Genomic DNA, 228306 nt, shown 5'->3' on the forward strand with positions numbered 1-228306 from the left:
GGAGGCACGCAGAGGGGAGCATGCGTTGACGCGAGTCGGAGTATGGCTGATCGGGGCGCGGGGGTCGGTGGCGACCACCGCCGTCCTGGGAGCCCTGGCGGTGCGGTCCGGGGCGTCGGGGCGGACGGGGTGCGTGACCGAGCGCCCCGAGTTCGCCCCGGCGCGCCTGCCCGGGATCGGCGACCTGGTCTTCGGCGGCCACGACGTCTCCGAGATACGCCTGTGCAAGAACGCCGAGCGGCTTGCCCGGGCGGGGGTGCTGCCCGCGCACCTGCCGCCGGCCTTCGCCGACGAACTGGACCGGACCGAGCACCGTCTGCGCCGGGGCCTGCACGCCGCCGCCACCACCGGGGTGGGGCGCCGCGACGTGGACCGCCTGGAGGCGGACCTGCGCGAGTTCGCCGAACGGGAGGCGCTCGAACGCGTCGTGGTGGTGGACCTGTCCAGCACCGAGCCCCGGCCCGAACCGCACGCCGAGCACACCGACGCCGACGCCCTGGAGGCGGCCCTGGACGCCGGGACCGCGCGGATCCCGGCCAGCTCCGCGTACGCCTACGCGGCCCTGCGGGCGGGCTGCGCGTTCGTGGAGTTCACGCCCAATACCGGGCCCCGGCTGCCCGCCCTGGCGCGGCTCGTCGAGCGCTCGGTCGTGCCGTGGGCCGGGTGCGACGGCAAGACCGGGGAGACCCTGGTCAAGAGCGCGCTCGCGCCGATGTTCGCCGCCCGGGCGCTGCACGTGCGCTCGTGGTCCTCGCTCAACCTGCTCGGCGGCGGCGACGGCGCCACCCTGGCCGACCCGGCCAACGCCGAGAGCAAACTCGCGTCCAAGGCGCGGGGTCTGGAGCACATGCTGGGCCACGGCCCGGACGGGCCCCTGCACATCGACTACGTCCCGGACCTGGGCGACGCCAAGGTCGCCTGGGACCACGTCTCGTTCGAGGGGTTCCTGGGGGCGCGGATGACCCTGCAGTTCACCTGGTCGGGCTACGACTCCGCGCTGGCCGCGCCCCTGGTGCTGGACCTGGCGCGGCTGACCGCCCACGCCCACCGGCGGGGCCGGGTGGGCCCCGTGCCGGAGCTGGCGTTCTTCTTCAAGGACCCCGTGGGCACCCGCGAACACGGCCTCGCCGAACAGTGGCGGGCTCTGACGTCCTGGTGCGCGGCACCGGAGGAGGAGGCCGAGTGAGAGCGCGCGACCTGGCGAGGCTGGTGCGCCTGCCCGCGGCGCTGAGCGTTCCCGGCGACACGCTGGCCGGTGCCGCGGCGGCGGGGGGCCTGCGCGGCCCCGGGGCATGGGCGCTGCCCGCCGCCTCGGTGTGCCTGTACTGGGCGGGCATGGCCCTCAACGACTACGCCGACCGGGAGGTGGACGCGGTCGAGCGCCCCGAACGCCCCATCCCCTCGGGAGCGGTGCGCCCCGGCGAGGCCCTGGCGGTCGCCGCGGGGCTGACCGCGACGGGCGTGGGCCTGGCCGCGGCGGCGGGCGGACGCCGGGCGGCGGGGGTGGGCACGGCCCTGGCCGCCACCGTGTGGGGCTACGACCTCCTCCTCAAGAGGACCCCTCTGGCCCCGCTGGGCATGGCGGCGGCCCGGGGGCTGGACGTGCTGCTGGGCGCCGGCGCGCGCCCCGCCGACGCGGCCAGGCCCGCGCTGGCGCTGGCCGTCCACACGCTCGGGGTGACCGCCCTGAGCCGGGGCGAGGTGCACGGGACGCGGCCCTCCGTGGCGGCGGGTGCGCTGGTGTGCACCCTGGCCAGCGCCGCGCTCGCCGCCGCGCCCGCACGGCCCACGCGCGAAGGCGCGGCGGGCGGCGCCGCGGCCAGGGCCCTGGCGGGGGCGCTCGCGGGGGTCTTCGCGCTGGGGGTGGGATCCGCGCAGGCCAGGGCGCTGGTCGAGCCCGAGGCGCACCACGCGCGCGCGGCGACGGGCGCGGGCATCCGGGGGATGATCCCGCTCCAGGCGGCCCTGCTGGCCGGGTACGGCGCGCCGGACGCCGCGTGCGCGCTCGCCGTCGGCGTGCCCGTGGCGGCGAGGGCGTCCAAGGCGGTGTCGTTCACATGAGGTTCGGATACGGCACCAACGGCTTCTGGGACCACCGGCTGGACGACGCGCTGGCCCTGATCGCCGACCTCGGCTACGAGGGGGTGGGGCTGACGCTGGACCACCCGCACCTGGACCCCTTCACGCCGGACGCCTTCGCGCGCACCGCGCGCATCGGTCGGCGGCTGTCCGAACTGGGGCTGGCGGTGGTCGTGGAGACCGGTGCCCGCTACCTGATGGACCCGCGCCGCAAGCACGAGCCCACCCTGGTCTCCGACGAGGGCGCCGAGCTGCGGGTGGACCTGCTGCGCCGCGCGGTGCGCGTCGCCGACGACCTGGGGGCCGAGGCCGTCTCCTTCTGGTCGGGCATCCTCCCGGCGGGGGTGAGCCGGGAGCGGGGCTGGTCGCGGCTGACCTCGGGCGTGGAGCGGGTCCTGGCCACCGCCGACGACCTCGGCGTGGACTGCGCGTTCGAGCCCGAGCCCGGCATGTTCGTAGAACGGGTGGCCGACGCGCTGGAGCTGCGCGAGCGGCTGGGCGACCCGCCGCGCCTGCGGGTGACGGTGGACGTCGGGCACGGCGTGTGCAACGAGCCGGACGGCCCCGAGGGCGCGGTCCGGCGGGCCGGGGCCCTGATCGCCAACGTCCAGCTGGACGACATGCGGCCGGACGTGCACGAGCACCTGGAGTTCGGCGACGGCGAGATCGACCTGCCCGGGGTCCTGGGCGCTCTGGAGGATGTCGGCTACCGGGGTCTGGCGTCGGTGGAGCTGCCCCGCCACGGGCACGCCGCTCCCCTGGTGGCCGAGCGGTCGATCCGCGCGCTCACGCGGGCGCTGGCCGACTCCCGCGCGCGGAGGGCGGGGGTGTGAGCGGGGAGTACGCCTTCCTGGACACGGACGCGGCGCGCGGGGCCCTGGCCGCCCAGGTCGGGCAGGTGCGCGAGCGGCCCGCGCGGATCGCCGTGCTCTTCCCCGCGGCGGCCAGGAGCGTGGCGCGCGGGGCCGGCCCGTCGGGCGACCCCGACGGGGTGGCCGGGCCGACCCTGGAGGACATGGCGCGCGTGGAGCTGCTGGCCGCGCTGTCCGGGGCCCTGGCCCCGCCGGAGCTGGCCCGGGAGGTCCGCGACCTGTACCACCACGGTGACGCGGGTGAGCGGCGCGCCGTCCTGCGGGGCCTGGACGCGCTCGACGTGCGCGGCCGGGGCCGGGAGGAGGTGGCCGGTGCGGCGCGCGAGCTGCTGGCCGACGCGATGCGCGCCAACGACACCCGGCTGGTCGCGGCGGCGGCCGCCAGCGCGGCGACGGCCCTGCTCGACGCCGACTCCTGGCGCCAGGGAATCCTCAAGTGCCTGTTCACCGGGGTGCCGCTGGGATCGGCGGCCGGGCTGCCCGACCGCGCCGATGAGGAGCTGGCGCGCATGTGCGCCGACCACGCCGAGGAGCGGCTCCTGGCGGGGCGGCCGGTCCCCGCCGACGTCCACCTCGTGCTGCGGCACTTCCCCGGGCAGGCCGCCCGCCTGGACTCCCACAGAACGGAGGCGTGATGCGTATCTTCGACCCGCACATCCACATGACCTCGCGCACCACCGACGACTACGAGGCGATGTACGCCGCTGGGGTGCGCGCGGTGGTCGAGCCGTCGTTCTGGCTGGGCCAGCCCCGGACCGGCGTGAGCTCGTTCCGCGACTACTTCGACGGCCTCGTGGGCTGGGAGCGGTTCCGGGCCGAGCGGTTCGGGATCCGCCACCACTGCACGATCGCGCTCAACCCGAAGGAGGCCAACGACCCCCGCCTGTCGGGGGTGCTGGACCTGCTCCCCCGCTACCTGGCCAAGGACGGCGTGGTGGCGGTCGGCGAGGTGGGCTTCGACTCCGGCACCGCCGAGGAGGAGAGGGCCTTCCGCCACCAGCTGGAGCTGGCCGGGGAGTTCGGGCTGCCCGTCCTGGTGCACACCCCGCACCGGGACAAGGCGGCCGGGACCCGCCGCACCCTCCAGCTGGTCGCCGAGTCGGGGCTGGCGCCCGAGCGGGTGCTCGTGGACCACCTCAACGAGGCCACTGTGGCCATGGTGCACGAGTCGGGGTGCACGCTGGGCTTCTCCATCTACCCCGACACCAAGATGAGCCCGGAGCGCATGGTCCGCGTCCTGTCGGAGTGGGGCCCGGAGCGGATGGTGGTCAACTCCGCCGCCGACTGGGGCCGCAGCGACCCGCTCGCCACCCTGCGCACCGGCGAGGCCATGCTCGCCGCGGGCTTCACCGGACGCGACGTCGAACGCGTGCTGTGGGACAACCCGGTGGAGTTCTACGGCCGCAGCGGGCGCCTGCTGCTGGACGACGTGCACGGGGCCGACCACACCGCGACCTACTCGGGGAACTCGGTGCTGCGCGGCGAGCGCGCGGGCGGGGGTGCCGCGTGAGGCTGCGCCACCCCGACGGAACGGTCGTCCACCTCGCCTACTGCACCAACGTGCACCCCGCCGAGGACCTGGACGGCGTCCTGCGCCAGATCCGCGTCCACGGCGGCGGCGTGCGCGAGGCCCTGGGCGCGGACCGGCTCGGCCTGGGCCTGTGGCTGCCCGCCCCGCTGGCCCGGGAGCTGGCGGCCGATCCGCGCCTGACCGACCGGCTGCGCGCGGAGCTGGAGGCCAACGGGCTGGAGACGGTGACCCTCAACGCCTTCCCCTACACCGGGTTCCACGCGCCCGTGGTCAAGCGGGCCGTGTACCACCCCGACTGGACCGACCGGGCCCGGCTGGACTACACGGTGGACTGCGCCCGGGTGCTGGCCGGGCTGCTGCCCGACGACGCCGCGCGCGGCAGCGTCTCCACCCTCCCCCTGGCCTGGCGCGAACCGTGGGACCCCGGCCGCCTGGCCGCCGCCCGCGCGCACCTGGCCGAACTCTCCGGCGCCCTGGAGGACCTGGCACGGCAGGGGCGGCCGGTGCGGGTGGGACTGGAGCCCGAACCGGGGTGCGTCGTCGAGACCACCCGGGACGCGGCCCGCCTGCTCGGGGATCCGCCGCCGCACCTGGGAGTGTGCCTGGACACCTGCCACCTGGCGACGGCCTTCGAGGAGCCGGGGGCGGCCCTGGACCGGCTCTCCGGCGCGGGCCTGCCCGTGGTCAAGACCCAGGCGTCGGCGGCCGTGGAGGTCCCCGACCCCGCCGACCCGGCCGCGCGCGAGGCCCTCGCCGCCTTCACCGAGGACCGCTTCCTGCACCAGACGCGCGCACACGGCGGGGACGGGGCGCGGGAGGGCCGCGACGACCTGCACGAGGCCCTGGGCGGCGCCGACCCCCTGCCCGACGACGCGCCCTGGCGCACCCACTTCCATGTGCCCCTGCACGCGCCCGCCGCCGCCCCGCTGCGCGGGACCAACGAGCACCTCGCCCGCACCCTCGAATGCCTCCTGGGGCCCGGCGGCGCGCGCACCGACCACGTGGAGGTGGAGACCTACACCTGGTCGGTGCTGCCGAGGGAGCGGCGCCCCGCCGACGGCAGGGGGCTCACCGAGGGCATCGCCGCCGAGGTGGCCTGGGCCCGCGACCGGTTGACCGACCTCGGCCTGACCCTGCTCTGACACCCCGCGAACCGAAGGGACACCCCCATGCCGACGGAGGAACCGCGCCTGCTCGTGGTCGACGCGGTCGGGCTCACGCCCCGGCTGCTGCGGCACGCGCCCCGGCTGCGCGCCGTGGCCGACCAGGGCTGGCAGGCCCCGCTGGAGACCGTCCTGCCCGCCGTGACCTGCACCGTCCAGTCCACGTTCCTGACCGGCCGGACCCCCGCCGGGCACGGCGCCGTCGGCAACGGCTGGTACTTCCGGGACCTGGGCGAGGTGTACCTGTGGCGCCAGCACAACCGCCTGGTCCAGGGCGAGAAGGTGTGGGAGACCGCCCGGCGCCACCGACCGGGTTTTCGCACCGCGAACGTGTGCTGGTGGTACGCCATGGGCGCCACCACCGACTGGACCGTCACGCCCAGGCCGGTCTACCACGCCGACGGGCGCAAGTCCCCCGACTGCTACACCCGGCCGCCCGCCCTCCACGACGAGCTGACCGCGGAGCTGGGGCCCTTCCCGCTCTTCCAGTACTGGGGGCCGACCGCGTCGCTGCGCTCCACCGAGTGGATCGTGGCCGCGACCCGCAGACTGATGCCCCGCGCCGACCTGACCCTGTGCTACGTCCCCCACCTGGACTACGACCTGCAGCGGTACGGCCCCGACTCGGAGCAGGCCCGCCGGGCGGTGGTGGACATGGACGCGGCCCTGGCTCCCCTGCTGGACGACGCCGAGCGCTCGGGCACCGCCGTGATGGTCCTGAGCGAGTACGGCATCACCCCCGCCGACAGGCCCGTGCACGTCAACCGGGTACTGCGCGAGGCAGGGCTGCTGGAGGTGTACACCCAGCACGGGATGGAGTACCTGGACCCGTGGGAGTCGCGCGCCTTCGCGGTGGCCGACCACCAGTGCGCGCACGTCTACGTCCGCGACCCCGGCGACGTGCCCGGGGTCGCCCGCCTCCTGGCCGGGGTGGAGGGGGTGGACCTGGTCCTGGACCGCGACGGGCAGGCGGAGCACGGGCTGGACCACGAGCGCTCCGGCGAACTGGTCCTCGTGGCCGGCCCGGGCGCCTGGTTCACCTACTACTACTGGCTGCGCGACGCGGCGGCTCCGGACTTCGCGCGGGGCGTGGACATCCACCGCAAGCCGGGCTACGACCCCGCCGAACTCTTCCTGGACCCCGCCGACCGGCTGGTCAGAGCCCGCGCGGCGGCCAACCTCGCCCGCAAGAAGGTGGGTCTGCGCTACGCCATGAACGTGGTCCCGCTCGACCCGGGCTGCGTGCGCGGCACCCACGGGCGCGCGCACGCCGACCACGACGACGGCCCCCTGGTGCTGTGCTCCGACCCCGGCTCCGCCCGGGAACGCGTCGCGGCCACCGAGGTCCGCGACCTCATACTCGGTCTCGCCGGTGTGCCGGCACCGGCGGGGCCGTCCCCTTCCCCCTGACGCGGTCACCGCGGGGGACCACCGGACCACCCCCTCCACCGGGGTCTTGCGCCTGTGGCGGGGTTCGGCGCCCCGGACTCGCTGCAGGCACGAGGTCACCGCAGGCCAAGGCCCCTCGCGTCGCACCGGCAACGGTTTCGGTCGGTGCCGTATGCGGTGCTCCTGGGACTTCCCCGGCGCGCCCCGCACCGTCGTCGCGGGCGGGGCGGGCCGGGGAAGTCACCCCCGGCGCGGAGTCACAGATCCCAGTCGGTGCCGTAGCGCCCGGTCAGCTCGCGCACGTCCTCGGGCGAGAGCACGGAGAACTCGCTCCCCCGCAGCGACACGACGATGCGCGAGGCCTCCTCCAGCTCGACGGCGCCGTCCAGGGCCGCCGCCGGTCCGGATGCGGCCACGATCGAACCGTGGTTGGCCAGCAGGGCCGCGCGGAACCGTCCGGGCAGGCGGGAGAGGTTGTCGGCGAGCCGGTCGCTGCCCGGCGCCGCGTAGGGCACCAGGGGCGCCTGGCCGACCCGCATGACCAGGTAGGGCGTGACGGGCGGCAGCGCGGACGCCTCCGACCAGGCGGGCAGGCACGAGGCCGCGCAGGCGTGCGGCGAGTGCAGGTGGACGACGGCGCCCGCGTCCGGAACCCGCCGGTACATCGCCTGGTGGAGCGGGAACTCCTTGGAGGGGGGCGGACCGGCGACGTGCTCCCCCGCCCCGTCCAGGACGGACAGGCCCTCGGGGTCGAGGTCGCGCAGGGAGACCCCCGTGGGGCTCATCAGGGTCAGTCCCCCGGCCCGCGCGGACACGTTGCCCGAGGCGCCCGGGCTGAGCCCCAGTTCGACGGCGCGGCGTCCCACCGCGCACAGCTCCCGGGCCGCCTCGCGCGCTTCGCGGTTCACTTGTCCCCCTCCCAGGCGCGGACGAACAGGTCCTCGCGGCCGAAGTTGCCGGACTTGAGCATGAGCTGGACGTCCTCACCGTCGCTGTGTCCGAGCGTCCACGCGACGCCCGGGTCGATCTCGGGTCCCAGCGCCAGCGACGCCACGCCCAGGCGCCGCACGACGGCTCCGCTCGTCTCGCCGCCCGCGACCAGGAGCGCGCGCGCCCCCGCGGCGACCAGGCGTGCGGCGATCTCGGCCAGAGCCTCCTCGATGAGCGGCGCGTCGGCGGTGTCCACGACGTGTTCGGGTGCAGCGGTCGCGTACACCACGAACGGGGACGCGCCGCCCTCCAGGGCGCGCTCCACGGCCAGCGACACCGTCGCCCCGAAGTCCCGGCGCAGGTCGGAGGGGAGCAGGTGGTGTCCCCCGCCGTGGGCGAGGGCGTGGCGCACCTGGCCCTGGGTCGCCCGCGAGGCGCTGCCCGAGAGGACGACGCGCGGCCCCCGGGGCGGGGTGAGCGGCAGGCGGCCGGTCCCGTGGGGGCCGGTGAGCCCCTGGGCGAGGGCGCTGCCGCCGGTCAGCAGGCGCAGGTCCCGCGTCGCGTCGGCGAGCGTGCGCAGGTCGGCGTCGGTCAGGGCGTCCACGACCACGAACCGGGCCCCCTGCGCACCGGCCCGCGCGATGGCGTCGCGCACCGCCTCGGCCCCCCGGGCGACCACCGGCCAGGGCACCAGCGCGATGGCGTCCCCGCCGCCGCTGACCTGGGGGGCGAGCAGGCGCGGGAGGCTGGAGTCGGTCATGGGCGTGAGCGGGTGGTGGCGCATCGGGGACTCGTCGAGGGGGTCGTCCCCCACGAAGAGGTGGCCGCGGTAGACGGTGCGCCCGTTGGCGGGGAAGGCCGGTGCGACGACCGTGACGTCCTCGCCGAGGGCGTCGAGCACCGCCTCCGCGACCGGGCCGATGTTGCCGTCCGGGGTGGAGTCGAAGGTGGAGCAGTACTTGAGGTAGAACCGCTCGCACCCCGCGCTCCGCAGCCGGTCGAGGGCGTCCAGCGAGGCCGCGACCGCCGCGTCGGCGGGCGTGGTGCGCGACTTCAGGGCCACGACGACGGCGTCGGCCCCCTCCGCCGCGGCGGCGACGGGGTCGGCGCCGCCGGGGTCCCGCGAGTCCAGGACCACCGTGGTCCGGTGGCCGGACGCGGTGAGGGCGATCGCGACGTCGGTCGCTCCGGTGAGGTCGTCGGCGATCACGCCGAGGGTCGCCATGTGAGGTACTCCCTGTGGTCGGGGCGGGTCGGTCGGGCGGAGGGGTCCCGGCGCACCGTGCGGCCAGGTGGCCGGGTGCGCCGGAACTCCCCCGCGGGAAACGCGGACGGGGCTGGGCGACTGCTCCTCAGACCGTCCTCAGCCCGCGAGGGCCGGTCCGGGCAGAAACGAAGCGGGGGCCCGAAGGAACACCGCTCAGACGAGGCCGGTCGCGATCATGACGTTGAGCACGAGGAACCCGGTGACGCCCGAGATGAACGAGGCGACGCCGATCGACCGGATGCCCTGGCCCACCGTCATGTTGGACAGCGTGGTGGTGACCCAGAAGCCGGACGAGTTGGCGTGCTTCATGATCTGGGCGCCGGTCGCGCAGGCCAGGTACACCACGATCGGAGCCAGGCCGAGGTCGTCCATCAGGGGCTGCATGATGGCCGCCGAGGTCATCACGCCCAGGATGTTGGAGCCGGTGATCGTGCAGACCGCCGCGCCGACGAGGAAGGGGATGACGACCGGTGACATGCCGGTGCCCTCGATGCTCGCGGCGACGTTCTCGGCCACGCCGGTCTCCCGGATGATGGTGGCCAGCGCTCCGCCGACGCCGGTCAGGGCCAGGGGCATCGCGGCGATGCGCAGGCCCGCCTCGAACAGGTCGTTGAGGGTGGCCTTGTCCTTCCAGCGCCCGCGGAACAGCGGCAGGGCCAGCAGGCAGGCGAGGAAGAGCGCCACCGTCGGCTCGCCGACGAACAGGACGACCTCGGTGTACCAGGCCCCCTCCGGGAGCACCGGACCGGCCAGGGAGGCGACGATGATGAGGACGATGGGGGCCAGGATCGGCACGAGGGAGCCGAACAGGCCCACGCTGGCGGGGGCCGCGGCTCCGTCGGAGGAGGGCTTGGGGCCGGTGCCGTCGGAGACCCCCGGGGCTCCGGCGGAGGGGGTGCCCGGGCCGCCCGCGCCCGCCAGGTGTTCGACGAACTCCGGCTTGGGCGGCACATAGGTCTTGATGAAGGACAGGTAGACCGTCGCGGCGATGACGCCGGGGACGCCCACCATCAGGCCGTAGAGGATGGCCTCGCCCATGCTGACGCCGAGCAGCGAGGCCGACGCGAGCGGGCCGGGGCCGGGCGGGACGACCGAGGTCATGATGTAGGCGCCGAGGTAGAGGATCGGGCCGAGCTTCATCATCGACATGCCCGTGCGGTAGGCCAGGGCGGAGACGATCGGGATGAGCATGACGACCGCGGTGTCGGCGATGAGGGGGATGCCCAGCACGGTCGAGGCCAGGGCGATCGCCCAGGGCACCCTCTTCTCCGCGAACATGTTCAGGGCGGTCTCGGTGATCTTGGTGGCCGCGCCGCTCAGTTCGAGCATCCTGCCGAGCACGCAGCCGAAGATGACCAGAAGGCCGACGCTGGCGAGGGTGCCGCCGAAGCCCTCGGTGACGAGTTCGATGGTCTCGGTGCCGCCCATGCCCAGGACCAGGCCGAGCGCCACGACCACCATGAACAGCGTGGCCACGGGGTGGACCTTGAAGCGCGCGATGAGCAGTACGAGTACCGCGATGGCGGTGAGGAACGCCAACAGGGTGTAGATGTCCGACATGTCAGTGGGTCCGATCGTTCACAGGTGCGTGCGGGCGTGGCGCCAGGCGTCCAGGAGGGGGGCGCTGGCGTCGGCCAGGTCGTCCAGGCGCACCAGTGCGCCCGCCGCGACGTCGCGGCCCAGGGCGGCGTGGGCCGCCAGGTAGAGCGGTGCGACGTCGTCGGGGGCGTCGGCGGCGTCCAGCAGGACGGGGGCCACCCCCTGGACGTCGTGGTGGTGTCCGCCCATGTCCAGCCTGGTCCCGGCGGGGAGGTCGCGCCGGGCGCGCCCGGCCAGGACCGCGTGCGGGGCCGGGTGCCGGGGGGTCACCGCGCGGCGGCGGTCCACGGCGTCCAGCAGGCTCAGCGGGGTCTCCACGCCCATGAGGTGGTAGGGCAGGTAGAGGCAGGCGTAGCGTCCCGAGCGCGAGACCACGTGGCCCTTCTGCGCGAGCAGTGCCCAGGAGACGGGGTCGCCGGTGCGGACGACGGCGAAGACCCCTCCGGCGAAGGAGGCCTCCTCGGGCAGGCGGAGCACGCTGAAGACGTCCACGGCGCCGGACCGGGAGAGGATCCCCCCGTCCTCGGCAAGGGAGTAGACGTCGGCGAGTTCGGCGACGCGCGCGACGGGGTAGTGCAGCTCCTCGGTGTCGGGCACCAGGCCCGTGTGGTTGGCGACGACCCCCATCTCGCAGTAGTCGGCGGCGGCCGAGCGCGACAGGCCCGCCACGGCGCGGGCGCGGGCGGCGAGCGTGGCGGGCACGTCCTCGCCCAGGGTCAGCAGGTCGGCCAGGTCGGGGGCGTCGATCTCCTGGTCGAGCTGGCGCACGCGGCCCGTGGCCGGGTCGAAGACCAGGTCGTACTCGCCCGACTTGCCGATCGCGACGACGTCCAGGCCCAGCAGACGGGTCCGCTCGTACCACTCGATGAGGTTGGCGGGCTGGTCCCCGATCCCGGGGGTGTAGACCACGCCCCGTTCCCGGGCGAGGTCGGCCAGCGCGATCCCGGAGACGGAGTCGACCTCCTTGGAGACCATGACCACGTGGCGTCCGGCCGCGATGGCGGTCCGCGCGGCCCGGGTGCCCGCCTCGGGGCTGCCGGTGGCCTCGACGAGCACGTCGTAGTCGGCGTGTTCGAGGAGGCGGGCGTCGGCGATCACCGCGATCCGCCCGTCGGCCAGCGCGGCCACCTCGTCCGCGCTGGAGCACACCGTCAGCGCGTCGGCCGGGTAGCCGAGCTCGGCGCACAGCGCGATCGTCCCCTCGGTGTCCAGGTCGCACAGGACCGAGGGCCGCAGCCGCTCCATCCGCGGGGTCTGGGCGAGCAGGGTGCGCGCGAAACCGCCGCGGGCTCCGGTGAGCGCGTAGCGCACGGGCGGTGGCGGCGCCGTGGTGGCGTCGGTGGCTTGCATGGGTTCTCCTTCTTCCGGCCTCGCGGGGGGCACGTGTGTGTGCCAGGCCGCTACGGCAACGCGCCATGTTTAACACCAGCGGAACATTAGAGTCAACAATTATCACGACTGGTACCATCTGAGAACACTCGTTACCATGGTGCCCATGAGCGGAACCGAGGGAGAGCGATGATTCCGGCGCAACGGCGTGAGCTGCTCGTGCGGGAGTTGCGCGGTACGGGCGTGCTGAGCGTGAAGGAGCTGTGCGAGATCCTCGACGTATCGCACATGACGGTGCGCCGCGACATCATGACGCTGGAGGAGGAGGGGCGGGTCCGCTCGGTGCCCGGCGGCGTCGAACTGGTCTCGCAGGTGCGCTCGGAGCCCTCCTACCGCGACAAGTCGCGGGTGGACGTGGCCGAGAAGCGGGCGATGGCCCGCGCGGCGGCGGCCCTGGTCGGCGAGGGGCAGACCGTCTACCTGGACGCGGGCACGACGCTGGGGCACCTGGTGCCCTCCCTGTGGAGCGTCACCGGCCTCACCGTCATCACCAACGACATCACCACCGCCGCCTCCCTCACCGACCACCCCGACGTGACCCTGTTCCTCATCGGCGGGCAGATCGACCGCGAGAACCGCTCCTCGGTCGGCGACATCGCGGCCGCCACCATCGAGGAGTTCAACATCGACGTCGCCTTCGTCTCGACGAGTTCGTGGGACCTGAGCCGGGGCACCACCACGCCCTCGCGCGCGAAGGTCGCGGTCAAGCGCGCGGCCATGGCCGCGGCCTCGACGTCGGTGCTGGTCGCCGGGGCCGACAAGTACGGGGCCTTCGGCACCTTCAAGGTCGCCGCGCTCACCAGCTTCGCCTCGGTGATCACCGACGACCGCCTCTCCGAGTCCTCCGTGCGCGCGATCCGGGAGCTGGGCGTGGGCCTGGAGGTCGTCACACCCCAGCGGGAGGCCGACGAGGAGGCGGAGGCCCCCACCGCCTGACCCCCGCTCCGCCGGGGATCCCCCGCGGTCCAGGCGCGCGCGTGCGCACGGCCGGGACGGCACCCGCTCCGCCGGGGCGCCGCCCGGCCCCTCGGCGTGCCCTCCGGCCCTCCTCCTCACGGGGTCGCGCCCGCCCGCGCCCCGCTCCGTTCGTGCGCCCGGATCGTGCGCCCGGAAAAACCCTGGACAAAAATCTTCCAATGTAAGAATCTGGGTGCGCGGCCCCGCCCCGCACCCTCGGGGGCGTGCCGCGATGTGAGCGACAGGGCGATGCCCGAGCGAACGAAGGAGCCCCCCCGTGCCGACAACATCCGTGCAGCTGTACTCGGTCCGTGACGAACTCGCCGACGGCCTGGAGAGCGCCGTGGCACGCCTGGCCGAGATCGGCTTCGCCCACGTGGAGCCGTACGCGTTCCACCTGGACACCGAGGAGTACCGGCGCGTGTTCGCCGCGACGGGCGTCACCGCGCCCTCCGGCCACGCCCCCGTGATCGACGCGCAGGCCCCCGAGGAGATCTTCGACGCGGCCGCCGAACTGGGCGTCGCCACGGTCATCGACCCGCTGGTCCCGGCCGAGCGGTGGCAGACCGCCGACCAGGTGGCCGGACTGGCCGAGCGCGTGAACCGGCTGGCGGAACTGGCCGCCGAGCGGGGTCTGGAGTTCGGCTACCACAACCACGCCTGGGAGCTGAGCACCCGCATCGGCGACAGGCACGCGCTGGAGGTGTTCGTGGAGCACCTGGAGCCGCGGGTCGTGCTGGAGGTGGACACCTACTGGGCGGGGGTCGGCGGCGCCGACGCCGCCGCGCTGCTGCGGGCCTTCGGCGACCGGGTTCGGCTGATCCACGTCAAGGACGGCACCCTGGACGGCGACGTGACACGGCAGCGGCCCGCGGGCGAGGGCGAGGTCGACGTCCGCGCGGTCCTGGAGGCCGCGCCGGGGGCGATCCGCGTGGTCGAGTTCGACGCCTACGCGGGCGACGTGTTCGACGGCATCGCGCGGTCGCTGGCCTGGCTCGGGGAGAACGACCGATGACGCGCACCGGGGCCGCCGGGGTCGGCGTCATCGGCGCGGGCAACATCTCGACCCAGTACCTGGAGAACCTGACCCGGTTCCCCGACGTCGAGGTCCGCTTCGTCGCGGACCTGGACCTGGCGCGCGCCGCCGCGCAGGCCGACGCGTACGGCGTCCCGGCGTCCGGGACCGTGGCGGAGCTGCTGGCGCGCGAGGACGTCGAGGTAGTGGTCAACCTGACCGTCCCGGCCGTGCACACCGAGGTCGGGCACCGGATCCTCGACGCGGGCAAGCACGTGTGGAGCGAGAAGCCCATCGCCCTGGACCACGACGCGGCCGCCGCGCTGCTGGCCAGGGCCGGGGAGGCGGGGCTGCGGGTCGCCTGCGCGCCGGACACGGTGCTGGGGGCGGGGGCGCAGACCGCGCTGCGCGCGATCGCCCGCGGCGACATCGGGGAGCCGCTGACCGCGACCACGATGTTCCACGTGCCCGGGCCCGAGTCCTGGCACCCGGACCCGGACTTCCTCTTCGCCCACGGGGCGGGGCCCCTGTTCGACATGGGCCCGTACTACGTCACCGCGCTCGTGCACGTCTTCGGAGCCGCGACCCGGGTGCAGGCGGTGGCCTCCACCGGCCGCGCGACCCGCACGATCGCGAGCGGTCCCCGCGCGGGCCAGGTGTTCGAGGTGCAGGTGCCGACGCACCACGCCGCGCTGGTGGAGTTCGGCCCGGGCCGCTCCGCCCAGTCCACGTTCTCGTTCCAGCACGCGCTGCCCCGGGCGGGAATGGTGGAGGTCAACGGCACCGAGGGCACGATCGTCCTGCCCGATCCCAACACGTTCGGCGGGGACACCACCCTGTGGCGGTACGACCGGGAGGAGCCGGTCACCATCGCCCCCGAGGGGCCCGTGTACGGGCGCGGGGCCGGGGTCGTCGACCTGGTCCGCGCGCTACGCGCGGGCGGGACCGAACGCGCGTCGGGGGCCGTGGCCTCGCACGTGCTCGACGTGCTGCTGGGCATCCGCGACGCCGCGGCCGGCGGAACGCCCGTGGAGATCACCTCCGCCGTGGCGCCGGTGGCTCCGCTCCCGCAGGGGTGGGACCCGGCCAGCCCGACCCTCTAGCCGGCACGGGCCCGAAGCCCCGGGGGCCGCCACCGCTGGCGTGCGGTGACGGCCCCCGGGCGGGTTCACGTGGCCTGGACCGACGCCCCGCCACCGGTCCCGCCGCCCTCTCCCCCGCCGGGCAGCAGCCGTTCCAGGACCTGGAGCGAGCGGTAGACGTCCACCTCCCGCGGGTCGAGCAGCCACTGCAACTGCAACCCGTCGGACGCGGCGATCACCAGGGCCGCCGCGTCGTCCGGGTCGATGTCGGCCGCGATCTCACCGGAGCGCTGACCGGCGCGTACGCGCTCGGCGAGGTCGGCGCGCAGTGCCCGGAACCGGGCCCGGACGAACTCCCGCGTCGCGGGGTGCCGCTGCTCCTGCAACGCGTCCGTCGTCAGCGTCGCGTACAGCTCGACCAGGCCGGGTATGGAGCGGTTGCGCTCCGCGCTGCGCTCCATCACCGCGACCGCGGAGACGGTGCCCGGATCCGAGGGCTCGCACCCCGTCGCCTCGTGTTCGCGGTAGACCTCCACCAGGAGCTCGTCGCGGGAGGCGAAGTAGTAGCGCAGCGCCGCGTGGGACACCCCGATGGCCTCACCGATCGCCCGCAGCGAAGCGCCCACTCCGTGCTCGGCGAACACCTCGATCGCGCGCGACAGGATCTGTGACCGCCGCTTCTCGGCCTTCCGGTACGTCCGGCCGGAAGCACCCGCACCACCGTTCACCACGCCCTCCTTCGACCCGGACCGCACGGTCGGCCGCCGCTGACGCGCGGCGGGACCGGTGCGGCTCTCTCCCTCGTGGACGCCTACCAGTGTGTCGGCATCGGCGCCGCGGCTCGTCCGTGCCCGGGGCCGGCCGGGGTCTTCCCGTTCACCGGAGGGCGGAAGCCAGGCCCAGGATCAGCAACAGGGGCGCGATCAGCGCCACGACGCGGACGACGGCTCCCGCGGCGGAGGAGAAGGTGACCGCCAGGCAGGCCCGGTGGACGAGGTAGCCGAACAGGGCGGCGGCCAGGGAGATGGCGATGATCTCGGGGTCGGGGCCCTCGGTGACGATCAGGGACGCGGGGAGGCAGGCGTAGAGCAGGGCCGCGACCGCGGAGGGGGCGGCCTTCGTGGCACGGAGCGTCGGGGCCCTGCGGTCGGACGCGCGCCTGCGCTCCAGGAGGAAGGCGATCAGGCCGGGGAGCGTGGTGACCGTGAGAAGGACGGCGTAGGCCATCGTGAGCACGGTGAGGACGGACCCGGGGGTGACGCCGTCCGCGAGCGAGAAGGGCATCAGGAGGATCAGGAAGGCGTGGATCCCGCCGCCGGAGGCGATCCTGGAGACCGCTTCGGCAGCGGTCTCCACGCGTGGGAGTCCCGGATCCGGGGACCTCGGCGCGCTACGGATGGTGTACGACAGCGGACGCGCGTTCTCGGGGGGTTTCGACCGCGGAGCCATACCGACATCCCACCACGCCGGAATCCGCCCTCGCCTCCACCCCCTGCGGTGGGACTCGGGACCGCTGGGAGGGTTCCCCCGGCCGCTCGGAGCCGCGCACGGGAGGAGACCCGACACCCCTGACCCCGCCGACGCCCCGCGCAGGAGGAGGCGGATACGACCCCGGTCAGAGGCCCTCGACGCGGGCGAGGAAGCGCAGCAGCCCCGCGTTGAAGGCGCCCGGCCGCTCCATGTTCACGGCGTGCCCGGCCTCGCGCACCACGGCCGCACCGACGCGCGGGTTGGGCTTGGCGGCGGCCGCGGCGTGCTCGGCGGGCCACAGCTCGCTCTCGGCCCCGGCCACGAAAAGGGCGGACACATCCAGCCCGGCGACCGCGTCGCGCCAGTCGCGCCGGGCGTGGTCGCCCAGCAGCTCCAGTTCCGCCGGGGTGAGCCCACGGTCTGTGCCGCGCATCGCGCGCAGCGTCCTGACCAGGCGCACGCCGCGCCGCCACAGGGGCGTGCCGTGCCCGGTGGCGGGGATGCCGTCGGCGAAGTAGGTGTCGGCGTTGCTCTCGTCGTAGCCGTAGAAGCCGTACGGCCAGTCCGCGGTGTTGAGCATCCTCGGCGTCTGGTCCACCGACACCGCGCCCGCCAGGCGGCCGGTGCCGTGCCCGGAGGTGTACGCCCAGACGGTGTTGGCGCCCATGGAGCCGCCGACGAGCACGACGCCCTCCAGGTCCAGCCGCTCCAGGAGGGCGTGGACGCAGTCGCCGCGCCGGTCCATGGTCATGCCCGGGGGCAGGGGCCCCGCGGCGCCGTGGCCGGGCAGGTCCACGGCGAACACCCGGTACCCGGCGTCCGTGAGCGCGGGGACCTGGTGGCGCCAGGAGGTCGCGGGGGCCTTGAACCCGGCCAGGAGCACGACCGGGCGCCCCCGGGAGTCACCGCGTTCGGTGTACTCGACGCCAAGCCCGTCGTCCGTGGTGATCAGTGTCATCGCCCCTCCCGAAATCCGGGGCCATCCTCGCACACGCCCTCGGGTCAGGGGCTCCGAGGCCCGGGAGGTCGCGCGCTCCCCCTCCCGAGCGTGTAGGATTTTAGAAACGATAATCGTTTTCAGTCGCCACGGGCGACGGCGGGGAGGAGGACGCGTGCCCGCGACCCCGTCCCCGCTCCGCCCGGCGGAGGGGACGCGCACGGCCCGTGCGCCCCGGGGCGGCGCCGAGCCGCGGCCGACCCCTCGGGACACAGCACGGGAATGCGAACACCGGCCCCTTCGCGGAGTTCTCAGAAAGGTGGACATGCCCTCTTCAGCACACCGTCCGGGCAAGCGCAAGCCCACGCGGAGTTTCGCCAATCCGCTGGGAGATATGGACTACATCGACTACAAGGACACCGCTCTCCTGCGCAAGTTCATCTCCGAGAAGGGGAAGATCCGCAGCCGCAGGGTCACGCGGGTGACCGCGCGCCAGCAGCGGCTGATCGCGGCGGCGGTCAAGAACGCGCGCGAGATGGCCCTGCTGCCCTACCCGTCCAACACTCCGACGCACAGGCCCTGAGGGCCCGCCGGACCCGTCCGCGGGGTCCCCGGCCCTGGACCGGGACCCCGCGGACGGGCCGTCGCGGTCAGGAGTGGTCGGGAGCGTGCTCGTCCCAGTGGCCCTCGTGCTCGCGGTGCAGGTGACCGTCGTGGACGTAGTCCACGTGGCCCTCGTGCGGCACGGCCACGTGCCCGCACCCGTGACCGTGCTCGTGCGCGTGCCCCTCGTGAACGGCGTGACCCCGCACGGAGCACTCGTCCCAGTGACCGTCGTGACCATGGTGCAGGTGACCGTCGTGGACGTAGTCCACGTGGCCCTGGTGCGGCACCGCGACGTGCCCGCACCCGTGACCGTGCTCGTGCGCGTGCCCCTCGTGAACGGAATGCCGTGCGGCCATCTCTCCCCCTCGAAAAACCAGCAGAAAAAACGGGAACACATCCAGGACTATTCGATCGGCGATCGCGCATCAAGCGCCGCCGGGTCAGCGCACGGAGAATTTATCCGCCTCCCATCGGAATTTCGCGCCAAACCCCCGAAGAAATGATTGTGCTTTTCATTTCCACGGCGACAGGGGCCGCTCCCCGCGCGCACCGAGGACCGACGGGTGCGGGCATCCCCCTTCCACCCGACCCCGGAGACGGGAACTGCTAGGGTTCGGAAATGATTATCATTTCCTCCCTGGCGTCGCGAACGCCCCACCACGGCGAGGAGGCGCGCCATGCCTGAGTACGACGATCCCTACGCCCGCTCCGGGCAGTACCTGGACCCGATGATCGCCGGATGGTGGGAGCACCACCGGGCGGTCCTGTCCGAGGCGCTGGCCTCCCTGCCCGACGGCTCCGGCCCCGTCGTGGACGCCGGGGCGGGCGGCGGCCACGGAACCCGCCTCATCGCCGCGGTCCTGCCCACGGCCCGCGTCCTGGCCGTCGAGCCCTCCCTCCTGCTGCGGACGGTGCTGCTCTCCCGGATCGCCGACGACCCCGCCCTGCGCGGGAGGGTGACCGTGGACGGCGACGACCTGCTCTCGGCACACCTGCCCGACCGGATCGGCGGCATGGTGATGGCCAACCTCATCGGCCACTTCAGCCCCCACGAACGCGACCGCCTGTGGGAGGACCTGGCCCCGCGACTGGCCCCGGGAGCCTTCGTCCTGCTCAACCTCGCCGCCCCGCGGCAGCCCGAACGGGTGGAGCGGGCGCGGATGAGCGAGGTCCGCGTCGGCGCCCGCTCCTACGTCGGCTGGGCCGCCGCCGAGCCCAGCGGCCCCGAGCGGGTCGAGTGGCACATGACCTACGAGACCCACGAGCGGGACCGGGTCCTGGCCCGCGACGAGGTCCGCTACACCTGGTGGACCCTCACCGAGGACGCGCTGCGCGCCGAGACCGCGCCCCACCGCCTGCGGGTCCTGCCCCACGGCCCCGCCGAGGCCGGACTGTACAGAGTCCTCCCGGAGGACTGACCGCGGCCCCGCCCCGCCGCCCGCCTCAGGAGGCGGGCGGCGGGGCACTGCTGCGTCTGACCACCAGGTCGGTGGCCAGGTCCAGGCGCAGGTTGGCGGGGGTGCCGCCGCGCGCCAGGGTGAGCGCCATCCGGGTCGCCTCCTCGGCCATCTCGGTGAGCGGCTGGCGCACGGTGGTCAGCGGCGGCCCCATCCAGCGGGCCACCGGCAGGTCGTCGTAGCCGACCACGCTCAGGTCCTCGGGGATGCGCACGCCCAGCTCGCGGGCGGCCTCGTACAGGCCCATGGCCTGGAGGTCGTTGCCCGCGAAGACGGCCGTGGGCGGGTCGTCCAGCCGGAGCAGCTCCCGGCCCCGGTCGCGCCCGCTCTCGACGTGGAAGTCGCCGTAGCGCACGAGCGCGGGGTCGGCCGTCAGCCCGGCCGAGTCCAGCGCGGAGGCGTAGCCGTCGATGCGGGCCTTGCTGCACAGCACGTGCCGGGGCCCGCCGATGACGCCGATGCGCCGGTGGCCGAGCTCGATGAGGTGGCGGGTGGCGACCAGGCCGCCGTTCCAGTTGGCCGAGCCCACCGAGGGCATGTCCGGGCCCGGGTCCCCCGCCGGGTCCACCACGACGAAGGGGATGCCGCGCGCGGTCAGGCGCGTGCGCTGTTCGGGCGCCAGGTCGGAGAAGACCAGGATCACGGCGGTGGACTGGCGGGCGAGCACGGCGTCGACCCAGTCGTCGCGGGGGGTCTGGGCGCCCCCGGACTCGGTCAGCACGACACTGAGGCCCTCCGAGCGCGCCACGCTCTCCACGCCCCGGATGACCTCGACCGCCCAGGCGCTGTCGAGTTCGTGGAAGACCAGGTCGACCATGGAGGAACGGCCTCCGCCCGGGCCCCGGCGTCGCCGGTAGCCGTGGCGGCGGATCAGCTCCTCCACGCGTGCACGGGTCTCGCTGGCCACGTCGGCGCGTCCGTTCAGCACCTTCGAGACCGTCGGCACCGATACGCCTGCGGCTTCCGCAATTTTCGAGATGGTGACCGGCTCCGAAAGGGTGGTCCGGGCGGAGTCGGGGGTCGGGTCTGCACTCACGACGCCTGATCCTACGCGGTCATGGCAACCCCGCGCGGCTCCGGGTGATCCAGCTCTCATCCTCCTATTGACGCTCGCGGTGACGCCGCGTACATTCGGGCGCAAATATTTCGAAATACTGACCGATAGTTTCGAAAGAGGAGTGGCCATGAGAACCCCCCGCCTGGGCTCCGCCGCCGGAGCGTCGGCGCTCTGCCTGCTCGCCGTCACCGCCTGTTCCGGTGGCGGCGGAGACGACCGCATGCACGTGTGGATGTACCAGGACACCCTGGTCGTGGTGCAGGAGGGCGCCGTCGAGAGGTTCAACGGGGCCTCCGAGACCGAGGCGGTCATCGACGAGGTCCCCGGGGACAGCTACGAGGAGCGCCTGCGCACGGCGATGGGCTCCAGCGAGAAGCCCGACGTGTTCTTCAACTGGGGCGGCGGCAGCATCGAGCCCTACGTCGAGCAGGACATGCTCGTCCCCCTGGACGACATGCTCGCCGAGAACCCCGAGTTCGCCGACTCCTTCATCCCCTCCATCCTGGAGGCGGGCAAGGTCGACGGCGTGCAGTACGGCATCCCCCTGCGCGGCACCCAGCCGGTCATCCTCTTCTACAACGAGACGGTGTTCGAGGAGGCCGGAGCGGAGCCCCCCGAGACCTGGCAGGACATCCTGGACCTGGTCGACACCTTCACCGAGGAGGGCGTCACCCCCTTCGCCCTGGCCGGGGCCGACCCCTGGACCGAACAGATGTGGCTCCAGTACCTCGTGGACCGCATCGGCGGACCGGAGGTGTTCGCGCGCATCGTGGAGGGCGACTCCGAGGGCTGGCGCGACCCCGCCGTGCTGGAGGCCGCCCGGATGGTCCAGGAGCTGGTGGACCAGGGCGCGTTCGGCAACTCCTACGCCTCGGTCAGCTACACCGAGGGCGCGGCCTCGGCGCTGCTGTCCGAGGGCCGGGCCGCCATGCACCTGATGGGCTCGTGGGAGTACTCCACCATCCTGGACCAGAACGAGGAGTTCGCGACGAACGACCTCGGGTACGTGGCGTTCCCGCCGATCGAGGGCGGCGAGGGCGACCCCGCCAACGTGGTCGGCAACCCGACCAACTACTTCTCGGTCTCCGCCGAGACCGAGTACACGGACCAGGCCATGGAGTTCCTGACGTACATGTCCCAGGAGGAGTACGTCGCCGACATGGTGGCGAACGGCGAGGTGCCCACCACCACCAACGCCGAGGAGGTCGTCGCCGACAGCCCCAGTCCGGACTTCGCCACCTTCCAGTACGAGATGGTGCGCGACGCGCCGCACTTCCAGCTCTCGTGGGACCAGGCGCTGCCGCCGGAGGTGGCCACGCCGATGGTCACCGAGATCGAGTCGCTGTTCAACGGTGAGAGCACGCCCGAGCAGTTCGTCGACGCGCTGGCGGCCCTGTGACCGGCCGCACCGACAGCCAGGCGACCGGTGGCACCATGACCGGCGACCCGGCGGCCGGCGGTGCCGGGGCGGGCGGTCCCGCCTCCCCCGGCCCCCGGCCCGGCCTCCCGCGCGGCGGCTCCGCCGCGCGGGGCGCCGCCCCCCGCACGGGGCGGCCCGGTCCGCTGTGGGCGGTGCCCGGCCTGCTGTACTTCGGGCTCTTCGCCGCCCTGCCGATGGTGCTGGTGGCCTACCTGTCCCTGACTTCCTGGGGCGGGCTGGGCTCGCCCCGCTTCATCGGCCTGGAGAACTGGTCGCGCCTGGCGGGCGACCCGCTGATGCGCAACGCCGTGTGGCTGAGCGTGCTGCTGACCGCGCTCTCCTGGATCGTGCAGACCCCCATCAGCCTGCTGCTGGGGGTCTGGGCCGCCGGTCAGCAGCGCAACCGCGCGGTGCTCTCCGCCGTCTTCTTCCTGCCGCTGCTGCTGTCCTCGGCGGCGATCGCCCTCGTCTGGCGGGCCCTGCTGGACCCCAACTTCGGTCCGCTGGCCTGGCTGGGGCCCCGCCTGGGCCTGTCGTCGGTGGACGTGCTGGGCGGTTCCGACAGCGCGTTCCTGGTGATCGTGTTCGTCAGCGCCTGGCAGTTCATCCCGCTGCACATGCTGCTCTACCAGGGCGGCGCCCGGCAGATCCCGGCGACGCTGTACCAGGCGGCCGAGATCGACGGGGCGGGAAGGCTGCGGGCGTTCTGGTACATCACGCTGCCCCAGCTCAGGCACACCATCACCACGTCGTCGGTGCTGATGGTGGTGGGCGCGCTGACCTACTTCGACACCGTGCTCATCATGACCGGGGGCGGGCCCGGCACCAACACCACCATCGTCCCGTACCTGATGTACCAGGCCGGTTTCCAGAGCTGGGAGCTGGGCTACGCCAGCGCCGTCGCGTTCACCCTGGTGGTGACGGCGACGCTGATCGCCCTGCTCCTGGTCCGCTTCACCGGTTTCGGCGACATGCGCAGCACCCGGGAGGGAATGTGACCGCCAGTACGGCCGAGAGGCCCGCCGTCCGGCAGCGCCCCACCGGCCGACGCCCCGCCCTCCCCCGGCGGCGGCCGGGCCGCCGGCGCCCCAACGTCCTGGCCGGGCTGGGCGCCCTGGTGTGGCTGGCCGTCGTGGGGGTGCCGCTGTACGCGCTGCTCGTGGCCACGGTGCAGCGCTCCGAGAACTACACCTCCGCGGGGCCGCTCACCCCGCCCGCGGACCCGACCCTGGGCAACTACGTCAAGGCGATCGAGAACGGGGTGCTGGGCTTCGTGCTCAACACCGCGATCGTCACCGTCGCGGTGGTGGCGATCGTGCTGGTGCTCGCCTCCATGACCGGGTTCGCCGTGGTGCGCTCGCGCACCCGGTGGACCACGGGGGTGTTCCGGATGTTCCTGCTGGGGCTGGCGATCCCGTCCCAGGCGGTGATCATCCCGGTGTACCTGATCATCATCGAACTGGGGCTCTACGACACCCTGACCGCCATCGTGCTGCCCACGGCGGCGTTCGCGCTGCCGGTGTGCGTGCTGATCCTGGTGGGGTCGATGCGCGACATCTCCGAGGAGCTGTACGAGGCCATGGCCCTGGACGGCGCGGGCCCGGTGCGCACCTTCCTCCAGCTGGTGGTGCCGATGTCGCGGTCGGGGCTGAGCACCATCGGCGTGTACGCCGCGCTCCAGGCCTGGAACGGGTTCCTGTTCCCGCTGATCCTCACCCAGTCGGCGGACAACCGGCTGATCACCATGGGCCTGTTCGAGTTCCAGGGCGAGTACCGCGTGGACGTGCCCGGCATGCTGGCCGCGGTCGTGCTGGCGACCCTGCCGCTCTTCCTCGTGTACCTCTTCGCGCGCCGCTCCCTGGTGCGCGGCATGATGGGGGTCGGTGGAAAGTAGCCCCGGGCCACTCCACTCCCGCCCGGCGGCCGAGGCCGCGCGAGGCCCCTCCCCCCGGTGCCCGTCCTCTGTCAGGGCCTTCGCCCTGAGGCGGGCACCGGGGGCACCTTCGCCTACTCCCCGTTTCTGGGCAGCAGGGACCCCAGCGGGCCCAGGTCCAGGTTGAGGTCGGCGGCGGAGAGCCCGTAGCGCTCGCGCAGCTCGGTCATGCGCTCCTCCAGCAGCATCAGCGTCATGCCGATGCGCTCCTCCTGGTCCTCGGTGAGGTCGCCCTGGTCCACGCGCCGCAGGGCCTGGCGCTCCATGAGCTGGCGCACCAGCTCCACCACGGTGAGCACCAGCTTGATCAGGTCGCGCTCGACCGTGTCGGGCTCGGTCTCGATCCGGTGGCGCAGCCGCTGCCGTTCGGGGCCCGCAGGCCCCCCGCCGGCCCGGTCCGGGTCCGCCGTCTCGTCCAGGGCGTCCTGGAGCCGTCCCAGGATGCCGTTCCCGCCTCCCGGAACCGTGTCGGCGTCGGCCACGCGCACGGGCGTCGGCCCCTCGGGGCTCTGCGCCGCGCGGAGCGGGTTCCCGTTCACCTCTGGCATACCGCCTCCTTCCCCCTCCCCCGGGGCCGGTCCTCACTCCTGGCGGATCCATCCGCTCAGGGGGTGACCGTGCTCCCAGGGCGAGGGCACGTTCTCGTTGATCGACGACACCAGGGCGTGCAGGGAGACCCGGACCAGGTCCACGTCGGCGATGGAGACGGTCAGGTCCCCCGAGACGACCACCCCCTTGGCCAGGACCCGGTCGAGCAGGTCCACCAGGGAGATCTCCCGGTTGGCCAGGGGGTGGTCCTCGTCCAGCATCGTGGTCAGGGAGTGGGCCTGGCCGGGGAAGCCGCCGGTGCCGGGCGGGCCGTTCCCGGCGGGGCCGGATCCGTTCACCGTGCTCACGCGCCCGCCTCCGCCGCTCGGGGGGAGGAGAAGGAGTAGGGGGCCCACGGCCCGGAGGCCTCGATCCTGGTGCCCTCCGGCGCGCGGGAGTTCAGCTCGTCCACCGCCGCGAGGAACTCCGCCACCCGCTCCCCGTCCACGAGGTAGGCGTTGTTCATGACGTTCTCGCCGGAGGCCTCCGACAGCGCGGCGTTCTGCGTCTGGTGCTGGGCGCGCGCCCGGGCCATCGCGCCCAGGACCCCGTCGGCCCGCTCGCACAGCGCGGAGGCCCGCTGCCAGGTGTCGTCGCGGCGGTCGCGCTGCTCCCTGCGCCTGCGCAGGTAGGCCTTGCCCGGGCTCTCGTCGGCGGGGGTCCGCGGCTCGGGCTGCGCGGCGGTGCGCGCGCCCGCCTCGGCGTAGACCTTCACGCCGACCTCGACCCGGTCCACGAGTTCGTCCAGGGTCGCCGCGAAGGCTTGCGCGTTCTCGCGCAGGACCTGGCGGACCCGTTCGTCCCCGCGGTAGACGGTGGCCAGCCGCAGCGGCAGGGCCACGGACCGCAGGGCCACCGCGTCCACGACGCCGTGGTGGGCGCGGGCCACCTCCTCCAGCCAGCGCAGGTCCTCCAGCTTGGCGTGGAGCGCCCGCTCGTCGAACTCGTCCAGGGGGACGGTGCTGACCGCGGCGGCCAGGTCGCCCTCGACGACGAGGTGGACGGGGTGGCCGCCCACGCCCGTCATGCCGTCGGTGGTCGCCGGGCCGAAGGGGCGGCACACCGCGTAGACGTAGCTCGCCTGCTCAGGCCGTTCCATGGTCGCCCTCCTCCCGGGCGCCGGAGCCCTCCGCGGCCGGGGTCCCGGAGCCCTCCTCGGCGAGGGGGTCCGCCTCGGCCGCGGTGACCTGCGCGGTGCGGTGCTCCTCCAGGGCCTCGATGCGCTCGCGCAGGCGCCTGTTCTCCTCGGCCAGCTCGTCGTCCTCGCGCCGCGAGGCGCGGGAGGACAGGGCCGGGTCGTGCTCCCACCAGTCGATGCCCATCTCCTTGGCCTTGTCCACCGAGGCGACGAGCAGCCGGAGCTTGACGGTGAGGAGTTCGATGTCCAGCAGGTTGATCTTGATGTCGCCCGCGATCACGACGCCCTTGTCGAGAACGCGTTCGAGTACGTCGGCGAGGTTGGCGGAGGAGGATCCGCCCGAGGAGCGGATCTGCCTCGGCTCGCCCCGCCAGGGCGTGGGTTCACTCATGCGTACCAGTTCCCTCCCGGTCCCGCGGAGCCGTCGCGGCCACGGGTCACGCGCGCACCGCCGTCGCGGCACCGGTCCGCGGGGCGGAGGCGGCCCCCGGCTCAGGAGCGCCCGTCGGCGGGCCGCTCCTCCTCGTCGGGGTACTCGCCCTCCTCTGCTTCCAGGTCCTGCTCGTCCGCCTCATCAGCGTCCTGGCCCTCAGCCTCGTCATCGAGGAACTCCTCCTCTTCCTCTTCTTCCTCTTCGCCCTCGGGCTCTTCCTCAAGCTCTTCGTCGTCCGCGGCCTCGGGCTCCTCCTCGAACCCGTCCTCGGGCTCGTCGTCGAAGATCCGGTCCTCGGGCTCGGCGTCCGCGGCCTCCGCGCTCCCGTCGTCGAGGTCGGCGAGCTCCGCCCGCTCCTCGGGGTCCAGGTCGGCGAGTTCGGCCCGCTCGTCGGGGTCCAGCTCCTCCAGCTCGGCCCACTGCTCCTCGGTGAGGTCCGCCTCCTCCAGGGCGACGGCGTCGTCGTGGGAGAGGACGACCTCGCCCTCGCGGACCTCGCCGCGCCAGCCGCGGAGTTCGGCCGCCTCGTCCCGGGGCAGCATCATGACCTGGCGCCGGTAGTGCTTGAGGTCCAGGCGCAGGCGTCTGCCCTGGGCCCGCCAGATGTTGCCCGTGCGCTCGAAGAGGCCCTTGGGGTAGTACTCCACCACCAGCAGGACGCGGGTGAGGTTCTCCCCCAGGGGGTGGAAGGTCACGACGCCCTTCATGGTGCCCTTGGCGGCCTCGGTCGACCAGGCGATCCGCTGGTCCTGGACCTGCTCGGTGACCTCGGCGCTCCAGCTGCGGCTGGACCAGAAGACCTTGCCCCTCCAGTGGGAGGAGGTGTCCCCGGTGCGCTCCGCGCTCTGCACGCCCTTGGCGAAGGAGCCGAAGTCGGGGAAGCGGGTCCACTGGTTGTAGGCCACGCGGACCGGAACGCCCACGTCGACGTCCTCGACGATGTTGACCATCTTGCCGGGCTTGCCGCCCCCTCCGGAGGAACCCGTGCCCAGGCCCTGGCCGACCTTGTCCTTGAGGCCCTTCCTGGCCTTGTCCTTGAGGCCCTTGGCCCCGCCGGTGACCACGGCGTTGACCGGGTTCTTGCCCTGGGCGAGCTTGCCGCCGACCCCGGCCGCGACGGGGGCGGCTGAGGCGCCCTCACTGGTGAGGCGCTCCACCGTGGCCCCGAGCCTGCAGGCCGCGCCGTGCACCACGCTGGTGGCCTTGGCGCTGAGGTAGTCCTGGAGGGCGTCGGCGAGCTTGGAGGTGCCCTCGTTCCTGTCGGCGGCCGACCGCAGCCGGGCCAGCGGCCCCCGGGAGTCAGTCGTCGCGGCCATCGTCGCCCCCCTTTCCGCCGGTGCCCGAGGCGCGCTTGCGCCGGGCGGGTTTGGCGGAGGCCGAGGCGCGCTTGGCGGTGCCCTTGGTCCGGGCGGCGGTGCCCGAGGCGGCGCCCCGGGACGCCTTCGCGGCCTTGGGCCTGGTCCGGCGCTCGGGGGCGGAGTCCCCGCCCGGCTCGCCACGGGCCTCGGCGTCGCCGTCGTCCCGGGTCTCGTCCGCGTCCTCGACGGCCTCGTCCCGCGCGGCGCCGTCCTCGTCGGAGCCGGAGGCGGCCCCGGCCGCGCCCTCGCGCAGGCGTTCGGTGCGGCTGTTGAGGGAGTCGGCCAGGCCGCCCGCCCACTTGCCGGCGATGTTGCCCGCCGCGGTCCTGCCGACGTTGAGCAGCTGCTCGCGGGACTGGCCCTTGAGCTCACCCACCACCGGGAGCGCGGAGACCTCCTTGAGCAGCCCCTGGGCGAGCTGTCCGGGTTTGATGTCGAGCTTCTTGGCCCCCAGGTAGAGGCCCAGCCCCAGGGCCAGCTTGAACTTCTTCCTCCGGCCCAGGACGTAGCCGCCCACTGCGGCGGCCACGATCTTCGCCGTGTCCCCCACGGGATCTCACCTCGATATCGCTATAGAAGACCTTGTTGGTACCGCTCGGCTTCCTCCAGCTGGTCCAGCAGTTCGTCCTCCGCCTGGTCGAACTCGCTCTCGGACAGCTCTCCGGCGTCGAGGCGCTCGGACAGTTCCGCCAGCTGCTGTCGGATGCGTGAGGGGTCGTACAGCTCCCGCTCCGCCGCGTCCAGGACCTGGCGCGCCGTCCAGTCGACGAACCGGACAGGCGCGGCGGGAGCGGTGAGGATCATGCTGAGGAGGCCCATGCCCCTGACTCCTGTTCGGTGTCCCCGCCCGGCGGGGTCACTGTTGGGGGGACGCCACGAAGCTGTAGGGCGGCAGGGGTCCGTTGACGCGGACCTCCATGTAGGAGGCCAGTTCCTGTTGGACCCGGGCCGCCTCGCGCAGGAAGTCCCCGGTGCGGTCCCGGTGCACGAGGAAGGAGGCGTTGGCCAGGCCGCCGTCCACGGCGGGCCAGGCGGACACGCGCTCGGCCAGTCCTTCCAGGGGCTTCAGGACGGCCTCGGCGTCACGGCGCCTCAGCTCCTCCACCGCCTGGGAGACCTGCTCCCCGAAGGCCATCCGTTCGGCGGGGGTGCCTCCCCCGGCCGCCTTGAGCTCCTCGTTGCGGGCCCGCAGCCCCTCGTCGGCGCGCAGCACGGCGCGCAGGGCGGCCTCCTCGTTGTGGCTGGCCTTGACGTTGAACTCCACCCGGCCCTGGAGCTGGTCCAGGAGCACGGAGTAGTGGTCGGCGAAGCGGGCCAGCTCGGCGGCGACCGCGTCGTCGTCCTCGCTCACCGCGCCGAAGCGCAGGGGCAGGACGCCGCGGGCCTGGGCCAGGTCCTGGAGCACGTTCTGGTGCGCCTCCAGGTCGCGCCGCTTGGCGCGCAGGCCCTCGGGGGCGTCGCTGACCGCGGCGGCCACGCCGTAGGCGCGGACGAAGCGCACCGGCGCCGCGTCCTGGCCAACCCCGGACAGTTTGACGCCGTCGAGGGACTCGTCGTCGCGGACGATCCCGTAGACGTAGGTGCTCACTCCTCGCCCTCCTTCTTGGCGGAGGAGCGCCGGCGGGCGCGCGCGGGCTGCTTCTCCTGTTCGTCGGACTGTCCCTTGGAGAAGGACTCGGAGATGGCCTCGGCCGCACCGGAGAGCGCGCCCTTGGACTTGCTGCGCGCGCCCTTCTCCATGCCGCTGTCGAGCAGGTCGGGGAGTCCGGCCCCGCCGCTGCTGGTCAGGTCGAGGCGGTTGCACGCCTCGGCGAAGCGCAGGTAGGTGTCGACGCTGGCGACCACGATGCGCACGTCGACGGTGAGGAGTTCGATGCCCACGAGGGAGACCCTGGCGAACACGTCGATCACCAGTCCCTTGTCGAGGATGAGATCGAGGATCTCGTAGAGGTTGCCGGAGCTGCGGCCGCCTCCGGATGACTGCTGCATCACCGTCATCGGAATCATGCTCCTTTCGTCGGTGAGGTTGTGGGGGGCAGGCTCCCCGTCCGCCCGGGGTCGGCCGGGCTCAGCCGTCGGAGCGACCGCGGGTGTAGCGCTTGCCGCGCTTGTACCCCTCGATCTCCCCGTCGGCGTCGAGTTCCACGGAATACGTGGCCAGCAGGCTCACCGTGTCCGGAACCCGGCGCAGTTCGAGTACTTCGAGGGTCAGGTCCCAGCCGTCTCCGGATCGTTGGAACCCGGAGACGCCCTCGACCTCCAGCCCGGTCACTTCCTCGAACTGCTCCTGGGCCTCGCGCAGACGCTGCATCATCGTCTTGCGTCGTCCCTCGCGCGGAGGGGAACCGTCGTCCTTGCTGTCCTGACTCATGGATCTCCTGGCCGTCGGCCATTATCCGAATTTCTCTTGCCATGCCCTTGGCTTGACCCACTACCGAGAAAGACCGGGACAAAACCTCCCCGAGGTCAAGGCGGGGGAAAACGGGCCGGCCGGGAACGCCCGGGCCGGGGAACCAGGGGAACGCGGGAACGCCCGGGGAACTCGGGGACGCGGGGGCTCCGCGTGTTCCACGGGTCGCGGGAAAGCGGGGATACGGGAGGGTCTCCAGGCGCCCCGGCCCCGGAAAACGCGGCACGGGAAAACTCCCGCGGGAATGTTCAGGACCGCAACCTCTTAACAGGAAAGGAAAACCGCGCTGCGACGCCGAAGGCTCCTCACCCCGCGCGCAGGAGGCGGAGCAGGGCGTGCGCCTCGTCCGCCAGCGCGTCACGGCACGGAGCCAGGTACGCCCGCGGATCGGTCAGGTCGGGCCGTTCGTCGAGCCGCGCGCGCAGCGCCCCGGAGAAGGCGTCGTTGAGCCGCGTGGCGATGTTGACCTTGGTCATGCCGCTGTCCACCGCCTTGGCCAGGTCGGCGTCGGCGACCCCCGACGACCCGTGCAGCACCAGCGGCACGGGGACCGCCCGGTTCAGGCGGCCGATGAGCTCGTGGTCCACCCGGGCGTCGCGGGTGCGCATCGCGTGCGAGGTGCCGACCGCGACGGCCAGCGAGTCCACCCCGGTCGCGCGGACGAACTCCGCCGCCTCCTCGGGCCGGGTGCGCGCGCCCGGGGCGTGGACGCCGTCCTTGCCGCCGACCTCGCCGAGTTCGGCCTCCACCGCGACGCCGCGGGCGTGGCAGTAGCCGACCACCGCGCGGGTGGCCGCGACGTTGTCCTCGTAGTCCAGCGCGGAGGCGTCGAACATGACGCTGGTGACGCCCAGCTCGATCGCCTCGCGTACGAGCGGGACGTCGGTGGCGTGGTCGAGGTGGACGGCGGTCGGCACGGCCGCCTCGCGGGCGGCGGCGAGCGTGGCCAGCGCGAGGGGGGCCAGCGCCCCGTGGTAGCGCACGCAGTTCTGGCTGATCTGGAGGACGACGGGGGCCGCGGCGCGCTCGGCTCCGGCGATCAGCGCCTCGACGTGCTCCAACAGGACGACGTTGAAGGCGCCGACGCCCCCGCGTCGGGCGACGGCCCGCTCCAGCAGCGTGGTGATCCCAACGAGTGTCATGCGTACTCCTCGACGTGCACGGTGGGCAGGAACGCGCGGTAGGCCCGCGGGTCGGCCTCTCCCGCGGTGGGGGCGAGCACGGCGGCGGCGCCGAGCGCGGCGGCGCGGGCCAGGGTCCGGGGCCAGGGGTCGGCGGCGGCCGTGCCCAGGGCTATCGCGGCGGCCGCCGCGTCCCCGGCTCCGGTCGGGTTGCCGGTCACGCCCGGGACCGCGCCCGCCCGCCACCCCCGGTCGCCGTGGAAGGCCAGCAGGCCCCGGCTCCCGAGGGAGACGACCACGCTGCGGGCCCCGGCCCGCAGCAGTTGGCGGGCGGCGTCGGCGCCGCATCCGCCGGTGGTGGCGCGCAGCTCGTCCGCGTTCGGTTTGACCACCGCGGCCCCGGCCGCCGCCGCGGCCAGCAGCGCCGGGCCGGTGGCGTCGACGACGGCGGGAACGCGCGCCCGCGCGGCGACGCGCACCAGTTCCGCGTACAGGTCGTCCGGTGCGCCCGGGGGCAGGCTGCCGGAGAGCACGAGCGCGCGGGCGCCGGTCAGCGCGTCGCGCACCGCCTCCGTCAGCGCGGCCCGTTCCCGGGCGCTCAGCGGCGGGCCCGGTTCGTTGAGGACCGTGGTGTCGGTGCCCACGACGGTCAGGGTGCGCCGGGTCGTGCCCTCGATGGGCACCACCCGCAGACGGTGCCCGTCCCCGGTCAGGGCGCGGGCGATCCACCGGCCGGTCGGTCCGCCGAGGGGGGCGACCGCGAGCGTGGGCTCGCCGAGCCCGCGCAGGACCCGGGACACGTTGAGGCCCTTGCCGCCCGGGCGCTCCCACACGCGCGAGACCCGCAGGGAGCGGCCCGGTACGAGGGCGTCGACCTCGTAGGTCGTATCGACGGCGGGGTTGGCGGTGACGGTGACGATCACGTGCTCCTCCCGGAGGCCGCAGGTGTGCGGCGGTCGCGGCCGCGGACGGCCCGGGGTGTGCGGTCGCGGCCGGGGAAGACCCGGGGCTCGGTCCGGGCGCGGTCACGGTCGCCGGTCGTGTTCACGGGCGCTCCAGCAGTTCCCGGGCCAGCAGCGCCGCGCCCAGGCACCCGGCCTCGTCGCCCAGCGCGGCGGGGACCACGTCCGGACGCCGGTGGAAGGTCAGGCGGGCTTCGAGCCGTTCGCGCAGCGGGGCGAGCAGCAGTTCGCCGGACCGGGCCAGACCGCCGCCGACCACGATGACCCGCGGGGCGAGCACGGCGCTGATCCAGGAGAGGCCGAGCGCCAGGGCGTCCACGGCCTCGTCCCACACCCGCCTGGCGTCGGGGTCGCCCCGTACGAGGAGGTCGGCCACCTCACGGGCCTCCCGGGTGGGCCGCCCCGTGCGCTCGGCGTAGCGGCGGGCGATGGCCGCGGCCGAGGCGATCGCCTCCAGGCACCCGGTGGCGCCGCAGGCGCACGGCCCGCCGTGGCCCACGTCCACGTGTCCCATCTCGCCCGCGAAGCCGCCCGCGGTGTGCGCCCGCCCGCCCAGGAGCAGGGCCGCCGACAGGCCGGTGCCGATGGGGACGAAGACGGCGTCCTCGTGGCCGCGCGCGGCGCCGAGCCGCTGTTCGGCCAGGCCTCCGGCGGCCACGTCGTGCCCGAGGGCGACGGGCAGCCCGCAGCGCTCGGCGAGCCGGTCGCGTACCGGCACGTCGCGCCAGAGGAGGTTCTCCGACCACACCGCCACCCCGCGCCCGACGTCGACGATGCCGGGGACGACCGCCCCGACCGCCGCGACCGGGGCGTCCCGGGACGCGGAGCGCAGCTCCCCGACGAGGGCGGCGGCGGTGTCGATCACGGCCTCGGCGACGCGGGGTCCCGTGGGCGTGGGCGTCCTGCGGGCGAGGAGCACCCTGTGGTCGGCGTCCACGAGGGCCGCCTTGGTCAGGGTTCCGCCGACGTCGACGGCGACGACGGCGCTCACGTCGGCTCGTCCGCGAGGACGACCGAACGGGTGAGGTTGCGGGGCCGGTCCGCGTCGAGCCGCCGCCGTTCGGCGAGGGCGACGGCCAGGCGCTGGGCCACGACGAGGTCGGCCAGAGGATCCAGGTCGCTGGCGCGGAAGGCGGCGCCGGTGGCCTCGACCTCGGCGGCCAGGCCCGCGGGCGGCTCGCCGAAGGACCACACGAGCCGTCCCGGCTCGGCGATGGTGAGGGGGCCGTGGCGGTACTCCATCGCCGGGTAGGCCTCCGTCCACATCCGCGCCGCCTCACGCGACTTCAACGCCGCCTCGTGTGCCAGGCCCACCGTCCACCCCCGGCCGAGGAAGGTGATCTGTTCGGCGCGGACCAGGGGGTCCAGCGGGGCCTCCAGGGCCCGCTCGCCGTCGCGGGCGAAGCGCTCGACGTCGTGGCCCAGGTGGGCGCGCAGCAGGGCGAGCGCCGTCGTGGCGTAGCGGGTCTGCACCACCGACCTCTCGTCGGCGAAGTCCAGCACCACGCTCAGGTCGGCGAGTTCGGTGACCGGCGAGCCGGGCACGGCGGTGATCACGGTGGTGGGCACGTCCCGGGCCGCCCTGAGCAGGTCCGTGACCTCGGTCGTCGTGCCGGAGCGGCTGATGGCCACGACGCGGTCGTAGGAGCGGCCGGGCGGCACCTCCGAACCCGGGAACGCGTCGGTCCCGCCCTGCCCGGCCCGCTCGCGCAGGGCGGCGTAGGACATCGCGACGAACCAGGACGTGCCGCAGCCGACGACGGCCGTGCGCTCCCCCGGACGCGGCAGCGCGGGTTCGGCAGACGCCAGCGCGTCCGCGACGCGCCGCCAGCACTGCGGCTGGCTGGCGATCTCCGCGGTGACATGGGTGTTCATCTAGGATCTCCCTTGCTGGCTGCGGGGCCCTCGCGCCCGCCGCGGGGAGCGGCCCGGCGCCCTCGTCCGGACGCCGGATCCCCGTCCCCGCCCGCGGCCCCGTTCGCGGTGTGTCCCGCCGTGCGCCCCGCTGCCGGGTCGGGTAGGAGTGCTGTGACGGCCCGTCCTCCGCGTGCGGTGCGCGACGACGCGCACGAAGCATCGTTAGCCTGATTGTTTTTGATCGATATAGTCGGTTAACAGTCAGATTGGATCAACAGTTTGTCCTTGGGGGACGTCATGGACCGCCACCAGCGTTTGACGGCTGTGCTCGAACTGCTCTCCGAGCGCGGGTCCCTCTCCGTCGACGAGGCGGTGGAGGAGCTGGGGGTCTCCCCGGCCACCGTCCGGCGCGACCTCGACCACCTGGAGCAGCAGCAGCTCCTGACCCGCACGCGGGGCGGCGCCCTGGCCTCCTCCGTCTCCTACGACCTGCCGCTGAGCTACAAGGCCGCCCGGCACGCCGAGGAGAAGGAGCGCATCGCCCAGGCGATCGCGGACCTGGTCCCCCCGGGTTCGGTCGTCGGCCTCAACGGCGGCACCACGACCACCCAGGTGGCGCGCGCCCTGGCCCTGCACGAGAGCTTCCGCGGCGAGGACCCCGGGCGCGGCCTGACCGTGGTGACCAGCGCGCTCAACATCGCCACCGAACTCCTGGTGCGCCCCCACATCAAGGTGGTCGTCGTGGGCGGGGTCGTGCGCCCCCGCTCCTACGAGCTGGTGGGGCCGCTCGCCGAGCGGGTCCTGGAGACGCTCTCCCTGAACGTGGCCGTGATCGGGGCCGACGCCGTGGGCGCCGACATCGGCGCCATGGCCTTCGACGAGGACGAGGCCGCCGCCAACACGCTGCTCGCCCGGCGCGCCGAGCGGGTCATCGTGGCCGCGGACAGCCACAAGATCGGCCAGCGGGCCTTCGCCCGGATCCTGCCGGTCGCCGGTATCGACGTCCTGGTGACTGACAAGGACGCGGACCCCGACGTCGTGGACGGCTTCACCAGGGCCGGGGTCGAGGTCGTCCAGGCCTGAACCGCGGCCCGGGCCTGAGGGACTCACGGGTCGTTCCTTCCGTCCAGCGGCCGGTAGCCGACCCCGAGGGCGTCCAGGCGCTCCAGGTGCGCGCGCAGCCGGGCGAGGAAGTCGGCGCGGTCGTGGCCGCGCTCGCCAGGCTGGCGCCAGACGGCCTCGGCGAAGGCGCACAGGCGGGGGAAGAGCATGTACTCGGTGTGCTCCTCGGTGGCCACGTACTCGGTCCACATCTGGGCCTCGGCGCCGACGACGCGCCGGGCGGCCTCCCCGTCCAGCGCGGCGGGCACCGGTTCGAAGCCGAAGACGGTGGACAGCGGCACGAAGCCGCCGCCGAAGGCGAGGGGCTCGGCCGCGGTGTCCTCGTCCTGGTAGTAGTCGAGGTACACGTGGCTGGTGGGCGCCATGACCGTCTCGTGGCCGAGCCGGGCCGCGGCCTCGCCCCTCTCCTGCTCGCGCCAGGCCATCACCGCCACGTCGGCGGGGAGCGCTCCCCCGTCCAGGACCTCGTCCCAGCCCACCAGCGTGCGGCCGTGCTCGGCCAGGAACGCGGCGATGTACCCGGTGAACCAGCCCTGGAGCTCCTCCTCGTCCGCGAGCCCCAGCCGGCGGATGTGCTCCTGCACGCGGGGGCTGTCGCGCCACTCGTCCTTGGGGACCTCGTCCCCGCCGCAGTGGACGTACCGGCCGGGGAAGACGTCCATCACGTGCGTCAGGACGTCGCGGCAGAACCGCAGCGCGGTCTCGTCCACGTTGAGCAGGCGGGTGCCCACCCCCCAGCGCTCGCGCACGATCGTCGGGGCGCCGGTGTTGCCGAGTTCGGGGTAGGCGGCGATGGCCGCCTGCATGTGGCCGGGCATGTCGATCTCCGGGACCACCTCGACGCACCGGTCGCGGGCGTGCGCCACGATCTCGCGCAGGTCGGCCTCGGTGTAGTAGCCGCCGTGCGGGGTCTGGTCGTAGACCGGATCGGGGCTCGTGCCGAGGTCGTCGCCGACCACGGTGCGCGCCCGCCACGCGCCGACCTCCGTCAGCCGGGGGTAGCCGGGCACCTCGATCCGCCAGCCCTGGTCGTCGGTCAGGTGCAGGTGCAGGACGTTGAGCTTGTGCAGGGCGAGCAGGTCGATCAGGCGCAGGACGAAGTCCTTGGGCAGGAAGTGCCGGGCCACGTCCAGCATGAGGCCGCGCCAGCGCAGCCGGGGGTGGTCCTCCACGCGCGTGCAGGGGATGCCCGCGCCCCGCGCGGACGCGCCCGTCCGCCACAGCCGCGCGGGCAGGAGCTGGCGCAGGGTCTGCGCGCCGTGGAAGGCCCCGACCGGGTCCGCGCCGACGATCTCGACGCCGTCGGTGTCCACGGTCAGCGTGTAGCCGTGTTCGCGGGCCCGTCGGGGGTCCACGCGCACGGTGACGGGGGCAGGACCGCCGCCCGGACCGCCCCCGGCCCCAGGTCCGGTCAGCGGGGCCAGGACCTCGCGTAACAGCGCGCCCGCCAGCGCGGCCTCCGGTTCGACGCGCAGGGAGAGTCCGCGGTCCAGCCGGAGGGCGCCCGGACGCGGTTCCGTCAGCGTCGGCACCGGGATGACCGCGGGTCGGCTCGCGTCGTCGGGCATGCTCGTTCCCCCTTCTGGCCGCCTCGGCGGCGGCCGAGGCCGTCGCGGCGACCGTTCGCCCGCTCCGGCGGACGGGCGCGGCGCCCGGTCGGGCCCGGGCTCGGGCCGGTCACACCCAACGATCATTACATGAGCACATGATGATTACTAGTGAACAGAAGGAGGATCTAAAGCTTGACACCAATCAACCAGAACGTGACGATGGTCACTCATCGACTACCGGAGGGAGCGCTCACCATGGTCCTCGCGTACACCCGAAACGGACATGGCTGACACCGCGCGGCCCACGGGCGGGGTCGGAGCGGAGCGCGAACGCGCCCCGCTCCCCCCGCCGGACCGCCGGGGCGGTCGGGACCGCCCCGGCGGCCGCTCCGGGGACACCCCGCCCCGGCCCGCCCGTGACCTGTGGCGGCGCACGTCGGCGACGCGCTGGCTGCTGCCCGCCACCGCCCTCATCGGCCTGGTCATCGTCTTCCCCGCGCTCTACATGGTCTGGCTGTCCTTCCTGGCCGTGGACCGGATCGGGCAGATCCAGGGGTTCACGGGGCTGGACAACTACCGGCGGCTGCTGGGGGAGCCCGCGCTGCCCGGGGTGGTGGCCAACACGCTGGCGTGGCTGGTGGTCGTCCTCGGGGTGACGCTCCTGGTGTCCCTGGCCCTGGCCCAGTTCCTCACCAAGGAGTTCCGCGGGCGCCGACTCGTACGGCTCTCCGTCGTCGTGCCCTGGGCGGCCTCCCTGGTGATGACCGCGACGGTCTGGCGGTTCCTGCTGGAGGGCGGCAACGGCCTGGTCAACCGCCTGCTGATGGACCTGTCGGTCCTCGACGCACCGCACGAGTGGTACAAGGACCCCGCCACGGCCTTCGCCTCGATCATGGTCGTCGGCGTCGTGACGTCGGTCCCCTTCACGACCTACGTCCTGCTGACCGGTCTCCAGACGATCCCGACCGAGGTGCACGAGGCGGCCAGGATCGACGGCGCCGGGGCCTGGAGGCGGTGGCTGCACGTCACCCTGCCGCTGCTGCGCCCCTCACTGCTGGTGGCGTTCGTGCTGAACATGCTGCACGTGTTCAACGCGTTCACGCTCATCTGGGTGATCACCGGCTCGATCGCCGGGAACCACGCCGACACCACGGTCACGTGGATGTACAAGATCGCCTTCAAGGAGCAGCTGGACCCGGGCGAGGCCGCCGCGCTCGCGGTGCTCAACGTGGCCTTCCTGGTCGGGCTGATCGCGTTCCTGGCCTGGCTGCTGCGGCCGGGCCGCCGCGACCGGGCGGGCCGCGTCCTGGCCTCGGCGGTGCCCGGCGGCGTCCGCTCGCTCACCGGCCGGGCCGCGCGCTCGTGGTCGTCCCTGCGCGGGCGCGCGGCGAGCGCGTGCGCTCCGCTCCTGCGCCCGGCGGCGGACGCGGGCGGCCGGGTGTGGCGCCGCGTCAGGAGCGCCGTCCTCCCCCTGGTCGGGGCGCTGGTCGCCCTGTTCTTCCTCGCCCCCTACGCCGCGATGTTCCTCGGCTCGCTCAAGACCGACGCGGAGCTGTTCGCCGTCCCCGCGACCTACCTGCCCCGGGACTGGGCGTGGTCGAACTACGTCGAGGTGTGGAGCCGGATCCCGCTGGCGGAGTACTTCCGGGTCAGCCTCACCGTCGCCGGGGTCTCGACCCTGGTCGTGCTCGCCGTGGCCGCGCCCGCCGCCTACGCCGTCGCCCGCTCCGGCTTCCGGGGTAAGGGTGCCTTCCTCGGCCTGATCCTCATCACCCAGATGTTCCCGGCGGTGGCGCTCATCATCGGGCTGTACCGGGAGGCGCTCTTCCTCGGCGCGGTGAACTCCTACTGGTTCATCATCGCCGTCAACTCCGCCTTCAACATCGCCTTCGCGGTGTGGATCCTCAACACCCACTTCCGGGCGGTCCCGCGGGAGACCGAGGAGGCGGCCATGATGGACGGCCTCGGCCGCTTCCGGACCATGCTCGGGATCGTCGTCCCGCTGTCGGCGCCGGGGATCATCACGGTGGTCGTCTTCACCTTCATCCAGGTGTGGAACGAGTTCATCGTCGCGCTGACCCTGTTCAACGACCCCTCGCAGGGCAGGGTGCCGCTGACCGTGGGGGTCCAGCAGTTCATCGGCCTGTACGAGACGAACTACCAGTACCTCTTCGCCGCCGGGCTGATGGCCGTCGTCCCCACAGTGGTCCTCTTCGCCCTGATTGAGAAGTACCTGGTCAGCGGCCTGAGCACGGGCAGTGTTCGTTGACGCGTCCCCGCCGGGAAGCGGAAGGGAAGGGTAGTCGATGAGGAGACAGAGACCGCGGGCCACCGCCGTGGCCGCCGCGCTGTCGGCGGCCGCGCTGCTCGCCGCGGGGTGCGGTGGGGACGGGGGCGGGGACCCGAACACCATCGAGCTGGTCGTGGCGCAGTACACCGAGGGGACCCAGCCCTACTGGACCGACCTGATCCAGGACTTCGAGGCCGACCACCCCGGCACGAGCGTCCGGCTGCGGGTGATCGGCTGGGACGACCTCCAGAACCAGGTCAACACGATGGTGCAGACCCGGCAGTTCCCCGACATCCTCAACACGAACCTCTTCGCCGACTACGCCGAGGCGGGCCTGCTGCACCCGGCGCGGGACGTGCTGCCCGAGGACAAGTTCACCGACTTCGTCCCGGTCCTGGCCGAGAACGCCTCGCTGGAGGGTGAGCAGTACGCCCTGCCGTTCGTCGCGACGGTGAACGCGATGTACTACAACCGGACCATCTTCGCCGAGGCCGGGATCAGCGAGCCCCCGCGGACCTGGGACGAGTTCCTGGAGGCGGCGGAGCGCGTCAAGGCGCTCCCCGGCGACCACGTCCCCTACGCGCTGGCGCTGGGCTTCGACGGCGGCGACTACGAGTTCGGCACGTGGGCGCGCTCCAACGGCGGCGGCTGGAAGCAGGACGGCGAGTGGACGGTCAACAGCGACCGCAACGTCGCCACGCTGGAGTTCCTCCGGGACCTGGTGGTGGAGCACGAAGCCACCCAGCCCAACCCCGGGCAGACCAACCGCCCAGACGGCACGTGGCCGCTCTTCGCCCAGGGCAGGGCCGCCATGGTGTACGCGCCGCTGGGCGGCAGCGCGTTCCTGGACCCGGTGCACGAGGCGGGCGTGGACTACGGCACGACGACCCACCCGACCAACGGCGGCGCCGAGCCCTCCACCCACGGCATCCAGGACTACCTGGTGGCCTTCGACAACCCCGGCAACCAGGAGCTGGTCACCGAGTTCCTGGACTACTTCTACGAACCGGAGAACTACACCGCCTACCTGGAGGTCGAGGGGCTGCTGCCGACCACCGAGTCCGGCGTCGAGGAGTTCCGCGACGACCCCGACGTGGGGCAGTACGTCGAGCAGATCCCCGAGGCACGGCTGGACCCCACCTACGAACCGGTCTGGGCCCGGCTGCGCGGCACGATGGCCGGGGAGCTGGGCACGGCCGTGGCCCCGGACGGGGACCCGCGCGCCGTCCTGGACAGGGGCCAGGAGATCGCCGCCTCCGGCCCGTGACGGGCGGGGGAGGCGTGGCGGCGGGTGCTCAGCCCAGCGCCCGGGCTCCGATGACCGACAGCAGGTGCAGCCTGTCGTGGCTCTCGCTGCCGGGGACGGCGGTGTAGACGAGCAGCGAGTGGGCCTGGCCGGGGTCGACCAGTCTCTGGCAGTTCAGCTCCAGGGGACCGACCTCGGGGTGCACGAAGTGCTTGACGTGGTGGGGGCGCACACCGATCTCGTGGTCCTCCCACACCCGCCGGAACTCCTCGCTCCGGTCCAGGAGCAGGTCGGCGAGGCGGGCGGCCCGCGAGTCGGGGCCGCGCAGGGTGACGATCTCGCGCAGACCCGAGGCGTACATGCGGGTGAGGAACGGGTGCTCCTCGGGCGCGTAGATCCTTCGGGAGTCGGGATCGGTGAACCACCGGTACCCCGAGCTGCGTTCGGGCCCCGTGAACCGCGTCGTGTCCCCGGTCAGCGCGACGCCCATCGGGGACTGGCGCAGGGTCTCGCCGAGTTCGGTGACGATCTCCGCGGGCGTGTCGTCCAAACGGTCGAGGACCCGTTGCAGGCCGGGGCTGACGTGGTCGCTGACCGTGCCGCGCGGGGGCGGGTTGTGTCCGGCCAGGCGGAACAGGTGGTCGCGCTCGTCCAGTGACAGGTGCAGCCCCTGGGCGATGGAGGAGAGCATCTGGCCCGACGGCCGCGGTCCGCGCTCCCGCTCCAGCCGCGAGTAGTAGTCGGTCGACATGTGGCACAGCGCGGCGACCTCCTCGCGCCGCAGTCCGCTGGTCCTGCGGCGCTGCCCGCGCGGCAGCCCGACGTCCTCGGGTTGCAGCGCTTCCCGGCGGGTGCGGAGGAACTCGGCCAGCCCGGTGCGATCGATCACGGCACTCCTTCTTCCCAGTGGTGCTGCTCCGTGTCTACCTTGCGCGCGCGGCGGTAACCACGGACCGCCGATCCCCCCTTACCGTCGAGGAGGTGGAAGAGGCGCGAGGGGTGACCCGCCGATCCTGGGATCGGGAGGCCGTGGTTACCGACCCCGCCTTGGGCGGAGGATCGTTCCTGCGCACCGTGCACCAGGTACGGAGGGAGCGGGAACCGCCCGAACGCGCGTCCGTGAGGACACGAGGGAGCAGAGCCATGCCGCGTCGAACCATCGACATCACCGTGCCGGACCTGACCGGGAGGCGCGCGCTCGTCACCGGCGCCAGCGACGGGATGGGCCTGGGGATGGCCATGAGGCTGGCCGCCGCGGGCGCCGAGGTGATCATGCCCGTCCGCAATCCGCGCAAGGGCGAGGACGCGATCGCCAGGATCCGCCGGAGTCACCCCGACGCCCGGGTCTCGCTGCGCGACCTCGACCTGTCCTCTCTCGCCTCGGTCGCGGCCCTCGGCGACACGCTCCGCGAGGAGGGCCTGCCGATCCACATCCTCATCAACAACGCGGGTGTGATGACCCCGCCGGACCGGCAGACCACGGCGGACGGCTTCGAGGTCCAGTTCGGCACCAACCACCTCGGCCACTTCGCCCTGGTGGGCCGCCTCCTCCCGCTGCTGCGCGCGGGGCGCGCCCGCGTCACGTCGCAGGTCAGCATCGCCGCGAGGCGGGGGGCCGTCAACTGGGACGACCTGAACTGGGAGCGTTCCTACGACGGCATGCGCGCCTACAGCCAGTCCAAGATCGCGTTCGGGCTCTTCGGCCTCGAACTGGAGCGGCGCAGCAGGGCTGGCGGATGGGGCATCACCAGCAACCTCTCCCACCCCGGGGTGGCCCCGACCAGCCTCCTGGCCGCCCGCCCCGAGATCGGCCGCGACCGGGACACCCTGGGCGTGCGGCTGATCCGCGCGCTCTCGGCCCGCGGCATCCTGGCGGGCACCGTCGAGACTGCGAAGCTGCCCGCCCTCGTGGCCGCGACCGACCCGGCCGCCAAGCCGGGCGCGCTCTACAGCCCCGGCGGCCCCGGCAACCTCGGCGGCCCGCCCGCCGAGCAGCGGCTCTACACCCCGCTGCGCGGTGCCGACGAGGCCGAGCGGGTCTGGCGGGTCTCCGAGCAGCTCACCGGGACCGCCATCCCCGCCGCCTGACCGCGCGCCCGTCGTCGGCGCGGCCCGGCACAAGGGGCAGATCGCGCGGGACCACGCCATCGGCCCGGGCACGGCGATCCTGTCGGGCCCTCTGTCCGGGTCCTCTGTACCACCGGTCGCTGTCGCCGGAGAGCCCCCTGACCCACGCGCCTACGCCGACCAGGTCCTCCAAGCCCTCTTCACCGGGACGGCGCCGAGGGCCTGACGGAGGCGCGGTCCGCCCGGCGCGCGGTGAGGGCGAGCCCGGCGATGAGCGCCACCTCGCCCATGTTCCCCACCGCCAGCGGCACCGTGGGCACGGCCGAGGCCGCGAACATGACGGCGGCGCCCAGCAGCATCCACCCGCTGCGCGCCCGCACCAGCAGCGCCACCCCGACCACGAGCAGCACGACGACGGTCGTCACGGCCGGGACCGGCAGGGCCGACTCGGCGGCCGAGTAGCGCAGCGCGTCGCCCTCGCGGCCGGGCACCAGGGTGAGCCCCACGAGTTCGGTCACGACGCCGTAGACGATGAGGGCGGCCGCCAGCAGCCAGAACCCGGCGCGCACCGCGCGCGGGCGGGCCCAGGCGAGCCCGGCGTCGCGGGCCGCCCCGGCGGCGAAGACGATGAGCAGAGGCGTGACCAGGGCGTGCACCACGAAGCGCGGCAGGTTCAGCGCGAGCAGGAGGTCTCCGGCGCCGATGGTGGAGCCCAGCGCCACGATCCCGTTGTCGTAGACGAGTCCGGCGGCCACGACCGCCACCAGCCAGGTGTGCGGGGAGCGCCGGGAGAGCGCCAGCCGGACCAGCCAGGCGGTCAGGCACAGGTGGGCCAGCGCGAAGGCGGCGAAGAGGAGGGAGGTCATGCGCGTCCTTGTAGCTCGTTTTTCGAGAAGACAGTTTTTCGAGGGTTACCTCGGCAGTCTGCCCCATCGGAGGAGCGCCATGCGCGCGGACCGCGCCTGTCTTCGACCCCCTCCCCCGCCGTCGAGGATCCGTCCGCGAGGCCGACACCCCGCGGGAACCGGACCGAGGGACACGGCACGCGGGCGCGGCGGGGCGCTGATCAGGAGCGACGCGGGCCGCGGACCGGGATCGGGCGCACCGCGGAGTGAGGAGGCGGGCCGGATCGCGGACGGGGACGCGGGAGGACCCGGACCGAACCGTGAACGGGATCACGGGGGCGCGGGTCGGGCGCCCCGACGGAGGACGCGGGACCGGCGCGGACCCCGGGGAGCGGCGTGGAGCGGGCACGGGCCGAGGACGGACGCCCGGCGAACGGCGCGGGCATTCCCTGAGGCGGATGTCGGCTTTCCCACGTTCGACCAGCCCCCGGATCGTGACCCCGGTGATATTCTACAGTGGGTGCAAAAATGCCTCTTCTGCACATTTTTGGCCACCCACGGCAACCGAGCAGTCCCGCGGCCTCCCGCGCCGCCCCGTCTTCCTTCTCAGAGGTCCATCCGTGCGCACTTCCCGTCCCTTACCCGACACCGGGCAGCCCTCGATCCTGCGTTCCCTGAGCGGCCTGCTCATAGTGCTGGGCGTGACGATGCTCAGCAGCACGATCGTGTCGGTCGCCCTCCCCCAGATCGTCGGGGCGCTGGACGGCAGCCAGTCGCAGTACACGTGGGTGGTGACCGCGACCCTGCTGGCCTCCACCGCCTCCACTCCGGTCTGGGGCAAGCTGGCCGACCTCTTCGACAAGAAGAAGCTGCTCCAGCTCTCGATCGGGCTGTTCATCGTCTCGTCGCTGCTGTGCGGGTTCGCGCAGACCACCGGCCAGCTCATCGCGTTCCGGGCCGTGCAGGGCCTGGGCATGGGCGCCTCGCAGGTCCTGGTCCAGGTGATCATCGCCGCGATGGTCAGCCCCAAGCAGCGCGGCACCCTCAACGGCTACATCGGCGCGGTGATGGCCGTGGCCACCGTCGGCGGACCGCTGATCGGCGGGCTGCTGGCCGACCTGCCCGGCCTGGGCTGGCGCTGGTGCTTCCTCATCGGCGTGCCGTTCATGCTGGTGGCCCTGGTCGCGCTGAGCCGCACGCTCAAGCTGGTGGACGTGCGCCGCCCCGACACGAAGGTGGACTACGCGGGCGCCGCGCTGATCGCCGCGGGCGTCAGCCTCCTGCTGCTGTGGGTGACCTTCGTGGGCAACGACTTCGCCTGGATCTCCTGGCAGTCCGGGGCCATGGTCGCCGGAAGCCTGCTGCTGCTCGGCCTGGCCGTGTGGGTGGAGGCGCGCGTGTCGGAGCCGGTCGTGCCCCTGCACCTGGTCATGCGGCGCGAGACGGCCATCGCCATCCTGGCCAGCTCCGCGGTCGGCATGGCGATGTTCGGCGGGGCGGTCTTCCTGGGCCAGTACTTCCAGCTGGCGCGCGGCTACTCCCCCACCGAGGCCGGTCTGCTGACCGCCCCGCTCATGCTGGGGACGATGATCTCCTCGACCGTGTCCGGGCGCATGGTCTCGCGTTCGGGACGGGTCAAGTCCTACGTGGTCACCGGCATGGTCACGCTGACCCTGGGCTTCCTGGTGCTGGCCACCATCGACGCGACCACGCCGCTGCTCATCGTGTGCGGGGGCATGGTGCTGATGGGGCTGGGGGTCGGCATGTCCATGCAGAACCTGGTCCTGGTGGTGCAGAACTCCGTCCCGCTGCGCGAGATCGGCGCGGCCAGCGGCACGGTCGCCTTCTTCCGCACCCTGGGCGGCACCATGGGCGTGTCCGTACTGGGCGCCTTCCTGGCCAACCGCGTCTCCACGAACATCTCCGACGGCCTGTCCGAGTCCGGGGTGAGCGCCACCGCCGGAGGCGGGGACGCCGGCACCCTGAACCTGGACGCCATGCCGCCGTTCCTGCGCGAGATCGTCGAGGGCGCCTACGGCACGTCCACCGGCGACCTGTTCCTGCTCGCCACGGGCATCGCCCTCGTCGGCCTGGTGCTGGCGCTCTTCCTGCCCCGGGTCCAGCTGCGGGACAGCCTGGACCTGCCCGATCCGGCCGCGGAGGCCGCTAAGACCGAGGAGGCCGCGCGGGCCCCCGAGGCCGGTGCCCCGACGGAGCCGACGAGCACGGTCGGCGCCACGGGCACCGCGCGGACCGGCCGGGAGCCGTCCGCCGACTGACCAACCCCGCACAGGAGAGGCCCTTCCCGGAATCGCCCCCGGGGAGGGCCTCTCGCGTTCGCGCCCGGAACCGGCCGCTCAGCCCCCGGCCGCGGCGCCGACGCCCGCTCCGGGCCGCCGCCAGATCCCCAGCACCCGCGCGAGCACGTACACCGCCGCCGCGGCGAGGAGCGCTCCGACGCCCAGCGCCCAGGGCCCGTAGTTCACCGCGATCAGCGGCAGCAGCGCCGTCAGCATCCCGCCTCCGGCGATCGGGCTGAAGAAGGGCGCGCGCAGCGCGTAGGCCCGCGCGGCGTCGGTCCTGAGCTCCGGGTCGGCCGTGCGCAGCAGCATGAGGCCGACCGAGGCCACCGCCGTCAGCGTTCCGAAGTTGACGATGGCGTGCTCGAACCAGGAGTCGCGGAACATCCGCGGACCCGCCCAGTAGAAGAAGCCCACCGTGACCAGCGCGGCGACCGCGACCAGAACCAGCAGCGGCACGATGTTGCCGAGCACGACGGGCACCGCGATGGACGCGACCGCAGAGACCACCAGCAGGTCGAGCGCGACCCCCTGGATGGCGCGCAGGCTGCCGGGGTCCACCGCCTCGCCCAGCCGGGTCCGCGAGATGACCGCCTGTACGACGCCGCCGCCGATCATCGCCAGCGGGAACAGCGGCATGCCGGGGATCACGAGTCCGAGGAAGTACTGGAGCACCCAGCCGATCAGCACCGCCGCGGCGATCAGCGCCCCGTGGAAGGCCAGTCCGTCGACGAGGTCCTTGTTGAGGGTCACGCGCCCCATCGGGGTCCGCGCCTCCTCGGGCAGGACCTCGGGCGCCTCCTCGCCGCGGTCCGCGCTGAGGTGGCGCAGGTGGCCGCGGCGGGCACCGATGTTGATGAGCACCATGCCCACCACGATCCCGAACACCAGCCCGGCGGTGGCCGCCGCCAGCGCGAGCGCGCCGCCGTCGGTCCAGCCCAGTTCGGCGTAGACCGGCCCCATTCCCGCTGCGGTGCCGTGCCCGCCCGGCCAGCCGACCTCGATGACGGTGCCGAACATCGCGTTCACGTCCCAGAAGGGCATGAGCAGCGCGGCGCACACCAGCACGGGGACGCCGATCATCAGGAGGTCGCCCATGTAGCCGAACAGGAGCTGCGGCGCGATGAGGTGGTAGCTCCTGCGCGGGTTGGGGATGCGCACGCCGATGAGCATCGGGGCGAAGACCACGGTGATCAGCACCCCGGGCAACGCGGCCCAGGTGCCGGTCATGCTCTCGGGGAACAGCCCCGCGCCGTAGGGCCCCAGCGCGGCCCCCAGGACGCCGCCGATGAGCGCGGCCGGGACGAACAGGCGGCGCAGCGGGGCGATCAGCAGCCGCAGCACGACCCCGGCGAGCACGAGCAGGCCGAGGACGGTGACGGCGAACAGCAGGGTGGTGACGGCGTCGCCGCCGACTTCGTCTGTGGGGAACACGCTGCTCCTTCGTACGCGCGGATCGGGGGTGGGGTCGGCGGCCGCGTGGGCGGGCCGGACCGGGGTCGCGCGCGGCCCCCGGTCCCGCGCCTGGGTTAGAACCTCGCGAACGAGAAGGGGGCGAGGTTGTCGGGGCGCGCGCCGGTGCGCGCCCAGAACGCGAGCGACTCGGCCACCGCCGGTGCGATGGCGAAGCCGTGCCCGGTCCAGCCGGTGCCGACCAGAGCGTTGGCGGTCCCGGGGATCCGGTCGATGACGGGGATCTCGTCGGCGCTGCACGACTCCGGCCGGGAGGCGTCGGCCAGGTCGAGTTCGGCGTCGTCGAGGTCGGCGTAGACCTCCGCGGCGGCCCGCATGTTGCCGCGCACGTTCTCCTCCACGGTCCGGCCCCGGCCGCTGTCGGCGTCCCAGCGGCCGCGCCACCCGCCGCTCACCATGACGGCGCCGTCGGGCAGCGGCTTCAGCGACAGCGAGCGGTGGTCGTGGCCGACGAGGTGGGTCAGGGGCGGGGTGGAACGGGGGGTCAGCCGCAGCGCCTGCGGCAGGATCCGCCACACCGGCAGCTCCACGTCGAACTGCGTGCGCAGCAGGTCGGCGGCCCCGGCGTTGTTGAGCACCAGCAGCGCCTCCCCCACCTCGTGGCGCTCCCCGCGCGCGGTGCGCACGGCGGTGACGCGGTCCCCGGAGCGCTCGACGGCGGTGACCGGGCTGTGCTCGGCGATCACGGCGCCGCGCCCGCGCGCCGCGTCGGCGAACGCCCTGGTCGTGGCGGTGTGGTCGGCGGTGCCGTCGAGGGGGCAGTACAGCGCCGCCCGCACGGACTCCGAGACACCGGGTTCCCGTGCCAGGACGCCGTCGCGGTCGAGCACCTCGGTGGGCACGCCCAGGCGCCGCTGCACCGCCGCGTGGGTGTGCGCGGCGACCAGCCCGCCCCTGGTACCGGTGGTCTCCTGCTCGATGAGGAACATCCCACCCGTGCGCTGGTAGCCCGTGGCCGCGCCCAGGCGCCGGTCGAGCGTGGGCCAGATACGGTAGGCGGCCCGCATCAGCGGCAGTTCGCGCAGGTCGCGCCGGTTGGCGCGCACGCCCCGGCGGCCGAAGCCGCCCGAGGCCCCCGAGGCCACCTCGCGGGCCTCCAGGAGCAGGACGTCCGCCCCGGCCTCGGCGAGCTGCCACGCGGTGGCGCAGCCGTGCACTCCGCCCCCGATAATCACAAACTGGTAAGTCATCGGCCACTCCCTCACTGTGTGGTCGGTCTCACGGGAGCGTAGTTTTAACTACATGGTTAGGTCAATGACGAAATGAAAACTTCACCAGAGGAGGGCGGCGGGTTCCGCGAGCGGGTGGGCGCCCGGCTCGACTCGCTCTCCCCCCGCGAGCGCGCGGTCACCGACTTCCTGCTCGACCGCCCCTCGGAGGCCGTGACCGCGTCGGCCGCCGAACTGGCCTCCCGCACGGGCACCAGCGACGCCACCGTCGTGCGCACGGCCCGGTCGCTGGGCTACGGCGGCCTGCGCGAACTCAAGCGCGCGGTCATGGACATGCTCACCACCCGGCGCGACCCCGCCCTGGTCCTGGACCAGCGATTGGAGCGCCTCAGCGGCACGCGCGTGTTCGACCAGGTCCTCGCCGACAGCGTCGACCTGCTGCGGGGGCTGCCCGAGGTCCTCGACGCCGGGGCCTTCGACACCGCGGTCCGCCTGGTCGAGGCGGCCGGGCGCACCGTCGCCTACGGCATCGGACCGGCCTCGGCGACCGCCCGCTACTTCGCGGTCGAACTGGGCCGGATGGGCCGCCGGTGCACCGTCCTGGAGGCGACCGGGTTCCGGCTCGCCGACGACCTGCTGGGCATCGGCGGCGACGACGCCGTGGTGGTCTTCGCGCCGCTGCGGCTCTTCCGGGAGATCGACGCCCTCCTGGACCACGCGGCCGAGGTCGGGGCGCCCGTCGTCGTGGTCACCGAGGCCGTGGGCGAGGCCGTCCGCGAACGGGTCGAGGCGGTCCTGACCACCCCGCCCTCCACCTCGGGCGCCGCGAGCGAGAACCTCGCGAGCTGGCTGGTGGCCCACGCCCTCACCATGGAGCTGGCCGCCCGCGACCGCACCGGATCGGTCGCGGCCCACCAGCGCCTCAACCGCCTGCGCCGCGCCGTGGCCGGTGCCGAGATCGACACCGACGTCACCGGCAGCGGCGGCACCGCGGAGGGGTCGGATGGAGCGCGACGCCCTTCATGACGGGATTTTTCGGGTTGCGGGCGGGTCATGGGACGCATGAGACTGCGCGTACCGCTTGTCGCGGCCCGCCCCACCCGAGAGGCCACCATGACGGACATCCCCATCGACACCGGCGTCGCGCACACCGCGCGGGTGCGGGACTACTGGCTCGGCGGCAGGGACAACTACCCGGTGGACCGCGAGATGGGCGACGCCGTCGCGGGGCTGGCGCCCCAGGTCGTCGAGGCCGTCCGGGGGGACCGGCTCTTCCTGCGCCGCGCGGTGGGCCACCTGGCCCGGGAGGAGGGCGTCCGCCAGTTCCTCGACCTCGGCGCCGGACTGCCCGCCGCCGGCAACACCCACGAGGTGGCGCGGGCGCACGCCCCGGACGCGCGCGTGGTCTACGTGGACGACGACCCCATGGTCCTGGCGCACGCGCGCGCCCTGCTGGTGGGCACCGACCAGAAGCGGGCCCGGTACGTGGGGGCGGACCTGCGCGACACCGACCGGGTGCTGGAGAGCGCCAGCGCGACCCTCGACCTGGACCGCCCGGTCGCGCTGTCCCTGCTGGGGACGATGGGCCACTTCGGCGACCTGGAGGAGGCCCTGGGCATCGTGCGCGCCTACACGGACGCGCTGGCGCCGGGCAGTTTCCTGGCCGTGTGCGACGGCGTCCTCGCCCACGTGGAGGCCGTCACCGACGAGCGCGCGCTGGCGGCGCTCCGGCGCTGGCGGGAGAGCGTCGCGCGGCCCTACCACACGCGCACGGTGGAGGACTTCACCCGCTTCTTCGACGGGTTGGCGCTGGTCGAACCCGGGGTCGTCTGCGTCACCCGGTGGCGGCCCGAGCCGGTCGAGGTCGGAAGGGCGCGCGACATCCCCGAGTACTGCGGCCTGGCCCGCAAGGGCTGAGGCGCGGCACCGGCGCCCGCCAGCGGCGTCTACGGGGTCTCGGCGCCGCTCCGTTCGGCGCGTACGCCTCCACCGCGTCCATGCGCCTCTTTCCGCCGCTGACTGTCCCCGCATGGGAGTCATGTCCCCGACCGCGGGCCCGGTTCGCCCTGGATCGAGCACGTTCGCGGGCGGCGGTGCCACCGCTTTCTTGCGACACCCCTTCGCGCACCGCACTGTCCGTAACCGGTAACGAACTTGACACGTATGGTGATGGCACGGGATGTTCGCGCAACCGGATGCAACCAGCCCGAGAGGAAAGCATCCATGGCACTGCGCTATTTCGGCAAGGACCCGGAATCAGACACGAAGGGCTCACCGACGGTCTTCGTCGATGAGGTCACAGCCGACCTGGTCATCCAGGGATGGAAGGCCAGCGAAGAAACCCTGACCGAGTGCCGGGAAGTCGGCACCGTCCCCGACCACGAAGCGGTCGTGCGTGTTCCCGCCCGTATGGTCACGATCCTGAGGGAGGCCTGCGATGACGCGGAACGCGCCCACCTTCGATGACCTGCTCGACTCCTGCCAGGAGTCCGCGATCCACCTGGAACTGCGCGACGTCTACGGTGTGGCCGACGAGGTCGCGGGCTTCGAGGAGTGGAAGCGCGTCGGGCACCGCGGCGACTGGAACGACCGCGAGTCCTGGTGGGCCCCCTTCTACCAGGCGGTCGCCGACGCCACGGCACGAGGCGTCACCGTGCGTCGGGCGCGGGTGGTCTCGATGCCGGTGACGGACTACATCCGTTTCGAGCACGCGGGCACCCAGGGAAACATCATCGCGGGAGAACACGTACGCTGGCTCCCACGCCGCCAGGCGACCGACATAGCGTTCCCCGGCAACGACTTCTGGCTCTTCGACGGACGCATCGTCCATGTCAACCACTTCACGGGAGACGGGCGGTGGCTTGAGCAGGAAGTCACCGAAGACCCGGAGTTGGCCAAGCTGTGCTCCTCGGCCTTCGAGGCCGTCTGGGAACGCGCCGTCCCCCACGCCGACTTCCGCGTCTGACCCCTAGAACACCGGATACCAGTTCGTGCGCTCCTCTTCCAAGTCCAGTGCCCGAGCGGCCCGCGAGGCCGTCGCCTCACGGTTGAGAGAAATCCGCCTGGACGCCGGGCTGACGGGGGCCGAACTGGCTTCCCGGACTGGTTGGCACAAGTCGAAGTCCTCGCGCATCGAGAACGCGAAGACACCGCCCTCCGACGCCGACGTCAGGGCCTGGTGCAGGGCCTGTGGAGCGGACGAGCAGGCGGAGGACCTGGTCTCCGCGTCACGGAACGCCGAGTCGCTGTACGTGGAGTGGAGGCGCAAGCAGCGCGCCGGGCTCCGGCACCTCCAGGAGTCCTATGTTCCGCTGTACGAGCAGACCGGGCTCTTTCGGATCTACACCCCCAACGTGATCCCCGGATTCCTCCAGACCCCCGGTTACACCACCGCGCTCTTCACCGCCATCACCGATCTCGACGGTGACGACGAGGACATCGACGCGGCAGTGGACGCCCGGATGGACCGCTCACGCATCCTCAGGCGGGGTGGTCACCGGTTCTCGATGCTGCTCGAGGAGTCCGTTCTGCGGTATCGCATGGGAACTCCCGAAGTGATGGCCGGACAGCTCGGACATGTGCTGTCCGTCATGTCCCTGCCCAATGTCTCCGTGGGAGTCATCCCCTTCTCCACACGGCGTCTCGTGCTGCCGCTCGAAGCGTTCACCGTCTACGACGACAGCCTCGTCCGGGTCGAACTCACCACCGCGGAACTCACCATCGAGGCCCCGGCCGAGGTGGCGACGTACACGAGGGCGTTCGGCCGCCTCCAGAGGCTCGCCGTCTACGGACACAAGGCCCGAGCGCTGATCACCTCGGCGATCGGTGCGCTCGACTAGTTTCCGTGCAACTTCGTGCAACCTGCTGGGTTCCCGTAGGGCACTCTCTGTAGCGTTCGATCAGTCCCCGACGCAGATCGGACACTCCCGTGCAGAGTCCTCCCCCACCCGGCGAACCCCCGGTCGATCACGCCGAAGCCGCGCTCCTCGCCCTGCGCAGGTACTACGGCGACCGCTACGCCATCCACCACAACGGCGACCTGTGGGTGGCCACCGACAGGTCGCCCTCCGGCCTGACGGCTCCCACCGTCATCGAGCCGACGCTGGAGGCGTTCGTGGCCGCGCTGGAAGCTCCGGGACAGCGCTTCGGAAGACCGTTCCCGCCCGGCCCCCCGTGCTCCTCGCCCTTCCCCGAAAGAGGCTGAGAATGGCGGACCGCTCCCCTTGCAACGGAACGGGCAGGGTCATCGCCGGAGGCGACGGCAGCGGCCCCTGGTCCGACGAGGAGGTCATCGACTGCCCGCCGTGCAACGGGACCGGTGGCGCCGCCGGATACGCGGAGGATGCGCCCTACGACGCGGTCATCGCCACCTGGGCCGTGGTCGAGGTCCCCCGCGCGTGGACCGGGCAGCCCCGGTCCGGAGGCGTGGTCGTCACGCCCCGGGCGCCGACGGCCGGCCTTCCCGGGGGCGCCATGGCCCGGCTCGTGGTGTCGGAGGAGGGTTGCGCGCAGGGGCGCTTCGCGGGCGACGCCGGCTTCATGACGTCGCGCGACCAGCGCGCCCGGTACGGCGCTCCGCACGACCCGCACGGCACGGCCGAGCGCGCGTGGAACCGCGGCGGGGACGCGCGCGAGGTGGTCACGGGCGGGGCCGGTCCGCAGTTGGCGCTCATGGTGCCCGGGATCCGGATCGGCATGCGCGCGGTGCGGTGCGAAGCCGAACCGTGCGTGTGGCTCTCGGCGCTGGACTCCCCGTCGTGGGCGCGGCCGTACGCGGACGGCCGGGTGGGAACAGGGCGGCCCGCGGCCGGCGGGTGAGGAGGTCATCGCGGCGCACGACCACTGGACGGCGCGGGGCTGCCCGGATCTGACGGAGTACGGACTCACCGTGACGGCTTCGGGTGAGCACACGGCCCGGCTCGGCGATCCCTCCGGGCCGCGCTGGCCGCACCGCTCCGCCACGGAGCCCGCTTCGGCATGACCCGGAACGCGTGGGACCGGTGCTCGCGGAGAGCACCAGTCCCGCCTGTCCTCTGGAGCCGCTGAAGCCGCACGAGTTCGGCGCGGTTCCGCGCGTACGCCTCCACCGCGTCCATGTGCCTCTTTCCGCCGCTGCCTGCCCCGCCTGGGTGATGTCTTCCCGGCCACAGGACCGTTTCGTCCTGGATCGAGCACGTTCACGGGCGGCGGCGCCACCCCTTTGTCCCGGCACCTGTTCGCACACCGTACTGTCCGTAACCGGTCGCGGACCTGACACGTGCCGGGGAAGGCGGTACCGGTTCCCGTGCGGGTCCCGGATCGCGGAGGAGGCGCAGGAACGGGCCCCGTCGGCTTCGGAGCCGGTGAGCGCGGTCCGGACGGCGGCCCGGAAAGCGTCGTAGGCCGCACCTAGAGTCGTCCTCGACCGCACGGCACACGATGCACTGTCTTCCCTGGGGTTTCAGCGGTGATCACACGGGCACCTTGCAGAGACATCGGGTCGTCGGTGCGGAGGGCGCAGCGGCCGGAGTGAGCGATCAACGGCCACGGCCGTCCGGGGAAAAGGGGAGCGGGGGAACATGACGCTGGCGATTTTCGTAGCGGTTGCGGTCACGGTAGCGGTGGTCGTGGACACCCTGGTCCCGATGGGGTCCAGAAGCGGACTGGGGGTCCGCAGGGGTGCGGCGCGCAGGGCACTCACGGCCCTGCGGCGGAGCCCCCAGCCCTCCCCCGCGCCCGTGCGGGCCGTGAACGTGACGGAGACCCCCGCCAGCCGGGCACCGGAGCCGAGGCGGGAGACCGAACCGGCCGGGCGGGGCCTCACGGTCACGCCGACTCGCGGGCGCCGCGCCTGGAACGGCAGCCCCGCGCGAACGGGCCGACCGCGCCGCGCCGCCGCGAAGGCCTCCCTCACCTGACAGCTGACCGGACGGGGTCGGTGCTCGCACGCGAGCACCGACCCCGTCGTCCTGTGCGGGCTTCCCCGGCTCTGGCCGCACAGCCCGGCGCCCGGTCGCCCACACGGCGGCCCCTCCGACCTTGGCGGCGGGCCCGGTCTCAGCCGTGGAGCAGACGCTCGGCGGCCTCCCACGGGGTCCGCGGCCCGCTCGGGCGGTACCGTCCGACCTCGGTGGAGTCGGCCACGATCCGGCGCAGGTCGGCCAGGCCGCCCTCCACCGCCCCGACCGCGCGGGCCTGCACCAGCAGGTTGCCGACCGCCGCCCCCTCGGCGGGTCCGGCGACCACCTCCAGCCCGACCGCGTCCGCGGTGAGCTGGCACAGCAGCGCGTTGCGCGAGCCCCCGCCGACCACGTGGACCACCTCCACGTCCGTCCCGCTCAACTCGGCGGCCTGGCGCACCGCCCGGCGGTAGGCCAGCGCCAGGGAGTCCACCACGCACCGCGCCACCTCGGCGTCGCCCTCCGGCGGGCGCTGCCCGGTCTCGGCGGCGAACGCGGCGATCCGCGCGGGCATGTCCCCCGGCGGCAGGAACCGGGGGTCGTCCACGTCCACCACGCACGACAGCGCGGGCACGCGGGCGGTCCGCGCCAGCAGGTCGGCCAGGTCCACCTCCCGCCCCCGCTCCCGCCAGGTGCGCAGCGACTCCTGGAGCAGCCATAGTCCGGCGACGTTGCGCAGGTAGCGCACCGTGCCGTCCACGCCCAGCTCGTTGGTGAAGTTGGCCGCCCGGCTGGCCTCGGTGCGCACCGGGGCGTCCAGCTCCACGCCCACCAGCGACCACGTCCCCGAGGAGACGTAGGCGAAGCGGCGCGTGGCCGCGGGCACGGCCACCACCGCGGAGGCGGTGTCGTGCGAGCCCACCGCCACCAGCGGCGCGCCCGCCGCCGCGCCGAGGCCCGCACCGGGTTCCGGGCCGCGCCGGAGGGCGCCGACGACGGTTCCGGGTTCGACCAGACCGGGCAGCAGGTCCCGCGCCGCGACCCCGAAGCCCGTCTCCAGCAGGTCCAGGCAGGCGTCGGCCCAGCGGCGTTCGCGCACGTCGACCAGGCCGGTGGTGGAGGCGTTGGTCAGCTCCGCGACCCGCTCGCCCGTCAGCCAGTACCCGAGTAGGTCGGGCACGAGCAGCAGATCGCGGGCCGCGGCCAGCTGGGCGCCGCCGGAGGCGGCTGCGAGCTGGAACACCGTGTTGAACGGCTGCACCTGCAACCCGTTGACCGCGTACATCCGCTCGGCGGGCAGGTGCGCGAACACCCGCTCGGGCACCCCGTCGGTGCGCCCGTCGCGGTAGTGCACGGGGTTGCCGAGCAGGGCGCCGTCGGCGTCGAGCAGCCCGTAGTCCACCGCCCAGGAGTCCACGCCGACCGAGGCCAGGCCGTGGGGTCCGGCGGCCCGGCGAAGCCCCTCGACCACGCCCGCGTACAGGGACAGCACGTCCCAGTGCAGGCCGGCGCGGCTTCCCGCGGGCACGGTGACCGGCCCGTTGGGGAAGCGGGCGACCTCCTCGGTGCGCAGCCGCCCGTCCTCGACCCGCCCGGCGATGACCCGGCCGCTGGAGGCGCCCAGGTCGACGGCGGCGTGGACGGCGCCCCCTCCGGCGGCGCTCATCGCAGGAAGGCCGCGGCGACGCCGCTGTCCACGGGGATGTGCAGGCCGGTGGTGTGCGACAGCTCGCCCGCGGTCAGCGCGAACACCGCGTTGGCCACGTGCTCGGGCAGCACCTCGCGGCCCAGGATGGTGCGCTGGGCGTAGAACGCGCCCAGGTCCTCCTCCCTGACCCCGTACACCTTGGCCCGCTGGGCGCCCCAGCCCCCGGCGAAGATGCCCGAGCCGCGCACCACCCCGTCGGGGTTGACGCCGTTGACCCGGATTCCCTCGCCGCCCAGTTCGGCGGCCAGCAGCCGCACCTGGTGGGCCTGGTCGGCCTTGACCGCGGAGTAGGCGACGTTGTTGGGACCGGCGAACACGGCGTTCTTGGAGGCGATGTAGACGATGTCGCCGCCCATGCCCTGGGCGGTCATCGTCCTGGCCGCCTCGCGCGAGACCAGGAAGGACCCCTTGGCCATGACGTCGTGCTGAAGGTCCCAGTCGCGCTCGGTGGTCTCCAGCAGCGGTTTGGAGATGGACAGCCCGGCGTTGTTGACCACCAGGTCCACGCCGCCGAAGGCCAGGGCCGCCGCGGCGAAGGCGCGGGCCACCGCGTCCGCGTCGCTGACGTCGCAGGCCACGCCCACGGCCGTGTCGGAGCCGCCCAGTTCGGCCGCGGCGGCGGCCGCCCTGTCGGCGTCCAGGTCGGCCACGACCACGCAGGCGCCCTCGCGCGCCAGGCGGGCGGCGATGGCCTTGCCGATACCGCTGGCCGCGCCCGTGACCAGGGCGACCCGGGCGGCGAGCGGCTTGGGCTCGGGCAGGCGGGCGAGCTTGGCCTCCTCCAGCGCCCAGTACTCGATGCGGAACTTCTCCGACTCCTCGATGGGCCGGTAGGTGGAGACGGACTCGGCGCCGCGCATCACGTTGATCGCGTTGACGTAGAATTCGCCCGCCACGCGCGCGGTCTTGGCGTCCTTGCCGAAGGAGAACATGCCCACCCCGGGGACCAGCACGATCGCCGGGTCGGCGCCGCGCATGGCGGGGCTGTCGGCGTCGGCGTGGCGCTCGTAGTAGGCGCGGTACTCGGCCCGGTACTCCCCGTGCAGTTCGCGCAGGCGCTCCACGGCCCGCTCCAGCGGGGCGTCGGCGGGCAGGTCGAGCACCAGGGGCCGGACCTTGGTGCGCAGGAAGTGGTCGGGGCAGGAGGTCCCCAGCGCGGCCAGGCGGGGGTGCTCGGCCCCGGCCAGGAAGTCCAGGACCACGTCGCTGTCGGTGAAGCGGCCCACCTGGGGGTGGTCGGTGGAGGCCAGCCCGCGGATGACCGGGGCCAGGGCGGCGGCGCGCTGGCGGCGCTCGGCCTCGGGCAGGGCGCCGTAGCCCTCCAGGACGGGGCCGAAGGGCTCGGGGCGGCCGTTCTCCTCCAAGAACCCCTCGGCGGTGCGGATGATCTCCAGGGAGTTGGCCTGGCACTGCTCGCTGGTCTCGGCCCAGGCGGTGATGCCGTGGCCGCCCAGGATCGCGCCGATGGCGTCGGGGTTCTCCTCGGCGATACGGGCGATGTCCAGGCCGAGCTGGAACCCGGGACGGCGCCAGGGCACCCACACCACGCGGTCGCCGAAGCACTCGCGGGTCAGGCGTTCGCCGTCCGCGGCGGTGGCCAGGGCGATGCCGGAGTCGGGGTGCAGGTGGTCCACGTGCGCGGCGCGCAGCAGGCCGTGCATGGCGGTGTCGATGGAGGGCGCGGCGCCGCCCCTGCCGAACAGGCAGTGGTCGAAGGCGGCGACCATCTCGTCCTCGCGGTCCTCGCCGGGGTAGACGTCCACGAGGGCGCGCAGGCGGTCCAGGCGCAGCACGGCCAGGCCGTCCTCGGTGAGGGTGCCCAGGTCGCCGCCGGAGCCCTTGACCCAGAGCAGGTCGACGTCCTGTCCGGTGACGGGGTCGGTGCGGGTGCCCGCGGCGGAGGTGTTGCCCCCGGCGAAGTTGGTGTTGCGCGGGTCGGCGCCGAGGGTGTTGCTACGGGCGAGGAGCTGTTCGACGACGTCGGACACGGGGTCTCCCTGTTCGGTGCTGCTGTGCTCTGGCGTGGACGGCGGCCGGTTCACGCGCCCCACCCGGCCTGGGCGCCGCCCCTGCGCTCCTCGGCGACGCGCTCGGCGTAGCCGGAGCGGGCGTGCGCGGCCATGGGGTCGGGGTCCAGGCCCTGGTCCCGGCGCAGGTCGGCGAGCAGGGGCCGCACGTCGGTGTTGTAGGCGTCCATCAGGGCGGCGTTGGCGGCCAGGACGTCGCCCTCGCGCTGGGCGGCGGCGAGCGCGTCGGCGTCCACGAGCAGGGCCTTGGCGGTGGCCTCCTGCACGTTCATGACCGAGCGGATCTGACCGGCGATCTTGGGTTCGATGTTGTGGCACTGGTCGAGCATGAACGCGACCCCGGTGTCGGCGGCCAGGCCGCCGCCGCGTACGACCTCGTACATGATGCGGAAGAGCTGGAAGGGGTCGGCGGCGCCGACCATGAGGTCGTCGTCGGCGTAGAAGCGCGAGTTGAAGTCGAAGGCGCCGAGCTTCCCGGCGCGCAGCAGGAACGCGACGATGAACTCGATGTTGGTGTGCGCGGCGTGGTGGCCGGTGTCCACGCAGACCACGGCCTTCTCCCCCAGCTCCAGGCAGTGGGCGTAGGCGGTGCCCCAGTCGGGGACGTCGGTGGCGTAGAAGGCGGGCTCGAAGAGCTTGTACTCCAGCAGCAGGCGCTGGTCGGGGCCGAGCCGGTCGTAGACCTCGGACAGGGCCTCAGCGAGGCGGTCCTGGCGGGCGCGCAGGTCGTCCTGGCCGGGGTAGTTGGTGCCGTCGGCGAACCACAGCTTGAGGTCGCGCGAGCCGGTGGCGTCCATGACGTCCACGCACTCCAGCAGGTGGTCGATCGCCTTGCGGCGCACGCCCGGGTCGGGGTTGGTGACGCTGCCGAGCCGGTAGTCGTCGTCCTGGAAGACGTTGGCGTTGATGGTGCCGACGCCGATGCCCAGGTCGCGCGCGTGGGCGGCGAGCGCGGCGTAGTCGTCGACCCGGTCCCAGGGGATGTGCAGGGCGACCGTGGGGGCGACCCCGGTGAGGCGGTGGACCTCGGCGGAGTCGGCGACCTTCTCCCAGGGGTCACGGGGGACGCCGGGCTGCGCGAACACCTTGAACCGGGTACCGGAGTTCCCGAAGGCCCAGGAGGGGAGTTCGATGTGCTGGCGTCGCAGGACGGCCAGGGCGTCCGCGCCGCGTTCGGGGAGTGCTGCCACGGTGGGGCTCCGTTCGGGGAGGGCGCGCCCGCCGGTACGACCGGCGAGAAGGCCCATTGAATCGTTTCACTCAGGCTGGGCTGAAACTACCGCCAGCTCTTCTCATGTGTCAAGGTTCACCCTATCTCTCGACTGGCCAGACGACCCTTCCTTACTTGAAACGTTTTATGGCCGGGGCGTACACGATCCCAGAGGGAGGCCCTCACCACGCCGCCCCGAACGACGCCTGCGGGGCTTCCCGGAGGGGCCCTGCGGGGACGGGCGGGGCGCCACCCGGCCCCGGACCGGCTGTCCGCCGAGGACGTCGGTCCGCGCGCGTGGTCTACGTGGACGACGACCCCATGGTCCCAGCGCACGCGCGGGCCACCGGGCTCCGCCGGGGTACGGCCGGCCCGGCGAAGGGGCGGCGACTCAGGCGCCGAGTGCCATGCGCACGCCCAGGGTGAGCATGACGGCGGCGATGAGCGCGTCCAGGACCCGCCAGGCGCCCGGGCGGGCGAAGACCGGGCGCAGCAGACGGGCGCCGAAGCCCAGCCCGAAGAACCACACGAGGCTGCCCGTGACCGCGCCCGCCGTCCACCACCAACGTGCGTCGCCGTCCTGCTGGTTGGCCAGGGAGCCCAGGAACACCACCGTGTCCAGGTACACGTGCGGGTTGAGCCAGGTGAGCACCAGCGCCGTGGTCACCGCGGCCCCGCGCCCGACGGAGGAACCGCCGCCGACCACGAGGGAGCCGGGGCGCAGGACGCGGCGCGCGGCGGACAGGCCGTAGACGACCAGGAAGCCCGCGCCCAGCAGGCGGACCGCGGCGACGGCGAGGGGCGCGGCCTCGACGACGACACCGACGCCGAGGACCCCGGCCGTGATCAGCACCGCGTCGGACAGGGCGCAGACCAGCACCACCGGCAGGACGGTGCCGGTGCGGCCCTCGATGCCGATCCGCAGGACGTGGGCGTTCTGGGCGCCGATGGCCACGATGAGCGCCAGCCCGGTACCGAGGCCGAGCATGGCGGGGAGAAGTGTCTCGTTCACCCCGGAACGCTAGGTCAGGCACCCGTGTGCAGTAAAGCTAAACTTTCTTAGGATCCATGAGGGAGGCTTAAGATGCCGTTCCAGTTCGACCATCTGCGCACCCTGACGACCCTGGTGGACGAGGGCACCTTCGATGCCGCCGCGCGGCGGCTGCACGTGACCGCCTCGGCGGTGTCCCAGCGGGTCCGGGCGATGGAGCAGACCGCGGGCCGTGTGCTGGTCCAGCGCACGAACCCCGTGCGGACCACCGCCGCCGGGGACGTGGTGCTGCGCTACGCCCGCCAGGTGCTGCTGCTGGACGAGGACGCCTCCGCGGAGCTGCGGCTGGGCGAGCGCGAGCGGGGCCGGGTGTCGGTGCCGCTGGCCGTCAACGCCGACAGCCTGGCCACCTGGTTCCTGGAGGCGCTGGCGGACCCGCCCGCCGACCTGGGCGCGGTGTTCGAGATCCACCGCGAGGACGAGGAGCACACCACCTCCCTGCTGCGTTCGGGGGCGGTGATGGCCGCCGTGACCTCCACCCCCGAGGCGGTCCAGGGGTGCACCGTGGCGGGGCTGGGCGCGATGCGCTACCACGCGGTGTGCAGCCCGGGCTTCGACCGGGAGCACCTCGGCGGCCGGGCGGACCCGGAGCTGCTCGCCCGGGCGCCGGTGGTCAACTTCGACCGCCGAGACGACCTCCAGGACCGGTTCCTGCGCGAGTCCCCCGGCGGTGAGCCCTGCGGCCCCCGGCACTACGTCCCGGCCTCGGAGGACTTCGCCCGGGCCGTCCTGCTCGGGTTCGGGTGGGGCGTGGTGCCCGAACCGCAGTGCTCGGAGCACATCGCCTCGGGGCGGCTCGTGGCCCTGGCCCCGGACCGCCCCGTGGACGTGCGCCTGTACTGGCAGCGGTGGAACCTGCGCTCCCCGGTCCTGGACCGGGTCTCGGAGGCCGTGCGCGCGGGCGCGGCCGAACGCCTGCACCCGCTGTGACCGGAATCCCCGCGCCGCGCGGGCGCCGTGGTCCGTCCCGGCGGCCGGGTCCTCGGCCCCGCACCGGGCGGGCGTCACGGAGCACGTCCCGGGGAGACGCGCCCGGTGCTCCGCGGAGAACGGGGCACGACGGCCCGGACGGCTCTCCTCCCCCCGCCCTGAGGCGCTCGTTCGGGGCGGGAGGTGGGTAGGTCCCCCCGTGTCCGTCCGGCGGGCCGCAGGGGGCGGCACGCCGACACCACCGTCAAGAAAGGCCCGACATGAGCCTGAACGCCACCGCCGTCGACCTGGGGACCTACGGAGTGTGGGTGACGAGGACCGACCTGACCGCCGACGCGGCCGCCGAGATCGAACGGCTGGGCTACGGAGCCGTCTGGGTCGGCGGCTCCCCCGGCGCAGATCTGGAGGAGGTGTCCACGGCGCTGGCCGCGACGTCGCGGATCGCGGTCGCGACGGGCATCGTCAACATCTGGACCGCGGACGCGGAGGCGCTGGCCGACTCCTTCCGCCGGATCGAGTCCGAGCACCCCGGCCGGTTCCTGCTCGGCATCGGCGCGGGCCACCGCGAGGCCAACGGCCCCGAGGCGGTCAGGCCCTTCGGCGCGGTGGTGGACTACCTGGACGCCCTCGACCGCGGCGGCGTGCCCGCGGACCGGCGCGTGGTCGCCGCCCTGGGGCCGCGGATGCTCGGCCTGTCCGCCGAGCGCTCCGCCGGAGCCCACCCCTACCTGGTCAACCCCGAGTTCACCCGCGGCGCGCGCGAGGCTCTGGGCCAGGGCCCGCTGCTGGCTCCCGAGCACAAGGTGGCCCTGGGAGAGGACCGCGAGCGGACCCGGCGCACCGCCAGGAGGGGGCTCAGCGTCTACGTCGACAACCGGCTGACCAACTACCTCGCCAACTTCCGGCGCCTGGGCTTCTCCGACGAGGACTTCGCCGACGGCGGCAGCGACGCGCTGGTGGACGCCATGGTCGCGCAGGGCGCGCCGGAGTCGGCGGCGGCGGAGCTGCGCGCGCACCTGGAGGCGGGCGCGGACCACGTCGCGGTGCAGCCGCTGGCCGAGGACGGCGACATCCTGCCGGTGCTGGCCCGGCTCGCCCCGGCCCTCGGGCTCGCCGCCCGGGGCTGAGGCCCGCCCCCATGGTCGGGCCGCACGCGTCGCCGGTGTGACCTGAGGGCCCTGGCCTGCGCCTTACAGCGGGGTTCGGGCACCGGCTTCGGCTACGGGTAGAGGATCACGGTGAAGGGGTGCGCCCTCGTCGGTCAGCGGACGCCCGCCCGCAGGTGGTCGCGCAGCTCCCGCGCCACGCGCGCCATGAGCGCCTCCGCCCCCGGCTGGTGGTAGGCGGGCACGCGCGACTCGGTGAGCACCGCGACGGCGAAGGCCTGGCCGTCGGCGTGCTCGACCACACCGATCTCGTGGCGCAGGTTGAGCAGGGTTCCGGTCTTGGACGACCACCGGGAGAGGTCGGAGGTGAAGTCGGGGGCCAGCCGGTGGCGCAGCAGGTTGTCGCCCATCAGCTCCCGCACCCGGGCGGCCACGTCCGGGTCGATCGCCCGGGGCCGCCACAGCGCCTCCAGCAGGTCGGCGAAGGCCCGGGCCGCCCCGGAGCTGGCCCGGGTGACGTCGAGCTGCTCGATGCGGTGCCCCCGTCCGGCGGTGCCCTCGCCGATGGCCAGCGAGTGCGCCAGGTGCGCGCCCTCGGGGCCGAGCCGGTCGGCGGGGGTGTCGCTGAGGCCGCGCATCGTGTGCCGGACGGTGATGCCGCGCAGCCCGGCCGCGCGCAGCGACGCGGCGACCCGCTCGGGAGGGGTGATCTCGAACAGGGCGTCGGTGGCGGCGTTGTCGCTCAGGCACATGCTGAGGTAGAGCAGGTCCTCGACGCTGACGCGGGCCGGGTGGCGGAACCGGCTCACCCCGGTGGGCCCCGGGGTGGTGATCCGGCCCGGCTGCACGAGGACCTGCTCAGCGCCGTCGATCTCCCCCGCGCGGATCCGTTCGAGCGTGGCGACGGCGAGCGGGACCTTGACCAGCGAGGCCGTCGAGAACTCCAGGTCGGGTTCGATGCCCAGTTCCTCGCCCGTACGCAGGTCACGTACGAGGAAGGAGCCCCGCAGTCCCCCCTCGTCGAGTTCGCGGCGCAGGTCGCGGACCAGGGCGGTGGCGCTCACGCGGGCTCCTGTCCGGGGTCGGGGCGTCCGAGCGGTTCGCGCCCGGACGGCTCGCCTCGGCTCTCCCCCGCCGGGGCGCCGAGGCACCGGGCGATCGCCCGTCCCAGGAGGGCGCGCAGCCGCTCCGCCTCGTCCCCGGTCTCGGCGGCCACCTCGTAGCCGCGGGCGAGGCGGACCTCGCCCGTGGGGCGCCAGTACAGCCCCAGGTCCTCTGCCTGGCGGGGCGAGCAGAGCAGGAGGTCCTCCGAAACCAGGACCTCGGCGGCGGCGGAGGCCAGGGAGGCGGCGAGGACCACCTGGCCGGGCCGCAGGCCCACGGCGTCGCGCAGGCGGTTGAGGGGGTCGCGCACGTGGGGGACGTCGTCCTCGGGCTGGAGCCAGACGCGGCGGCCGCGCGAGGACGAGCGGTCGCGGGGCAGGCGCAGGGTCTCCAGGTAGACGGCCCCGGCGCGCGGCTCCCCGGCGCCCGCCAGCCCCAGCGGGACCGTCCACGCGGCCTCGCCGGGCGGCACCCCCGCCAGGGCGGCGCGCACCTCGCGGGCGCCCAGCAGCTCGGTCCGCGCCGCGGGCGCGGCGGAGCGGAAGTCCAGGTGGATGCCCTCCTCGCGGGCCTCGGCGCCCAGGAGGGCGAGGTCGCGCGTGGCGCAGGTGTCGGGCACGGCCAGGCGCAGCGGACGCAGCGCCGCCCTCTCGGCGTCGTGCTCCATCTCCTCGGCCAGCCGGACCAGGCGCCTGGCCGAGGGCAGCATGTCGCGGCCGAACTGGGTGAGGGTGGCCCGGCGGGTGGAGCGGTCGAACAGGCGGGCGCCCAGGTGTCTCTCCAAGGCGGCGATGCGCCTGCTGGCGACCGGCTGGGGAATGCGCGCGGCGGCGGCTCCGAGGGTGAAGCTGCCCCTCTCGCTCACGTTCACGAACGCCTTGCAGGCGCCGACGAGGTCCATGGCCCTCATGGTATGCCGTTCTGGCATGGAAATGGTCGTTTCTGTCTTGGACAGCATCATTGCCAGCGGTCAGACTGCTGGTCGAGGCCGCCCGACAGGGCGGCGCGTGCGGGTTCCCGCACGGCTGACCGGGGGTCTTCCGTGTCCGGGCCGCCTTCGGCCCCGGACGAAGACCCGCGCACACCCAGGACAGGAAGAGCAGGCACACATGGTGTTCTCATCCCACCGGCGCACCGGACTCGCGGCCCTGGCCGCGGTCGTCCTCGTCCCCGCCACCGGCTGCGCGGCGGCCAACGGCGCCGCGACCCCCGAGGCGGAGCAGTCGGCCTCTCCGGCGGCCTCCGGCGGTCCCGCCCGGGAGTTCGAGCGGTTGGAGGAGGAGTTCGACGCGCGGCTGGGCGTCTACGCGGTGGACACCGGCAGCGGCGAGGAGGTCGAGCACCGGCCCGACGAGCGGTTCGCCTACGCCTCGACGCACAAGGCCCTGACCGCGGCGCTGGTGCTCCAGCAGAACACGCCCGAGGAGATGGAGGAGGTCGTCACCTTCACCGAGGAGGACCTGGTCGACTACTCGCCGGTCACCGAGCAGCACGTGGACACGGGCATGACGCTGATGGAGGTGGCCGACGCCGCCGTCCGCTACAGCGACAACACCGCCGCCAACCTGCTCTTCGAGGAGCTGGGCGGACCGGACGCGTTCGAGGACGAACTGGAGGCGATCGGCGACGACGTCACCGACCCGGAGCGGATCGAGACCGAACTGAACGACTGGACCCCCGGGGACACCAGCGACACGAGCACGCCCCGCGCCATGGCGGGGAACCTGCGCGAGTTCACCCTCGGCGACGCCCTGCCCGAGGACCGGCGCGAGGTGCTCAACGACCTGCTCGTCAACAACACCACCGGCGACGCGCTGATCCGCGCCGGGGTGCCCGAGGACTGGAGGGTCGGCGACAAGACGGGCGCCGGAAGCCACGGCACGCGCAACGACATCGCCGTCATCTGGCCCCCGGAGGGCGACCCCATCGTCCTCGCCGTCATGTCCAGCCGCGAGGCGGAGGACGCCGAGTACGACGACGCGCTGATCGCCCGGGCCGCCGAGATCGTCGCGGAGGAGCTGGGCTGACGGCGCTCCGTGCCGACCGGGCACGGAGACCGGACGTCCCCAGGACAGAAGGAGCAGGGAAGATGTTGCTTTCACCCCTACGGCGCACCGGACTCGCGGCCCTGGCCGCGGTCACCCTCGTTCCCGCCGCCGCCTGCGGGGCGGACGGTTCCGGACCGGCTCCGGGGACGGAGCCCTCGGCCGGGCCCTCCGCCGAGGGCTCGGCCGGGCGGTCGGCCCCGGCCGACCTCTCCGCCGGGTTCGCCGACGAGTTCGCGGACCTGGAGGAGGAGTTCGACGCGCGGCTGGGCGTCTACGCGGTGGACACGGGCAGCGGCGAGGAGGTCGCGCACCGCCCCGACGAGCGGTTCGCCTACTGCTCCACCCACAAGGCCTTCAGCGCGGCGCTGGTGCTCCAGCGGAACACGCCCGAGGAGATGGAGGAGGTCGTCACCTACGACGCCGACGACGTGTTCGGCCACTCACCGGTCACCGAACAGCACGTCGACACCGGGTTGCCCCTCATGGAGGTGGCCGACGCCGCCGTCCGCTACAGCGACAACACCGCCGCCAACCTGCTCTTCGACGAACTCGGCGGACCCGACGGGTTCGAGGGGGCGATGGAGGAGATGGGCGACGACGTGATCGAGGCCGACCGCGTCGAACCCGGCCTGAGCCGGTGGGCGCCCGGTGACACCCGGGACACGAGCACGCCGCGCGCCATGGCCGGGAGCCTGCGCGAGTTCGTCCTCGGCGACGCCCTGCCCGAGGACCGGCGCGAGGTGCTCACGCGGATGCTCGTCGACAACCTGACCGGGGACGAGCTGATCCGCGCCGGGGTGCCCGAGGGCTGGGAGGTCGGCGACAAGACGGGGAGCGGGAACTACGGCACGCGCAACGACATCGCCGTCATCTGGCCCCCGGAGGGCGACCCCATCGTCCTCGCCGTCATGTCCAGCCGCGACGAGGAGGACGCCGAGTACGACAACGCGCTGATCGCCGGGGCCGCCGAGGTCGTGGTGGAGGCCCTGGGCTGACGGCGCCGGGCTCGGTGCGACCCGGCTGAGGGGACTCGGCCGGGAGAGCCCGGTCGAAGGAGCCCCGCCGAAGGGGCCGGGGTCGGGCCCCCGCGGTCGGTCGCACGACCGCGGGGGCCCGCTGAGGACCCGGGGGCGCGCCCCCGGGTCCTCCGTCGCCTCCGGCCTGTGCCCACCGCCACGGGCCGGGCCGGAGAGGCCCGTCACCGGTGCGCGCGGAACTCCCGAACGTGTGCTCTCGCACCGCCCGCCCCGGATCCGGCCACTCGAAAACGTGTCCTAGCCTGGGAGCGGTCCGGGCCCGGCGGGTGCCGGGAACCTCCCCCTCCTGTCCAGAACCGAGCGAGTCCGAGGAACAGCGTGAGCATCAGTCCCCGTGTCACAGCGATCGTCTTCCGCGTGGTGGCGATCATCGAGGCCCTGACCTGGATCGGCCTCCTGGGCGGCATGTACGTGAAGTACCTGGGCAGCGGCAGCGAGGCGGGCGTGCACCTCTTCGGCCCCCTGCACGGGGGCGCCTTCGTGCTCTACGTGGTGGTCACCCTGGCCGCCGCCCTGCACCTGCGCTGGAACCTGTGGGCGACCCTGGTGGCCCTGGCCGCCTCCGTGCCTCCCCTGGGCACCCTGGCCGCGGACTGGTGGCTGCACCGCACCGGGCGTCTGGCCCCCCGCGCCGAGGAGCGGGACCGCGCGCCCGAGCCCGTGGCCTGAACGCCCGGACTTCGCGGGGCCCGACGGGACTTCATCCTCCGTTGGGCCCCGCGCCACCTTCCGGAGCATGACCCTTTGCGCACGAGCGGTGACCTGTGGTTGATTGACCACCAGTCAGTGACCCCCAGCGCCGAAGGACCCCCATGCCCTCCGCCCGCACCGCCGCGCTGACCTGCGCCGCGCTCGCCCTCGCCCTGACCAGCGCCCCCTCCCCCGCCTCCGCTGCCGAGCAGGCCCTCTCCCGGACCACCTCCGTGGGCGTGCACAACGCCTACGAGACGGCGACCTTCCCCCACTTCGCCGACGCCCTCGACTCCGGTGCCGGGCTCCTGGAACTGGACGTGTGGACCGACGAGTGGTTCGGCACCTGGCGGGTCAACCACGAACTGGTCGGCCAGCACAACAACTGCGCCGGGGCCACCAGCCCCGACGAACTGCGCCGGGGCGGCGACGGCGACCTCGCCGACTGCCTGCGCGACGTGCGCACCTGGCACGAGGCCAACCCCGGCCACCCGCCGCTGCTGCTCAAGGTCGAGATGAAGAAGGGCTACCACGCCGAGGCGGGTCTGGGCCCCGCCGAGTTCGACGCGCTCGCCGACCAGGTCCTGGGCGATGCCCTGTTCCGGCCGGACGACCTGCTGGCGGGCGCCCACGCCACCCTGGACGAGGCGGTGCGCGCCGACGGCTGGCCCTCGCGCGGCGCTCTGGCCGGGAGGGTCGTCGTCTACCTGACCCCGGGCACCTTCGAGCAGGGCAACCCCTTCGACGACCTGTGGACCGACGAGGAGCAGGCGTCGCGCCTGCGCGACCTGGCCGCCGGGGGCCGCCTGGACGAGGCGGCCACCTTCCCGGCGGTGCTCGGAGCCCGCGGCGGCGACCCGCGCGAGCGCTACGCCGAGGAGCTGCGGCCGTGGTTCGTCGTCTTCGACGGCAGCGCCCCGACCTACACCGGGGGCATCGACACCTCCTGGTACGGCGAGAACGACTACCTCCTGGTGATGACCGACGCCCACGCGGTGTCCCCCGCGATCGACGCGCGCACCCCCTCCCCGGAGGAGGCCGCCGCCCGCGTGCGCGAACTCGCGCGGGCCGGGGCCACCACGGTGACCAGTGACTGGGCGGGCCTGCCCGGGGTGCTGTCCATGGTCGTCCCGCACGGCCCGGGCCACGGCTGACGCCGGGGGCGTCCGCCGCAGCGCCTACTCGGCTCGCGCCCCGCGCGAGAAGTAGGCGTTGGACGCGGGCAGGAACAGCAGCACGAGGGCGGAAAGCCCCAGCAGTCCCGGAACGGCGTAGCCGAGGACGTCGTAGGCCGACATCCCGGCCGGCGGCCACACGATGGCGTCCATGTTCGCGGTGGCCAGGTCCATGAGCACGACGAGGGCAGCGGCGGCGGCGATCAGGAGGCGCGCCCAGTTGCGGCCCCGGCGCACCAGGACGGCGAGGAGGACGCCCACCGCCGCGAACAGCAGCGTGGCGGCGCCGGACACGGCGGCCTGGCGCAGGCCCCCCTCCTCGCCCGCGGCCGCGCGCATACTGTCCAGCCCGGTGGGGGCGACGACGAACACGTTCAGCACCCACAGCACCAGGTCGACGGCGATCAGGGCGAGCAGGAGCAGGAAGGCCGCCTCCACCGTCCCGGGGCGCCCGGTCCTCTCGGCGGTCGTACTCGTCATGGGTCCTCTTCTTCCGTTGGTTCTCGGGGTGGGGGGAGAAGGAGCCCGGGGGCACGGGTCGCCTGAGTAGTCAGGAACTGTACAGCAAACGCCCGGGACCGGACAGCGGCGCAGCCAAGGGCGTCGGCGGTCCTTGGGAGGACACCGCACGGCGGGAACCGGCGCCGGGCCCGGGCGCCGCGGTCCGGAAAAGACCTGTCGAGGACAACGGAAAGGACGCGCAAAGAGGCGGGGATGGAACAGGGGAAAACGCGCATTCCCGCTCTATCGTTTCTCCGCCGTCTTGTACACCGACGACCTACTTCTACCCATGGGGTCAAAGAGTGGCGTTCTGGCCGGTCACGGCCATGAAAATTCACCGCGTCACACTTTGTGCACCGTGGGTGGTCCGTGTTCTCTTATGGACTGGCAAGTCATGACACGAGCCGGAGGATCACCCATGACCAGAACCCACCGGTCAGGTCCGGACAGACGCACCGTCCTGCGCGGGGCCGCGTTGGCCTCCGGCGCCGCCGTTCTCGGCGGGGCGTTCACCGCGGGCGGCGCGAGCGCCTCCGCGGGGGTGGCCGAACCGCCCCTGCACACCCGGGCCGACTGGGGAGCGCGCTCGCCCGCGGGCCGGGTCCAGATCCTGACCACCGCGCCCAGCTACATCGTGGTCCACCACACCGCGACGGCCAACAGCACCGACTACTCGCTCAGCCACGCCTACGCCCTGTCCAGGGCGATCCAGAACTACCACATGGACTCCAACGGCTGGCTGGACACCGGCCAGCAGCTCACCATCAGCCGCGGCGGCCACGTCATGGAGGGCCGCGACCGCAGCTTCGCCGCCATCCGCGAGGGCAGCCACGTCGTGGGCGCGCACGTGGCCAACAACAACAGCACCTGTATCGGCATCGAGAACGAGGGCCTCTACACGAGCGTGAGCCCGACCGGGGCCCTGACCGACGCGCTGGTGGCCACCCTGGCGTGGCTGTGCGGGGCCTACCGGCTCGATCCGCACAGCGCGATCCTGGGCCACCGCGACTTCAACGCCACCGCCTGCCCCGGCGACGTGCTGTACGCGCTGCTCCCGGAGCTGCGCGACGCGGTCGCCGACGCCATGCTGGCACCGGTCCTGGGAACGGTCGCCCGCCGCGCGCCCGCCGGGAACGGCCCGACCTACCCGACCGTGCCCGAGGACGAGCCGGACCGCCTGTTCTACCACGGTCCCGCCCGGGGCCCCGACGACTTCACCCGCTGACCCGCCCGCCGGGGCGGTGCCGCGCGGGGCGGATCCGCCCCGCGCGGTGGGGGAGACTGGGGGTGTGAGCACCGAGAACAGCCGCCCCGGACCGCCCGTGACCAGTCCCTCGATCATCCTGCTGACCCTGGCGCGCGGTATCGAGACCGAACTGAACGCCGCGCTCGCGCCCCTGGACCTGACGGTCGCCCGGCTCGGGCTGCTCGGCCACATCTCCGGGGTTCCGGGCGCCTCGTTCAGCGATCTGGCGCGGATGTCGGGGATCACGGTCCAGAGCGTGCACGGCTCGGTGAAGTCGCTGGTCGCCGCGGGCCTGGTGCGCGACCACACGTCGCGGGCCGGGGCCGCCTCGGCGATCGAGATCACCGACGAGGGCGCCCGCCTGCTCGACGCGGCCAGGCAGGCGGTGGCCTCGGTGGACACCGCGATGTTCGGGCCGGACGCCGACCCCGTGCGGCGGCGGGTGGGCGAGGCCGCGCGGGAGGCCTTCGGCGCCCCGGGCGGCTCCTGAGACCGGCGATCCACCGCCTCTCCCGTTTCCCGGATCACCTCCGGGGTCGTGCACCGACCCCTCCTTCAGGCTGCCTGAAGCCAGGGGTATGCTTCAGGCAGCCTGAAGGAAGAAGGACATCTCATGGAACACCTGCTGCTCTCGGTCCACGTGCTCGCCGCCATCGTGTTCGTCGGCGGATCGACCGTCGCGGCCAGCCTCTTCCCGCGGTTCGCCCCCGTCGCCGTGCCCGCCACCGTCGGCGCCGCCGACGCGGGGGCCGCGGGCACGCCCCCGGGCGCCCGCTCCCCCGACGGGCGCGACCCGGGTGAACGCGACGCCGCCGTGGCCGCCCTGCTGCACCGCACCACCCGCGGTTACGCCGTCGCCGGGATCGTCGTCCCCGCCGTCGGGATCGCCCTGGCCCTGCTCCAGGGCCGGATGGGCGAGATCTGGGTCATCGTCTCGATGCTGCTCACGGCCCTGGCGGGCCTGATGCTGGCCGCGCTGATCTACCCCCGCCAGCGCGAGGCGCTCCGCGAGCCCGGCGACCCCCGCGCGCTGCGCACGCTGTCGATGATCACCGGGATCTACAACCTGGTGTGGGCGTCCGTCGTCGTGCTCATGATCGTCCGCCCGGGCTCGGGGGCGTGACCGGCGCTCCCCGGCCGCACCCCGGGGAACCGGTGGGAGGGCGTCCGGGGCAGGAGGAGGCCCCGCGACCGGGATAGGTGTGACGCGGGTGGGGAATGGTGCCGGAAGCGGCGCGTACCCGCGCCGCCTCCGGCCACGTGTGGGGGTAAGCGAAGATGTCTCAGCGGGTACAAGGGGTGGTCTGCCGGTCCAAGGGGGCGCCGGTGGAGATCACCACGGTCGTCGTGCCCGATCCGGGCCCCGGCGAGGCCGTGGTCAGGGTGCAGGCGTGCGGGGTGTGCCACACCGACCTGCACTACCGCGAGGGCGGCGTCAACGACGAGTTCCCCTTCCTGCTCGGGCACGAGGCCGCGGGCATGGTGGAGTCCGTGGGCGAGGGCGTGACCACCGTCGCGCCGGGTGACCACGTGATCCTGAACTGGCGCGCGGTGTGCGGGGACTGCCGTGCCTGCCGCCGGGGACGGCACCAGTACTGCTTCGACACGCACAACGCCGAGCAGCGGATGACGCTGGAGGACGGCACCGAACTCTCCCCCGCCCTGGGCATCGGCGCGTTCGCGGAGAAGACCCTGGTCGCCGCGGGGCAGTGCACCAAGGTGGACCCGCAGGCCTCGCCCGCCGCGGCCGGTCTGCTGGGCTGCGGGGTCATGGCCGGGATCGGCGCCGCCATCAACACCGGCGGCGTGGGCATCGGGGACTCGGTGGCCGTCATCGGCTGCGGCGGCGTGGGCAGCGCGGCCGTCGCGGGCGCGCGGTTGGCCGGGGCCGGACGGATCATCGCCGTGGACCTGGAGGACCGCAAGCTCGAATGGGCGCGCGGGTTCGGCGCCACCCACACCGTCAACGCCTCCTTCACCGACCCGGTCGAGACCATCCGCGACCTGACCGGCGGTTTCGGCGCCGACGTGGTGATCGACGCCGTGGGCACCCCCAGGACCTACGAGCAGGCCTTCTACGCGCGCGACCTGGCGGGCACGGTCGTGCTGGTGGGCGTGCCCACCCCGGAGATGCGCCTGGACCTGCCGCTGCTGGACGTGTTCGGCCGCGGCGGGGCGCTGAAGTCCTCCTGGTACGGCGACTGCCTGCCCTCGCGCGACTTCCCGGTGCTCATCGACCTCTACCTCCAGGGACGCCTGGACCTGGACGGCTTCGTCACCGAGGAGATCGGACTCGGCGAGGTCGAGGAGGCCTTCGCCCGGATGGAACGCGGCGACGTCCTGCGCTCGGTGGTGGTCCTGTGAGCGGCGCGCGCGTGGAACACCTGACCACCTCGGGGGTCTTCGCCCTGGACGGCGGGGAGTGGGAGGTCGAGAACAACGTCTGGATCGTGGGCGACCGCGACCAGGCCCTGGTCATCGACGCCGCGCACGACGCGGGCGCGATCCTGGGCGCGGTGGGCGACCGCGAACTCGTGGCGGTGGTGTGCACGCACGCGCACAACGACCACGTCAACGCGGCCCCGGCGCTGGCCGAGGCCACGGGCGCGCCCATCCTGTTGCACCCGGCCGACCGGGTGCTGTGGGACATGACCCACCCGGACCGCGCGCCCGACGCGGAGCTGTCCCAGGGGCAGGACATCACCATCGCCGGGACCAGGCTGACCGTCCTGCACACCCCGGGCCACGCCCCGGGCGCGGTGTGCCTGTACGCACCCGACCTGGGCGTGCTGTTCAGCGGCGACACCCTGTTCCAGGGCGGCCCGGGGGCGACGGGACGGTCCTACTCGGACTTCCCGACGATCGTGGAGTCCATCCGCGACCGGCTGTTCAGCCTGCCGGAGGACACGGTGGTCAACACCGGGCACGGCCCGTCCACGACGATCGGCGCCGAGGCGCCCCACCTCCAGGAGTGGATCGACCGGGGACATTGAGGGCCGCGGTGGGCGCGGCCCGCCATCCGGGCCGCGCCCTCGGTGTCCGGGGCGGCGGCCGGAGGCGCACCGCCGCCGCCCGCCCCGCTCAGACGGGGCGGGCGGCGGTGAGGCGGGCCCCGTACTCCATGGCGGCGAGCACCGCCGGCACAAGCCGCCCGGAGAGCCGCGCCAGCCGGTCCGGGGCCAGGACGACGCGCAGCGCGCCCGGCGCGAAGGTGGCCAGCGCGCGCCCGACCAGGGGGTCGTCCCGGCGGGCGCGCAGGCCCGCCACCGTGCCCGGCCAGTGCAGCTCCTGGACCGCGCCGAAGGCGGCGGCGGTGGCCCAGAGCGCGAACAGCGGCCCGGAATCGGCGCCCAGGTGCTCGGCGCAGTCCCGGCTCAGCTCACCCGGCGCCGCGCCCCACTCCTCCAGCACCCGCGCTGTGGGCCGGTGGGCCTCGGGCACGTCGTTGCCGGTGTCGATGACCACGGCCTCCCCGGTGTTCCAGCGCAGGAACGGCAGCAGCGGGGGCAGGTCCAGGACCGGCCCCGCGAAGCGGGCGCCCTCCGCCGCGAAGCAGGCCGAGTGCCGGAGCCCGTGTTCGTCGTTGCCCTTGATGCTGGGCAGGTCCTCGTGCTCGACCAGGTTGGGCGCCGCGACCAGGGCGGGGGTGCCGCGCTCCCGCAGGAACCGCAGGGCGGCGCGGTCGTCGGAGCGGCCCCCGGCGCCGCGCAGGTAGCGGCCCATGTCCAGGGCCGGTTCGCGCGGCAGGAGCAGGGCGGGAGTCGGCATGTACGGGTTGACCACCGGGACCGCTCCGGCTCCGGTGAACACCGCCCACCGGGCCAGGTAGGCGGTGCGCGAACCCCATTCCACGAAAAGGGAGAGCGCGGCCTCGGAATGCCTTTTCACCGCGTCGCGCACGGAGTCGGCGAAATCCGCGCACACGCGGACGTCGTCCTGGAGGACGAGGTGGTGGGTGGAGTCGAAGCGTTCCGCGCTGGAGAAGGCGACCTGGGAGGCGCGCAGGGAGCTGGGCGGCCCGTCGGGCTCGGGGTCCACGGCCAGGCAGGCGTCCTCGATCCCGAGGGAGTCCAGGACGCGGCGCGCGGCGGCGATCCGGCGGGGGTGGGTCATCACGGACGCGGACAGCACGACGGGAGAAAGGGGGTTCGGCATATGCCGAGAATAACCGGAAAAATGCCGGAATCAAGGCCGAAGAAAGTTATTTTCCTTTTCCCGTAAACCCTTACCCGGTCAGGCTAGCACACCTTTCCGGGGAATTCCCCTGCCGGTGCTCGCGGCGTGCGGCCTCCAGAGGCCGGCCCCACGGCCCCACAGGCCTGTGAGCTCCTGGGGCGTGCCTCCCAGGTCCGCTCTTTTCTTCACAGAACACGCTGCCGAAAGGCGTGTTTCGCCCAGCGGAACTACCACGGGGTAACCATGGGGAATCGGGTACCACGCGGCCGGGGGAATGAGCGGAACCCGAGGACCCGACGGCCCCATCCCCGCATGGGCGTCGTCACAGCGGACCGAATCCCTTTACCAGCAGGGCATTCCAACACCGTAATTCGGATCACTCGACGTGTTGGGTAAAGCGGGGATTGCCTGCTCCTAGCCTTGTGTTGGAGGCGGAAGTGATCCCGGGACCCTCTGGTCCTCTCACGGGACTTCTGTCGGCGCCCCGCCCGAAGGCGGTTCACGGCGCCCCCCGCGTACCGCGCACCGCTTGTCGATACCTTTCCCCGCGTTGGAGCCTCGGTGACCCTTGCTTCCGCACGTCCGAATCGTCGTGCCCAGATCACCACGGACGTCCAGGTCGTCCCGGACGCCCAGAACGTCCCGTCCGCCCACAACCCCCCGCACCACCACGACGTGCCGCAGCAGGCCGGTCCGGCCCGCCAGGAGGCCACGGCCGCCACGGCCCGGACGCGCCGCCGCACGCTGCTGCTCGTCCTGGTCCTCGGCGTGCTGTCCGCGATCGGCCCGCTCGCCACCGACCTGTACCTGCCCGCGCTGCCCCAGATCGCCGCCGACCTGGGCACCAGCGAGGCCAGCGTCAAGCTCACCCTGACCTCGGTGATGGCCGGTCTGGCCCTGGGCCAGCTCGTCATCGGCCCGCTCAGCGACCGCTGGGGGCGCCGCGCGCCGCTGCTGGTCGGCATCGGCGTGTTCACCGCCACCACCCTCGCCATCGCGACGGTGAGCAGCGTGGAGATGTTCAGCCTGCTGCGCTTCGGCCAGGGACTGTCGGCCGCGGCCGGACTGGTGATCTCGCGCGCGATCGTGCGGGACGTGTTCGACGGCGACGCCGCCGCCACCTTCTTCTCCCGGCTGGTGCTGCTCTCCGGCCTGGCCCCCATGCTCGGCCCGATCCTGGGCGGCCAGCTGCTCTTCTTCGGACCCTGGCAGCTGCTCTTCGCCGTGCTCGGCGCGACCGGGCTGGCGACCTTCGCACTGGTGCTGTTCGGCCTGCCCGAGAGCCTGCCGCCCGAGCAGCGCGAGCGGGTCAGTCCGCGTGCGCAGCTGCGGGTGTTCGGCCGCCTGCTGCGCGACATCCGCTTCACCGCTCCCACGCTCACGCTCGCGCTGAGCTTCGGGATGAGCTTCACCTACATCTCGACGTTCTCGTTCGTGGCCCACTCGCGCTTCGGGGCCAGCGCCCAGGAGTTCAGCCTGGTGTTCGCGGTGACCACGCTCGGCATGATCATCGGCAACCAGCTGAACGCCTACCTCATCCGCCGGGTGGAGATCCACCGCCGCCTGTTCCTGGGCCTGGCCGGGTCGATCGCCTCGGTGGCCGCACTGGCGCTGCTGGGGTCCTCGGGCGGCGCGAGCCTGGTGACGGTGACCGCCGCGCTGTTCGTGATGATGGTGTTCACCGGTCTGGTGTCGCCGAACGCCACGGCGCTGGCCCTGGACGGACAGCCGCCGAAGATCGCCGGAAGCGGCTCGGCCCTGCTGGGCACGCTCCAGTTCGGCATCGGCTCCGGCCTGGCCTCGACCGCCGGGCTGACCGGCCCGGTGACCCTGTCCAGCATGACCGCGGTCATGCTCGCCACGGCCGTGGCCGCCGCGGTGGTGTTCACCGCTTTCGCGGTGCGTACGCGGCGCACCGCGCTGGCGACCGCCTGAGCGTCGGTGCGCACGGCCGGTGTGATCCGCCCGTTCAGGCCCGGACCGGCCCTCACCACCGGCGGCATGGACGTGGTTGGTGGAGGGGCGCCGCCGAACGGACTCGAAGCCGGACCCGCTGAGCCGGGTGGCCCCGGACCGGGGGACGGCGCGCGTTCCGTACGGGGAGCGGATCCGCGCGGAAGCGGGAGGCGGGACCGGGTGAAACGTCGCGTCTCGCGGGTATAGGTCTGCGGCGAAGACAACCGATCTACCCCCCATCCCCTGGAGGCAGAGCGTGCGAGTACGCATCGTTCTTTCGACCCTCGTCGTCCTGTGGCTGCTCGTCGGGCTGATCGCCGCGTTCCAGCGCGGTCTGTTCAGCAGCGACGAGACCTCGTGCTCGACGCTGGGCCACACCGTCGGAACCATCTTCGTCGGGCCGTTGAACTACATGGGGGTCAATCCGACCATCGAGTGCCCGCCCCTGCCCGAACCCTCCGAGTAGCGGATCCGGCGCCGCGCCCCCGCGGGGGCGCGGCGCCGCTCAGCGCCCGCGGTAGTGGGCGCGCTGTCCGGGGTCGAGCTTCTCGATCGCGGCGCGCAGCAGGGGGCGCGGGGCCCGCGCGGCGTGGGTGTCGAGGAAGGCCAGCAGCCGGTCGCGGTCCTTGTCACCGGCGGCTCGGAGCATCCACCCCACCGCCTTCTGCACCAGTTCGTGGTCGTCGCCCAGGAGGATCTCGGACAGGGCGAAGGCGTCGTCGAGGTCGTCGTGGGCGATGAAGTGCGCCGTCGCCACGATGGCGGTGCGCCGCCGCCACGGGTCGTCCGAACGCGCCAGGGTGTACAGGACCCCGCGGGGGCGGTCCCGCAGGTGGCGGCCCAGGACGTGGTGCGCGGCCAGGTCCACCAGGTCCCAGTTGTTGACGCGGTCGTGGCGGCGCAGGTACAGCTCGGCGAGCGCGGCGACCTGTCCGGGCGTGCTGCGCCGGTGGCGGGCCTTCTTCTCCATGATGCTCATCGCCCCGGCCCGGGCCTCGTGCACGGGGCTGTCCATCAGCTCCTCGACCTGGTCGAGGGGCATGTCCACGAACTCCTTGGCCAGGGCGAACACCGTGCCCATGCGCACCCCGACGAAGTAGTCGTCCTCGGGCTGGTGTCCGGCCTCGAAGCGGAAGTAGCGCTGGTACTTGCGGAGTTCCTCGTCGCTGCGGTGCTCGTCGAGGCGCGCCAGGAAGGCGCGGGCGGTCAGCGGTGCGGTGGCCATGGCGGCATGGTAGGCGTCCCCGGTGACAGCGGGTGTGAACGGTGCCGCCGGGAGGACGTCCCCCGTCGGCGTCCTCCCGGCGGCGCGGTCCGCCTCATCCCCGAGCGCGCCCGTCCTGTCCCATCTCCTCGCGCAGCTGCCCCAGGACTCCGTTGAGGAGCCGGGAGACGTGCATCTGCGAGTAGCCGAGACAGTCGGCGATCTCGGACTGGGTGTGGTCGCCGAAGAAGCGCAGCATGAGGATCTCGCGCTCGCGCTCGGGCAGGCGGGCCAGGGCGGGCTTGAGCGACTCGCGCTGGACCACCAGTTCCAGGCCCTCGTCCTCGCTGCCCAGGTGGTCCTCCAGCCGGGTGCCCTCCTGGCCGTCGGAGTCGGAGGTGTCCGGGGCGTCCAGTGACAGGGAGCGGTAGGACTCCGAGACCTGGATGAGCTCGCCGACCTCGGCCTCGGGCAGCCCCATCTCCTCGGAGAGTTCGTGGACCGTGGGCGTGCGCGCGTGGGCCTGCTGGAAGTCGTTGAGCGCCTGGCGCAGCTTGATCCGGTTCTCCTGGTGGCGCCGGGACACGCGCACGGCCCAGGTGTGGTCGCGGAAGTGCCGCTTGATCTCACCGGTGACCGTGGGCAGCAGGTAGGAGATGAACGGCTTGCCGCGGGCGGGGTTGAAGCCGTGGATGGCCTTGACCAGCCCGAGCATGGCGGTCTGTTGCAGGTCGTCCAGCGGTTCGCCGCGGCCGTTGTAGCGGCGGGCGAGCTTGTTGACCAGCGGCTGGTAGAGGACCACGACCCGTTCGCACAGGTCGTCGGCCCGCGGATCGTCCCTGTCCAGGCCGTGGAGTTCGGCGAGCATGTCCTCGGCGGTGGGGTCCTCGTCCCAGACCGGTCTGCGCGGTCCGGGGACGGCTGGTGTGTGGTCGAAGGTCTCGTGCGTCGCGTGGGGAACGTTGATGGACAAGAGGAAGCCCCCGGTGTCGTGTCCTGTTCGGTGCCTGATGTCTGCCTGGAGGACAGTGAGCGGGCGGCACGCCCGCGCTGTCTGTCGAGGTAGGAGGCCGGGATCCGGCGGGGGATGATCGCGATGTGAGGAGTACGTTCCCTAAGAAAAGGGACCAAAAGCCGCCGGGAGGAAATTTTTCGCCATATGCCAGAAGCCGCTCGCCCGCCCGTCCACGGCGACCGAAAAGGCAGGGGAAAGGCGTCCGCGCCCCGCAGGGTCCCCCACGCCCCCACGGGACAGGGCGCCCCGTTTTCCCTGCTGGCCGGGCCGCACGCGTCGGCGCCGACTCCGCCCCCCACGCGCCGACCGCCCATTCCCGGGCAATGTTCATTTTACTCGAACACGAGTTCGCTTTCTTTTTCCGGCGAAGATGAACGCCACAAGAAAAGGCGGTGCGCAGGGCGGCCGCCCCTCCCCCGGTTCCCGGGCCCGGCCCGCGCGGCCGCCGGGCGCATCAGTCGGCGGACCGCGGGCGCAGGAGGTCGGGTTCGATGTAGATGATCGTGGCGATGGGCACCGCCTCGCGGATCCGCCGCTCCGCCTCGTCGATGGCGGCGGTGACGCGGCGGGCGTCGTCCTCGGCGTCCACGGCCACCTTGGCGGCGACCAGCAGCTCCTCGGGGCCCAGGTGCATCGTGCGCATGTGGATGACCGCGTCGATGTCCGCACAGCCCAGGACGGCCTCGCGGATGAGGCGGATGTGCTCCTCGCTGGCCGACTCACCGATGAGCAGGCTCTTCATCTCCACCGCCAGGACCACCGCGAACACCATCAGCAGCAGTCCGATGGCCCCCGAGCCGAGCCCGTCCCAGACGCCGTTGCCGGTGATCAGGGTGAGGCTGACCCCGACCAGGGCGAAGGCCAGGCCGATGAGGGCGCCGGTGTCCTCCAGCAGGACCACCGGCAGCTCCGGGGCCTTGGTGCGGCGGATGAAGCCGAACCACCCCACCCGTGCGCGCGCCGTCCTGGTCTGGCGCATAGCGGTGCGCAGCGCCGTCGACTCCAGGGCGGCGGCCACCAGCAGCACCACGACGGGGACCCACTGCCAGGAGGTGATCGGGTGCGGGTCGCGGATCTTCTCCCAGGCCTCGTACAGGGCGAACAGCCCGCCGAGGGTGAACAGCACGATCGCCACCAGGAAGGCGTAGACGTAGCGCTCGTGGCCGAAGCCGAAGGGGTGCTCCCGTGTGGCCGTGCGCCTGGCCCGCCGCCCGCCGATCAGCAGCAGGAGCTGGTTGCCGGAGTCGGCCACCGAGTGCACCGACTCGGCGAGCATGGCCGACGAGGCGGTCAGGAGGTAGGCGACGAACTTGGTCGCGGCGATCCCGAGATTGGCCGCCAACGCCATGACCACGGCCTTCGTGCTGTCCTCGCCACTCACCGCGTCGCCTCCTCGTCAGCTGCGGACCGCACGGCCCGGGGACACGGTGCCGACGGTCGGCGCGGCCGCACCGGCCGGGACCGCCCGAGGTGGTCGGGGCCGCGCCCCGGACTGTCCCAGGTTCCGGGGAGCCCGGTGCCCGCGCAAGCACCCCCGCCGCCGTGTCGGTCCGCGGAGACCGTCCGGAGCGTCAGGAGCGCTCGGCGGCGCGGGAGCGCACGCGCAGCTCTATCCCGTCCAGGAGCCAGTCCAGCCCCCGCGAGAAGGCCTCCTCCGGGGTCGGCCCCGCGGTGGTCACGCGTTCGACGGCCGGGTAGCGCCCCGTCGCACCCGCGCGGGAGGCCAGGAAGGCCTCCTGGACCGTGTCCCACGTGCGACCGTCGGGGGTGGTCCAGGCCCCGGCCCGGTCGGCCTGGACCACCAGGGCGACGTGGCCGCGGACGTAGCCGTTCACGGCCTCCACGACGGTGAACACCTCGTGGTCGCTCAGCCCGGTGCCGTCGAAGACCCGCACGGCGGAGTCGACCCAGGCGAAGGTGTGCGGGCCGACCGGCTGCCCGGTGGCCGTGAGTTCGACGAGCCAGGGGTGCTCGCGGTAGGAGCGCAGGTCCTCGTGGGCCCACGCCCGGACCTTCTCCCGCCAGGTGCCGGCGCGGGTGTGCGGCAGGACCGCCTGGCCGACCATCGTGTCCACCATCAGGGCGATCAGGGCCGACTTGTCGGGGACGTAGGTGTAGAGCGTGGCCGTGCCCACGCCGAGCCGGGAGGCGACTCCGCGCATGGACAGCGCGTCCACGCCCCCCTCCTCCACGACCAGCATGGCGGCCTCGACGACGCGCTCCACCGTGAGGTTGTGCCGGGGGCCGCGCCGGGGCCGCCGGGGGCCGTCCCACAGCAGTTCGAGCGTGGCCGTGGGGTCGTGGACGTAGGCCACTCTTGCCTCCTCGCGAAAACTCCGTACACTGTTCGACAAAGACCGAACGCCGTACGGAGTTTACCCCCGGGAAGGCGGCCATGCCGGACGAGCCCCGCTCCGCGCCCCCATCCGACACCGCGCCCCGCGCCCCGAGGGCCGCACGCCCCCGGGCGGGCCCCGTGGCCCCGACCGTCCTGGTCTGCGCCGCCGCAACCCTGGTCGGTGTGCTCGCCGCGGCCGCCTCGACGTCGGTTCCGGGCGCGGCGGGGGACCCCGACTCCCTCCCCGCCCTGGCCGTGCGGGCCGCGCTGTGCACGGCGCTGGTGCCGCCGCTGCTGTGGGCCGCCCGCCGCTTCCTGGACCGCGCGCCGACCCCCGCGTTCGGCCTCGCGCCCCGGGGATGGTCCGTCCCGCTGGCCGCAGCCCTCACCGTCCTGCTCGCCTCGGCCGCGCTCCTGGGCGCGGCGCGGGCCCTGGGCGCGGCCACCCCGGACACCGGCGCGGTCGGGGGCGCCGCCTCGGCCCTGGCCGTGACCCTGCCCCTGCTCCTGGCGGCCCAGATACTGCCCGAGGAACTGGTCTTCCGCGGCTACGCGCAGCACCACCTGGGGCTGCGGTACCCCCCGTGGGCGGCTCTCCTCGGCCAGGCCGCCCTGTACACGCTCTTCGCCGCCGCGGTCACCGGCTCGGCGGCGCTCTCCGGCGAGGTGTTCCTCCTGGGCCTGTTCCTCGGGGCCCTGAGAACGACCACCGGGGAGGTGTGGACGCCGCTGGCCGCGCGAACGGCCCTGACCGCCGTCGGCGTGCTCTCCGATGAACTCGGCCTGCGCCTGTCCTCCGCTCCGGAACCCTGGCAGGCGGTGCTCTCCCTCGGCCCGGGCCTGGCCGCCTTCTGGGTCGTGTACGCGTTGCGCGGCCGCGGCCGGGCGGGCGCCCCCTTCCCCGACGCGGGCGGGCCGCGCCGCCCCCTGGCGCAGAGGGGGATCCTGTACGACGTCGGCTCCAGCTACCTGCCCGGTCAGAACTCCCGGCCGCGGTGGCGCCCGGATGTGGTGGACCGGGAGATGCGGGTGATCCGCGAGGACCTGCACTGCACGGCGGTCACCGTCTTCGGCGAGGACCTCGGGCGGCTGGAGGAGGCGGCCCGCCTGGCGCTGGGCCGGGGGCTGTACGTGTGGGTCCAGCCCCGCCTGGTCGACGCCGCGCCGGGCGAGCTGACGGCCAACCTGGGCCGGGCCGCCGAGGCCGCCGAACGGCTGCGCCGCGACCACCCCGCACGGGTGGGCCTCAACGTGGGCTGCGAGATCAGCCTGTTCGCCGCCGGGGTGCTGCCCGGCCGCGACCTGGACCGGCGCACGCGCGCGCTGGGGCTGCTCTTCCCCCTGCTGCCGTGGTTCGACCGCAGGCTCAACCGGCTACTGCGCGAGCTGGCGGACACCGCGCGCGCGAGGTTCCACGGGCCGCTCACCTACGGTTCCGGTGCATGGGAGACCGTGGACTGGACGCCGTTCGACGTGGTCGGCGTGGACTACTACCTGGACGAGCTCACCCGCCGCTCCTACCGGCAGGGGCTGCGTCGGCTGCGCGCCCACGGCAAACCGCTGGTCGTCACCGAGTTCGGCTGCTGTTCCTACGAGGGCGCCCGGGACAGGGGCGGCTCTGGCTCGGACATCCTGGACTGGAGCGACCTGGGGGACCGCAGGGTCAGGGACGGGTACGTGCGCGACGAGCGGGTGCAGGCAGACCTCATCAGTGACCTGCTGGACGTGTTCGAGACCGAGGAGGTGCACGGGGCGTTCGTGTGCATGTTCATCGAGGGCGACTGCCGCTACTCCCCCGATCCCACCCGCGACCAGGACATGGCCAGTTTCGGGATCGTGCGCCCGCCACCGCTGGAGTCGGGGCTGTCCCCCGACGACGGCCACTGGGAGCCCAAACTGGCCTTCCACACCCTGGCCGCCCGCTACGCCGAGGAGGCACCCGACCGCATGGGCTGAGCCGCAGCCGCCCACCCGGCGCTCCGGCCGCGCGCACGGCGGCGCGCGGCCCCGGAGACGACCCCGGCGCGGTGCCGGTCAGGCGATGCGGTCGCGCAGCTCGCGCTTGAGGATCTTGCCGGAGGCGTTGCGCGGCAGCTCGTCCACCACCCGTACCTCCTTGGGGGCCTTGAACGCCGCCAGACGGGCGCGCACGTGCTCCACCAGGTCGTCGGGCAGGGTCTCGGGGTCGGCCTCCCCGGTGGGCACCACGAACGCGGTCACCGCCTCGATCCACCTCTCGTCGGGCGCGCCGACCACCGCGGCCTCGGCCACCCCGGGGTGGGTGTACAGGGCGTCCTCCACCTCGCGGGAGGCCACCAGCACGCCGCCGGTGTTGATGACGTCCTTGATCCGGTCCACCACCTCGATGTAGCCCTCGGCGTCGGCGCGCACCAGGTCGCCGGAGTGGAACCAGCCGTCCCGGAAGGCCTCCTCGGTCTCCTCGGGCTTGTCCCAGTAACCCTGGCACAGCTGCGGCGACCGGTACACCACCTCGCCCAGCTCCCCGGGGGCGACGTCGCGGCCGCTGTCGTCCACCACCCTGAGTTCCACGAACAGGGCGGATCGGCCCGCGGAGGCGGGGCGCGCGTCGTGCTCCTCGGGGCGCAGCACGGTGGCCAGCGGGCCGATCTCGCTCTGGCCAAAACAGTTGTAGAAGCCCAGTCCGGGCAGGGTCGAACGCAGCCTCTCCAGCACCGGGCCGGGCATGACGGAGGCCCCGTAGTAGGCCTTGCGCAGGCTCGTCAGGTCGCGCCGGGCGAAGTCGGGGTGGCCCGCCATCGCCACCCACAGCGTGGGCGCGGCGAAGAAGGCCCGGTGTCCGGCCGTCTCGATCCGCTCCAGCAGGTCGGCGGGGTCGGGCGCCTCCACCAGGGTGTTGCGCGCCCCGACCGCCAGCCACGGCATGAGGAAGACGTGCATCTGCGCGCTGTGGTAGAGCGGCATGGCGTGCAGGGGCTCGTCGTCGGCGGACAGGTCCAGGCCCACCACGCAGGACAGGTACTCGTGGACGAGGGCCCGGTGGGTCATCATCGCGCCCTTGGGGCGGGAGGTGGTACCGGAGGTGTACAGCAGCTGCACCAGGTCGGTGTCGCGGACCCCGGCGTCCAGTTCGGGCACCGGCCCCTCCAGGCTGTCGGCGAGCAGCGAACCGGGGCCCTCGCGCAGCTCCAGCACCTGTTCCACGCCGGTCCCGTCGCGCAGCGCGTCCACGGCCGGGCGCAGGGCGGGGTCGGTCAGGACGATGGTGCTGCCGGACTGCTCCAGCAGGTAGGCCAGCTCCTCCCCCCTGAGGGCGAAGTTGACCGGCACGTGGACCAGCCCCGCCCGGGCGCAGGCCAGGAACCCGATGAGGTAGGCGTCGGAGTTCCTGCCGTAGGCCGCGACCCGGTCGCCCCGGACGGCGCCGAGGCCGAGCAGGCGTGCGGCGGCCCGGGTGACCGCGGCGTCCAGGTCGGCGTAGGTCCAGGAGCGCCCGCCGAAGACCAGCGCGGTACGCCCGGGGGTGCGCGCCGCGCTGCGCCGGAGGATGTCGCCCACGGTGCTGGATGTCGTCGAACCGGTCATGTCCTGCCTTCCGCCCGTCGGTACGGCCCCTGGGGCCGTCGGCAGGACCCATCCTGTGGCGCACGGGCCGCACTGGCAACACCCGGCGGAGGAAACGGGCCCTCGGAGGGCGCCCGCGCCCCCTCGCGGTCCGGCAGCGCGTTCCCCCTCCCGCCCTGTCCGGAGACCGCGTTCTCCCGCTCCGCACGGCCGCGTCCGACGTCCGCTCCGGCGGGCGGGCCCCGCCGCGCCCGCGCGGTCCCGCCCACCCGGGCGGGTCAGCTCTTGAGGAACTCCAGCAGGTCCTGGTTGAACCTCTCCTTGTCGCCCGGCACGAGGGCGATGCCGTGGGAGCCGCCCTCGTAGACCTTCAGGGTGGCGTCCGGGATGATCCGCGCCGACTTGCGGCCGGTGGCGTCGATCGGCACGACCTGGTCGTCGTCGCCGTGCACCACCAGGGTCGAAACGTCGAAGCGGCGCAGGTCATCGGTGAAGTCGGTGTAGCCGAAGGCGTCCACGCAGCGCACACCGGCCTCGATGGACTGGTGCATGGCCATGAACCAGAAGGCGTCCTTGTTGCCCTGCGTGACCTTGTTGCCGGGGCGGTTGGCGCCGAAGAAGCCCTCCGCGGTCTCCCTCCAGAACTGCGAGCGCTCCCTGATGATGCCGTCCTTGATCCCGGTGAGCACCTCCTCGGGCACCCCTTCGGGATTGGTATCGGACCTGACCATGATCGGCGGGACCGCGGACAGCAGGACGGCCTGGCGCACGCGCCGGGTGCCGTGGCGCCCGATGTAGCGGGCGAGCTCGCCGCCGCCCATGGAGTGGGCCACCAGCGTGACGTCCTGGAGGTCCAGGTGGTTCATGAGGTCGTTGAGGTCGTCGGCGAAGGTGTCGAAGTCGTAGCCGCTCCAGGGCTGGCCGGAACGGCCGTGGCCGCGGCGGTCGTGGGCGAGGCCGCGGAAGCCGTTGTCGGCCACCCACTTCATCTGGTCCTCCCACGCGTCGGCGTTGAGCGGCCAGCCGTGGATGAACACGACCGGTCGGCCGCTCCCCCAGTCCTTGTAGAAGATCTCGACGCCGTCGCGGGTGGTCACGTAAGCCATGGGAACCGTTTCCTCCTCGTGCGGACGGGGCTTCACCCCGGGTCGCGCCGTGCTCACACCCCGAGCGGGGCGCACGGGCCACGACCAGGCTGCCCTCCGCTCCGACCTGCGAAAACCTGGGTTCCACAAGCATGGAGCAGGCTTTGCGAGAGTGCGGCGCCGCCGGGGCCCGACCCTCCCGCCGCGGGGAGGCGGGGCGGTGCGCGCACGCGGCCGCGCCCTTGCCAGGCGAGATCCCATGGCCCTACGTTGTCCGTTGTCGTGCAACCACCGGGCGGGAGCAGCATGAGGATTCTTGTCGTGGGAGCCGGAGCGGTCGGCGGCTACTTCGGAGCGCACCTGGTCCGGGCGGGCCGGGACGTGGACTTCCTCGTCCGCCCCGCCCGCGCCGCGCTCCTGGGCGAACACGGTCTGCGCGTGCGCGACGTGCGAGGACGTGTGGAGGCGGTCCCTGTCCGAGCGGTCACCGCCGACCGGGTGGGCCCCGACTACGATCTGGTGATCGTGGCCGTCAAGTCGTACGGGTTCGACGACGCCCTCAAGGACCTGTCCCCCGCCGTGGGTCCGCGGACCGCGGTGCTGCCCTTCCTCAACGGCATGCGCCACATCGACGCCCTGGTCGAGCGCTTCGGCGCCGACCGGGTCTACGGCGGCGTGGCCATGGTGATGACGCGCCTGGGCGAACAGGGGGAGATCGTCCAGGTCGGCACCATGGGCCAGCTGATCTACGGACCGCTGGGCGAGCACCCCGTCGTCGCGCCGCAGGACGTGCACGCCGCGCTGGACACCGGGGACCACACCGCCACCTCCGCCGCCGACATCCGCCAGGAACTGTGGGACAAGTGGGTGTTCCTGGCGACCCTGGGCGCGTGCACCTGTCTGATGCGCGGCCCCATCGGCCGGGTCAACGGCGCGCCCGGCGGCCAGGAGTTCACCGCGGCGGTGTTCGCCGAGGCCATCGCCGTGGCCACCGCCTCCGGCCATCCGCCGGGCGAGGCGGCCCGGAAGAGGGCCGACGCGATCATCGCCGACACCACGTCCTCGACCACGACCTCCATGTACTGGGACCTGACCCAGGGCAACCCGGTGGAGGCCGACCACATCGTCGGCGACCTGGTCTCCCGGGGCAGGGAGCTCGGCGTGCCCACACCGCTCTTCTCACTGGCGTACACGCACCTGAGCGTCTACGGGGCGGGTCGCGGGTAGGCTGCTCCCGTCCGCCGACCGCCCCGGTGGTGCCGGCCCGCCCCGCGGCACGCCGTGGCCCGGTCCCCCATCACGATCGCAAGTCCATGGCCCCCCGCCGTCTCGTTCTGCTCCCCTGCGTCCTCGGCGAACGGTGAGGCCTCGCGCCTCATGGCCATGTACGGTCCCTTCGACCGGGAGGGCGCTCCGGCGCGCAGCGCACAACGGACGGTGAACGCGGAGGACGCCCCCTCGCCGTCGCAGACGCGGTCGGGCGGGTGGCCGGTCTCTTCGCCTGCGCGGACTACGACGCGGGCGGCGCCGGCGAACTCGCCCTGGCCCACGACCTGGAAGGCACCCGGGACACGCCCGTGCGCTGGTGGATCACCGGTGACGGGGGCGAGGACGAGGCCTCCTTCGACAGCGCCGCGTTCCAGGGAGTGTTCCGGGCCCGGAAGCGGCGCACGAAGCCGGGACGAAGCGGAACCGAAGCCGGATCGAAGCGGCCCGTGCCACAGTCCTTCCCGGCGTCCGCACGGAGCGGACGCCGGTACCCAGGACGGAAAGCTCCCCCATGTTCAAGAAGTTCCGTACAGCCGCCCTGCTCACGGCGGCGCTGGCCACCGGCTCGCTGGCACTGGCCTCACCCGCGTCGGCGGCGGCTCCCGTGGCGGACTACAACGGTGTCTGCGGCAGCGGCTACGGCGTGGTCAACTACGCCAACATCGGTTCCAAGGGCACGGTCTTCCTCACCTACAACAACTCCAACGGCTACAACTGCGCGGTGACCGTCCGGGCCAACCCGGGCTCGGCGGTGGAGATGACGGTCGGCCTCAAGCGCACCAGCGACCCCGCCAGCGCGGCCGAGGTGGACAGCGGCCAGTACACGACCTACGCCGGTCCCGTCTACCGCAGCGCAGCCGGTTCGTGCGTGGACTGGTTCGGCAACATCAGCGGCACCAACGAGAACCGCAACGAGACCAACTGCGGCTGACCCCCGCGCGCCGCGACGGGCGGCGCGCCGACGCACGACTGGGAGCACCATGCGCAACCCCCTGAAGAAGGCCGCCACCCTCGCCGCGGCCTGCGGGATCGCCGCGGCGGGTCTGATGGCCACCGCCGCCCCCGCCTCCGCCGCCTCCTACAACGGTGCGTGCGGGTCCGACTACGGGGTCGTCAACCAGATCGAGTTCCCCGACAACCGCGGAACCACCTTCCTGACCTACAACAACTCCAACGGCTACAACTGCGTGGTCACCGTGCGCACGAACCCGGGCGCGGCCGCGCCGATGGAGGCGTTCATCCGGGTCAACGGCACCTCGTCCTGGAAGCGGGACAGCGGCGACTACACGACCTACGCCGGTCCCGTCTACCTGTCGGCGGCGCGCCAGTGCGTCGACTGGGGCGGCACGATCGGCACGATCACGAAGACCGCCACCCGCACCAACTGCGGGTGACCTCCGCCCCGCTTCCCCGCCTCCGCACACCCCCGAACCATGAACGGACATGACATGAGGAAACTCGCGCGGAGGGCCGCGGCCGTCGTCGCGGCCGCCGGTATCGGTCTGGGCGGCCTGCTCGTCAGCGCCTCACCCGCCGCCGCTGCCACCTACGGCGGCGAGTGCGGCTCCGGATACGGCGTCGTCAACCAGGACAACATCGGCTCCAAGGGCACGGTCTTCCTGACCTACAACAGCTCCAACGGCTACAACTGCGTCGTGGCCAAGCGCAACAGTCCCGGCTCGGCCGTGCTCATCGAGGCGGGACTGTCGATCAGTCCGGCCGGAAGCCACTGGTACGTCTTCGACGGCGGCTACTACACCACCTACGCCGGTCCGATCTACCTGAACGCGGCAGGCAGGTGCGTGGACTGGATGGGTCGCATCACCGGCACCGAGGGCGGCAAGCGCGACACCAACTGCGGCTGACCGGACCGTTCACGGGCGGCCCCGGCCGGTTTCCGCGGGCCGCCCGACCACACCCTTCCTCATATCGTTTGTGTCCCTTAGCGGCACGAGTCCCGCATCGACCGAAACCCAAAGCCCCAGGCCACCTCAGAGCCGCCCCGGACACTCTCCGCGCTCCCCCTCACGCGGGTGGACGGTGCGCCGACGAGTGCCGTATGCTCCGCGACGTTGCGCAGCGGAGTGTTCATCGTGCGTCAGGGAGTTCATGAGTGGAGACCGATCTGTCAGGGATTCGGTATCGCATGCTCGGTTCTGTCGAGGTTCGCTCCGAAGGGCGTCCGGTCAGCACGGGAGGGCCCAAAAGGCGTACGGTCCTGGCCGCACTCCTCCTGCAACCCGGCACCGTGGTCTCCGACAACCGGCTCATCGACCTGGTCTGGGGCGAACACCCTCCGCGCAGCGCACGGTCCCAGCTCCAGGCGCACGTGCACGAACTCCGCAAGGTCCTGGGCGCGGACACCATCGTCCGGAGCACCTGCGGCTACCGGATGACCGTGGCGGCCGAGGCCACGGACAGCGGCGTGTTCGAGCGGCTGCTGGTGCGCGCGCACTCCGAGCGCGCCGCCCGCCGCCCCTCCGATGCGGTCCGGACCCTGCGCACCGCGCTGTCGCTGTGGACGGGCCCGGCGCTGGGCGGCGTGACACCGGCGCTCGCCGCCCACGCACGCCCGGCCCTGGAGGAGAGGCGGCTGCACGCCCTGGTGGAGCTGCACGGCGCCGGGATCGACCTCGGCCGCGGAGCCGCCGCCGTCCCCGAACTGCTCTCGCTGTGCGCGGAGCACCCGACCCACGAACGCTTCGCGGGCCTGCTGATGTCGGCCCTGCACGCCTGCGGACGCACCGGGGAGGCGCTGGAGGTCTACGCGAAGCTGCGCGAGAGGCTGGCCGACGAACTGGGCACCGGCCCCGGCGCCCGGCTCCGGCAGCTGCACCTGGACCTGCTCACGGCCGGGCCGGAGGGCGGGAGCACGCGCGGCGGCGCGCCCGTCGCCCACCGGGTCCGCCCCGCCGAACTGCCCTACGGCGTCGGTGAGTTCGTCGGCCGCTCGGCGGAGCTGTCCGTGCTCGACCAGGCGCTGGACGACGACCGGGGGGCCGACCGCTGGCCCGCGGTGTTCCTCCTCACCGGGGTCTCCGGCGTCGGCAAGACCGCGCTGGCCCTGCACTGGAGCCATGCCGTCCGGGAGCGCTTCCAGGACGGCCAGCTCTACGTGGACCTGCGCGGTTCCTCCTCCGGGGGGGAGCCCGTCCGGGCCGAGGACGCGCTGCGCCAGCTGCTGCGCGGACTGGGCGCGGACCCCGGAGGCCTGCCGACCGGCGCCGACGAGCTCGCCAAGCTCTTCCGGTCGGTGACGGCCGACCAGCGTCTGCTGTTCCTATTCGACGACGCCGCCTCGGTCGAGCAGCTCGCTCCCCTGCTTCCCACCGGCCGGGGCAGCGTCGTGCTCATCACCAGTCGGTACCCGTTGACGGGGCTGGTCGCGCTCTTCGGCGCCCGCCCCCTGCCGCTCGACGTGCTGTCGGAGGAGTCCTCGGTCGAGTTGTTCCTGTCCGTGGCCGGGATGTGGGCCCGGGCCGCGGAACTGGCGCTGGTCACCCGGATCGCCGACCGCTGCGGGCGGCTGCCGCTGACGCTGAGGCTGGCCGCGGCCGCCCTCGCCGCCGGGACCTCCGCGGTCGACCTGCCCTGGCCCGACGTCGTGGCCGGCCCCGTTCGGGGGCCGTCCGCCGGGCCTCCGCTGACCCTGGCCCCCTCGGACGCGGACTCCGGCTGAGAGTCGGCGGCTCCGGAGGCCCGCTGGACCCGCCCTCCCCCGAAGGGGGAGGACGGGGCGCGGGTCAGAGCAGAGCGCGCAGGGTCTCGCCGACCGGGGTGGTCGGTCGGCCGATGAGCCGGGACAGCTCTCCGGTGGTGGCGGACAGTTCGCCGTCGCGCGTGTTGGTGTCCAGCGCGGCCACGAAGCGCGCGGTGCCCTCGTCCAGTCCGGCCCCGGTCAGAGCCGCCACGTGCTCCTCGGTGGTCAGGTCGCGGTAGACGACCTCGCGGCCGAGCAGTTCGCCCAGGGTCGCGGCGAGGTCGTCGTAGGTCCACGCGGTGTCGCCGGAGAGCTCGTACACGGCGCCCGCGTGCGCCGCCGGGTCGCGCAGCACGGCGGAGGCGGCCTCGGCCAGGTCCCGGCGCGAGGCGCTGGCGGTACGGCCCCGACCCGCGCTGCCGACGAAGGCGCCGGTGGCGCGGGCCTGGTCCAGCTGCTGCGCGAAGTTCTCGTTGTACCAGCCGTTGCGCAGGATCGTGTACGCCAGCCCGGAGGCGGTGACGAGTTCCTCGGTGGCCTTGTGCTCGGGGGCCAGGACCAGCGTGGTGTCGGTGGCCCTGGGCGCGCTGGTGTAGACGATGTGCCCGACCCCGGCCGCCGCGGCGGCGTCGATCACGGCGCCGTGCTGACGCACCCGCTCACCGATCGCGGTGCCCGAGACCAGCAGGAGGGTGTCGGCTCCCTTGAGGGCCTCCTCCCACGACGCGGGCTCGTCGAAGTCCGCGTGGACGGTGCGCACGCCCCGTCCGGCGAGGTCGGCCAGCCGGGCGGTGTCGCGCGCGGTGGCGGTGATCCGCTCCGCCGGGACGCCCCGGTCGAGGAGGTCCTCGACGACGAGGCGGCCGAGGTGGCCGGTGGCACCGGTGATGACGACGGACATGGGTGCTTCCCTTCGTTGCGGCCGGGCGTTCCGGCCGTCCAGGCGTCCCAACCCTCCCGCTCACCGGCACATTCCAAAAGTCGGGTACCCACCTTTTGGTAAGTTGGGTTCCATGAGCGTGCCGTCCGGTTCCCCGCCCCCTCCGCGCGGGCAGGTCCTGTCCGCCGACTGCCCCTCCCGGCGGCTGTTGGCCGGTATCACCAGCAAGTGGGGCGTCCTCGTGCTGGTCTCCCTGTCGCACGGGCCGCTGCGCTGGAGCGAGCTGCTGCGCGCGATCGGCGGGATCAGCGAGAAGATGCTCGCCCAGACCCTGCGCGCCTTCGAGGCCGACGGACTGGTGTTGCGCGAGGCCAGGCCGGTGGTGCCGCCTCACGTGGAGTACCGCCTCACCGGGGACGGCCGCGAGGTCACCGACCTGCTGCTGCCGATGGTGGAATGGGTGCAGGACCACGTCGGTGACGTGCGGGCCCCGTCCGCCGGACGGGACGGGGGCGACGGACGCGGCCCCGCCCGGGCCGAGGACTCCGCGAGGCCGCGTCCGCGGTAGTGCCCGTCCCCGGCGGGGCCCCGCTGGAGCGCCTGTCCGCCCCGGGCCCCGGCTCAGCGCTGGGCGGCGGGTCGGACGATGATCTCGTTGACGTCCACGTCCGCGGGCTGGTCGAGGGCGAACGCGATCGCCCGGGCGATCGCGTCGGCGGGCAGCGCGTTGCGGCGGTAGGTGCGCATCGCCTCCCGCGCCCCCGGGTCGGTGATGTGGTCAGCCAGCTCGCTCTCGACCACGCCCGGGGAGACCGTGGTCACCCTGATGCCCGGGTCGAGTTCGAGCCGCAGCCCCTCGGTGATGGCCCACGCGGCGAACTTGGTCCCCGAGTACACCGCCGACGTGGGCACGACCTCGTGCGCGCCGATCGAGGCGACGGTCACGAAGTGCCCCGAGCCCTGGCGCTGGAAGTGCGGGAGCGCCGCGGCCACACCGTGCAGCAGCCCCTTGACGTTGACGTCGACCATCCGGTGCCACTCCTCCACCAGCAGCGCGTCCATCCGGGACAGCGGCATGACCCCGGCGTTGTTGACGAGGGCGTCCACGCGCCCCCGCTCGCGCACGGTGGCGTCGAGCGCCTCCCGCACGCTGTCGGGGTCGGTGACGTCGAGGCCGCGGTGTTCGGCGCTGCCGCCGGAGTCGCGGATCTGCTGGACGAGTGCGCGCAGGCGCTCCTCACGCCTGGCCCCGAGCACCACGTGGTGCCCCTCGGCGGCCAGGCGCAGCGCCGCGGCCTCGCCGATCCCGCTGCTGGCCCCCGTCACCACGATCACCTTGCGGGCCGTCTCCAGCCCCTGGTCGCTCATGGCCTTGGCCTGGTCGTTCATGGCCGTCCTCTCCCTGGGTTGACCGGACGCGTCCCAGTCTGGGCGGGTCGCCGCGGGCCAGGAAGACCGCGCCGTTCCTGGGTGGAGCGCACCCAGGAACACCGGGCCGCGGAGCCCTACCCTGGTCGCATGGACTCCCCTTCGCTCGGCGACTTCCTCCGGAGCGCACGCGCGAGGCTCACGCCGCGCGCGGTGGGCCTGCCCGTCCACGGACACCGCCGCGTCGCCGGACTGCGGCGCGAGGAGGTGGCGCTGCTGGCCGGAATGAGCGCCGACTACTACACACGGCTGGAACAGGGTCGCGAGACCCACCCCTCACCGCAGATCCTGGACGCGCTCGGTCAGGCCCTGCACCTGGACGGCGACGGCCGCCTGCACCTGTACCGGCTCGCCGGGCTGGTTCCGAGACCGGAGGCGCCCGCCCCCGCCGAGCGCGCCGACCCCTCTCTGCTCGGCCTCATGGACGCCTGGCACGACACCCCGGCGCTGGTCCTGGGCCGCGCCTACGACGTGCTGGCCTGCAACCCCCTGGCCGAACAGCTCTTCCGGGGCTTCCCCTTCTCACGGAACCTGGTGAGGACGGTGTTCCTGGACCCCGCCTCCCGCGCGTTCTACCCCGACTGGCAGGCCGTCGCCGCGAACACGGTGGACGGCCTGCGCCTGGCCGAGGGCGCCTGGCCCGACCACCCCCGCGTCCGCGAGGTCGTCGAGGAGATGCAGGCGGAGAGCCCCGACTTCGCCCGGCTGTGGCGGCGCAACGGCGTGCGGGGCAAGAGGCTGGAGACCAAGCGCTTCGCCCACCCGGAGGTGGGCCCGCTGGAGCTGAGCCTGCACGCCTTCGACGTGCGGTCGGCGCCGGGCCAGGAGCTGGTGGTCTACCACGCCGAGCCGGGTTCGGTCAGCGCGCAGTCGCTGTCCCTGCTGGGCACGCTGGCGGCCGAGGCGGTGCGGCCCCGGAGGCCGTAGCCGGGAGGGGCGGCCGTCCGTCCGGGCGGAAGACACGGAGCCGGCAGGGGACGCCGGGGAGCCGGTCCGCGGGGACCGGCCCCCGGCGCCCCGCTCCCGGCAGAGCTACCCGGACCGGGCACGAGTCCGGGTAGCCGTCGAGGAAGCGGGTGGGACCTCGTACGGCGGCGCGGTGCGGCGACCGTGCGCCCGGGGGGCTGTCCCGGCACCGCTCCGGCCGCACGGCGGGGCGTACGCGGCGGTCAGTTCCCGGACAAGGCGATCCTGACCAACTCGTCGCGCGGCGGACCGTAGTCGCGGAAGATCCCGTCGAAGGCCGAGCAGGTCATGAGGGCCGGGGTCCGGATGCCCCGCATGGACATGCACAGGTGCTCGCCGCGGCCGATGACGGCGACGTCGTTCGTGTGGGCCACCTTGGAGACCTCCTCGGCGATGTCGCGCACCAGGCGCTCCTGGACCTGGAGCCGGTGCGCGTGGCGGTGGGCGATCCGGGCGAACTTGGACAGCCCCAGCACGCGTTCGTCCGGCCTGTAGGCGATGGTGAGCACGCAGGAGAAGGGCAGGAGGTGGTGTTCGCACAGCGACCACACGGTGACGTCGGAGACCATGACGATCTGTCCGTCGGTGTGCAGCGGGAAACTGGTCTCGACCCGGCCGGCCTGGTAGTCGCTGAACTCCCTCCACCATCGGGCGAAGCGCTGCGGGGTGTCCCGCAGCCCACTGCGTTCCGGGTCCTCACCGATCTCGATGAGGAGCCGCCGTGCCACGTCCTCCAGCGGATCGCGCACGGTGGAGTCACGAGGTAGGTCTGCCAGCGTCATACGCCTCTCCGATCGCCCCACAGCATGATGTGCAGTCTGGTGGTCAGATTCCAACCGCGGGCCATGACGGGATCCCGCAACCGGACGAGGGAGTCGTCCAGTGCCGCCCGGGTCCGCCCTTCCGGCATCACCCAGACCGGACCGATGCCGTACCGTTCGACGAGCGTCCCGACCTCGTCGAGGTCGGCCTCGGTACGGCAGACGAACTTGAATGCGGTTCCCGGCACCGCGGCGAGGGCCGCCAGGGCCGGTCCGACGATGCGCCTGTCCTCCGGGTCCCCCGAGTGGGCCAGTTTCGGTGACACGTTGAACCTGACCGACTCCGCCAGACGGGGTTCGGGGATGACCGTCCCATTGGTCTCGACCTCGATGTCGTGGCCCGAGTCCCGCAGGTCCCGCACCAGCGGAAGGAGCCTGGCCTGTTGGTTCAGCGGTTCACCGCCGGACACGACGATCAGGGGGACCCCGTAGGCGACCAGGCGGTCACGGACCTGCGGGTAGGGGACCGCTCTCAGCTCCTTCTTGGGGTCGTAGGCGACCTTGCCGTCCCCCAGACCGGTCCAGTCCCAGGTGTAGGGGGTGTCGCACCAACGGCAGGAGAGGTTGCACCCGCCCAGCCGTACGAAGGCGCAACGGCGCCCGAGTGAGGGCCCTTCTCCCTGGATGGTTCAAGTAGGACCGAATATCTCGTTCACTACAAGACTCGGCGTTCCCACGGCCTCACCTCCTTTCGCGTCGCATCCCGTAGCCCCGCTCGTGACCGACGCGCCGCCCCGCCGAGAGCCCGCCTGCGGCGGGAGAGCGCCGGTTCCGCGACGCACCCGTGGTCGTGCGAGCGGTGGGGCCGGCGGGCGGGGTCGGGCCAGTCGATGCGGTGACTCGTCGAGGGAGCGGACTGTTTCGAGATGTCCGGGGCCAATCGGTTGACCCCCGTGTTCCCAGGTTCACCCAGGCGCGCACGGAGCGCATCACGGTGGTCACCGAGAGATCCGGGATCAGGGTGCCGAGAAGCGTGTGACGCCGTCGAGGTACTCGGTGGGGTCGGGGAGGCCGGCCTCCTGGAAGGCCTCGCGGCGCTCGTAGCAGGTCCCGCACGTACCGCAGTGGATGTCGCCCCCCTTGTAGCAGGACCAGCTGTGTTCCAGGGGCGCTCCGAGGCGCACGCCGTGCCGCGCGATGTCGGCCTTGGACCATGCCATGAAGGGGGCCTCGACGCGCGGCGCGGCGAACCCCTCGTTGGCCACCCCCACCAGGTGGCGCAGCGCGTCGACGAAGGCCGGACGGCAGTCCGGATACACGAAGTGATCGCCGGAGTGCATGCCCAGGGCCACGGTGCCCGCCCGTCTGGCCACCGCCACCGAAGCCGCGAGATTGGCCAGCACGGCGTTCCGGTTCGGGACGACGGTGTCGCGCATGGACTCCTCCGCGTAGTGCCCGTCGGGCACCTCCACCCGGGCGTCGGTGAGGGCCGAGCCCCTGAGCAGGGGCCCGAACCCCGCGATGCCCAGGATGTGGTGTTCCGCTCCGTAGTGGCGGGCGATGGCCCGGGCGGCGTCGACCTCCTTCCCGTGCCGCTGCCCGTACTCCACCGTCACCGCGACCAGTCGGAACCGCAACGCGGCGAAGTGGGCGAGCAGTGTCGTGGAGTCCATCCCTCCGGAGAACACCACGACCACGGTGAAGGGGTCCCCCCCGATCTCGTCTCGCGGTGTGTCCTGTCCTCGCATCGGCGTCTCCGTCCACACATGGGGGCGATCCGGCAGCCAGGTGGTCCCCCGCCCGGGGCGCCCGTCCGGTGGTTCCACTCTCGGGCGCGCACGCCGGTGTGGCATCACGGACCGCGACCGAAGTGTTCGCGCGTTCCACCGCAGTCCCAGGCCCCGGCTCACTCCCCGCCGACGAGGATCTCCCACCTTCCGGGGCTGCCGAGGATCTTGCCGAACTCTCCCCTCCCGGAGATGCCCAGCTTGCGGTAGGCGCTCGACAGGTGCAGTTCCACCGTGCGACGGGTGATGTGCCGACGTCCGGCGATCGTCTTGTTGGCCTGGCCCAGCAGCGCGTCGATGAGGATCTGCCGTTCGCGCGGGGTCAGTGCGAGGATGCCCCGCACGGAGACGTCGTGTGAGGCACGACAGGCGTCCAAGGCCACCAGCTGGAGCCGTACCCGGTCGGCGAGGTCACGCGCGCCCCGGCTGGCGGCCAGGCCGGCCGAACGGCTCAGGGCCGCCACGGCCTCCCCGTGGCGGCCCATCCGCGCCAGCACCGTGCCCAGCTCCGCCGTGGTCCGTGCGGTTTCGAGGTCGTGCCCGGTGCCCCGGAGCAGGTCGACCGCCGCGCTCAGCGCCTCCGCCGAAGCGGGCTCCTCGGCGAGCGCGCCCCACACCCGCAGCGCGCGGGCCCGCTCCTGCGGCGAACCGGTCGCCTCCGCGAACTCCATCTGTCGGCGGGCGTCGCGCACCGCCTCGTCACGGGCGCCCGCCCTGGCCAGGAGGAGGGCGCCCTCGCTCCGCCAGCAGAGCGTGCCCGGCCCCCGGACCCCCGCCGCGTCGCGGCGTCGGATGACCTCCAACAGGTCCTCGACGCCGTGGGACAGGGCGCCCGCCCTGATCCTCAGCCGCGCTCGGGCGAGGGGCACGTCGGCGTCATACCACGCGGTCTGCGGGTGGCCGTCGTGGTGGTGTCGGCGCAACAGCGCCTCCGCCGCGTCCGGGTCGCCCAGGTCCAGGTGGACGTTGGCCAGGAGGCCGACCAGGCGGGTCCGGAGACCGCTGTAGCCGTGACCACCGCGGGAGGGCAGTTCCGAGAGCTGCTCCGTGAGCGTGTGCCGGGCCGCGGACAGGTCGCCCGAGGCGTAGGATCCCGTCGCCTCGGTGAGCCGGACCGCCGTGCCCACCCAGCGGGGCAGCCGGTCCGGATCGGCGACGAGGGAGCGCCGACGCGTGGACGCCTCCGCCTGGTGACCACAACCGACCAGCACCGACAGGGCGGCGGGCAGGGCGGGCGGTTGGAGCAGGAGGTCGTCGAGGTCGTGGTCCAGGGCCTGCCTCACGTCCGCGAGCGCGACCGACGGCGGTCCGCCCAGGAGGTAGGAGGAGAAGGCGTCGATGGCCGTGACGGCGGGAGGGCGCGGCACGTCGTCGGGGACGGGAGCCCCTTCGACCGGACGGGCGGCCGCCGGCTCGGGCGTCAGGGACCGCCCGTGGGTGAGGAAGGTCCGCGGCCAGTCCTCCCGCTCCGTTCCGGCGACGGCCTCCCGCACCGTCCGCAGGACGGCGGACGCGTCGTCGCCGCGTTCGCCCTCGCAGAGCGTCGCGCCGATCAGGCCGAGCAGGCGGCGACGGACCGCGACGTCGCTGGTGCGACCGAGTGCCTCCACCGCGGCGCGCAGGCCGCCCTGTCGGTCGAGTGCGATCCGGGCGGCCGCCAGTTCGGGGGCGACACCGGGCCACGCGCCCGTTCCCCCGGCCTGGACGGCCTGCTCCAGGTAGCGCACGCGGTCCCGCGCGGCCGTGTCGGGGAGCCGTGCGGCCGTGATCAGGGCGGTGGACGACCACGGGGCGTCCAGGGGCACCGTCGACTCCGCGAGGTGACGGGCCACCCGCCGCTCCGCGCCGGGTCTGCGGTGCAGGAAGGCGGCGGCGGCCAGGTGCGCCGCGTTGCGGCTCATCACGGTCATGGAGGCGAGCAGCGCGGTGTGGAGCAACGGGTGGCGCAGCGTCACCGCGTGGTCGTCGGTGACCAGGCGCATCCGAGCCAGGAGGTCGAGCGCGGCCAGCGTTTCCGCGAGCCGGGTTCCGCTGAGGTGCGCGACCAGAGCGGGGTCGGCCTCCCCGGAGGCCGAGGCGACGACGACCGCCTCGGCGACCGCCCGGGCCCGCGGGTCGAAGCGGTTCGCCCGGCCGATCATGGCGTCGGCCACGGAGGGGAGCACGGCGCTTCGCAGCTCGGCCGGTGAGCGCACCGGGGATTCGCGGGCCCGGATCCAGTCGCACAGGGCCCGCGTCAGGAACGGGTTGCCGGCGGTGGTCTCGTGGGACGCCGTGACGAGGTCCGCGTCGAGCCGGTGGCCCAGCCGCTCGTGCATCAGCGCGCCGGTCTCCTCCTCCGACAGCCCGCGCAGGGTGATGGTGCGGGCGCCGGACAGCAGGTCGGCGAGTTCGGTCGGAGCCGCGGCCGGTTCTCCGCTCCGGATCGAGGCGACGAGCGTCACGGGAAGGTGGGCGACGTCCCGCAGGACGCCCCGCAACCGGACCAGGGACTCGGGCCCCGCCTGGTCGACGTCGTCCAGCGCGATCACCAGGGGGGCGTCCCGGGTCAGCACCTCCACCAGCTCCCGGGGGCCGGCCGGTCCGCCTCCCGCTCCCCGGGCGTGCGCGGTCCCGGCGCGGGCGCGCGGGGACACGGTGGAACCCCCCTCCCCCTCCTCGGCGGGGTGTTCGTCGGCGGTCGGGGCCAGGGCGTCCGTGAGCGCGGTGACCAGGCGGTTCACGTGCCGGGAGCACGCGATGTGCACCGCGGGACCGGCGCGGGACGGTGTGGGGCGGCACACCAGGGAGAGCAGGGTGGTCCGCCCCACCCTGGGCTCTCCCGTCACCACGTGACAGGTGAGCCCCGTACGGCGGCTGTGTTGACGGGCCGACAGCAGCCTCGTGAGCGGTTCGGTCCTGCCCACGATCCCGCCGCGCCGCGTCCGGGGCTCGGGCATCCTCATCCTCGCGTTCCGGGGGAACTGGGCTCGGAGACGGTCCGGCCGCCCCGGGCGGCCGTCGGCCGGCGGACGCGCCGCGACGATCCGGTCACCGGGGTCGGGATCCCGGTCGGGCGACCAGGACCGCTGCCTGGTCGCCGATCGCGTGGGGCCTGAGGGCGAAGTGGCGGGCCAGGGCGGACTCCAGCGAACTCCTGATCTCCTCGGCCCTCGGGTGCCGCTCATACCAGAACCCGGTCAGGACGGCCGCAGCGATCGCGGCCCGCTCGGCCGGTTCCTCCCCGTCGAACCGGATCGAGGACTCGGCACGGTGCAGGGAGAAGTCGTCGAAGCCCCGGGCGGCGAGCGCACGTGCGGCCTGTGACAACAGGTAACCGTGATGGTCGTAGGGCTCCTCGGCGATCGGCACGCAGACCTCGTTGACCAGCCTCATGAGCTCGTTGCCCGATCCTGCGGCGAACAGCACGATCTTGGACTCCGGGTCGCTCCGGTCGCAGACCCGGACCATCTCCGCGACGGCCCGCTCGACGTCGTCGACGTACTGAAGGACCCAGGCGCTGTAGACGGCGTCGAACGAGCCGTCGGGGAAGGGGATCTCCTCGGCGGTTCCGGGGTGGACGTCCACCACGCCGCGGGTGGTCTCGTCGCGGATCGCCTCCACCAGCTGGGGGTGGGGCTCGATGGCCGTGCAGGAGCCGGTTCTCGCCGCGACGGTGCGCGCCATCTCCCCGATCCCGCCGCCGACGTCGAGCACGCGGCGGTTGGCCGCGGTGAGGCTCCGTATGAGGGCGAGTTCCTCGCCGCGCTCCAGCCGGGTCGCGAATCCCGTCCATCCGTCGCCGGTCACGCTTCGCGGCCCCCGGTACCGCGTGGGCAGGCGGTCCGCGGGCCCCAGGGCGTCATGCTCCAGGAGCTGGTCCAGGGTCAGCCGTGAAGGGTCCCCGGACCCCTCGGGCGCGTTGTCGGGTAGCGGTGCTCGGGTTCGTGCCTCTGCCATGTCTGACTCACCTCTCGTGGTCGTGATGAGGGGACGAGCGGGGTGGTCCGCCGACGCCGGGGAGCCCTGGCGCGCGCCGTGTGGGGTCGGTATCTCGGGGAGGGCTCCCGCCCGGAGGCGGGCGCGGCGGTGCTCGTCCTGGTCTGGCGTGTCGGCCGCCGCGGTCGGTGTGTGGGCGGTGCCGCCCCGTGCAGGGATTGGGGGCGCTCGGGTCTCGGTACGCGTCGACGTTTCTCCCGTCCGCCGGAGCCCGTGTCCTCCGGGCGCCTATGCGGACCGTGTCGGCTCCCGCCGGGCGGACGAAGCCACTCTCATGGACAACGGAACCTCTGGCCTTCCCGGAATTCACCCGCGAAAGGATCGCCCCAGGAACATTGCAGCGAAATCGCGAAGACGCCACCAGAGTACGTTCCCATGGAAATAATATCCACCCCTCCAGAGAAAACGAAAGGCACCCAGCACCAGCCCGGCACAGAATCCTCGAAACGCCATACAAACAGGGCATAAAACGGTGTTTTGCGTATCATGTAACGCCATCCGGCATGACCCTGCGAAACGCGCACCGGCACACCCGGTTTCCCGCCGGCGCGCACAGCCGCTTCCCGAGGACGGCCGACGCCGGGGGCACGGCCCCGCCCGAGGCCGCTTCGACGTTTCTACGCGACCGCAACGGGGGGTTGCGCCCCTTGCGAAAACCGACGAAACAGCATCCCCGTCCCCTTCTCCGCGAAGGGAACACGCCCTGCGGCGCCACCGTACCGCCGGTGGAGCGCGACCCGGGCGCCTCCGGGGGCCGGCGCCGACGCGCGGCAGGATACATTCCTGACCTCGCGTTACACGCCCACGGGGCGCCCGCGGAGCCGCGTGGACCCCGTCACACGAAACCGCACTTTTCTCCCAAATTGCCGTTCACACACTTTTTCCTGACATGGTGATATTCGAAGAGTACGGGCGCGGAATCCAGCGGAAAACCGATCCCCAACGCCCCTCCTGCGAAGCCGAATAATCAACTATGGTTTTCCTGGGAGCGACAAGGAGATGTCATCGTGTCAGTCGCCGGTGCGAAGTACCGAACCGAGACGGCACGAGCGTACGTGTCATGGGAATGGCCCGCCCACCGCCTTTCGGGCCGCCGTCGATCCCGGCCCCGCTCCGCCGTGCCCGAGCCGCCCGCCGTGCCGTCGGCCCCACCCGGCTGGGACTGGACCCGCCGCCCGGACGGCTCCGTGCGGTGCGGCCGGCGCCTCATCCGCCCGGCCCGGCGCCACGCCCTCTCGGACGCCGGGGCACCCGACCCGACCGCGTACGCGAAGGAGAGCTTCGATGACCCACCGGATCCGAGTCCGGCACAACTTCGAGACGGCGCACCGGCTGCCCCACCTGAGCGGCAAGTGCATGAACCTGCACGGCCACTCCTGGTGGGCCGAGGTCAGCGTGAGCGCCCCCGCCCTGAGCGAGGACGGCACCGTCGTGGAGTTCGGCGCCTTCAAGAAGGCGCTGCGCGCCTTCGTCGACACCCACCTCGACCACGGGGCCATGCTCGGCGCCGGGGACCCGCTGGCCGCGGTCCTGGCGGAGCACGGCAGCAAGGTCTACCGGTTCGGGGCGGCCTCGCCCGGTGACACCGAGCGCTACGCCCGCGACCTGCCCTATCCGACGGTCGAGGCCGTCGCCGTGATGCTGGGCCGGGTCGCCCAGGCCCTGCTCGACAGCGGGGAACGGGCGGCGGGCGCGCGGGTGACCGGTGTCGAGGTCACCGAGACCCACGTCAACACGGCGGCGTACCACCCCGTGGCCTCGCCCCAGGCCGGTGAGCGCCCCTTCGAGCGGGTCCTGGCCGTCGACTGACCCGCGGCGCGGCCCCGGACGCCGTGGCCGGGAGGGGGCGACCGTCCGCGCGCGGGGCATGAAACCGACGAGGGGCGCCGGGGAGCCGGTCCGCTAGGAACCGCCCCCGACGCCCCTTCTACTCGTGTCCACGGCCCTCACGGGCCCCGCGGCGACCCCTAGTGGGCCGGGGTGGGAGCGCCGCCCTCCGGGGCGGCGGCCTGCGAGCGCCGCACGAGGAAGGTCAGAGCGAAGGCCACGACGGAGACCACCGCGCCGACCAGGAAGGCCGCGTGGACGCCGCCCGCCTGGGCGTTGACCTCGGTGAGCCCGTCGGTGAGCAGGCCCGCCGACGTGGCGGACATGATCGCGACGAAGATCGCCGTACCGGCCGCGCCCGCGACCTGCTGCACGGTGCCGACCACGGCGCTGCCGTGCGAGTACAGCTCGGGCCGCAGCGACCCCAGCGCGCCGGTGAGCAGCGGGGTGAACATGAAGCCGAGGCCGATGCTGAGCGTCACGTGGGCGGCGATGACGAAGCCGACCGGCGTCTGGGCGTCGAGCAGGGTCATGCCCCACAGCACCAGGGACACCAGCGCCGAGCCCGGGATGACCAGGGGGCGCGGGCCGACGCGGTCGTAGAGGCGGCCCACCACCGGGGCGAGCAGGCCCATGACCAGGCCGCCGGGCAGCAGGGACAGGCCGGTGACGAGCGTGTCGTGGCCCAGGACGTTCTGCATGTAGACCGGCAGCAGGATGAGGGTGCCGAACAGGGCCATGAAGCTGATCACGACCAGGCCGATCGAGACGCAGAACTGCCTGGAGCGGAACACCCGCAGGTCCAGCAGGGCGCGGTCGCGGCTCTGGAGGCGCAGCTGGCGCCACACGAACAGCACCAGCGCGACGGCGCCGACCCCGATCGAGGCGAAGGGCGGGACCACGGCGGTGGCCTCGCCCTCGCCCAGGCCGGAGAAGCCGTAGACGAGCCCGCCGAAGGCCAGCGCCGACACCAGGAGCGAGAGGACGTCGATGCTGGCGGCGCGCGGCTCGGTGACGTTGCGGATGAAGAGGGCGCCCAGGACCAGGCCCAGGATCGCGATGGGCAGGACGAGCCCGAACATCCACCGCCAGTCGAGCACGCTGAGGATGAGGCCCGCCAGGGTCGGGCCGACGGCGGGCGCGACCGACATGACGATGGAGATGTTGCCCATGGTGCGGCCGCGGCGGTCCGACGGGACCAGGTTCAGCACGGTGGTCATGAGCAGCGGCATCATGATCGCCGTTCCCGCCGCCTGGACCACGCGGCCCACGAGCAGGAAGCCGAAGCCGGGGGCGAGGAAGCACAGCAGCGTGCCGACGCTGAACAGCGTCATCGCGGTGATGAACACCTGGCGCACGTGGAAGCGCTGGAGCAGGAACCCGGTGGCGGGGATCACCACGGCCATCACGAGCATGAAGGCCGAGGTCAGCCACTGTCCGGTGGAGACGGAGATGCCGAGGTCCCGGTTGAGCGCGGGCAGCGCCACGCCCATGATCGTCTCGTTCAGGATCACCACGAACGCCGAGACCAGGAGCAGCGGGATGATGAGGCGCCCCGCCCGCGCGCTCTCGTCGTCTTGTGGTGGGGCCGAAGCGGTCTCGGCCGTGGATGGAGTGGGCTGCCCGGTCACAGATGTCCTCAGATTGTGGTGTTCGAAAGGGTTCGTCCGGAGGGTTCGCGGTACCTCCCCAGAGGTAACCCAACGCTCCGAACCATCCGCCCGTTCCCGGAACAGCGGTGTGTTCTGGACCATAACCGCACCATCCGCGCAGCAAACCCGCCGCGGCGGCCCCGTGCCGGTCTCCGGGCGCGCGGCGGGTGGAGTGTGACCGGTGCCGATGCCGGATTCGTCCCGACCGTAAACGGAGTGTGACCGAAAGCGGGCGCCGGGAGGAGGGGACCGCGACGGACGCCGTGACCGGCCGGGCGTCACGCGGACCGCGACCGGGGCGGTCCCCCCTCAGCCGCGGGCGGAGCCGTCCGCGGGCAGCCCCCGGCAGGCGGTGCGCGCCAGGGCGAGCGCGCAGGCGTCCTCCACGACGCCGCCGATCCAGGCCGGGCGGCCCGTACCGCTCCAGTACCGCCGCCACCCCACCCCCGCCAGGGTGCCGACCGGCGCGGCCGCGGCGGCGAGGACGGCGGCCAGGGCGGGCGACGTGCCCGCTCCCCGGGCCAGGAGGGCGCCGCCGGTGCCCGCGCTCACCACCCTGGCCGTCATGCTCGGCGCGGCGGTGCGGCTGGGAATGCCGGGGAGCTTGTCCCCGGAGAACTCCCCGAGCGCGGCCAGCGCCATGAGCGCGCGCTTGCCCTTCCCTGCGGAGTGCCACAGCGGCGCGCCCCCGAGCGTGCTCCGCGAGCCCGCGGCCAGCCCCAGCAGCAGCGCGCGGGCCGCGCCCGATGATGCGCCCATGGTCGGTGTCCCTTCGTTCTTCGGCCGCCGCACGCGGCCGGGTGCTATCCCGGCTATCCCGTTCGGCCCACGTGAAACCTCGCGGGCGCGGGGCCGCGCCCGCTCGCGACCGCCGCAACCGCCGGACCGGCCGGGCCCGCGGGGATGACCTCGGACGACGGCCGCGCGGACGCGTGCGCCTCCCCGGCGAGGCCGTTCAGCCGTCGACCAGAAATGTTGACGGTGTGGCGTGAGAGGTTTCGCTCCGGCGGCCTTCCGGTCCCCAGCGGTGGTTTCGGCGCACGGTCGGTCCCGGGCCGGCCGGACCGTCCCGCGGGGGTCGGGCCGGGGAGAACCAGGGTGTGGGCATGCGCCTCCCCTCCCCCGCGCCCGACCCCGACGGCGCCCTCCTCGGCTCACCCACGAGCGCGGCATCGCGGCCGCAGAGGCCCTGGTCCACGAACGGGCGCGTCCCGTGTGCGGCCCCCTCGTGCCGAGGTGCTGCACCCGGGCGCCGTTGCCGGGGACCCGGGCCGCGCGCACCTGTTCCTCAGCCGCCTGCCCGGGGTCCCCTGGACGGGGTCCGCCGCCCCGGACCGAAGGCCCGGTCCCGCGAGCGGTCAGTGGGCCCCGGGAGCCTGCGGTTCCCCGAGCCCGGCCTCGCGGCGGGCGCGGCGGCCCACCGCCTCCACCGCGCGCAGGGCGTCGCGCACGTCCCGGGCCGAGGGCGTGAACGCCAGGTTGTGGATGGTCTCCTCCGGCGCGGTCGCCGCGGCCACGACCCGGTCGAGCACCTCGTCGTCCGCGTCCCCCAGCCCCGCCTCGGTCAGGGTGGTCGGCAGGCCCACGCGGGCCGTGAACCGCGCGAAGTCGTCCACCTCCGAGGCCGGGGCGCCCTCCAGCAGCAGCTGGGTGAGCGAGCCGATGTTGACCTTCTCGCCGTGGGCGAGGTGGTGCGTCTCGTCCACCGCCGTCAGCCCGTCGTGCACCGCGTGCGCGGCGGCCAGCCCGCCGGACTCGAAGCCCAGGCCGGACAGCAGCGTGGTGGCCTCCACGACGGCCTCCACGTCCGGGGTCACCAGGCCGCGGTCCACCGCCTCCAGCGCGGGCAGGGACGACTCCCACAGGATGTCCCAGGACAGGCGCGCCAGGGTCGTGCCCGCCCGGGTCGGCAGGCCCTCCACCATGTTCGCGCTGTGCGCCCGCTCCACCGCGCGCGCCTCGATCCAGGTGGCGAGGGCGTCGCCGACCCCGGCGGCCAGGAACCGGGTGGGCGCCTCGGCCACGAACTGCGTGTCGACCACCACCAGCACCGGGTTGCGGTCGTAGAAGCGGTAGGACTCGAACGCCCCGGACTCGGTGTAGACCACCGACAGCGCCGACGTGGGCGCGTCGGTCGAGGCCACCGTGGCCGCGCTGACCCACGGGATTCCCGTGTTGTCCCCCGCGGCCTTGGCGGTGTCGATCGCGGCCCCGCCGCCCAGGCCGATGACCACGTCGTGGCCCCCGTCCCGGATCGTCCCGGAGGCGCGTTCGGCCTCGGCCCTGGTCGGAACGCCGCCGAAGCCCTCGAAGACCAGGGGCAGGTCCGCCTCGCGGAAGGAGGCGGTGAGGACGTCCTCGGTCAGTCCGCGGACGACGTCGTCGACCAGGACGAGCGGGCGGGAGCCGTGGTCGGAGACGAGCGGGCCCAGCCGGGCCAGGGCGCCCCGCCCCTGGACGTAGCGCCCCGGCGAGGCGAAGACGCGCGGCCGGGTTCCTCGGGTGTGCTCTGCCATGGGGTGGAACCTCCTCCTCGGTGGATTGCCCTCCCCCTCCCCGCTGGCCGCGCACCCACCTGCCCAAACGTGCTGTGGCGAGGCATGGGCCACTCTTGGGCGCGAGAAGGGAGGGGTTGCGCCCCCAGCGGCCACCGTTCCCCCGCTCCCCGGGACAACGGAAACGGGACCGCCCCCGAGGAGGCGGTCCCGTCGTCGTGTGCGGGGAAGGGCTAGCGCGGCAGGCGCTCGGCCAGCCAGGCCTCGACCTCGGCGGAGGAGCGCGGCAGAGCGGCAGACATGACCGTGCGGCCCTCCTCGGTGACCAGCACGTCGTCCTCGATGCGCACGCCGATGCCGCGCAGCTCCTCGGGGACGGTCAGGTCGTCGGGCTGGAAGTACAGGCCCGGCTCGACGGTGAGCACCATGCCCGGCTCCAGGTCCCCGTACAGGTGGACCTCCTGGCGCGAGACCGCGCAGTCGTGCACGTCCATGCCCAGCATGTGGCCGGTGCCGTGCAGGGTGTACCGGCGCTGCAGGCCCAGCTCCAGGACGCGCTCGACCGGGCCCTCCAGCAGGCCCCACTCGACGAGGCCCTCGGCGAGCACCCGCTGGGAGGCCTCGTGGAAGGCCACGAACGGCCTGCCCGGGGCGACGGCGGCGATACCGGCCTCCTGGGCGGCGTACACCAGGTCGTAGACGCGGCGCTGCACGTCGGTGAAGGTGCCCGACACCGGCATGGTGCGGGTGACGTCGGCGGTGTACAGCGTGGTGGTCTCCACGCCCGCGTCCAGCAGCAGCAGGTCGCCCTCGCGCACCGGGCCGTCGTTGCGGGTCCAGTGCAGGGTGGTGGCGTTGGCGCCGGAGGCCGCGATGGTGCCGTAGCCGACGTCGTTGCCCTCCACCCGGGCGCGGAGGAAGAACGTGCCCTCGATGAACCGCTCGGAGGTGTCCTTGGCCTGCGGCAGCGCCTCGACGACGTCGCCGAAGCCGCGCACGGTGGCGTCCACGGCCAGCTGGAGCTGGGCGATCTCCCACTCGTCCTTGACCAGGCGGTGGTCGGCCAGCGTGACGGAGAGGTCCTCGTCGAGCTGGGCGTACTTGGCCCGGGCCTCCTCGTCGGCGTCGGCGCGCAGACCGTCGACGATCGCGTCGAGCTCGGCGTCGTGGCCGCGCACGATGCGGGTGGTCGCGCCGCCCGCGCGCAGCACGCCGGACAGCGTGGTCACGTCGGCGGTGGCCACGCCCAGCAGGTCGGCGGCCTCGGAGAGGCTGTTGCGGCGGCCGGTCCACAGCTCGCCGTAGCCGCCCAGCCAGAACTCGCCGTTGTCGCGGTTGGAGCGGGGCTTGAGGTAGAGGACCACGTCGTGCCCGCCCTCGGCGCGGGGCGTGAACACCAGGCAGCCGCCGTCGGAGGTGTCGCCGGTGAGGTAGGCGTAGTCGGTGGCCGCCCGGAACGGGTACTCGGTGTCGTTGGAGCGGGTGAGCAGCTGCCCGGCCGGGACGACCAGGCGGTCACCGGGGAAGGCCGCGCTGAGCGCGGCGCGGCGGCGGGCGGTGTGCCCGGCCTGCTCGACGGGCTCCAGGTCGCGACGCTCGGTGTCGGCCCACCCGGTGGTCATCCACGCGGCGAGCTCGTCGGAGACCGACTGCGCCTGCCCGTTCTTGCGGGGACTGAACACGGGGGCGTTCGTCTCGTCCTGGGGGCGCTGCTGCTCGCTCACGTCGTGCGTCTCCTCGCGGGTCGGGCGTCGCGGCCGCTTGTGGCGGCCCTGGCCACCCATCGTACGGGGAGGCCCCGGGGTGCGGCCGTCGCGCGGACATACCGGAAGCCATAACGCGTCCGGCCCCTCCGGCGGCGGCGCGGCGGGCCGCACCGGCGCCCGCCGGGGACGGCCACGACCCCGGGCACCGCCTCAGGGGAGGCCTCTCCGGTCCCGGGACGCCCGCCTCCTCACACGAGGTCGTGGGCGAAGGGGATGGCCGTGCGGTGGGGCAGCTCGTCGATGTCGGCCGGGTCGACCGGCCGGTAGCCGATCCGCGTGTAGAAGGCGACCGCCTCGGGCTGGGCGGGACCGGTGAACAGCAGGACCCGGGTGTAGCCGAGGTCGCGGGCGGCCTCCTCCAGGGCGGTCATCACCCGGCTGGCCAGTCCGAGGCGGCGGTGACGCCCCGAGGTCCAGACGCGTTTGAACTCGGCGGTGTCGGCCATGGCCGCCCGGTCCTTCTTGTAGGGGCGCACGGCCCCTCCGGCGACGATCTCCCCGTCCAGTTCGGCCAGTACGAGACGGCCGTGGGGAGCGGCGAACTCGGTCACCGGGTAGCGCGCGAGCTCGTCGGCCGCGCCCTCGGCACCGTAGCGCTCGGTGTACTCCTCCAGCAGGCCGTCGAGCAGCCCCCGCACGCGCGGGTCGTCGTGGCGCACGCGCAGCATGCGGACCGCGCTGGTCCGCGGGTCCGCCGCGACGCCTTCGGCACTGGTCTCTGTCACGCGTTCCTCCCCGTGGCCGACGGGGCCTCCCGCCGCCGTGTCGGCGCGCGGTGCCCGGTTCCGCCGGAATACTACGCGTCGGATCATCGGACCTGCGACGCGGGCCGTGCGCCCCGCCGGACCGGCGCGGTCGGTCAGTCGGCGTTGGGCCCGTACCTGTTGTCGCGGTCCTCCGGGTCGTCGGGGTCGGCGATGCTACCCAGGGCCGCGGCCACCGGCGGCAGGACGGCCGCCACCGCGCACATGGCCACCGCCCATCCCGCGCCGAAGAGGTAGTAGACGGGCAGCGCTCCGGCGAACAGGAGCAGGCACGCTCCCATGACGAGGCTGTACCGGCGTACGCGTCGCTTCATCGCGGCCCCCTCGGTCCACGGGAACCCCTCCACGCTACCCGGGGCGCTGTCCCGGCCCGGGCCGCCAGCCCCGCGAAGGCGCGACCGCCCGTGCCGGAGCCGGGCGCGGGCCCCTGCGCGTCCGGACCGCGAGCCCGCCTTCAGGCCCCCGCGGCGGCCCGGTCGTCCGCTGGCGGCGGGGAGGGCTCCCCGGCGGGCGCGGAGGGCGCCCGGAAGAGGGTGCGGGCGCGCATCGACCGGAACCCGTTCTCGATCTCGTACCCGGCCTCCAGCAGCCGCTGCCTGGCCTCCTCGGCGCTGCGCACGGTGGCCTCGTCGAAGAGGAGGTTGTAGTAGCGCTCGGGCACCCGGTTGAGCACCGCTCTGAGGGCCCGCAGCGACGCGGTGGCCGCCGCGTCCCCGCCGGGGGCCTCGGGAAGGATCCCGTAGGCGCGGCGCGCCCACGCGGGCAGGGTGGCGTAGGACAGGGCGCCGACCGGGAACCACAGGGGCTTGAGCGGGGCGAGCCAGGACAGGCGCTCGGGCACCTTGGGCCACAGCAGGAAGCGCACCGCCTGCCGGGCCTCGGGGGTGGCGCGCAGGACGGGCCGGACCGAGGCCAGGTAGCGGCGCAGGTCGGCGACCGAACGCGGCACGTCCTCGCGCGACAGGCCCACGTAGGCGGCCGTGTGCGACTGCTCGTCGAGGTAGCGGTCCGCGTCGCGGGCGGTCAGCGCGACGCCCGCGCGCACCGCGTTCTCCAGGTAGGAGGAGACCTCCGCGCAGTGCACCCACACCAGCAGGTCGTGCTGGTCCACCCGGTGCGGGCGGCCGGTGGCCGGGTCGGTGAAGGACAGCGCGCGGTGCACCCGGCGGACGCGCTCGCCGAGCGCGTCCGCCTCGGCGGGGCTGCCGTAGGTGGTGACGGCCACGAAGTGGGCGGTGCGCATCAGGCGGCCGGTGGGGTCGGAGCGAAAGTCCGAGCGCTGCCACACCCCCTGCATGGCCACGGGGTGCAGGGCCTGGAGCATGAGGGCGCGCACGCCCGCCACCCACATCGACCGGTCCAGGTGGATCTTCCAGGTGACGCTCTCGGGGGCGGCGACGGTCGGCTGCATCCGGTCTCCTACGGGCTGCGGGGGGAGTTCGCACCGTGACGGCTCTGCACCTCCACGATAGGTCCGGTGCTCCCCCGACTCCCGGCGGGTCCGCGACGCGGCCGACTCGTGACCGGGCCTTGGGCGAACCGGGAGGTGGCCCGGGAGCAGTCTGGGTAGTGGGACCGCCCGGTCCGCGGGCGGTCACCGGGAGCCGAGGAGGCGAGCCATGTCCGCCCCACCCCAGGCCCACCCGTCCTTCGACACCGACCGGTACGTCCGTGCCGTGGAGTCGGCCGACGCCGAGGCGATGGTGGCCCAGTACAGCGACGACGCCCGGATGGAGATGATCGACCGGCGGACCCCTCCCAGCGCCCCGACGGTCCTGCGCGGCAGGGAGGAGATCGGGCAGGCCCTGCGGGACGTCTGTTCGCGCGAGATGACCCATGAGGTGCTCCAGTGCGTGTCCGACGGCGAGCACGTCGCCGTCACCGAGCGGTGCACCTACCCCGACGGCGGCAAGGTCATGAGCATGGCCATGCTGGACCTGCGGGACGGGCGCATCGTGCACGAGTCCGTGGTCCAGGCCTGGGACGAGGGGTCCGTGGACGCCCCCCAGGGGGCCCGGTTCGACGGGGCCGAGCAGACCCAGGAGTTCGAGCGGGGGCGTATGGAGGTCGTCCGCGTCGGCGGACGGGCGGTCACGCGTCTGACGCTGATGCCCGGCTGGCGCTGGTCCGAGCACCTGCGGCCCCTCCAGGGCACGGACAGCTGCATGAGGACCCACTGCGGCTACATGGTCTCGGGCTCCCTGGCCTGCCGCATGGACGACGGAACCGAGCGCGAGTTCGGGCGGGGCGACGTCGTCTTCATCCCGCCCGGGCACGACGGCTGGGTCGTGGGCGGGGAGACCGCCGTCATGATCGACTGGTGCGCGGCCGAGTCCTGACGAACGCCCGGCGCCCTCGGTGACCGTGCCGGCCGGCGCGGTCACCGAGGGCGCCGTCCCCGCCGTGCGGGGACGGCCCCGGCTCAGGCGGGGCGGCCGCGCAGGTAGGCCAGGACCGCCTGGACGCGGCGGTGCACCCCGTCGTCCGGGGGCAGGTCGAGCTTGGCCAGGATGTTGCCCACGTGCTTGCCGACGGCGGCGTCGCTGACCACCAGGTGGCGGGCGATCGCCCCGTTGGAGCGGCCCTCGGCCATCAGGGCGAGGACCTCGCGCTCGCGCGGGGTCAGGCGCTCCAGCGGGTCGGCGCGGCGGCGCAGCAGCTGGCGGACCACCTCGGGGTCGACGAAGGTCTCGCCGTCCACCACCCGGCGCAGCACGGAGGCGAACTCGCGGACGTCGCCGACCCTCTGCTTGAGCAGGTAGCCCACGCCCTGACCGCTGCCGGAGTCGAGCAGGTCGGTGGCGTAGCTCAGCTCCACGTACTGGCTCAGCGCGACCACCGCCAGGCCCGGGCGCTCGCGGCGCAGCCGGACGGCGGCCCGCAGCCCCTCGTCGGTGAAGCCGGGCGGCATGCGGATGTCGGTGACCACGAGGCCGGGTCCGTGCTCGGCGACGGCCGACACCAGCGCCTCGGCGTCGCCGACCGAGGCCACGACGGGGAAGCCGAAGCGCTCCAGGATCCCGGACAGCCCCTCTCTGAGCAGCACGCCGTCCTCGGCCAGGACGGTGGGCACCAGGGGCGCGTCGGGGGTCACGCCAGCGGTGTCGGGGGAACGGGTCCGCACGGAAGCTCCACTCGGATTCGGGTAGGTCCGCCCCGGGGGCTGGACAGCTCCATTGTGCCGCCCATGACCGCGACCCGGTCCCCGAGCCCGGTGAGCCCGGACCCGCGTGCGGGGTCGGCGCCGCCCGCGCCGTGGTCGGTGACCTCCACCAGCAGGGTGTCGGGCCGGCCCGGCGCGCCGGGGGCCGTGCTGGCGTGCACGGTGGCGGCGTCGGCCCCGGCGTGCTTGCAGACGTTGGTCAGGGCCTCGGCGACCACGAAGTAGGCCGTGCCCTCCACGTGCGCGGGCAGGCGTTCACCGATCCGCACGTGCACCGTCACGGGCACGGGGCAGCGGTCGGCCAGCTCCTCCAGGGCGGCGGGCAGTCCCCGGTCGGTGAGGACCCGGGGGTGGATGCCGCGCACCAGCTCGCGCAGCTCGGTGATGAGCTCGTCGGCCTTGGCCTGGGCGGCGACCACGCGCTGGTCGGCCTCGCTGCCCTCCTCCAGGTCCAGGCGGGCCACGCCCAGGTCCACGGACAGGGCGACCAGGCGCTGCTGGGCGCCGTCGTGCAGGTCGCGTTCGATGCGCCTGCGCTCGTACTCGAAGGCGTTGACCAGGCGGGCCCGCGACTCGGTGACCTGGTTGAGTTCGGCGTGCAGGACTCCCTTGGGCGGGCCGACCAGCAGGGTGCGGGCCAGCAGGGAGTGCAGGCACGCCATGGCCGCCGACGCGTAGAGCAGGACGACCAGCAGCGGCGGGGCCAGGAGGGTGTAGGGCACCGCCTCGGCGCTGGAGGTGAGCGTCACGAGGCCGAGGTTGACGACGGAGCCGGGGCTGTCGTCCAGCAGGAGCGGACCGGAGGCCAGGACGATCACGAGCAGCAGCAGGAAGCCGGTGAGCATGGCGTTGACCCCCGCCAGGGGGAGCATCAGCCCCGCGTAGGCCACCTCCCGCCAGGTGGCGGCCTCGGTGTAGCGGGTGCGCACCCACCCCCACAGCCCGGGGACCGGTTCGCGGTGCCCGCTCTCCCGGGGGCCGCCCCCGACCAGGCCCAGGCGCCAGCGCTCCAGCGCGCCCAGGGGGATCGCGACCAGCGGTCCGAACAGGAACGTGAACGCCAGGCACAGGGCCAGCACCAGCACGATGCCGCCGTAGTCGAAGGCCTCGATCCCTCCGCTCCAGGCCATGAACAGCGCCACCCAGGGGGCCAGGACGGGCGAGGCGACGAAGAACAGGACGGAGGCCACCAGGACGGTGCCGCCGCTGTAGGCGAGACCGCGCCAGGGCCAGGAGGTGAGCAGGAAACGCCTCGTCGTGAGCGCCTGGAACAGGGCGCGCGGCGGGTTCGGGGACTCCGCGGGAGTGGTCATGGGCCAACGTTAGGCAGGCCCGGCGCGGGCCGGAATCGGCCGCGCCACCGGGTCGGGGGTGGGGCTGGCCCTACCTTCCTGGCCCCGGTTCCGGGCGTTCGCCGACCGACCTGCGTCGCCGCCGTTGCGGGCCGGGTGCCTTCGGGGGGAGTGGCCGCGCGTGCGCCGCAGCTCAGGACGATAGGGTCGGACGACGTGAGTGCGAAACCGCTGATCCCTGATGTCCTGGCTGCCCGCTACGCGTCCGCGGAGCTGACCCGGCTGTGGTCCCCCGAGTACAAGGTGGTCGCCGAGCGGCGGCTGTGGCTGGCCGTGCTGCGCGCCCAGGCGCGTCTGGGCGTGGACGTCCCGGCCGGTGTGGTCGAGGACTACGAGAAGGTCCTGGAGCAGGTGGACCTGGCCTCCATCGCCGAACGCGAGCGGGTCACCCGCCACGACGTCAAGGCCCGCATCGAGGAGTTCAACGCCCTCGCCGGGCACGAGCACGTGCACAAGGGCATGACCTCGCGCGACCTGACCGAGAACGTCGAGCAGCTCCAGGTGCGCGACAGCCTGCTGCTGGCCCGCGACCGGGTGGTGGCGCTGCTGGCGCGGCTGGGGAGGCTCTCGGCCGAGTACGGCGAGACGGTGATGGCGGGCCGCTCCCACAACGTGGCGGCGCAGGCCACGACGCTCGGCAAGCGGTTCGCGTCGATCGCCGACGAGGTGCTGGTCGCCCACGGGCGGCTGGAGGAGCTGATCTCCCGCTACCCGCTGCGCGGGATCAAGGGCCCGGTGGGCACCGCGCAGGACATGCTGGACCTGCTGGGCGGGGACCGCGCCGCGCTCAGCGCGCTGGAGGACGGGGTGGCCTCCCACCTCGGGTTCGAGCGGCGCTTCACCAGCGTGGGCCAGGTCTACCCGCGCTCGCTGGACTTCGAGGTGCTGACCGCGCTGGTGCAGCTGGCCGCCGGTCCCTCCTCGCTGGCCAAGACGATCCGCCTGATGGCCGGGCACGAGCTGGTCACCGAGGGGTTCGCCGAGGGTCAGGTGGGCTCCTCGGCCATGCCGCACAAGATGAACACGCGCTCGTGCGAGCGGGTCAACGGGCTGACCGTGATCCTGCGCGGGTACGCGTCCATGGCCGGTGAACTGGCCGGGGACCAGTGGAACGAGGGCGACGTGTCCTGCTCGGTGGTGCGCCGGGTGGCCCTGCCGGACGCGTTCTTCGCCTTCGACGGGCTGGTGGAGACGATGCTGACGGTGCTGGACGAGTTCGGGGCCTTCCCCGCGGTGGTCTCCGCCGAGCTCGACCGCTACCTGCCGTTCCTGGCCACGACCAAGATGCTCATGGCCGCGGTGCGCGCCGGGGTGGGCCGCGAGACCGCCCACGAGCTGATCAAGGAGCACGCGGTGGGCTCGGCCCTGGCCATGCGCCAGGAGGGTGCGGGCAACCGGCTGCTGGACCGCCTGGCCGAGGACGGGCGCTTCCCGCTCGGCAGGGAGGAGCTGGACGCGCTGCTGGCCGACCGGATCACCTTCACCGGCGCCGCCGCCGACCAGGTGGCCGCCGTGGTGGGGCGGATCGACGCGATCGTGGCCGCGCACCCGGAGGCGGCCGCCTACTCCCCCGGTTCGATCCTGTAGGGGAATCCGGGTTCGCCTGGCGAGGGGCCGGGGACGGCGCCGCGGCGCCGTCCCCGGCCCCTCGCCGTGTGGGCGGACGGACGTGCTGCGGGCGGACGCGCGGTGGCGCGCGTATGACCCAGTTCACCGCCGCTGACACTCGGCCCGAAAGTTAACACCTATTACGGTTGGGTTGTCGGCACGTCCAACCCCCGATCCCCTCGGAGCACCCATGATCGACCCCGATTCCTTCGGTACCGCGCTGTGGACCGTGCTGATCGTCGCCGCGGTCGTCATCGCCTTCGGGCTCGCCGCGCTGTCGGACATGGCCATGCGCCGCCGCGAGGACCGTGCCGCGCGCGCCGCCGGGCGCGACAACCCCGTGGCGGCGCGTGCGGGCGAGCGGCAGCGCGTGAACGGGAGCGGTCCCGCCGGCGGCGGGGGCTCCCGAGCCTGAGACCGCGGTGCCGCCCGCGCGGCTCACGCCACCAGGCGGGCGAACAGCCCCGGGTCGGCGTTGCCCCCCGAGACGACCGCGACCGTCTCCTGCGGGCGGCCGGGCGCGGTGGGCACCCGGCCCGCCAGGACCGCGGCGGCGGCCAGGGCCCCGCTGGGCTCGGCGACCAGGCGCGCCCCGTGGGCGAGGGCGGCGACGGCGCGGGCGATCTCCTCCTCGGTCACGGTGACGACCTCGTCCAGGCGGGCGCGCAGGTGGGCGAAGGTCAGCTCGGACAGGCACACGCGCACCCCGTCGGCCATGGTGCGGTGGGTGCGCTCGGGCGGCCAGGTGACCAGGCTTCCGGTGCGCAGGCTCTCGGCGGCGTCGGCGGCCAGTTCGGGCTCCACCCCCACGACGCGGACCCGGCGCGGGCCCGCGGCGGCCAGCGCGGCGGTGGCCACCCCCGAGGCGAGCCCGCCTCCGCCCACGGGCACGACGACGGTCGCGACCCCGGGCGACTGCTCCAGGATCTCCAGGCCGACCGTGCCCTGGCCCGCGATGACGCTCGGGTCGTCGAAGGGCGGGACCAGGGCGAGCCCCTCCTCGTCCCGGAGCCTGCGGGCGGTGGCCTCCCGCTCCCGGGGGGCGACCATGACGATGCGGGCTCCCAGGGCGCGCATGCGGTCGACCTTCACCCCGGGCGCGCCCTCGGGGACGACGACGGTGCAGGGCACCCCGTGCCGGGCGGCGGCGTGGGCGAGCGCCTGGCCGTGGTTGCCCGAGGAGTGGGTCACCACACCGCTTCGGCGCTGGTCGGGGTCGAGCAGGGCGACGGCGTTGGTGGCGCCGCGCAGCTTGAAGGCCCCGGTGGGCTGGAGGCTCTCGGGTTTGAGCAGGAACGGCGGCCCTCCGGCGGGGCCCGCCGTCAGCGGGGTGCGCACCACCTCCCCGCGCAGGCGTTCCCGGGCGGCGCGGACGTCCTCCACCGTGATCAGTTCCATGCGCCCTCTATGCCCGGTCCCGGTCCGGCCACGCGTGCGGACGGCGCTCCGCCGGTCGGGCGGCTCGCGGGGGGTCCGGTCGTCGGCCGGGAGGGGAGCGGGTCTCGCGGAAGGGACCCGCGTGCACTACCGTGGCCGGTTGACTGTCAGCACAAGTCCATATCGTCGACGTCGCAGTGCACGGGAAGCCGGTGGAAGTCCGGCGCGGTCCTCGCCACTGTGACCGGAGTGCGCCTCCCGCACGCCACTGGGCCGGACACGGCTCGGGAAGGGTGGGGGCGCGGGGCCAGAGCCCGACTCCGGGAGCCAGGAGACCGGCTGCGACCGTCCGCGTCATCAGACCACGAAGGATGGTTTGTTCGATGAAGCCCACCGGGGCACGCGCGGTCCGGTACCGCCTGCCCGCCTGCGCCGCCCTCGCCCTGCTCCTGGCCACGACCGCCTGCGGCGGGGGCTCCGCCGCCCCCTCCCCCGAGGCTGCCGGGGAGACGATCCGCAACTGCGGCGTCGACGTGGCCGCGGACAGCCCGCCGGAACGGGTGTTCGCCGCCTACCAGCCCGCCATCGAGACCGCCCACGCGCTGGGCCTCAGCGACCGCCTGGTGGGGACGGCGTTCCTGGACGCCGCCGTCCTGGAGGAGTACGCCGACGCCCAGGCCGGGCAGGAGTACTACCCCAACCTGCCCAGCCGGGAGGAACTGCTCAGCCACGGGCCCGACTTCGTGCTCGCCGGGTTCAACGACGTGTTCACCGACGAGAACCTCGGTACGCGGGCCTCCCTGCGCGAGCTGGGCATCGGCAGCTGGATCCCGGCTCCGCTGTGCCCTAGCGGGGACGGCCGCACCGACGCGACCATCGACCCGGCCTCGGTGACGATGGACAACGTCTACGCCGACCTGCGGAACCTGGGCGCCCTGTTCGACGCGCGCGAGCGCGCCGAAGAGGTCATCGCGGACATGGAGGGCACGATAGGCGGGGTCACCGAGGCCCTGGAGGGCGGCGTGCCTGAGGAGGACCGGCCCTCGGTGATGGTCGGCCGCCCCAGCGACCAGGGGTTCCGGGTGGCCGGCGGGCAGGACTTCTCCACCGAGATCATCCGGCTGGCCGGAGGCGTCAACGCCTTCGCCGACCTGGACGGCGGTCGCAACCACGACGTGGCCGTCGAGGACGTGATCGCGCGCGACCCCGACTTCATCCTGGTCGACGTGTGCTGCGACGCGCGGATGACCGCCGCCGACGCCGCCCCGGACGTGGAGCGGATCACGGCCGATCCCGTGCTGGCCAACCTGACCGCGGTCACCGAGGAGCAGGTGGAGGAGTTCACCTTCGCCGACCGTTCCGCGGGTGTGCGCAGCGCGGCCGCGGTGGAGACGGTCGCCCGGATCCTGCACCCCGGCCTGTTCGGGTAGGCGGGCCGGTGGCCCCCCATGTGGCCGGGAGGCCCGTGACGGCCGTGCCCTCGGGAGTCCGGCGCCGGCTGCGGGCCGCGGCCGACGGTTCCGGGGTTCTCGTCAGTGCCCGCGCCCGCGTCGCCGGGTTGGCGGTGGCGCTGCTGGTCCTGGCCGCGACCCTGCTGGCGTCGGTCCTGGTCGGTTACGAGCGGCTGTCCGTGGCCGACGTGTACCTCGCCTACGCCGGTTTCACCGGTTCGGACACCGACTTGGTCGTGCGGCACCTGCGTGTGCCGCGTACCCTGGCCGGGCTGGCGGTCGGCGCGGCCCTGGGCGTGTCCGGGGTCCTGGCGCAGGGGGTGACCCGCAACCCCCTCGGTGACCCCGGCGTCCTCGGCATCAACGCGGGCGCCTCCCTGGCGGCGGTCCTCGCGATCAGCGTGTTCGGGGTGTCCGCGCTACTGGGCTACGTCGGCTTCGCCTTCGCGGGCGCGGCGGTCGCCGCCTGCGTGGTCCACGCCGTGGGGTCGCTGGGTCCGGAGGGGGCCAGTCCGGTCAGGCTCACGCTCGCCGGAGCCGCGGTCTCGGCCCTGCTGGCTTCGCTGACCTCGGCGATCGTCCTGCGCGACCGCGCGAGCCTGGACGAGTACCGGTTCTGGGTGGTGGGCTCGCTGGCGGGTGCCGACGGCGCGGCGCTGCTCCAGGCGCTGCCGTTCCTGGCCGCCGGGCTGGTGACGGCGGTGGCGGTGGCCCGGTCCCTGAACGCGGTGGCGCTCGGCGACGAGCTGGCCCGCTCCCTGGGGACACGGCTGTGGCTGGTGCGCGGGACGAGCGCCCTGGCGGTGGTGCTCCTGGCCGGGACGGCGACGGCCGTGGCGGGTCCGATCGGCTTCGTCGGGGTCGCCGTGCCGCACGTGGCGCGGGTCCTGGTCGGCCCCGACCACCGATGGGTGCTGCCCTGGTCGGCGGTGCTGGCGCCCGTCCTGTTGTTGGCGGCCGACGTCGCGGGCCGGGTGGTGGCGCGTCCCGAGGAGTTGCAGGTCGGCGTCCTCACCGCTCTCATCGGTGCGCCGTTCTTCGTCCTCGTGGTGCGCGGGCGAAGGGTGGCGGGGCCGTGACGGCGCGCTCCGGGGCCCTGGGTCCCCGAACGGGGGTGGCCCGCCTGGGCGGACTATCGGTACGGGTGTACTGGCCCGCGGTACTGCTCGGCGGCCTGCTCACCGCCCTGGCCGCGGCGGTGGCCCTGGTCTCGCTGACCCTGGGGGACTTCGAGCTGGGCGTGGGCGAGGTGGTGGACGCGCTCACCGGCCGTGCCGGGGTGATGGTGACGCACGTGGTGGTGGAGATGCGGCTGCCGCGTGTGCTCACCGCGCTGGGTGTGGGCGCCGCACTGGCGCTCTCGGGGGCGCTGCTGCAACGGCTGGCGCACAACCCGCTGGTCAGCCCGGACGTCATCGGGGTCAGCGCGGGCGCGACGACCGCGGCGGTGCTCGCCATCGTCGTCTTCGGCGGCACGGCGGCGGCGATCGCGGCCAGCGCGCTGGCGGGGGCCGTGGCCACCGCGTTCCTGCTGTACCTGCTCGCCTACCGGCGCGGTGTCAGCGGGCAGCGGCTGGTCCTGGTGGGGATCGCGGTCACCGCGGTGCTGGGCGCGGTGACGTCGTACCTGCTCACCCGCACGGAGCTCGCCACGGCGCAGCGCGCCATGCTCTGGCTCACCGGCAGCCTGGCCAACCGGGACTGGCCGCACGTGGTGACGGTGGCGGTGGGGTTGGCCGTCCTGGCTCCGACCACGTTCCTGTCGGCCCGACCGCTGTCCCTGCTCCAGCTCGGGGAGGACGCGGCGACCGCCCTGGGCGGCCGGGTGCGGCTCGCCCGGGGCGCCCTGCTGTTCACCTCCGCCGCGCTCGCGGCCACGGCCACCGCCGTCGCCGGTCCCGTCGCGTTCGTCGCCCTGGTGGCCCCGCAGATCGTGCGGCGGCTGCTGGGCGGACGCGCCCTCGGGCTGCTGCCCTGCGCCGCCTGCGGAGCGCTCCTGACGGCCGTTGCGGACCTGGTCGCGCGCACCGCCTTCGGGGGGAGCGAACTGCCGGTCGGGGTGGTCACCGGGGCGCTGGGCGCCCCCTTCCTGCTGTACCTGCTGGCCCGCGGCGGCAGGGCGGGACGGGACCGGTGAACACCCGGGGCGCCGCCCCGGCAGGTCCCCGGGGGAGCCTTCCCGGTCAGGCGGCTCGCGGGGCCGGGGCCCCATGGCCTCCCATGGCGAAGTGGCGCGAACCGGGGGCGAGCGCCGCGGCCCCCGGGGCCAGGAAGCACAGGGCGGCGCACACGACCAGGACCGCCTCCGTGCCGAAGGCCTGGGTGGCCGGGGCGATCAGCGCGAGCCCGACCGGGGCCAGGCCGTAGGAGAACAGGAAGTCCAGGGAGGAGACGCGGGCGAGCTTGTCGGGCGCGACCTCGCGCTGGGCGGCGGTGAACCACGGGACGTTGAACAGTTCGATCCCGACCCCCGCCAGGGCGTAGGCGGCGAACACCGTCCACGGGCCCACGGGGAGGAGCAGGCTCAGCGGCGCGAGCCCGTACAGGGCCAGGCCCGCCAGCGCCACCCACCCCTGGGAGGAGGGGCGCCAGCGCCCGATCAGCAGCGCCCCGGCCAGCGCGCCGCCGGTGTAGGCGGTCAGCGCGCCCGCCAGCACCGCCTCGGTGCCGTAGGTGTCGCGGCTGACAACCGGGAGCAGCACGCCCGTGGCGGAGTACCCGGTGGCGATCACCGCCGTCAGGGCGCCCAGCCCCGCGAGGAACCACGTGTGGCGCCGGGCCTCGCGCAGCCCGTCGCGGAAGTCGGCGACCGGGGAGAAGCCGCGCGCGGGCACCGCTCCCGGGGCGGGCGCGCTCCGGCCCCGGGGCGGGGCCAGGGCGGCGACCGCCCAGAGCGCGGCGGTGACCAGGAGGAGGGCGTGCACGCCCAGGACCGTGGAGAGCAGCGCCGTCGCCCCCGGGGCGACCAGGGTGGTGACCCGCACGGAGATGGTGAGCGCCGCGTTGGCGCGCTGGCGCCGCGGCTCGTCCACGACCTCGGCGGTCAGCGCCTGGAAGGCGGGTCTGCAGGCTCCCTGGCCCGCGCCCACGGCCGCCGCGGCCACGGCCGCGAGCGCCAGGGCGCCGGTCGCCACGCCCGCGGCGACCAGCGGAGTGGCCGCCGCCGCGAGGACCCCGGCCCACAGCACCACCGCGCGGCGGGAGAGCCGGTCGGCCAGCAGGCCGCCGAGCGGCAGGGCGAGGAGGAACCCGCCGGTACGGGTGGCCAGGAGCAGGCCGAGCCCCATGGCGGTGAGCGATCCGTCCAGGACGGCCAGGCCGAGGATGAACGGCATGGCCCACGTGGCCAGTCCCGAGGCGGTGCTCCCCGACCACAGGCGGAGGAAGGCGGGGTCCGAGAACACGTGCGCGCGCGGTGGGGCCGTGGGCACAGTGCCGGTCTGCTGGGGGTGGGCCACGTCTTTCCACGTCCTCTCCGCGGATGGTCACCGGCGGGGCGCGCTGGCGCCGCCCCCGCCCGGGCGCGTCCGTCGCGGGCCCGTCCGCCGCGCGGCGCCCGGGGCCATGGAACACCCCCGGGAACGCGAACTCCGACCCCACTAATGACAATGGTTATCGTTTTATCTACAATAGCGCGCGGACTCCGGTACTCAGAACATCCGGCGCTCCCCGTTGGTGTCCCGTGTTACTCCCGACCCCCTTTTGGAAGGACGACCGTGGACCGCTCCCTCGTGGACCAACTGCCCCCACCGCTGCCCGCCGAACAGATCCTCGCCGTCAACCCGCCGCGCGAGGACCTGCACACCACCCGCTCCTACACCTGGAACGGCTGGGGGTTCGAGGTACCGCCCGGCGTCTTCCTCCCCGGCGGGACCAGCAGGATGATCCACCAGCGCATCCTGGACGACGACATCGACGTGCGCGGACGGCACTACGCCGCCATGGGCGTGGGCCTGGGCGTGGAGGCCGTCGCCGCCGGAGTGCGCGGCGCCCGCCGGGTCCACGCCGCCGACGTCCACGGCCCCAGCGTCGAGGCCGCCGCCCGCAACTTCACACGCCTGCTCGGGGACCGCACCGCCACCGAACTCGTCCCCGTGACCGGCGACATGTTCGAGGGCTTCCCGGACGGGACCGCGCTCGACGTGGTCACCTTCAACCCGCCCGCGGTCAGCCGGACGGTCAGCACCGACCCCGACGTCGTGCGCAACGTGTGCGTGGGCGCGGCGATCACGGAGAAGTTCTTCACCCAGCTGGCCGAGCGCCCGCTGCTGGCCCCCGGCGCGGAGGTCTTCCTCATCGCCTCCAACACCGCCGACCTGCGCCGCATCGTCGCCCACGCGGAGGCCACCGGCTTCCGGGCCGGGGTGCACCACCGGCACGACTGGGGCGACGGGGTCCTGACCTACCTGTTCCGCTTCCAGGAGGCCGGGAGATGACCCTCGACGACCTCCTGCGCGACGCCGTCGGCCGGGTCGGCGACACCGTGGCCACCAGCGTCTTCTGGCTCCACCACGGCACCCGCCTGGCCGGGGGCGACACCACCTACCTCAACCACTACGTCGCCGTGCGCGTCGGCGCTGCCTTCGGGGCCTGCGCCTTCGAGGACGGGCAGATCGCGCCGGAGCTGTGCCGCGAGGCCTCGGGCGCCCCGCTGGCCGAACTGCTCGCCCAGGGGCCCCTCCCCCTGCGGGTGGCCGCCCTGGACGCCCACCTCGCCCACACCTCGCCGCACCGCGAGGACCCCCGGGCCGAACCGGTCACCCTGCCCGCCGGAACGCCCGAACAGCGCGCGCGGGCCCGGGACGCCGCCGTCGCCGGTCTCGTCCCCATCACCGAGGGCGCGCGGATCGCGCTGATCGGCGTCGTCAACCCCCTCGTGGCCGCCATCCGCGAACGCGGCGGCGAGTGCCTGCCCTGCGACCTCAACCTGCGCACCACCCGCTGGGGCGACCCCGTCTCGGAGTCCATGGAGGAGGTGGTCGACGCGGCCGACGCCGTCGTGGCCACCGGCATGACCCTGGGCAACGGCACCTTCGACCCGCTCCTGGCACGGTGCCGCGGGCGCGGCGTCCCCCTGTACGTCTACGCCCAGAGCGCGAGCGCGGTGGCGCGCGCCTTCCTCGGCCGCGGAGTCGACGGAGTCTCCGCCGAGCCCTTCCCCTTCTCCCAGTTCAGCGCCGACCCCACGCGGCTCTACCGCTACCGGGCGACCCCGGCGGCCTGAACACCCACGCCCTCCTCCCGGGCGGGCGCGTGCACCTTCGCGTTCCGGAGCACGCGCCCGCCCCAGCCACCAGTAAGGAGAACGACCGTGGACGAGCACGTCTCCGAAGCGATCGGCCGCCCCGACCTCATCGACCTGGGCGGCGGACTGCTGTGCCTGCGGTTCGAGACCCTCAAGGCCCTCTCGGCCCTGGCCGCCGTCCGCCACCTCGTCGAGAGCGGCGCCGTCCGCCCCGGCGACACCGTGGTGGACAGCTCCAGCGGCGTCTACGCGCACGCGCTGGCGCTGGCCTGCCACCGGTACGGCCTGCGATGTCACATCATCGGCTCCACCACCGTGGACCGCACCCTGCGCGTACAGCTGGAGGTGCTGGGCGTACGCCTGGAACAGATGGAGTCCACCGACGACCTGCGCCTGGACCAGAACCGCCGGGTGCGCCGGGTCCGGGAGGTCCTGGCCGCCCACCCGGACCACCACTGGATGCGCCAGTACCACGACCCCCTCCACTACCTGGGCTACCGCGAGGTCGCCGAGACGGTCCGCCGGGAGACGGCGGGCGCGGACCTCACGCTCGTGGGGGGTGTGGGAACGGGCGTGTCCACCGGCGCGCTGGGCACCTACCTGCGCGAGGCCGACCCGGGCACCCGCCTGGTGGGGGTGCAGCCGTTCGGCAGCGTCACCTTCGCCAGCGACGGCGTGCCCGACAAGGACATCATCATCGCGGGGATCGGCAGCGCCATCCCCTTCGGCAACGTCGACCACACCCTCTACGACACCGTGCACTGGACCGGTTTCACCGCGGCCCTGGCCGGAACGGTCGACCTGCTGCGGCGGCACGCCGTGTTCGCGGGGCTCTCCAGCGGCGCCGCCTACCTGGCCGCCCGGTGGGAGCTGGGGCTCTCCCCCGGCCGGACGGTGGTGTTCGTCGCCGCGGACACCGGCCACCGCTACACCGAGTCGGTGTTCGCCCGCCACCGGGAGGCCGAGGCGGTGGAGGACCTCAAGCCGCTGGACGTCACCGGAACCTCCGAACTGCGCCTGCCCTGGGCGCGCATGGAGTGGCGCCGGTCCGGGGCGCCGCGGCAGGCGGAGTTCGACCGCACGGCCTGAGGCCGGACGCGCGGGCGCGGGGCGGCGGTGGCCGCGCCCGCGCGCGGGGCGGGATAATCGATGCCGATGCGTACCGAATGGACACCGCAAGACCTGCCCGGACGAGCGTTCTACCAGCTGATGACGGCCGTGATCCTGCCGCGACCGATCGCGTGGGTCTCCACCACGTCGGCGGCGGGCGTGGACAACCTGGCGCCGCACTCCTTCTTCACCGTCGCGTGCACCCAGCCGCCGATCGTGCAGTTCACCTCGGTGCGGCGCAAGGACTCGCTGCGCAACGTGGAGGAGACCGGCGAGTTCGTGGTCAACCTGGCCCCGGAGCCGATGCGGGAACAGGTCAACGCCAGCGGCACCTCCTACCCGCCGGAGGTGAGCGAGTTCGAGGCCCTGGGGATCGGGCGCGAGCCCAGCGCGTCGGTGCGCCCGCCCCGGGTGGCCGACTCCCCGGTGGCGCTGGAGTGCGTGCTGCACTCGACGGTGGGCCTGGGCGACTCGACGGTGGTGTTCGGCCGGGTGGTGCGGGCGGCCGTGGACGAGTCGGTGCTGGTGGACGGACACCCCGAGGCGACCCTGCTGCGACCGCTGGCGCGGCTGGGCCGAGACGAGTGGTCCACGCTGGGCGAGGTGCGGGCCCTCCCGCGGATCCCGTACCGGCCCTGACCGGCGGCTCCCGGCGACGACCCCGGTGGGCGGCTCCGGCCGCCGTCGGGCGGCCGACCCGGCATGCGGAGAGTCCGTCCCGACCGGCGGAGGCCGTCCGGACCGCCGCTTCCGGCCCGTCCGGCCGGAAGCGGCGGGCCCGGGTCCCGCACGGGTGATTCGGACACACCCGTCGTTCCCCGGTCAGACCCGCAGGTCGGTCTCCGGGAAGGGGAAGGCCGACAGGCGGTACAGGACGTCGGCGGGGTCGCCGCTCCAGTCCATGGCGCGTATCTGGGCGGCGCTGCGGCGGCCGGTGGCGGCGCGCACCAGCTCGAAGGCCGTGGCCGACCACTCCAGGTCGGCCCGCTCCCCGAAGGCCCACTCCTGGCCGGTGTCCGCGGCCGCCACGCGCACCCCGGGCAGCTCGGGGGACCACGCGCGGGCCGTCGCGCCCAGGACGAAGGCGGCCAGTTCGTCGGCGTGCTCGGGCTGGGCGGGCATCCCCAGCGCGCCCCGGACGTCGTTCTCGTGGTGCCACACGTCGATCGCGGGCAGCGAGTAGCGGGCCCGGGTCCGGGTGGCGAAGACCTCCAGCAGGGCCGGGGTGTCCGCGCGCCAGGCCGCGCAGAGCGCGGCGATGTCCAGGTGCTCGCGCTCGGCCACCTGGCGGGCGGTGACGGCGTCGTCGGCCGGGGGCGTGACCCGTTCCGCGGGCACGTCGGCGCAGAGCCCGGCCAGGTGCGCGTAGGTCTGCCGGACGGTCCACGCGGGCAGGGCGGGAACGGGCGTGGCGAGCTGCTCCGCGCTCAGGTCGTCGGCGAGCGCGAGCATGCGCTCCTGGCAGGAGGTGTAGATCTTCGCGGTGTTCATGGCGCCACGGTACCGAACGCTGTTCGGTACCGTGGCGCCGGGACCGCGCGGGCCTTCACGGCCCTCGTGTGGGGGGTACGGTCCCTCCGGGATGGTCAGGTCACGGCTCCTGGCAGGTCACCCGCGGCTCGATGTTCACGTTCCCCGAGGTGGCGGTGAACCCGAAGCTGGCGCTCTCCCCGGCCGCGAGCGAGCCGTTGTGCGCGGCGTTCCTGGCCTCGAAGTGGGCGCCGTGGTTGACGAGCGAGGCGTTCCAGGCGCTGCTGACCGCCTGGCCGTTGGCGAACACCCAGTCCACCATCCAGCCGTCGGTCCCGTTCTCGCCCGCGGTGACCTCGACCTCGGCCTGGAAGCCGCCCTGCCACTCGTTGAGGACCGTGTACTCGGCCGTGCAGTACTCACCCGCCGGCGGGTCCGTGGGCTCCGGCTCCGGCTCCGGCTCCGGCTCCGGCTCGGGTTCCGGCTCCGGCTCCGGCTCGGGGTCCGGGTTGCCGCCCGAGCCCCCTTCGAAGACCACGTCGGAGCAGTTGTAGAACGCCTCAGGGCTGTCGGAGCGCTCCCACACCACGTAGATGACGTGCTGGCCCTCCTTGTCGGGCAGGTCCACGTCCCAGTAGTACTCGGCTCCGGCGACGCCGCCGCTGCGCAGCGGCGGGTCGGTGACCTCGTCGATGAGCTCCAGGGAGTCCCAGGTCAGCGCGTCGGTCGCGGGGTCGAACCCGTCCTCGGTGACGTAGGTGTAGAAGGTGCCCGGGTGCGCGGCCCAGGCGTTGTGGTGGAACTCCACCGTCGTGTCGGCGGGCAGCTCGGTGGTCGGCCAGTCGGCGCGGACCGCGTTGAAGGCGGAGAAGCTGTCGGTGGGTCCGCACAGCTCGCCGTCGGCCACGAACTCCTGGTGCCGCCCGTCGGAGTTGCTGATGAGGTTGCCGAACCAGTTCCAGAACGGGTAGTTGCCGCCCTCGGCCAGCGCGTCGGCGCAGGCGTCGTTGGTCGGCGCGAGCGCGCCGCCGCTGCTGCCGCCGGTGGCGTCCTGGAAGCAGGCGTAGGTGCGGCTGGCCGGGTAGGTGAACGCGCCGTGGGCCTGGGCCGTGTCGGGCAGCGCGACGACGGTGGTGCCGACGGCGAGGCCGCCGAGCGCCACGGCCATGGCGAGGGTGCTGCGTGACCGCATGGGCCACTCCAATCTCTGTGGGGGGTGCCCGGCCGCACCGGGGCGGTGCGGCCGGGGCGGGTGGTCTGTTCCCTCAGCGGGATCAGCGGGTGTGTCGGGTCGGGTGGTCACCGGGTTACGGGGACTCCGGGTTGTGGGGGTACTGGGTCACGGGGATCCCGGGTCGTCGGGGCTCTGGGTTGCAGGGGCTCTGGGTTGCAGGGGCACTGTGTTGCAGGGGCACTGGGTCGTAGGAGCACGGAAAGAGCAGGGTGCGGGCGGGTCAGGACGCGCTGCACGTCAGCTCGGGGGTCGAGACACCGCCGCTGGAGTTGCCGACGAACCCGAACGAGGTCGACTGCCCCGCCGCCAGCACGCCGTTGTAACCCACGTTCGTCGCGGTCACACTGCCACCGCTGCCCGACACCGACGCGTTCCAGGCGTGCGAGACACTCTCACCGCTACCGAAGGTCCACTCCACGGTCCACCCCGACAGAGCCGCACCCGCCGTCACCGTCACCTGCGCCTGGAAACCCCCCTGCCACTGGTTCGTCACCGAGTACACCGCCTCACACTCACCCGACGGCGGGTCCGTGGGCTCCTCGGTCGGCGGGTCGGTGGGCTCCTCGGTGGGCGGGTCGGTCGGGTCGGGGCCGCCGCCGTAGACCGGGGCCTCCTCGGCGGTGGCGGCGATGCCGTCCGGTCCGTTGAAGATGCGCTCGCCCCAGGGGGTCAGGCTGTCGACGTCGAAGCCCTCGACCATGTCCAGGTACTCCACGGGGCTGCCGTTGCCGCTCCAGGACCAGCCGATGTAGCCCAGGCCCAGGCGCTCGGCGTGGGACATGATGGCGTCCTCGTCGGGGTTGCCGTCGGAGTGGTCGTGGCCGAACTCGCCGACGATCAGCGGCAGGCCCGCGTCGACGAAGTGCTCCAGGTAGGAGACGACCGTCGACTCCTGCTGGTAGACGCCGTACATGTGCACGGAGAAGACCGTGTTGGCGTGCGGGTCGGAGTCGAACACCGACTGGGCGTTGTCGCGCATGACACCCGCCCAGTCCTGGCCCCAGTTCGGCGCGTCCACGACCAGGGTGTGGTCGAAGCCCGCGTCGCGCAGGCGGTTGACGGCGTCGCTGGTGTCGGCGGCCCAGTTCTGGTTGATCGCGGCGTCGTTGCCGTAGGGCTCGTTGCCGATGTTGACGAGGATGTGGTCCTCCTCGCCCTCGACGGCCTCCTGGATGCGCAGCCAGTAGTCGACGGCCTGGTCGAGCGTGGCGGCCCCGGCCTGGTCGCCGTAACCGGTGGTGTCGTGCACCTCCAGGACGCAGATCAGCCGGTTGGTCTTGCACTCGTCGACGACGTTGGCCACGTCGGCGGCGGTGTTCTCCGTCCAGCGCTGGCCGCTGCTGAGGACGACGCGGACGGCGTTGGCGCCCAGGGACTTGATGTCGGCGAACGACTGGGTCTCCTGGGCGTACCAGGTGTGGGCGTGGCTGACGCCGCGGATGACGAAGTCGTTTCCGGCGGCGTCGACGAGGCGGCCGTCGCTGACGCGGAAGCCGGTGTCGGCGTGCGCGGGCAGCGAGTGCACGAGCAGTGCGGCCACCAGGGTGATGACCGACCCGAGGGCGATCAGCAGGCGTTTGACCATGGGAGGGCTCCAGGTAGGGGGCGGACAACGTTGTCGTGTTGCGGGGGGTTCCGCCCTCGTGGGCGGGGACCGGGTGGGCGCCGGGGGTGGCGGCTGCGTTCCCCCGGCGCCCGGTCCTGACACAGGCGCGGCCTGTTCCGGGGCGGTCGCGTCAGTGTCGTTCGGTCGTCCCCCGCGGGCGGGGTCAGCCGCCGGTCAGGACGCGCTGCACGTCAGCTCGGGGGTCGAGACACCGCCGCTGGAGTTGCCGACGAACCCGAACGAGGTCGACTGCCCCGCCGCCAGCACGCCGTTGTAACCCACGTTCGTCGCGGTCACACTGCCACCGCTGCCCGACACCGACGCGTTCCAGGCGTGCGAGACACTCTCACCGCTACCGAAGGTCCACTCCACGGTCCACCCCGACAGAGCCGCACCCGCCGTCACCGTCACCTGCGCCTGGAAACCCCCCTGCCACTGGTTCGTCACCGAGTACACCGCCTCACACTCACCCGACGGCGGGTCGGTCGGATCAGGATCCGGGCCGGGGCCGGGGTCGCCGCCGAGCGCCTCGTGGATCGACCAGTAGGCGGGCTTGGGCTCGTAGTTCTCGTCGATGGGCAGCGCCGCGCCCTGGCCCGGGAAGGTACCGGGAACCCAGGAGTGGGCGTCGGTGACGCCCCACACGATCACACCCGAGCACCCGTCGACCGCGTAGCAGGCGTTGACCACCTGCTCGTAGTCCCTGGCCTGCTGCTCCAGTTTCTGCTGGGTGACGGGCAGCTGGATGCGGATGTCCAGCTCGGTGATCATCACCTCCAGGCCCAGGTCCACGAAGCGCTGGATGTTCTGCTGGACGCTGGAGGGGACCTGCCCCGCGATGAGGTGGCCCTGGAAGCCGATGCCGTCGATCGGCACGCCCTGCGCCAGCAGGTCCCGGACCAGGTCGTAGTAGGCGTCGCTCTTGGCGTTGATCCCGTCGATGTTGTAGTCGTTGATGAACAGGCGGGCGTCGGGGTCGGCCCGGTCGGCCATCCGGAAGGCCTCCGCGATGAAGTCCTCCCCCAGCGTCCGGTAGAAGACCGAGTCGCGGAACCGGGCGTCGTCCCCGATGGGCTCGTTGACCACGTCCCAGGTGGCGATGTCGTCGCGGTAGCGCCCCACGGTGGTGCTGATGTGGGTGTCCATGACGTCCAGCAGCTGGCCCTCGGTGAAGGTGCCGTCCCTCACCCACGAGGGCAGCTGGCTGTGCCACACCAGCGTGTGGCCGTGGATCAGCTGGTCGTTCTGCTGGGCGAAGTCCACGATGCGGTCGGCGTTGGTCCAGTTGAACTGTCCGGGCTGGGGCTGGACGGTCTCCCACTTGAGGTCGTTCTCGTGGGTGACGGAGTTGAACTCGGTCGCGGCGGTCTGCGCGTAGGCCGCCTGGTTCAGGTGCTGCGGCGCGACCGCGGTGCCCATGCGCAGCCCGCGCTGGTCGGCGAGTTCGCGCAGGGTGGCCTGTTGGGCCCGGGCCGCCTCCTGCGCCGTGAGCGCGGTGTCCTCGGCGTGGGCGGCGGCGGTCAGGCCGCCCGTGACCAGGCTGAGGGCGAGGGCGACCGCGGCCGCGGCCCCTCCCCGGAGCCGTCTTCGCCCCTTGGTGACCAACATGGTGCTCCTTTCTTCTGTGGGGGTCGGGGGCGGGCGCCGTCGGCGCCCGCCCCCGTGCGGCTACGGCCGGTCAGGCGCCGTCGCCGAACAACTCGCCGTGGGTGGCGAGGGCTGTGGCCACGTCCACCTGCGCCCAGAAGCGGTGGTAGGTGAACTCGGGCACCGGTCCCCCGTTGAGGTACTCCTCGACCTGGGGCCAGTTCGGGTCGTCCTCGTAGAAGGACCGGATGGACAGGAACGTGGAGTCGGAGTCGACCGGGTCCCCGTTGGGCATCTGGCCGGTCCATCCCTGGGGGATGTAGAGGCCGCCGTCGGGGGCGCCGAACTCGTCGTCGAAGCGGGCGTAGTCGGCCCGCGTCTCGGGAACGGCGACGCCCAGGTCGTCCTGGTTGGCCAGGAGGGCGTCGAGCAGGCCCTCGGCCGTCGCGCGGGACTCGGCGTCACCGGTGGCGGCGGCGTAGTGCATGAGGGTCTTGGCCAGGCCCGCGGCGATGCCGACGTCCTGCCCGTGCGAGACGACCTCCACGCTCAGGTCGGGGTTGCCCGTGGACTCGCCCGTCCAGGTGTCGGGCTGGCCGCTCCACTCCATGTCGGCGGGGATGGCGAACTCGCCGTTCTCTCCGACGGTGGTGTTGGCGATCGCCCAGGGCACCCAGTCGTCCAGGATGTCCCCGGCGCGCTCGTCACCGGTGATGCGGTAGTACTCGGCCACCCGTTCCATGTCCCAGACCTGGAAGCCGAACCAGCGGTTGGACGGCGGGTCGTGCCAGACGGGCTTCTCGTCGTAGAACATGCCGTAGAAGGTGGGCGTGCCCGAGGGAGGCTGGGCGTAGGTGCCCTCCCAGCTGTTGGTCGCGCCGCCCGCGATGGCGCCGTCGGAGGACTGGAGCCACTCCAGGAACTCCAGCTGCCGGTCGAGGCTGGTGCCCCAGTCCTGGGTGCCGGTGGCCGACTCCGGCTGGAGCGCGGACACCTCCGAGAGCGCGTAGGCCGCCATCACGTTCTGGTAGCCCTGGTGGGCGGAGGATCCGCCGATGCGCCAGGCCCAGGGGTACTGGGCGCTCTCCAGCGCGCCGCCCCAGGAGTAGTACCAGGCCATGAGGTAGTGCGCGGAGTCCTTGCCCGATCCGGGCGGGCAGGACTGGGGGTCGACGCAGTCGCCGATCTCCTTGAAGTACTTGTCGAACATGGCGTAGCGCAGGTAGTCGCCCATCATCGCCGCGTTGGAGACGTTCTCGGCGATCGCGCCCTCGTTGCCCTGCTCCGAGGCCCACTCGTGCGCCAGGTAGGCCACCTGCACGGCGCGCGCGTCGGCGTCGGGGGCGTTGGTGTAGCGCCACTGCTCGGAGTAGTTGTCGTCGTCGGTGAACAGGTCGAGGAACCCGTTCTCGCCGCCGTGCTGGAAGGTCTCGCAGGACGGGTGCGGCACGGTCTCCCAGACCGACTCGTTGGAGCCGCGCTGGAAGGTGTTGATGTAGGCGGGGGCCTCGTCGGTGCCGTCGCCGCAGAACCCGTAGCCGTAGGTGTTGTCCACGTCCAGCAGCCAGTGCATGCCGTAGACCTCGTCGGTGCCGTAGGTGCTGCTCAGCTCCTGGGCGAGCGGGTCCTGCCCCGCCTCGACCGAGTCGTCCAGCGGCATCGGGTAGTCGCTCGGGTCGAGCGACTCGGGGATGTAGGTCGCCGGGGACGACGGGTCGTAGGAGCCGTTCGTGGGCTGGTCGGCCGTACCCGGGATGATGAAGGCCTCCATGGACTCCCACGCGGAGTTGAAGGGCTCCCAGTCACCGGTGATCCTGCCGTAGGTCGCCTCCAGCCACAGGTAGTAGCTGTAGGCCTCGGAGGTGGTGGCGTGGCCGTGGTCGGGCGCCTCCACGATCAGGGTCTCCACCGAGTGGTACGGCACGAGGAGGCCGTCGAACTCGCGGAAGTAGCCGCTGTCGGGGTCCTTGATCTTGTCGTACTGGGTGAGGAACTCCTCCTCGTAGGCGTTGGAGGCGCCGGAGAGTTCGCGCGCGGTGACGACCACGGGGTCGTAGCCCTCGGCGGAGACGGTGAACTCGGCCTGGGCGGGGTCGCCCGAGCCGTCGCCGGAGGAGGCGACCGTCACCTCCTGCGGGGTGTCCCAGTCGGCTTCACCGAAGGTCAGCGAGGCGCCCGAGGCCACCGACAGGGTCGGGCTGCCGGAGGTGCGCTCCACGCTGACGGCCACGTCCTCGGCGGGCGCCTCGGACAGGGCCACGTCGAAGGCGGTCTCGCCGCCGGGCGCCAGGGTGACCGAGTCGGGGTCCACGACCAGGGTCGGGTCCTCGGGCTCGGGCTCCTCGTCCTCGCCCGCGCAGTCCAGGCCGTTGAGGGTGAAGTCGGTGGGTGCCTCGTTGGCGCCGCTGTAGGTGGCCTGGAAGCCGAACGTGGCGGTCTGGCCGGAGGCGAGGCCGGGTGCCCAGGAGGGGCCGCTGGCGGTCACGGAGCTGCCGCTCTGGGAGACCTGCGCGCTCCAGCTGTTGCTGATGCGCTGGTTGCCGGAGAACTCCCAGCCCAGCGTCCAGTTGGAGACGGACTCGGCCTCGTTGGTGACCGAGACCTCGGCCGTGAAACCCGAGCCCCAGTCGTTGAGTTGGTAGTCGACGGAGCAAATCGGTGCGGCCTGCGCGGGCGCGGCCGGAAGGAGGGCGGCTAGGAGCACCGCTCCGAGGAGCGCGGGCGCGGGTCTGCGCCAGCGCGCCGTGCGGCGCGGGCCGGGGCGGGGGGTGGTCACGTGTCCTCCTCGGACAGGTTCTCCGTTCCCCTCCGCGGTCCCGCGCGCCGGAGGACGGCGCCGGGGCGGAGCTCTCCGATGGGGGAGGCGGCGGGGTCGGAGTGCGGGTGTGGGGGGAGGGAGCCGGGTACGACGCTGTGACCTGCGGCTCGTTGCCCGGGTCGGGCCGGTGCGCGTCCGGTGGTTTTCCGGAATTCGGACGCCCGTTTTGCGCACACCTTGCGGGAGCGCTCCCAGGCATCGTGGGGCGAAGTTAACATCCACGACACACGGAGACAACGGGTGCAAACATGGTGACTACTCGTTAAGTTCCCGGGGCCCCGGGGCGGGCCGGACCGCCCCGGGGAGCCTCGGAGCGCAGTGCGGAGCGGAGGTGCCCGCCCGCGTCGGACGGGCACCCCTCGTATCACCGCACCGGCGGGCGGTCGCCGTTCCTACTGGATGGGCGGGTAGGCGTTGGCCAAAAGCTCCTGGAACTGCGCGGAGAACCAGTGCCCCGAGATCGGCGCGTTGGGCAGCGCGCCACTCATGTTGTAGTTGTTGCGCGGGTTGCCCTCATAGGTCGGATCGCACATCCGGTCGAACCCCTTGCCCTCGGGGTTCTCGATGAACTCACTGGACCCGTCGGACTCACCCGGCGGCTTCATCCACACATAGGCGTCGATCCCCGCCTCCGGAGCGGCCTGGGGACGCTCACCCAGCCCCGCACCGGACTGGTTGCACCAGTTCCCCGACTGGAGACGGCGGTCGTAGCGGCCCCCGTCCACGTAGGCGTTCACATCCGTGCTCGGCCCCGGCCCGTCCGGACGGTCCGGCCCACCCCACCCGTTACGGGAGGTGTCGATGAGCATCCCGATCCCCGAATCGAACCCCTGACCCACCAGCTCCTCACGCAGAGCCTGGGCGAAGGACAACTCGTCGGTGAACTGGTTCCAGTCCACCCACTCCGACTGGCGCACCGGCGTACCGGCGATGGTCTGGTCGACGGAGAAGTTGTCCTCCACCAGAGCCGAGTAGTTCGCGGTGTTGGCGATGAACCCGTGCACATCGTCGGGGCTGGCACCGGCGGCGTTGGCCGCCTCGAAGAACAGCGCCGCCGAGGCGGTGAAGTTGTCCTGCCAACCGATCCACCCGTGGTGGCCGGCGTCGACGTAGTTGTAGACGTTGTCGATCGCGCCCAGCTGCGCCAGCGCGTAGCCCACCCCCTCGACGTAGTTGCCGTTGGCCAGCATCTCGTCGCAGTTCTCGGTCGCGGTCTCGCGCGGGGAGACGTTGGTGACCAGGTTGGGCAGCGAGTCGATCTCGACCGTGGTCACCACCCGCAGCTCGGTGTCCTCGTAATCGGCCAGGATCTGGGCGATGGGATCGATGTAGTCGTTCTTGTACCGGTCGATCTCGTCCGGGCCCAGCTCGCCGTTGGAGGCCAAAGCGGCGCAGTCACGGCCGGGCAGGTTGTAGATGACCACCTGGAACACCAGGGGTTCACCGTTGGCCTGGGCCAGGGCCTCGTCCAGGTGGTCGCGCAGTCCCATGCTGCCGGTGGTGGGGCTGTCGTTGCCCTCGATGGCGCTGATGCGGTCCAGCCACACCCCGGTGGGCTCGTCGGCCACGGCGTCCCCGCCGGGCTCGGCGGCGGCGTTGGCCGACCAGATCGGGTTGACGTACACCTCAGCGCCCACGTACGGGTTGTCCACCCGCTCGCCCGTACCGGGGTCCGGGTCCGGATCGGGGTCGGGGTCGGGGCCGGGGTCGACCAGGCCCTCACAGGCCACACCGTTCAGGGTGAACTCGGCGGGGACGGCGTTGGCGCCCGAGTACGTGGCCTGGAAGCCGAAGGTGGCCGTGCCGTCGGTCGCGATCGCGCCGTTGTACCCGGCGTCGGTGGCCGAGACGCTCTGTCCGCTCTGGGTGACGGTGCCGTTCCAGGAGTTGGTGATCCGCTGGTTTCCGGCGAAGTCCCATTCCAGGGTCCAGCCGTTGACCGCGTCGCCGAGGTTGGTGATCTCCACGCTCGCGGTGAACCCGGAGCCCCAGTCGTTGAGTTGGTAGTCGACCTCGCAACCGGCCGCCGCGCTGGCGGGGGCGGGCACGGCCGTGGCCAGTGCGGCGCCCACGATCAGGGCCGATGTCGCGGCGAGGCCGCGCCGTGCGCCCGGACGTCTGTCCGGAGTGCGCAGGATTCTGCTCATCTCTTGCTTTTCCTCATGGTTGGGGGGTGGTGCCAGAGGGACGAGAGTGTCGGGGCACGGGGCCGCCGACTGATGCGTGGAATCCGGATGGTGATGCGGGTGGTGCACGGGGCACGTCGTCCTCCGGGGAGGGTGCGGCGACGCGGGGGGTGACCCCATGGGTGGGAGCGCTCCCAGAACAGGAGTGCGGAGGGCGGGAACGGGATGGGTCGGAAATGCGGACACTCACGCTCCCCCAAGCGCAACCCGAATCAATGTGATCCAGGTCATGCGGGAGCGCTCCCATGAGAATAACCACCACGGCTTCACATGTAAACACCCCGAAAAAACAGCGTTCGGCAGCACGGCCGACCCCGGAGGACCCCGACTCCGCGGCGGACGCCCGCCCCCCACCCCGGGGGTGCCCCCGCGGGAATAGCCGGGACGGGCGCGCCGTTCCTCTGGTAGTTTCGCCAATAAACTACTTCTCAAGAAGCTTTTTACTAGGGGGACAGATGGCGACCCGCACACTGGTGACCGTCTCGGCGGGGATGAGCACGCCGTCCTCGACCCGCCTGCTCGCCGACCGGCTGACCGCCGCCGCCGAGGCCTCGCTGCGCGAGCGCGGCGACGAGGTCCGCACCCGCACCGTGGAGCTGCGCGAGGTGGCGCACGACATCGTGAACGCGATGACCACCCGGGTGCCCACCGGTGAGCTGCGCGGTGTGCTGGAGGACGTCGCCGGAGCCGACGGGATCATCGCGGTGACCCCGGTGTTCAACGCCTCCTACAGCGGCCTGTTCAAGTCCTTCTTCGACGTGGTCGACCCCGAGGACCTGGACGGCATGCCGGTGCTGATCGGCGCGACCGGCGGCAGCCCGCGCCACTCGCTGGTGCTGGAGCACGCGCTGCGGCCGATGTTCGCCCACACCCGCTCGGTGGTCGCGCCCACCGGCGTGTACGCGGCCTCGGAGGACTGGGGCTCGGGCGAGGGCGGCGGCCGCGAGCTGACCCAGCGCGTCGAGCGCGCCGGACGCCAGCTCGCGGCGCTGGCCGCGGACCGCTCCCCCGAGGCCGCGGACCCCTACGAGGAGCCGGTTCCCTTCGCCGACCTGATGTCGGGTCTGGGCGCCTGACCGGCCGCCCGCCGCCTGTCCGGGGTCACCAGGGGACGGCGCCCTCGTCGTCGAAGAAGCCGCCGCGCGGTCCGTCGTCGGGCAGGGTGGCGAGCCGGATCGCGATCGCCGCGCCCTGCTCGGGCGTGCGTGGCGCGTTGAACCCGGTGAAGTCGGTCGCCACGTAGCCCGGGCAGGCGGCGTTGACGATGACGTTCGTGTCGGCGAACCGGCGGGCGTACTGCGCCGTGACGCTGTTGAGCAGGGTCTTGGACGGCGCGTACGCGGCCAGGACCGGGCCGGTCCGCAGCGTCAGCGAGCCCATGTTGCTCGACATGTTGACGATGCGCGGCGAGCTCGCGCGGCCGAGCAGCGGCAGCATCGCGTTCGTCACCCGCACGACCCCGAACACGTTCGTGTCCAGGACCTCGCGGAGGACGTCGAGGTCGAGGGTGGTCGGGTCCTGGGCGCCGCCGTCGGCGCGGCCGGCGATGCCCGCGTTGTTGACGAGCACGTCGAGCCGCCCCGCCTCGCGCTCGATCGTCTTCGCCGCGGCGGAGACGCTGTCGTCGCTCGTGACGTCGAGGGCGACGCCGAACGCGTCGGCGCCCGCCGCGCGCAGCCGCTCGACGGCCTCCTTCCTCCTGGCGTCGTCGCGGGCCCCCACCGCGACCGTGAAGCCCAACTCCCCCAGGCCCTGGGCGATGGCGAAACCGATTCCCTTGTTCGCGCCGGTGACCAGCGCGGTCTTCGTGTCGTTCACGGAGTCCATGCTCGGCGGAGCGCGCACCCGCGGTCCAATACCGGCTCGGTCGGCCGTGATACCCCCCGGGTATGGGTCCATAGGCTGTCGGTGTGGACGATCTCGAAACCCGCGAACTCCGTTACTTCGTCGCCGTCGCCGAGGAACTGCACTTCGGGCGCGCCGCCGACCGGCTCGGCATCGCGCAGCCTCCGCTCTCGCGCGCGATCCGACGGCTGGAGCGGCGGCTCGGCGTCCCGCTCCTCGACCGGAACCGCCGCGGCGTGGCGCTCACCGACGCCGGCGGGGTGCTGCTCCGGGAGGCCCGATCGGCCCTGGACGCGGTCGCGGCCGCCGCGCGCCGGACCCGGCGGGCCGGAGCCCCGGATCGGCCTCTGGTGCTCGTGACGAAGGCCGGGGCCTCCCACGAACTGCTGCGACGGCTCCTCGACGCGGCGGGGAGCGCACCCGGCTCGGCGCCGGTCGAGGTCCTGCTGTGCGAGGTCGGCGAGCAGGCGGGGCTGCTCCGCGACGGGAGCGCCGACGTGGCGATCATGCACCTCCCCTTCGACGACGTCGCGGGGTTCGACACCGAGGAGCTCTGCGTCGAGGGCCAGGTGGCGATCCTTCCCGCCGCGCACCCGCTCGCCGCACGCGACCGGCTCACGCTGGCGGAGGTCGCCGACGTTCCGGGCCTGCCGATCGCCCGGTGGCCCCGGCTCGACGGGACCTACCCCGACGGGCCCGGACCGGAGGTGCGCACCCAGTCACAGCTCGCCCAGCTCGTGGCGCTGGGCCGGACGCTGCTGGTCATCCCCGCCTCCAGCCGCGCCTGGCAGTGGCCCGAGCACGTCTCGGTGCCCGTGGTCGACGCGCCGCCGGTCACCACGGTGCTCGCGTGGCCCTCAGGCAGCCGCTCCCGGGAGGTCGCCTCGCTCGTGCGCTCCGCGGACGGGCTCCGCGGCACCGGGACGTGCGGCGGCTCCGAGCGGTCCGGTCCGGCCCCGTCGCGACCCCCCGCCGCCGTCGGGGAGGGCTGAGGCCGGGGCGCCCGCCGCCCGTCCGTGCCCCACACGCGGACGGACGGCGGGTGGACCGGGTTCCCGGGAGGCGCGGACGGCGGTGCCCCCGCCCGCGGTCAGTTCCCGTACTCGGCGCGGATGCGGTCGGCGAAGCGGGCGAAGTCGGCCCCGTGCAGGAAGGCCGAGCGCATGGTGCCGTGCTCGGCCCTCCCCTGGCCCGCGATGTCGAAGGCGGTGCCGTGGTCCACCGACGTGCGCAGGATCGGCAGGCCCACCGTCACCGAGATCGTCCCGTCGAAGTCGAAGGTCTTGGCCGCGATGTGGCCCTGGTCGTGGTACTGCGAGAGCACCCCGTCGTAGTGGCCGGTCAGCAGGCGGTGGAAGACCGAGTCCGCCGGGACCGGCCCGACCACGTCCGCGCCCGAGGCGCGCGTGCGCTCCACCGCCGGGGCCAGGTGGCGGATCTCCTCGTCGCCGAAGGCGCCGTTCTCGCCGCCGTGCGGGTTGATCGCCGCCACCGCCAGGGTGGGCTCGTCGTGGCCGAACACGCGCAGCGCGGTGAGCGCCTCGGTGATCGCCCCCACCTGCTGCTCCTCGTCGATCATGTCCAGCGCGCCGCGCAGCGAGACGTGCCGGGTGGCGAAGAAGATCTTCTTGCCGCGCACCACGAACATGGTGTTCTGGCGGGTGACGCCGGTCAGCTCCCCGAGCATCTCGGTGTGGCCGAGGTGGCGGCTGCCCGAGGCCCAGATGGCCTCCTTGTTGATGGGCCCGGTGACGATCCCGTCCACACGCCGCTCCATCGCCGCCCGCGTGGCCACCTCGATCGCGCGGACCGCGGCGGCCCCGGCGCGCGCGTCGACCACGCCCCACTCCAGCGCGGTGTCGCCGAGTGCGTCGATGTCGAGGCAGTCGACCACCCCCTCCTGCTCCGGCGGAAGGTCCCAGGAGGACAGGGCGCGCACCCGCACGTCCAGGTCCAGGACGGCGGCCGCGCGGCGCAGCACGGCGGGGTCGGCGACGACCACTCCGCGCGCGGGGGCGGTGGCGCCCACCTCGGCCAGGGTGCGCACGGTGATCTCGGGGCCGATGCCGACGGGGTCTCCGACGGTGACGGCCAGGGTCGGGCGTTCAGTCATCTTCTTGTCTTCCTCCGCTCGGGATCCGCGCGGACACCCCGCGCAGCCTGTCGTTGACCGTGTCGCGCAGCCGCGCCAGGCAGCGCGCGATGGTGTCCTGGTCCCCGACCAGCCCTCCCTTGGTGATGATCGGGGTGCCCTCCAGCGGCCCGCCGTCCAGGCGGCCGTGCACGGCCAGCGGGACGAGTTCGCCGCCCACGTCCAGGGCCCGCACGTCCAGGGCGGTGAGCAGGGCGGAGGTGACGTCGCCGCCGCTGGAGAACAGCGCGCTGGGCCGGATCCGGGCGACGGCCCCGGCGACCAGCGCGGCCAGCATGCCGGGCATGGCGCGGCGCGCCTCGGCCGGCAGGCGCACGACGTCCTCGGCCGAGGCGCGGGTGCGCACGACCACCGCCGCTGGGAAGGAGGACCTGGTCAGGGCTCCGACCAGGAGCCGCGCGACCTCGTCGCGGTGCCCGGGGTCGGACGTGAAGCGCCCGGCGTCGACGTCGACGAACTCCACCGAGGGGTCCTCGGCGACGGTGTCGAGTTGGCGCCGGGTCAGCTCGGTCGCGCTGCCCACCACGGCCAGGACCGGCCCGGGGTCGGGTGCGGTGCCGCGCAGCCCCAGTTCGCGGGCGAGCAGCGCCCCGAACGGGCCGGGGTCGGCGGCCACCCAGACGGTGCCGTCCCCGCGGGAGGCCGCGGCCGCCGCCCGGGCGATGTCGGCCAGGTGGTCCTCGGTCACGGCGTCGCACAGCACGACGGGTTCGTCGCCCGCGAGCAGCTCACCGACGAGGTCGGCGCGGGTGACCCGCCCCAGGGACAGGTGCCGCACGGCCAGGGCGCTCTGCTCGGCGACGAGGTCGGCCACCACGCTGGTGCGGACCGGGTTCAGCGGGTCCAGGGCCAGCTGGGTGCGTTCCAGGGGCACCCCGTCGAGCAGTTGGACGCCGTCCACGGTGATCCGCCCGGAGGCGGGGTGGGCGGGCGCGAAGAGCACGCGGACGCGGACTCCGGGCGGTGTGCGCCCGCGCACCGCCCGCCAGGCGGCCTCCAGTTCGGCGCCGACGTTGCCGCGCAGGGTGGTGTCGGTGCGCTTGACCACCAGGTCCACCGGCCAGAGCCGGTCCACGGTGGCGGCGACGAGCCCGGCGGCCTCGTGGGCGGGCAGGTGGCGGCTGTCCAGGTTGGCCACGACCGCGTCGTAGGCCGGGGCCGCGTGGGCGGCGTGCCCGGCGTCCACCGAGGCCACGCGCATGCCGGTCTGGGCGAAGCGCGCGCCGGTGGCGTTGGCTCCGGTGAGGTCGTCGGACAGGACGAGGATCTGCGCCACGGGATCCCCCTATCCCAGGACCAGGGCGGCGACGCACAGCAGCGGCAGGCTGGCCAGCCACAGCACGGTGGTCATCCCGCTCCACATCTTCATGGCGGCGCCGCCGGACAGGCCGGTGAACCGGGTCACGACCCAGAAGTAGGAGTCGCTGACGTAGGAGAAGACGAAGGAGCCGGCGCACGCGGAGGCCACGGCGAGCGCGGGGTTGATCCCCGCCGCCGCCACGATCGGGGCGCTGAGGGTGGCGGAGGTGATGATGGCGACGGTCCCCGAGCCCTGGGCCAGCCGGACGAACGTGGCGATCACGAACGGCAGCAGGAACATCGGCACGGGCCAGCCCGAGACGGCGTCGGCCAGCGCGTCGCCCACGCCGGAGGCGCGCAGGACCTCGCCGAAGGCCCCTCCGGCGCCGGTGATGAACACGATCATCCCGGCCGAGGCGGCGGCCGCGGTCAGCCAGGAGACGACCTCCCTGCGCCCGGTCCCCCGGGGCGGCAGCGTGTAGACGGCCACGACCAGCCCGATGACCAGGGCGATGGCGGGGTTGCCGAGGAAGGCGAAGACGTCGGCGACCGCGCTGCCCTCGGCGAGCGCGCCGGTGAGGGTGTTGCCCACGATGAGCAGCAGGGGCAGCAGCAGCGGGATCGAGGCGGTCAGCGCGCTCACGCCCGGGTCCGGGGGCTCCTCGCTGACGTCGCGCCCGGCGGCCGGGGCGGCGTCTCCGAGCCCGGCGACCTTGCGGGTGGCCGTGCCCGGCCCGCCCGCGGCGGCGTTCTCGGGGACCAGGCCCGGCTCCACGCTCGCCTCCAGGCGGGGTCCCATGTAGCGCGCATAGACCACCACGACCGGGATGAGCAGGATCGACATGGCCCCGCCGAGCAGGACGGTGGTGCCCAGGTCGGCGCCGAGGAGCCCGACGGCGGCGAGCGGGCCGGGCGTGGGCGGGACCAGGTGGTGGGTGATGGACAGCCCGCCCGCCAGGGCCAGGCTCATCACGACCAGCGGCCTGCCGTAGCGCCTGGCCAGGGAGCGGGCGAGCGGGTGCAGGATGACGAAGCCGGAGTCGCAGAACACCGGGACGGACACGACCGCGCCGGTGGCGGTCATCGCCACGTCCTCGCGGCCCTTCCCGGCCATGCGGACGAAGGCCTTGGCCAGGGCGTCGGCGCCGCCGCTGCGTTCCAGGACGGTGCCGATCATCACGCCCAGGGCGATGACGACGCCGATTCCGGCGAGGGTGTTGCCGAAGCCGGTGGTCAGGTGCTCCACCAGCTCGGGGGCGGGGACGCCCGCGACCACGCCGGTGACCAGGGCTCCGGCGAGCAGTCCGATGAACGCGTCCAGCCGGGACCACAGGATGAGGGCGATGACGGTGGCCACGCCCAGGAGCAGTGCCGCGAGGAGCTGTACTTCCATACCAGGTGCCTTTCAGGGGGTCATTGCGGTCGCGTGCCCGCGTCGACCGCGACGACGTGGGGGGTGCAGGCGGGATCGGCGTCGAGGGCCTCGCGCTCGCGGGCTCCGATCCCGTCGTCGGTGATCAGGCCGTAGGGTCCGGGGACGACGGCCCAGTACGGGTGGGGGCCGGAGCCGACCTTGGTGGAGTCGGCGACCACGAAGATCCGCCGGGCGCCGCGCATCTGGAGTTCCTTGGCGGCGGCGATCTCGGGGCTGGGGCAGTTGAGCCCCCGGCCGGGCAGGAGCCCGTCGGCGCCGATGAAGGCGATGTGCGGGGTGATGCGGTCCAGCACGCCGTGCGCGTAGTCGCCGACGATGGAGCCGCGCCTGCGCCGCACGCGCCCGCCGACGACGACGAGTTCGATGCCCTCGGCGTCGTGCAGCGCCGCCATGGGGCCGAGGCCGGAGGTGACCACGGTGGGCCCCGAGCGCCGGGCCAGGCGCTCGGCCACGAAGGTGGTGGTGCTCCCGGCGTCCAGCAGGACGACGTGGTCGTCCTCGACCAGCGCGGCGGCGTGCTCGGCGATGCGCCGCTTGGCGGGGGTGTTGCGCAGGCTCTTCTGGGTCCAGGACAGTTCGGCGCCCGCGGGCGCGGGGACCGCGCCGCCGTGGGTGCGGACCACCTTTCCGGCCCTCTCCAGTTCGCCCAGCCCGCGCCGCACGGTGGAGGGGCTGATGCTGAGTTCCCGCGCGAGGTCCTCGACCCTCTGCACGCCGTCGGTGACGGCGTCCAGCAGCCCTTGGTGACGCATGACCACTCCTGCTCATTTCGCGCATGTGAACAGGGACATACTGCGCGCTTTACGCAGAGAAAAACAAGAGGTCAGCGCCAATCTGCTCATAACGCGCATATAACGTCCGGGGGGCGCGGATGCGGCCACCGGGCTGAGAACAGCGCGGCCGGGGACGTTTGGACGGGGCGACGCACGGCTATGTCGCATACGGCGCCGCGGGGGGCCGCAGCGAGAACTACGGAGCGTGCCGATGCGAAGACAGTTCATCAACGAGCCGGGCGACGTGGTGTCCGAGGCGTTGGAGGGGTTCGCCGCGGCCTGGCCGCGCCACGTGCGCCTCAACGCCGACCCCGCCTACGTCGTACGCGCCCGACCCGCCGCGGACAAGGTCGCGGTGGTCTCCGGCGGCGGCTCGGGCCACGAGCCCCTGCACGTGGGCTTCGTGGGCACCGGCATGCTCGACGCCGCCGTGCCGGGGGCCGTCTTCGCCTCCCCCACCGCCGTGCAGATCCGGGCGGCCTCGCAGGCGGCCGACACCGGCCGGGGAGTCCTGCACGTGGTCAAGAACTACACCGGCGACGTGCTCAACTTCCGCATCGCCGGTGAGCTGCTGGCCGACGCGGGTGTACGCAGCGAGATCGTCCTGGTCGACGACGACCTGGCCACCGACACCGGCGACGGCGGGGGTCCGGGACGCCGGGGCACGGCGGCGGTCGTGGCGGTGGAGAAGGTCTGCGGCGCCGCGGCCGAGCGCGGCGCCGACCTGGCGGAGCTGGCCGCGCTCGGGCGCCGGGTGGCCGAACGCAGCCGCACCCTGTCCGTGGCGCTGGCCGCGGGCGCCCACCCGGGCGAGTCGCGGCCCTCGTTCGAGCTGCCCGAGGACGAGGTGGAGTTCGGCGTGGGCATCCACGGCGAGCGGGCCCGGCAACGGCGGGCCTTCGGCCCCTCCCGCGAGCTGGTGCCCCCGATGGTCTCGCCGCTGGTGGAGGAGCTGGGCCTGGGGCGCGGGGACCGGGTCATCGCCATCGTCAACGGCCTGGGCGCCACACACGACTTGGAGCTGTACGGGGTGTTCCGCGAGGCGCGGCGCGTCCTGGACGACGCCGGGATAGAGGTCGCCCGCTCCCTCGTGGGGTCCTACGTGACCTCCCTGGACATGGCGGGCTGCTCGGTCACCCTGACGGCGGCCGACGACGAGGTGCTGGAGCTGTGGGACGCTCCGGCCGCCACACCCGCGCTCACCTGGTAGAACGTCCGTCCCACCACAGTCCGAACGGGAGCACCGGCATGGCAGAGCAGCTCAGTCCCTCCGACGTCGAGCGGTGGGTGCAGGCCTTCATCGGCGCGGTCGAGGAGGAGGGCGCACACCTCACCGACCTGGACCGCCGCAGCGGCGACGGCGACTTCGGCACCAACATGACCACCGCGCTGCGCCGTACGCGCGAGGCCCTGGCCGACACCGCCGCCACGGGGTCGGCCGGACAGCCCTTCGAGGTGATGGCGGAGACCTTCCTGGGCCACAGCGGCGGCACCAGCGGCCCGCTGTTCGGCATGTGGTTCCGCGAGTTCGGCAAGGCGGGCGCGGGCGCGGAGGCGTTCACCCTGGCGATGGTGGCCGAGGCCACCGCGAACGGGTGGGCGACCCTGCACCGGCTGGGGTCGGCCGAGGTCGGGGACCGCACCATGGTCGACGCCGTCGCCCCGGCCTCGGAGGCGCTGGCCGGGGCGGTGGCCAGCGGCGCGGGGCTGCACGCCGGGCTGCGGGCGGCCGCGGAGGCCGCGCGGGAGGGCGCCGACGGCACCAGCGAACTGCTCGGCCGCCGGGGGCGCACCAGCTACGTGGGCGAGGCCGCCCTGGGCAGCCCGGACCCCGGCGCGGTGACCGTCGCCCTGTTCTACCGGGCCGCGCAGGGGGTCGTCGGCGTCTGAGCCGTGCGCGGCCGGGACCGCGCGAAGGTCCGCGGCGGGTCCGGCCTCCGCCGGGGCACGTCCTCGGCGGAAGGCGACCATGCCGCCGGCCCCGCGGCCCGGTCAGGCTCCGCCGAGGTACTCCACGAAACGCACCCCGATCCCGCCCGGGCCGCAGCTCACCCCGACCATGCGGCCGGTGAACCCGCCCGCGACCTCGGTCGACAGGTAGCGTCCGTCGATCCTGGCCAGCTCGGTGGCGCCCTGGGGGGTGCGGACCGCGGCGACGACCACGTCCGGTCCCCGTTCGCGGCTGTACTCGGGCGCCGTCGAGGGCTCCACCCGCAGTTCGAGCACCGTGTCGGCGGACGCGGGCGCCTCCCCCAGCACGCTGGTGAGCGGTCCGATCCGAGCGACGGCGCGCACCCGCCCGCCCCCGACCTCCAGGGCGAACCGGTGGGCGGGATCGACGCGGACCTCCAGGGCGCCAGCGCCCCCGTCCGCGTCGATCCCGGCCCGGACGGTCATGGTCGTGTGCTCCTGGCGGCGGCCGACGAACACCTCCTCGTCCCCGGGAGGCGACATCCGCCACCGGTCCCCCGACCACCGCAGCACCCGGTCGGGGAAGACCCCGGCGCCGACCCAGCCGGGGCCGAGCTTCCCCTCGCCCAGCGAGGCGCGCACCCGCGGCGGCTCCCCGGGCTCGACCGGTCCGATCACCACGGGCCAGCCGTCGCGCCAGGCGACGTCGGCGGCGAAGGTCTCCCTGCCCAGCACGTGCCACCCGGGGAAGGAGCCCGAGGGGCGCACCCCCAGGAACACCGCCGCCCACGACCCGTCCGGCCGCTCGACCAGGTCGGCGTGGCCGGTGTTCTGCACCGGGCCCGGCGTCCCCCTGGCGGTCAGCAGGGGGTTGTGCGGACAGGCCTCGAACGGGCCCTCCGGCGAGGGCCCCCGGGCGACCGTCACCGCGTGTCCGGGGCCGGTGCCGCCCTCGGCGACCACCAGGTACCACCACCGCCCCACCCGGTACAGGTGCGGCGCCTCCGGATCCCGGCCCCCGGTACCGCTCCACAGCGGACGCGGCCGGGACAACAGCTCACCGGTGGCCGGGTCGAGGACGGCCTGGCGGATGCCGCCGTCCGACCACGTGAGCAGGCACCTGCCGTCCCCGTCCCAGGCCAGGTCCGGGTCGATGCCGTCCGCGCCGCGGATCCGCACCGGGTCGGACCAGGGACCGGCGGGGTCGGTCGCCGTCATCAGCAGGTGCCCGGGGCCGTCGGAGACGTTGGTGGTCACCAGGAAGAAGGTGCCGTCGTGGTGGCGCAGGGTCGGGGCGTAGACGCCCGAGGACGGCGCGGCGCCGGACAGCACCAGCTGGGAGGGCCGGTCCATCACCGCGCCGACCCGCTCCCAGGACACGAGGTCCGACGACCGGAACAGGGGGACCCCGGGGGCGTACTCGAAGCTCGAACACGCCAGGTAGAACACGTCGCCGACGCGGCACACCGTGGGGTCGGGATGGAAACCGCCGAGGATCGGGCGGGTCGGCAGAACGCCGCCTCCGGGGAGAACTTCGGGCTCGGTCACCCCCCGAGTGTGACACGCCCCACCCCGACCGGAACGGGGCGGGGCGGGCCGGGTCGGGTCGGGCGTTCGACCCGGGTCGGGTCGGACGGTGCCAGCCCCACAGTGCGAACCCCACAGTGCCAGCCCCTTGCAACGCCGAGTCCCTGAGAGGTGGAGGCCCCTGCTGTAGCGGCAGCGAAGGCAGTGGGTGTCCGGGGACTCCGTTCAACGCCCTGGTTGCGGATGGTGGCCGGTGGTGGCGTCGCCAGCTGCCGCGAGGTGGTGCGGGGGGGTGACCAACGGTTGGTGTTCGGGGATGGTGGGGCTCTGCTGCGTTGGCGCCAAAGGCAGCGGGTGTCTGGGGGCTCCGATCAACGACCTGGTTGCGGGTGGTGGTCGAGGTAGCGGCGTCAGCTGCCGCGAGGTGGTGCGGGAGGGCGATCAACGGTTGGTGTTCGAGGGTGGTGGGGCTTTGCTGCGTTGGCACCAAAGGCGGCGGGGCTGTCGGGCCTCGGGCAGCGGTGCCGGCCCCTGGGGTGGGGGTGGGCGACGGTGGCAGCGACCACGGTGGGCGCGGGGCCCGGGCCGCCTGTCGGGCGCGGGCATGCCGGGGACCGGCACGACCCGGGAGTCATTCCCGGGGCGGTGGATCCGGATCCCCGCCGGGCGGGTGGTCTCCTCCCCGTCCCCGCCGCTGTCCTTGGCGGTGTGTGCGCAGTTCGCGTTGGTACTTGGCCCGGTTGTGCGGCCCGCACAGCGGTTGGAGGTTGGCGACCACGGTGCGCCCTCCCCGGGAGAACGAGGTGACGTGGTCGGCTTGACAGAGGGCGACTGGCACTTCGCATCCGCCCGGGTGGGCGCAGGTGGCGTGTCCGTGGAAGGCGGCGGTGCGTTGGCGGGTTGAGGCCAGGCGGCGGCTGTGGCCCACATCCAACACCTGTCCGGTGGGCGGTGCGGTGAGCATCCGCACCACCTCGGAATCGGCGGCGAGTTCGTGGACCAGCCCGACCGGGATCACCCGACCGTGCTCGTCCAACGCGGGAACCTCTTGGCCTTGGGCGTCCAGGTAGGTCTGCACGGGCACCACGATGCGGATCTGCGCCAATGGAGCCGGAGCGTTGGCGCATCCGGTGTGGGTGGTGGCGAAACGCAGCGCCGCGATGAGCGCGTCGTGCTCGCGCTGGGACCGGGACCGGGTGTCCTGGTCCGAGGGTGGGGTGGTGAAGGTGTCGATGGCCGCGCGCACGATCAACGCATCCCCGGACCCGCCCCAGGCCTGGAGTTGGTAGCTGCCCTGGAACGTGTCATGGACCGTCAGTCCACGGGCGGCATGGGCGGCTTCGTGGTCGCGGTCCAGGCGGTGGGGGTCCAAACGGTAGGCGACCTGGCGGGCCACCGACTGGAGCTGGTTGACCGACAACGCGGGCCGCTCCGCCTTGGCGGCCACCAGAGCCGCTTCGAACCCCTGCCGATACTCCCCCTGATCGGGGAAATGCTGGGCGTCGCGGGTCTGGACGGCTTTGTCGGTGGCTTTGGCGATCGCGACCGCCTCACCCAACACCACCCTGCCCTCAGCTACTGCTTGGGCAGTGGCGGGCAGCGTCTCCTCCTGCACGTGCTGGGCCAGGCGGGCCAAATCCTTGGCCTGGGCGGTGGGCATCGTGCCGTGGTGCACCAACCACTTGTCCAGCGTGGAGTAGCCGCTGTAGCGGGCGACCTCACCACGTGCGTACAGGCGCGCCATCCGCGTCAACGCCTGATACCGGATCTGGTCCAGCTGCGCCCACAGCGCCGCGATCTCCTCAGCGGCGGCCTCGTCGGCCCCGGGCGGGACTTCGGCGTTCAACGCCTGGTGGAGGACCTCGCGCGCACCGGCCAGCGCGGCCACGGCCGGGGAACATTCCCCGGGGGCCGCCTCGGGCGCTGCGATCATCATCTCCATACTTCTTATTATAAGCCAGCGCCCGCCATTTCTCCACTATTCACAGAGCGAATATGAAGTCTTTCCTTCTGGGGTCCGATCCTCATTGGTGCTCCATGTTTAAGTCAGGCTCAAAAGGTGTCCGAAAATGTGCCCTCGAAATAACCGATTGTCGCTGGTGCGATCGTTGCCCGCGCTGACCGCAGGGTCCGGGGTCGTTGCCCGAGGCCGGAGGGCCTGCTTGCCGTTGGTGTCGACGCAGCAGAGCCCGACCATCCCTACACCCTGGGCGTTGGTCGTCCTCCGGTGGCCGCTCCCGCCTTTGGTGCCGCTTTTCGTCGGATGCCCAACTCTTCACCGGCCCCGACCGCTCTCCGTCGTCCGTACCCTTTCGCGGCAGCTGGCGCGCTTTCGTTGCCGCCAGAAACCCCCGACGAGAAGGGCGTAGGGGAGAGACCTGTGGGCGGCCCCTCCCTGCCCCTCGATCCATTATCCTTATTGGTCGCCGAGTGTTTCAGGGCATGCCACAGCGCCTACTGGGTGGGATCCCCCCTATTTCCAGGAAACCATCACCACGCCACCCACGGCCACCCCCAACTCCCACCTGTGGAAAACACGGGAACGGCCCCGGACGGATCGCCCGGGGCCGGAACACTGTCTGGAGGAAACGGAAACCGGTCAGGCCTCGATGGTGAGCTCGCCCATCCGGTCCCAGCCCTCGCCCTCCACGACCCGGCTGACGATGAGCGGGGTCTCGGTGAGCAGCGGCTTCATGGCGGCCAGCCCGTCACGGAAGTGGTCGCTGTTGACGTGCGCCTCGGCGGCGCCGTCCTTGAACGCCTCGACGAGCACGAACTCGTTCTCGCGCTCGACGCTGCGGGACCACTCGAACCACAGGTTGCCCGGCTCGGCGCGGGTGGCCGCGGTGAAGTCGGCGACCGCGTCCAGGAAACCGTCTCCTACCTCGGGCTTGACCCGGAACTTGACGACGATGAGGATCATCGCCCCTCCTCCTTGTCGGTGCTGCGGGACACGGTGTGCCGCGCCCCGTCCCCACTTTCCCAGAACCGGCGACCACGGCGACCACCGGACAAACCGGGGCGCAACTAGACGAATCAATGTGCACCTGGACGGACCGGGGTGCACCGGTCCACGGACGCGGGACGGTCTCAGGGACGCAGGAGCGGCTCCTCGCCCTCCGGCCCCACGGTGCCCACGCCGCCCTCCGGCCCCACGGTGCCCGCGCCGCCCTCCGGCCCCGCGATGCCCACGGCGCCGCGGTAGCCGTCCCCCTCCAGCGACGACATCGCGTCGAGCGCGGCGTCGGACACGGGCAGCAGGTGGGCGTCGACCCAGGTGTCGCCCGTGGCGCCGTTGGTCCAGGGGTCCTCGACCACGAGCGCGTCCGGCACCGCCCCGTGGCAGAGCACCCAGTGCGGCACGTCGAAACCCTGCATCGCGGCCAGGGAGACCAGCAGCAGGACGCGCTCCCCCCGGCCGATCGCTTCGCGGATGTCGGCCGTGGACAGGCGGCGCGGATCCACCGGGACCCCGGCCCGCGCCGCGTCCTCCCGCGACGCGCGCTGGAGGACCGCGCGCCACTCCCTCTCGTCCCCGGCGTAGGAGTCGAGCATGACCGGCCGGTCCACGTCGAGGAACACCGTGACGGGCGACGACGGCCACGCCCGGCGCACGGCCACGCCCAGCCCGACGGGCTCGCAGGCGGGGAAGTTCGTCGCGTCGCGCCACAGCGTCAGCTCCGCCGGGCGGTCCAGGGACTCGCGGGGCACCGCCCCGGCCTGCACCTGTGCGACCAGGGCGGTGACGGCGCCGCACGTGAAGTTCGTGGACTGGCGGTAGTACGGCGGCTCCGCCTCAGCCGGACCCTCCCCCAGCCAGCGCACGTGACCGGCGGGCGGACGGTTCCCGTCCCCGCCCTCCCCGCGCGGGGCCTCCAGCGGCGCGAAACCGGCGGCGGAGGCCTCCTCCGCGCCGACCGTCCACCCCTCCCACTTGACCTGTACGAGCCCCCGGCCCCGCGCGTGGGACAGGACCGCCGCCGCGGCGGCGGGCACGTCGCCGACGGCGTCGACGATCTTGGCGTAGGCGGTGCGCGGGCGCGCCGTCACCAGCGCGGCGGCGGCCCAGCCCTCCCCCGCCCCGTCGGGCACGGCCACGATCTCGGGCGCGTGGGCCGAGCGGTCGACCGCTCCCCAGCGTTCGAGCACCCGGTCGGGGGCGATACGCGCCAGGGGCGCGGGCACGGCGGCCGGGTCGAAGGGGACGACGACCGGGGCGGGCGCGTCGGGGCTGTGGGACGGCATTCGGCACTCCTGGTGCGGATCAGAGGGGATCGGCGGTTCACGCGCGGGAGCGGCGCAGCAGCCAGACGAGGTAGGGCGCGCCGACCAGGGCGATCATGAGCCCGGCCGGCAGCTGGGCCGGGGCCAGCAGCGTGCGGCCCAGGGTGTCGGCCACGCAGACCAGCAGCGCGCCCAGCAGCATCGCGACCGGAACGCTGCGCCCGTGGCGGGCGCCGACCAGCGCGCGGGCCAGGTGGGGCGCCACGAGCCCGACGAAGCCGACGACCCCGACCGCGACCACGCTGACGGCAGCCAGGACCGCGGCGACGGTGAGCAGCACCAGCCGCGTCCGCTCCACCCGCATGCCGAGGATGCGGGGCGTGTCCTCGTCCACGGCGATCAGGTCGAGGTGGCGGGCCAGGCCGAGCATCAGCGGCGCCGCCAGGACGAGCGCCACGGCGACCGGCACGACCTCCGGCAGGGTGCGCCCGTAGGTCGTGCCGGACAGCCACGTGAAGATGCGCGGGGTCTGCCAGGGGTCGGCGCGCAGGAGCAGGAACGTCGTGACCGCGCTCAGGCTGTATCCGCACCCGATGCCGATCAGCACGAACCGGTCCGGACGCAGCGCGCCCCTCCAGGCCAGCGCGGCGATCAGCGCGAACGTGGCCAGGCCCGTGAGGACCGACATGGTGACCAGCGACGGCAGGCCGCTGCCGGGGCTGGCGGTCACCACGATGACCGCCCCCAGCCCGGCTCCGGCGGTGATGCCCAGCAGACCCGGCTCCGCGAGCGGGTTGCGCACGGTGCTCTGGACGGCGCTCCCGGCCAGGCCCAGCGCCGCTCCGGCGAGTACGGCGGCGGCCACCCGGGGGAACCGTTCGTCCAGGGACCGGCCGATCAGGTCGGGTGCGCTCCCCTGGAGCCACAGGGCGATGTCGCCCGTGCGCAGCCACAGGCTGCCCGCGAGCAGGCCCACGAGCGCCGCCGAGACGAGCAGGGCCGCCGCGACCAGCAGGACGCCGAGGAAGCGCCGCCGCGTGCGCGGTCCGGTCCGCGCGCCCGGCGGTCGGCGCACCGGGCCCGCGTCGCGCAGGCGCAGGGCCAGGACCACGATGAGCAGGCCGCCGAGCACGGCCGTGGGCACCCCCGTGGGGATCGAGGCGGCGCCCTCGGCGCCGAGCAGCGCGCGCAGCCCGGCGTCCGCGAGCAGGATCAGGAGGGCGCCGAGGAGCCCGGAGGCGGTCACGAGCAGCAGGTGCCTGCGCAGCGGCCGGATCCGTCCGGCGAGCAGGCGCGCCAGCACGGGCGCGCCCAGACCGACGAAGGCGATCGGACCGGCCAGCGTCACCGCCGCTCCGGTGAGGAGCACGGCGCAGAGCACCGCGGCGGTCCGGGTCGAGCGCAGGGGCACTCCGAGCGAGGCCGCGGTGTCGTCGCCCAGGCCCAGCACGTCCAGCCTTCGGCTCAGCAGCAGCGCCACGCCCAGCACGACCGCGATGAGCGGCATCGCGCGCAGGGACGCGTCGATGTTGAGCTGGGCCAGGGAGCCGCTCCCCCAGGCGAAGAGGCCGGTGGTGTTCTCCTTGAACAGGATCAGCAGCATCGCGGTCGCCGCGTCCAGGGCCATCGCGGTCGCCGAACCGGCCAGAATCAGCCGCGTCGTGGCCGTTCCGGCGGCGTTGCCCGCCAGTGCCAGCACGAGCGCGGCGGCCAGCAGCCCCCCGGTGAAGGACACCAGACCGGAGGCCCACAGCGGGACGGCGAACCCGAACGCGGCGACCAGGGTCAGGGCCAGGTAGGACCCCGCCGTGACCGCGAGCGTGTCGGGAGAGGCGAGCGCGTTGCGCGTGACCGACTGCAGCAGCGCCCCGGCGACGCCGAGGGCGAAGCCCACGGCCACACCGGCGAACAGGCGCGGAAGCCGCGATCCGGCCAACACGTCGCCGACCGGAACCCCGTCGACGGCCTCCCGCTCCCCGGCCGCGTAGCGCACCAGGTCCCACCACCCCACGCCGGAGGTCCCCTGGGTGAGGTGCCACACGGCCACCGCGAGGATCGCGGCGACCAGTCCCGCGAGGACCGCCGCCCCGGCGGCGCCGCCGCGCGCGCCGACGCGCGGCAGCGGGGGCCTCCGGGGCGGGGCCTGAACCGGTCCGCTCATTACTGCGTGATCGCGTCGGCGAAGGCGTCGACCGCCTGCGCGGTCGAGCGCGGGCCGCCCGCGCCCCAGATCCGCGGGGGGAAGGCGTGGGCCCGGTTCTCCTCCACGGCCGGGAGGGAGTTCCAGATCGGGTTCTCCTCCAGCGCCTCCACGTAGCCGCCGACGCCCTCGTCGTTGGCGTAGAAGAGGTTGGCCCCGCCCACGGCGGTGAGTCCCTCGACGTCGGTCTGCGCCAGGCCGTAGGAGGGGTTGACGCCGCCGTCCCCGTAGGCCTCGTTGATCTCGTCGGTCCAGACCGGGGTCATCCCGAGCTCCTCGCCGAGGGCGGTGAACAACGCGCCCTCGCCGTAGGGGCGGATGGTGAGGTTGCCGCCCTGGAGCCACCCGTCGAAGTACAGGAAGTCCTTCGTCGGCAGGTCGGCGGAGGCCACGCGCTCCTTGGCCTCGGCGAGGTGGGCGTCGAACTCCCCGATCACCTGGTCGGCCCGCTCGGTGCGCCCCGTGGCCTCACCGATCATCTGGAAGACGCTCCGCATGTTCCCGACGGGGTCGGCCGGGTCGGCGCCCAGCGTGACGAGGACGGGCACCCCGCGCTCCTCCAGCTGCGCGATGATCTCGTCGTCGGCGCTGAAGGCCTCCACGATGACCAGGTCGGGGTTCTGCGCGTACAGGGTGTCGAGGTCGGGCTCCTCACGGTTGCCGATGTCGGTGACGCCCTCGGGCAGCTCCTCCGCGCTCACCCAGGTGCTGTAGCCCTCGGTGTCGGAGACCGCCACGGGGGTGACGCACAGGGTGAGCGCGTCCTCGACCTGCTGCCACTCCAGGACGGCGATGCGCTCGGCGGGCTGGTCGAGCTCCACCTGTCGGCCGACACCGTCGGTCAGCGACACCGGGCCCGTGGAGGTGGTCGTGGTGTCCTCGGCGCAGCTCTGGGAGGCGGGCGCGGCGACGCCGCCGGTCTCGGGCTCCTCGACGCTGGTGGTGCCGCATCCTGTCGCGGCGAGGGCGAGGGCGGCGCAGGCCGCGGTCGCGAGACGGGGGAGACGGGTCATGGGTGGTTCTCTCTGTTCTGTTCCGCGGTGTTCGGGTGGTCCGCGTTCGCGGACCGGGGACGGGCCGCGTGGCGGCCCACGGGGTCGATGCGCAGGCGGCCGGTCCGGGGGTCGTGGGCGACCTCGACCCGGATGCCGTAGACCTCGCTGAGGTTGCGGCTGGTGAGGACCTCGGCCGGGTCGCCCGCGGAGTGGACGCGTCCGGCGCTGAGCAGCAGCAGCGTGTCCGCGACGCGCGCGGCGTGGTCGAGGTCGTGCAGCACGACGCCGACGGCGACCCCGTGGTCCTCGGCGAGGTCGCGGATCAGGTCGAGGGTCTCGACCTGGTACCGCAGGTCCAGGTGGTTGGTGGGCTCGTCCAGCAGTACGACGCCGGTGTCCTGGGCCAGGCAGGTGGCGAGCCACACGCGCTGCATCTCTCCGCCGGAGAGCTGTCCGGCCGCCCGGTCGGCCATGTCCCGCACCCCGGTGGCCTCCATGGCGTGCTCGACGGCGCGCCGGTCCTGGTCGGAGAGCCCCGCGAGGCCGCGCCGGTAGGGGTGGCGTCCGAACGCGACGACGTCCCTGACCGCCAGGCCCTCCGGCGTGGGCCGGGCCTGGGCGAACAGGGTGACCTCCCGGGCGAACCGGCGTGCGCTGAGCAGGGAAGCCGGGCGCCCGGGTTCCCCGTCCCCGCCGCCGAGCGTGACCTGTCCCTCGTCGATGCGGTGCAGTCGGGCGAGCGAGCGCAGGAGTGTGGACTTGCCGCTGCCGTTGGGCCCCACCAGGGCGGTCACGCGCCCGGCCTCCAGGGACAGCGAGGCGCCGTGGACGACCGTGGAACCGCCGTAGCTCAGGACCAGCCGGTCCCCGCTCAGGGCGTGCGCCCGCGTCACGGCGCTGGGCACGCCGGGCGTGCCGGGACCGCGGCGGCCGTGGCGGAGGACGGACGCGGCACGGCGCGGACGGAGCCGCGGACGGCGTGCGCACACTGCCCGACCAGCGGATACGGCCGGACACGGGTACGGGCGCCCGAACGGGAGATTAGGTTAGCCTTCACTCACTCAGAATAGATTCGGCCGCTCCGTGGCTGCAATCAGGACTTCCGGACACCGGATACGGAATTCCGGTCAACGGCCGCCCGGGAAGGGCCGAAGTACGTCCCCGGGGTGGTGCCCATCACGCGCCGGAAGGCGTCGATGAAGGTGCTGGTCTGGGCGTATCCGAGGAGTTCGGCGGCGTCCTGCACCTCGCGCCCCTCGCCGAGCAGCAGGAGCGCCCGGTGGATGCGCAGTGACTGCCGCCACTGCGCGAACGAGAGCCCGGTGGCGGCGCGGAAGGCGCGGCTGATCGTGCGGGGGCTCACGCCCAGGTCGCGCGCCCACTCCTCCAGGGAGCGGTCGTCGGCGGGGTCGCGCAGCAGGGCGTCGGCGATCACGTCGGCCCGGGCCTCGCCGGGCAGGCGCAGCGCGAGCTGGGGCAGCGACGGCTCCAGCACGTCGAACACCACCGCCTCCGCGCGCGAGCGCGCCCCGGCGTCCAGGTCGGTGCGGGCCAGGCGCATCAGCAGTGACTCCAGCACCGGGGTCATCGCGATGGCCGTGGGGCCCTCGAAGGCGACCGGCGTGCGGTCCGGGGCGAAGAAGGCGGTGTGGAGTTCGGCCCCGGCCGTCAGCCGGCCGGCGTGCACCTCCCCGGCGGGCACCCACAGCCCGCACCCCTCGGAGACGGTGAAGACGCGGTCGCCGACGCGGGCGGTCAGCGCCCCGCAGCGCACCCACACCAGTTCGTGCGCGGGGTGCGCGTGCGGCTCCCACTCCGCGGGGGCGCCCGGCGCGTGGGACTCCGCGATGATCACGAAGGGCGCCGCGGCCCCCTCCGGAAGCGGGGCGGCCCGCCGCACCAGGGTGCTCGGCTCGCGCCGCCAGGTGCCCAGACCCGCGCCCTCCCCGGAGGGCGCGGCCGTCCCGGGCGGTGCGCTGCCGGTACGCTCCGGAAGCGGAGATATGGGCGACATGTCCTTATTGTCGCAGTCGGCGTCGGGTACGGCGTCCCGGCGGGGCACCCGTGGACGCGGCCCGCACGCGGAACGCGGGGGGACACCGACCCGCACGGACGGCCCCGGCTCCTCCCCCGCCCGGTGACCCGTCAGCAGTGTTTACCCTCACACGGACACGCGCCGCGGCCTGCGATAGTGTGGAACGTCGTCGTCGCGCCGCCCGCGGTGGGACCCGGGAACCGCTCTTCTCCCTCGTCCCCCGCCGTGAGTGCCCGTCGGCGACCGGGCAGGGCTGCGTTCGACGCTCCGCCCCACTCCATGCCGCGCCTGCCGCGCTGGCCGTGAGACCGGGCGGTCGTTCCCGGCGGCCGCCACGCGCGCACAGCGCATGGAGCTTCAGATACCGGCTGCGGCGCGTCCCGGCCGGTGCTTCCATTCGAGGGGCTTCCTCTACTCCATGTTCTCCACTCTGCGCTCACGCGCGTCCGCGCGAGGCAGACGTTCCGATCCCTGGGTCATGAGCGTGTCCGGCGCCCTGATGACCGCCTTCGTCCTCGCCGCCCTGGTCGCCCCCCGCGCCATGGGCTCCGCCGTGGACGCGGCCTTCACCTGGTCCGCGCGCTGGTTCGGCGCCTACTGGCAGCTGCTGATGCTGGCCACCTTCGTCGTCATGACCGTCCTGGCCTTCTCCCGCTACGGGCGGGTCCGCATGGGCGGCACCGACAAACCCGAGTTCAAGCGGTTCACCTGGATCGCGATGGTCGTCACCACCCTGCTGGCCGCCGGAGGGGTGTTCTGGGCGGCGGCCGAACCCATCGCCCACTACGCCTCCCCGCCGCCGCAGTACGCCGACCAGGTCGACGGCGGAGCCGAGGGCGCGGCGGTGGCGCTGGCGCAGAGCTTCGTGCACTGGGGCTTCATCGGCTGGGCCGTCGGCGGCGCGCTGGCCACCCTGGTCATGATGCGCGGTGTCGAGAAGGGCATGCCGCTGCGCCCGCGCACCCTGCTGTGGCCGCTCCTGGGCGAGCGGGTGCGCACGCACTGGATCGGCGCGGTCGCCGACATCAGCTGCGTGCTCGCCGTGGTGGCCGGGACCGTGGGGCCGATCGGCTTCCTCGGGCTCCAGATCTCCTACATCTGCAGCGAGCTGTTCGGGCTGCCCGACACCTACGCCGTCCAGGCGCTGATCATCCTGGGCCTGACCGCGGTGGCCGCGGTGTCGGTGCTGAGCGGGATCCACAAGGGCATCCAGCTGCTGAGCCGGGCCAACGTCTGGGTGGCCCTGGCGCTCATCGCCGTCATCGTCGGCATGGCGTCGCTGCCCTTCGTCGTCAACCTGTTCCTGCAGGCGAGCGCCGTGCACGCCCGGGAGTTCCTCCCGATGGCGCTGTACCGGGGCGACGAGCAGTGGCTCGGGTACTGGACGCTGTTCTTCTTCGGCTGGTTCCTGGGCTTCGGGCCCATGATGGCGGTCTTCTTCGCCCGCATCTCACGGGGCCGCACCGTGCGCGACATCTACGTCGGGGCGACGGTGGTGCCCTCGGTGGTGACCATGCTCTGGTTCACCGCGCTGGGCGGCACCGGCATCTGGCTGGAGCAGCGCGAGCCCGGCACGATCACGGGCCCCTACGCCGAGGACGGGCTGCCCGCGGCGGCGCTGGCCATCCTGGAGGCGCTGCCGCTGACCGGAGCGCTGGGCGTGCTGATGGTGGTCGTGGCGCTGATCTTCCTGGCGTCCACGCTCGACTCCATGTCCTACACCATCGCGGTCTCCAGCATGCACGAGGGAGAACCCTCGGGCCTGGTCCGCGCGTTCTGGTGCGTGGGGATGGGGCTGGCCGCCGTCGCACTGCTGCTGGTGGGGGACGGCGGGATCCAGGCGTTGCAGTCCTTCATCGTGGTGACCGCGGTGCCCGTCGGCCTGCTCATGCTGCCGACGCTGTGGACCACGCACCCGCTGCTGCGCGACATGGCGGTAGAGCAGGGCATCGTCGCCCCGCGCCCGTCACGGGACGGGGACGGCGACCACGCGCCGCGGGCCGGGGAGCCGGTCGGCCAGGCCTCCCCGTAGGAACCGCGCCGCGCCCGCAGGACCCGAGGCGGGTTCCGGGCGCGGCGCGGCCCGGGCCGTGGACGTCCCCCGGGGGTTCCAGGGGGCCGCCACGGCCCGGGCCGGGTGCGGACCTACCGCTGGCCGTCCCGGCCGGAGGCGGTGTCCGCGTCCCCCTTGGCGGCCAGCAGCGAGGCGTGGGTGGGCGCGTCGGGCACGTGCGCGGGCCGCCCGGCGGCGAACTCCTCGCGCAGCACCGGCACGACCTCCTCGCCGAGCAGGTCCAGCTGCTCCAGGACCGTCTTGAGCGGCAGGCCCGCGTGGTCCATGAGGAAGAGCTGGCGCTGGTAGTCGCCGAAGGAGTCGCGGAAGGTCAGCGTGCGGTCGATGACCTCCTGCGGGCTGCCGACGGTCAGCGGGGTCTCGCGGGTGAACTCCTCCAGGGAGGGGCCGCCGCCGTAGACCGGCGCGTTGTCGAAGTAGGGGCGGAACTCCCTCACCGCGTCCTGGGAGTTCTTGCGCATGAACACCTGTCCGCCCAGGCCGACAACGGCCTGTTCGGCCCTGCCGTGGCCGTAGTGCTCGAAGCGGCGGCGGTAGAGCGAGATGAGCTTCTTGGTGTGCGTGGCGGGCCAGAAGATGTTGTTGTGGAAGAAGCCGTCACCGTAGAAGGCGGCCTGCTCGGCGATCTCGGGGCTGCGGATGGAGCCGTGCCAGACGAAGGGGGGCACCCCGTCCAGGGGGCGGGGGGTGGAGGTGAAGCCCTGCAGGGGGGTGCGGAACTTGCCCTCCCAGTCCACCACGTCCTCGCGCCAGAGCCGGTGCAGCAGGTTGTAGTTCTCCAGCGCCAGCGGGATGCCCTGGCGGATGTCCTGGCCGAACCAGGGGTAGACGGGGCCGGTGTTGCCGCGGCCCATCATCAGGTCCACCCGGCCGTCGGCCAGGTGCTGGAGCATGGCGAAGTCCTCGGCGATCTTGACCGGGTCGTTGGTGGTGATCAGCGTGGTGGAGGTGGACAGGATGAGCCTGTCCGTTTTGGCCGCGATGTAGCCGAGCATCGTGGTCGGTGAGGAGGCCACGAAGGGCGGGTTGTGGTGCTCGCCGGTGGCGAAGACGTCCAGGCCGACCTCCTCGGCCTTGAGCGCGATGGTCACCATCGCCTTGACGCGCTCGGCCTCGGTCGGCGTACGGCCGGTGGTGGGGTCGGTGGTCACGTCGCTCACCGAGAAGATTCCGAACTGCATGGCCCGCTCCCCTAGGTATCTTCCAAAGAAGTAGTTTCCGATTAAACTATCATGCGGAACGCCTCGCGGCAGCCCCGCATTCCCCCGCGCACGCTGCCCGGTGGGCCCGCGTTCATCCACAGGCACGCTCCGTACCCACCGAATGTCACTCTCCCCTGGTATCCCTGGAAAAGCCGACAACGGCACGGTCACCGGGCGTCACGGCGACCGGAACGGCTGAACACGTGAAGGAGGAGGGCGCACACCCCCGGCCCGCGCGCCCGCAGCCCCATGGCCACCACCCTCGATCCCCGACGCCGCCTTCCCCACCAGGACCGAGACCGGACCGACCGCGACCCCGTGGTGCTCGCCGACGCGCTCGGCGACGTCATGACCGCCCTCACCGACGTGGACCCCGACCTGCTGGTCGTCACCGACCCCAGAGCCTGAGCTCCGGACGCACGGCCGCGAAGGACCCTCGCGCCGGGGCGGTTCCCGTCTGGTGGGACCGCCCCGGCGGCCACCGGCGTGCACCGCTCCCGCCCGGCGGCGACCCGCTCAGGCGTGGACCACGCCCTCGGGGTGCTCGGGCAGGAAGGAGCGCACCAGCTCGATCGGACCGACGAGGTGGGCGTTGAACGCGGCCAGCTCCCCGGCGGGCACCCGCAGCTCCAGGATCGTGCGCCCACCGGCCTGCCGCACCGGATAGCGGGAGGCGAAGTCCGCGTCCACGCGAAAGCGTGTGACGTGCCCCTCGCCGTCGCGTGGCAGGTTCCACTCGCGGGCGATGCGCACCGCGTAGTCCTCGTTGAGCACGGGGTAGAAGATCGGCTGCTCAGGCAGGCGCGGCGGCCACTCCCGCCAGCCCGAGTCCCCCACCAGGGCGAGTTCCGCGGGCCCGGTGGGCCGCCACAGGGTGAGGGTCGCGGGCATGGGAACCGCCTCCTTGGGTAGAGCGTGGTCAGGAGCTTAGGAAGAGCGGGGACAGTCCGCACCCGCTTTTTACCGGACGATCCGAAAATCGGTCCGTCCAGCGGGAACACCTCCTACAGACGAAGCGTTCTTACAGGTGAAGCGCCCCAGACCGAACCCCGATCCCCACCACCCGCACCCAACCCGCAGGTCCTGTGAGGCGCACACCACAATCCATGCGCGGATGTCAGCGCTCGTGTCGGCAATGGGGGTTTCCGGCACGTACTCAGCCGCTACATCCGCCTTCCCAGCGGCCAGACCGCACTCAGTGCACCCTGGCCGCGCCCGCTGTGGCCCGCGTTGGGGGACGCGGGCCACAGCCATGTCCGGGGGCTTTCACCCCCTCCCCCGCCAGGCCCGTGATCCTCCTCCGCCCCGACGGGCTTCGGCACCCCACGGTCACCAGAAATGACACAGTGGGATGGACACACGCATTCCGCCCCCTCCCGGCTCCCGGACGTCCCCACGCGCCGGGCCGCACCGGTCCCTTCCCCTTCCTCCCGGTACGGGCGGCCGCCGAAGGCGTGCCCGTCCCACGAGCGCGCGAGGGACCACGACCGCGGCGGCGACGGGACCCCGGACCGGTCCGCGAGGGGCACACGGCGAAGGAGCCCTCCTTGAACAGACCGAACGAGTTCCCCCGGGGCCGACCGGTGGTGCTGCGCGGCGGCACGGTGCTGCCCATGGACGACGCGCGCACGGTCCTGCCCGACACCGACGTCCTGGTCGTCGACGACCGCGTGGCCGCCGTGGGACCGCGCCTGCCGGTACCCGAGGGCACCACGGAGATCGACGCCTCCGGCGGCCTGGTCATGCCCGGCATGATCGACACCCACCGCCACATGTGGCAGACCGCCATGCGCGGCTACGGGGCCGACTGGACCCTCGCCCAGTACTTCGTCTGGTACTACCTCGAACACGGCACGCGGTTCCGCCCCGTCGACGTGCACGCGGGCAACACGCTCGCCGCCGTCGAGGCCCTGGAGGCCGGGGTCACCACCGTCGTGGACTGGTCGCACGGCCTCCAGACCCCCGAACACGCCGACGCGGCCGCCGACGCGCTGCTCTCGGTCCCCGGCCGCCACGTCCTGGCCTACGGCAACATCCAGCGGGCGCCCGCCGAGTGGGCCACCAGCCCCGATCTGCGCGCCTTCGTCGAACGCCACCGGGGCGACGACATGCTGGGCCTCCAGATCGCCTTCGACGTCACCGGCGACCCGGAGTTCCCCGAGAGGCCTGCCTTCGAGGCCGCCCGCGACCTGGGGTTGGCCGTCACCACCCACGCCGGGGTGTGGGGCGCCACCGGTGACGACGGCGTCCGGCTCATGCACGAGCACGGCTTCATGGGGCCCGAGACGGTGTACGTGCACGCCGCTTCCCTGTCCGCGGACTCCTACCAGCGCATCGCCGCCACCGGCGGGTCGGTGTCGGTCTCCACCGAGAGCGAGCAGAGCGCCGGCCAGGGATACCCGCCCACGTGGGCGATGCGCGCCCACGGCATACCGGTGTCGCTGTCGGTGGACAGCAGCGTGTGGCAGAGCGGGGACCTGTTCAGCGCCATGCGCGCCACCCTGGGCGCCGATCGGGCCCGCGAGCACCAGGAGGCGCACGGGCGCAGCGACACCGTCACCCACAGCGCCCTGCGCGCCGACCAGGTGGTGGAGTGGGCCACCCGGGGCGGGGCCGCCGCCCTGGGCCGCGACGACCTGGGCCGGATCGCGCCCGGCGCCAAGGCCGACCTCGTGCTGATCCGCAACGACGACTCGCCCGTGTCCTTCCCCCTGCTCAACCCCTACGGGCACATCGCCCTCCAGGCCCAGCGCGCCGACGTGCACACGGTCCTCGTCGACGGCCGGGTGGTCAAGCACGAGCACCGGCTGGTGGGCGTGGACCTGGCCGCCGTGCGCCGCGGTGTGGAGGCCACCGTCGAGCACCTGCGCGCCTCGGTCGGGGAGGAGGCCTGGACCGAGGGGATGAACCCCGACATCCCCGCGTCCAAGGTGCTGGACAACCCCTACACCTACACGGACTACCGCGACTCCGGCACCCGCGGCCGGTGAGCGCGGCGCCCGCGCGGAGACGGGCCGGTGCCAGAATGTGGGTCCGGGCCCGAGGAGGCCGGGCGGCCCCGCGACCGCCGCCGGTCGCGGGGCGGTCGGCGTCCCGGGGCACCGGGCGGCGGCGCGAACCGGAGGAGGCAGATGTCGGAGAACGGGACGGGCGCCCATCGGCACCCGACGATGGCCGACGTGGCCGCGCACCTGGGGGTCTCGCGGCAGCTGGTCTCGCTGGTGCTGGGCGACCGCCCGGGCCCGAGCGCGCGGACCCGGGAGCGGGTCCTGCGCGCCGCCGAGGAGCTGGGGTACCGGGCCGACACCGCCGCACGGCTGCTGCGCCGGGCGCGCAGCCGACAGGTGGGCGTGCTCTTCGGCCTGGAGTACCCGATGGACGCCCACCTGGTCGAGGAGCTCTACCCCGCCGCCGCCGAACTCGGGTACGGCGTGGTGCTGAGCGCGATGGCCAGCACCCGCAGCGAACGCGAGGCGATCGACGAACTGGTGGGGCTGCGCTGCGAGGCGCTGATCCTGATCGGCCTGTCCGCGGAGGCGCCCGCGGACCTGGCGCGGGTCGCCGAACGGGTCCCCGTGGTGGAGATCGGCCAGCGCACCGGCGCGGAGGGGACCGACAGCGTGGGCACGGACGACGCCGCGGGCGTGGGCCAGGCCGTCGGGCACCTGGTGGAACTGGGCCACCGCGACATCGTGCACGTCGACGGCGGCGGGCTCCCGGGGGCCGGCGGGCGCGCGCGGGGCTACGCCGAGGCGATGCGCGGGTACGGCCTGGGCGGGCGCGTCGAGGTCCTGCCCGGCGACTACTCCGAGGAGGCGGGCGCGCGGGCGGCGCGGGTGCTCCTGGCGCGGGAGGCCCTGCCCACGGCCGTGGTCGCGGCCAACGACCTGTGCGCGTTCGGGCTGCTGGCGACACTGGTCCGCGCCGGGGTGAGCGTGCCCGGGGACGTCTCGGTGGTGGGTTACGACGACAGCCGGACCGCGCGGCTCTCCTTCCTCCAGCTCACGTCGGTGCGCCAGGACGCGGCGCGCATGGCGCGGCTCGCCGTCCGCTCCGCGTCCGAGCGCCTGGACGGCGGGCGCACCGAGAGCAGGCATCTGCTGCTGGAGCCCGCCCTGACGGTGCGCGGCAGCACCGCTCCCCCGCGCTGAGGGCCCTGCGGCCCGGGACGCCCGTGGCCGGTGTCCTGCGACGTTTCCGACGGTGGGCGCGCCGCTAAGAGCCACATCACACGCGCGGACGGTTGGCACAGGTCCGGAAAAGTCCGACACTGGAATTGGCACGTGCCAAATCACCCTCCGCTGTCATTCGGCCCCGCCGGGCCCCGGAAAGCCCGAAACCCCGCGACCCGCGGCGCCCGGCACCCGTGAACCCCGACCGACCCTTCGAAGGGGACCCACCCATGCCTCTGGCCCTGCTCGCCCTCGCCGTCGGCGCGTTCGCCATCGGCACCACCGAGTTCGTGATCATGGGACTGCTGCCCGAGGTCGCCGCCGACCTCGGCGTACCGGTTCCGACCGCCGGATACCTCATCTCCGCCTACGCCCTGGGCGTGGTGGTCGGCGCACCGCTGCTCACCGCGCTGAGCACGCGGTTGCCCCGCAAGACGGCGCTGCTGGTCTTCATGGGGCTCTTCCTGGTGGGCAACCTCGCCACCGTCCTGGCCCCGTCCTTCGGCGCCGTGTTCGCCTCGCGGGTCCTGGCCGGACTGCCCCACGGCGCCTACCTGGGAGTGGGCTCGCTGGTCGCGGCGCACCTGGCCGGTCCGGGGCGGCGGGCCACGGGCGTCTCGCGGATGTTCCTCGGCCTGACCGTGGCCAACATCGTCGGCGTGCCCGCGGGCACCTTCCTGGGCCAGGCGATGGGCTGGCACGCGGCGTTCCTGGTCGTGGCCGGGATCGCCCTGCTCGCCCTGCTCGGCGTCGCGGTGTTCGTGCCGCACCAGCCCGCGGCCTCCGGCACGGGCCTGCGCCACGAGATGCGCGAACTGGGCCGCTCCCAGGTCGTCCTGGGCCTGGTCACGGCGGTCTTCGGGTTCGCCGGGGTGTTCGCCGTCTACAGCTACGTCTCGCCGATGATGACGGAGCTGGCGGGCATGTCCGCGTCCGGGGTGCCGATCGTCCTGGCCCTGTTCGGCACCGGCATGACCCTGGGTTCGCTGATCGTGGGACCCCTGGCCGACCGGGCGCTGCGCCCGACGATCTACGGGTCGCTGGCCGCGCTTGCGGTGGTGCTGGTGGTGTTCACGGTGACCGTGCACAACCCCTGGACGGCCGCGGTGACGGTGGTGGTCCTGGGCGCGGTGGGGTTCGGCGTGGCCACCCCGCTCCAGGTCCTGGTGATGAACAAGGCCGCCGAGGCGCCGACGATGGCGGCGGCCTCCAACCACTCGGCGTTCAACCTGGCCAACGCCGCCGGGGCGTGGCTGGGCGGCATCGGGATCAGCGCGGGCCTGGGGTACACCTCCCCGGCCGCGATCGGGGCGGTGCTGGCCGTGGTGGGCCTGGGCATCGCGGTGTTCGCGGGCGTCCTGGACCGCCCGGGGCGGCGGCGCGACCGCGAAGGCCGGACGGTGGCGGCCCCGGAGCCCAGCGCCCTGCGCTGACCCCGGGACCGGGAGGGAGCCCCGTTCCGAAACCCTGGGCGGGGCGCGCCCTCGGGCCGGGAACGGGGCGAAGGGGGACGACGGAGGCCTGCCCGGTGTCCTTCGGCGCGGACCTTCCGAGGCCCCGGGCCCGCGGGCAGCCTGCGGCGCGGTCCCCCGGCGAAGGCCCGCGCCGTCCGGGCCGACCGTCCTCCTACTCCACCCGGACGAACCGGATGAGGACGGACTCCCCGAACTCCAGTTCCTCCCAGCCGAACTCGCTCTCCCCGACGGATGTGGCGGACGTGCAGGAGACCAGCGACCAGGGGGACTCCGCCCCCGACAGCCCGGGGACCGACTCCCTCACCCCCACGCAGGCCAGCTCGCCGTCCACGAAGTGGGTGTGCACCCCGGTACCGGTGTACCCCAGGGCGAGCTCCGAGCGCCCGCCCTCGCTCCCCAGCAGCCCCGCCACCTCCAAGGCGCGGTCGCACGACATCCCCCAGGCGTCCGCGCGCACCTGCCAGACACGTTCGTAGAACTCGAACTCTCCGCAGGCGGGCGCGTGGAGCACCTCCAGGCGTCCGCCGCCGGACTCCTCCCCCTGCTGGGGGTCGACCACCTCCACGGGGCCGCCGACCTCGGTGAAGTCGGCCCGCACCCGCCACAGGGCTCCGGCGTACTCCATCCGCACCGGGCCGCCCCGCTCGTCGACCTCGACCAGGCCCCGCGCGTCCTCCTCGACCACCTCGCCGTCCACCACGAGCCGGGACGTGAGCGGGCCGGTGTACACCCGGCCGCCCTCCTCCCCGGCTCCGCCCGCCTCCAGGTCCGGCGACTCCGCCATCGTGCGCAGCGGGCCGGTGACCAGCTCGGGACCCAGGTCCTCGGCGGTGGCCTCCCACGCGGGCTCCACCGGCTCGGAGGCCTCGCCCTCCGCCAGGGCGGGCCCGTACACGTACAGCCGTCCGCCGCTGTCGGCGGCCGCGACGGACCCCTGTCCCATCACCTCGCCGCTGGCCAGGAAGACGTCACGGTCGGCCGCGTAGCGGTACTCGACGGTGGCCGTGCTCTCCTCCAGCACCGCCTCGACCGCCTGACCGGTCCGCGCGGCGACCTCCTCGGCGTGCGCGTCGCTGAAGCGGCGCTCGACCTCGACCACGAACCCGCCGCCCTCCTCCAGGGTGGTCGCGGCGGCGGTGACGGCCTCCGCCGGAGCACCGCTGACCCGGTCGTAGACCACGTACCCGCCGGTGGCGAGCCCGGCGGCGACCAGCACGCCCGCACCGGCCACCGCCGCCTTGGCCCCGGCCAGGGCGGTGAGGGTACCGCCGGCGGCCCCCGCCGCCGTGGTTCCGGTGGCGGCTCCCGCGGCACCGCCCGTACCGGTTGCGGCACCGCCGGTACCGGCCGCGGCCCCGCCAGCGCCCGTACCGGCCCCCGCGCCGCCCAGCGCGCCCGCGGTGATCCCGGCCGCCGAGAGCACGCCCACGGCGGTCGCCCACGCGGCGGGGTCGTGACCCGCGGAGTCGACCCCGCGCCAGTAGCCGCGCAGCAGGGCGCGCAGGGTCTCGGCGGCCGGGACCGGGCCGCCGCGTCCGCTCAGTCCGACCTCCTCGGGTTCGGGCAGCAGGGCGCGCATGAGCTCGACCGCGCGCGGGCGCCGCGCGGGGTCGTTGGCCAGGGCGGCCTCCACCAGCGGCAGGACGTCGTCGGGCACGCCCGCCAGGTCGTGTTGACCGGCGGTGACCCGCTGGCGCAGTTGCTCGGGGGTGCCGCGGCCGAAGGGTTCGCGTCCGGTGGCCGCGAGCGCCACCAGGGCGCCCCAGGCGAACACGTCGGCGGCCGGGTCGGCGACCGCCCCGGTGTAGCGTTCGGGCGCCACCCAGCCGGGGGTGCCGTAGGAGGCGCCCCGGTCGTTCGCGCGCGTGGTGCCGACGGCGGTGGCGATGCCGAAGTCGACGATCTTCGGGCCGTCCGGGGACAGGATGACGTTGCCGGGTTTGATGTCGCGGTGCGCGATCCCGGCGGAGTGCAGCGCGGCCAGGCCCTCGGCGGTGCCCGCCGCGAACGCGCGCAGCATCTCCCCCTCCAGGGGGCCGAAGGCGCGTACGTGGGCGCGCAGGTTCCGGCCGGGGACGTAGTCGAAGGCCAGCCAGGGCACGCGTGCCGTGGTGTCGGCGTCGTACAGTCGCGCGGTGCTCACACCCCGGGCGCGGGCCAGCATGTCCACCTCGCGGGCGAAGGCCTCGCGGTGGCCGCGTCCGCGCGCGAAGCGGGCGTGCACGGTCTTGACGGCCACGCACCGCCCGCTTCCGTCGATTCCGCCGTAGACGGCGCCCATGCCGCCCGCGCCGATCCGCCCCACGATCCGGTAGGGGCCGAGCGTTCGCGGGTCGCCCTTCTCCAGGGGTTCGAGGCCGGGCGGGAGGCCGGTGTCGCGGGGCGGCGGGGGGACGGGGGCGGGCGTGACGGTCATGGGGTCCTTCTCGTGCGGCGGAGGACGGCGCCCTCCCTACGCCCGTGGGACGCGCGATCGCCCCCGTGTGTTCGCGCCCCCTGCCCGGCTCCGACGACGCGGAATCGCCCAGGACGGGACGGAACCAGGCCCTGGCGGGGGCTGATACGTGGCCCTTCCTCGCACATGCCGGGGCCGGGACCGTCCTGTGACGGCCCCGGCCCCGGTCGGTCATTGCGACGGGGCGCCCGTGCCCCGGTCCTGGTGCTCCGAGGTCTCGACTAAACCCTCGGCAGGAGACCTTCCATCACGGTGTAGACGTCGTGGGGGAAAGCGACTCCCTGGAGGAGGAAGACCGTGCCGAGAGCGCCCGTCCAGGGACGGTCGACGCCGTCCGTGTATCCGGCGCCTCCGATCACCACGTCGCCGTCGGCGTGCCAGGCGCCCTCGCGTTCCGCGTCCTCCTGCCGGACACCGTCGACGTAGAGGGCGAGTGTTCCGTCCACGTGGTCGTAGATACCGGTCAAATGGGTCCACCTCCCCGTCTCCGCCCAGGCGGAGGCGACGCGGCTGACCTCAGCTCCCTCGGAGTCCCCGGCCGATGTCTCGAAGACCCACGCCTCCAGTTCGGCGTCGTACCCCAGCACGAACCCACCGGTGTGCTCGCCGCTCTGGGAGAGCGCGACGGCGTCGGAGCCGCCCTCGTCCAAACGCACCCACACCGAGGCGGTGAAGCTGCGGTCGGTGCGCACAGCCGCTCCGTCCGTGCGCAGGTGCTCCTGCGCGGTTCCGTCGAGAAGGATCGCGGAGGTGTAGGTCCAGTCGTTGAACGCCCCCTCCCACACCGTCGCGGGGTCACCGTGCAGTGTCGCGTCCAGGCCGTGGTCGGAACCGTCCGCGGCGGCCGCACCACCGCTCTCCTCCAACATCCACCGGCCCTCCAGGGCCAGCGGCAGGTTGGCGTGCTGCCACACCTCCGACCGCTTGGTGCTGGTGTAGGGCGCGTCCTCGACGATGAGGAGGCGGTCCCATACCTTGACGTGATCGACCGCTCCCGGCCAACTGCCCGAGAAGGCGTCCGCTTCCCGGCCGCCTCCGATGACGAACGGGCCCTCAGCGTTCCAGGCGGAGTCCCACGCGGCGCTTCCCTGATGGGCGCCCTCGACGTAGAGGGCGATCTCTCCGGTTTCCGGATCGTGCTGACCGCTGAGCTGTGTCCACACGCCCGCCTGAGCGGGAACGGTGGAGACCACGCGCTGGTCGAACCCGGCCTGCGGTCCGTCCTGAGAGGCTGTCTGGAACACCCATGCCTCCTCGGAGGCGTCGTAACCGAGCTGGAAGCCGCTCAGATGTTCGCCGTCCTGGGAGAGGGCGACGGCGTCGGTGCCGGTCTCGTCCAACCGGACCCAGGCCGACACCGCGAAGGCCTCCGAGGTGTCGACGACCGCCGTGTCGGTGCGCAGGTGTCCGTCAGCCGTGGCCACGGCCGTGCCCTCCAGCCGGTAACCGCTGCCCTGGCGCTCGCCCACGCGGCCACGGGTCCAGGCGATGCCGCCGTCCCCCGTAGCAGAGCGGTCCTCTGACATGACGTCCGAGGCGCTCGTCCCCTCACCTTCGTCGAGGAGGAAGTAGGCCACGGGGTCGGCCAGGGAAGCCACCAGGACCTCGTACACCAACTCGCACGCGGAGGTGTTGCCGTAGGCGTCGACGCTCCGGGCGTAGATCCACTGGGGTCCCGACCTCTGCGGTGTGACCGAGACGGTGGCGGAGGCACCGGGCTCATCGAGTTCCACCCGGGTGTTGCACAGGGGTTCCAGGCCGAGGTTGTACTCGTAGGAGACCGCGTCCAGCGTTCCGTTGTTGGCGAAGGTGAACTCCGCTGTCCGACCGGGTGCTCCCTGGAAACCACCGTTGGGAAGGTAGTCGTCGGAGGTGACCAGCGGAGGCGCTTCGGGTCCGTCGGTGTTGACTTCGATCCAGCACCACTCGGACCACTCACCCGGCTCCTGGTTGTCATGGCCGCGCGCGCGATAGCGCATGAGGGTGTCTTCGGGCAGGCCGCTCGCGGTTACCGACAGCGGATAGGGGTCACGGCCGGGGTGGTGCCAGGTATGGGTCGACTCGGCCGCGCCGAGGAGTTCGTCGGTGCCCTCCAGGCTCCACTCGAACTCGGCCCTGATCCGTTGTGCCCCGGTCTCGGAGTCGGGATCGCGGAAGACTCCTCTCAGGAGGGGTGCTGTGCTGCCGATAAGTGTGGGGGCATCCTGGTCGGTGGAGCACACCCTTCCCCGCGCGGTGAGCGTGGCGGTGTCGGGCCGGTCCGGAGGACGGTTGTCGTCGGCGAGCGCCTGCGACGGGGAGAGGAGTGACAAGGCCAGTACCGAGGCGGCCGAGACCGCCGTCGTACGGGTCAGGGAACGACGCATGAGGGGGATTGCCTGTCTGGTCGAGGGCCGCCTCGTGGGCGGACCCGGGACACGAACGGGAAAAAGCTATCCATGTGCTCACATAAGCCACAAGGTTCGCTTTTCTCCATCAAGGCGCACACATGTACTGACCTCACCCCAAACGCGGATGACCGCTTGTGGACACCCGCCACCGGCCCCGCCACCACGCGAGGGGGCCGGGACCGCCCTCGCGGTCCCGGCCCCGTAGCCGCCCCGACCCGGCGGCTAGCCGCGCGGGGGCAGCGTGCGGCTGCGGCCCCGGAACTCGGCGACGACCTCCTCGCCCCGGCGGACCGTGACGTCGTACAGGCCGCTGCGGCCGAACAGCGCCCGCTCCCGGGCGGTGGCCACCAGCACGTCACCCTCCTTCGCCGGGGCCACGAAGGTCACGTCCGCCCCCGAGGCCACGGTCACCCCTCCCCCGTCCACGTTGCACGCGCACGCGAACGCGGTGTCGGCCAGGGTGAACACGAACCCGCCGTGGGCGATCCCGTGCCCGTTGAGCATCAGCGGCCCCACGGTCATCTCCACGACCGCCAGTCCGTCGCTGGCCTCGACCAGGCGCATCCCCAGGTTCTTGGACGCCATGTCCGCCTCGAACATCCGCCAGGCGGTCTCGTTGCGCGCGCTCACGCGTCGTAGTCCACGGTCACGGCGTCGCTCTCGGGCAACGCCTGGCACGACAGCGCGTACCCCGCCGCCACCTCGGCCTCGGTGAGCGCGTAGTTGCGCAGCATCCGCACCTCGCCCTCGCACACCTTCACCCGGCAGGTGCCGCACACCCCGCCCTTGCAGGCGAAGGGCAGGTCCGGCCGGTAGCGCTGCGCGGCGTCCAGCACGGGCACCCCGCGCGGCAGCGTCAGGGTGGTGGTGCGCCCGTCCAGCACGAGGGTCACCTCGCTGGCGGGCCCCTCCACGCCGGGCTCCTCGTGGCGCGCCTGGGGCGGCGGCTCGGCGCCCTCCACGAAGAACAGCTCCTGGTGGATCCGCTCCCCCGGCACGCCCCGGCCCGTGAGCACCTCCTGGGCGTCGGTGACCATGCCGTACGGTCCGCACAGCCACCAGTGGTCGACGGCGTCGGCGGCCACGACCGTGTCCAGCAGCGCCTCCAGCTTGGCGCCGTCCAGGCGCCCGGTGAACAGCTCGGCCTCGCGCGGCTCGCGGGAGAGCACGTGCACCAGCTCGAAGCGCGTTCCGAACGCGTCCTTGAGGTCGGCGATCTCGTCGGCGAACATCACCGTGTCGCTGCGGCGGTTGCCGTAGAGCAGGGTGACGCGCGAGTCGGTGCGGCGCAGCAGCGAGGAGGCCATGGACAGCACCGGGGTGATGCCCGAACCGGCGGCGACCATCACGTGGCGGGCCGCGGTGTCCAGGTCGGGGACGAAGCGGCCGGTGGGCGCGCCCACCTCCACCTCGTCGCCGGGGCGCACCTCGTTGACCAGCCAGTTGGAGAACAGGCCGCCCGAGACCAGGCGCACGCCCACACGGGGCGCCTGGCCGACGGGGGCGCACACGGAGTAGCTGCGGCGCTCCTCCACGCCGTCCACCTCGCGGCGCAGGGTCAGCGACTGCCCGGGGGCGAACGCGTACTCCTCGGCCAGGTGGTCGGGGACGTCGAAGGTGACGGCGACGGCGTCGTCGCACAGGCGCTCGACGGCGGCCACGCGCAGCCGGTGGAACGCGCCCCGGCGGCGCGCGGCCGCGGGCGCGGTCTCGGTGACGGGTGTGGTCACGGTCAGATCTCCTTGACGTGCTCGAACGGTTCGCGGCAGGACCGGCAGCGGTGCAGGGACTTGCAGGAGGTCGCGCCGAAGCGGGACAGCTCCTCGGTCCGGCCGGACCCGCACAGCGGGCAGCGCGGTGCGGTACGGGTGGGCAGCAGGGTCAGCGGCACCGGCCCGGCGGCCCGCGCGGGCGCGCCGCCCGGCGGGGAGATGCCGTGCTCGGCGAGCTTGCGCCTGCCCTCGGCGGTGATCCAGTCGGTGGTCCAGGGCGGGGAGAGCTCGGTGCGCACCTCGACCCGGTCGAACCCGGCGGCGCGCACGGCGCGGTCCACGTCCGCGCGCATCTCGGCCAGGGCCGGGCAGCCCGAGTAGGTGGGGGTGATCCACACCGCGGCGGTTCCGTCGCCCTCGACCTCCACGCGGCGCAGGATGCCGAGGTCGGCCAGGGTGAGCATGGGCAGCTCGGGGTCGGTGACCGCGGCGGCGGCGCGCTCGGCGCGCTCGCGGGCCCGGTCCCGGGTGGTGGTCACCATGTCGCCTCCGGGTGCTCGCGGGCCACCTTCTGGAGTTCGTCCAGCAGGGGGGCCAGTTCGGCGGTGTGCTCTCCCCGGCGTCCGGCCAGGGCCGGTGCGGGGAAGGGCGCGGGGGCGTCCAGGGTGGCGGTGGTGAGCACCTGCGCCAGGACGGCGTGCACCTCCTCGCGCACGGTGGCCGGGTCCACACCCACGCCCTGCTGAGCCATGCGGGCCTCGACGGGGTGGGTGGCGAACAGCTCGCCGGTGAGTGGCCACACCTCGGCGACGGCGGCGGTCATGCGCTCGCGGGAGTAGGGGGTGCCGTCGCCCAGGCGCAGGGCCCAGGAGACCGCGTACTCGCGGTGGTAGGCCAGCTCGTTGACCGCCTTGGCCGCGACGGCGGCCAGCACGGGGTCGCGGCTGTCGGCCAGGCGGGCGAACACGGCCAGGCGGGCGCTGGAGAGCGTCAGCAGGGTGACGACGGCGCGGGCGAAGTCGCCGCGGGGCGCCTCGGCCAGGCGGACGTTGCGGAACTCGGCGGGACCGCGCCGGTAGGCGAAGGCGTCCTCGTCGCGTCCGGTGCCGTCGGCCTGTCCGGCGCGGGCCAGCAGCAGGCGGGCCTGTCCGAGCAGGTCCAGGGCGATGTTGGCCAGCGCGACCTCCTCCTCCAGCTCGGGGGCGTCGGTCACCCAGTGGACGAGCCGCTGGGCCTGGATGAGCGCGTCGTCGCCGAGCATCTGGCAGTACAGCGCCAGGTCGGCCCCGTCGACCCCCTCGGGCAGGGTGGTGTCCACCCCGGCGAGGGCGTCGGTGAAGCCGGTGCCGAAGGCCCAGCGGGTGTCGCCGCCGTGCTCCTCGCTCAGGGCCGAGTAGATGTGGTCGCCGCTCAATGTCTTTTCCTTTGGCCTCGTGTGCGCCGGTCGTGCCGCCGCCCTAGATGTGCGGGACGTCCTCGGGGATGGGGTAGAACGTCGGGTGGCGGTAGACCTTGTCCCCGCTGGGCGCGAAGTAGGGGTCCTTCTCGTCGGGGCTGGAGGCGGCGATGTGCTCGGCGCGCACCACCCAGATGCTCACGCCCTCGTTGCGGCGGGTGTAGAGGTTGCGGGCGTTGTGCAGGGCCATGTGGTCGTCGGGGGCGTGCAGCGAGCCCACGTGGACGTGGTTGAGGCCGCGCTTGCCGCGCACGAAGACCTCGTAGAGCGGCCACTCGGGGCGGGCCGCCCCGGAACCGGCCGTGTTGTCGTCGCTCATACCGCGGCCTCCTCGGCGCTGGTGTGCTTGCGGGCGTAGGCGGTGGCGGCCTCGCGCACCCACGCGCCCTTCTCGTGGGCGGCCCGGCGGCGCTGGACGCGCTCGGCGTTCTTGGGTCCGGCGCCGGAGATGACCTGCTTGAACTCCACCCAGTCGGGTTCGCCGAAGTCGTGGTGGCCGCGCTCGGCGTTCCAGACCAGCTCGGGGTCGGGCAGGGTGACGCCGAGTTTCTCGGCCTGGGGGACGGTCATGTCCACGAACTTCTGGCGCAGGTCGTCGTTGGTGTCGCGCTTGATGCCCCAGGCCATGGACTGCTGTGTGTTGGGCGAGTCGGCGTCGGGCGGGCCGAACATCATCAGCGACGGCCACCACCAGCGGTCGACGGCGTCCTGGACCATCGCCCGCTGCTGGGGGGTGCCCTCCATCATGCGCATGAGCAGTTCGTAGCCCTGGCGCTGGTGGAAGGACTCCTCCTTGCAGATGCGCACCATGGCGCGGGCGTAGGGGCCGAAGGAGCTGCGGCACAGCGGGACCTGGTTGCAGATCGCGGCGCCGTCCACGAGCCAGCCGATGACGCCCACGTCGGCGAAGGTCAGCGACGGGTAGTTGAAGATCGAGGAGTACTTCTGGCGCCCCTCGATGAGGCGCTCGGTCAGGTCGGCGCGATCCACGCCCAGGGTCTCGGCGGCGGCGTACAGGTACAGCCCGTGCCCGGCCTCGTCCTGGACCTTGGCCAGCAGGATGGCCTTGCGCCGCAGGCTGGGCGCGGAGGCGATCCAGTCTCCCTCGGGCTGCATGCCGATGATCTCCGAGTGCGCGTGCTGGGAGACCTGGCGCACGAGCGTCCTGCGGTAGCCCTCGGGCATCCAGTCGCGCGGCTCGATGCGCTGGTCGGCGGCGATCCTGGCGTCGAACTCGGCCTGGAGGAGGTCGGCGTCGGGGGACGCCTCCCGGACCGTCTGGGTGCTCACTGGTTTCTCACCTCATTCATAACCGAACGTTCGGTCAGTAATTAGTATCCCCGGATTCCCCCGCCCGGGCAAGTCCGCCGGGCGGGGAAACCGCCAGCTCAGCTCCCGGAGAAGATCGGCTTCTCCTTGGCCAGGAACGCGCGGACCGCTCCGACGTGGTCGGCGGTCTGTCCCAGCTGGTTCTGGAGGTCGGCCTCCTCCTCCAGCAGTTCGGGCAGCTCGCGCCCGCCCACGGCGGCCGAGCGCACCTCCCGCTTGGCCGCCACGAACGCGCTGGTGGGCCCGGAGGCCAGACCCGCGGCCACGGCGTGGGCGCGCGCCTCCCAGGCGTCGTCGTCCACGACCTCGGTGACCAGGCCCAGCTCCAGGGCGCGCTCGGCGCCCACGACCGTGCCCAGCAGCATCAGCTCCATGGCCCGGGCCTGGCCCAGCGAGGCCACCAGGCGGGAGGCCAGCCCGGAGTCCGAGGCCAGGCCGATGCCGGTGAAGGCGGTGCCGAACTTGGCCCGGCGGGCCGCGATCCGCACGTCCCCGGCCAGGGCGAAACCCAGTCCCGCGCCCACGCAGGCGCCGCCGATGCCGACCACGACCGGCACCTGGACGTCCTCCAGGGCCAGCACGATGCGGTTGTAGTGCTCGCGCACGGTGTCCAGCGCGTCCTGGGGGCGCTCCTCCAGGATCCGCGCGTGCTCGGCCAGGTCCTGGCCCACGCAGAAGGCCTTGTCCGAGCCCAGCAGCAGCACCGCGCGGGCGGTGGTGGACCCCGCCGCCCGACGCAGCGCCGCCAGCAGTTCCTCCTTGACCCGCCGGGTCAGGGCGGGCGTGTTCAGCCGTACCGTGGCCAGCCCGTCGGCCTCGGTGAACTCCGCCGCCGCCTGTCCGGCCGCCGTGTCCTCGCTCAACGCTCTACTCTCCCTCGTCCCAGGTGTGGAAGCCCCGTCCGCTCTTGCGGCCCAGCCTTCCCTCGGCGACCATACGGCGCAGCAGCTCCGGAGGCGCGAACCGGTCCCCCAGTTCGGCGGCCAGGTACTCGGCGATGGCCAGGCGCACGTCCAGGCCCACCAGGTCGGTCAGGCGCAGCGGCCCCATGGGGTGGCGGTAGCCCAGCTCCATGGCGGTGTCGATGTCGGCGGGCGAGGCCACACCCTCCTCGACCATGCGGATGGCCTCCAGCCCCAGCATGACGCCCAGGCGGCTGGTGGCGAACCCGGGCGCGTCGCGGACCACGACCTCGGTCTTGCCCAGGGCGGCGACCCAGGCGCGCGCCGAGGTCAGGACGGCCTCGTCGGTCTCGGGGGCCACGACCAGCTCCACGAGCTTGGAGGCGGGGACGGGGTTGAAGAAGTGGGTGCCCAGGAAGCGCGCGGGGCGTTGGAGGGCGGCGGCCAGCTCGGTGACCGACAGCGAACTGGTGTTGGAGGCCAGGACGGTGTCCTCGCCCACGGCGGCCTCGGCGGCGGTGAGCACGGCGATCTTCAGTTCGGGCCGCTCCGGCACGGCCTCCACGACCAGCCCGGCGTCGGCCGGGATGTCGGCGGGGGTGGTGACCGTGCGCAGCCGGGCCAGGTAGGCGGCCGGTTCGGCGTCGATCTTCCCGCGCCGGCGGGCTCTGTCCAGCCCGGCCGCCACGCGGGCGCGACCGGCCTCGGCGGCCTCGGCGGTGGCCTCGACCAGCACCACGTCGGCGCCGCGGGTGAGGAACTGCTGGACGATCCCGGCGCCCATGGTGCCGCCGCCGACGACGGCGACGGTGGCGGGAACGCCCGGCGCGGCGCCGCCCCCCTGCTCGGTGGTGCTCAACGCTTCTTCCTCTCCAGGAAACGGGTCATGCGCTCGTGCTTGTCGGCGCTCTCGAACAGCACGGCCTGCGTCAGGTCGTCGGCGAGCGGGTGGGGGCCGTCGGCGTCCAGGACCATCTTGGTCATGCGCAGGGCCAGCGCGGAGGAGGCGGCCATGCGGTCGATCAGGGCGTGGGCGCGTTCGCGCAACTCCCCGGAGGGCACGATCTCGGCGACCAGGCCGTGGCGCAGCGCGGCCTCGGCGTCCAGGCGGTAGCCGCCCAGCAGCACCTGCTTGGCCACCGAGGCGCCGACCAGCTCCCGCAGCCGCCAGCACGCGCCCGCCCCCGCGATGATGCCCAGACCCGGCTCGGGCTGGGCGAACACGGCGGTGGGGGTGGCGATGCGGATGTCGCAGGCGTAGGACAGCTCGGCGCCGCCGCCCAGGGCGTAGCCGTCCACGGCCGCCACGGTGGGCGCACGGAGGCGGTGCAGGCGTTCGAACAGGCGGCTGTTGATCCCGGCCAGCGCCTCCTCGCGGCCGCGTTCGCGCAGTTCGGAGATGTCGGCGCCGCCCGCGAACACGGTGCCGTGCCCGGTCAGGAGCAGCGGCCTGGGCTCGGCCTCGATCCGCTCGCACACCCGGTGCAGTTCGGCGATCATCGTCGCGTTGATGGCGTTGCGGGCCTCGGGGCGGTGGAGCTGGACCACCACGCGGTCCTCGCGCCACTCCACGTCCAGGGTGGTGAAGTCCCCGTCGGCCCGGTGCGCGGTGCCGTCGCTCGCGCTCACGGGCGCTCCACCAGCAGTGCGACGCCCTGGCCCACACCCACGCACAGGGTGGCCAGGCCGCGGGCGGCGTCCTCGCGCTCCATGCGGTTGAGCAGGGTGACCAGGATGCGGGCGCCGGAGCTGCCCAGCGGGTGGCCCAGCGCGATGGCGCCGCCGTCGGCGTTGACGCGCTCCTCCTCCAGCTTGAGCTGGCGCATCACGGCCAGGGACTGGGCGGCGAAGGCCTCGTTGAGCTCCACGGCGCCGACCCCGTCCAGGTCCCACCCGGCGCGGCCGAGCACCTTGCGGGTGGCCGGGACCGGACCCAGGCCCATGACCTGCGGGTCCACCCCGGCCGAGGCGGAGGCGACCACGCGGGCGCGGGGGGTCAGGCCGTAGCGGCGCACGGCCTCGGCGCCGGCCAGCACCAGCGCGGAGGCGCCGTCGGAGAGGGAGGAGGAGTTGCCCGCGGTGACGATGCCGCCCTCGCGGAAGACCGGGCGCAGCCCGGCCAGGCTCTCCATGCTGGAGCCGGGGCGCGGGCCCTCGTCGGCGGTGACCTCGCTGGTCTGGCCCTTGCGTCCGCGCACGGTGACGGGGACGGTCTCGGCGTCGAAGCGGCCCGCCTCGGCGGCGGCGACCGCGCGCTCGTGGCTGCGCAGCGCGAAGGCGTCGCACTCCTCGCGGGTGAGCCCCTCCAGGAGCGCGACCTCCTCGGCGGTCTCGCCCATGGACAGGGTGTAGCGCAGATCGTCGGGGCCCGCGTCGACGGGCGCCTCGGCGTCGGCCGCGGCGAAGCGCGGGTTGGTGAAACGCCAGCCCAGGGAGGTGTCGGCGACCTCGCCCGGCTTGGCCCAGGGGGTTCCGGGCTTGGCCATCACCCAGGGGGCCCGGGTCATGGACTCCACGCCGCCCGCGACCACCACGTCGGCCTCGCCCGCGCGGATGGCCTGCGCGGCGGAGGCGACGGCGGTCAGGCCGCTGGCGCACAGCCGGTTGACGGTGTAGCCGGGCACGCTCGGGTCGAGTCCGGCCAGCAGCGCCGCCATGCGCGCGACGTTGCGGTTGTCCTCGCCGGCCTGGTTGGCGGCGCCCAGGATGACCTCGTCCACGGCCTCGCCGGGCACGCCCGCGCGGCGGACCGCCTCGGCCACGGCCGTGGCGGCCAGGTCGTCGGGGCGCACCGCTGCCAGGGCGCCGCCGTAGCGGCCCTGCGGGGTCCGCACCCCGTCGACCAAGTAGACCTCGCTCACGTGCGGCCTCCCGTGCTAAAGACGGTGGTCGGGGCCACCGTCGCCTGTGAAATCATCGACATTTCTCCTTGACACCGCTGCCTGGAGACTGCGTTAATGCATTAGTAACCGAACGTTCGGTCAGTAAGCAAGTCGGTCCGATCCGCGACGGACCGCACCGCCACGAGATCAGCGCGCCCGCCCGCCCACCCCACCCAGGCGCCCACGTCCTGGCGGGTCCCGCGCACAGTACACGGAGAGGCCCATGGCAAGCCACGACACCACCACGCTGCCGGCCGGAGCCACCGCCCGCCTGGGACAGGCGCCCGCACCCGAGATCCTGGACCCGGCCGAGCGCATGAGTGTCGACGAGCTTCGCGCCCTGCAGCTCAAGCGCCTCCGGTGGACCCTGGAGCACGCCTACGCCAACGTGCCCCTGTACCGCCGCAAGTTCGACGAGGCCGGGGTGCGCCCCGAGGACCTGCGCGAACTGGCGGACCTGCGCCACTTCCCGCACACCACCAAGGCCGACCTGCGCGACAACTACCCCTTCGGGATGTTCGCCGTCCCCCAGGACAGGGTCAGCCGCATCCACGCCTCCAGCGGGACCACCGGCCGCCCCACCGTCGTGGGCTACACCCGCGAGGACATCGACACCTGGGCCGAGGTGGTGGCCCGCTCCATCCGCGCCGCGGGCGGACGCCCCGGGCACAAGGTGCACGTCTCCTACGGCTACGGGCTCTTCACCGGCGGGCTGGGCGCCCACTACGGCGCCGAGAGGCTCGGCTGCACGGTCATCCCCGCCTCGGGCGGGCAGACGGCCAAGCAGGTGCAGCTCATCCAGGACTTCGAGCCCGACATCATCATGGTCACCCCCAGCTACATGCTGACACTGATGGACGAGTTCGAGCATCAGGGAATCGACCCGCGTACGACCTCGCTCAAGGTCGGCATCTTCGGCGCCGAGCCCTGGACCGAGAAGATGCGCACCGAGATCGAGGAGCGCTTCGACATCCACGCCGTGGACATCTACGGCCTGTCCGAGGTCATGGGTCCGGGCGTGGCCAACGAGTGCGTGGAGACCAAGGACGGCCTGCACGTGTGGGAGGACCACTTCTACCCCGAGGTGCTCGACCCCGTCACCCAGGACGTGCTGCCCGACGGGTCCAACGGCGAACTGGTCTTCACCTCGCTGACCAAGCAGGCCATGCCGGTGATCCGCTACCGCACCCGCGACCTGACCGCGCTGCGCCCGGGCACGGCCCGGCCCATGCGGCGCATGGACAAGGTGACCGGCCGCAGCGACGACATGATCATCCTGCGCGGCGTGAACGTCTTCCCGACCCAGATCGAGGAGATCGTGCTGGGCCTGGACGGGCTGGCCCCGCACTTCCAGCTGGTGCTGACCAAGGAGGGGCGCCTGGACCGCATGGCGGTGCGCATCGAGGCGGCCCCGGACTGCACCGCCGAGCGGCGCGTGGCCCTGAGTGAGCAGATCGTGGCGACGGTCAAGGACAGGGTCGGCGTGAGCGTGACCGTGGACGTGGTCGACCCCGAACAGATCGAGCGCTCGGTGGGCAAGTTCCGCCGCATCATCGACCAGCGTCCCAAGGAGTGACGGGACGCGAATGACGCACGGCCGCCGCGGGGCGGATGGGAGGACTCCGCGGCGGCCGTGTCGTGTGCGGCGAGGAGTCGGGGCGGGTCGCCCGGCGGGCGGGAACGGGCGGAGGCGCTGCGCGGGGCGGGATGTCGCACCGCCCTGGCAGAGTGTCGCCCATGCCCGTGACGCACCCGTTGACCTTCCCCCGCCCACGGGCGTTTCGGGCTCAGCGTCATCCCGAGAGGCCAGACGGTGCGGCTGGACGAGCCCGGGAGGGTGTTCACCGCCGGGGGCGAGGCCTGAGCTCCGGGGCGGGGCGGCCCCTCAGGAGGCGTCGGCGCGTCCGTGCAGCAGGCAGAACTCGTTGCCCTCGGGGTCGGCGAGCACCGTCCACCGGGCGTCCTCGGGCTGCCCCACGTCCACCTTCACCGCGCCCAGCCTCAGCAGCCTCTCCAGTTCCTGGGCCACCGTCAGTCCGCCGGTGACGCGCAGGTCCAGGTGCAGGCGGTTCTTGACGCTCTTGCGCTCGGGCACGGTGAACACGTCGACCCCCAGGTCCGCCCCCTCGTGCGGAGCGAGGCTGAACCCGTCCTCGGCCTCCTCCACGATCGGCCAGTCCAGCACACGGCTCCAGAACGCGGCCACGGTCTCGGCGTCGACCGCGTCGATGGCGATCACACAGATACGGCTTCCCATACCCGCACCCTACGGGTGACCGCCGACAACCCGCCCGGAGGCGGCTAACCCGCGCGGCCGTCCTCCAGGCGCGCGTCGCGCACCGCGTTGGCGACGAGCACCCGGTTCGGCGCGTCCAGCTTGGCCATCACCCGGCCGACGACCGCCTTGACGTTGCTGACGCTCATGAACAGGTCCTCGGCGATCTCGGTGTTGGACAGGCCCCGGCTCACGGCCAGGGCCACCTCGCGCTCGCGCTCGGAGAGCGCGGACAGGCGTTCGCGGGCCCGGTCTCGCGCCTCGTCGTCCCCGCCGCCGACGGCCAGGCCGATGAGGCGGCGGGTGGCCGCGTCGGCCAGGTGCGGGCGCCGCCGGTGGACCGCGAGGACGCCCTCGACGAGTTCGTCCGGGGGCGCGTCCTTGAGCAGGAACCCGCTCGCGCCCGCGCGCAGGGCGCGCACCAGCGCCCGGTCGGAGTCCAGGGTGGTGAGCACGAGCACGGGCGGCGCTCCGGGAGCGCTCCGGATGCGCTCGGTCGCGGCCACCCCGTCGGTCCCGGGCATGCGCAGGTCCATCAGGACCACGTCGGGGGCGTGCTCGGCGACGACCCGCACCGCCTCGTCGCCGTCGCCGGCCTCCGCGACCACCTCGACCGCGCCGCCTCCCAGGAGCAGGCGCAGGCCGCGCCGGACCATCGGGTCGTCGTCGACGACCACCACTCGTACGGGTTCGCTCACGGCGACCATGGTAGGCGCACCCTCAGTTCGAAGTGGTCCCCCGTCCGCCCCCAGAGCAGGGAGCCGCCGCAGATGGCGGCGCGTTCGGCCAGTCCCACGAGTCCGACGCCGGCCCCCGCGTCCGGATCACGCTCCCCGGGGTCGGCGGTGTCCGGACGCCGGCGCACGGGGTTGCGGACCTCGATGAGGACCGCGTCGGTTCCCTCCGCGACGACGCGCACGCGCACCGGCCCGGGTGCGCCGTGTTTGCGGGCGTTGGTGAGGGCCTCCTGGACGATGCGGTAGGCGTGGCGGCCGGTGTTGGCGGGGGCCGGGAGGCGTCCGCTCACCTCGTCGTGCACCTCCAGCCGCATTCCGGCCCTGCGGTTCTCCTCCAGGAGCCGCCCGAGCCCGTCGAAGGTGGGCTGGGGCCGGTCCGCGTCCTCGTCCTGGCCCGAACGCAGGTCGGACAGGATGCCGCGGACCTCCGCCAGTGACTGGCGGGTGTTGGTGAGGATCTCCTCGGCCAGGGCGTCGCGGTCGGCGGCGGCCAGGTCGGGGCGGTGGGTGAGCGCGGAGGCGTTCAGCGAGATGAGCGTGAGCCGGTGCGCGAGGACGTCGTGCATCTCCCGGGCGATGCGGTCGCGCTCCTCCATCCTGGCGTTCTCCACCCGGAAGCGCTGCTCCCGCTCGGCGTCCAGCGCCCGTTCCCGCAGCACGCGGACCAGGTCGGCGCGGGCGCCCCGGTAGGCCGAGGACGCGGCCAGGGCGGCGACGGCAGCGGCCACGAGCAGCAGTTCGATCCACAGGGGCCGGATCGGCTCCACCGGGGTCCAGGGGTTGTGCAGGCCCGCGGCCAGGGCGGCGGCCAGGATCCCGCACAGGGGCGCGGCCGTCCGCCACCGCCTGCCCGACGCCTCGCGGGCGGCCACGAGCGCGGCCAGCCCGACGGAGGCGGTGGACACGGCCGGTGCCGCCGCGACCAGCCACCGGCCCCAGCCGCGAGCCGTCCACCAGCGGCTCGCCGTGACGAGCACCGCCCCCAGCACGGCGTCGGCCGCCAGCAGGGGCCAGGGAACGGTGATCATGTTGCCGAGGTGGGAGTCGACGGCCGCGAGGGCGACGAACACCACGGTCGACCAGGGGAGGACGTTGCCGAGAATCCGCACGGCCCCACCGTATAACCGCTGTTCACCGGGGCCTCCCGGGACGGAGCCCCCACCGCGGGAGGGGTACCGGGGCCGGTCCGCGACGGTACCTCGGGCCACCCCGGCGAGACCTTCGGCCACCCCGCCGCGCCCCGGGTCCACGCTCCCCCCGGTCCCCGGCCACCCCGCCGGGGCCCCGCGCACCGGACCCGGCACCCGGGACACTGCCGCCCTCCGGGGCCCCTGCCTAGCGTGGTCGGTGCCGCCCGGGAACACGTCCCGGGCACGTCCACGACGACAAGGAGTCGCATGTCAGCGGTGCTCTTGGTCGCGTCGATGATCGCGTTCGCGGGCGCGGTCACCATCGCGGCGGCCCGTTTCCTCTCACCCGGCGGGACGGAGAAGGGGGCGTACGTCCTCCCCGGCGTCCTCCTCCTCGTCTACGCCGTCCTCTTCGGCCTGTGGATCGTGGTCCCGTGAGCCTGATCGACATCCGCGACGTCTCCATGGCCCACGGCCGCCACCGCGTCCTGCACGGGATCGACCTGCGGGTCGAACCCGGGCGGGTCTACGGGCTGCTCGGCCCCAACGGCTCGGGCAAGACCACCCTGCTCAAGTCGGTGCTGGGCGCCAACGACCACACCGGCGCCATCGAGCGCGCGCCGGGCCTGCGCGTGGGCCGCCTGATCGAGTACCCCGCGTTCTACGGCGGCCTGACCCTGCGGGAGAACCTGGAGCTGCACGCCCGCTACCTGCGCACGCCCCTGGACGAGGTCCCCGGCCTGCTGGCGGAGGTCGGCCTGGGCCAGCTGGCGGACCTGCGCTTCTCGCGCACCTCCCTGGGCATGAGGCAGCGGCTCGGCATCGCCCGGGCGCTCCTGGGCGAACCCGGGCTGGTGCTGCTGGACGAGCCCACCAACGGCCTCGACCCCATCGGCATCCGCGACATCAGGGAGCTGGTCCGGGCCGTCCAGCGCGAACGGGGCACGAGCATGATCGTCTCCAGCCACAACCTGACCGAGATCGCCTCCCTGGCCGACCACCTGCTGTTCATGAGAGCGGGCCGGATCGTGCGGCGCATGGACGCCGACGAGGTCGAGGGCGACCTTGAGGACCTGTACGCGACGGTCCTGGGGGAGGACGCATGAGGACGCTGCTGGCCAACGAACTCCGCAAGATCCGCCGGGAGCGCTTCGTCTGGGCCGTCCTCGTGCTCAACGTCGTCCCGCTGGCGATGGTGGTCGTCGACTACGCCGTGAACGGCGGGGAGCCCACCCTGGAGCGGTTCTACTTCACCTTCCACAACCAGTACACGATGGTCCTGCCCCTGGTGGTGTGCGCGACCGTCGCGGCCTGCTTCCACACCGAGTTCCGCAACGGCACCTACTTCGAGTGGCTCACCTGCGGCCGCTCCAAGCCCGCGCTGTGGGCCGCGAAGCTGGCCGTCGCGTGCGCGCTGGTGGCGGTGATGGCGGCGGTGAACCACGTGGGGCTGGTGGTGTTCCTGCTGATGGAGAACCCCGGAGCCGGGATCGGGCGGATGAGCGCCGCCTACTGGCTGCTGGTCGGCGTGTGCGTCGCCCCGGTGGCGCTGCTGTGCGCCCTGCTGACGCTGGTGACCCGCAACGTCGTCATCGTGAACGTGTTCGGGATCGGCCTGACCGTGGCCACGCTGGTGTTCATGGCCGCCGACTTCTCGTACGTGGTCCCGACCTGCTTCGCCTACCGGCTCAGCGTGGGCGTGGTCGTGCCCGACGCGGCCTACCCCGACCTCGGACAGGCGCTCGCGGTCGGCTGGACGGTGACGGCGTTGTCCCTGCTGCTGCCGCTGGCGGCCAACCTGCTGGTCATCACCCGGCGCCGCTACCTGCACTGACCCACCCCTCCCCCGACGGGGGTGGCGGTCCCGGCCGGGCGCCCGCGCCCGGCCGGGGCCCGCGGTCAGCTCGCCGCGGCGGCCCGCACGAGGACGTCGTAGCCGTCGGTGGTGCGCTCCAGGTCCGCTCCGAGCGAGCGCACCCACGCGTCGAGCCGGGCCTGGACCGCGGGGCCGTCGCGGTCGTCGTCCACGGTCAGCTCGACCTCCAGGAACACGCCCACACCGCGCAACTCGTCCACGCACACGGTGATCGCGCCCGCCCGGCCGACCCGGCGGGTCTTGACGATGCGCAGGGCCGGGACGTAGCCGAACTGGAGGAGGACCCGGTGCATCTGATCACGGTCGGCGACGGCGGTCTCGTGCTCCACGTACTCCAGGGGGTTGGCGGCCGGGGTCTTGGCGGTGAGGACGTGCTCGCCGCCCTGGGTGCGCAGCCGGGCGAAGGCGCGTCCCGCCTTGGGCATGCCGAACTCCCACCCGGGCGGGGCGTAGGCCTGGTCGTCCTGCTCGGCGGGCGCGGAGAGGGCCACCCCGGCGGAGTCGAGGGCGGCCAGGAGCGCGGCGGGGTCGGCGACGCGGTACTTGGCCTCGATCTCACGCATGCGTGTGCTCCTGGGCAGAGTGGTACGGGAGTTGCCCAGGAGCTTACCGAGGGTGAGAGCCGCCCCGCGCGACCGCTGCCCGATTCCCCCTCCGCGACGGACCGGGAGGACAGGGGCCGCCGCGAAGGCCCAGGTCGCCGGGGTGCGCGAAATCCCCGGTCGCGTCCGGCATGCGCGACCCCCTACCGGGCAGAGGGTAAAGACAGTCCCCCTGAACGGTGTGCTCCACCCCATGTACGGGCCGGTGACACCGTCCGCGGACCGGGGGGAGCACGCCGTGTGGCGCGCGGTGCGGCGCGCCACGCCCCCTGAAGGAGTACACCGGGTGGACGAGACAGTCGGCAGGGCGGGCTCGGGAGGACGGGTCGAGGACTACCTGGCCCTGCGCCGCCACAGGTGGTGGCAGCGCGAGGCGCGAAGGCCCCAGGACGCCGTGATGGGCCGGGAGTGGACGATCGCTCCGGCGGACGAGGAGACCGGGGTCCCCGTGTCGTCGCTGGTGGTGGAGATGTCCGACCAGGAGGCGTGGTACTGGGGGTTTCGCGCTCCGGACAGCCTGCCCACGGACATGCGCTGGAGGGTGACCGTGCCCTACTCCCTGCCCGAGGGGCACCGGGGGCGGACCGCCGTGCAGGTACTGCTCACCATGGGCAACAGGGCCGAACTGGTGACACCGCTGCACCCGGCGACCGCGCCGCTGGACGTTCCGGTGGAGCGGATCGTGACGGACACCGACGTGCCCGCCGAGGAGCTGCCGGGGATGTGGCTGAGCGTGGCGCTGCTGGGCGGAGCGGACGCACAGGGGTTCCGCGCGCTCTCCTGACCGCCGCGCGCCCTCCCCGCCCCGGTTCGGCCGCACGCGCGGGCCCGCCGCCCCGCGCCGCCGGGTCGCCGGACCCGGCGGCGCGGCCGGTCAGCCCTTCAGGTCCGTGTGGCCGTCGGCGTCCACCCGGGTCCTCTGGGCGGTCCAGGCGCGGGCCTGCTCGCTGATCGTGCAGCCCAGACCCGGCCGGTCCGGAACGAGCATGCGCCCGCCCGCGGTCTCCAGCCGCTCCTCGAACAGGGGCTGGAGCCAGTCGAAGTGCTCCACCCAGGGGTCGAGTTCGTAGGCGGCGGCCAGGTGCAGGTGGATCTCCATGGCGAAGTGCGGCGCCATCCGCACCCCGGCCCCGCGCCCCTGGGCCATGACGTCCAGGAACGGGGTGATGCCCCCGACCCGCGGCGCGTCCGGCTGCATGAAGCCCACGGCCCCGGCCTGGATCAGCGCCTCGTGCTCGGCGGGGCTGGTGAGCATCTCACCGGTGGCGATGGGCGTGGCCAGCTCGCGCGCCAGGTCCGCGTGCCCCCGGACGTCGTAGGCGTCCAGCGGCTCCTCGATCCAGACCAGGTCGAACCGGTCCAGGAGGCGCCCCATGCGCGCGGCCGAGCCCCGGTTCCACTGCTGGTTGGCGTCGACCATGAGCGGGAAGTCGCCCAGTTCCTCGCGCACGGCCTCCACGCGGGCCAGGTCCACCCGGTGGTCGGGGTGGCCGACCTTGATCTTGATACCGCCGATGCCCGCGGCGCGGGCGGCCCGGGTGTTGTCCAGCACCTCCTCCAGCGGCGCGGACAGGAACCCGCCGGAGGTGTTGTAGCAGTCGACCGCGTCGCGGTGCGCGCCCAGGAGCTTGGCCAGCGGCAGCCCGGCCCGCTTGGCCTTGAGGTCCCACAGGGCGATGTCCATCGCGGCGATGGCCTGGGTGGCCAGTCCGCTGCGCCCCACCGAGGCCCCGGCCCACACCAGGCGGGTCCACAGGCGCTGGATGTCGCTGGGGTCCTCGCCGATCAGCTCGGGGGCCACCTCGCGGGCGTGGGCGTACTGGCCCGGGCCTCCGGCCCGCTTGGAGTAGGTGAAGCCGACGCCTTCGAGTCCCTGCTCGGTGGTGATCTCGGCGAAGAGCACCGACACCGAGGTGAGCGGCTTCTGGCGGCCGGTGAGCACCTTGGCGTCGCTGATGGGGGTGGACAGGGGCAGGTCGACGCGGGACAGCGTCACCGAGGCGATGGAGTCGGTGGCGGTGCCCCCCGCGGTGCCGGTGCGGGTGCCGCCCCGCGGCTCGGCGGGTGTGTTCATGGGGTCTCCGGAAGTGGGAGGGACGGGGGGTTCAGCGCACCATCGCGGGGCGTTTGGGATCGAAGGTCCAGTCGGGGACGAGGTGTCGCATGGCCGCGGCGTCGTCGCGCGCGCCCAGGCCGTGCTCCAGGTACAGCTCGTGCGCGGCGGCCAGGGCGTCGCGGTCCAGCTCCACGCCCAGGCCGGGGGCGGTGGGCACGGTGACGGCGCCGTCCTCGATCCGCAGGGGCCTGCGGGTCAGGGCCTGCCCGTCCTGCCAGATCCAGTGGGTGTCCAGGGCGGTGATGTCGCCGGGGGCGGCGGCTCCCACGTGGGTGAACATCGCCAGGGAGATGTCGAAGTGGTTGTTGGAGTGCGAGCCCCAGGTCAGACCGAAGTCCTCGCACAGCTGTGCCACGCGCACCGAGCCGCGCATGGTCCAGAAGTGCGGGTCGGCCAGCGGGATGTCCACCGCGTTGACGCGCACGCTGTGCGCCATCTGGCGCCAGTCGGTGGCGATCATGTTGGTGGCGGTGCGCAGGCCGGTGGCCCGCCGGAACTCCGCCATGACCTCGCGCGCGGAGTAGCCGCCCTCGGCGCCGCAGGGGTCCTCGGCGTAGGCCAGGACGCCGTGCAGGCCGGAGCAGAGCGCGGTCGCCTCGGCCAGCGACCAGGCGCCGTTGGGGTCGATGGTGACGCGGGCGTCGGGGAAGCGCGCGGCCAGGGCGCGGACCGCCGCGGCCTCCTCCTCGCCCGCCAGCACCCCGCCCTTGAGCTTGAAGTCGCGAAAGCCGTAGCGGCTCCGGGCCGCCTCGGCCAGGGCGACGACGGCCTCGGGGGTGAGCGCGGGCTCGGTGCGCAGGCGCTCCCAGTCGTCGGCGGGGTCCTTGGCCTCGGGGTAGGGCAGCGGTGTGCGGTCGCGGTCGCCGACGTAGAACAGGTAGCCCAGCATGGGCACCCGCTCGCGTCGGCGGCCCTCGCCGAGCAGGTCGCAGACGGGCACGCCCAGGTGCTGGCCCAGCAGGTCGAGCAGGGCCGACTCCAGGGCGGTGACCGCGTGCACGGTGGTGCGCAGGTCGAAGGTCTGCTCGCCCCGCCCGCCCCGGTCGCGGTCGGCGAAGGCGTCCTGGACGCGGCGCAGGAGGGGGTTGAGCTCGGCGACGGGGCGTCCGACGAGCAGTTCGGCGGCGTCGGCGATGGTGGCGCGGATGGGCTCGCCGCCGGGGACCTCGCCCAGGCCGGTGCGCCCCTCGCTGTCGGTGAGGATGGCGATGTTGCGGGTGAAGAAGGGGCCGTGGGCGCCGCTGAGGTTGAGCAGCATGCTGTCGCGTCCGGCCACCGGCACCACGTCGACGGAGGCGATGGTGGGCGTGCTCATGCGGGGTCTCCTCCGGGCACGACGGTGCCCTCGACTCGTCGGTTCAGCCGCCAGGGGTTGTCCTGGCGCAGTGCGGGCGGCAGCAGGGCGTCGGGCATGTCCTGGTAGCTGACCGGCCGCAGGAACCGGTGCAGGGCCAGGCTGCCCACCGAGGTGCCCCGGCCGTCGGAGGTGGCGGGGAAGGGGCCGCCGTGGACCATCGCGTGGGTCACCTCCACCCCAGTGGGCCAGCCCCCGAACAGGACGCGGCCCGCGCGGCGCTCCAGCACCGGCAGCAGGGCGCGCGCCGCCGCCAGGTCGTCGGCGTCGCCGGTGTCGGCGTGCAGGGTCGCGGTGAGCTGGCCCTCCAGCCCCTCCAGCGCGGCGGGCAGCGCGGCGGCGTCGGGGTAGCGCACCACCGTGCCCGCGGCGCCGAAGACCTCCTCGCTCAGGCGCGGGTCGGCCGTGAGGTCGGCCAGGGACACCTCGGCCAGGGCCGGGGCCGGCGCGTTGGGGCCCTCCCCCTCGCCGCCCCTGGCCCGCAGCACGACCTCCGAACGCCCCTCCAGCGCCTCCACCCCGTCGCGGAAGGCCGCGGCGATGGGCGCGGTGAGCATCGTCTGGCCGGTGGCGTCGGCCACCAGGCGCGCGGCGGCTTCCACGAACCGGTCCCCGTCCGGGGTGGAGGGGACGAACACCAGCCCGGGGTTGGTGCAGAACTGCCCCGATCCCAGGGTGAGCGAGGCGACGTAGGCCCCGGCCAGGTCCTGGGCGCCCTGCCCGGCGAGCGCGCCGGGCAGCACGAACACGGGGTTGACCGAGGACATCTCGGCGAAGACCGGGATCGGCTCGGGGCGCTCGGCCGCCACCCGCATCAGGGCCAGCCCGCCGCCCCGCGACCCGGTGAAGGCCACGGCCTTCACGCGCGGGTCGGCGACCAGCTCCTGTCCGATGCCGTTGCCCTCCCCGAACAACAGGGAGAACACGCCGCCGGGCAGGCCGCTCTCGCGCACCGCGTCGGCCACGGCGCGCCCGACCAGCGCGGCGGTGCCGGGGTGGGCGTTGTGGCCCTTGACGATCACCGGGCACCCGGCGGCCAGGGCCGCGGCCGTGTCGCCCCCGGCGGTGGAGAAGGCCAGGGGGAAGTTGCTCGCGCCGAAGACCACCACGGGGCCGACGGGGATGTGCGCCAGGCGCAGGTCGGGGCGGGGCTGGGGGGTGCGGTCGGGCAGCGCCGGGTCGATGCGGGCGCCCAGGGCGTCGCCCTGGGCCACGACGTCGGCGAACATGCGCAGCTGGCCGGTGGTGCGGGCCCGCTCCCCCGTCAGGCGCTGGCGCGGCAGGCCGCTCTCGCGCACCGCCCGGTCCACGAGCGCGTCGCCCAGGGCGTCGATGTTGTCGGCGACGCGGCGCAGGAAGTCGGCGCGCTCGGCTGGCGACTGGGCGCGGAAGGCGTCCAGGGCCTGCTCGGCGGCGCGGGTGGCCTCCTGGATCTGGCCGGAGTCCACCAGGCCCACGGGCTCGCCGAACTCCTCCCCCGTGGCGGGGTCGGTCGCGCGCAGGGTCCCGGCCCCGCCCTCGACGGGAGCGCAGGCCACCAGCGGTCCGAGGACGTCCGCGGCCGTGCCCGTGTTCGTGCCCTTCGGGTCCGGAGTGTGCTCGGCCATTCAGGCAACCTTTCCGACCAGCGCGGACAGCTCGTCGCGCTCGGCCCGGGTGAGTGCGGTCAGGGGCGGCCGGACGGGTCCGCCGTGGCGTCCCGCGGCGTCGAGCCCGGCCTTGACGATGGAGACCGCGTAGCCGCGCATGCGGTCGCGGATGTCCAGGTAGGGGATGACGAAGTCGTTGAGCTTGCGGTACACCGACTCCCTGTCGCGGGCCTGCACGTCGGCGTAGAAGCCCAGGGCGAACTCGGGCGCGAAGTTGTACATCGCCGAGGAGTAGGTGCTCACCCCCAGCTCCAGCAGCGGCAGCGCGAAGGTCTCCGCGGTGGGCAGGCCGCCGATGTAGACCAGCCGGTCGCCGACCCGGGCGTAGACGCGGGTCATCGCCTCGATGTCGCCGACGCCGTCCTTGAAACCAATGAGGTTGGGGTTGCGCTCGGCCAGCTCGGCCACGGAGCGGTCGTCGAGCACGGCGTTGGCCCGGCTGTAGACGACCACCCCCAGGTCGGTGGCCCGGCAGACCGCGCTGACGTGCTCGACCAGGCCGGGCTGCCCGGCCTCGGTGAGGTAGGGCGGCATGAGCAGGATCCCGTCCGCGCCCGCCTCCTGGGCGGCGCGGGCCTGCAGGGCGGCCGCCGCGGTGCCGCCGGTGGCCGGGGCGAGCACCGGGACCCGGCCCCCGACCTCGTCGACCGCCGTGCGCACCACGCGGTCGATCTCGGCCGGGGTGAGGGAGAAGCCCTCACCGGTGCCCCCGGCGGCGAACAGCCCGGCCACGTCGTGGCTGGCCTGCCAGGCCAGGTGCTCCCGGTAGCGCTCCTCGTCGAAGGCCAGGTCGCCGTCGAAGTGGGTCACGGGGAAGGACAGGAGCCCGGACCTGAGCCGTCCGGCCAGGTCGTCTGGGTGCATCGCGTTCACGTGTCGTCCTCGGTTCTGCGGCTCGGGCCCCGGGGGTGGCGGGCCCGCACGGTGTTGCCGCTACCGTACGGAGCGTCGTTCGATGCTGTCCAAGATTCGTTGGGCATCAACTGATACCCACCGGGTATCAGGAGCCTCCTCCGTCGGCGGCGGGCCACGCCTGGAGCACCCTCGGCACGACGGGATTGGGCGAGTCGTGGGTCCAGATGAGGTGGAGTTCGACGGGGTTCTCGGGCAGCCCCTCCAGCTCGCGGTAGGCCACCCCCGCCACGCCCAGACCGGTCGCCGAGGCGGGCACGAAGGCGACCCCGCGCCCGGCGGCGACGAGCCAGACCATCGTCATGACCTGGCTGACCGTGTGCACCACGTTCTGGTGGGCGATGGGCAGCAGGCCGACCACGAGGTCGTAGAAGTAGCGGGCCTTGATCGGCGAGTGCATGATCAGCGGCACGTCCACCAGGTCGTCGGCGGACAGCGGACCCGTGCGACGCGCCAGCGGGTGCGCCTCGGGCACCGCGACCAGCAACCGCTCGCGGAGCTGGACCCGCGACCCGAACAGGTCGGTGTCCAGGGGCGGCCTGGCCAGGCCCATGTCGATCTCACCCGAGAGCAGGGCCGCGGCCTGTTCCTTGGTGACCATCTCGAACAGCTCGACGGTGATCTCCGGCAGCTGCCTCTCCACGGAGTTGATCATGTCCCCGAGCAGGCCGTAGGAGGAGGCCGCGGTGAAGCCGATCCGCAGCGTGCCCCGCGACCCCTGGGAGATGCGCCGCGCCAGGTCCGGCGCGCTCTCGGCCAGGGACAGCAGACGCCGGGCCTCGATCAGGAAGGCCTCCCCCGCCGCGGTCAGGACCACGTGGCGCCGGTCGCGCTCCAGCAGGCGCACGCCCACGACGCGTTCGAGCTTCTGGATCTGGCGGCTGAGCGGGGGCTGGGTCATGGACAGCCGCTCCGCGGCCCGCCCGAAGTGGAGTTCCTCGGCGACGGCGACGAAACCGCGCAACTGGTCGAAAGAGAACATGATGCACGGAAGGTATCAGCTTATGCCGTATTCGACTTGGACATGCATGATCGCGTGTTCCTATGCTGCCACTCACCGAAGTACGTGACCGCGTTCACACAGAACCCTCCGACGTGTGCGGACGGCGGCCACAAGAAAGGCGGGGAACCATGACCCACATGCCGCACAGGAGCCGCGCCCGCCGGGGCGCGGCCCCGGTCCTCGCAGCGGGGCTCACCGTGTCGCTGGCGGCCTGCGGCGGGAACCTGTCCGGCGGGGGCTCCGCCGGGGGCGAGTTCCCCCGGGGGCCGATCACCGTGATGGTCGGACAGGACCCGGGCGGCAGCACCGACCTCATCGCCCGAGCGCTGGCCGACGGCGCGCAGGAGGGGCTCGGCGTCGCGCTCCCCGTGGTCAACACCCCCGGCGCCAACGGCGCCCTGGCCGCCAACGAACTCGCCTCCCAGGAGCCCGACGGCCAGAACCTGCTCGTCATCAACGCCTCCCTCACCGCGATCACCCCTCTGGCGGTCTCGGAGGAGGAGGCGGTCGACATCGCCGACTACGAGGTCGTCACCGGCGTCTCACGCGACGACTACGTGCTCGTCACCGCGGCCTCCTCCGACTACGACACCCTCCAGGACCTCGTCGACTCCGGCGACGAGGTCGACTACGGCACCACCGGGGTGGGCACCGGCAGCCAGCTGTCCCAGGCGCTGCTGTTCGAGCAGGCCGGGATCCCGGGCACCCCCGTCCCCTTCGACGGCGGCTCCCCCACCCTGACCGCCGTCCTGGGCGAGCAGGTGGACGTGGCCTCGGTCCAGCTCGGCGAGGCGATCGCCCAGATCGAGGCCGGTGAGATCACCCCCCTGGCCACCTTCGCCGAGGAGCGCAACCAGTACCTGCCCGACGTCCCCAGCGCGGTCGAGGCCGGGTACGACGTGCGGGTCTCGCAGTACCGGGCCGTGGTCGCCCCCCAGGGCACGCCCGAGGAGGTCGTGGAGCGGCTGCGCACGGCGTTCACCGAGGTCTTCGCCAGCGACGCCTACCAGGAGTTCAACGAGAACAACCTGCTCACCCCGCACGAGCTGGAGCCCGCCGAGCTGACCGAGGAGTGGTCCTCCTTCGCGCAGGAGTACGCCTCCATGGTGGAGGAGTACGGCATCGACATGGGCGAGGGCCGGTGAGCGCGCCCCGTACCCGGCGCGCGCAGGGATCCGCGTCCGCCGCAGGGGAGCCCGCCGCGAGGGAACCCACCACGCGGGGGGCCGCCGGGCGGGAGAGCGCCCGGCAGAAGGGCTCCCGGCAGGAGAGCACTGCACGAGAAGGCGGCGCGCGGGAGAGCGCGGCGCAGCGGGCCGCCGCGGAGCAGTCCGATCCGGAGCGGGAGGCCGTGGCACGGGACGCCGCGCCCGCGGGCCCGGAACCCGGCGCGCAACAGGCCGATCCGCAGCGTGTCGGGCCGGAGGGGGCCGACCGGGAGCGGGTCGTTCCGGAGCGGACCGTTCCAGAGGGGGTTGTTCCGGAGCGCACCGTTCCGGAGGAAGCCGCTCCGGAGGGGGCCGGGTCGCGGAAGGCCGGAACGCAGGAGGCCCAGTCGCAGGAGGCCCAGTCGCAGGAGGCCCAGTCGCAGGAGACCGCGCCCGACCCGGAGGAGGAGGAACCGCCGAAGCCCCTGGGCCCCTGGGCCAACACCGCGGTGGCCCTGACCGTCATCGCCCTGGGCGCGGCCGGGATCGCCGGGTCCTGGGCGCTCGGCCCGGGCACCCCCGCCGACCCCGGCTCGGGCACCTGGCCCCTGCTCGTCAGCGCGGCGATCGCCGCGCTGGGCGTGGTCCTGCTGGGGCTGACCCGCCGCACCGACGACACCGAGGTCTTCTCCGCCTCCTCCTGGAAGGTCCTGGCCGGGGTCGCCACCATGGTCGGCTTCGTCGCCGTGGTCGGCGTGATCGGCTTCGAGATCCCCTCGGCGCTCCTGGCCTTCGTGTGGCTGCGCTTCCTCGGGGGCGAGTCGTGGCGCCTGTCCTCCATCGCCTCGGTCCTGATCGTGGTCGCCTTCTACGTCGTCTTCGTCGGCCTGCTGGCCGTGCCGATCCCCCACCTCTTCTAGGACACAACGATGGATTCCCTGACACCCATGATCAACGGGTTCGGTGTCGTCCTCGAACCGGTCAACCTGCTCTACTGCCTGATCGGCGTCGTGGTCGGCATGCTGGTCGGGGTCCTGCCCGGGCTCGGGCCCGCGGCCACGATCGCGATCCTGCTCCCCCTGACCTTCGGCCTCGAACCGGTGACCGCGATCATCATGCTCGCGGGCATCTTCTACGGCGCCCAGTACGGGGGGACGATCACCTCGGTCCTGCTGCGCCTGCCCGGCGAGGCGTCCTCGGTGGTGACGGTCTTCGACGGCCACATGCTGGCCCGCCAGGGCCGGGCCGGGACGGCGCTGGGCATCGCGGCCGTGGGCTCGTTCGTGGGCGGGACCGTGTCGATCGTGGCCCTGTCCCTGGTCGCGCCCCTGGTGGCGAGCTTCGCCCTGGACTTCGGCCCGCCCGAGTACACCGCGCTGGCGCTGCTGGGCATCCTGCTGGTGTCCACCGTCGGCAACGGCAGCCGGATCAAGGCGGTCATCGCCGCCGGCGTGGGCCTGCTGCTGGCCACGGTCGGGCTGGACACCTTCACCGGTGCCGAACGCTTCACCTTCGACTCCATGGCGCTGTCCGACGGGATCGACTTCGTGCCGATCGCGATGGGCCTGTTCGGCATCGGGGAGATCCTGCACAGCCTGGAGGAACGCCACCGGGCGCCGAAGAAGCCCCTCAAGGTCACCAACACCTGGCCCTCGCGCAAGGACCTGCGCCAGTCGTCGGGCGCGATCGGGCGGGGTTCGCTCATCGGCTTCGCGCTGGGCATCCTGCCCGGCGGAGGCGCCACCCTGTCCTCCCTGGCGGCCTACGCGATGGAGAAGCGGCGCTCACGCGACCCCGAGCGCTTCGGCAGGGGCGCGGTGGAGGGCGTCGCCGCTCCCGAGACGGCCAACAACGCCGCCGCCACCTCCTCGTTCATCCCGCTGCTGACCCTGGGCATCCCGGCGAACGCGACGATGGCGATCATCTTCGGCGCGCTGCTCATCCAGGGTGTGCCGCCGGGACCGGAGCTGGTGACCCAGGAGCCGGAGCTGTTCTGGGGCGTCATCAACTCGATGTACATCGGCAACATCCTGCTGCTGATCATGAGCATTCCGCTGGTGGGGCTGTTCGTGCGGATCCTGCGGGTGCGCCCGACGATCCTGGCGCCCATCACGGTGCTGATCACGCTGGTGGGCGTGTACACGGTGCGCAACAACGTGTTCGACATCGTGCTGGTGGTGGTCTTCGGACTGTTGGGCTACCTGATGAAGAAGTTCGGCTTCGACCCGGGGCCGCTGGTGCTGGCCTTCGTCCTGGGTTCACTGCTGGAGAGCTCGCTGCGCCGGTCGCTGCTGCTCTTCGACGGGGACCCCACGGGGTTCCTGACACGGCCGATCTCGGGAACGCTGTTGCTGCTGTTGGCGGTGGTGATCGTGCTGCCGCTGGCGCGCGCTCTGTGGCGGTGGTACCGGGGCCGGGTCGATGGCAGTAGCAGTGGCAGTGGCAGTGCCAGTGGTGGTGCCAGTGGCAGTGGTGACGGCGGCGGTAGTGGTGACGGCGGCGGTAGTGGCGCTGGTGAGGGTAGGAGCGAGGAACCCGCAGGGAGGACGGACGCCTGACCGGTTTCCGTTTCCTCCAGACAGTGTTCCGGCCCCGGGCGATCCGTCCGGGGCCGTTCCCGTGTTTTCCACAGGTGGGTGTTGGGGGTGGTCGTGGGTGGCGTGGTGATGGTTTCCTGGAAATAGGGGGGATCCCACCCAGTAGGCGTTGTGGCATGCCCTGAAACACTCGGCGACCAATAAGGATAATGGATCGAGGGGCAGGGAGGGGCCGCCCACAGGTCTCTCCCCTACGCCCTTCTCGTCGGGGGTTTCTGGCGGCAACGAAAGCGCGCCAGCTACCGCGAAGTGGCATGGCCCGCGGAAAACGGTGCGCGTCGGGTGAGGGCGGGGGCGGCCGACGAAAAGCGGCACCAAAGGCGAGAGCGGCCACCGGAGGGCGACCAACGCTCAGGGTGTAGGGAGGGTCGGGCTCTGCTGCGTCGGCACCAACGGCAAGCAGGCCCTCCAGCCTCGGGCAACGACCCCGACCCCTGCGGCCGGGGAGGGCGACGGCAACACCAATGCCAGCCGTCATTCCAGGTGCGCGTTTTCAGACACCTTTTGAGCCCGCCCCAATTGCAGCCTTTCAATCAAGAGCGACCCCAGGAAAGAAAGGCTTCTAATTCCGGCTGTGAATAGTGGAGAAATGGCGGACGCTGGCCTATAATAAGAAGCATGGAGATGATGATCGCAGCGCCCGAGGCGGCCCCCGGGGAATGTTCCCCGGCCGTGGCCGCGCTGGCCGGTGCGCGCGAGATCGTCCACCAGGCGTTGAACGCCGAAGTGCCGCCCGGGGCCGACGAGGCCGCCGCTGAGGAGATCGCGGCGCTGTGGGCCCAGCTGGACCAGATCCGGTATCAGGCGTTGGCGCGGATGGCGCGCTTGTACGCGCGCGGTGAGGTCGCCCGCTACAGCGGCTACTCCACGCTGGACAAGTGGTTGGTGCACCACGGCACGATGCCCACCGCTCAGGCCAAGGATTTGGCTCGTCTGGTCCAGCACGTGCAGGAGGAGACGCTGCCCGCCACTGCCCAAGCAGTAGCTGAGGGCAGGGTGGTGTTGGGTGAGGCGGTCGCGATCGCCAAAGCCACCGACAAAGCCGTCCAGACCCGCGATGAGGACCACTTTCCCGACCAGGTGGAGTATCGGCAGGGGTTCGAAGCGGCTCTGGTGGCCGCCAAGGCGGAGCGGCCCGCGTTGTCGGTCAACCAGCTCCAGTCGGTGGCCCGCCAGGTCGCCTACCGTTTGGACCCCCACCGCCTGGACCGCGACCACGAAGCCGCCCATGCCGCCCGTGGACTGACGGTCCATGACACGTTCCAGGGCAGCTACCAACTCCAGGCCTGGGGCGGGTCCGGGGATGCGTTGATCGTGCGCGCGGCCATCGACACCTTCACCACCCCACCCTCGGACCAGGACACCCGGTCCCGGTCCCAGCGCGAGCACGACGCGCTCATCGCGGCGCTGCGTTTCGCCACCACCCACACCGGATGCGCCAACGCTCCGGCTCCATTGGCGCAGATCCGCATCGTGGTGCCCGTGCAGACCTACCTGGACGCCCAAGGCCAAGAGGTTCCCGCGTTGGACGAGCACGGTCGGGTGATCCCGGTCGGGCTGGTCCACGAACTCGCCGCCGATTCCGAGGTGGTGCGGATGCTCACCGCACCGCCCACCGGACAGGTGTTGGATGTGGGCCACAGCCGCCGCCTGGCCTCAACCCGCCAACGCACCGCCGCCTTCCACGGACACGCCACCTGCGCCCACCCGGGCGGATGCGAAGTGCCAGTCGCCCTCTGTCAAGCCGACCACGTCACCTCGTTCTCCCGGGGAGGGCGCACCGTGGTCGCCAACCTCCAACCGCTGTGCGGGCCGCACAACCGGGCCAAGTACCAACGCGAACTGCGCACACACCGCCAAGGACAGCGGCGGGGACGGGGAGGAGACCACCCGCCCGGCGGGGATCCGGATCCACCGCCCCGGGAATGACTCCCGGGTCGTGCCGGTCCCCGGCATGCCCGCGCCCGACAGGCGGCCCGGGCCCCGCGCCCACCGTGGTCGCTGCCACCGTCGCCCACCCCCACCCCAGGGGCCGGTACCGCTGCCCGAGGCCCGACAGCCCCGCCGCCTTTGGTGCCAACGCAGCAAAGCCCCACCACGCGCGCACAACAACCGTTGATCGCCCTCCCGCACCACTACGCGGCAGCTGGCGACGCTACCTCCGGCCACCACCCGCAACCAGGGCGTTGAGTGGAGCCCCCAGGCCCTCGCCGCCTTCGCTGCCAACGCAGCAGAGCCCCACCACCCCCGAACACCAACCGTTGGTCACCCCCCCGCACCACTACGCGGCAGCTGGTGCCACCGCCGGAGCGAGCAACCACGCGCGAACGGCAAGCGTTGACCGCTTGCCTCGCGTACCCCGCTTCCCCGAACAGGTGCGGCGGGGAGCCCCGAAGAACTCCCCGCCGCACCTTCACGGACCCCGGCTCTCTTCGCCGACCGACGGAACCAACCTCGTCACGTCATCTCGTGCCTCGTCCCGCCCCGACCCGGCTCGACTCCGACCCGGACCGACCTGCCCCGGACCGATCCGGACCGACCTGCCCCGGACCGATCCGGTCCGTCACAACGAGGCGCGCACCCTCTCCACGATCCGGGGCACGGACACGCCGTAGCGGTCGTAGAGGGTGGGCAGCGCCCCCGCGTCCAGGAACTCGTCCGGCAGCCCGATGTGCTCCATCCGCCGGACCACCCCGCGCTGGACCAGCGCGGAGGCCACCGACTCGAACAACCCGCCGACGACCGAGTGGTTCTCCAGCACGAACACCCTGCGGTCCCGGCCCACCTGCTCCAGGACCGTCTCCACGTCCAGCGGCTTGATGGTGGGCACGTGCAGGACCGCCACACCGATCCGGTCGGCCTCCAGCTCCGCGGCGGCGCGCAGCGCCCGCTCGGTCATCATCCCCGAGGAGACGAACAGGACGTCGTCACCGCCGCGCAGGAGCGCGGCCTCGCCCAGCCGGAACTCGTAGTCGTACTCGTCCAGCACCGTGGGCACCGCGCCGCGCAGGATGCGGGTGTAGGTCGGCCCCTCGTGCGCGATCAACTGCGGGACCGCCTGCTCGATGTCCACCGAGTCGCACGGGTCCACGATCACCATCCCGGGGATGCCCCGCAGCAGGGCGATGTCCTCGGTGGCCTGGTGACTGGGCCCGTAGCCGGTGGTCAGTCCGGGCAGCGCCGCGACGACGTTGACGTTCAGGCGCGGCTCGGCGATGTCCAGGCACAGGAAGTCGTAGGCGCGGCGGGTGGCGAAGACCGAGTAGGTGGAGGCGAAGGGCACGAACCCCTCCATCGCCAGCCCGGCCGCGGCGCCCATCATCACCTGTTCGGCCATGCCCATCTGGTGGAAGCGGTCGGGCATGGCGTCGCGGAAGACGTGCATGTCGGTGTACTTGGCCAGGTCCGCCGACAACCCCACGACGCGCTCGTCCTCACGCGCGGCGCGCACCAGGGCGTGCCCCAGGGGCGCCTGGACGGTGCGCGCGCCCTCCTCCGCGATCGAGGCGATCATGGCGTCCGACGTCAGCTTCCTGCCACCGGTGCCACCGACGCCGCCGGTGCCAGTGGTGCTGCTGCTGGTGGTGGTGCTCATGCCGTGTACCCCTCGTATCCTTGGCGCAGCTGCTCGCGCGCGGTCTGCCACTCGTCCTCGGCCACCCGCATGAAGTGCAGCTTCTCCCTGCTCTCCAGCATCGGCACCCCCGCGCCGATCCTGGTGTCGCACACCAGCGCGGTGGGCGAGCCCCGGTGCTCGCGCAGCTCGTCCAGGGCCGCGGCGACGGCGGCCACGTCGTTGCCGTCCACCCGCAGGGTGTGCCACCCGTTGACGCGCAGCTTCTCGTCGGCGGGTTCGGTGCCCATGACCTCCTGGGCGGGCCCGTCGGCCACCTGGCGGTTCATGTCCACGATCGCGGTGACGTTGTCCAGGCGGTGGTGGGCCGCGGCCTGCACCGCCTCCCACGTGGAGCCCTCGCTGAGCTCGCCGTCGGAGAGCAGGTTGTACACGCGGGCGGGGTTGCCCTTGCGGCGCAGCCCCAGTCCGACGCCCACCGCGATCCCCAGCCCGTGGCCCAGGGAGCCGCCGGAGATCTCCATCCCCGGCGTGTAGGTGGCCATGCCCGACATCGGCAGGCGCGAGTCGTCGGTGGCGTAGGTGGTCAGCTCCTCCTCGGGGATGATCCCCGCCTCGGCCAGGGCGGCGTACAGGGCGATGGCGTAGTGGCCGATGCTGAGCAGGCAGCGGTCGCGCCCCTCCCACTCCGGCTCCTCGGGGCGCAGCCGCAGGTGGTCGGCGTACAGGGCGGCGAGCACGTCGGCGAACCCGAGGGCCTGGCCGATGTAGCCCTGGCCCTGGACCTGGGCCTGGGTGAGGGCGTTGAGCCGGATGCGGTAGGCGGCGGCGCGCAGCCGTTCCAACCTGGCGGTGTCGACGACGCCTCCGGGTCTGGTGGCGGTCTGGTTCATAGGGACCTTCCTCGGTGTGCGAAGGGTGTGGTTCGGGGGGCGGCGCGTCCCGTCCGGGACGCGGGGGTTCAGACCAGCGCCCAGGTGAGGCCGACGAGGGCGAACCCGCTCGTTCCCAGGACCGTGACGAGCACGCTCCAGGTGCGCAGGGCGTCGCGCACCGACAGGCCCAGGTAGCGCGAGACGATCCAGAAGCCCGAGTCGTTGACGTGGGACAGGCAGATGGCGCCGCAGCCGATGGCGAGGTTGACCAGGGCGATCTCCAGGCCGCTGTACCCGCCCGAGGCGATGGCCTCGGCCAGGAGCCCGGAGGTGGTCAGGGCCGAGACGGTGGCCGATCCCTGGGCCGCCCGCAGCAGCGCGGCCAGGCAGAAGGCCAGGAGCAGCAGGGGCAGCCCCAGGCCGAGCATGCTCTCGGAGAGCACCTCGCCGATGCCGCTGGCGGTGAGCACCCCGGCGAACGCGCCGCCCGCTCCGGTCACGAACACGACCACCGCCGCCGGGGCGAGCGCGGCGTCCATGACCGAGCCGACCGAACGCATCGACCAGCCGCGGCGCACGCCCAGCAGGTACAGGGCCAGCAGACAGCCGGTGAGCAGCGCGAAGGGCGGGGCCCCGACCATGGTCAGGAAGCGCAGGGCCGTGGAGCCCTCCTCCAGGAAGAGTCCGGCGACGGTCTGGAGGCCGATCATGAGGATGGGGACGGCGATGACCGTGATCACCGCGGCGGCGCTGGGCGGGCGCTGCGGCTCCACCCGGGGGCGGACGGAGACCTTGGCCGTGCCGGAGGCGCCCGCCCCGCCGATACCGCCCGTACCGCCGGTGCCGTCCGGGGTCCCGGCGCCGCCGGAGGAGTCCGTGCCGTTCGCGTCCTCGGAGGGTCGCGCGCCGTCCGTACCGCCGGTTCCGGGTTCACCGGTGTTCTGCTCGTACAGTTCGGCGGTGGAGGCCAGCATGGCGTACGCGCGCCGGTTGAGCAGCTTCGCCGTGTAGTGGGCGACCACTCCCACCGGGAGGATGAGCGCGGCGCCCAGGAGGGTGACCAGCCCCATGTCGGCCCCGGTGAGCACGGAGCTGCCGACGATGCCGGGGTGGGGCGGCAGCACCACGTGGATGAAGAGCATCAGCCCGGCGATGGGCAGGCCGATGCGCATGGGCGAGGGCAGGCGGGCCGCCCGCGAGAAGGCGTAGACGATCGGGACCAGGACGATGAAGGCGACGTCGAAGAAGATCGGCACCGCGATCACCGACGAGGCGATCAGCAGCGCCACGCCGACCCTGGCCGGGCCGAGCAGCGCGCTGAAGCGCTCGGAGAGCGCGTCCGCGCCGCCGGAGTGCTCGACGATGGCGCCGAGCATCGCGCCCAGCCCCACCAGGAGGGCCACGTTGCCCAGGGTGTCGCCCAGCCCTTCCACGATGGTGGGCACCACGTCCTCGAAGGGCATGCCCGTGGCCAGGGCGGTACCGACGCTGACCAGCAGGAGCGCGACGAAGGCGGGGACGTTGAAACGGATGATGAGGACGAGTAGCGCTCCGATCGCCCCCAGGGCGATCAGTGCGAGTACGAGGGCGTCCATGGGCTCGGGTTCTCTCTGTCGTGGCGGCGCGGGTCCCGCGCACCGTCCGGAAGGCGATTTCCGGGCATGCTGAGGGGACCGTCGGCGCCGCGCGGGGACGGGGGGCGGTGGGGGCCGGGTACGGGGCCCGGCGGGGTCAGTCCCGGTAGACCCGGATGACCTGGGAGTCGTCGTGGTCGAGCAGACCGGCCTCGGCGGCCCTGGTGTAGGCGCCGCGGGCGGCCAGGAGCAGCGGGGCGGAGAACCCGGCCTCCTCGGCGGTGTCGGCGACGAGCCCGGAGTCCTTGACGAAGATCCCGATGGTGCTGGTGATCTCGTCGGGGCCGTCCGGCAGCATGCGCGGGCCGCGGTCGCCGAGCATCCAGGAGCCCCCGGCGCCGCCGGAGACGGCCTCCAGCACGTCGGCGGGGTCGAGCCCGAGGCGTTCGGCCAGGGCCAGCGCCTCGGCCGCGGCGGCGATGTGCACCGAGCACAGGAGCTGGTTGACGACCTTGTAGGACTGTCCGCGTCCGGCCTGGTCTCCGCAGTCGCGGACCGTGCCCATCGCCTCCAGCACCGGCCCGCACCGCCGGAGGGCCTCGGGGTCGCCGGAGGCGAACAGGGTCAGGGCCGCGCGCCGGGCCCCGGCCACCCCTCCGGTGACCGGCACGTCCAGCAGCCGCACCCCGCGCTCGCGGGCGCGGTCGGCGACCTCGCGCACGGGGCCGGGTCCGACGGTGCTCATGACCACGAGCACCGCGTCGGCGCGCATGGCCTCCAGGGCGCCGCCCGGGGCGGTGACGGCCGCGCGCAGCTGGTCGGGGGTGGCGACCATGACGATGACGACGTCGGCCTCACCGATCCCCGCGGTGTCGGGCTGGGCGCGCAGGCCCTGGTTCCGGGCCTCCTCGCGGCGCCGCGGCGAGGGGTCCACGCCGACCACGGTGTGCCCGGCCGCGGCGACCTGCAGGGCCATGGGCAGGCCGATGGCGCCGACGCCGACGAACATCACGGCCGTTTTCGGGCATGGCTGTGGAACTGGTGTGGTGTCCATGTGTCTTCCTTCTCCCCCGCGGGGGTGTCTCGGGCCAGGCGGTGTCCGGCTAGCGCCCGTCGGCGGGCGCGGCGCCCTCGGTGATGCGGCGCCACAGGGTGAAGTGCTCCACCATCGCGGCCGCGGCGGCGCTGCGGTCGTGCGCCTCGACGGCGTCGACGATGGGCGTGTGGACGGTGTCCGTCCTGCGGGGTCCCTCGGCGCCGCCCCCGGCGGCGCGGGCCTCGATGTCCAGGGCCAGGGCCCGTTTGTGGGCGAGGACGTCCTTGAGCGCCAGGCTCATGCCGTCGACGAAGAACTCGATCACCGGGTTGTCGGCGATCTGGAACAGCTTCTTGTGGAAGGCGTAGTCGGCCTCGTGCCCGGCCTCGGCGTCGCCCGCGGCGGTGGCGCGGACCATGTCCTCGACGTGGCCGCGCAGCACGCGCACGTCCTCCTCGTCGGCGCGGTCGGCGGCCTCCTGGACCACGGCGACCTCCATCATCTCCCGGGCGCGTTCGACGCTGCCGTCGTCGATGTGGCCGAACTTCGACATCAGGCCGAACAGGAACTGGACGAAGGAGGCGTCGGGCTTGGTGAAGAACGTTCCCGCCCCCTGGGTGCGGCGCACCATGCCGAGCATCTCCAGGCTGCCGAGGTTCTCCCGGACGGTGGCCCGGCTCGTGCCCAGCCGCTCGGCCAGCTCCCGCTCCGTCATCAGGCGCGCCTCGGTTCCCGAGGCCCGGGCCTCCGGCGCCAGCGCCTCGACCAGGGCGTCGAAGTTCGTGTCCACCGCACCTCCTGATTGGCCTGACCAATGCGAGGAAGCGTACAAGTCGCAGGTCGCGGGCGTCAATGGATTGGTAAGGCCAATATTTCCGCCCTGTGAAGGCCCGGTGTCGTGTACCGCCCCGAAGGGCCGATGCCGTACCACCGCGAAGGCCGGCGCCCGCCCGGATCCGGGACCGGGACGCCTCCCCCGCCACGGGTGTCCACAGCCTCGACTCCGCACCGGACGGGCCCCGCGCACAGCGCGGCGGGCAGCCCCGAAGGACTCCCCGCCGCTCCCTCGGGCCCGGCTCACGCCCGGCCCCACCAGCCTCACACCAGGTACAGGAACACCGTCAGCACCAACCCGGCGACGGCGATCACCCACGTGTAGGGCAGCGTCGAGAGCATCGACCGCTCCGGGCGCACCCCCGCGTACTGCGCGCTCCACACCGTCTGCGTGCTGGTGGGGTCCGACACCCCCAGCACCTGGCCGTAGGAGGCCATCAGCCCCAGCACCGCCGGAGCCGGGTAGATACCGCCGGAGATGAGCACACCGGCCACACCCGCGCCCAGACCGAAGATGTTCATCGGCCCCCGGTACAGGGCCAGCGGCACCAGCACGGCGAAGACCAGCACGAACAGCCACGGGCTGCTGGGGCTGATCGCGGTCACCACCGGCGTGAGCGCCGAGACCGCCCCGGGCAGGTTCACCGCCGCCAGCAGCATGCCGATCGCGATGAACAGCACGATGGGCGGCGCGGCCACGTCGAAGGCCCGGTAGAGCGTGCGCAGCGCGGTGGAGGACATCTCCCGCCACGGCACGGCCGTCAACAGCGCGAAGACCACCCCGGCCAGCAGCGAGGGCACGATGGGCACGTGCAGCCCCAGCGCCAGCACGATCGGCACCAGCGGCGTGACCAGCGCGTACCAGGGCGCGTCCCCCCGCCGCCTGCGCCGCTCGGCGGCCCGCTGGCGGCGGCTCGGCGGCCTCGTCCCGGCGCCGCCGGAACCGCTGCCCCCGGCCCCGGCCGGGACCCGCACCGCCCAGGTGTGCCGGGCGCCCCTGCGGCGCATCTCGATGAGGATGTAGGCCAGCCCGCCCGCCAGCGCGATCGGGAACAGGCGCAGCTGGAAGTGCTGGACGGTGGAGACCGGCACCCCGATGGCGTCGGACAGGAACTGCCAGTTGATCAGCTCCAGGGGCAGTCCGGCGGCGATGCCCACCAGCACGGTCCCGGCCGCGACGGTGGGGGTGACCCCCACCGCGATCATCGCGGGGATGCCCACCACACCGGCGAGCATGGCCGCGGGCGCCGAACCGGTGATGCTGCCGCACAGGATCGCGACGACGAAGACGCCGACGGCCACCAGCGAGGGGCGTTCACCGCCGAACTCCACGATCTTGCGTACGAGGGTGGAGGCGATCCCCGCCTCGGACATCAGCGTGCCCAGCCAGCTGCCCAGGAGGATGGCGATCATGGTCGCGGCCAGGCGCGGGGCGCCCTCCTGGACGACGGTCCCGGTGACGCTGCCCTCCTCCCCCACGAGCGGGGCGCCCGCGATGAGCGCGATCGCGACGGAGAGCAGGACGAGGGCGAAGGCGGTGGGCAGGCGGCGCGTCAGCATCAGGCCGACGCCCACCGCCATGGCGAGGAGGATCGCGAAGGCGGTCACGGGCGTTCTCCGGGGGAGGTTCGCGGGGCGGGCCGGTCGTGGCCCGTACCCCGGTGGGCAAGGGTGGCGGCGATGGCCGCGGTGAGCGCGATCGGGCTGCGGCGCAGCCCCGCGCGACGGCGGGCGTAGGCGTGCGCGGCGATCTCGTCGGCGCCGACCACGTGGCCGCGCAGGCGCAGCGGCCCCAGGCGCACCAGGACGTGGTCGAGTTCGCGCCGCAGCGCGCGGCCCCGTCCGTCGTGCAGCATCCGGTGGGCGTGCTCGTGGGCCAGCGCGGTCTCGCGCAGGGCCTCGGGGGTGAGGTCGCGGCCCCACCCGGCGTCGCGGGCCACGCGGTGGGCGTGGTCGAGGGCGTCGGCGTAGACGACCACCCGGTCGCCGGAGGCCCGGTGCAAATACTCGGCGAGCAGGACCTCGCCCGGACGCAGCCCGCCCGAGGCCCGCTCCTCCACACGCAGGTCCGAAGGACCCGTGCGACTCGGAGCGCTCACCGCACCCGAGGAACCCGTGGCACCCGGGGCACCAGAGCCGCTTGGGACCTCACGGGTGTCTGAGGCGCCTGACCCGCTTGGGGCCTCTGAAGCACCCGAGCTGCATGAGGTCCCTTGAGAGCCCTCAGAGCCCCCTTTGGCCCCCGTGCTCCCTCCCGTCCTGGCAACCCCGGCGGGCCCAGCGGCCCCGGGGTCCCCGGACGCTCCGGCACTCGCGGCGTCCTCGTCGGCCATGCGCTCACCGAAGCGCAGCGCCGTGGCGGCCCAGGACAGCAGCAGGTCGCGGTCGCGGCCCTCGTGGGTGGCGGTCAGCGCGAGCAGGTCGGCGGCCAGCTCCTCCTCGGAGGCGGCGCCGATGCGCGCGTACTCCTCGGCCAGCTCGGGGGCGACGCCCGTGTCGTGCCCGCCGGGCGCCTGCGCCCGGTCCCCTGTTTCCCTGCGGTCCGGGCGGTCCGTGTGCCACGGGGGTTTCGGTCGGCCCGCCCGCCCCGGCGCCTCACGCCGGGGCGCGCGCTCGGCGCGCCCGGGGCGTTCCGGCGGGCCGGACGCGGGGGAACGCGGTTCGCGGGCCGCGCGCGGCGGCGTGTGCGCGCTCACCGCCGCTTCTCCATGACCGCGATGACCGTCTCGTCGGGGGCGCGGCGGGCGATCTCCGCCGAGGCCAGCGCCACCAGGTGCCCCGGGTCCAGCACCCCCGACAGGTCGGCGAACTTGGGCCCCAGCAGCAGCCACACCGCCGGGGGCAGCGCCCCGCCGTCGCCGTAGGCGGTGCGCTCGGCCACCAGGTCCTTGAGCCGCCCCTCGGCCTCGGCGGCCACCAGCGTGTCCACCTGGGCGTCGGCGCTGTGCAGGCGCACCACCCCTTCGGCGTCCACGACCCGGACGTGGGTGCGTTCGCGGGCGAAGCGCCCCAGCGGCCCGCCGGGCCTGCGCACCAGCCCGAACACCCGGTACTGACCGTTGGCCGCGTACTCGGTGAGTTCGGCCGGCGCGGCGCCCAGGCTGGCCGCCGCGGCGGCCCGCGCCCCGGCCTCGGCGTCGGCGGTGGCGGTGCGGTCCTTGGTGCGCAGCTCGGTGGCGCCCGTGGCCACGGCCGCCACCAGGTTGCGCTGGGGGTCGACGGTGACGTCCACCTCGATCCCCGCCGGGTCCGCGCCCTGGCGCAGCACCGCCTGCTCGGCCTCGGCGCGCACCGCGAGCACGTCGGCGTGGGTGGCGCCGGGGATGATGCGCTCCACCGACTCGCGCACCAGCGCCAGCGCCACACCCAGGGGGCTGATGACCTCGCTGTGCGCGGCGATGCGCGCCTCCAGCCCGGTGCGCTGTCCCAGGTAGGGGGTGACGGTGGCCGCGCCGCCGCCCCCGCCGACCAGGGTGCACACCTGCCGGTCCAGGCCGTAGTCGCCCGCCATCTCGTCCACGACCGCGGCCACGCGTTCGGTGGCCTTGTGCAGCACCGCGCGGGCGGCCTCCTCCACCTCCACGCCCAGGGCCTCGGCCAGGGGTGCGAGGGCGGCGCGGGCCGCACGGGCGTCGGCGCGGGCGTAGTCGCCCTCGGGGACGAGCCCGGCGGCGTTGGCGGCGCAGGTCACGGTCAGTGCGAAGCGCCGCCCGCCGCTCTCCAGGACGGCGTGGTCGCCCGGGTCGGAGGCCATGGGGCTGATCCGCACCAGGCGGGCGCCCTCCAGCTCGGCCGGATCGGCGAAGCAGGCGTAGGGCAGCCCGGCGATGTGGGCGCTGCGCGGTCCCACGTCGGTCAGGCTCGCCCGGCCGGGGCCCTCGCCCCCGCCGACGCGGACGAGGGAGCCGCCGCCGACGCCGACGGTGCGCACGTCCAGCGCCGACAGGTAGGTCTCCTTGCCGCCCAGGCGGGCGTGGCGGATCTGCACCCGCCCGCGCCGGATGACGCTGATGTCGGTGGAGGTGCCGCCGGTCTCCAGGAACACGCCCTCGCTGACCTTCTCGCCCATCAGGGCGCCCGCCACACCCGCGGCGGGCCCGGAGAGGACGGTGAGCAGGGGGCGGTGGCGCATCTCGGGCAGCGACATCACGCCGCCGTCGCAGCGCATGACCATGAGCGGGGCGGTGACCCCGGCCTTGTGGATGCTGCGCTCGACCAGGTCGGCGGTCTGGAGCATGCGGGGCATGACCCCGGCGTTGAGCGCGGCGGTGCGGGCGCGTTTGCCCAGACCGTAGAGCTGGGTGATCTCGTGGGTGGCGGTGACGGGAATCCCGCGGGCGCGGGCGGCCTCCAGCACGGCCAGCTCGCCGCGGGGGTCGTCCACGCTGAAGGGTTCGACGGCGACGACGACCTCGGCGCCCTCGGCGACCACCTGGTCCACGCTGGCCAGGGCCGCGCCCTCACGTTCGGGTTCGCGCAGCGCGGCGTAGCGCACGGGCAGCGGGTGGCCCGAGTCCAGTCTCAGTCTGCCCAGGGAGCGCAGCCTGCGGGTGGCGAAGGCGTCGTAGCCGCTGCCGACGCCGACGATGCCGATGGTGGCCACGTCGCCCTCCAGCAGGGCGTTGGTGGCCTGGGTGGTGCCGTGGGCGAGGAAGCCCACGTCCTCGGCGCGCACGCCGATGTCGCCGAGCAGGCGTTCCAGCGCGGTCATGATGCCGTGGGCCACGCCGTCGGCGTGGTCGTGGCTGGTGGGCACCTTGACCTGGCCCAGCAGGGCGTAGGTGGTGGCGCTGACGGCCACGGCGTCGGTGAAGGTCCCGCCGACGTCGATGCCGATGCGCACGGGACCGGGACGGGAACCGGGGCCCGGGGACGGGGTTGGGGTCGCGTCGCTCATGGTCACCCCTTCTGTGGGGAGTCGGGCGGTGGGGAGTGGGACAGCGGGGAGCCGGGGCGAACGCCCGGGCCGGAGGAGGGCGCCGCGCGCGGCGCCCGTCGGTAGCGGTGGCCCGCCCGTCGTCCGCCCCGGCGGGCGGTGGCGGACGACGGGCGGACCGAAGGCCCCGGGAGGCGCGGTGCCCGCCCCTGGTGCGGGCAGGTCAGTAGCCGCGCACGTCGGGCCAGTGGCGCTCGACGCCGGTGCGGTCCAGCACGGCGGTGAAGGCCTCCAGCAGCTCGTCCTTGGCGCGCACGGCGTGCGGCGTGGTGCCGTGCTCCAGGGCGAAGGCGGCCAACCGCCCGGCGGCCTCACCGATGTTCCACTCCACCGGGTGCAGCCGGAAGCAGCCGTTGGTGATGTGGGTGGTGCCGACGTTCTTGGCGGCGGGCAGCAGGTTGGTCTCCCGCTCGGGCAGCAGGGCCCCCAGCGGGATCTCGAACGGGACGCTGGCCACGTCCACGTAGTTGTCACCGCCCGTGGAGGGGTGCAGGTCGATGCGGTAGCTGCCCACCCCCACCGAGTCGTGGCGGCGCACGATGCCGTGCGGACCCAGCAGGTCCAGGGACACGTCGTGCTCGGTGACGGTGGTGACCGCCCGGATGCGCCGGGACTCACGCACGTAGGCGGCCTTGGCCAGACCCGTCTCCGTGCCGGTCACGTCGGGCCGCGGTTTGAGCCCGGGGAAGCCGGTGCCGCCGTCGGAGCGGGGCGCCTCGGTCTGGAGCCAGTACAGCACCGACAGCGACAGCTGGCGGGCCTCCTCGTGGGCCTCGCGGACGGTCCGGGCGTCCACCAGCCCCTCGATCTCCAGGGCGGGCTTGAGCCAGTAGTCGTTGAGCGGCCAGTTGGCCAGGGTGATGTCGGAGTCGAAGGCGCCGGGCAGGTGCATGCGCCGGGCCAGGATGCGCCGGAAACCCCACAGCTCCTTGTCGCCCGCGTCCGCACTCTGGTCGGCGGCCACCGCGAGCGGGTCGGTGTCGGGGTTGGGCACGAACGTGCGCGCCACCGGCTCCAGCGTGCGCGGGTCGGGCGCGGAGAAGCCCAGCAGCGGCCCCGGCCAGAACTCGGGCGTGTAGGAGCGCCAGAAGTCGTACATCGCCGGGCGCTCGATGGTGTGGTCCTCGCCCTGGTGGTGCGACATCGCGAAGCAGTAGGTGATGCCCTGCAGGTTGGTCGGGTCGGCCACCTCGGGGGCGTGCGGCTCGCCGTGCTCCGAGCGCGCCTCGGCGCCGGTGACGTGGTCCAGGCCCGCCATCGGCAGCAGGTCGCCGTTCTCGGTGGCGTCCAGGACGTAGGCGGCGCTCACCGTGCGGCGGCGCCCCCGCTCGTCCTCCAGCTCCACCGCGCTCACCCGGTCGCCGTCGGTGTGCGCGGCCACCGGCCGGTGGCGCAGCAGGACGGTCAAACGCCCGGCCGCCCGGTGCGGGCCCACCATCTCCTCCAGCACCGCCAGGGCCACACGGGGCTCGTGGCACAGCTTGCTGACCCGGCCCGCGCCGGGGTTGAGGGTGAGCGAGGAGGCGGCCTCGGCCCGCAGCGGGTAGGCGCGCCGGTAGTGGTCGCGGATGCCCTCGCGCAGGCGCCGGTAGGAGGCGGTGGAACCGAAGCGCTCGATCCACGGGTTCTCGTCGGGCGGCACCGCCTGCGCGGTGAGCTGCCCGCCGATCCAGTCGGTCTCCTCGGTCAGCACCACGCGGCGGCCGGAGTCGGCGGCGGCCAGGGCCGCGGCCACACCGCCCAGCCCCCCGCCGACGACGAGGATCTCTGTGCTGGTCTCGGTCATGGGAGCCTTTCTCAGATGTGTCGTGTCCGGGGCGCGGCGAGGGTGCCGCCCTCCACCGGCTCGCAGGGCAGCAGGCGCCGGGGCGTCTGCCCGTGGGCGCCCGCGATCAGTTCCAGCAGCAGACGGACCGCGTCGCGGCCCATCGCGCGCAGGGGCGCGTCGAACCCTCCGTAGGCCGCGCCGCCGCCCGGAGCGCGGCCCCGGGTCCCGGTCGGCGCCCCCAGCAGGGCCAGGGAGATGTCCTCCGGGCAGCGCAGACCGGCCCGGTCCACGGCGGCGGCCAGGCCGTCCAGGGCGGCGCCGGTGTCGGTCTGCTCGACCACGACGGCGGTCACGCCCTCCTCCAGCCAGCGCCGCAGCAGTCCGTCCAGGTCGGAGCCGTCGGTGCGCACCACCAGGCGCGCGGTGTCGATCCCGGCCTCGCGGGCGCCCCGCAGCACGCCCCGCTCGCGGTCGGTCGAGGCCGGGGCCTGGTCGTGCTCGCGCAGGTAGCGCAGCTCGCGGTGGCCCAGACCGGCCAGACGCGCCACCACCTGCGCCGAGGCCGAGACGTAGTCGGCGCCCACGTAGGGCACGCCGGGCTCGTCGCGGCGGCCGATGTAGACGAACGGGAAGCCGTCCTCGACCAGACGCCGGATGGGCTCGTCGGGCACGTGGCGGCCGAAGAACAGGCAGCCGTCGGCCACGCGCACCCGCCGCACCGCGGCCGGGTCGTCGGCGCTGGCGGCGGCCCGCGCGGACCCGGTGAACAGGATGAGGTCCTGCCCCTGGGCCGCGGCCTCCTCCTCCACCCCGACCAGGACCGGGTAGTAGGAGTGCGCCACGTCGGTGGGGAAGGTGGCGCTGAAGGTGTACAGCCCCAGCATCGCGTTGCTGGCCGAGGCCAACCGGGTGGCGACCGGGTCGGGAACGTAGCCCAGCTCCTCGGCCGCGTCGAGCACCCTCTGGCGGGTCTCGCGGGCCAGGGACATCCCGGTCGGAGTGCCCCGCAGCACCAGCGAGACCGTGGCCTGGGAGACCCCGGCCACCCGCGCGATGTCGGACTGGCGCGGGCGTCGCGGCCCCGCCCTCCTGACGTGCGTCACCTGTTTCTCCTCCTGCGTGCCGTGTTAATGCGCATTAGTTGACGACTGTGAGCCGCGCCACGGCAGATGTCAAGAGGATGACGGGCGGATTTCCACCCGGAAGCAGGATCTTTCGTTAATACGTATTAGAACCTTGACCGACGCATCGGCGCTGGTGAAGACTCTGGGCCTCGGAGCCTCCCCCCGACCCGCTCCGGAAGGGAACCGTCATGTCCCACGACGCTCACCCCCGCCGCTCCACCGCCGCCCCCGACCGCCGCACCGTCCTGCGGAGCGCCGGCGCCGCCGCGGCGGGCGCCCTCCTGGCCCCGGGACTGCTGCCCCCCGCGTCCGCGGGCGCCGCGACCGCGACCCCGGCCGCCGGCGGAGCCGCGACGGCCGACGTCCTGCCCGCCTACCGGTTCCTGCGCGAGGCGCTCGACACCGCCGAACTCGGCTACAACCCGACCGGGGAGCTGATCTTCCCGTGCCTGCGCGGGACCGCGGGCCGCCTGTCCGACCCGCCCGGCCGCTTCCTGCTCTACTACGCCCCGCACGAGAGGCCCGGCGGCATCTGCCTGGCCTACGCCGACAGCCCCGACGGGCCCTTCACCGAGTACCCGCACAACCCCGTCGTGGCCAACGTGTGGAACCCGCACTACGACGTCAGCCACGTCTCCTCGCCACACGTGATGTGGAACTCCGAGCACCGCGAGATGTGGCTGTACTTCCACGGGGAGAACACCACCACGCGGCTGGCCCGCTCACGCGACGGCATCGACTTCACCTACGAGGGCGTGGTGCTGACCACGGCGATGGTGCCGGGCACCACCGAGGCCTCCTACGCGCGCGTCTTCGAGTACCGCCTGCCCGACCGGGGCGCGCGCTACGTCATGGTCTTCATGCGCAACGACACCAGCAACCACCGCTCCATCGGATGGGGGTGGTCGGCGGACGGGATCACCTTCGACTTCGACCCCGACCCGCTCGTGGACCACGCCGACGTGGGGGTGTCGGACCTGTCCGGCCCGCACGTGGTCGAACGCGCGGGCAGCACCTACGTCGCCTACCACACCGACCTGGGCGACATCCGCCTGACCGAGGTGGGGCGCGACTTCGGCCTGCGCCGCCACCTGGGCACGGTGCACACCCCCATGGCCGGACCGCCGGACTCGGGCCGCAGCGCGGCGCCCTCCTTCGGTTCCGACGGGGGCGTGCAGTACATGTTCTACGAGGCCGGGCACCGGCTCGGGGCGACCATCGCCATCGCCCGCGCGGACTGAGCCGCGCCGCGACCGGGGGCCACGGCCGCCCCCGCCCCGGAACCGGGCCCCCGCCGGCCGGACGCGCCACGGCGCCCGGCCGACGGGGAGCGGGCGCCGTGGCCCGCACCCCCCGGGAGGGTCAGGCCTTGCGGGCCACGCCGCAGTACTCGGCCACCGGACGCGCCCCGCCCACCTCGGCGGGGGCCGGACGCCACAGGGAGCAGGAGACCACACCCGGCTCCAGCAGCTCCAGCCCGTCGAAGAGCGCGCCGATCTGCTCGGCCGTGCGGATGGTGAGCTTGGGGGTGCCGCGCTCGTTCCAGGCCGCCGCCACCTGGTGGGCGCGTTCGCGGTCGATGTCGTCGGTGGGGTGGGACAGGACCAGGAAGCTGCCCGGGGCCAGGGCTCCCAGGAGCCGGTCCATGATCGCGCGGACCTCGGCGTCGTCGGCGACGAAGTTGACCACGCCCAGCAGCATCAGCGCCACCGGCCGCTCCAGGTCCAGGGTCCGGGAGGCCTCCCGCAGGATGGCCTCGGGGTCGCGCAGGTCGGCGTCGACGTAGTCGGTGGCCCCCTGGTCGTCGCCGGTGAGCAGGGCGCGGGCGTGGGTGAGCACCAGCGGGTCGTTGTCGACGTAGACGACCCTGGACTCGGGCGCCACCGACTGGGCCACCTCGTGGGTGTTGTTGTGGGTGGGCAGACCGGTACCCACGTCCAGGAACTGCCGGACGCCCTCCTCCCGCGCCAGGTGGGTCACGGCGCGCACGAGGAAGCCCCGGTCGGCGACCGCGTTGTCCACGATCTCGGGAAAGAAGGAGCGGATCTGCTCGCCCATCTCCCGGTCCACCGGGTAGTTGTCCTTGCCGCCCAGCCAGTAGTTCCAGATCCGGGCATTGTGGGGGACGGAGGTGTCGATCCGGGGGGCGGAAACCTCAGGGTTCTCAGGGGGCACGGTCCTGCCTTCTACGCTCGTTCTGGGGAGAAAAGGGGCGTACCCGGACAAGTAAAGGGCTCCCGAGGCCCACCGGCAAGCTCCCCCGGGCGTGTCCCCCCGACCACGGAACCACCGCCCCGCCCACCCCTCCCCCACCGCCGAAAAGCACTCGTGCCCCCGCCCCGCGGCCGATAGCGTGCCGGACAGCGCCCCCACCAGCGCACCCAGCACCCAGCACCCAGCACCCAGCACCCGACAGAAGGGAGCCGCAGGTGAAGCACTCCAGCCCCGAGTTCGCGCGGATCGCACACGAGGGAACCGTCCTGCGGTGCCAGGTGGGCTCCGAGGCCCACGGCCTCGCCCTGACAGGCCGGGCCGACCGCGACGAGATGGGCATCTGCGTCGAACCCCCCGAGTACGTCATCGGCCTGCGCCCCTTCGAGCAGTACATCCACCACACCCGCCCCGAACACACCCGCTCCGGCCCCGACGACCTGGACCTGACCGTCTACTCCCTGCGCAAGTGGACGCGCCTGGCCCTGGACGGCAACCCCACCGTCCTGCTCCCCCTGTTCGTCCCCCCGCACGAGATCGTCGCCATCACCCCCACCGGACACGACCTGCGCGCCAACGCCGCACGCTTCCTCTCCCGCCGGGCGGGCCAGCGCTTCCTGGGCTACCTGCGCGCCCAACGCGACCGCATGCTGGGAACCCGCGGCGGCAAACACACCAACCGCCCCGAACTCGTCGAACAGCACGGCTTCGACACCAAGTTCGCCTACCACATGGTCCGCCTGGGCATCCAGGGCGTGGAACTGATGGAGACCGGCCGCATCACCCTGCCCATGCCCGAACCCGAACGCACCTGGCTGCTCGCACTGCGCCGCGGCGAGCACAGCCGCGACGACGCCCTGGACCGGGCACACGAACTCGAACAGCGCCTGGCCGAGCTGTGCCGGACCTGCGACCTGCCCGACGAACCCGACCACGCCTGGGCCGACCGCTGGCTGGTCAGCACCTACCGACGAACCTGGGCCCAACGCTGACCCCGCCCCGCGACCGTGGCCACGACCACGCTGGTCACAGCGGCCACCCGACGCGGAACCGGCACGGGACCGGGATAGGGTGAACCCCCGAACAGGTAGGCGCCGCTCCCGGCTCCTCCGGACGCTCCCCGCACGGCGGACGCCGCGCACCGCGCCCGGAAACAACGAACACTAAGGAAACACCATGGTCGGAACCATCGCCTTCGTGCTCATGATCGTGGGCCTGACGATGATGCTCGCCACCGGGCTCATCGCGGCCGTGATCAAGACCCGCTAGGGCAGCACGACCCGGCTCGGTGACGGGTGCGTCCCCACGGCCGCACCCGTCAGACCGTCCCTCCCGCACACCCCACAGCCCCGAAAAACACTTTCGGCCCCCACCCCCCGACCACTACCGTGATCCCCGCGGACGACGTGCACCCCAACAGCAGAGCACCCGGCTCGGGACTCCCCCCGCGGCGGCCTGTTCCGCCACGTCGGCCGACCACCGGACCACGGCACGCCGACCCCCGCACCGGAGCACCCGCTCAGCACCGGGGGACACGCGCACCGCCCGGACAGCGTGTGGCTCAAACAGTCAGAGCACCCGGCTTCGGTCCGGGAGGGTGCGGGGGCAGGTCCCGCCACGCTGGCATGGACGACACCACCCCCCCGCACGCCGACCGGGGCTACGCCGCCGGACGGCTGGCCGAGGAACTCACCACCGCCCTCACCCACCAGGACGCCCGCGTCCGCCAGGCCGCGCGCGCACGCGTCGACTCCTGGGAACGGGTCGTCACCGGCATGGGGGACGGCACCCTCACCATCGGCTCCCGCACCCCCGTCAAGGACCTGCCCGCCTGGGTCACCCCCGAGGTCGTCCACGGCGGCTTCGCCACCGGCCTGCCCGCCGCGGGCGGCCCCCTGCGCCCCCACGAGCGCGAACTCGCCCGCCGCCGCGGCCTGCCCGAACAGCGCGCCGCCCTCCACGCCCACCACCTCACCGAGCGGGGCCTGGCCGACCTCGACACCCTCCTCGACAGCGGCGAGTACGAACTGGACCTGCCAGAACAGGCCGTACCGCTCACCGCCGCCTGGCTGCTGCGCAACGGCGACACCGAGGCCGCCCTGCACCTGCTCGCCACCGTCGAACCCCTCGCCGACACCCTGTGCCTCACCCCCCGCCCGGCGCCCCGCCAGGACCTGCCCGCCCGCACGGTCTTCCGCCAGAGCGTCGGCGACGCGCGCCAGGCCCTGGCCGAACGCGCCGCCCGCGACCCGGCCACCAGCCGCCCCCGGGCCCAGCAGGAGGCCCTGGCCGTGTGGAACCCCTTCGCCGACCGGGTCCTCATCCACTGGCTGGAGACCGTCCGCGACGGCCGCGCCGACGCCCACCGCCCCACGGGCTGGACCCGCCGCGGCGCCGCCCTGCTCGCCGAGTACGAACGCCTGGCCGCCGAGCACACCCTGTGCACCAAGCACCGCAAGCCCAAGGAGAACCTCGCGATCCTGCTCGCCGCGCTGCGCGAGGCGGTCGCCGAGCCCGGCGCCGAACTCACCCCCCGCCGCCGCGGCCTGCTCCGCCACGCCGTGGACTCGATGGTGGCCAAGCGCGGCCTGCCCGGCTCCGAGCGGCACACCGCCCTGCGCGCCGGACAGGCCGAGCACGCAGCCCGCCCCACCCACGACGTGCTCGCCGCGCTGCTGGCCGACCGGCTCGCCCCGCTCCCCCGGGCCGTCGGCACCCCGCACACGGCGAAGCTGCTCACCCCCGTCTCCGCCGAGGAGGCACGCGAGCGCACCGTGCCCGAGGGCTGGCCCATCCCCGGGGCCCTGGGCGACGTCGTCCGCAGGGCCACCGCCGCTCCCCTGGACGACCTGGTGGAACTCGGCGTGATCCCCTCCGCCGAGGTGATGGCCGAGGTCGTGCCCGCCCTCACCGCGGAGGCCGAGGCCGCCTCCGCCGCGGACCCCGCCCTGGCCCGGCTGCTCGCCGCCCACCACCGGGCGTTCAGCCGCAGGCGCTCCCTGCTCCTGCTCAACCTGCAGAGCCAGGTCCGCGCGGACGAACTGCCCTGGACACGGGCGCTGCTGGCCCACCGCTCCGGCCCCGAGGCGCGCCGTGAGACGGTGGCCGAACTGCTGTCCGCACTGGGCTCCTGCGTGCTCACCCACTTCCCCGGCACGATCGTGCCCAACCCGATGGTGAGCCAGCTGTCCGCCCTGTCCCGCTCCGCGGACCTGCGTCTGCCGCTCGTGGAGGAACTGGCCGCCGACATCTTCACGGGCGGGTTCTCCCCCAAGTTCACGCGCGCCGCCAAGGCCGCCGCCGCCCTGCTGGGCGAGGGCCTCTACAACCGCTACTACGGCATCGACCCCGACCGGGTCCTGGCCCTGGAGGAGGAACCGACCCGGACCGGCGGCGGGGCCACGGACTTCGCCCGGCTGTGCCGCGAACGCGCGGGCGACCCGCGCCGAAGCGTCGTGGGCAACGGGATGGTCATCGAGCAGGCGCAGATCCTCACCACGCACAACCTGGCCGTCCTGGTCGGGGCCGGGGCGCGGCCCGCGTGCGGGTGGGCGGAGCTGGCCCGGCGCGCCCACACCCTGACCGTGCGGACCGTGGAGAGCCTGCCCCGGGTGTTCCCGCCCCTGCCCCACGTCAAGAACGCGGCCTTCGCCTGGCGGCAGACGGTGTTCTTCCTGTCCCTGTGCACCGAGGCAGAGCAGCGCGAGGTGACGGCGTGGATGGTGGGGCTGGCCCCCGACCAGCCCCACCACACGCGCGAACGCCTGGAGCCGGTGCTGGCCGGACTGCGCCGGGTGGTGGAGGGAGAGCCCCTGGAGGAGACCGGGGCCCCCACGGGAAGGCGCCGCTTCCTGGGCTGGGCCGGGCGGCACTGGATGCTCCAGATCGCCCCGCGGGCCCTGCGCGGCGCGGACCGTCCCTGAAGTCCGGCGCCGCGCCGACAGCACGGGGTGACCGGTGCGGGGCATCCGTCCACGCTGCCCCGCACCGGCGGTACGGGCGCACCCGCACGGATCCATTTTACGGACTCGGGGGGAAGGGCGACCAGCGGTCCGGGAAATTCGTGCGGTGTTCGGTTCTCCGAAGGGAGGCCGCTCCGGTCGCACACCAGGCGGAGGGTGGCCGATTCCCAGCCCCTTCCTCCGGTTGCCAAGGTTTGACACCGAACACCGTTTTCATGTGCATTGTTACTCTTTGTTCACCCTTTGTGATAATACAAGGAAGCTCTACCTTTATGTCGTAGATTTCTAGTCGTCGAAACCCGTGCGCCCCCGGACACGGCGCTCCGCCGCGCGGACGCACCGCGGACCTGGGGCCGACCCGGGCCGCCTGGCAGGTGTGCACGCGGCCCGGTCGGCCGTGGTCCGTTCGGGTTCGCAGGGGAAGGTCGGGGCTCGTTGGCGCGGCTGGCATGGACCCGGGGACGCCCGGGTACGGCCCTGAAGCCGCCACGGAGTCCCCTGGAGCGCGGGCGTCGGCTCCGTCTCCGACACGCTCCCCCCGACCAGCCGCGCCGGTCCGGTGGGTGCCGCCAGCATCCAACGGCACACCCCCGACGGACAACCCCAGCGGCACCCCGGGGCACAGGCGTAGGCACCCTTCCCTCACGCGGGCCACGGCCCCAGGAAGGTTCAGGGCCGGTCGGTAGCACACTTGTGAGGGCATGACCGAAAGGAGGGCGTCTCCTCCGCTTCCCCCGTTCCCGTCGGTTCCCTCCCCCCGCGATGTCCCGACGGCGGAAAGGACGCGGAACAACGAAGGACACCGAGCGGATATTCCCGGTGCAAAGGACGGAAAACGGTGGAAGTCGGGCCCGGGCGCAGCCGGTGCAGGCCCCGAAGAAGATCGCCGTTCCGCTATCGGTACGCGGCCGGGGGAAAGCCCGCCCCGGCCTCAGCGGTCTCCGGCCGGCGCCTGCGGGGCAGGCGTCGTCCGCCCCGCCGGGGAGGCCAGGAGCGCGAGACGGTCCGCGCTCTCCGGATGTGCGCGGTCGGGGTGGTAGATGACGAGCAGTTGCTCGTCGGTGTCGTCGATGGCGAGTTTGGACACGTTCAGGTCCATGGGGCCGACCCGGGGATGGTCGACGCGGACGAGGCCGCCGCGGGGTGGACGGACATCGTGACGTGCCCAGGCCCGCCGGAAGGCCTCACTCGCCAGGGACAGCTCCTCCACCAGTTGCGCGACTCGCGGATCGCGCGGATCCGTTCCCACACGCCTGCGGAACATCGCGACCATCTCCCGCCGGTCGAGGTACAGGTGGTTGTCCGTGTCGAGGAAGGCCGCGCGCAGCAGGTTCACGCCCGGCCTCAGCTCCGGGGAGAGCGCGCGTGCCAGAGGGTTGCTCGCGAGCACGTCCGCGTACCGCCCGGCGACGAACGCCGGTGCGTCGACCGTGCGGAGAAGGTCGAGGACCCGGGGAGCGAGGGTCTCCCCCCGACGGGGTTCACCACGCGAGGGCCGCGGAGCGGTGCCCAGTCCGAGCAGGTACTGGGTGGAGGGTCCGTCCAGTCGCAGCGCCCGCGCGATCGACCCGAGTACCTGGGCCGAGGGGTTGCGGTTACGTCCCTGCTCCAGCCGCAGGTAGTAGTCGGAGCTGATGCCCGCGAGCAGGGCGACCTCCTCGCGGCGCAGCCCGGGAACACGGCGGCGGGAGTCCTCGGGGAGGCCGACCGCCTGCGGGGTCACCAGCTCCCGTCGGGCACGCAGGTACTCACCCAACGGGTTCTGTCTGTCGGTTCCGCGTCCTGTCATCACCCCGGATGGTATCCGCCCGGACGGGGGGAGCGCCTGGTCCTGTCACTCCCAGGATGAAGGCGGCCTACCCGGGACTGGCGGCGATAGCGGATCGTCGCTGGGGAGCGCGGCGCACGCCGACAGGTACCCGCGCTCGGCCCGTATGTCCGACCCGAACAAGGGAGGTCCTCGTGTCCTCGGATCGCATCGCTCTGGTTACCGGAGCCAACCAAGGTATGGGCAAGCAGGTCGCGAAGGAGCTGACCGCCGACGGGGTGACCGTGTTCGTCGGTTCCCGCGACGCCGCCCGCGGCGAGGCGGCCGCCGCCGAGATCGGAGCCGGCGCGACCCCGCTCCAGCTCGACGTGACGGATCCTGAGTCGGTCGCCTCGGCGGCCCAGCGGCTCCGCGAGGAGGCCGGTCGGCTCGACCTCCTCGTCAACAACGCCGCCGTCTCCACCACTCGGCAGGGTGTCGACATGGCCGAACTGCGCTCCTTCGCAGCGGCGAGCGTGGTCCCGCTGGAGGAGGTGCGGGCTGTCTGGGAGGTGAACGTCTTCGGGCCTGTGGCGGTGTACCAGGCCGTGCTCCCGCTGCTCCGCCTGTCATCGGACGCACGCATCGTCAACGTCACGAGCGCGCTCGGTTCTCTGACGACCGTCACCGACCCGACTCTCCCCTACCACGCGCTCTTCGAGCCGGTCTACGCGGCGTCGAAGGCGGCGCTCAACGCCGTGACGGTGGCGATGATGGCCGAGCTCCGGGACTCCGGTGTCAAGGTCAACCTCGTTTCGCCGGGGTTCGCGAACACCTCGCTGGTCAACTTCGAGGGCACGGAGTCGGTCGAGGACGCCGCTCGTGAGATCGTGCGTGTCGCCCGGCTCGGGCCCGAAGGGCCCTCCGGCACCTTCACGACGTGGGAGGGAGCGAACCTCCCGTGGTGAGTCCACAGGGCTGATCCGTCAGCGCCGCGTGCTCTCAGCCGTACGGGCACGGCCCAGCGATGACAGGGTGCGACACCTGTCACACGGGACTTCTGGGGGCGTGGGCGGCGGGTTCCGGCGTTTCCCGGCGTTCCCAGACGGTATGCGGGGAGGGTTCGCCGAAGGGCCGCCGATGCGGGCCGGGCCCCATCGGCGGGTGCGGCGGAGTTCGATCACGCGGCGTTCGCGGCGGGCGGGGGCGCGCTGGGGTGAGCGGCGCGGGCGGCTGGAGGCGCCGTCCATCCCGGCCCTGGCCTTGGGCGCGGCAGCGGTCGGCCCGGCATTTGGCGGTGGACCGCGTGCGTGCGACCGTCAGCGGCGTCCGCCGCGCGTGCGCGGGTCGAACGAGCCGGGGACGTCGGCGTTGGCGTCATCGGCGGCGGAGAGACCGTGGACGGTGCGGACCACCCCGTCGGCGGCCTGCCTCTGCGCCACGGCGACGTAGTCGAGGAGCTGCCAGAGGATCTTCTCCGCCTCGCCCAGGGTCTCCTGCATCCGCTTCGAGTACTCCCCCTCGACCCCCCAGGGCGCCTCCTCGAAGGACGTGATCGCGTCGCGCGCGTCGGCCACCACCTCGTCCGTGAAGTCGGCGGCCTCGTAGACGAGCTTGTTGTGCCGCCCGATCCCGTCTACGTCGACGGAGAGCCGGCCGTGTGATGCGGACATCGTTCTCCTCCTGTTCGCTGTCTGATGGCTGCGGTCGGACCGTCACTCCAGGTCGCGCGGGGAGAAGCCCAGTGCGCGCAGGGTCTCCTCGACGTCCACCTCGCCGCGCAGCACGGCGGACGCGTCGACGCCTTCGGGGGAGGCGAAGTCGTACGCCTGCACGGCCCGCTCCGCCATCCGCCGCTGGGCGCGGGCGATCACCTCGACGATCGTAGCCGACAGCTCTGCGGCGGCCATGCCCCGGTACCCGTCGGTGTGGAACACGAGCCCGGCGAGGTCACCGGTCGCGTCGACCTCCGCGGTCACCAGCCGGTTCCTGGACGTGGCCTCCTCGGTCTCCGACTCCAGGCCCTCGCCCGCCTCCATGAGCTCCCTCAGTGTCGTATCGAGCCGCCGCAGTTCGGCTTCCATCTGCTCCCGTATCGGTGAACTCATGCCTTCAGGATCTCCTTCAAGGTTTTACTCAGGTCGTTCACGACAGGGACGGCCCGTGGAAGCGCGCTGCCGACGGCACTCCGGACGGCGGCCGGAACACCACCCGGCCCCGCTGTTGCGCGGCGGCGCCCCGGACACCCGCCGAGCACCGCCGGCGCGACCGCCCCGGGGCCGGGGGAAACCGACACGCCGGAGATCCGGTCTCGGTCACGCAGCCCAACGCGACAAAGGACACCGCACCGGCACGCCTTCCGAATGGGATGGAGAACTCCGTTCGCGGTCGGTTCCCACCCGGCCTCCCGAGTGGGCGGTGCCGCCCCGCCCCGGGAGGTCGGAGGCGCTCCCGGGCCGGCCCCGGCCAGCGATCCCGGTAGCCGTGGTCAGGCCGGGTCCCGACAGGAGGCCCTCCCCCGGCGACGCACACCTGAGAAAGGAACAGGAAAGCGATCACGGGCAACAGAACAGGGGAAGGAGGAAGGGTGGATCACCGCACGGGACCGGGCCGCCCCGGCGAATCATTCCCCTCCGCCCGACACAACAGGTACCGCACCGGGTGAGGTGAATGCAACCCGCGGAGTCGTGACTATACATAGGGGTCATCCCCCTCCGCATTCGGCACCCGATCGGAAAAGCCCGGAAACACGGACGCAACAAAATCCCGCGTCCGCACCCGCGGAACACCTCGAAACCAGAGGGGCGGGTTCCACTCCTGCGCGCGATGATGTTACCTTTACCCTCGCTTCAGATGCGCGTGGTGGGGAAAGGGGTCGGGAATGCTGTTCGACCCCCAGAAAATGGGTGACTCAGCACACGATTTCGTCAAAGTGGTGCTGGGCATCGACCTTCCCCGGGCCAGCGCACCGGCCATGCGCGCCGCTTCGGAGGTCTATGACCTCCTCGACAAGCAACTGCACGAGCTCTCCGACGTCATGGACACGACGCGCACCAACGTCCGGAGGCACTTCGGCGGAGCGGCCTCCGACTACTACAACCGCTCCCTGGCCGCCTTCACCAGCGGCGACAGGGACTACATCGGCAACGCGGCGAGCACGAGCCGCATGCTCTCGACCGAGCTGCGCAAGGCGGCGGCGAACGTCGACTACATGGTGGCGATGGTCTGGGTCCAGGTGGCCCAGCTCATCGCCGAGATCACCTGGGCCATCGCGACGGCCAAGTTCACCTTCGGCGCCTCCCTGAAGTGGATCCCGGTCTTCAAGGCGATCCGGAGCCTGGCCATCCGGCGTCTCATCGCCTGGTTCCTCGTCACCGTTCCGAGTCACCAGGTCGTCAGCCAGGTCTTCGCGAGCTTCGGCGCGCTGATCCAGCGCGTCCAGATCGCCAACGGCGACCGGGACGGGTTCGACAAGCGCTTGGCGCACGACGCGCACGTGGGGGCCGTGATCGAGGGGCTCGTCTCCGCCGGCATCTCCGGGGGTGTCGGAGCGTTCGTCAGCAGCGGTTTCGCGAACGCCTTCAGTCGCAGCATGGACGACCTGCGCGGTCTGCCGGACCCCGTGCCCCCGCCACAGGTCAAAAACGGCGTGCCGGACCCCGTGCCCCCGCCGAGCACGCTCAACGACGACCTCGCCGACCTCTTCACCCGCCACCGGGACGAGATGCTGGTCCCGTTCCACCCCAACTCCCCCACCGGGGCGCGCTCCTGGGACAACGCGGTCGAACAGAACGCGTTCCGCGCGGAGGTGGCGGACGTGTTCCAGCGCTCCTTCGCCGAACGCATGGGCGCCGACCAGGCGCGACGGCTGGGCGACGACTACGCCGACACCCTGATCCGCTCGTGGGGCGACCCGGACCTGGGCTCCCGGCTCTCCCGGACGATCGGCGACCGGTTGCCCCCGCCCCTGCGCGAGCACCTGTCCGACGTCCCGCAGAACCTCGCCGGAACACTGCACCAGAGCGCGCAGGGCTTCCTGCCCTACGTGCGGGGCCTGGGACTGGGCGCGGGGACCGGGGCCGCGGAGGGCTTCCTCAGCGAGGGCCTGGGCAGTCTCGCCAGCGGCCAGGGGTTCGTCGTCACCCCCTGGTCCGCCACGTCCGGCGCGACCATGAACACGGCCCACCAGCTGACCACCGACTCGGCGCTGGCGGGCATCGACGCGCTCAGCGGCCCCGGCGGCACCCTCCTTCCGCCCGACCTCCCCCCGCCCCCGGAGCCGGAGCGGCCCGACCGGGCCGAGGGGGACCCGGTACGGGGCGCGGCTCCCACGGTGTGGCCCGCCGCCGGAGACGGCGGTGGGAGGCCCACGTCCGCCGACGGTCCCGACGCCCCCGACACCACCGTCGTACCGCCCGTCGGCGTCGATGAGCCCGCCCCGGTACGGGGTGACGGAGACGGAACGCACGACGGCGGGGACGAAGCCCCGGCGAGCGGCACGGACGCGCACCGCCCCGGCGGCTCCCCGGCCGCCGGAGACCAGGGCGCCCCTGCGGCCCGGAGGCAGCAGGACCACGGCCCGGACGGGGCCGACGGCGCGGACGCGCACGGGCCCGGGAACCCCTCCGAGCGGGTCACCGGGACGCCGGAGACTCCGGCCGCCCGGGCTGCGCGGAACCACGACCCGGACGGGGCGGACCACACCGACGCCTACCGTCGAGGAGACACCCCCGGTCCGCTCACCGGTGATTATGACGCCACGGGAGCCGGGGCTTCCCGGGACCGGACCCCGGCGCCCCCGCACGAGGAGGGAACCGAGGTCCCCCCACCGGCCCCGGCCGCCGTGACGCCCCCGGTCGGCGCCGACCGCGCCGCGCCGCCGCAGGGTACGGCTCCCCCGGGCCGCCCGTCCGGCGAGGCGGGCCAGCCGTCCCGCCCGGGAGCACAGGAGACGACGCGGTCCGATCCGGAACCGGCCCCCGCCGGAGAGGCCGGTCCCGAGCGGAACGACTCCCCCTCCCCCGTCACCGCGGAGTCCCCCGACCCGGCCGACATCCGGGAGATCGCGGCCCCGCCGACGGCCGCCCCCTCCGGGAGCGCGTCCCCGTACTCGTTCGACGCCTCGCTGAACCCCGTCGACGGCGTCCCGGACACCCCGGGCGAAGCCGACGACAACTCCTCCCTCGGCGACACGGACTCCGACGCGTCGTCGCTGTTCGACGACGCCGCCTCCGAAACGTCGAGTCTGGACACCGCGTGGTCGGACGCCGAGGACGCGCCGCCCGTCGAGGCCGCCGCCTCGCACCCGGCCGTGAAGGACGCGAAGGCTCCGGAGGGCGTTCCCGGCATCCCGGACGCGGCTCCCGGGTCCGGCCTCCTGGCCTTCCCCGTGACCGAGAGCGGTCCGGCGGGGCGCGTTCCCAGCGCTCCCGCCCTCTCGGACGGACCGGTCCCGGAGACCGTGCGCACCGACCCGCAGACACCCCCGCCCGGTGCGGCCGTCCCCTCCGCGGACCGCCACGACGCCATCCGGAGCACCGGGGACGCCGATGCGACCGGAGGGTCCGGAACCGGACGTGACACCGTCCGCGACCAGGGCGGCGACGGTGCTCCTCCGGCCCGCTCCGGCACCGGTCCCACACCGTCCGAGGAGGACTCGCCCGGGAGCGCGCCCCCGGAGACGGACAGCGGCGAGTCGGCACCCGCCGCCGACCCCGCGGACGCACGAGCCGATCGCGCCGCGGACCTGGTCGCGCAGGCCCGACGGCACCTGGATGACGGGGACGTCGCGCGGGCGCGGGCGGTGGGCGCGGACATCCAGAACCTGCTCGCCCCGCGGCCCGACGACGGCTCCCCGCAGAACCCCTCCGTGCGCAGGGCCCGCACCCTGGCGCTCGGGCTGGTCTTCACCCTGTCCGACCCGGCGAACCCGCGGGTTCCCGCCGCCCCGGACGCCTTCCCTGCGGACAAGGCCGAGGACGCCGCCACACTCCTGGGGGGCGTCGAACGCAACCTCCGGGACCGCCACGACCCGGCGCGTGCACGGCTCTGGCTCCCGGGCGGCAGCCTGACCACGCAGTACGTCCGCGACACCCTGCCCTCCGCTCCTTGGGCGAGCGCGACGCGGAACAGCGGGGCGCCGGTAGCGGGCTCTGGGGACGCCGCGCGCGCCGCCGAGGCCACGACGTCCGACACGGCCGAGGGCACGCCGGCCCCCACGCGGAGCGCGGACGCGGACGCGCCTGCGGCACCGCCCGCTCCCGGACCCGAGCGCGCGGCGGACAGCGGCTCCCCCACCCCCGCGAAGACGCGCACCGACCCCGCCGTCTCCGGGATCGACCCGAGGGCCGACGCCCGCGCCGCGTCGGTCCTGGACCGCCTGCCCGAACTCACCCGGGCCCTCGCGGACAACGACGTCCCCCGGGCGCGGGCGCTGGGCGCCGAGTTCTGGAGATCACTGCGACCGGTCGGCGGTCCGGTCCCGGAGAACCGCTCCATCCGCGAGGCGCGCACGCTGGCGCAGGCACTGGTGTACGTCCTCTCCGACCCCTCCGACAGGCGCGTCCCGCTGAGCGGCGAGTCCGTCCCTCCCGGACGCGTCCGGGACGCCGAGGTCCTGGCCCGCGGTATCGGCCGCCACCTCCGGGACCGCCACGACCCGGTCCGCGCCCGGCTCTGGCTGCCCGGCGGGCGGCTCACGACGGACTACGTCCGCTACGCGATGCAGGACCCCGCGGACCGGGGCCCCTCCCCCTACGGCGCACCGGCCCCGGTGACGACCGTGAACACGGCGCTGGTGGACGGCGACGGAGACGCACCGGCCCCGCAGGGACGGTCCGGGGAATCGTCGACGCCGGACCGGACCGGGGACCCCGGACCGCGCGCGACGGACGCGGACACCGAGACCCCGCCGGCCCCGCTCTCCCCCTCCGAGGCCGAAACCGTGGCGCAGCGGGCCCGCGAGACGGCGGAGAACGCCCTGGGCCTGGCGCGCGGGGCCGCGGACCGGGTGTCCGCGGCGGCCCGGACGGCGGCCGACGCCGCCACCGGGACCGCGGACGCCGTGACCGCCGCCGAACAGGCCGCCCGGGCGCGCGAGGAGACCGCCCGCGCGGCCGGAGCGGCGCGGGACGCGGCGCGCCTGGCCGCCGAGGCCGCCCGCGCGACGTCCGCCGCCCTCGACCGTGCCGAGCAGGCGGTCCGGGAGACGGCTCCGGACACGGACGCCCACCGCGCCGCCGCCGACGCCGAGGCCGCCGTCCGCGCCCGTCACGAGGAGACGGTGCGGCTGTGGGAGGGGGCGCAGCGCCACGCGCGGGACGCCGACGCCGCGTTCCGCGACGCCGCCGCGACCGCGGACGGCGCCCTGACGGCCGTCTCCAGCCGCGTCGCCGGGGAAGCCGAGCGGACCGCGGCCGCGACCGAGCGCGCAACCACCGGAGCCGCCAACGCCCTGCGCGTCACGCGCGAGGCCGCGGACCGGGCCGCGCGGGCGGCGCGGGACGCGGCCGACGCGGACGACACCGCGGCCGCCGTCACCGCGGCGGAACAGGCCGTGCGGGAACGGGACACCGCCGCCAACGGGGCCGGATCGGTGCGGTTGGCCGCGGACCAGGCCGAGGGGTTCGCCGGTCGGACCGCCGCGTCGGTCGCGCTGGCGGAGCGGATCGCCCGGGCGGCCGCCCCCGGCACGGACGCCCACCGCACCGTCACGGGCGACGAGGCGGCCGTCCGGTCCGGTCGCGACCGGGCGGACCGGCAGCGGGCCGAGGCGCGGGCGCGCGTGGAGGAGGCCGCCACCGCACGCCACGACTCCACCACCGCGGCCGTGGAAGCCCTCACCGCGGCCGCGCACCGCGCGGCGTCCGACTCCGCCGGTACCCGGATGGCGGCCGACGACGCCTACCGGCGGTCCGGGATCGCGCGGAACCGGCTCGCGCGGGCGGAGGACGCCGTCCGGACCGCGGTCCTGGCCGACACCGCGAGCCCCCGCCGTCCGCAGGAGTCCCGGGACGCGGTCCGGCGCCTCACCGATGCCGTCGGTGAGGCGCGGGAGGCCGCGGACTCCGCGCTGCGGGCGCGTACCGACGCGGAGGCCTCCGCGGGGTCCGCGCGCGTCGCCGGCACCGCCGCCGCCCTGGACTCCCTGGGCCGGGCGTCCGCCGCGCTGCGTTCAGCCCCGGACAGCGCCCATCCGGCGGCCACGCGGGTCGAGGCGGACCTGCGGCGGACGGACGCACTGGTGGGGGGCGCCCGCGACCTGCTCGGACGCACCGCGCAGGACCTCGCCGACGCCCGGCGCCACGCGCAGGACACCGTGCTCTCGGCCGAACGCGCCGAGGCGCTGCTCCCCTCGGACCTGCCGTCGGCGTCCCGCCTGCGCGAGAAGACGGACGCCCGGTACGACCTGGACTACCTCGTCACCTCGCGGCTGAGCGGCCCCGACCGCCTGTTCACCAGGGCGGTCCACCAAGCGGTCGCGGGCATCGTCGGACAGCGGATCGCCGACCCGCCGCCCGATCTCCCCCGGCTGGTGGACGCGGCCCTGAACCGGGTGGCGCACGAACACGGCATGTCCGCCTTCTTCGCGCCCGGGGGCCGGGAGATCACCGTCACCGATCCCGGGGCGGACGGCGCCGTCCCCAGGTCCTGGACCGTCCGGGTCTCGCTGGCGTCCGAGGACCCCGCCGGGTACCGGCACCTGGACGTCGAGCACCGGAAGTCGGGAGCGCCCCTGGAGTCCCGGGAGGAGGAGCGCAGCCGCTCCGCCACCACCGGGGGCTCATCGTCCTACGACCCGCGCCGTATCCTCGCGGCGCGTTTCACGGGAAGCCCGCTGCTGCTCGGCGACGTCACCGGGTCCGCGGCGGGACCGTGGGTGACGGCCGGCGGCAGCTTCTCCCGCGGGCAGCGCGCGGCGTCCCACGGCGGGACGACCACCGCCGCCTCCAAGATCGAGTACACGACCTTCGCCAAGCCCGAGTTCTACGCCAACGACCTGCGAGTGTGGGCCGAGGTGACCGCGCGGCCGGAAGGGGACGGGACGGCGCCCGCCGCGGGCGGAACCAGCGGGAGGGACACCGGTGAGGCCCCTGCGCCCGCCGTGGACCTCCCCGTCGGCTCCTCGGTGATCCGTGACGGCATGGTGTTCACCCTGGCCGGCGAGGTCCAGGGGCGGCCCGACGGGATGCCGGGACGCATCGACCTCGCCCCGGGCGCCGGGGAGGGGGACGGCCCCGGCCGCCGGCCCCGCAACCTCGGCCCGACGGGCGGTCTGCCCATCGCCGTCCACAGCGTCACGCCGAACGCCCCGGACGGGAGGGGCCCGGCGCACACCGACCTGGGCTCCTGGGTCGCCGACTACCTGGTTTCCGACGCCTACCGGCTGAACAGGGAGGCGACCAGCGAGAACACCGCGGTCCAGTGGATGAAGGACCTCACCGGGCCGGGCACCGGCCAGGACATCGCGCGGTGGCAGCACGAGATTCGACACGTCCTCGACAACGACTCCTTCCAGGAGTACCTCCCCCACCTGGACCGGGGTCCGGTCACCGTGAGCGCCTCCCACCCCCGCCTGGGCGAGGTGATGATGGAGTTCTCCGCGAGGCCGCGCGACTACCGGATCAAGGACCACAGCCCGCTGATCGACGACGCGACCTTCAAGGAGAGCGTCAAGGACGGCACCAGCCTCACCCAGAGCCGCAACACGAGCTTCACCCTGACGGGGGGGACCGGTTTCGGCCTGGTGGCCGAGCTCCCCTCCGGAGGAACCCTGCGTGTCAACGCCCCCCATGTGGAGGCCACCTGGTGGCAGTCGCTGCACTCCGAGAGCCACAACGCCTCCGGCTCGGGCGAGCACCGGTCCCTCAGCCGCTACGTCTCCTCCACGGAGAGGTTCGCCGCCTACGAGGCTTCCCACGACCTGTTCGTCCACGTCCAGGGCGAGGCGGCGCCCCACCACTTCACCGTCACCGGTGTGGAGCTGCTCCCCGGCGAGACCGCGGGCCGGCTGGACCGGGCGGCACGGGGCGAGGGGCCCGCCGACAGCGGGGGCGAGGGCGAGCGGCGCCCGCCCTTCCCGCACCTGGACACCGAAAACCCCGTCCACTTCCGGGGGTCCCACTTCCTCGGCCTGGAGTGGAGCTCTCCCGCCCCCGGCGACGGGAGCGACGGGGACTCCGACGGCTCCCGGGGGACCGGGGCCCCGGACACCTCCGGGGCATCGGCACC

General features: G+C 73.6%; 198 protein-coding genes, 1 tRNA gene, 1 pseudogene and 1 riboswitch (1 of these 201 running past the window's edge). Of the genes and pseudogenes, 84 read left to right on the forward strand and 116 right to left on the reverse strand.

The features are described 5' to 3' along the window. Positions 1–25 precede the first annotated feature (25 nt). From UIS43_RS05260 to UIS43_RS05290, 7 genes are read left to right on the forward strand one after another with little or no spacing between them, the layout of a single operon-like run. Positions 26–1186, forward strand: a complete 1161-nt coding sequence (locus UIS43_RS05260; protein ID WP_013153353.1) for an inositol-3-phosphate synthase — start codon at positions 26–28, stop codon at positions 1184–1186. Beyond that, complete coding sequence (locus tag UIS43_RS05265) at positions 1183–2061, forward strand: SCO3242 family prenyltransferase (protein ID WP_071622181.1); 879 nt, start codon at positions 1183–1185, stop codon at positions 2059–2061. Before UIS43_RS05260 ends, UIS43_RS05265 begins: the two co-directional genes overlap by 4 nt. Continuing rightward, complete coding sequence (locus UIS43_RS05270) at positions 2058–2912, forward strand: sugar phosphate isomerase/epimerase family protein (RefSeq protein WP_370012619.1); 855 nt, start codon at positions 2058–2060, stop codon at positions 2910–2912. The genes UIS43_RS05265 and UIS43_RS05270 overlap by 4 nt, the downstream gene beginning before the upstream one ends. Next, positions 2909–3586 carry an EboA domain-containing protein gene (locus tag UIS43_RS05275; protein ID WP_013153356.1) on the forward strand — a complete coding sequence of 226 codons (678 nt, stop codon included), beginning with the start codon at positions 2909–2911 and terminating at the stop codon, positions 3584–3586. Before UIS43_RS05270 ends, UIS43_RS05275 begins: the two co-directional genes overlap by 4 nt. Next, complete coding sequence (locus tag UIS43_RS05280) at positions 3586–4461, forward strand: TatD family hydrolase (RefSeq protein WP_013153357.1); 876 nt, start codon at positions 3586–3588, stop codon at positions 4459–4461. The genes UIS43_RS05275 and UIS43_RS05280 overlap by 1 nt, the downstream gene beginning before the upstream one ends. Beyond that, complete coding sequence (eboE, locus tag UIS43_RS05285) at positions 4458–5624, forward strand: metabolite traffic protein EboE (protein WP_071622182.1); 1167 nt, start codon at positions 4458–4460, stop codon at positions 5622–5624. The genes UIS43_RS05280 and eboE overlap by 4 nt, the downstream gene beginning before the upstream one ends. 27 nt (positions 5625–5651) lie before the next feature. After that, a complete protein-coding gene (locus UIS43_RS05290; protein WP_370012620.1) occupies positions 5652–7055 on the forward strand; it encodes an alkaline phosphatase family protein in 1404 nt (467 codons plus the stop codon). A gap of 236 nt (positions 7056–7291) precedes the next feature. Here UIS43_RS05290 and UIS43_RS05295 read toward each other — a convergent pair whose 3' ends face one another. The 4 genes from UIS43_RS05295 to UIS43_RS05310 all read right to left on the reverse strand — a co-directional run bounded on the left by UIS43_RS05295 (position 7292) and on the right by UIS43_RS05310 (position 12180). Beyond that, positions 7292–7942 carry a class II aldolase/adducin family protein gene (locus tag UIS43_RS05295; protein ID WP_013153360.1) on the reverse strand — a complete coding sequence of 217 codons (651 nt, stop codon included), beginning with the start codon at positions 7940–7942 and terminating at the stop codon, positions 7292–7294. Further along, entirely contained in the window at positions 7939–9189 is a 1251-nt protein-coding gene (gene otnK / locus UIS43_RS05300) for a 3-oxo-tetronate kinase (RefSeq protein WP_013153361.1), read from the reverse strand. The genes UIS43_RS05295 and otnK overlap by 4 nt, the downstream gene beginning before the upstream one ends. A gap of 195 nt (positions 9190–9384) precedes the next feature. Next, complete coding sequence (locus UIS43_RS05305) at positions 9385–10791, reverse strand: GntP family permease (protein WP_013153362.1); 1407 nt, start codon at positions 10789–10791, stop codon at positions 9385–9387. Between the two features lie 18 nt (positions 10792–10809). Then, complete coding sequence (locus UIS43_RS05310) at positions 10810–12180, reverse strand: homoserine dehydrogenase NAD-binding protein (protein ID WP_013153363.1); 1371 nt, start codon at positions 12178–12180, stop codon at positions 10810–10812. A 168-nt stretch (positions 12181–12348) separates the two neighbouring features. Here UIS43_RS05310 and UIS43_RS05315 point away from each other — a divergent pair, with 168 nt between their 5' ends. From UIS43_RS05315 to UIS43_RS05325, 3 genes are all read left to right on the forward strand, one after another. After that, entirely contained in the window at positions 12349–13155 is an 807-nt protein-coding gene (locus UIS43_RS05315; protein ID WP_013153364.1) for a DeoR/GlpR family DNA-binding transcription regulator, read from the forward strand. A 298-nt stretch (positions 13156–13453) separates the two neighbouring features. Next, complete coding sequence (locus UIS43_RS05320) at positions 13454–14191, forward strand: sugar phosphate isomerase/epimerase (RefSeq protein WP_013153365.1); 738 nt, start codon at positions 13454–13456, stop codon at positions 14189–14191. After that, a complete protein-coding gene (locus UIS43_RS05325) occupies positions 14188–15294 on the forward strand; it encodes a Gfo/Idh/MocA family protein (RefSeq protein WP_013153366.1) in 1107 nt (368 codons plus the stop codon). The genes UIS43_RS05320 and UIS43_RS05325 overlap by 4 nt, the downstream gene beginning before the upstream one ends. 65 nt (positions 15295–15359) lie before the next feature. Here the strand turns inward: UIS43_RS05325 and UIS43_RS05330 are convergent, their stop codons facing one another. The 3 genes from UIS43_RS05330 to UIS43_RS05340 all read right to left on the reverse strand — a co-directional run bounded on the left by UIS43_RS05330 (position 15360) and on the right by UIS43_RS05340 (position 17701). Continuing rightward, positions 15360–16001 carry a TetR/AcrR family transcriptional regulator gene (locus UIS43_RS05330; protein WP_013153367.1) on the reverse strand — a complete coding sequence of 214 codons (642 nt, stop codon included), beginning with the start codon at positions 15999–16001 and terminating at the stop codon, positions 15360–15362. Between the two features lie 148 nt (positions 16002–16149). Beyond that, positions 16150–16629, reverse strand: coding sequence for a hypothetical protein (locus tag UIS43_RS05335; RefSeq protein ID WP_013153368.1), 480 nt, complete (start codon positions 16627–16629; stop codon positions 16150–16152). Between the two features lie 259 nt (positions 16630–16888). Beyond that, a complete protein-coding gene (locus UIS43_RS05340) occupies positions 16889–17701 on the reverse strand; it encodes an alpha/beta fold hydrolase (RefSeq protein WP_013153369.1) in 813 nt (270 codons plus the stop codon). 304 nt (positions 17702–18005) lie between these two features. On the opposite strand from UIS43_RS05340, the gene rpsR reads away from it, so the two are divergent. The 3 genes from rpsR to UIS43_RS05355 all read left to right on the forward strand — a co-directional run bounded on the left by rpsR (position 18006) and on the right by UIS43_RS05355 (position 19704). Next, complete coding sequence (gene rpsR / locus UIS43_RS05345) at positions 18006–18263, forward strand: 30S ribosomal protein S18 (RefSeq protein ID WP_358456398.1); 258 nt, start codon at positions 18006–18008, stop codon at positions 18261–18263. A gap of 181 nt (positions 18264–18444) precedes the next feature. Further along, the gene (locus UIS43_RS05350) at positions 18445–18789 is read left to right on the forward strand and encodes a hypothetical protein (RefSeq protein WP_370012622.1); all 345 of its coding nucleotides are present in this window, start codon (positions 18445–18447) and stop codon (positions 18787–18789) included. Positions 18790–18963: 174 nt separating this feature from the next. Further along, on the forward strand, positions 18964–19704 hold the full coding sequence (locus tag UIS43_RS05355) for a class I SAM-dependent methyltransferase (RefSeq protein WP_013153372.1): 741 nt from the start codon (positions 18964–18966) through the stop codon (positions 19702–19704). A 25-nt stretch (positions 19705–19729) separates the two neighbouring features. Here the strand turns inward: UIS43_RS05355 and UIS43_RS05360 are convergent, their stop codons facing one another. Continuing rightward, positions 19730–20779: a LacI family DNA-binding transcriptional regulator gene (locus UIS43_RS05360; protein ID WP_013153373.1), complete on the reverse strand. Its 1050-nt coding sequence runs from the start codon at positions 20777–20779 to the stop codon at positions 19730–19732. Between the two features lie 148 nt (positions 20780–20927). Here UIS43_RS05360 and UIS43_RS05365 point away from each other — a divergent pair, with 148 nt between their 5' ends. Genes UIS43_RS05365 through UIS43_RS05375 form a run of 3 tightly spaced genes read left to right on the forward strand, consistent with a single transcriptional unit; the run spans position 20928 to position 24114 of the window. Beyond that, on the forward strand, positions 20928–22199 hold the full coding sequence (locus UIS43_RS05365) for an ABC transporter substrate-binding protein (protein ID WP_370012625.1): 1272 nt from the start codon (positions 20928–20930) through the stop codon (positions 22197–22199). Continuing rightward, on the forward strand, positions 22196–23218 hold the full coding sequence (locus tag UIS43_RS05370) for a carbohydrate ABC transporter permease (protein WP_013153375.1): 1023 nt from the start codon (positions 22196–22198) through the stop codon (positions 23216–23218). The genes UIS43_RS05365 and UIS43_RS05370 overlap by 4 nt, the downstream gene beginning before the upstream one ends. Continuing rightward, a complete protein-coding gene (locus tag UIS43_RS05375) occupies positions 23215–24114 on the forward strand; it encodes a carbohydrate ABC transporter permease (RefSeq protein WP_013153376.1) in 900 nt (299 codons plus the stop codon). The genes UIS43_RS05370 and UIS43_RS05375 overlap by 4 nt, the downstream gene beginning before the upstream one ends. 113 nt (positions 24115–24227) lie before the next feature. Here UIS43_RS05375 and UIS43_RS05380 read toward each other — a convergent pair whose 3' ends face one another. The 14 genes from UIS43_RS05380 to UIS43_RS05445 all read right to left on the reverse strand — a co-directional run bounded on the left by UIS43_RS05380 (position 24228) and on the right by UIS43_RS05445 (position 34038). After that, complete coding sequence (locus UIS43_RS05380) at positions 24228–24701, reverse strand: gas vesicle protein K (protein WP_117198543.1); 474 nt, start codon at positions 24699–24701, stop codon at positions 24228–24230. 33 nt (positions 24702–24734) lie between these two features. Continuing rightward, positions 24735–25049 (reverse strand): gas vesicle protein, encoded by a 315-nt coding sequence (locus UIS43_RS05385; protein WP_013153378.1) that lies wholly within the window; start codon positions 25047–25049, stop codon positions 24735–24737. Continuing rightward, positions 25046–25840, reverse strand: coding sequence for a GvpL/GvpF family gas vesicle protein (locus UIS43_RS05390; RefSeq protein ID WP_013153379.1), 795 nt, complete (start codon positions 25838–25840; stop codon positions 25046–25048). Before UIS43_RS05390 ends, UIS43_RS05385 begins: the two co-directional genes overlap by 4 nt. Continuing rightward, entirely contained in the window at positions 25827–26270 is a 444-nt protein-coding gene (locus UIS43_RS05395) for a gas vesicle protein (RefSeq protein WP_013153380.1), read from the reverse strand. The genes UIS43_RS05390 and UIS43_RS05395 overlap by 14 nt, the downstream gene beginning before the upstream one ends. A gap of 101 nt (positions 26271–26371) precedes the next feature. Next, positions 26372–27628: an SRPBCC family protein gene (locus UIS43_RS05400; protein ID WP_370012626.1), complete on the reverse strand. Its 1257-nt coding sequence runs from the start codon at positions 27626–27628 to the stop codon at positions 26372–26374. Beyond that, positions 27612–28220, reverse strand: coding sequence for a hypothetical protein (locus UIS43_RS05405; protein WP_370012627.1), 609 nt, complete (start codon positions 28218–28220; stop codon positions 27612–27614). Before UIS43_RS05405 ends, UIS43_RS05400 begins: the two co-directional genes overlap by 17 nt. A gap of 20 nt (positions 28221–28240) precedes the next feature. After that, the gene (locus tag UIS43_RS05410) at positions 28241–28489 is read right to left on the reverse strand and encodes a gas vesicle protein GvpG (RefSeq protein WP_013153383.1); all 249 of its coding nucleotides are present in this window, start codon (positions 28487–28489) and stop codon (positions 28241–28243) included. Positions 28490–28526: 37 nt separating this feature from the next. Further along, on the reverse strand, positions 28527–29258 hold the full coding sequence (locus UIS43_RS05415) for a GvpL/GvpF family gas vesicle protein (RefSeq protein WP_013153384.1): 732 nt from the start codon (positions 29256–29258) through the stop codon (positions 28527–28529). Continuing rightward, positions 29255–29659: a gas vesicle structural protein GvpA gene (locus UIS43_RS05420; protein ID WP_358170770.1), complete on the reverse strand. Its 405-nt coding sequence runs from the start codon at positions 29657–29659 to the stop codon at positions 29255–29257. Before UIS43_RS05420 ends, UIS43_RS05415 begins: the two co-directional genes overlap by 4 nt. A gap of 79 nt (positions 29660–29738) precedes the next feature. Next, on the reverse strand, positions 29739–30041 hold the full coding sequence (locus UIS43_RS05425) for a gas vesicle protein (protein WP_013153386.1): 303 nt from the start codon (positions 30039–30041) through the stop codon (positions 29739–29741). A gap of 344 nt (positions 30042–30385) precedes the next feature. Then, entirely contained in the window at positions 30386–31222 is an 837-nt protein-coding gene (locus UIS43_RS05430) for a ketose-bisphosphate aldolase (protein ID WP_370012628.1), read from the reverse strand. Beyond that, positions 31219–32124 carry a 1-phosphofructokinase family hexose kinase gene (locus UIS43_RS05435; RefSeq protein ID WP_013153388.1) on the reverse strand — a complete coding sequence of 302 codons (906 nt, stop codon included), beginning with the start codon at positions 32122–32124 and terminating at the stop codon, positions 31219–31221. The genes UIS43_RS05430 and UIS43_RS05435 overlap by 4 nt, the downstream gene beginning before the upstream one ends. A gap of 121 nt (positions 32125–32245) precedes the next feature. Further along, complete coding sequence (locus tag UIS43_RS05440; RefSeq protein ID WP_013153389.1) at positions 32246–33154, reverse strand: ROK family protein; 909 nt, start codon at positions 33152–33154, stop codon at positions 32246–32248. Then, complete coding sequence (locus tag UIS43_RS05445) at positions 33151–34038, reverse strand: SIS domain-containing protein (RefSeq protein WP_013153390.1); 888 nt, start codon at positions 34036–34038, stop codon at positions 33151–33153. Before UIS43_RS05445 ends, UIS43_RS05440 begins: the two co-directional genes overlap by 4 nt. Before the next feature lie 279 nt (positions 34039–34317). Here UIS43_RS05445 and UIS43_RS05450 point away from each other — a divergent pair, with 279 nt between their 5' ends. Further along, positions 34318–35103 (forward strand): DeoR/GlpR family DNA-binding transcription regulator, encoded by a 786-nt coding sequence (locus UIS43_RS05450; protein WP_013153391.1) that lies wholly within the window; start codon positions 34318–34320, stop codon positions 35101–35103. Positions 35104–35126: 23 nt separating this feature from the next. Here the strand turns inward: UIS43_RS05450 and UIS43_RS05455 are convergent, their stop codons facing one another. Then, positions 35127–36710 (reverse strand): beta-N-acetylhexosaminidase, encoded by a 1584-nt coding sequence (locus tag UIS43_RS05455; RefSeq protein WP_370012629.1) that lies wholly within the window; start codon positions 36708–36710, stop codon positions 35127–35129. A gap of 265 nt (positions 36711–36975) precedes the next feature. Here UIS43_RS05455 and UIS43_RS05460 point away from each other — a divergent pair, with 265 nt between their 5' ends. Both UIS43_RS05460 and UIS43_RS05465 read left to right on the forward strand, forming a co-directional pair. Then, positions 36976–38961 carry an ABC transporter permease subunit gene (locus UIS43_RS05460; RefSeq protein ID WP_370012630.1) on the forward strand — a complete coding sequence of 662 codons (1986 nt, stop codon included), beginning with the start codon at positions 36976–36978 and terminating at the stop codon, positions 38959–38961. 37 nt (positions 38962–38998) lie between these two features. Further along, positions 38999–40249: an extracellular solute-binding protein gene (locus UIS43_RS05465; RefSeq protein ID WP_358170709.1), complete on the forward strand. Its 1251-nt coding sequence runs from the start codon at positions 38999–39001 to the stop codon at positions 40247–40249. A 28-nt stretch (positions 40250–40277) separates the two neighbouring features. On the opposite strand, the gene UIS43_RS05470 is transcribed toward UIS43_RS05465, so the two are convergent. Continuing rightward, on the reverse strand, positions 40278–41117 hold the full coding sequence (locus tag UIS43_RS05470; protein ID WP_013153395.1) for a helix-turn-helix transcriptional regulator: 840 nt from the start codon (positions 41115–41117) through the stop codon (positions 40278–40280). A gap of 254 nt (positions 41118–41371) precedes the next feature. On the opposite strand from UIS43_RS05470, the gene UIS43_RS05475 reads away from it, so the two are divergent. Further along, the gene (locus tag UIS43_RS05475; RefSeq protein WP_370012632.1) at positions 41372–42316 is read left to right on the forward strand and encodes an SDR family oxidoreductase; all 945 of its coding nucleotides are present in this window, start codon (positions 41372–41374) and stop codon (positions 42314–42316) included. Positions 42317–42495: 179 nt separating this feature from the next. Here UIS43_RS05475 and UIS43_RS05480 read toward each other — a convergent pair whose 3' ends face one another. Further along, positions 42496–43161, reverse strand: a complete 666-nt coding sequence (locus UIS43_RS05480; RefSeq protein WP_013153397.1) for a hypothetical protein — start codon at positions 43159–43161, stop codon at positions 42496–42498. Between the two features lie 686 nt (positions 43162–43847). Here UIS43_RS05480 and UIS43_RS05485 point away from each other — a divergent pair. Continuing rightward, positions 43848–45419, forward strand: coding sequence for an MDR family MFS transporter (locus tag UIS43_RS05485; protein WP_232238695.1), 1572 nt, complete (start codon positions 43848–43850; stop codon positions 45417–45419). A 78-nt stretch (positions 45420–45497) separates the two neighbouring features. Here UIS43_RS05485 and UIS43_RS05490 read toward each other — a convergent pair whose 3' ends face one another. Both UIS43_RS05490 and UIS43_RS05495 read right to left on the reverse strand, forming a co-directional pair. After that, on the reverse strand, positions 45498–46874 hold the full coding sequence (locus UIS43_RS05490) for a sodium/glutamate symporter (RefSeq protein WP_013153399.1): 1377 nt from the start codon (positions 46872–46874) through the stop codon (positions 45498–45500). A gap of 95 nt (positions 46875–46969) precedes the next feature. Next, positions 46970–48103 carry an NAD(P)/FAD-dependent oxidoreductase gene (locus UIS43_RS05495; RefSeq protein WP_370012633.1) on the reverse strand — a complete coding sequence of 378 codons (1134 nt, stop codon included), beginning with the start codon at positions 48101–48103 and terminating at the stop codon, positions 46970–46972. A gap of 72 nt (positions 48104–48175) precedes the next feature. On the opposite strand from UIS43_RS05495, the gene UIS43_RS05500 reads away from it, so the two are divergent. The 7 genes from UIS43_RS05500 to UIS43_RS05530 all read left to right on the forward strand — a co-directional run bounded on the left by UIS43_RS05500 (position 48176) and on the right by UIS43_RS05530 (position 52900). Further along, positions 48176–49108 carry a MurR/RpiR family transcriptional regulator gene (locus UIS43_RS05500; protein WP_013153401.1) on the forward strand — a complete coding sequence of 311 codons (933 nt, stop codon included), beginning with the start codon at positions 48176–48178 and terminating at the stop codon, positions 49106–49108. Between the two features lie 87 nt (positions 49109–49195). After that, the gene (locus UIS43_RS05505) at positions 49196–49999 is read left to right on the forward strand and encodes an SAM-dependent methyltransferase (RefSeq protein ID WP_071622195.1); all 804 of its coding nucleotides are present in this window, start codon (positions 49196–49198) and stop codon (positions 49997–49999) included. A gap of 306 nt (positions 50000–50305) precedes the next feature. Then, the gene (locus UIS43_RS05510) at positions 50306–50548 is read left to right on the forward strand and encodes a hypothetical protein (RefSeq protein WP_117199197.1); all 243 of its coding nucleotides are present in this window, start codon (positions 50306–50308) and stop codon (positions 50546–50548) included. Further along, positions 50520–51047: a DUF6879 family protein gene (locus UIS43_RS05515; protein ID WP_358170698.1), complete on the forward strand. Its 528-nt coding sequence runs from the start codon at positions 50520–50522 to the stop codon at positions 51045–51047. The genes UIS43_RS05510 and UIS43_RS05515 overlap by 29 nt, the downstream gene beginning before the upstream one ends. Before the next feature lie 25 nt (positions 51048–51072). Further along, a complete protein-coding gene (locus tag UIS43_RS05520; protein ID WP_370012634.1) occupies positions 51073–51921 on the forward strand; it encodes a helix-turn-helix domain-containing protein in 849 nt (282 codons plus the stop codon). Positions 51922–52010: 89 nt separating this feature from the next. Then, positions 52011–52286, forward strand: a complete 276-nt coding sequence (locus tag UIS43_RS05525) for a hypothetical protein (protein ID WP_013153406.1) — start codon at positions 52011–52013, stop codon at positions 52284–52286. Positions 52287–52288: 2 nt separating this feature from the next. Then, complete coding sequence (locus UIS43_RS05530; protein WP_358170692.1) at positions 52289–52900, forward strand: hypothetical protein; 612 nt, start codon at positions 52289–52291, stop codon at positions 52898–52900. Positions 52901–54118: 1218 nt separating this feature from the next. Here UIS43_RS05530 and UIS43_RS05535 read toward each other — a convergent pair. From UIS43_RS05535 to UIS43_RS05550, 4 genes are all read right to left on the reverse strand, one after another. Beyond that, positions 54119–55627, reverse strand: a complete 1509-nt coding sequence (locus tag UIS43_RS05535; RefSeq protein ID WP_013153408.1) for a rhamnulokinase family protein — start codon at positions 55625–55627, stop codon at positions 54119–54121. Then, positions 55624–57720: a bifunctional aldolase/short-chain dehydrogenase gene (locus UIS43_RS05540; protein ID WP_358456370.1), complete on the reverse strand. Its 2097-nt coding sequence runs from the start codon at positions 57718–57720 to the stop codon at positions 55624–55626. The genes UIS43_RS05535 and UIS43_RS05540 overlap by 4 nt, the downstream gene beginning before the upstream one ends. After that, the gene (gene rhaI, locus UIS43_RS05545) at positions 57708–58886 is read right to left on the reverse strand and encodes an L-rhamnose isomerase (RefSeq protein WP_013153410.1); all 1179 of its coding nucleotides are present in this window, start codon (positions 58884–58886) and stop codon (positions 57708–57710) included. Before rhaI ends, UIS43_RS05540 begins: the two co-directional genes overlap by 13 nt. Before the next feature lie 411 nt (positions 58887–59297). Further along, positions 59298–59894 (reverse strand): LysE/ArgO family amino acid transporter, encoded by a 597-nt coding sequence (locus UIS43_RS05550; protein ID WP_370013230.1) that lies wholly within the window; start codon positions 59892–59894, stop codon positions 59298–59300. A gap of 96 nt (positions 59895–59990) precedes the next feature. On the opposite strand from UIS43_RS05550, the gene UIS43_RS05555 reads away from it, so the two are divergent. Together UIS43_RS05555 and UIS43_RS05560 are read left to right on the forward strand one after the other, a co-directional pair. Beyond that, on the forward strand, positions 59991–60887 hold the full coding sequence (locus UIS43_RS05555) for a LysR family transcriptional regulator ArgP (protein WP_013153412.1): 897 nt from the start codon (positions 59991–59993) through the stop codon (positions 60885–60887). A 260-nt stretch (positions 60888–61147) separates the two neighbouring features. Further along, positions 61148–62014 carry a TIGR03620 family F420-dependent LLM class oxidoreductase gene (locus UIS43_RS05560; protein WP_013153413.1) on the forward strand — a complete coding sequence of 289 codons (867 nt, stop codon included), beginning with the start codon at positions 61148–61150 and terminating at the stop codon, positions 62012–62014. A 134-nt stretch (positions 62015–62148) separates the two neighbouring features. On the opposite strand, the gene UIS43_RS05565 is transcribed toward UIS43_RS05560, so the two are convergent. Beyond that, positions 62149–63057 (reverse strand): serine hydrolase, encoded by a 909-nt coding sequence (locus UIS43_RS05565; protein WP_013153414.1) that lies wholly within the window; start codon positions 63055–63057, stop codon positions 62149–62151. Continuing rightward, entirely contained in the window at positions 63054–63998 is a 945-nt protein-coding gene (locus UIS43_RS05570) for a LysR family transcriptional regulator (protein ID WP_370012635.1), read from the reverse strand. The genes UIS43_RS05565 and UIS43_RS05570 overlap by 4 nt, the downstream gene beginning before the upstream one ends. Before the next feature lie 208 nt (positions 63999–64206). On the opposite strand from UIS43_RS05570, the gene bla (UIS43_RS05575) reads away from it, so the two are divergent. The 4 genes from bla (UIS43_RS05575) to UIS43_RS05590 all read left to right on the forward strand — a co-directional run bounded on the left by bla (UIS43_RS05575) (position 64207) and on the right by UIS43_RS05590 (position 68026). Beyond that, on the forward strand, positions 64207–65124 hold the full coding sequence (bla, locus tag UIS43_RS05575; RefSeq protein WP_013153416.1) for a class A beta-lactamase: 918 nt from the start codon (positions 64207–64209) through the stop codon (positions 65122–65124). 62 nt (positions 65125–65186) lie between these two features. Then, positions 65187–66140 carry a class A beta-lactamase gene (gene bla, locus UIS43_RS05580; RefSeq protein WP_013153417.1) on the forward strand — a complete coding sequence of 318 codons (954 nt, stop codon included), beginning with the start codon at positions 65187–65189 and terminating at the stop codon, positions 66138–66140. Positions 66141–66500: 360 nt separating this feature from the next. Continuing rightward, positions 66501–66851 carry a DUF3817 domain-containing protein gene (locus UIS43_RS05585; RefSeq protein WP_071622199.1) on the forward strand — a complete coding sequence of 117 codons (351 nt, stop codon included), beginning with the start codon at positions 66501–66503 and terminating at the stop codon, positions 66849–66851. Positions 66852–66994: 143 nt separating this feature from the next. Further along, entirely contained in the window at positions 66995–68026 is a 1032-nt protein-coding gene (locus UIS43_RS05590) for a phosphatidylinositol-specific phospholipase C domain-containing protein (protein ID WP_071622200.1), read from the forward strand. A 24-nt stretch (positions 68027–68050) separates the two neighbouring features. On the opposite strand, the gene UIS43_RS05595 is transcribed toward UIS43_RS05590, so the two are convergent. After that, positions 68051–68527, reverse strand: coding sequence for a hypothetical protein (locus tag UIS43_RS05595; RefSeq protein ID WP_013153420.1), 477 nt, complete (start codon positions 68525–68527; stop codon positions 68051–68053). A 439-nt stretch (positions 68528–68966) separates the two neighbouring features. Here UIS43_RS05595 and UIS43_RS05600 point away from each other — a divergent pair, with 439 nt between their 5' ends. The 5 genes from UIS43_RS05600 to UIS43_RS05620 all read left to right on the forward strand — a co-directional run bounded on the left by UIS43_RS05600 (position 68967) and on the right by UIS43_RS05620 (position 72787). Beyond that, positions 68967–69773 (forward strand): peptidoglycan recognition family protein, encoded by an 807-nt coding sequence (locus UIS43_RS05600; protein WP_071622202.1) that lies wholly within the window; start codon positions 68967–68969, stop codon positions 69771–69773. A gap of 64 nt (positions 69774–69837) precedes the next feature. After that, complete coding sequence (locus tag UIS43_RS05605; RefSeq protein WP_013153422.1) at positions 69838–70284, forward strand: MarR family winged helix-turn-helix transcriptional regulator; 447 nt, start codon at positions 69838–69840, stop codon at positions 70282–70284. Between the two features lie 123 nt (positions 70285–70407). Next, a complete protein-coding gene (locus UIS43_RS05610) occupies positions 70408–70917 on the forward strand; it encodes a hypothetical protein (RefSeq protein ID WP_013153423.1) in 510 nt (169 codons plus the stop codon). 155 nt (positions 70918–71072) lie between these two features. After that, a complete protein-coding gene (locus tag UIS43_RS05615) occupies positions 71073–72158 on the forward strand; it encodes an S-(hydroxymethyl)mycothiol dehydrogenase (protein WP_013153424.1) in 1086 nt (361 codons plus the stop codon). Beyond that, positions 72155–72787 (forward strand): MBL fold metallo-hydrolase, encoded by a 633-nt coding sequence (locus UIS43_RS05620; protein WP_013153425.1) that lies wholly within the window; start codon positions 72155–72157, stop codon positions 72785–72787. Before UIS43_RS05615 ends, UIS43_RS05620 begins: the two co-directional genes overlap by 4 nt. An 88-nt stretch (positions 72788–72875) precedes the next feature. On the opposite strand, the gene UIS43_RS05625 is transcribed toward UIS43_RS05620, so the two are convergent. After that, positions 72876–73949 carry a hypothetical protein gene (locus UIS43_RS05625; protein WP_013153426.1) on the reverse strand — a complete coding sequence of 358 codons (1074 nt, stop codon included), beginning with the start codon at positions 73947–73949 and terminating at the stop codon, positions 72876–72878. A gap of 582 nt (positions 73950–74531) precedes the next feature. Here UIS43_RS05625 and UIS43_RS05630 point away from each other — a divergent pair. Together UIS43_RS05630 and UIS43_RS05635 are read left to right on the forward strand one after the other, a co-directional pair. After that, a complete protein-coding gene (locus UIS43_RS05630; protein WP_013153427.1) occupies positions 74532–75905 on the forward strand; it encodes a multidrug effflux MFS transporter in 1374 nt (457 codons plus the stop codon). A 277-nt stretch (positions 75906–76182) separates the two neighbouring features. After that, a complete protein-coding gene (locus tag UIS43_RS05635) occupies positions 76183–76392 on the forward strand; it encodes a hypothetical protein (RefSeq protein WP_013153428.1) in 210 nt (69 codons plus the stop codon). A 39-nt stretch (positions 76393–76431) separates the two neighbouring features. Here the strand turns inward: UIS43_RS05635 and UIS43_RS05640 are convergent, their stop codons facing one another. From UIS43_RS05640 to UIS43_RS05655, 4 genes are all read right to left on the reverse strand, one after another. Next, entirely contained in the window at positions 76432–77151 is a 720-nt protein-coding gene (locus UIS43_RS05640) for a DNA alkylation repair protein (protein ID WP_013153429.1), read from the reverse strand. A gap of 94 nt (positions 77152–77245) precedes the next feature. Beyond that, a complete protein-coding gene (locus UIS43_RS05645) occupies positions 77246–78103 on the reverse strand; it encodes a SigB/SigF/SigG family RNA polymerase sigma factor (protein WP_370012640.1) in 858 nt (285 codons plus the stop codon). A 496-nt stretch (positions 78104–78599) separates the two neighbouring features. After that, on the reverse strand, positions 78600–79526 hold the full coding sequence (locus tag UIS43_RS05650; RefSeq protein WP_013153431.1) for a cation diffusion facilitator family transporter: 927 nt from the start codon (positions 79524–79526) through the stop codon (positions 78600–78602). A gap of 190 nt (positions 79527–79716) precedes the next feature. Continuing rightward, the gene (locus UIS43_RS05655; RefSeq protein ID WP_013153432.1) at positions 79717–80460 is read right to left on the reverse strand and encodes a TetR/AcrR family transcriptional regulator; all 744 of its coding nucleotides are present in this window, start codon (positions 80458–80460) and stop codon (positions 79717–79719) included. An 80-nt stretch (positions 80461–80540) separates the two neighbouring features. On the opposite strand from UIS43_RS05655, the gene UIS43_RS05660 reads away from it, so the two are divergent. Further along, positions 80541–82439 carry a type II CAAX prenyl endopeptidase Rce1 family protein gene (locus UIS43_RS05660; protein WP_370012643.1) on the forward strand — a complete coding sequence of 633 codons (1899 nt, stop codon included), beginning with the start codon at positions 80541–80543 and terminating at the stop codon, positions 82437–82439. A 78-nt stretch (positions 82440–82517) separates the two neighbouring features. Here the strand turns inward: UIS43_RS05660 and UIS43_RS05665 are convergent, their stop codons facing one another. Next, positions 82518–84047: an acyl-CoA synthetase gene (locus UIS43_RS05665; protein WP_071622205.1), complete on the reverse strand. Its 1530-nt coding sequence runs from the start codon at positions 84045–84047 to the stop codon at positions 82518–82520. A gap of 257 nt (positions 84048–84304) precedes the next feature. Next, positions 84305–85132, reverse strand: a complete 828-nt coding sequence (locus UIS43_RS05670) for an alpha/beta fold hydrolase (protein ID WP_370012645.1) — start codon at positions 85130–85132, stop codon at positions 84305–84307. Between the two features lie 285 nt (positions 85133–85417). Between UIS43_RS05670 and UIS43_RS05675 the strand changes: the two genes are divergently transcribed. The 5 genes from UIS43_RS05675 to UIS43_RS05695 all read left to right on the forward strand — a co-directional run bounded on the left by UIS43_RS05675 (position 85418) and on the right by UIS43_RS05695 (position 90059). Then, positions 85418–86338: a ketopantoate reductase family protein gene (locus UIS43_RS05675; protein ID WP_198048796.1), complete on the forward strand. Its 921-nt coding sequence runs from the start codon at positions 85418–85420 to the stop codon at positions 86336–86338. A 553-nt stretch (positions 86339–86891) separates the two neighbouring features. After that, a complete protein-coding gene (locus tag UIS43_RS05680; RefSeq protein ID WP_013153437.1) occupies positions 86892–87311 on the forward strand; it encodes a hypothetical protein in 420 nt (139 codons plus the stop codon). 49 nt (positions 87312–87360) lie between these two features. Then, on the forward strand, positions 87361–87774 hold the full coding sequence (locus UIS43_RS05685; protein ID WP_370012648.1) for a spore-associated protein A: 414 nt from the start codon (positions 87361–87363) through the stop codon (positions 87772–87774). 54 nt (positions 87775–87828) lie between these two features. Continuing rightward, positions 87829–88245, forward strand: coding sequence for a hypothetical protein (locus tag UIS43_RS05690; RefSeq protein WP_013153439.1), 417 nt, complete (start codon positions 87829–87831; stop codon positions 88243–88245). 281 nt (positions 88246–88526) lie between these two features. After that, positions 88527–90059 carry a BTAD domain-containing putative transcriptional regulator gene (locus UIS43_RS05695; RefSeq protein ID WP_370012650.1) on the forward strand — a complete coding sequence of 511 codons (1533 nt, stop codon included), beginning with the start codon at positions 88527–88529 and terminating at the stop codon, positions 90057–90059. Positions 90060–90123: 64 nt separating this feature from the next. On the opposite strand, the gene UIS43_RS05700 is transcribed toward UIS43_RS05695, so the two are convergent. Then, entirely contained in the window at positions 90124–90981 is an 858-nt protein-coding gene (locus UIS43_RS05700) for an SDR family oxidoreductase (RefSeq protein WP_013153442.1), read from the reverse strand. Positions 90982–91093: 112 nt separating this feature from the next. On the opposite strand from UIS43_RS05700, the gene UIS43_RS05705 reads away from it, so the two are divergent. Further along, a complete protein-coding gene (locus UIS43_RS05705; protein ID WP_013153443.1) occupies positions 91094–91528 on the forward strand; it encodes a helix-turn-helix domain-containing protein in 435 nt (144 codons plus the stop codon). A gap of 53 nt (positions 91529–91581) precedes the next feature. On the opposite strand, the gene UIS43_RS05710 is transcribed toward UIS43_RS05705, so the two are convergent. After that, positions 91582–92349: an SDR family oxidoreductase gene (locus UIS43_RS05710; protein ID WP_013153444.1), complete on the reverse strand. Its 768-nt coding sequence runs from the start codon at positions 92347–92349 to the stop codon at positions 91582–91584. A gap of 129 nt (positions 92350–92478) precedes the next feature. Here UIS43_RS05710 and UIS43_RS05715 point away from each other — a divergent pair, with 129 nt between their 5' ends. Further along, positions 92479–93315 carry a helix-turn-helix transcriptional regulator gene (locus UIS43_RS05715; protein ID WP_013153445.1) on the forward strand — a complete coding sequence of 279 codons (837 nt, stop codon included), beginning with the start codon at positions 92479–92481 and terminating at the stop codon, positions 93313–93315. Positions 93316–93557: 242 nt separating this feature from the next. On the opposite strand, the gene folE is transcribed toward UIS43_RS05715, so the two are convergent. From folE to UIS43_RS05740, 5 genes are all read right to left on the reverse strand, one after another. Further along, entirely contained in the window at positions 93558–94136 is a 579-nt protein-coding gene (folE, locus tag UIS43_RS05720) for a GTP cyclohydrolase I (RefSeq protein WP_013153446.1), read from the reverse strand. After that, a complete protein-coding gene (locus UIS43_RS05725) occupies positions 94133–94801 on the reverse strand; it encodes a 7-carboxy-7-deazaguanine synthase QueE (protein ID WP_041552731.1) in 669 nt (222 codons plus the stop codon). The genes folE and UIS43_RS05725 overlap by 4 nt, the downstream gene beginning before the upstream one ends. A 330-nt stretch (positions 94802–95131) precedes the next feature. Then, positions 95132–95863, reverse strand: a complete 732-nt coding sequence (gene queC, locus UIS43_RS05730; RefSeq protein WP_013153447.1) for a 7-cyano-7-deazaguanine synthase QueC — start codon at positions 95861–95863, stop codon at positions 95132–95134. 158 nt (positions 95864–96021) lie between these two features. Beyond that, positions 96022–98841 carry a LuxR C-terminal-related transcriptional regulator gene (locus tag UIS43_RS05735; protein ID WP_370012655.1) on the reverse strand — a complete coding sequence of 940 codons (2820 nt, stop codon included), beginning with the start codon at positions 98839–98841 and terminating at the stop codon, positions 96022–96024. Positions 98842–98932: 91 nt separating this feature from the next. Beyond that, positions 98933–99841 carry a class I SAM-dependent methyltransferase gene (locus UIS43_RS05740; RefSeq protein WP_013153449.1) on the reverse strand — a complete coding sequence of 303 codons (909 nt, stop codon included), beginning with the start codon at positions 99839–99841 and terminating at the stop codon, positions 98933–98935. A 1323-nt stretch (positions 99842–101164) separates the two neighbouring features. Here UIS43_RS05740 and UIS43_RS05745 point away from each other — a divergent pair. Then, entirely contained in the window at positions 101165–101689 is a 525-nt protein-coding gene (locus UIS43_RS05745; RefSeq protein ID WP_117198098.1) for a 6-carboxytetrahydropterin synthase, read from the forward strand. A gap of 158 nt (positions 101690–101847) precedes the next feature. Here UIS43_RS05745 and UIS43_RS05750 read toward each other — a convergent pair whose 3' ends face one another. The 7 genes from UIS43_RS05750 to UIS43_RS05780 form a co-directional block, all read right to left on the reverse strand. Beyond that, on the reverse strand, positions 101848–103338 hold the full coding sequence (locus UIS43_RS05750) for an MDR family MFS transporter (protein ID WP_013153451.1): 1491 nt from the start codon (positions 103336–103338) through the stop codon (positions 101848–101850). 330 nt (positions 103339–103668) lie between these two features. Next, entirely contained in the window at positions 103669–104118 is a 450-nt protein-coding gene (locus UIS43_RS05755; RefSeq protein ID WP_013153452.1) for a hypothetical protein, read from the reverse strand. 599 nt (positions 104119–104717) lie between these two features. After that, on the reverse strand, positions 104718–105875 hold the full coding sequence (locus UIS43_RS05760; protein ID WP_370012659.1) for a glycerol dehydrogenase: 1158 nt from the start codon (positions 105873–105875) through the stop codon (positions 104718–104720). 212 nt (positions 105876–106087) lie between these two features. Further along, positions 106088–107578 carry an aminopeptidase P family protein gene (locus UIS43_RS05765; protein ID WP_013153454.1) on the reverse strand — a complete coding sequence of 497 codons (1491 nt, stop codon included), beginning with the start codon at positions 107576–107578 and terminating at the stop codon, positions 106088–106090. Between the two features lie 230 nt (positions 107579–107808). Continuing rightward, positions 107809–108345: a GNAT family N-acetyltransferase gene (locus UIS43_RS05770; RefSeq protein ID WP_071622208.1), complete on the reverse strand. Its 537-nt coding sequence runs from the start codon at positions 108343–108345 to the stop codon at positions 107809–107811. Positions 108346–108479: 134 nt separating this feature from the next. Beyond that, positions 108480–108698, reverse strand: a complete 219-nt coding sequence (locus tag UIS43_RS05775; protein ID WP_013153456.1) for a DUF3099 domain-containing protein — start codon at positions 108696–108698, stop codon at positions 108480–108482. Positions 108699–108838: 140 nt separating this feature from the next. Beyond that, positions 108839–109795 (reverse strand): oxygenase MpaB family protein, encoded by a 957-nt coding sequence (locus tag UIS43_RS05780; protein ID WP_041552733.1) that lies wholly within the window; start codon positions 109793–109795, stop codon positions 108839–108841. 208 nt (positions 109796–110003) lie between these two features. Here UIS43_RS05780 and UIS43_RS05785 point away from each other — a divergent pair, with 208 nt between their 5' ends. Further along, positions 110004–110723, forward strand: coding sequence for a nuclear transport factor 2 family protein (locus tag UIS43_RS05785; RefSeq protein ID WP_117198583.1), 720 nt, complete (start codon positions 110004–110006; stop codon positions 110721–110723). A gap of 83 nt (positions 110724–110806) precedes the next feature. Here UIS43_RS05785 and UIS43_RS05790 read toward each other — a convergent pair whose 3' ends face one another. Together UIS43_RS05790 and UIS43_RS05795 are read right to left on the reverse strand one after the other, a co-directional pair. Next, positions 110807–111508, reverse strand: coding sequence for a response regulator transcription factor (locus UIS43_RS05790; RefSeq protein WP_013153459.1), 702 nt, complete (start codon positions 111506–111508; stop codon positions 110807–110809). Beyond that, positions 111475–112860, reverse strand: a complete 1386-nt coding sequence (locus UIS43_RS05795; RefSeq protein WP_013153460.1) for a sensor histidine kinase — start codon at positions 112858–112860, stop codon at positions 111475–111477. The genes UIS43_RS05790 and UIS43_RS05795 overlap by 34 nt, the downstream gene beginning before the upstream one ends. 195 nt (positions 112861–113055) lie before the next feature. On the opposite strand from UIS43_RS05795, the gene purB reads away from it, so the two are divergent. Then, entirely contained in the window at positions 113056–114486 is a 1431-nt protein-coding gene (gene purB / locus UIS43_RS05800; protein ID WP_013153461.1) for an adenylosuccinate lyase, read from the forward strand. Between the two features lie 211 nt (positions 114487–114697). Next, positions 114698–114922 (forward strand): hypothetical protein, encoded by a 225-nt coding sequence (locus UIS43_RS05805; protein WP_013153462.1) that lies wholly within the window; start codon positions 114698–114700, stop codon positions 114920–114922. A 23-nt stretch (positions 114923–114945) separates the two neighbouring features. Here the strand turns inward: UIS43_RS05805 and UIS43_RS05810 are convergent, their stop codons facing one another. Next, on the reverse strand, positions 114946–115905 hold the full coding sequence (locus tag UIS43_RS05810) for a threonine/serine dehydratase (protein ID WP_013153463.1): 960 nt from the start codon (positions 115903–115905) through the stop codon (positions 114946–114948). A gap of 157 nt (positions 115906–116062) precedes the next feature. Next, positions 116063–116243, forward strand: a riboswitch (cobalamin riboswitch). Positions 116244–116267: 24 nt separating this feature from the next. On the opposite strand from UIS43_RS05810, the gene UIS43_RS05815 reads away from it, so the two are divergent. Genes UIS43_RS05815 through UIS43_RS05825 form a run of 3 tightly spaced genes read left to right on the forward strand, consistent with a single transcriptional unit; the run spans position 116268 to position 119472 of the window. Then, on the forward strand, positions 116268–117314 hold the full coding sequence (locus UIS43_RS05815; protein ID WP_013153464.1) for an ABC transporter substrate-binding protein: 1047 nt from the start codon (positions 116268–116270) through the stop codon (positions 117312–117314). A 35-nt stretch (positions 117315–117349) separates the two neighbouring features. Beyond that, positions 117350–118414 (forward strand): iron ABC transporter permease, encoded by a 1065-nt coding sequence (locus tag UIS43_RS05820; protein WP_041552734.1) that lies wholly within the window; start codon positions 117350–117352, stop codon positions 118412–118414. After that, complete coding sequence (locus UIS43_RS05825; protein WP_358457229.1) at positions 118411–119472, forward strand: iron chelate uptake ABC transporter family permease subunit; 1062 nt, start codon at positions 118411–118413, stop codon at positions 119470–119472. The genes UIS43_RS05820 and UIS43_RS05825 overlap by 4 nt, the downstream gene beginning before the upstream one ends. Positions 119473–119518: 46 nt before the next feature. Here UIS43_RS05825 and UIS43_RS05830 read toward each other — a convergent pair whose 3' ends face one another. Next, positions 119519–120793 (reverse strand): MFS transporter, encoded by a 1275-nt coding sequence (locus UIS43_RS05830; RefSeq protein WP_013153467.1) that lies wholly within the window; start codon positions 120791–120793, stop codon positions 119519–119521. A gap of 258 nt (positions 120794–121051) precedes the next feature. On the opposite strand from UIS43_RS05830, the gene UIS43_RS05835 reads away from it, so the two are divergent. The 4 genes from UIS43_RS05835 (at position 121052) to UIS43_RS05850 (ending at position 124329) form a co-directional block, all read left to right on the forward strand. Beyond that, on the forward strand, positions 121052–121771 hold the full coding sequence (locus tag UIS43_RS05835; RefSeq protein WP_370012665.1) for a methyltransferase: 720 nt from the start codon (positions 121052–121054) through the stop codon (positions 121769–121771). After that, positions 121768–122559: a Rossmann-like domain-containing protein gene (locus UIS43_RS05840; RefSeq protein ID WP_370012667.1), complete on the forward strand. Its 792-nt coding sequence runs from the start codon at positions 121768–121770 to the stop codon at positions 122557–122559. The genes UIS43_RS05835 and UIS43_RS05840 overlap by 4 nt, the downstream gene beginning before the upstream one ends. A gap of 87 nt (positions 122560–122646) precedes the next feature. Next, entirely contained in the window at positions 122647–123669 is a 1023-nt protein-coding gene (locus UIS43_RS05845; RefSeq protein WP_013153470.1) for a pyridoxal-phosphate dependent enzyme, read from the forward strand. Positions 123670–123735: 66 nt separating this feature from the next. Beyond that, complete coding sequence (locus UIS43_RS05850; RefSeq protein ID WP_041552735.1) at positions 123736–124329, forward strand: flavin reductase family protein; 594 nt, start codon at positions 123736–123738, stop codon at positions 124327–124329. A gap of 183 nt (positions 124330–124512) precedes the next feature. On the opposite strand, the gene UIS43_RS05855 is transcribed toward UIS43_RS05850, so the two are convergent. From UIS43_RS05855 to UIS43_RS05880, 6 genes are all read right to left on the reverse strand, one after another. Next, positions 124513–125181, reverse strand: a complete 669-nt coding sequence (locus UIS43_RS05855; protein ID WP_013153472.1) for a maleylpyruvate isomerase family mycothiol-dependent enzyme — start codon at positions 125179–125181, stop codon at positions 124513–124515. A 100-nt stretch (positions 125182–125281) separates the two neighbouring features. Then, positions 125282–126352, reverse strand: a complete 1071-nt coding sequence (locus UIS43_RS05860; protein ID WP_370012670.1) for a lytic polysaccharide monooxygenase — start codon at positions 126350–126352, stop codon at positions 125282–125284. Positions 126353–126614: 262 nt separating this feature from the next. Further along, on the reverse strand, positions 126615–127979 hold the full coding sequence (locus UIS43_RS05865) for a cellulase family glycosylhydrolase (protein WP_071622214.1): 1365 nt from the start codon (positions 127977–127979) through the stop codon (positions 126615–126617). A gap of 195 nt (positions 127980–128174) precedes the next feature. After that, positions 128175–129608, reverse strand: coding sequence for an endo-1,4-beta-xylanase (locus UIS43_RS05870; RefSeq protein ID WP_013153474.1), 1434 nt, complete (start codon positions 129606–129608; stop codon positions 128175–128177). A 70-nt stretch (positions 129609–129678) separates the two neighbouring features. Next, positions 129679–132363 carry a glycoside hydrolase family 48 protein gene (locus UIS43_RS05875; protein WP_013153475.1) on the reverse strand — a complete coding sequence of 895 codons (2685 nt, stop codon included), beginning with the start codon at positions 132361–132363 and terminating at the stop codon, positions 129679–129681. A 434-nt stretch (positions 132364–132797) separates the two neighbouring features. Then, positions 132798–134552, reverse strand: coding sequence for a glycoside hydrolase family 6 protein (locus tag UIS43_RS05880; protein WP_370012674.1), 1755 nt, complete (start codon positions 134550–134552; stop codon positions 132798–132800). Between the two features lie 494 nt (positions 134553–135046). On the opposite strand from UIS43_RS05880, the gene UIS43_RS05885 reads away from it, so the two are divergent. Then, entirely contained in the window at positions 135047–135667 is a 621-nt protein-coding gene (locus UIS43_RS05885; RefSeq protein ID WP_013153477.1) for an FMN reductase, read from the forward strand. A gap of 25 nt (positions 135668–135692) precedes the next feature. On the opposite strand, the gene UIS43_RS05890 is transcribed toward UIS43_RS05885, so the two are convergent. Next, the gene (locus tag UIS43_RS05890) at positions 135693–136418 is read right to left on the reverse strand and encodes an SDR family oxidoreductase (RefSeq protein ID WP_013153478.1); all 726 of its coding nucleotides are present in this window, start codon (positions 136416–136418) and stop codon (positions 135693–135695) included. 83 nt (positions 136419–136501) lie between these two features. Between UIS43_RS05890 and UIS43_RS05895 the strand changes: the two genes are divergently transcribed. Next, entirely contained in the window at positions 136502–137428 is a 927-nt protein-coding gene (locus tag UIS43_RS05895) for a LysR family transcriptional regulator (RefSeq protein ID WP_358171994.1), read from the forward strand. A gap of 98 nt (positions 137429–137526) precedes the next feature. Here the strand turns inward: UIS43_RS05895 and pdxA are convergent, their stop codons facing one another. From pdxA to UIS43_RS05915, 4 genes are read right to left on the reverse strand one after another with little or no spacing between them, the layout of a single operon-like run. Next, entirely contained in the window at positions 137527–138549 is a 1023-nt protein-coding gene (pdxA, locus tag UIS43_RS05900; RefSeq protein ID WP_094803373.1) for a 4-hydroxythreonine-4-phosphate dehydrogenase PdxA, read from the reverse strand. Then, complete coding sequence (locus UIS43_RS05905; protein WP_013153481.1) at positions 138542–139864, reverse strand: four-carbon acid sugar kinase family protein; 1323 nt, start codon at positions 139862–139864, stop codon at positions 138542–138544. Before UIS43_RS05905 ends, pdxA begins: the two co-directional genes overlap by 8 nt. A 9-nt stretch (positions 139865–139873) precedes the next feature. Further along, positions 139874–141280, reverse strand: coding sequence for a GntP family permease (locus UIS43_RS05910; RefSeq protein ID WP_013153482.1), 1407 nt, complete (start codon positions 141278–141280; stop codon positions 139874–139876). Between the two features lie 20 nt (positions 141281–141300). After that, complete coding sequence (locus tag UIS43_RS05915; protein ID WP_370012679.1) at positions 141301–142074, reverse strand: DeoR/GlpR family DNA-binding transcription regulator; 774 nt, start codon at positions 142072–142074, stop codon at positions 141301–141303. A 232-nt stretch (positions 142075–142306) separates the two neighbouring features. Between UIS43_RS05915 and UIS43_RS05920 the strand changes: the two genes are divergently transcribed. Continuing rightward, the gene (locus UIS43_RS05920; protein ID WP_358171999.1) at positions 142307–143305 is read left to right on the forward strand and encodes a dihydroxyacetone kinase subunit DhaK; all 999 of its coding nucleotides are present in this window, start codon (positions 142307–142309) and stop codon (positions 143303–143305) included. A gap of 38 nt (positions 143306–143343) precedes the next feature. Then, on the forward strand, positions 143344–143985 hold the full coding sequence (locus tag UIS43_RS05925) for a DAK2 domain-containing protein (protein WP_013153485.1): 642 nt from the start codon (positions 143344–143346) through the stop codon (positions 143983–143985). Between the two features lie 102 nt (positions 143986–144087). Here the strand turns inward: UIS43_RS05925 and UIS43_RS05930 are convergent, their stop codons facing one another. The 8 genes from UIS43_RS05930 to UIS43_RS05965 all read right to left on the reverse strand — a co-directional run bounded on the left by UIS43_RS05930 (position 144088) and on the right by UIS43_RS05965 (position 154966). Then, entirely contained in the window at positions 144088–145554 is a 1467-nt protein-coding gene (locus UIS43_RS05930) for a family 43 glycosylhydrolase (protein WP_370012682.1), read from the reverse strand. Between the two features lie 610 nt (positions 145555–146164). Further along, positions 146165–147466: a DUF222 domain-containing protein gene (locus UIS43_RS05935; RefSeq protein WP_370013231.1), complete on the reverse strand. Its 1302-nt coding sequence runs from the start codon at positions 147464–147466 to the stop codon at positions 146165–146167. Positions 147467–148132: 666 nt separating this feature from the next. Then, a complete protein-coding gene (locus tag UIS43_RS05940; protein ID WP_019611536.1) occupies positions 148133–148456 on the reverse strand; it encodes a putative quinol monooxygenase in 324 nt (107 codons plus the stop codon). 167 nt (positions 148457–148623) lie between these two features. Beyond that, positions 148624–149778: a peptidase C39 family protein gene (locus tag UIS43_RS05945; RefSeq protein WP_370012685.1), complete on the reverse strand. Its 1155-nt coding sequence runs from the start codon at positions 149776–149778 to the stop codon at positions 148624–148626. A gap of 37 nt (positions 149779–149815) precedes the next feature. Next, positions 149816–151918, reverse strand: a complete 2103-nt coding sequence (locus UIS43_RS05950; protein WP_358457824.1) for an iron ABC transporter permease — start codon at positions 151916–151918, stop codon at positions 149816–149818. Beyond that, positions 151918–152970 carry an iron-siderophore ABC transporter substrate-binding protein gene (locus UIS43_RS05955; RefSeq protein ID WP_071622225.1) on the reverse strand — a complete coding sequence of 351 codons (1053 nt, stop codon included), beginning with the start codon at positions 152968–152970 and terminating at the stop codon, positions 151918–151920. The genes UIS43_RS05950 and UIS43_RS05955 overlap by 1 nt, the downstream gene beginning before the upstream one ends. After that, a complete protein-coding gene (locus tag UIS43_RS05960) occupies positions 152967–153857 on the reverse strand; it encodes an ABC transporter ATP-binding protein (RefSeq protein WP_117199016.1) in 891 nt (296 codons plus the stop codon). Before UIS43_RS05960 ends, UIS43_RS05955 begins: the two co-directional genes overlap by 4 nt. A 188-nt stretch (positions 153858–154045) precedes the next feature. Then, a complete protein-coding gene (locus UIS43_RS05965) occupies positions 154046–154966 on the reverse strand; it encodes an AraC family transcriptional regulator (protein WP_198048797.1) in 921 nt (306 codons plus the stop codon). Positions 154967–155465: 499 nt separating this feature from the next. Between UIS43_RS05965 and UIS43_RS05970 the strand changes: the two genes are divergently transcribed. After that, positions 155466–157019 (forward strand): BCCT family transporter, encoded by a 1554-nt coding sequence (locus UIS43_RS05970; RefSeq protein WP_232051672.1) that lies wholly within the window; start codon positions 155466–155468, stop codon positions 157017–157019. Between the two features lie 113 nt (positions 157020–157132). Here the strand turns inward: UIS43_RS05970 and UIS43_RS05975 are convergent, their stop codons facing one another. After that, positions 157133–158242 (reverse strand): LLM class flavin-dependent oxidoreductase, encoded by a 1110-nt coding sequence (locus tag UIS43_RS05975; protein WP_370012689.1) that lies wholly within the window; start codon positions 158240–158242, stop codon positions 157133–157135. Positions 158243–158512: 270 nt separating this feature from the next. Here UIS43_RS05975 and UIS43_RS05980 point away from each other — a divergent pair, with 270 nt between their 5' ends. Then, entirely contained in the window at positions 158513–158671 is a 159-nt protein-coding gene (locus UIS43_RS05980; RefSeq protein ID WP_013153496.1) for a hypothetical protein, read from the forward strand. 108 nt (positions 158672–158779) lie between these two features. Here the strand turns inward: UIS43_RS05980 and UIS43_RS05985 are convergent, their stop codons facing one another. Then, positions 158780–159154 (reverse strand): ADP-ribosylation/crystallin J1, encoded by a 375-nt coding sequence (locus tag UIS43_RS05985; protein WP_370012691.1) that lies wholly within the window; start codon positions 159152–159154, stop codon positions 158780–158782. Positions 159155–159810: 656 nt separating this feature from the next. Between UIS43_RS05985 and UIS43_RS05990 the strand changes: the two genes are divergently transcribed. The 3 genes from UIS43_RS05990 to UIS43_RS06000 all read left to right on the forward strand — a co-directional run bounded on the left by UIS43_RS05990 (position 159811) and on the right by UIS43_RS06000 (position 163868). Next, a complete protein-coding gene (locus UIS43_RS05990) occupies positions 159811–161253 on the forward strand; it encodes an amidohydrolase family protein (protein ID WP_370012693.1) in 1443 nt (480 codons plus the stop codon). A 141-nt stretch (positions 161254–161394) separates the two neighbouring features. Continuing rightward, the gene (locus UIS43_RS05995; RefSeq protein ID WP_013153499.1) at positions 161395–162414 is read left to right on the forward strand and encodes a LacI family DNA-binding transcriptional regulator; all 1020 of its coding nucleotides are present in this window, start codon (positions 161395–161397) and stop codon (positions 162412–162414) included. 251 nt (positions 162415–162665) lie between these two features. Beyond that, a complete protein-coding gene (locus UIS43_RS06000) occupies positions 162666–163868 on the forward strand; it encodes an MFS transporter (protein ID WP_013153500.1) in 1203 nt (400 codons plus the stop codon). A gap of 193 nt (positions 163869–164061) precedes the next feature. Here the strand turns inward: UIS43_RS06000 and UIS43_RS06005 are convergent, their stop codons facing one another. From UIS43_RS06005 to UIS43_RS06060, 12 genes are all read right to left on the reverse strand, one after another. Further along, on the reverse strand, positions 164062–166326 hold the full coding sequence (locus tag UIS43_RS06005) for a serine/threonine-protein kinase (protein WP_071622231.1): 2265 nt from the start codon (positions 166324–166326) through the stop codon (positions 164062–164064). 260 nt (positions 166327–166586) lie between these two features. After that, positions 166587–168731 (reverse strand): LamG domain-containing protein, encoded by a 2145-nt coding sequence (locus tag UIS43_RS06010; protein WP_370012697.1) that lies wholly within the window; start codon positions 168729–168731, stop codon positions 166587–166589. 246 nt (positions 168732–168977) lie between these two features. Further along, entirely contained in the window at positions 168978–169385 is a 408-nt protein-coding gene (gene paaI, locus UIS43_RS06015) for a hydroxyphenylacetyl-CoA thioesterase PaaI (protein ID WP_013153503.1), read from the reverse strand. After that, positions 169382–170485 (reverse strand): 1,2-phenylacetyl-CoA epoxidase subunit PaaE, encoded by a 1104-nt coding sequence (gene paaE, locus UIS43_RS06020; protein WP_071622233.1) that lies wholly within the window; start codon positions 170483–170485, stop codon positions 169382–169384. Before paaE ends, paaI begins: the two co-directional genes overlap by 4 nt. Before the next feature lie 2 nt (positions 170486–170487). Continuing rightward, positions 170488–171009, reverse strand: coding sequence for a 1,2-phenylacetyl-CoA epoxidase subunit PaaD (paaD, locus tag UIS43_RS06025; protein ID WP_370012700.1), 522 nt, complete (start codon positions 171007–171009; stop codon positions 170488–170490). Next, the gene (gene paaC / locus UIS43_RS06030) at positions 171003–171881 is read right to left on the reverse strand and encodes a 1,2-phenylacetyl-CoA epoxidase subunit PaaC (RefSeq protein WP_013153506.1); all 879 of its coding nucleotides are present in this window, start codon (positions 171879–171881) and stop codon (positions 171003–171005) included. Before paaC ends, paaD begins: the two co-directional genes overlap by 7 nt. A 43-nt stretch (positions 171882–171924) precedes the next feature. Then, entirely contained in the window at positions 171925–172242 is a 318-nt protein-coding gene (gene paaB / locus UIS43_RS06035; protein ID WP_013153507.1) for a 1,2-phenylacetyl-CoA epoxidase subunit PaaB, read from the reverse strand. Continuing rightward, positions 172239–173213: a 1,2-phenylacetyl-CoA epoxidase subunit PaaA gene (gene paaA, locus UIS43_RS06040; protein WP_013153508.1), complete on the reverse strand. Its 975-nt coding sequence runs from the start codon at positions 173211–173213 to the stop codon at positions 172239–172241. Before paaA ends, paaB begins: the two co-directional genes overlap by 4 nt. A 98-nt stretch (positions 173214–173311) precedes the next feature. Continuing rightward, positions 173312–174115 carry an enoyl-CoA hydratase/isomerase family protein gene (locus UIS43_RS06045; protein ID WP_370012702.1) on the reverse strand — a complete coding sequence of 268 codons (804 nt, stop codon included), beginning with the start codon at positions 174113–174115 and terminating at the stop codon, positions 173312–173314. A 4-nt stretch (positions 174116–174119) separates the two neighbouring features. Continuing rightward, entirely contained in the window at positions 174120–175013 is an 894-nt protein-coding gene (locus UIS43_RS06050; protein ID WP_013153510.1) for a 3-hydroxyacyl-CoA dehydrogenase family protein, read from the reverse strand. Continuing rightward, positions 175010–175783, reverse strand: coding sequence for an enoyl-CoA hydratase/isomerase family protein (locus UIS43_RS06055; protein ID WP_013153511.1), 774 nt, complete (start codon positions 175781–175783; stop codon positions 175010–175012). The genes UIS43_RS06050 and UIS43_RS06055 overlap by 4 nt, the downstream gene beginning before the upstream one ends. After that, positions 175780–177015: a thiolase family protein gene (locus UIS43_RS06060; protein WP_013153512.1), complete on the reverse strand. Its 1236-nt coding sequence runs from the start codon at positions 177013–177015 to the stop codon at positions 175780–175782. The genes UIS43_RS06055 and UIS43_RS06060 overlap by 4 nt, the downstream gene beginning before the upstream one ends. Before the next feature lie 244 nt (positions 177016–177259). Here UIS43_RS06060 and paaK point away from each other — a divergent pair, with 244 nt between their 5' ends. Beyond that, complete coding sequence (gene paaK / locus UIS43_RS06065; protein WP_013153513.1) at positions 177260–178612, forward strand: phenylacetate--CoA ligase PaaK; 1353 nt, start codon at positions 177260–177262, stop codon at positions 178610–178612. 309 nt (positions 178613–178921) lie between these two features. Here paaK and UIS43_RS06070 read toward each other — a convergent pair whose 3' ends face one another. The 3 genes from UIS43_RS06070 to UIS43_RS06080 are packed head-to-tail and all read right to left on the reverse strand — an operon-like array spanning position 178922 to position 181157. Next, on the reverse strand, positions 178922–179293 hold the full coding sequence (locus UIS43_RS06070; protein WP_370012706.1) for a VOC family protein: 372 nt from the start codon (positions 179291–179293) through the stop codon (positions 178922–178924). A 44-nt stretch (positions 179294–179337) separates the two neighbouring features. Then, positions 179338–180018: a response regulator gene (locus UIS43_RS06075; protein WP_370012708.1), complete on the reverse strand. Its 681-nt coding sequence runs from the start codon at positions 180016–180018 to the stop codon at positions 179338–179340. Beyond that, positions 180006–181157 carry a sensor histidine kinase gene (locus tag UIS43_RS06080; protein ID WP_013153517.1) on the reverse strand — a complete coding sequence of 384 codons (1152 nt, stop codon included), beginning with the start codon at positions 181155–181157 and terminating at the stop codon, positions 180006–180008. Before UIS43_RS06080 ends, UIS43_RS06075 begins: the two co-directional genes overlap by 13 nt. A 288-nt stretch (positions 181158–181445) precedes the next feature. Between UIS43_RS06080 and UIS43_RS06085 the strand changes: the two genes are divergently transcribed. Genes UIS43_RS06085 through UIS43_RS06095 form a run of 3 tightly spaced genes read left to right on the forward strand, consistent with a single transcriptional unit; the run spans position 181446 to position 183012 of the window. Further along, positions 181446–181616: a hypothetical protein gene (locus UIS43_RS06085; RefSeq protein ID WP_013153518.1), complete on the forward strand. Its 171-nt coding sequence runs from the start codon at positions 181446–181448 to the stop codon at positions 181614–181616. Continuing rightward, positions 181613–182284, forward strand: a complete 672-nt coding sequence (locus UIS43_RS06090) for an ABC transporter ATP-binding protein (RefSeq protein ID WP_083555275.1) — start codon at positions 181613–181615, stop codon at positions 182282–182284. Before UIS43_RS06085 ends, UIS43_RS06090 begins: the two co-directional genes overlap by 4 nt. Beyond that, positions 182281–183012: an ABC transporter permease gene (locus tag UIS43_RS06095; protein WP_370012711.1), complete on the forward strand. Its 732-nt coding sequence runs from the start codon at positions 182281–182283 to the stop codon at positions 183010–183012. The genes UIS43_RS06090 and UIS43_RS06095 overlap by 4 nt, the downstream gene beginning before the upstream one ends. Positions 183013–183077: 65 nt before the next feature. On the opposite strand, the gene UIS43_RS06100 is transcribed toward UIS43_RS06095, so the two are convergent. Continuing rightward, complete coding sequence (locus UIS43_RS06100; protein WP_013153521.1) at positions 183078–183617, reverse strand: class IV adenylate cyclase; 540 nt, start codon at positions 183615–183617, stop codon at positions 183078–183080. A 325-nt stretch (positions 183618–183942) separates the two neighbouring features. Between UIS43_RS06100 and UIS43_RS06105 the strand changes: the two genes are divergently transcribed. Continuing rightward, the gene (locus UIS43_RS06105) at positions 183943–184440 is read left to right on the forward strand and encodes a hypothetical protein (RefSeq protein WP_013153522.1); all 498 of its coding nucleotides are present in this window, start codon (positions 183943–183945) and stop codon (positions 184438–184440) included. Positions 184441–184530: 90 nt separating this feature from the next. Here UIS43_RS06105 and UIS43_RS06110 read toward each other — a convergent pair whose 3' ends face one another. The 5 genes from UIS43_RS06110 to UIS43_RS06130 form a co-directional block, all read right to left on the reverse strand. Further along, the gene (locus tag UIS43_RS06110) at positions 184531–185730 is read right to left on the reverse strand and encodes a mandelate racemase/muconate lactonizing enzyme family protein (protein ID WP_071622235.1); all 1200 of its coding nucleotides are present in this window, start codon (positions 185728–185730) and stop codon (positions 184531–184533) included. Between the two features lie 31 nt (positions 185731–185761). Then, positions 185762–187087, reverse strand: a complete 1326-nt coding sequence (locus UIS43_RS06115) for an enolase C-terminal domain-like protein (protein WP_358457269.1) — start codon at positions 187085–187087, stop codon at positions 185762–185764. Continuing rightward, entirely contained in the window at positions 187084–188733 is a 1650-nt protein-coding gene (locus UIS43_RS06120; protein ID WP_013153524.1) for an aldehyde dehydrogenase (NADP(+)), read from the reverse strand. The genes UIS43_RS06115 and UIS43_RS06120 overlap by 4 nt, the downstream gene beginning before the upstream one ends. Continuing rightward, positions 188734–189639: a 5-dehydro-4-deoxyglucarate dehydratase gene (gene kdgD / locus UIS43_RS06125; RefSeq protein WP_041553150.1), complete on the reverse strand. Its 906-nt coding sequence runs from the start codon at positions 189637–189639 to the stop codon at positions 188734–188736. 136 nt (positions 189640–189775) lie between these two features. Then, positions 189776–190669 (reverse strand): LysR family transcriptional regulator, encoded by an 894-nt coding sequence (locus UIS43_RS06130; RefSeq protein ID WP_013153526.1) that lies wholly within the window; start codon positions 190667–190669, stop codon positions 189776–189778. A gap of 158 nt (positions 190670–190827) precedes the next feature. On the opposite strand from UIS43_RS06130, the gene UIS43_RS06135 reads away from it, so the two are divergent. The 4 genes from UIS43_RS06135 to UIS43_RS06150 all read left to right on the forward strand — a co-directional run bounded on the left by UIS43_RS06135 (position 190828) and on the right by UIS43_RS06150 (position 196364). Beyond that, the gene (locus tag UIS43_RS06135; RefSeq protein ID WP_041552736.1) at positions 190828–191835 is read left to right on the forward strand and encodes a tripartite tricarboxylate transporter substrate binding protein; all 1008 of its coding nucleotides are present in this window, start codon (positions 190828–190830) and stop codon (positions 191833–191835) included. Between the two features lie 206 nt (positions 191836–192041). Beyond that, a complete protein-coding gene (locus UIS43_RS06140; RefSeq protein ID WP_370012715.1) occupies positions 192042–192758 on the forward strand; it encodes a tripartite tricarboxylate transporter TctB family protein in 717 nt (238 codons plus the stop codon). Between the two features lie 9 nt (positions 192759–192767). After that, positions 192768–194396, forward strand: a complete 1629-nt coding sequence (locus UIS43_RS06145) for a tripartite tricarboxylate transporter permease (protein WP_370012717.1) — start codon at positions 192768–192770, stop codon at positions 194394–194396. A 666-nt stretch (positions 194397–195062) separates the two neighbouring features. Next, a complete protein-coding gene (locus UIS43_RS06150; protein WP_370013232.1) occupies positions 195063–196364 on the forward strand; it encodes a DUF222 domain-containing protein in 1302 nt (433 codons plus the stop codon). A 634-nt stretch (positions 196365–196998) separates the two neighbouring features. On the opposite strand, the gene UIS43_RS06155 is transcribed toward UIS43_RS06150, so the two are convergent. The 10 genes from UIS43_RS06155 to UIS43_RS06200 form a co-directional block, all read right to left on the reverse strand. Next, positions 196999–198030 (reverse strand): transketolase family protein, encoded by a 1032-nt coding sequence (locus UIS43_RS06155; protein ID WP_071622238.1) that lies wholly within the window; start codon positions 198028–198030, stop codon positions 196999–197001. Continuing rightward, entirely contained in the window at positions 198027–198902 is an 876-nt protein-coding gene (locus tag UIS43_RS06160; protein WP_013153533.1) for a transketolase, read from the reverse strand. Before UIS43_RS06160 ends, UIS43_RS06155 begins: the two co-directional genes overlap by 4 nt. A gap of 68 nt (positions 198903–198970) precedes the next feature. After that, positions 198971–200479 (reverse strand): SLC13 family permease, encoded by a 1509-nt coding sequence (locus tag UIS43_RS06165; protein ID WP_370012720.1) that lies wholly within the window; start codon positions 200477–200479, stop codon positions 198971–198973. Positions 200480–200615: 136 nt separating this feature from the next. Beyond that, positions 200616–201512: an NAD(P)-dependent oxidoreductase gene (locus UIS43_RS06170; RefSeq protein ID WP_013153535.1), complete on the reverse strand. Its 897-nt coding sequence runs from the start codon at positions 201510–201512 to the stop codon at positions 200616–200618. Positions 201513–201561: 49 nt separating this feature from the next. After that, complete coding sequence (locus tag UIS43_RS06175) at positions 201562–202284, reverse strand: FadR/GntR family transcriptional regulator (RefSeq protein ID WP_370012722.1); 723 nt, start codon at positions 202282–202284, stop codon at positions 201562–201564. A gap of 308 nt (positions 202285–202592) precedes the next feature. Beyond that, on the reverse strand, positions 202593–203936 hold the full coding sequence (locus UIS43_RS06180; RefSeq protein WP_071622242.1) for a transporter: 1344 nt from the start codon (positions 203934–203936) through the stop codon (positions 202593–202595). Further along, entirely contained in the window at positions 203933–205024 is a 1092-nt protein-coding gene (locus UIS43_RS06185) for a hypothetical protein (protein WP_370012725.1), read from the reverse strand. Before UIS43_RS06185 ends, UIS43_RS06180 begins: the two co-directional genes overlap by 4 nt. Continuing rightward, on the reverse strand, positions 205021–207225 hold the full coding sequence (locus UIS43_RS06190; RefSeq protein ID WP_370012727.1) for a hydantoinase/oxoprolinase family protein: 2205 nt from the start codon (positions 207223–207225) through the stop codon (positions 205021–205023). The genes UIS43_RS06185 and UIS43_RS06190 overlap by 4 nt, the downstream gene beginning before the upstream one ends. Positions 207226–207427: 202 nt before the next feature. Further along, a complete protein-coding gene (locus tag UIS43_RS06195) occupies positions 207428–209050 on the reverse strand; it encodes an FAD-dependent oxidoreductase (protein WP_370012729.1) in 1623 nt (540 codons plus the stop codon). 11 nt (positions 209051–209061) lie between these two features. Next, positions 209062–210135 (reverse strand): LacI family DNA-binding transcriptional regulator, encoded by a 1074-nt coding sequence (locus tag UIS43_RS06200; RefSeq protein ID WP_013153541.1) that lies wholly within the window; start codon positions 210133–210135, stop codon positions 209062–209064. Between the two features lie 209 nt (positions 210136–210344). On the opposite strand from UIS43_RS06200, the gene UIS43_RS06205 reads away from it, so the two are divergent. Continuing rightward, entirely contained in the window at positions 210345–211397 is a 1053-nt protein-coding gene (locus UIS43_RS06205) for a hypothetical protein (RefSeq protein ID WP_358457284.1), read from the forward strand. Positions 211398–211518: 121 nt separating this feature from the next. On the opposite strand, the gene UIS43_RS06210 is transcribed toward UIS43_RS06205, so the two are convergent. Beyond that, positions 211519–212331, reverse strand: a complete 813-nt coding sequence (locus UIS43_RS06210; RefSeq protein WP_019611495.1) for an SAM-dependent methyltransferase — start codon at positions 212329–212331, stop codon at positions 211519–211521. 254 nt (positions 212332–212585) lie between these two features. On the opposite strand from UIS43_RS06210, the gene UIS43_RS06215 reads away from it, so the two are divergent. From UIS43_RS06215 to UIS43_RS06225, 3 genes are all read left to right on the forward strand, one after another. Beyond that, the gene (locus UIS43_RS06215) at positions 212586–213359 is read left to right on the forward strand and encodes a DNA polymerase beta superfamily protein (RefSeq protein ID WP_013153544.1); all 774 of its coding nucleotides are present in this window, start codon (positions 212586–212588) and stop codon (positions 213357–213359) included. A gap of 558 nt (positions 213360–213917) precedes the next feature. After that, a tRNA-Arg gene (locus tag UIS43_RS06220) sits at positions 213918–213991 on the forward strand. Between the two features lies 1 nt (position 213992). Next, positions 213993–216290, forward strand: coding sequence for a transcriptional regulator (locus tag UIS43_RS06225; RefSeq protein ID WP_370012733.1), 2298 nt, complete (start codon positions 213993–213995; stop codon positions 216288–216290). A gap of 970 nt (positions 216291–217260) precedes the next feature. Here UIS43_RS06225 and UIS43_RS06230 read toward each other — a convergent pair. After that, positions 217261–218118 (reverse strand): helix-turn-helix domain-containing protein, encoded by an 858-nt coding sequence (locus UIS43_RS06230; protein ID WP_370012735.1) that lies wholly within the window; start codon positions 218116–218118, stop codon positions 217261–217263. Between the two features lie 173 nt (positions 218119–218291). Here UIS43_RS06230 and UIS43_RS06235 point away from each other — a divergent pair, with 173 nt between their 5' ends. Continuing rightward, positions 218292–219044, forward strand: coding sequence for an SDR family NAD(P)-dependent oxidoreductase (locus tag UIS43_RS06235; protein ID WP_013153548.1), 753 nt, complete (start codon positions 218292–218294; stop codon positions 219042–219044). 168 nt (positions 219045–219212) lie between these two features. Here UIS43_RS06235 and UIS43_RS06240 read toward each other — a convergent pair. The 3 genes and pseudogenes from UIS43_RS06240 to UIS43_RS06250 all read right to left on the reverse strand — a co-directional run. Continuing rightward, positions 219213–219332, reverse strand: a pseudogene (locus tag UIS43_RS06240) (IS481 family transposase); the annotation flags it as partial. Between the two features lie 63 nt (positions 219333–219395). Continuing rightward, entirely contained in the window at positions 219396–219749 is a 354-nt protein-coding gene (locus UIS43_RS06245; protein WP_013153549.1) for a hypothetical protein, read from the reverse strand. Positions 219750–219791: 42 nt separating this feature from the next. Further along, complete coding sequence (locus UIS43_RS06250) at positions 219792–220184, reverse strand: hypothetical protein (protein ID WP_013153550.1); 393 nt, start codon at positions 220182–220184, stop codon at positions 219792–219794. 794 nt (positions 220185–220978) lie between these two features. Here UIS43_RS06250 and UIS43_RS06255 point away from each other — a divergent pair. Continuing rightward, on the forward strand, positions 220979–228306 hold the 5' portion of the coding sequence (locus tag UIS43_RS06255) for an ADP-ribosyltransferase (RefSeq protein ID WP_370012738.1). 15493 nt of this gene lie beyond the right edge of the window; the window shows 7328 of its 22821 coding nt (coding positions 1–7328); it begins with the start codon at positions 220979–220981; the stop codon falls past the right edge of the window.

The sequence above is a fragment of the Nocardiopsis sp. LDBS0036 genome, assembly GCF_041228755.1.
GTDB lineage: Bacteria > Actinomycetota > Actinomycetes > Streptosporangiales > Streptosporangiaceae > Nocardiopsis > Nocardiopsis dassonvillei.

What these genes read in the sequence shown, in the direction of transcription:
- UIS43_RS06150 (WP_370013232.1), top strand. Translation starts at nt 195,063, where the DNA reads ATGATCGCAGCGCCCGAGGCGGCCCCCGGGGAATGTTCCCCGGCCGTG.
- UIS43_RS06230 (WP_370012735.1), bottom strand. Translation starts at nt 218,118, where the DNA reads ATGACAGGACGCGGAACCGACAGACAGAACCCGTTGGGTGAGTACCTG.
- UIS43_RS05950 (WP_358457824.1), bottom strand. Translation starts at nt 151,918, where the DNA reads ATGAGCGGACCGGTTCAGGCCCCGCCCCGGAGGCCCCCGCTGCCGCGC.
- UIS43_RS05625 (WP_013153426.1), bottom strand. Translation starts at nt 73,949, where the DNA reads ATGCCGAACCCCCTTTCTCCCGTCGTGCTGTCCGCGTCCGTGATGACC.
- UIS43_RS05695 (WP_370012650.1), top strand. Translation starts at nt 88,527, where the DNA reads ATGCTCGGTTCTGTCGAGGTTCGCTCCGAAGGGCGTCCGGTCAGCACG.
- UIS43_RS05975 (WP_370012689.1), bottom strand. Translation starts at nt 158,242, where the DNA reads ATGCAGTTCGGAATCTTCTCGGTGAGCGACGTGACCACCGACCCCACC.
- UIS43_RS05600 (WP_071622202.1), top strand. Translation starts at nt 68,967, where the DNA reads ATGACCAGAACCCACCGGTCAGGTCCGGACAGACGCACCGTCCTGCGC.
- UIS43_RS06110 (WP_071622235.1), bottom strand. Translation starts at nt 185,730, where the DNA reads ATGAACACACCCGCCGAGCCGCGGGGCGGCACCCGCACCGGCACCGCG.
- UIS43_RS05515 (WP_358170698.1), top strand. Translation starts at nt 50,520, where the DNA reads ATGACGCGGAACGCGCCCACCTTCGATGACCTGCTCGACTCCTGCCAG.
- UIS43_RS05500 (WP_013153401.1), top strand. Translation starts at nt 48,176, where the DNA reads ATGAAAACTTCACCAGAGGAGGGCGGCGGGTTCCGCGAGCGGGTGGGC.
- UIS43_RS05290 (WP_370012620.1), top strand. Translation starts at nt 5,652, where the DNA reads ATGCCGACGGAGGAACCGCGCCTGCTCGTGGTCGACGCGGTCGGGCTC.
- UIS43_RS05700 (WP_013153442.1), bottom strand. Translation starts at nt 90,981, where the DNA reads ATGTCCGTCGTCATCACCGGTGCCACCGGCCACCTCGGCCGCCTCGTC.
- UIS43_RS06095 (WP_370012711.1), top strand. Translation starts at nt 182,281, where the DNA reads ATGAGGACGCTGCTGGCCAACGAACTCCGCAAGATCCGCCGGGAGCGC.
- UIS43_RS05395 (WP_013153380.1), bottom strand. Translation starts at nt 26,270, where the DNA reads ATGAGTGAACCCACGCCCTGGCGGGGCGAGCCGAGGCAGATCCGCTCC.
- UIS43_RS05780 (WP_041552733.1), bottom strand. Translation starts at nt 109,795, where the DNA reads ATGCAGCCGACCGTCGCCGCCCCCGAGAGCGTCACCTGGAAGATCCAC.
- UIS43_RS05840 (WP_370012667.1), top strand. Translation starts at nt 121,768, where the DNA reads ATGACCCTCGACGACCTCCTGCGCGACGCCGTCGGCCGGGTCGGCGAC.
- UIS43_RS05325 (WP_013153366.1), top strand. Translation starts at nt 14,188, where the DNA reads ATGACGCGCACCGGGGCCGCCGGGGTCGGCGTCATCGGCGCGGGCAAC.
- UIS43_RS05420 (WP_358170770.1), bottom strand. Translation starts at nt 29,659, where the DNA reads ATGCAGCAGTCATCCGGAGGCGGCCGCAGCTCCGGCAACCTCTACGAG.
- UIS43_RS05925 (WP_013153485.1), top strand. Translation starts at nt 143,344, where the DNA reads ATGGCAGAGCAGCTCAGTCCCTCCGACGTCGAGCGGTGGGTGCAGGCC.
- UIS43_RS05400 (WP_370012626.1), bottom strand. Translation starts at nt 27,628, where the DNA reads ATGGCCGCGACGACTGACTCCCGGGGGCCGCTGGCCCGGCTGCGGTCG.
- UIS43_RS05270 (WP_370012619.1), top strand. Translation starts at nt 2,058, where the DNA reads ATGAGGTTCGGATACGGCACCAACGGCTTCTGGGACCACCGGCTGGAC.
- UIS43_RS06155 (WP_071622238.1), bottom strand. Translation starts at nt 198,030, where the DNA reads ATGAGCACCACCACCAGCAGCAGCACCACTGGCACCGGCGGCGTCGGT.
- UIS43_RS05805 (WP_013153462.1), top strand. Translation starts at nt 114,698, where the DNA reads ATGATCGACCCCGATTCCTTCGGTACCGCGCTGTGGACCGTGCTGATC.
- UIS43_RS05495 (WP_370012633.1), bottom strand. Translation starts at nt 48,103, where the DNA reads ATGACTTACCAGTTTGTGATTATCGGGGGCGGAGTGCACGGCTGCGCC.
- UIS43_RS06145 (WP_370012717.1), top strand. Translation starts at nt 192,768, where the DNA reads ATGGATTCCCTGACACCCATGATCAACGGGTTCGGTGTCGTCCTCGAA.
- UIS43_RS05815 (WP_013153464.1), top strand. Translation starts at nt 116,268, where the DNA reads ATGAAGCCCACCGGGGCACGCGCGGTCCGGTACCGCCTGCCCGCCTGC.
- UIS43_RS05710 (WP_013153444.1), bottom strand. Translation starts at nt 92,349, where the DNA reads ATGAACGACCAGGCCAAGGCCATGAGCGACCAGGGGCTGGAGACGGCC.
- UIS43_RS05355 (WP_013153372.1), top strand. Translation starts at nt 18,964, where the DNA reads ATGCCTGAGTACGACGATCCCTACGCCCGCTCCGGGCAGTACCTGGAC.
- UIS43_RS05410 (WP_013153383.1), bottom strand. Translation starts at nt 28,489, where the DNA reads ATGGGCCTCCTCAGCATGATCCTCACCGCTCCCGCCGCGCCTGTCCGG.
- UIS43_RS05870 (WP_013153474.1), bottom strand. Translation starts at nt 129,608, where the DNA reads ATGTTGGTCACCAAGGGGCGAAGACGGCTCCGGGGAGGGGCCGCGGCC.
- UIS43_RS05485 (WP_232238695.1), top strand. Translation starts at nt 43,848, where the DNA reads ATGCTCAGCAGCACGATCGTGTCGGTCGCCCTCCCCCAGATCGTCGGG.
- UIS43_RS05865 (WP_071622214.1), bottom strand. Translation starts at nt 127,979, where the DNA reads ATGGTCAAACGCCTGCTGATCGCCCTCGGGTCGGTCATCACCCTGGTG.
- UIS43_RS06205 (WP_358457284.1), top strand. Translation starts at nt 210,345, where the DNA reads ATGTCCCACGACGCTCACCCCCGCCGCTCCACCGCCGCCCCCGACCGC.
- UIS43_RS05280 (WP_013153357.1), top strand. Translation starts at nt 3,586, where the DNA reads ATGCGTATCTTCGACCCGCACATCCACATGACCTCGCGCACCACCGAC.
- UIS43_RS06070 (WP_370012706.1), bottom strand. Translation starts at nt 179,293, where the DNA reads ATGGGAAGCCGTATCTGTGTGATCGCCATCGACGCGGTCGACGCCGAG.
- UIS43_RS06245 (WP_013153549.1), bottom strand. Translation starts at nt 219,749, where the DNA reads ATGTCCGCATCACACGGCCGGCTCTCCGTCGACGTAGACGGGATCGGG.
- UIS43_RS05505 (WP_071622195.1), top strand. Translation starts at nt 49,196, where the DNA reads ATGACGGACATCCCCATCGACACCGGCGTCGCGCACACCGCGCGGGTG.
- UIS43_RS05475 (WP_370012632.1), top strand. Translation starts at nt 41,372, where the DNA reads ATGCCGCGTCGAACCATCGACATCACCGTGCCGGACCTGACCGGGAGG.
- UIS43_RS05955 (WP_071622225.1), bottom strand. Translation starts at nt 152,970, where the DNA reads ATGACCCGTCTCCCCCGTCTCGCGACCGCGGCCTGCGCCGCCCTCGCC.
- folE (WP_013153446.1), bottom strand. Translation starts at nt 94,136, where the DNA reads ATGACGCTGGCAGACCTACCTCGTGACTCCACCGTGCGCGATCCGCTG.
- UIS43_RS05535 (WP_013153408.1), bottom strand. Translation starts at nt 55,627, where the DNA reads ATGAGCGCCGCCGGAGGGGGCGCCGTCCACGCCGCCGTCGACCTGGGC.
- queC (WP_013153447.1), bottom strand. Translation starts at nt 95,863, where the DNA reads ATGCGAGGACAGGACACACCGCGAGACGAGATCGGGGGGGACCCCTTC.
- UIS43_RS05985 (WP_370012691.1), bottom strand. Translation starts at nt 159,154, where the DNA reads ATGCCCGCGACCCTCACCCTGTGGCGGCCCACCGGGCCCGCGGAACTC.
- paaB (WP_013153507.1), bottom strand. Translation starts at nt 172,242, where the DNA reads ATGAGCGACGACAACACGGCCGGTTCCGGGGCGGCCCGCCCCGAGTGG.
- UIS43_RS05735 (WP_370012655.1), bottom strand. Translation starts at nt 98,841, where the DNA reads ATGCCCGAGCCCCGGACGCGGCGCGGCGGGATCGTGGGCAGGACCGAA.
- UIS43_RS05705 (WP_013153443.1), top strand. Translation starts at nt 91,094, where the DNA reads ATGAGCGTGCCGTCCGGTTCCCCGCCCCCTCCGCGCGGGCAGGTCCTG.
- UIS43_RS06075 (WP_370012708.1), bottom strand. Translation starts at nt 180,018, where the DNA reads ATGGTCGCCGTGAGCGAACCCGTACGAGTGGTGGTCGTCGACGACGAC.
- paaD (WP_370012700.1), bottom strand. Translation starts at nt 171,009, where the DNA reads ATGGTGACCACCACCCGGGACCGGGCCCGCGAGCGCGCCGAGCGCGCC.
- UIS43_RS06160 (WP_013153533.1), bottom strand. Translation starts at nt 198,902, where the DNA reads ATGAACCAGACCGCCACCAGACCCGGAGGCGTCGTCGACACCGCCAGG.
- UIS43_RS06120 (WP_013153524.1), bottom strand. Translation starts at nt 188,733, where the DNA reads ATGGCCGAGCACACTCCGGACCCGAAGGGCACGAACACGGGCACGGCC.
- UIS43_RS06010 (WP_370012697.1), bottom strand. Translation starts at nt 168,731, where the DNA reads ATGCGTCGTTCCCTGACCCGTACGACGGCGGTCTCGGCCGCCTCGGTA.
- UIS43_RS05675 (WP_198048796.1), top strand. Translation starts at nt 85,418, where the DNA reads ATGAGGATTCTTGTCGTGGGAGCCGGAGCGGTCGGCGGCTACTTCGGA.
- UIS43_RS05550 (WP_370013230.1), bottom strand. Translation starts at nt 59,894, where the DNA reads ATGCTCGGCCTCGGTACCGGGCTGGCGCTCATCGTGGCCATCGGCGCC.
- UIS43_RS05380 (WP_117198543.1), bottom strand. Translation starts at nt 24,701, where the DNA reads ATGCCAGAGGTGAACGGGAACCCGCTCCGCGCGGCGCAGAGCCCCGAG.
- UIS43_RS05980 (WP_013153496.1), top strand. Translation starts at nt 158,513, where the DNA reads ATGGCCACCACCCTCGATCCCCGACGCCGCCTTCCCCACCAGGACCGA.
- UIS43_RS06225 (WP_370012733.1), top strand. Translation starts at nt 213,993, where the DNA reads ATGGACGACACCACCCCCCCGCACGCCGACCGGGGCTACGCCGCCGGA.
- UIS43_RS05450 (WP_013153391.1), top strand. Translation starts at nt 34,318, where the DNA reads ATGGACCGCCACCAGCGTTTGACGGCTGTGCTCGAACTGCTCTCCGAG.
- UIS43_RS05555 (WP_013153412.1), top strand. Translation starts at nt 59,991, where the DNA reads ATGCCGTTCCAGTTCGACCATCTGCGCACCCTGACGACCCTGGTGGAC.
- UIS43_RS05755 (WP_013153452.1), bottom strand. Translation starts at nt 104,118, where the DNA reads ATGGGCGCATCATCGGGCGCGGCCCGCGCGCTGCTGCTGGGGCTGGCC.
- UIS43_RS06165 (WP_370012720.1), bottom strand. Translation starts at nt 200,479, where the DNA reads ATGGACGCCCTCGTACTCGCACTGATCGCCCTGGGGGCGATCGGAGCG.
- UIS43_RS05570 (WP_370012635.1), bottom strand. Translation starts at nt 63,998, where the DNA reads ATGGACCTCGTCGGCGCCTGCAAGGCGTTCGTGAACGTGAGCGAGAGG.
- UIS43_RS05965 (WP_198048797.1), bottom strand. Translation starts at nt 154,966, where the DNA reads ATGTCGCCCATATCTCCGCTTCCGGAGCGTACCGGCAGCGCACCGCCC.
- UIS43_RS06135 (WP_041552736.1), top strand. Translation starts at nt 190,828, where the DNA reads ATGCCGCACAGGAGCCGCGCCCGCCGGGGCGCGGCCCCGGTCCTCGCA.
- UIS43_RS05910 (WP_013153482.1), bottom strand. Translation starts at nt 141,280, where the DNA reads ATGGAAGTACAGCTCCTCGCGGCACTGCTCCTGGGCGTGGCCACCGTC.
- bla (WP_013153416.1), top strand. Translation starts at nt 64,207, where the DNA reads ATGGTGTTCTCATCCCACCGGCGCACCGGACTCGCGGCCCTGGCCGCG.
- UIS43_RS05970 (WP_232051672.1), top strand. Translation starts at nt 155,466, where the DNA reads ATGAGCGTGTCCGGCGCCCTGATGACCGCCTTCGTCCTCGCCGCCCTG.
- kdgD (WP_041553150.1), bottom strand. Translation starts at nt 189,639, where the DNA reads ATGCACCCAGACGACCTGGCCGGACGGCTCAGGTCCGGGCTCCTGTCC.
- UIS43_RS06190 (WP_370012727.1), bottom strand. Translation starts at nt 207,225, where the DNA reads ATGAGCGACGCGACCCCAACCCCGTCCCCGGGCCCCGGTTCCCGTCCC.
- UIS43_RS05920 (WP_358171999.1), top strand. Translation starts at nt 142,307, where the DNA reads ATGCGAAGACAGTTCATCAACGAGCCGGGCGACGTGGTGTCCGAGGCG.
- UIS43_RS05430 (WP_370012628.1), bottom strand. Translation starts at nt 31,222, where the DNA reads ATGACACTCGTTGGGATCACCACGCTGCTGGAGCGGGCCGTCGCCCGA.
- UIS43_RS05530 (WP_358170692.1), top strand. Translation starts at nt 52,289, where the DNA reads ATGGCGGACCGCTCCCCTTGCAACGGAACGGGCAGGGTCATCGCCGGA.
- UIS43_RS05510 (WP_117199197.1), top strand. Translation starts at nt 50,306, where the DNA reads ATGGCACTGCGCTATTTCGGCAAGGACCCGGAATCAGACACGAAGGGC.
- UIS43_RS05670 (WP_370012645.1), bottom strand. Translation starts at nt 85,132, where the DNA reads ATGGCTTACGTGACCACCCGCGACGGCGTCGAGATCTTCTACAAGGAC.
- UIS43_RS06100 (WP_013153521.1), bottom strand. Translation starts at nt 183,617, where the DNA reads ATGCGTGAGATCGAGGCCAAGTACCGCGTCGCCGACCCCGCCGCGCTC.
- UIS43_RS05615 (WP_013153424.1), top strand. Translation starts at nt 71,073, where the DNA reads ATGTCTCAGCGGGTACAAGGGGTGGTCTGCCGGTCCAAGGGGGCGCCG.
- UIS43_RS05850 (WP_041552735.1), top strand. Translation starts at nt 123,736, where the DNA reads ATGCGTACCGAATGGACACCGCAAGACCTGCCCGGACGAGCGTTCTAC.
- UIS43_RS05680 (WP_013153437.1), top strand. Translation starts at nt 86,892, where the DNA reads ATGTTCAAGAAGTTCCGTACAGCCGCCCTGCTCACGGCGGCGCTGGCC.
- UIS43_RS06195 (WP_370012729.1), bottom strand. Translation starts at nt 209,050, where the DNA reads ATGACCGAGACCAGCACAGAGATCCTCGTCGTCGGCGGGGGGCTGGGC.
- UIS43_RS05775 (WP_013153456.1), bottom strand. Translation starts at nt 108,698, where the DNA reads ATGAAGCGACGCGTACGCCGGTACAGCCTCGTCATGGGAGCGTGCCTG.
- UIS43_RS05760 (WP_370012659.1), bottom strand. Translation starts at nt 105,875, where the DNA reads ATGGCAGAGCACACCCGAGGAACCCGGCCGCGCGTCTTCGCCTCGCCG.
- UIS43_RS06000 (WP_013153500.1), top strand. Translation starts at nt 162,666, where the DNA reads ATGCCTCTGGCCCTGCTCGCCCTCGCCGTCGGCGCGTTCGCCATCGGC.
- UIS43_RS05640 (WP_013153429.1), bottom strand. Translation starts at nt 77,151, where the DNA reads ATGGCCACCGCACCGCTGACCGCCCGCGCCTTCCTGGCGCGCCTCGAC.
- UIS43_RS05715 (WP_013153445.1), top strand. Translation starts at nt 92,479, where the DNA reads ATGGACTCCCCTTCGCTCGGCGACTTCCTCCGGAGCGCACGCGCGAGG.
- UIS43_RS06085 (WP_013153518.1), top strand. Translation starts at nt 181,446, where the DNA reads ATGTCAGCGGTGCTCTTGGTCGCGTCGATGATCGCGTTCGCGGGCGCG.
- UIS43_RS05590 (WP_071622200.1), top strand. Translation starts at nt 66,995, where the DNA reads ATGCCCTCCGCCCGCACCGCCGCGCTGACCTGCGCCGCGCTCGCCCTC.
- rpsR (WP_358456398.1), top strand. Translation starts at nt 18,006, where the DNA reads ATGCCCTCTTCAGCACACCGTCCGGGCAAGCGCAAGCCCACGCGGAGT.
- UIS43_RS05465 (WP_358170709.1), top strand. Translation starts at nt 38,999, where the DNA reads ATGAGGAGACAGAGACCGCGGGCCACCGCCGTGGCCGCCGCGCTGTCG.
- UIS43_RS05945 (WP_370012685.1), bottom strand. Translation starts at nt 149,778, where the DNA reads ATGCCGTCCCACAGCCCCGACGCGCCCGCCCCGGTCGTCGTCCCCTTC.
- UIS43_RS05745 (WP_117198098.1), top strand. Translation starts at nt 101,165, where the DNA reads ATGACCCACCGGATCCGAGTCCGGCACAACTTCGAGACGGCGCACCGG.
- paaK (WP_013153513.1), top strand. Translation starts at nt 177,260, where the DNA reads ATGGCAAGCCACGACACCACCACGCTGCCGGCCGGAGCCACCGCCCGC.
- UIS43_RS05445 (WP_013153390.1), bottom strand. Translation starts at nt 34,038, where the DNA reads ATGAACACCCATGTCACCGCGGAGATCGCCAGCCAGCCGCAGTGCTGG.
- UIS43_RS05560 (WP_013153413.1), top strand. Translation starts at nt 61,148, where the DNA reads ATGAGCCTGAACGCCACCGCCGTCGACCTGGGGACCTACGGAGTGTGG.
- UIS43_RS06170 (WP_013153535.1), bottom strand. Translation starts at nt 201,512, where the DNA reads ATGGACACCACACCAGTTCCACAGCCATGCCCGAAAACGGCCGTGATG.
- UIS43_RS06130 (WP_013153526.1), bottom strand. Translation starts at nt 190,669, where the DNA reads ATGTTCTCTTTCGACCAGTTGCGCGGTTTCGTCGCCGTCGCCGAGGAA.
- UIS43_RS05740 (WP_013153449.1), bottom strand. Translation starts at nt 99,841, where the DNA reads ATGGCAGAGGCACGAACCCGAGCACCGCTACCCGACAACGCGCCCGAG.
- UIS43_RS05455 (WP_370012629.1), bottom strand. Translation starts at nt 36,710, where the DNA reads ATGCCCGACGACGCGAGCCGACCCGCGGTCATCCCGGTGCCGACGCTG.
- UIS43_RS05885 (WP_013153477.1), top strand. Translation starts at nt 135,047, where the DNA reads ATGGCGACCCGCACACTGGTGACCGTCTCGGCGGGGATGAGCACGCCG.
- UIS43_RS05690 (WP_013153439.1), top strand. Translation starts at nt 87,829, where the DNA reads ATGAGGAAACTCGCGCGGAGGGCCGCGGCCGTCGTCGCGGCCGCCGGT.
- bla (WP_013153417.1), top strand. Translation starts at nt 65,187, where the DNA reads ATGTTGCTTTCACCCCTACGGCGCACCGGACTCGCGGCCCTGGCCGCG.
- UIS43_RS06250 (WP_013153550.1), bottom strand. Translation starts at nt 220,184, where the DNA reads ATGAGTTCACCGATACGGGAGCAGATGGAAGCCGAACTGCGGCGGCTC.
- UIS43_RS05480 (WP_013153397.1), bottom strand. Translation starts at nt 43,161, where the DNA reads ATGACCTCCCTCCTCTTCGCCGCCTTCGCGCTGGCCCACCTGTGCCTG.
- UIS43_RS06115 (WP_358457269.1), bottom strand. Translation starts at nt 187,087, where the DNA reads ATGAGCACGCCCACCATCGCCTCCGTCGACGTGGTGCCGGTGGCCGGA.
- otnK (WP_013153361.1), bottom strand. Translation starts at nt 9,189, where the DNA reads ATGGCGACCCTCGGCGTGATCGCCGACGACCTCACCGGAGCGACCGAC.
- UIS43_RS05310 (WP_013153363.1), bottom strand. Translation starts at nt 12,180, where the DNA reads ATGCAAGCCACCGACGCCACCACGGCGCCGCCACCGCCCGTGCGCTAC.
- pdxA (WP_094803373.1), bottom strand. Translation starts at nt 138,549, where the DNA reads ATGACTGAACGCCCGACCCTGGCCGTCACCGTCGGAGACCCCGTCGGC.
- UIS43_RS05855 (WP_013153472.1), bottom strand. Translation starts at nt 125,181, where the DNA reads ATGAACACCGCGAAGATCTACACCTCCTGCCAGGAGCGCATGCTCGCG.
- UIS43_RS05315 (WP_013153364.1), top strand. Translation starts at nt 12,349, where the DNA reads ATGATTCCGGCGCAACGGCGTGAGCTGCTCGTGCGGGAGTTGCGCGGT.
- UIS43_RS05390 (WP_013153379.1), bottom strand. Translation starts at nt 25,840, where the DNA reads ATGGAACGGCCTGAGCAGGCGAGCTACGTCTACGCGGTGTGCCGCCCC.
- UIS43_RS05305 (WP_013153362.1), bottom strand. Translation starts at nt 10,791, where the DNA reads ATGTCGGACATCTACACCCTGTTGGCGTTCCTCACCGCCATCGCGGTA.
- UIS43_RS05340 (WP_013153369.1), bottom strand. Translation starts at nt 17,701, where the DNA reads ATGACACTGATCACCACGGACGACGGGCTTGGCGTCGAGTACACCGAA.
- UIS43_RS05665 (WP_071622205.1), bottom strand. Translation starts at nt 84,047, where the DNA reads ATGACCGGTTCGACGACATCCAGCACCGTGGGCGACATCCTCCGGCGC.
- UIS43_RS05660 (WP_370012643.1), top strand. Translation starts at nt 80,541, where the DNA reads ATGCCGGACGAGCCCCGCTCCGCGCCCCCATCCGACACCGCGCCCCGC.
- UIS43_RS05890 (WP_013153478.1), bottom strand. Translation starts at nt 136,418, where the DNA reads ATGGACTCCGTGAACGACACGAAGACCGCGCTGGTCACCGGCGCGAAC.
- UIS43_RS05995 (WP_013153499.1), top strand. Translation starts at nt 161,395, where the DNA reads ATGTCGGAGAACGGGACGGGCGCCCATCGGCACCCGACGATGGCCGAC.
- UIS43_RS05940 (WP_019611536.1), bottom strand. Translation starts at nt 148,456, where the DNA reads ATGATCCTCATCGTCGTCAAGTTCCGGGTCAAGCCCGAGGTAGGAGAC.
- UIS43_RS05460 (WP_370012630.1), top strand. Translation starts at nt 36,976, where the DNA reads ATGGCTGACACCGCGCGGCCCACGGGCGGGGTCGGAGCGGAGCGCGAA.
- UIS43_RS05935 (WP_370013231.1), bottom strand. Translation starts at nt 147,466, where the DNA reads ATGATCGCAGCGCCCGAGGCGGCCCCCGGGGAATGTTCCCCGGCCGTG.
- UIS43_RS05810 (WP_013153463.1), bottom strand. Translation starts at nt 115,905, where the DNA reads ATGGAACTGATCACGGTGGAGGACGTCCGCGCCGCCCGGGAACGCCTG.
- UIS43_RS05785 (WP_117198583.1), top strand. Translation starts at nt 110,004, where the DNA reads ATGTCCGCCCCACCCCAGGCCCACCCGTCCTTCGACACCGACCGGTAC.
- UIS43_RS05425 (WP_013153386.1), bottom strand. Translation starts at nt 30,041, where the DNA reads ATGAGTCAGGACAGCAAGGACGACGGTTCCCCTCCGCGCGAGGGACGA.
- UIS43_RS05365 (WP_370012625.1), top strand. Translation starts at nt 20,928, where the DNA reads ATGAGAACCCCCCGCCTGGGCTCCGCCGCCGGAGCGTCGGCGCTCTGC.
- UIS43_RS05595 (WP_013153420.1), bottom strand. Translation starts at nt 68,527, where the DNA reads ATGACGAGTACGACCGCCGAGAGGACCGGGCGCCCCGGGACGGTGGAG.
- UIS43_RS05915 (WP_370012679.1), bottom strand. Translation starts at nt 142,074, where the DNA reads ATGCGTCACCAAGGGCTGCTGGACGCCGTCACCGACGGCGTGCAGAGG.
- UIS43_RS05860 (WP_370012670.1), bottom strand. Translation starts at nt 126,352, where the DNA reads ATGCGGTCACGCAGCACCCTCGCCATGGCCGTGGCGCTCGGCGGCCTC.
- UIS43_RS05880 (WP_370012674.1), bottom strand. Translation starts at nt 134,552, where the DNA reads ATGAGCAGAATCCTGCGCACTCCGGACAGACGTCCGGGCGCACGGCGC.
- UIS43_RS06005 (WP_071622231.1), bottom strand. Translation starts at nt 166,326, where the DNA reads ATGACCGTCACGCCCGCCCCCGTCCCCCCGCCGCCCCGCGACACCGGC.
- UIS43_RS05610 (WP_013153423.1), top strand. Translation starts at nt 70,408, where the DNA reads ATGGAACACCTGCTGCTCTCGGTCCACGTGCTCGCCGCCATCGTGTTC.
- UIS43_RS05685 (WP_370012648.1), top strand. Translation starts at nt 87,361, where the DNA reads ATGCGCAACCCCCTGAAGAAGGCCGCCACCCTCGCCGCGGCCTGCGGG.
- UIS43_RS05795 (WP_013153460.1), bottom strand. Translation starts at nt 112,860, where the DNA reads ATGACCACTCCCGCGGAGTCCCCGAACCCGCCGCGCGCCCTGTTCCAG.